The 179,201-nt window shown below is 66.6% G+C and carries 158 protein-coding genes and 5 pseudogenes; 77 read left to right on the top strand and 86 right to left on the bottom strand.

Annotated elements, in window-relative coordinates; translation table 11 throughout:
• Nucleotides 1-267 precede the first annotated feature (267 nt).
• The 4 genes from CYJ10_RS26490 to CYJ10_RS26475 all read right to left on the bottom strand — a co-directional run bounded on the left by CYJ10_RS26490 (nt 268) and on the right by CYJ10_RS26475 (nt 6,937).
• Nucleotides 268-2,184, bottom strand: coding sequence for an efflux transporter outer membrane subunit (locus CYJ10_RS26490; protein ID WP_101684411.1), 1,917 nt, complete (start codon nt 2,182-2,184; stop codon nt 268-270).
• 7 nt (nt 2,185-2,191) lie between these two features.
• A complete protein-coding gene (locus tag CYJ10_RS26485; protein ID WP_101684410.1) occupies nt 2,192-4,180 on the bottom strand; it encodes a glycosyltransferase in 1,989 nt (662 codons plus the stop codon).
• A gap of 2 nt (nt 4,181-4,182) precedes the next feature.
• On the bottom strand, nt 4,183-5,481 hold the full coding sequence (locus CYJ10_RS26480; RefSeq protein ID WP_374703313.1) for a hypothetical protein: 1,299 nt from the start codon (nt 5,479-5,481) through the stop codon (nt 4,183-4,185).
• 115 nt (nt 5,482-5,596) lie between these two features.
• The gene (locus CYJ10_RS26475; protein ID WP_101684409.1) at nt 5,597-6,937 is read right to left on the bottom strand and encodes an HlyD family secretion protein; all 1,341 of its coding nucleotides are present in this window, start codon (nt 6,935-6,937) and stop codon (nt 5,597-5,599) included.
• A 1,151-nt stretch (nt 6,938-8,088) separates the two neighbouring features.
• Between CYJ10_RS26475 and CYJ10_RS26470 the strand changes: the two genes are divergently transcribed.
• Nucleotides 8,089-9,321, top strand: coding sequence for an MFS transporter (locus CYJ10_RS26470; protein ID WP_101684408.1), 1,233 nt, complete (start codon nt 8,089-8,091; stop codon nt 9,319-9,321).
• Between the two features lie 478 nt (nt 9,322-9,799).
• On the opposite strand, the gene CYJ10_RS26460 is transcribed toward CYJ10_RS26470, so the two are convergent.
• The 12 genes from CYJ10_RS26460 to CYJ10_RS26405 form a co-directional block, all read right to left on the bottom strand.
• Nucleotides 9,800-10,678 carry a carbohydrate ABC transporter permease gene (locus tag CYJ10_RS26460; protein ID WP_101684406.1) on the bottom strand — a complete coding sequence of 293 codons (879 nt, stop codon included), beginning with the start codon at nt 10,676-10,678 and terminating at the stop codon, nt 9,800-9,802.
• Entirely contained in the window at nt 10,675-11,574 is a 900-nt protein-coding gene (locus CYJ10_RS26455) for a carbohydrate ABC transporter permease (protein ID WP_101684429.1), read from the bottom strand. The genes CYJ10_RS26460 and CYJ10_RS26455 overlap by 4 nt, the downstream gene beginning before the upstream one ends.
• Before the next feature lie 70 nt (nt 11,575-11,644).
• Nucleotides 11,645-12,967: an ABC transporter substrate-binding protein gene (locus CYJ10_RS26450; protein ID WP_101684405.1), complete on the bottom strand. Its 1,323-nt coding sequence runs from the start codon at nt 12,965-12,967 to the stop codon at nt 11,645-11,647.
• A 34-nt stretch (nt 12,968-13,001) separates the two neighbouring features.
• On the bottom strand, nt 13,002-14,102 hold the full coding sequence (locus CYJ10_RS26445) for an ABC transporter ATP-binding protein (protein ID WP_101684428.1): 1,101 nt from the start codon (nt 14,100-14,102) through the stop codon (nt 13,002-13,004).
• A gap of 63 nt (nt 14,103-14,165) precedes the next feature.
• Complete coding sequence (locus CYJ10_RS26440) at nt 14,166-15,902, bottom strand: IlvD/Edd family dehydratase (protein WP_257993547.1); 1,737 nt, start codon at nt 15,900-15,902, stop codon at nt 14,166-14,168.
• 219 nt (nt 15,903-16,121) lie between these two features.
• A complete protein-coding gene (locus tag CYJ10_RS26435; RefSeq protein WP_257993546.1) occupies nt 16,122-17,429 on the bottom strand; it encodes a DUF445 domain-containing protein in 1,308 nt (435 codons plus the stop codon).
• Nucleotides 17,430-17,436: 7 nt separating this feature from the next.
• Nucleotides 17,437-18,279 carry a poly(3-hydroxyalkanoate) depolymerase gene (gene phaZ / locus CYJ10_RS26430; RefSeq protein WP_101684426.1) on the bottom strand — a complete coding sequence of 281 codons (843 nt, stop codon included), beginning with the start codon at nt 18,277-18,279 and terminating at the stop codon, nt 17,437-17,439.
• A gap of 62 nt (nt 18,280-18,341) precedes the next feature.
• Nucleotides 18,342-18,791, bottom strand: a complete 450-nt coding sequence (gene phaP / locus CYJ10_RS26425; RefSeq protein WP_257993545.1) for a TIGR01841 family phasin — start codon at nt 18,789-18,791, stop codon at nt 18,342-18,344.
• 52 nt (nt 18,792-18,843) lie between these two features.
• Nucleotides 18,844-20,568 (bottom strand): alpha/beta fold hydrolase, encoded by a 1,725-nt coding sequence (locus tag CYJ10_RS26420; protein ID WP_101684403.1) that lies wholly within the window; start codon nt 20,566-20,568, stop codon nt 18,844-18,846.
• A gap of 48 nt (nt 20,569-20,616) precedes the next feature.
• Nucleotides 20,617-21,087 (bottom strand): MaoC family dehydratase, encoded by a 471-nt coding sequence (locus CYJ10_RS26415; RefSeq protein ID WP_101684402.1) that lies wholly within the window; start codon nt 21,085-21,087, stop codon nt 20,617-20,619.
• A gap of 64 nt (nt 21,088-21,151) precedes the next feature.
• Nucleotides 21,152-22,804 carry a fatty acid--CoA ligase gene (locus CYJ10_RS26410; protein WP_101684401.1) on the bottom strand — a complete coding sequence of 551 codons (1,653 nt, stop codon included), beginning with the start codon at nt 22,802-22,804 and terminating at the stop codon, nt 21,152-21,154.
• Between the two features lie 208 nt (nt 22,805-23,012).
• On the bottom strand, nt 23,013-25,661 hold the full coding sequence (locus tag CYJ10_RS26405; RefSeq protein ID WP_257993544.1) for a LuxR C-terminal-related transcriptional regulator: 2,649 nt from the start codon (nt 25,659-25,661) through the stop codon (nt 23,013-23,015).
• A gap of 996 nt (nt 25,662-26,657) precedes the next feature.
• On the opposite strand from CYJ10_RS26405, the gene CYJ10_RS26400 reads away from it, so the two are divergent.
• Nucleotides 26,658-28,322, top strand: a complete 1,665-nt coding sequence (locus CYJ10_RS26400; protein WP_101684399.1) for an ABC-F family ATP-binding cassette domain-containing protein — start codon at nt 26,658-26,660, stop codon at nt 28,320-28,322.
• Between the two features lie 52 nt (nt 28,323-28,374).
• Here the strand turns inward: CYJ10_RS26400 and CYJ10_RS26395 are convergent.
• A pseudogene (locus CYJ10_RS26395) lies at nt 28,375-30,076 on the bottom strand (ABC transporter ATP-binding protein/permease).
• A 247-nt stretch (nt 30,077-30,323) separates the two neighbouring features.
• Between CYJ10_RS26395 and CYJ10_RS26390 the strand changes: the two are divergent.
• On the top strand, nt 30,324-31,154 hold the full coding sequence (locus CYJ10_RS26390; protein ID WP_257993543.1) for a tyrosine-protein phosphatase: 831 nt from the start codon (nt 30,324-30,326) through the stop codon (nt 31,152-31,154).
• Nucleotides 31,155-31,272: 118 nt separating this feature from the next.
• Here the strand turns inward: CYJ10_RS26390 and CYJ10_RS26385 are convergent, their stop codons facing one another.
• Nucleotides 31,273-31,701, bottom strand: coding sequence for a hypothetical protein (locus CYJ10_RS26385; protein WP_101684397.1), 429 nt, complete (start codon nt 31,699-31,701; stop codon nt 31,273-31,275).
• A gap of 398 nt (nt 31,702-32,099) precedes the next feature.
• Between CYJ10_RS26385 and CYJ10_RS26380 the strand changes: the two genes are divergently transcribed.
• From CYJ10_RS26380 to CYJ10_RS26370, 3 genes are all read left to right on the top strand, one after another.
• Nucleotides 32,100-33,587 carry an alpha/beta hydrolase gene (locus CYJ10_RS26380; RefSeq protein ID WP_101684396.1) on the top strand — a complete coding sequence of 496 codons (1,488 nt, stop codon included), beginning with the start codon at nt 32,100-32,102 and terminating at the stop codon, nt 33,585-33,587.
• Between the two features lie 346 nt (nt 33,588-33,933).
• A complete protein-coding gene (locus CYJ10_RS26375) occupies nt 33,934-34,611 on the top strand; it encodes a hypothetical protein (RefSeq protein WP_101684395.1) in 678 nt (225 codons plus the stop codon).
• A gap of 1 nt (nt 34,612) precedes the next feature.
• A complete protein-coding gene (locus tag CYJ10_RS26370) occupies nt 34,613-35,254 on the top strand; it encodes a hypothetical protein (RefSeq protein WP_101684394.1) in 642 nt (213 codons plus the stop codon).
• A gap of 90 nt (nt 35,255-35,344) precedes the next feature.
• Here the strand turns inward: CYJ10_RS26370 and CYJ10_RS26365 are convergent, their stop codons facing one another.
• Nucleotides 35,345-35,806 carry an aminoacyl-tRNA deacylase gene (locus tag CYJ10_RS26365; RefSeq protein ID WP_101684393.1) on the bottom strand — a complete coding sequence of 154 codons (462 nt, stop codon included), beginning with the start codon at nt 35,804-35,806 and terminating at the stop codon, nt 35,345-35,347.
• Nucleotides 35,807-36,104: 298 nt separating this feature from the next.
• Here CYJ10_RS26365 and katG point away from each other — a divergent pair, with 298 nt between their 5' ends.
• A complete protein-coding gene (gene katG / locus CYJ10_RS26360; protein ID WP_101684392.1) occupies nt 36,105-38,360 on the top strand; it encodes a catalase/peroxidase HPI in 2,256 nt (751 codons plus the stop codon).
• 83 nt (nt 38,361-38,443) lie between these two features.
• Here the strand turns inward: katG and CYJ10_RS26355 are convergent, their stop codons facing one another.
• Genes CYJ10_RS26355 through CYJ10_RS26345 form a run of 3 tightly spaced genes read right to left on the bottom strand, consistent with a single transcriptional unit; the run spans nt 38,444 to nt 41,266 of the window.
• The gene (locus CYJ10_RS26355) at nt 38,444-39,166 is read right to left on the bottom strand and encodes a TetR/AcrR family transcriptional regulator (RefSeq protein WP_257993542.1); all 723 of its coding nucleotides are present in this window, start codon (nt 39,164-39,166) and stop codon (nt 38,444-38,446) included.
• 37 nt (nt 39,167-39,203) lie between these two features.
• Nucleotides 39,204-39,794, bottom strand: coding sequence for a septation protein IspZ (locus CYJ10_RS26350; RefSeq protein WP_101684390.1), 591 nt, complete (start codon nt 39,792-39,794; stop codon nt 39,204-39,206).
• Entirely contained in the window at nt 39,791-41,266 is a 1,476-nt protein-coding gene (locus CYJ10_RS26345) for a carotenoid oxygenase family protein (RefSeq protein ID WP_257993541.1), read from the bottom strand. The genes CYJ10_RS26350 and CYJ10_RS26345 overlap by 4 nt, the downstream gene beginning before the upstream one ends.
• A 225-nt stretch (nt 41,267-41,491) precedes the next feature.
• On the opposite strand from CYJ10_RS26345, the gene CYJ10_RS26340 reads away from it, so the two are divergent.
• A complete protein-coding gene (locus CYJ10_RS26340) occupies nt 41,492-41,992 on the top strand; it encodes a DUF2501 domain-containing protein (RefSeq protein ID WP_101684389.1) in 501 nt (166 codons plus the stop codon).
• A 116-nt stretch (nt 41,993-42,108) separates the two neighbouring features.
• Entirely contained in the window at nt 42,109-43,872 is a 1,764-nt protein-coding gene (locus CYJ10_RS26335) for an FAD-dependent oxidoreductase (protein ID WP_101684388.1), read from the top strand.
• A gap of 20 nt (nt 43,873-43,892) precedes the next feature.
• Here CYJ10_RS26335 and CYJ10_RS26330 read toward each other — a convergent pair whose 3' ends face one another.
• On the bottom strand, nt 43,893-44,327 hold the full coding sequence (locus CYJ10_RS26330) for a universal stress protein (RefSeq protein ID WP_101684387.1): 435 nt from the start codon (nt 44,325-44,327) through the stop codon (nt 43,893-43,895).
• 130 nt (nt 44,328-44,457) lie between these two features.
• Here CYJ10_RS26330 and CYJ10_RS26325 point away from each other — a divergent pair, with 130 nt between their 5' ends.
• On the top strand, nt 44,458-45,117 hold the full coding sequence (locus CYJ10_RS26325) for a GNAT family N-acetyltransferase (RefSeq protein WP_308303001.1): 660 nt from the start codon (nt 44,458-44,460) through the stop codon (nt 45,115-45,117).
• A gap of 44 nt (nt 45,118-45,161) precedes the next feature.
• Here CYJ10_RS26325 and CYJ10_RS26320 read toward each other — a convergent pair whose 3' ends face one another.
• The gene (locus tag CYJ10_RS26320; RefSeq protein WP_101684385.1) at nt 45,162-45,602 is read right to left on the bottom strand and encodes a nuclear transport factor 2 family protein; all 441 of its coding nucleotides are present in this window, start codon (nt 45,600-45,602) and stop codon (nt 45,162-45,164) included.
• Between the two features lie 467 nt (nt 45,603-46,069).
• On the opposite strand from CYJ10_RS26320, the gene CYJ10_RS26315 reads away from it, so the two are divergent.
• A complete protein-coding gene (locus CYJ10_RS26315; RefSeq protein WP_180863064.1) occupies nt 46,070-46,615 on the top strand; it encodes a cupin domain-containing protein in 546 nt (181 codons plus the stop codon).
• 15 nt (nt 46,616-46,630) lie between these two features.
• Here CYJ10_RS26315 and ampC read toward each other — a convergent pair whose 3' ends face one another.
• Nucleotides 46,631-47,875 (bottom strand): class C beta-lactamase, encoded by a 1,245-nt coding sequence (ampC, locus tag CYJ10_RS26310; RefSeq protein ID WP_101684383.1) that lies wholly within the window; start codon nt 47,873-47,875, stop codon nt 46,631-46,633.
• Between the two features lie 218 nt (nt 47,876-48,093).
• Here ampC and CYJ10_RS26305 point away from each other — a divergent pair, with 218 nt between their 5' ends.
• Nucleotides 48,094-49,842, top strand: coding sequence for a Na/Pi cotransporter family protein (locus tag CYJ10_RS26305; protein WP_101684382.1), 1,749 nt, complete (start codon nt 48,094-48,096; stop codon nt 49,840-49,842).
• Nucleotides 49,839-50,261 carry a VOC family protein gene (locus CYJ10_RS26300; protein WP_101684381.1) on the top strand — a complete coding sequence of 141 codons (423 nt, stop codon included), beginning with the start codon at nt 49,839-49,841 and terminating at the stop codon, nt 50,259-50,261. The genes CYJ10_RS26305 and CYJ10_RS26300 overlap by 4 nt, the downstream gene beginning before the upstream one ends.
• 39 nt (nt 50,262-50,300) lie before the next feature.
• On the opposite strand, the gene CYJ10_RS26295 is transcribed toward CYJ10_RS26300, so the two are convergent.
• Nucleotides 50,301-50,663: a glyoxalase superfamily protein gene (locus CYJ10_RS26295; RefSeq protein WP_101684380.1), complete on the bottom strand. Its 363-nt coding sequence runs from the start codon at nt 50,661-50,663 to the stop codon at nt 50,301-50,303.
• A gap of 164 nt (nt 50,664-50,827) precedes the next feature.
• On the opposite strand from CYJ10_RS26295, the gene CYJ10_RS26290 reads away from it, so the two are divergent.
• Nucleotides 50,828-51,991, top strand: a complete 1,164-nt coding sequence (locus tag CYJ10_RS26290) for an AAA family ATPase (protein WP_101684379.1) — start codon at nt 50,828-50,830, stop codon at nt 51,989-51,991.
• A 153-nt stretch (nt 51,992-52,144) separates the two neighbouring features.
• Nucleotides 52,145-52,603, top strand: coding sequence for a carboxymuconolactone decarboxylase family protein (locus tag CYJ10_RS26285; protein ID WP_101684423.1), 459 nt, complete (start codon nt 52,145-52,147; stop codon nt 52,601-52,603).
• A gap of 152 nt (nt 52,604-52,755) precedes the next feature.
• Here CYJ10_RS26285 and catA read toward each other — a convergent pair whose 3' ends face one another.
• Genes catA through CYJ10_RS26250 form a run of 7 tightly spaced genes read right to left on the bottom strand, consistent with a single transcriptional unit; the run spans nt 52,756 to nt 58,302 of the window.
• Nucleotides 52,756-53,670: a catechol 1,2-dioxygenase gene (gene catA / locus CYJ10_RS26280; protein WP_101684378.1), complete on the bottom strand. Its 915-nt coding sequence runs from the start codon at nt 53,668-53,670 to the stop codon at nt 52,756-52,758.
• Between the two features lie 51 nt (nt 53,671-53,721).
• Complete coding sequence (locus CYJ10_RS26275; RefSeq protein WP_101684377.1) at nt 53,722-54,783, bottom strand: NADH:ubiquinone reductase (Na(+)-transporting) subunit F; 1,062 nt, start codon at nt 54,781-54,783, stop codon at nt 53,722-53,724.
• Between the two features lie 16 nt (nt 54,784-54,799).
• Nucleotides 54,800-55,162: a phenol hydroxylase subunit P4 gene (locus CYJ10_RS26270; RefSeq protein ID WP_101684376.1), complete on the bottom strand. Its 363-nt coding sequence runs from the start codon at nt 55,160-55,162 to the stop codon at nt 54,800-54,802.
• A gap of 58 nt (nt 55,163-55,220) precedes the next feature.
• On the bottom strand, nt 55,221-56,756 hold the full coding sequence (locus CYJ10_RS26265; protein WP_101684375.1) for an aromatic/alkene/methane monooxygenase hydroxylase/oxygenase subunit alpha: 1,536 nt from the start codon (nt 56,754-56,756) through the stop codon (nt 55,221-55,223).
• A gap of 38 nt (nt 56,757-56,794) precedes the next feature.
• The gene (locus tag CYJ10_RS26260; protein ID WP_101684374.1) at nt 56,795-57,067 is read right to left on the bottom strand and encodes an MmoB/DmpM family protein; all 273 of its coding nucleotides are present in this window, start codon (nt 57,065-57,067) and stop codon (nt 56,795-56,797) included.
• Nucleotides 57,064-58,074 carry an aromatic/alkene monooxygenase hydroxylase subunit beta gene (locus CYJ10_RS26255; protein WP_101684373.1) on the bottom strand — a complete coding sequence of 337 codons (1,011 nt, stop codon included), beginning with the start codon at nt 58,072-58,074 and terminating at the stop codon, nt 57,064-57,066. Before CYJ10_RS26255 ends, CYJ10_RS26260 begins: the two co-directional genes overlap by 4 nt.
• Nucleotides 58,075-58,131: 57 nt before the next feature.
• On the bottom strand, nt 58,132-58,302 hold the full coding sequence (locus tag CYJ10_RS26250; protein WP_101684372.1) for a phenol hydroxylase subunit: 171 nt from the start codon (nt 58,300-58,302) through the stop codon (nt 58,132-58,134).
• Nucleotides 58,303-58,641: 339 nt separating this feature from the next.
• Here CYJ10_RS26250 and CYJ10_RS26245 point away from each other — a divergent pair, with 339 nt between their 5' ends.
• The 7 genes from CYJ10_RS26245 to CYJ10_RS26215 all read left to right on the top strand — a co-directional run bounded on the left by CYJ10_RS26245 (nt 58,642) and on the right by CYJ10_RS26215 (nt 66,940).
• Entirely contained in the window at nt 58,642-60,348 is a 1,707-nt protein-coding gene (locus CYJ10_RS26245) for a sigma-54-dependent Fis family transcriptional regulator (RefSeq protein ID WP_257993540.1), read from the top strand.
• 65 nt (nt 60,349-60,413) lie between these two features.
• The gene (locus CYJ10_RS26240; RefSeq protein WP_101684371.1) at nt 60,414-61,109 is read left to right on the top strand and encodes a FadR/GntR family transcriptional regulator; all 696 of its coding nucleotides are present in this window, start codon (nt 60,414-60,416) and stop codon (nt 61,107-61,109) included.
• A 30-nt stretch (nt 61,110-61,139) separates the two neighbouring features.
• Nucleotides 61,140-62,552 (top strand): FAD-binding oxidoreductase, encoded by a 1,413-nt coding sequence (locus tag CYJ10_RS26235; protein WP_101684370.1) that lies wholly within the window; start codon nt 61,140-61,142, stop codon nt 62,550-62,552.
• Nucleotides 62,553-62,649: 97 nt separating this feature from the next.
• Complete coding sequence (locus CYJ10_RS26230) at nt 62,650-63,858, top strand: efflux RND transporter periplasmic adaptor subunit (protein ID WP_101684369.1); 1,209 nt, start codon at nt 62,650-62,652, stop codon at nt 63,856-63,858.
• 3 nt (nt 63,859-63,861) lie between these two features.
• Nucleotides 63,862-64,590 (top strand): ABC transporter ATP-binding protein, encoded by a 729-nt coding sequence (locus tag CYJ10_RS26225; RefSeq protein ID WP_101684368.1) that lies wholly within the window; start codon nt 63,862-63,864, stop codon nt 64,588-64,590.
• Between the two features lie 13 nt (nt 64,591-64,603).
• On the top strand, nt 64,604-65,758 hold the full coding sequence (locus CYJ10_RS26220; protein ID WP_101684367.1) for an ABC transporter permease: 1,155 nt from the start codon (nt 64,604-64,606) through the stop codon (nt 65,756-65,758).
• Between the two features lie 15 nt (nt 65,759-65,773).
• Nucleotides 65,774-66,940, top strand: a complete 1,167-nt coding sequence (locus tag CYJ10_RS26215; RefSeq protein ID WP_101684366.1) for an ABC transporter permease — start codon at nt 65,774-65,776, stop codon at nt 66,938-66,940.
• Between the two features lie 39 nt (nt 66,941-66,979).
• On the opposite strand, the gene CYJ10_RS26210 is transcribed toward CYJ10_RS26215, so the two are convergent.
• Both CYJ10_RS26210 and CYJ10_RS26205 read right to left on the bottom strand, forming a co-directional pair.
• Nucleotides 66,980-67,909 (bottom strand): YihY/virulence factor BrkB family protein, encoded by a 930-nt coding sequence (locus CYJ10_RS26210; RefSeq protein WP_101684365.1) that lies wholly within the window; start codon nt 67,907-67,909, stop codon nt 66,980-66,982.
• A gap of 97 nt (nt 67,910-68,006) precedes the next feature.
• Entirely contained in the window at nt 68,007-68,897 is an 891-nt protein-coding gene (locus CYJ10_RS26205; RefSeq protein ID WP_101684364.1) for a LysR family transcriptional regulator, read from the bottom strand.
• A 124-nt stretch (nt 68,898-69,021) separates the two neighbouring features.
• Here CYJ10_RS26205 and CYJ10_RS26200 point away from each other — a divergent pair, with 124 nt between their 5' ends.
• Complete coding sequence (locus CYJ10_RS26200) at nt 69,022-70,926, top strand: FUSC family protein (RefSeq protein WP_101684363.1); 1,905 nt, start codon at nt 69,022-69,024, stop codon at nt 70,924-70,926.
• Between the two features lie 162 nt (nt 70,927-71,088).
• Nucleotides 71,089-71,391, top strand: a complete 303-nt coding sequence (locus CYJ10_RS26195; protein ID WP_101684362.1) for a hypothetical protein — start codon at nt 71,089-71,091, stop codon at nt 71,389-71,391.
• Nucleotides 71,392-71,476: 85 nt separating this feature from the next.
• On the opposite strand, the gene CYJ10_RS26190 is transcribed toward CYJ10_RS26195, so the two are convergent.
• On the bottom strand, nt 71,477-72,061 hold the full coding sequence (locus CYJ10_RS26190; RefSeq protein WP_101684361.1) for a J domain-containing protein: 585 nt from the start codon (nt 72,059-72,061) through the stop codon (nt 71,477-71,479).
• A gap of 396 nt (nt 72,062-72,457) precedes the next feature.
• Here CYJ10_RS26190 and gdhA point away from each other — a divergent pair, with 396 nt between their 5' ends.
• Nucleotides 72,458-73,801, top strand: a complete 1,344-nt coding sequence (gdhA, locus tag CYJ10_RS26185; protein ID WP_101684360.1) for an NADP-specific glutamate dehydrogenase — start codon at nt 72,458-72,460, stop codon at nt 73,799-73,801.
• Nucleotides 73,802-73,918: 117 nt separating this feature from the next.
• Here the strand turns inward: gdhA and CYJ10_RS26180 are convergent, their stop codons facing one another.
• Complete coding sequence (locus tag CYJ10_RS26180) at nt 73,919-74,497, bottom strand: hypothetical protein (RefSeq protein ID WP_101684359.1); 579 nt, start codon at nt 74,495-74,497, stop codon at nt 73,919-73,921.
• A gap of 252 nt (nt 74,498-74,749) precedes the next feature.
• Between CYJ10_RS26180 and CYJ10_RS26175 the strand changes: the two genes are divergently transcribed.
• Nucleotides 74,750-75,430, top strand: coding sequence for a hypothetical protein (locus CYJ10_RS26175; protein ID WP_101684358.1), 681 nt, complete (start codon nt 74,750-74,752; stop codon nt 75,428-75,430).
• A 136-nt stretch (nt 75,431-75,566) separates the two neighbouring features.
• On the opposite strand, the gene CYJ10_RS26170 is transcribed toward CYJ10_RS26175, so the two are convergent.
• Both CYJ10_RS26170 and CYJ10_RS26165 read right to left on the bottom strand, forming a co-directional pair.
• The gene (locus CYJ10_RS26170) at nt 75,567-77,186 is read right to left on the bottom strand and encodes a hypothetical protein (RefSeq protein ID WP_146002122.1); all 1,620 of its coding nucleotides are present in this window, start codon (nt 77,184-77,186) and stop codon (nt 75,567-75,569) included.
• Complete coding sequence (locus CYJ10_RS26165) at nt 77,170-77,874, bottom strand: glycoside hydrolase family 25 protein (RefSeq protein WP_101684356.1); 705 nt, start codon at nt 77,872-77,874, stop codon at nt 77,170-77,172. The genes CYJ10_RS26170 and CYJ10_RS26165 overlap by 17 nt, the downstream gene beginning before the upstream one ends.
• Before the next feature lie 501 nt (nt 77,875-78,375).
• Here CYJ10_RS26165 and hpnI point away from each other — a divergent pair.
• Genes hpnI through CYJ10_RS26145 form a run of 4 tightly spaced genes read left to right on the top strand, consistent with a single transcriptional unit; the run spans nt 78,376 to nt 82,776 of the window.
• Complete coding sequence (gene hpnI, locus CYJ10_RS26160; protein WP_101684355.1) at nt 78,376-79,539, top strand: bacteriohopanetetrol glucosamine biosynthesis glycosyltransferase HpnI; 1,164 nt, start codon at nt 78,376-78,378, stop codon at nt 79,537-79,539.
• Between the two features lie 6 nt (nt 79,540-79,545).
• Complete coding sequence (gene hpnJ, locus CYJ10_RS26155; RefSeq protein WP_101684354.1) at nt 79,546-80,967, top strand: hopanoid biosynthesis associated radical SAM protein HpnJ; 1,422 nt, start codon at nt 79,546-79,548, stop codon at nt 80,965-80,967.
• A 19-nt stretch (nt 80,968-80,986) separates the two neighbouring features.
• Nucleotides 80,987-81,793 (top strand): hopanoid biosynthesis-associated protein HpnK, encoded by an 807-nt coding sequence (hpnK, locus tag CYJ10_RS26150; RefSeq protein ID WP_374703312.1) that lies wholly within the window; start codon nt 80,987-80,989, stop codon nt 81,791-81,793.
• A 2-nt stretch (nt 81,794-81,795) separates the two neighbouring features.
• Nucleotides 81,796-82,776, top strand: a complete 981-nt coding sequence (locus tag CYJ10_RS26145) for a lysylphosphatidylglycerol synthase domain-containing protein (RefSeq protein WP_101684421.1) — start codon at nt 81,796-81,798, stop codon at nt 82,774-82,776.
• Nucleotides 82,777-82,848: 72 nt separating this feature from the next.
• Here the strand turns inward: CYJ10_RS26145 and CYJ10_RS26140 are convergent, their stop codons facing one another.
• The 3 genes from CYJ10_RS26140 to CYJ10_RS26130 all read right to left on the bottom strand — a co-directional run bounded on the left by CYJ10_RS26140 (nt 82,849) and on the right by CYJ10_RS26130 (nt 84,895).
• The gene (locus tag CYJ10_RS26140; protein ID WP_101684352.1) at nt 82,849-83,874 is read right to left on the bottom strand and encodes an SRPBCC family protein; all 1,026 of its coding nucleotides are present in this window, start codon (nt 83,872-83,874) and stop codon (nt 82,849-82,851) included.
• On the bottom strand, nt 83,846-84,214 hold the full coding sequence (locus CYJ10_RS26135; protein ID WP_101684351.1) for an ArsR/SmtB family transcription factor: 369 nt from the start codon (nt 84,212-84,214) through the stop codon (nt 83,846-83,848). Before CYJ10_RS26135 ends, CYJ10_RS26140 begins: the two co-directional genes overlap by 29 nt.
• 81 nt (nt 84,215-84,295) lie before the next feature.
• On the bottom strand, nt 84,296-84,895 hold the full coding sequence (locus CYJ10_RS26130) for a TetR/AcrR family transcriptional regulator (RefSeq protein ID WP_101684350.1): 600 nt from the start codon (nt 84,893-84,895) through the stop codon (nt 84,296-84,298).
• 172 nt (nt 84,896-85,067) lie between these two features.
• Between CYJ10_RS26130 and CYJ10_RS26125 the strand changes: the two genes are divergently transcribed.
• Together CYJ10_RS26125 and CYJ10_RS26120 are read left to right on the top strand one after the other, a co-directional pair.
• Nucleotides 85,068-86,375 (top strand): alkaline phosphatase family protein, encoded by a 1,308-nt coding sequence (locus CYJ10_RS26125; protein ID WP_101684349.1) that lies wholly within the window; start codon nt 85,068-85,070, stop codon nt 86,373-86,375.
• A 105-nt stretch (nt 86,376-86,480) separates the two neighbouring features.
• Nucleotides 86,481-87,785, top strand: a complete 1,305-nt coding sequence (locus CYJ10_RS26120; RefSeq protein ID WP_101684348.1) for a cytochrome-c peroxidase — start codon at nt 86,481-86,483, stop codon at nt 87,783-87,785.
• Here CYJ10_RS26120 and CYJ10_RS34975 read toward each other — a convergent pair.
• From CYJ10_RS34975 to CYJ10_RS26110, 3 genes and pseudogenes are all read right to left on the bottom strand, one after another.
• Nucleotides 87,772-88,269: a DUF1214 domain-containing protein gene (locus CYJ10_RS34975; RefSeq protein WP_257993549.1), complete on the bottom strand. Its 498-nt coding sequence runs from the start codon at nt 88,267-88,269 to the stop codon at nt 87,772-87,774. The two genes, CYJ10_RS26120 and CYJ10_RS34975, sit on opposite strands and share 14 nt — an antisense overlap.
• Nucleotides 88,270-88,671: 402 nt before the next feature.
• Nucleotides 88,672-88,991: pseudogene (locus CYJ10_RS34970) on the bottom strand (DUF1254 domain-containing protein); the annotation flags it as partial.
• 396 nt (nt 88,992-89,387) lie between these two features.
• Nucleotides 89,388-89,951 carry a MarR family winged helix-turn-helix transcriptional regulator gene (locus CYJ10_RS26110; RefSeq protein WP_101684347.1) on the bottom strand — a complete coding sequence of 188 codons (564 nt, stop codon included), beginning with the start codon at nt 89,949-89,951 and terminating at the stop codon, nt 89,388-89,390.
• A gap of 145 nt (nt 89,952-90,096) precedes the next feature.
• Between CYJ10_RS26110 and CYJ10_RS26105 the strand changes: the two genes are divergently transcribed.
• The 9 genes from CYJ10_RS26105 to CYJ10_RS26065 all read left to right on the top strand — a co-directional run bounded on the left by CYJ10_RS26105 (nt 90,097) and on the right by CYJ10_RS26065 (nt 100,190).
• Entirely contained in the window at nt 90,097-91,056 is a 960-nt protein-coding gene (locus CYJ10_RS26105; RefSeq protein ID WP_101684346.1) for a Bug family tripartite tricarboxylate transporter substrate binding protein, read from the top strand.
• A 19-nt stretch (nt 91,057-91,075) separates the two neighbouring features.
• Complete coding sequence (locus tag CYJ10_RS26100; protein ID WP_101684345.1) at nt 91,076-92,641, top strand: sulfatase-like hydrolase/transferase; 1,566 nt, start codon at nt 91,076-91,078, stop codon at nt 92,639-92,641.
• A gap of 189 nt (nt 92,642-92,830) precedes the next feature.
• A complete protein-coding gene (locus CYJ10_RS26095) occupies nt 92,831-93,511 on the top strand; it encodes a CDP-alcohol phosphatidyltransferase family protein (RefSeq protein ID WP_101684344.1) in 681 nt (226 codons plus the stop codon).
• Nucleotides 93,512-93,519: 8 nt separating this feature from the next.
• Nucleotides 93,520-94,332 carry a HalD/BesD family halogenase gene (locus CYJ10_RS26090; protein ID WP_257993538.1) on the top strand — a complete coding sequence of 271 codons (813 nt, stop codon included), beginning with the start codon at nt 93,520-93,522 and terminating at the stop codon, nt 94,330-94,332.
• Between the two features lie 17 nt (nt 94,333-94,349).
• Nucleotides 94,350-95,411 carry a lysylphosphatidylglycerol synthase domain-containing protein gene (locus CYJ10_RS26085; RefSeq protein WP_101684343.1) on the top strand — a complete coding sequence of 354 codons (1,062 nt, stop codon included), beginning with the start codon at nt 94,350-94,352 and terminating at the stop codon, nt 95,409-95,411.
• A 33-nt stretch (nt 95,412-95,444) separates the two neighbouring features.
• The gene (locus tag CYJ10_RS26080) at nt 95,445-96,200 is read left to right on the top strand and encodes a phosphocholine cytidylyltransferase family protein (RefSeq protein WP_101684342.1); all 756 of its coding nucleotides are present in this window, start codon (nt 95,445-95,447) and stop codon (nt 96,198-96,200) included.
• Nucleotides 96,197-97,903: a phosphoenolpyruvate mutase gene (gene aepX, locus CYJ10_RS26075; RefSeq protein ID WP_101684341.1), complete on the top strand. Its 1,707-nt coding sequence runs from the start codon at nt 96,197-96,199 to the stop codon at nt 97,901-97,903. The genes CYJ10_RS26080 and aepX overlap by 4 nt, the downstream gene beginning before the upstream one ends.
• Nucleotides 97,900-99,087: a phosphonopyruvate decarboxylase gene (gene aepY, locus CYJ10_RS26070; protein WP_101684340.1), complete on the top strand. Its 1,188-nt coding sequence runs from the start codon at nt 97,900-97,902 to the stop codon at nt 99,085-99,087. Before aepX ends, aepY begins: the two co-directional genes overlap by 4 nt.
• A gap of 35 nt (nt 99,088-99,122) precedes the next feature.
• On the top strand, nt 99,123-100,190 hold the full coding sequence (locus CYJ10_RS26065; protein ID WP_101684339.1) for a 2-aminoethylphosphonate aminotransferase: 1,068 nt from the start codon (nt 99,123-99,125) through the stop codon (nt 100,188-100,190).
• Nucleotides 100,191-100,396: 206 nt separating this feature from the next.
• Here CYJ10_RS26065 and CYJ10_RS34965 read toward each other — a convergent pair whose 3' ends face one another.
• Entirely contained in the window at nt 100,397-100,921 is a 525-nt protein-coding gene (locus tag CYJ10_RS34965; protein WP_257993537.1) for a hypothetical protein, read from the bottom strand.
• A gap of 57 nt (nt 100,922-100,978) precedes the next feature.
• A complete protein-coding gene (locus tag CYJ10_RS26055; RefSeq protein WP_101684338.1) occupies nt 100,979-102,739 on the bottom strand; it encodes a SulP family inorganic anion transporter in 1,761 nt (586 codons plus the stop codon).
• Nucleotides 102,740-103,129: 390 nt separating this feature from the next.
• Here CYJ10_RS26055 and CYJ10_RS26050 point away from each other — a divergent pair, with 390 nt between their 5' ends.
• Nucleotides 103,130-104,512 carry a glutamate decarboxylase gene (locus tag CYJ10_RS26050; RefSeq protein WP_101684337.1) on the top strand — a complete coding sequence of 461 codons (1,383 nt, stop codon included), beginning with the start codon at nt 103,130-103,132 and terminating at the stop codon, nt 104,510-104,512.
• A 152-nt stretch (nt 104,513-104,664) separates the two neighbouring features.
• Here the strand turns inward: CYJ10_RS26050 and CYJ10_RS26045 are convergent, their stop codons facing one another.
• Nucleotides 104,665-106,248 carry a phospholipase D family protein gene (locus CYJ10_RS26045; protein ID WP_257993536.1) on the bottom strand — a complete coding sequence of 528 codons (1,584 nt, stop codon included), beginning with the start codon at nt 106,246-106,248 and terminating at the stop codon, nt 104,665-104,667.
• A 129-nt stretch (nt 106,249-106,377) separates the two neighbouring features.
• Between CYJ10_RS26045 and CYJ10_RS26040 the strand changes: the two genes are divergently transcribed.
• Nucleotides 106,378-107,457: an alkene reductase gene (locus tag CYJ10_RS26040; protein WP_101684336.1), complete on the top strand. Its 1,080-nt coding sequence runs from the start codon at nt 106,378-106,380 to the stop codon at nt 107,455-107,457.
• 55 nt (nt 107,458-107,512) lie between these two features.
• Here CYJ10_RS26040 and CYJ10_RS26035 read toward each other — a convergent pair whose 3' ends face one another.
• A complete protein-coding gene (locus CYJ10_RS26035) occupies nt 107,513-108,664 on the bottom strand; it encodes an aromatic ring-hydroxylating oxygenase subunit alpha (protein WP_101684335.1) in 1,152 nt (383 codons plus the stop codon).
• A 333-nt stretch (nt 108,665-108,997) separates the two neighbouring features.
• Between CYJ10_RS26035 and CYJ10_RS26030 the strand changes: the two genes are divergently transcribed.
• On the top strand, nt 108,998-110,902 hold the full coding sequence (locus tag CYJ10_RS26030; RefSeq protein ID WP_257993548.1) for a PAS domain-containing hybrid sensor histidine kinase/response regulator: 1,905 nt from the start codon (nt 108,998-109,000) through the stop codon (nt 110,900-110,902).
• A gap of 196 nt (nt 110,903-111,098) precedes the next feature.
• On the opposite strand, the gene pdeM is transcribed toward CYJ10_RS26030, so the two are convergent.
• From pdeM to CYJ10_RS35350, 6 genes are all read right to left on the bottom strand, one after another.
• Complete coding sequence (gene pdeM / locus CYJ10_RS26025) at nt 111,099-111,791, bottom strand: ligase-associated DNA damage response endonuclease PdeM (RefSeq protein ID WP_219621520.1); 693 nt, start codon at nt 111,789-111,791, stop codon at nt 111,099-111,101.
• Nucleotides 111,788-114,496: a ligase-associated DNA damage response DEXH box helicase gene (locus tag CYJ10_RS26020; RefSeq protein ID WP_101684333.1), complete on the bottom strand. Its 2,709-nt coding sequence runs from the start codon at nt 114,494-114,496 to the stop codon at nt 111,788-111,790. The genes pdeM and CYJ10_RS26020 overlap by 4 nt, the downstream gene beginning before the upstream one ends.
• Nucleotides 114,493-116,184, bottom strand: coding sequence for an ATP-dependent DNA ligase (locus CYJ10_RS26015; protein WP_101684332.1), 1,692 nt, complete (start codon nt 116,182-116,184; stop codon nt 114,493-114,495). The genes CYJ10_RS26020 and CYJ10_RS26015 overlap by 4 nt, the downstream gene beginning before the upstream one ends.
• The gene (locus tag CYJ10_RS26010; RefSeq protein ID WP_180863063.1) at nt 116,181-117,311 is read right to left on the bottom strand and encodes a ligase-associated DNA damage response exonuclease; all 1,131 of its coding nucleotides are present in this window, start codon (nt 117,309-117,311) and stop codon (nt 116,181-116,183) included. The genes CYJ10_RS26015 and CYJ10_RS26010 overlap by 4 nt, the downstream gene beginning before the upstream one ends.
• An 18-nt stretch (nt 117,312-117,329) precedes the next feature.
• A complete protein-coding gene (locus CYJ10_RS26005; RefSeq protein ID WP_101684416.1) occupies nt 117,330-117,602 on the bottom strand; it encodes a hypothetical protein in 273 nt (90 codons plus the stop codon).
• Between the two features lie 224 nt (nt 117,603-117,826).
• Entirely contained in the window at nt 117,827-118,021 is a 195-nt protein-coding gene (locus CYJ10_RS35350; protein ID WP_101684330.1) for a hypothetical protein, read from the bottom strand.
• A 22-nt stretch (nt 118,022-118,043) separates the two neighbouring features.
• Between CYJ10_RS35350 and CYJ10_RS25995 the strand changes: the two are divergent.
• The 6 genes and pseudogenes from CYJ10_RS25995 to CYJ10_RS25970 all read left to right on the top strand — a co-directional run.
• Nucleotides 118,044-118,733, top strand: a pseudogene (locus CYJ10_RS25995) (STAS domain-containing protein); the annotation flags it as partial.
• Nucleotides 118,734-118,749: 16 nt separating this feature from the next.
• Entirely contained in the window at nt 118,750-119,109 is a 360-nt protein-coding gene (locus CYJ10_RS25990) for an STAS domain-containing protein (RefSeq protein ID WP_101684328.1), read from the top strand.
• A 1-nt stretch (nt 119,110) separates the two neighbouring features.
• Nucleotides 119,111-119,521 (top strand): anti-sigma regulatory factor, encoded by a 411-nt coding sequence (locus CYJ10_RS25985; protein WP_101684327.1) that lies wholly within the window; start codon nt 119,111-119,113, stop codon nt 119,519-119,521.
• A gap of 28 nt (nt 119,522-119,549) precedes the next feature.
• The gene (locus CYJ10_RS25980; protein ID WP_101684326.1) at nt 119,550-120,542 is read left to right on the top strand and encodes an ATP-binding SpoIIE family protein phosphatase; all 993 of its coding nucleotides are present in this window, start codon (nt 119,550-119,552) and stop codon (nt 120,540-120,542) included.
• A 34-nt stretch (nt 120,543-120,576) separates the two neighbouring features.
• Nucleotides 120,577-121,527 (top strand): sensor histidine kinase, encoded by a 951-nt coding sequence (locus CYJ10_RS25975; RefSeq protein WP_101684415.1) that lies wholly within the window; start codon nt 120,577-120,579, stop codon nt 121,525-121,527.
• Entirely contained in the window at nt 121,517-123,487 is a 1,971-nt protein-coding gene (locus CYJ10_RS25970; protein WP_101684325.1) for a hybrid sensor histidine kinase/response regulator, read from the top strand. Before CYJ10_RS25975 ends, CYJ10_RS25970 begins: the two co-directional genes overlap by 11 nt.
• Before the next feature lie 54 nt (nt 123,488-123,541).
• Here the strand turns inward: CYJ10_RS25970 and CYJ10_RS25965 are convergent, their stop codons facing one another.
• The gene (locus tag CYJ10_RS25965; RefSeq protein WP_101684324.1) at nt 123,542-123,802 is read right to left on the bottom strand and encodes a hypothetical protein; all 261 of its coding nucleotides are present in this window, start codon (nt 123,800-123,802) and stop codon (nt 123,542-123,544) included.
• Between the two features lie 363 nt (nt 123,803-124,165).
• Between CYJ10_RS25965 and CYJ10_RS25960 the strand changes: the two genes are divergently transcribed.
• Nucleotides 124,166-124,786 carry a dihydrofolate reductase family protein gene (locus tag CYJ10_RS25960; RefSeq protein ID WP_101684323.1) on the top strand — a complete coding sequence of 207 codons (621 nt, stop codon included), beginning with the start codon at nt 124,166-124,168 and terminating at the stop codon, nt 124,784-124,786.
• A 438-nt stretch (nt 124,787-125,224) separates the two neighbouring features.
• Nucleotides 125,225-126,139: a dihydrodipicolinate synthase family protein gene (locus tag CYJ10_RS25955; protein ID WP_101684322.1), complete on the top strand. Its 915-nt coding sequence runs from the start codon at nt 125,225-125,227 to the stop codon at nt 126,137-126,139.
• Here the strand turns inward: CYJ10_RS25955 and CYJ10_RS34275 are convergent.
• Complete coding sequence (locus CYJ10_RS34275; protein ID WP_180863062.1) at nt 126,094-126,252, bottom strand: hypothetical protein; 159 nt, start codon at nt 126,250-126,252, stop codon at nt 126,094-126,096. The two genes, CYJ10_RS25955 and CYJ10_RS34275, sit on opposite strands and share 46 nt — an antisense overlap.
• On the opposite strand from CYJ10_RS34275, the gene CYJ10_RS25950 reads away from it, so the two are divergent.
• From CYJ10_RS25950 to CYJ10_RS25935, 4 genes are all read left to right on the top strand, one after another.
• A complete protein-coding gene (locus CYJ10_RS25950; protein WP_101684321.1) occupies nt 126,251-126,895 on the top strand; it encodes a TRAP transporter small permease in 645 nt (214 codons plus the stop codon). The genes CYJ10_RS34275 and CYJ10_RS25950 overlap by 2 nt on opposite strands.
• A gap of 3 nt (nt 126,896-126,898) precedes the next feature.
• The gene (locus CYJ10_RS25945; protein WP_101684320.1) at nt 126,899-128,164 is read left to right on the top strand and encodes a TRAP transporter large permease; all 1,266 of its coding nucleotides are present in this window, start codon (nt 126,899-126,901) and stop codon (nt 128,162-128,164) included.
• A 71-nt stretch (nt 128,165-128,235) separates the two neighbouring features.
• On the top strand, nt 128,236-129,237 hold the full coding sequence (locus CYJ10_RS25940) for a TRAP transporter substrate-binding protein (protein ID WP_101684319.1): 1,002 nt from the start codon (nt 128,236-128,238) through the stop codon (nt 129,235-129,237).
• Between the two features lie 75 nt (nt 129,238-129,312).
• On the top strand, nt 129,313-130,005 hold the full coding sequence (locus tag CYJ10_RS25935; protein WP_101684318.1) for a GntR family transcriptional regulator: 693 nt from the start codon (nt 129,313-129,315) through the stop codon (nt 130,003-130,005).
• Between the two features lie 28 nt (nt 130,006-130,033).
• Here the strand turns inward: CYJ10_RS25935 and CYJ10_RS25930 are convergent, their stop codons facing one another.
• The 3 genes and pseudogenes from CYJ10_RS25930 to CYJ10_RS25920 all read right to left on the bottom strand — a co-directional run bounded on the left by CYJ10_RS25930 (nt 130,034) and on the right by CYJ10_RS25920 (nt 133,505).
• Nucleotides 130,034-131,293: a CaiB/BaiF CoA transferase family protein gene (locus CYJ10_RS25930; protein WP_101684317.1), complete on the bottom strand. Its 1,260-nt coding sequence runs from the start codon at nt 131,291-131,293 to the stop codon at nt 130,034-130,036.
• Between the two features lie 2 nt (nt 131,294-131,295).
• Nucleotides 131,296-132,284: pseudogene (locus CYJ10_RS25925) on the bottom strand (Bug family tripartite tricarboxylate transporter substrate binding protein).
• Nucleotides 132,285-132,347: 63 nt separating this feature from the next.
• The gene (locus CYJ10_RS25920; RefSeq protein ID WP_101684316.1) at nt 132,348-133,505 is read right to left on the bottom strand and encodes an acyl-CoA dehydrogenase family protein; all 1,158 of its coding nucleotides are present in this window, start codon (nt 133,503-133,505) and stop codon (nt 132,348-132,350) included.
• 135 nt (nt 133,506-133,640) lie between these two features.
• Here CYJ10_RS25920 and CYJ10_RS25915 point away from each other — a divergent pair, with 135 nt between their 5' ends.
• From CYJ10_RS25915 to purT, 4 genes are all read left to right on the top strand, one after another.
• Nucleotides 133,641-134,426 (top strand): IclR family transcriptional regulator, encoded by a 786-nt coding sequence (locus CYJ10_RS25915; protein ID WP_101684315.1) that lies wholly within the window; start codon nt 133,641-133,643, stop codon nt 134,424-134,426.
• Complete coding sequence (locus tag CYJ10_RS25910; protein ID WP_101684314.1) at nt 134,423-135,304, top strand: IclR family transcriptional regulator; 882 nt, start codon at nt 134,423-134,425, stop codon at nt 135,302-135,304. Before CYJ10_RS25915 ends, CYJ10_RS25910 begins: the two co-directional genes overlap by 4 nt.
• Before the next feature lie 220 nt (nt 135,305-135,524).
• Complete coding sequence (locus CYJ10_RS25905) at nt 135,525-137,702, top strand: TonB-dependent siderophore receptor (protein ID WP_101684313.1); 2,178 nt, start codon at nt 135,525-135,527, stop codon at nt 137,700-137,702.
• 201 nt (nt 137,703-137,903) lie between these two features.
• The gene (gene purT / locus CYJ10_RS25900; protein ID WP_101684312.1) at nt 137,904-139,106 is read left to right on the top strand and encodes a formate-dependent phosphoribosylglycinamide formyltransferase; all 1,203 of its coding nucleotides are present in this window, start codon (nt 137,904-137,906) and stop codon (nt 139,104-139,106) included.
• Between the two features lie 45 nt (nt 139,107-139,151).
• On the opposite strand, the gene CYJ10_RS25895 is transcribed toward purT, so the two are convergent.
• Together CYJ10_RS25895 and CYJ10_RS25890 are read right to left on the bottom strand one after the other, a co-directional pair.
• Nucleotides 139,152-140,489 (bottom strand): mechanosensitive ion channel family protein, encoded by a 1,338-nt coding sequence (locus CYJ10_RS25895; protein WP_101684311.1) that lies wholly within the window; start codon nt 140,487-140,489, stop codon nt 139,152-139,154.
• Nucleotides 140,490-140,592: 103 nt separating this feature from the next.
• Nucleotides 140,593-140,910, bottom strand: a complete 318-nt coding sequence (locus tag CYJ10_RS25890) for a DMT family transporter (RefSeq protein WP_101684310.1) — start codon at nt 140,908-140,910, stop codon at nt 140,593-140,595.
• Between the two features lie 138 nt (nt 140,911-141,048).
• On the opposite strand from CYJ10_RS25890, the gene CYJ10_RS25885 reads away from it, so the two are divergent.
• Nucleotides 141,049-141,942, top strand: a complete 894-nt coding sequence (locus CYJ10_RS25885; RefSeq protein ID WP_101684309.1) for a LysR family transcriptional regulator — start codon at nt 141,049-141,051, stop codon at nt 141,940-141,942.
• Nucleotides 141,943-142,021: 79 nt separating this feature from the next.
• Here CYJ10_RS25885 and CYJ10_RS25880 read toward each other — a convergent pair whose 3' ends face one another.
• The 6 genes from CYJ10_RS25880 to CYJ10_RS25855 form a co-directional block, all read right to left on the bottom strand.
• Nucleotides 142,022-143,212, bottom strand: a complete 1,191-nt coding sequence (locus tag CYJ10_RS25880; protein WP_101684308.1) for an HD-GYP domain-containing protein — start codon at nt 143,210-143,212, stop codon at nt 142,022-142,024.
• A 65-nt stretch (nt 143,213-143,277) separates the two neighbouring features.
• Nucleotides 143,278-143,970 carry a hypothetical protein gene (locus CYJ10_RS25875; protein ID WP_180863061.1) on the bottom strand — a complete coding sequence of 231 codons (693 nt, stop codon included), beginning with the start codon at nt 143,968-143,970 and terminating at the stop codon, nt 143,278-143,280.
• Entirely contained in the window at nt 143,967-144,665 is a 699-nt protein-coding gene (locus tag CYJ10_RS25870) for an SCO family protein (protein ID WP_101684307.1), read from the bottom strand. Before CYJ10_RS25870 ends, CYJ10_RS25875 begins: the two co-directional genes overlap by 4 nt.
• A complete protein-coding gene (locus CYJ10_RS25865; protein ID WP_101684414.1) occupies nt 144,631-145,245 on the bottom strand; it encodes a c-type cytochrome in 615 nt (204 codons plus the stop codon). The genes CYJ10_RS25870 and CYJ10_RS25865 overlap by 35 nt, the downstream gene beginning before the upstream one ends.
• A 62-nt stretch (nt 145,246-145,307) precedes the next feature.
• Nucleotides 145,308-145,907: a cbb3-type cytochrome c oxidase subunit II gene (locus tag CYJ10_RS25860; RefSeq protein WP_180863060.1), complete on the bottom strand. Its 600-nt coding sequence runs from the start codon at nt 145,905-145,907 to the stop codon at nt 145,308-145,310.
• 3 nt (nt 145,908-145,910) lie between these two features.
• Nucleotides 145,911-147,494 carry a cbb3-type cytochrome c oxidase subunit I gene (locus tag CYJ10_RS25855; protein ID WP_101684306.1) on the bottom strand — a complete coding sequence of 528 codons (1,584 nt, stop codon included), beginning with the start codon at nt 147,492-147,494 and terminating at the stop codon, nt 145,911-145,913.
• A 317-nt stretch (nt 147,495-147,811) separates the two neighbouring features.
• On the opposite strand from CYJ10_RS25855, the gene pdxR reads away from it, so the two are divergent.
• Together pdxR and CYJ10_RS25845 are read left to right on the top strand one after the other, a co-directional pair.
• Entirely contained in the window at nt 147,812-149,254 is a 1,443-nt protein-coding gene (gene pdxR / locus CYJ10_RS25850; protein WP_101684305.1) for a MocR-like pyridoxine biosynthesis transcription factor PdxR, read from the top strand.
• Between the two features lie 280 nt (nt 149,255-149,534).
• Nucleotides 149,535-150,611 (top strand): J domain-containing protein, encoded by a 1,077-nt coding sequence (locus CYJ10_RS25845; protein ID WP_101684304.1) that lies wholly within the window; start codon nt 149,535-149,537, stop codon nt 150,609-150,611.
• Nucleotides 150,612-150,666: 55 nt separating this feature from the next.
• On the opposite strand, the gene CYJ10_RS25840 is transcribed toward CYJ10_RS25845, so the two are convergent.
• From CYJ10_RS25840 to mltG, 7 genes are all read right to left on the bottom strand, one after another.
• Nucleotides 150,667-151,410 (bottom strand): ankyrin repeat domain-containing protein, encoded by a 744-nt coding sequence (locus CYJ10_RS25840; protein WP_101684303.1) that lies wholly within the window; start codon nt 151,408-151,410, stop codon nt 150,667-150,669.
• Nucleotides 151,403-152,200, bottom strand: a complete 798-nt coding sequence (locus tag CYJ10_RS25835; protein WP_101684302.1) for a TatD family hydrolase — start codon at nt 152,198-152,200, stop codon at nt 151,403-151,405. Before CYJ10_RS25835 ends, CYJ10_RS25840 begins: the two co-directional genes overlap by 8 nt.
• Before the next feature lie 16 nt (nt 152,201-152,216).
• A complete protein-coding gene (locus CYJ10_RS25830) occupies nt 152,217-152,726 on the bottom strand; it encodes a GNAT family N-acetyltransferase (protein ID WP_101684301.1) in 510 nt (169 codons plus the stop codon).
• Nucleotides 152,727-152,769: 43 nt separating this feature from the next.
• Entirely contained in the window at nt 152,770-153,192 is a 423-nt protein-coding gene (locus tag CYJ10_RS25825; protein WP_101684300.1) for a PilZ domain-containing protein, read from the bottom strand.
• A gap of 128 nt (nt 153,193-153,320) precedes the next feature.
• Nucleotides 153,321-154,343, bottom strand: a complete 1,023-nt coding sequence (locus CYJ10_RS25820; RefSeq protein ID WP_101684299.1) for a DNA polymerase III subunit delta' — start codon at nt 154,341-154,343, stop codon at nt 153,321-153,323.
• Between the two features lie 86 nt (nt 154,344-154,429).
• Nucleotides 154,430-155,032 (bottom strand): dTMP kinase, encoded by a 603-nt coding sequence (tmk, locus tag CYJ10_RS25815; protein WP_101684298.1) that lies wholly within the window; start codon nt 155,030-155,032, stop codon nt 154,430-154,432.
• A 4-nt stretch (nt 155,033-155,036) separates the two neighbouring features.
• Complete coding sequence (gene mltG, locus CYJ10_RS25810) at nt 155,037-156,035, bottom strand: endolytic transglycosylase MltG (protein ID WP_101684297.1); 999 nt, start codon at nt 156,033-156,035, stop codon at nt 155,037-155,039.
• A 252-nt stretch (nt 156,036-156,287) separates the two neighbouring features.
• Between mltG and ygfZ the strand changes: the two genes are divergently transcribed.
• Genes ygfZ through CYJ10_RS25795 form a run of 3 tightly spaced genes read left to right on the top strand, consistent with a single transcriptional unit; the run spans nt 156,288 to nt 158,509 of the window.
• Nucleotides 156,288-157,298: a CAF17-like 4Fe-4S cluster assembly/insertion protein YgfZ gene (ygfZ, locus tag CYJ10_RS25805; protein ID WP_101684296.1), complete on the top strand. Its 1,011-nt coding sequence runs from the start codon at nt 156,288-156,290 to the stop codon at nt 157,296-157,298.
• Nucleotides 157,299-157,317: 19 nt separating this feature from the next.
• Nucleotides 157,318-157,608, top strand: coding sequence for a DUF4936 family protein (locus CYJ10_RS25800; RefSeq protein WP_101684295.1), 291 nt, complete (start codon nt 157,318-157,320; stop codon nt 157,606-157,608).
• Between the two features lie 43 nt (nt 157,609-157,651).
• Nucleotides 157,652-158,509: an NRDE family protein gene (locus CYJ10_RS25795; protein ID WP_101684294.1), complete on the top strand. Its 858-nt coding sequence runs from the start codon at nt 157,652-157,654 to the stop codon at nt 158,507-158,509.
• Between the two features lie 30 nt (nt 158,510-158,539).
• Here the strand turns inward: CYJ10_RS25795 and CYJ10_RS25790 are convergent, their stop codons facing one another.
• Entirely contained in the window at nt 158,540-159,196 is a 657-nt protein-coding gene (locus CYJ10_RS25790) for a GntR family transcriptional regulator (protein ID WP_101684293.1), read from the bottom strand.
• A 78-nt stretch (nt 159,197-159,274) separates the two neighbouring features.
• Here CYJ10_RS25790 and CYJ10_RS25785 point away from each other — a divergent pair, with 78 nt between their 5' ends.
• From CYJ10_RS25785 to CYJ10_RS25775, 3 genes are all read left to right on the top strand, one after another.
• The gene (locus tag CYJ10_RS25785) at nt 159,275-160,036 is read left to right on the top strand and encodes an enoyl-CoA hydratase/isomerase family protein (RefSeq protein WP_101684292.1); all 762 of its coding nucleotides are present in this window, start codon (nt 159,275-159,277) and stop codon (nt 160,034-160,036) included.
• A gap of 63 nt (nt 160,037-160,099) precedes the next feature.
• The gene (locus CYJ10_RS25780; RefSeq protein ID WP_101684291.1) at nt 160,100-161,086 is read left to right on the top strand and encodes a Bug family tripartite tricarboxylate transporter substrate binding protein; all 987 of its coding nucleotides are present in this window, start codon (nt 160,100-160,102) and stop codon (nt 161,084-161,086) included.
• Nucleotides 161,087-161,121: 35 nt separating this feature from the next.
• Complete coding sequence (locus CYJ10_RS25775) at nt 161,122-162,276, top strand: CaiB/BaiF CoA transferase family protein (RefSeq protein ID WP_101684412.1); 1,155 nt, start codon at nt 161,122-161,124, stop codon at nt 162,274-162,276.
• A 25-nt stretch (nt 162,277-162,301) separates the two neighbouring features.
• On the opposite strand, the gene CYJ10_RS25770 is transcribed toward CYJ10_RS25775, so the two are convergent.
• Nucleotides 162,302-162,736 carry a GNAT family N-acetyltransferase gene (locus CYJ10_RS25770; protein ID WP_101684290.1) on the bottom strand — a complete coding sequence of 145 codons (435 nt, stop codon included), beginning with the start codon at nt 162,734-162,736 and terminating at the stop codon, nt 162,302-162,304.
• Nucleotides 162,737-162,922: 186 nt separating this feature from the next.
• Here CYJ10_RS25770 and CYJ10_RS25765 point away from each other — a divergent pair, with 186 nt between their 5' ends.
• From CYJ10_RS25765 to denD, 7 genes are all read left to right on the top strand, one after another.
• Nucleotides 162,923-163,666, top strand: a complete 744-nt coding sequence (locus CYJ10_RS25765; RefSeq protein WP_101684289.1) for a FadR/GntR family transcriptional regulator — start codon at nt 162,923-162,925, stop codon at nt 163,664-163,666.
• A gap of 20 nt (nt 163,667-163,686) precedes the next feature.
• Complete coding sequence (gene ltnD, locus CYJ10_RS25760; RefSeq protein WP_101684288.1) at nt 163,687-164,586, top strand: L-threonate dehydrogenase; 900 nt, start codon at nt 163,687-163,689, stop codon at nt 164,584-164,586.
• Nucleotides 164,587-164,590: 4 nt separating this feature from the next.
• A complete protein-coding gene (gene otnK / locus CYJ10_RS25755) occupies nt 164,591-165,892 on the top strand; it encodes a 3-oxo-tetronate kinase (RefSeq protein ID WP_101684287.1) in 1,302 nt (433 codons plus the stop codon).
• A complete protein-coding gene (gene otnC / locus CYJ10_RS25750; protein WP_101684286.1) occupies nt 165,889-166,530 on the top strand; it encodes a 3-oxo-tetronate 4-phosphate decarboxylase in 642 nt (213 codons plus the stop codon). Before otnK ends, otnC begins: the two co-directional genes overlap by 4 nt.
• 193 nt (nt 166,531-166,723) lie before the next feature.
• Entirely contained in the window at nt 166,724-168,082 is a 1,359-nt protein-coding gene (locus CYJ10_RS25745) for an MFS transporter (RefSeq protein ID WP_101684285.1), read from the top strand.
• Between the two features lie 28 nt (nt 168,083-168,110).
• Nucleotides 168,111-168,893, top strand: a complete 783-nt coding sequence (gene otnI / locus CYJ10_RS25740; protein ID WP_101684284.1) for a 2-oxo-tetronate isomerase — start codon at nt 168,111-168,113, stop codon at nt 168,891-168,893.
• 31 nt (nt 168,894-168,924) lie between these two features.
• Nucleotides 168,925-169,896 carry a D-erythronate dehydrogenase gene (gene denD, locus CYJ10_RS25735; RefSeq protein ID WP_101684283.1) on the top strand — a complete coding sequence of 324 codons (972 nt, stop codon included), beginning with the start codon at nt 168,925-168,927 and terminating at the stop codon, nt 169,894-169,896.
• 76 nt (nt 169,897-169,972) lie between these two features.
• On the opposite strand, the gene CYJ10_RS25730 is transcribed toward denD, so the two are convergent.
• The 5 genes from CYJ10_RS25730 to CYJ10_RS25710 all read right to left on the bottom strand — a co-directional run bounded on the left by CYJ10_RS25730 (nt 169,973) and on the right by CYJ10_RS25710 (nt 174,869).
• Nucleotides 169,973-170,875, bottom strand: coding sequence for a hypothetical protein (locus CYJ10_RS25730; protein WP_101684282.1), 903 nt, complete (start codon nt 170,873-170,875; stop codon nt 169,973-169,975).
• 16 nt (nt 170,876-170,891) lie between these two features.
• Nucleotides 170,892-171,986: a S1C family serine protease gene (locus CYJ10_RS25725; protein ID WP_180863059.1), complete on the bottom strand. Its 1,095-nt coding sequence runs from the start codon at nt 171,984-171,986 to the stop codon at nt 170,892-170,894.
• Between the two features lie 272 nt (nt 171,987-172,258).
• Complete coding sequence (locus CYJ10_RS25720; RefSeq protein ID WP_066738038.1) at nt 172,259-172,696, bottom strand: YbgC/FadM family acyl-CoA thioesterase; 438 nt, start codon at nt 172,694-172,696, stop codon at nt 172,259-172,261.
• 61 nt (nt 172,697-172,757) lie between these two features.
• Nucleotides 172,758-173,741, bottom strand: a complete 984-nt coding sequence (locus CYJ10_RS25715) for a tripartite tricarboxylate transporter substrate binding protein (protein ID WP_101684280.1) — start codon at nt 173,739-173,741, stop codon at nt 172,758-172,760.
• A 129-nt stretch (nt 173,742-173,870) separates the two neighbouring features.
• A complete protein-coding gene (locus CYJ10_RS25710; RefSeq protein WP_257993534.1) occupies nt 173,871-174,869 on the bottom strand; it encodes an alpha/beta hydrolase in 999 nt (332 codons plus the stop codon).
• Between the two features lie 284 nt (nt 174,870-175,153).
• On the opposite strand from CYJ10_RS25710, the gene CYJ10_RS25705 reads away from it, so the two are divergent.
• Complete coding sequence (locus CYJ10_RS25705) at nt 175,154-175,675, top strand: O-acetyl-ADP-ribose deacetylase (RefSeq protein ID WP_101684278.1); 522 nt, start codon at nt 175,154-175,156, stop codon at nt 175,673-175,675.
• 57 nt (nt 175,676-175,732) lie between these two features.
• Here CYJ10_RS25705 and CYJ10_RS25700 read toward each other — a convergent pair whose 3' ends face one another.
• The 4 genes and pseudogenes from CYJ10_RS25700 to CYJ10_RS25685 all read right to left on the bottom strand — a co-directional run.
• On the bottom strand, nt 175,733-176,653 hold the full coding sequence (locus tag CYJ10_RS25700; protein WP_101684277.1) for an alpha/beta fold hydrolase: 921 nt from the start codon (nt 176,651-176,653) through the stop codon (nt 175,733-175,735).
• A 66-nt stretch (nt 176,654-176,719) separates the two neighbouring features.
• Nucleotides 176,720-177,622, bottom strand: coding sequence for an SDR family oxidoreductase (locus tag CYJ10_RS25695; protein WP_101684276.1), 903 nt, complete (start codon nt 177,620-177,622; stop codon nt 176,720-176,722).
• Between the two features lie 86 nt (nt 177,623-177,708).
• Nucleotides 177,709-178,644, bottom strand: a complete 936-nt coding sequence (locus tag CYJ10_RS25690; protein ID WP_101684275.1) for a glutathione S-transferase family protein — start codon at nt 178,642-178,644, stop codon at nt 177,709-177,711.
• Between the two features lie 41 nt (nt 178,645-178,685).
• A pseudogene (locus CYJ10_RS25685) lies at nt 178,686-179,093 on the bottom strand (class II aldolase/adducin family protein); the annotation flags it as partial.
• Between the last annotated feature and the right edge of the window lie 108 nt (nt 179,094-179,201).

Below are 179,201 nucleotides of genomic sequence, written 5' to 3'. Positions count from 1 at the left end.
GTACATCGTGGGCTTCTACAACCCGGTGCGCTTGCATTCGACACTGGGCTACACGTCGCCAACAGACTACGAGGACAAGTTCCAACAGACCACCCTAATACCTGTCTGAAAAAACTTGACCACTACACTCCCCTCTCCCGCGCGCGGGAGAGGGGTTGGGGGAGAGGGCGAGCGGTGCAAGATCCGACGACTGGAAGTTGGACCGTCTCCCCTCTCTCCCGGCGCCTCTCCCATCAATGGGAGAGGGGAGGCAACCGGCCTGGTCTACTACGATCCCGAACCTGCCAGCGCGGCTGCCGGTCCCGGCGAAGTGGGCGTCGCGGTGACGTCTGGCGCCGCCCGCAGATCGGCAGGGATATCCGGATCCGGCGTCTTGCGTTGCGGCTGGGGTTGCGGAGCGGGCGCGGCCTGTGCGACGGGTGTCGCGGGCGGCTGCGCGGGACGGGACTGCACGGCCGCCGTTGCAGGGACCGGGGCCGGCTGCGGAGCCGGGGCGACGCGGGCGGCAGGTGCCGCAGGGGCCGGCGCTGGTGCCGCGGCCTGTGGCGCGCGGGCCGGCGCGACCAGCGTACTGGCCGTCGAGGGGACGGCAGATGTCGAGACAGGAGCCGCAGGGGCGGTTGGAGCCGCAGGAGTGGTCTGCGCGGGGCGAGCCGCCTGCGGTGCAACCGCCCGCACCGGGGCCGGCTTGCCGGCCACCGGCGCCTGGTCGGTCACGGTCTGCTGCGACCAGCCGCCGCCCAGCGCCTTGTACAGCTGCGCCCGGCTGGTCAACCGCGCGAGCTGGATCGTCACCAGCTTCTTCTGCGCCTCGTACTGCTGGCGCTGGGCGTCGAAGACCGGGAAATAGTCGTCCACGCCGTTCTTGAAGCGCATCTCGGACAGGCGGCGCGTCTCGGCCAGTTCCTTCTGCAGCGACTGCTGCGCGGCGGTCTGCCGGTCGTACGTGCCACGGGCGGCCAGGCCATCGGCCACTTCACGGAAGGCGCCCTGGATGGTGCGCTCGTACTGCGCCACGTTGATGTCCTTGCGAACCTTCGACGCGTCGAGGTTGGCCTGGTTGGCGCCCGCATTGAAGATCGGCAACGTGATCTGCGGCGCAACGGCCCAGGCCGCACCGCCCGTAAACAGCCCGGCCAGCGTGGTGCTGGCCAGGCCGATCCCCGCGGTCAGCGAAATCCGTGGGAAGAACGCCGCGCGTGCGGCCCCGATATTGGCGTTGGCGGCCTTCAGCCGGTGCTCGGCGGCCATGATGTCTGGCCGTTGCTCCAGCAGCTGCGACGGCAGGCCGGCCGGCAGTTCGGCCACGAACGAGTTATCGCCGAACGGCTGTGCCGCCGGCAGGTCGGTCGGGATCGGGCCGCCGATCAGCAGCGACAGCGCGTTTTCGTCCTGCGCCACCTGGCGGGTGAACTGCTCCACGTCAACGCGGGCGGTTTCCACCTGGGTCTGCGTGCGGTGCTGGTCGATCGCGGCCATGCCGCCCGCCGCCTTGCTCTTGCGCACCATCTCCGAGGCGTCTTCCTGGATCTTGAGGGTGTCCTGCGACAGCTTCAGCAGTTGCTGGTCGGCCTGCCAGGTCAGGTACGCATTGGCAATTTCGCCAACCAGGCTGATATGCGTGCTGCGCCGCACCTCCTCGATGGACAGGTACTGCTCCAGCGCTTCGTGCTTGAGGCTGCGGATGCGGCCGAACACGTCGAGCTCGAACGACGAAAAGCCCACGCCGGCGCCCCAGGCGTTGATGACCGGGTCCTGGCCCGGTGGGCGCAGATCGCCGGTCAGGCGGGTACTGCTGAATCCCAGGTTGGCATCGACGGCGGGGAACTGCGCCGCGCGCCGGATGCGGTAGTACGCGCGGGCCTCGTCCATCGACAGGGTGGCCACGCGCAGGTCGCGGTTGTTGGCCAGGCCGAGTTCGATCAGCCGGCGCAGGCGCGCATCGGTGAAAAAGTCCTGCCAGCCAAGGTTGACGGCCTGCACCTGGGATTGCGGCACGCCGTTGGCGCCCTGGGTGGTCTGGTAGGCCGCGCCGTCGGGCCAGGCGTTGGGCACGGGCGAATCCGGGCGTTCGTACTTGGGTTCGAGCGTGCAGGCGGCCAGTGCCAGGGGCAACAGGACGCCCGCGCTCCAGCGCAGAGACGGCAGGCGTGCGGGGGAAAGGCGCATTGTTATCGTCTTCATGTGTGAATCAACCTGTGAACGCGCGGCGCAGCAGTTGCACGATGGCCGTGCCAGGCAGCCCGCGACGCGCGATGTTGTGTGGCGGCTCGCTGAACAGCAGCCGGATCAGCCGGTGCCGCGCCGCCATGTCAGGAACCAGCGAGATGCCGATCAACTGGCCGTCGGTGCGTGCCACGCGGCACGGCACCCACCCCAGGGGCGCGAGCCAGAAGGCCCCCACGGCACCGGGTTCCACCCGCGTGCCGCTATGCGATTCGAGCGCCACGCCATTGCAGGACAGATCGCGCGTCACGCCATCGACCTCGCGCGATATCCCGTCGGTGCCGTAGAACTGCAGGCGCCCGGCCACGCGGAACGGAAAGCGCTCCTCCTTGCGCGGACGCGGCAGTTCAAAGCAGACCAGCAGCGATGCCAGGTACAGCACCATCGACACCAGCGTCCAGGCGACGTTGAAGATGGTGCCCGGCGCATTGCCGTCGGCCGCCACGGCGCGCGCCAGGCCCATGGCGGACAGGAAGAACAGCGCGCCGTAGAGCACCGCGAACTTGCCATGGACGGTCAGCTTCGAGCGGTCCAGCCCCTTGTTCGTCACCTTGAACGGCCGTCCGAACGGCTTGAACATGGCGCTGGCCAGCGTGGCCGTGACAGCCATGGCCGCCACGATCTGCGTGACCTCGGTAAAGACCGGCATGGCCCGCGAATCGGTAATCCAGATGCTGTAGGCCCAGTACAGCAGCAGGGCCGGCACGCCGTAGGCCAGGAACTGCATCGGGTCGCCATAGAGCGTGGGCACGTTGAAGAACCAGTAGAGCAGCGGCCCCGCCAGCAGCATCAGCGTGAACGGGCGGCTGAGCCAGTGCAGCAGGCCGTGCACATAGTGCAGGCGCTGGCGCAGCGTGTAGCCGCGGCCGCGCATCGGCCCGTCGGCGGTCAGGGCCACCTGGATGGTGCCCAGCCCCCAGCGGCTGCGCTGGCTGATGTACTCGGGCAGGCCTTCGGCCGACAGGCCCACGCTGAGCCGTTCGTTGAGCCAGCGCGTGACATAGCCGAACGGCATCAGCTTGTAGGTCAGGTGGATGTCCTCGGTCACCGTACCCGTGGGGAATCCGCCGATATGGCCCAGCGCCTCGCGCCGCACCACGAACGACGTGCCGATGCAGAACGCGGTGTCCCACGCGTCCTTGGCCGGCTGCATCACGTCGAAGAACGCGCGCTGTTCGTCCACCCAGCATTCGGTGGAGCGCAGGTTGTACTGGATCGGGTCGGCGTTGTAATAGAACTGGGGCGTCTGCACCACGCCCACGCGCGGGTCGTCGAACAGGCCGACGATGCGCAGCAGGATGTTGCGGTTGGGCGCGAAATCGGCATCGAGCACCATGATGTAAGGCGCGCCGCCGTCGCCCTGGGCGCTGTGGAACAGCCCGTTGTTCAGGTTGCCGGCCTTGGCGTGGGTGTTGTCGGGCCGGGTCACGTAGTTCACGCCAACCTGGCGGCAAAAGGCCCGGAGCCAGTCGCGGCGGGTGTCGTCGAGCACCCAGACGCGGAAGTTCGGGTAGTCGATGGCCTTGGCCGCGATGATGGTCTTTTCCAGGACGTCCAGGCCCTCGTTGTAGGTGGCGATGAAGATGTCGACGCCCGGCGCATCGCGGTCGCCGCGCAGGCGCTGCTCGCCCGCATCGGCGTCGGCGGAATGGTCGGTGGTACGGGTCAGCGTGACGATCGAGATCAGCGTGTACAGGATCGTCAACGTCTCGAAGCCCAGGAACGCGTGGGCCCAGATGCTCGGAAACTCCATGCGCCAATCCGGCAGCGTCTCGGTGACGCGCCAGATGTAGTACACGATCAGCAGGACCGACGCCGCCAGGCCAAATAGCCAACGGTCCGCGGCGCGTTGCCGGTTGCCGCGCAGACACAGCACGGTCACCAGCAGCGCGCCCGCATTGATCTGCACGAGCATGCTGCTATCGAGGAAACTTGCAAAACTCGCGGCGGGCATCGTTACTCCTTGGGGGGATGATCAGGTGGGCCTGCGGCCGCGGTTGCCGTGGCACAGCTCGCGCCCCGGCAACCGCCCGGCTGGAACGGATTCCAGCCCGTGGCGGCCAGCACGGCCCAGGCCGTGGCGCCCAGGTGGGGCAGGTGAAAGTAGAAGAAATCGTCGGTCTTTGAGTCGGGGCCAATCTGCAGGCCCGTGCGCACACGCTGCTCGGGCGTGGCGAACAGGTAGCCCGACGGTGCGCGCTGCGACACCAGCAACGGCCACAACGGCGCGGCTTCGCTGTCGCGGCCCGTGGCGCGCAGCACCAGCGCGGCTTGCCCGGTGCCTTCGGTCCAGATGCCGTCAGGGTTGGCGTTGAAGCCGTAGCCACCCTTGACGCCGTGCTTGGCCTGCGCCCAGGCCAGCGCGCGCTGCCAGGTGCCGGCCGCATCGGGCATGGCAATCAGCGGCCAGAGCGAGGCATCCAGCGCCGACGGGCCGCCATTGAGCGAGCGGCCGTCGTCACGCGTGCCGATCGCAAAGCGGCCTTCGCCGGGCTGCCACATCGTTTCGACAAACTTGCGCGAGCGTTCGGCACCGGTACGCCAGCGCGGGTCGCTGTCGTAGCGGGACAGCCAGCGGAACACCGCGTACGTGTCGACGTTGTGCTCGGTGGACTTCCAGCCCTGGCGTTGCGGCGACGGCTCGTGGCCGAAGTACCCGCCGATAAAGGCGGCGGGGGCGTCGGCGTTGTACGTCTCCCTGTCGACCCAGCCCATCATCGTCTTGGCCGTGTCCAGGTAGCGCGGCGCGCGCGTGGCGTCGTAGGCGGCCAGCAGCAACAGCGCTGCCCATGCCACGTTGCCGGTAGCGGTGCCCACCTGGTAGCGGTCTTCAAACCACTTGTTGGCCTTGGCGTCCCACCAGCCTGGCATCGGCACAGGGCCGTCGGCGGGCATCGCGCCCGCGCGATACGCGTTGCGGATGCGGCCGTCGTGATAGTGACGGTCGCGCGTGACGCCAGCCACGACCCCATCGGCAATGCGACGGGCGGCATCCTTCTGGCCGCAGGCGATCAGCGCGATGCCGGCCAGCGCGTTGTCGTAGACAAAGGCCGATTCCTTGAGCGGGCCGGGCAGCGGCTCGCCGCCCGGCGCGGGTTCGTAGCTGGCCAGCATGACTGGCCCGTTGCCCGGGATGGCGGCCACGCGTTGCGTCAGCGTCTGGCAGCCGGCATCGCGCATCTGGTCGCGGGCGGCATCGCCCGACGCCGCCGGCGCGGCAGACAGCGCCAGCGGCGTGGTGAGGACGGTGGTCATCAGCGCTTCGATCAGCCGCTTGCGGGCGGCCCGGTATGGCATTCCTGCGGTAGTACGCTGCACGGTAGTCTCCTTCCTGCGGGCGTTGGGTACATGACTGTGCGATCGGCTCCGATCAGATCAGCCGGCGAAACCACGGGCGGTCAAGGCTGACCTTGGCCCAGTGGCCGAGTGCGCAGCGGTCCGTCTTGCCTGCGCCGGGCAGGTCAGGCAGCGGCTTGTTCAGCTTTGCAATCAGATACAACTCGTTTTTCTCGATGGGCGGGAATGGCACGAAATAGCGCGCCTGGTCGCCATCCGGCGCACGCGGCAGGATTTCGGCGACCTTGCCGGGCAGCGGCGTGGCCACGCCGTCGACCATCACCGTGACCGGGGCGCCCGGCAGCAGGTCCTTGCTCAGGCTGCGCGGGAACACGGCCACCACGCTGGGCGTCGTGCAGTTGGTGGCGCGCATCAGCGTGGCGCCCGCCGCCACATGCGTGCCGGGCGGCGCCAGTACGTCTTCGACGATGCCGCCGGCGTAGGCCTTGATGTCGAGGTTCGACACGCGGTCCAGACGTTGCTGCTCGGTATCCACCAGCTTGTCGACTTCGGTGCCGTAGTCCGTCAGCTGCTTGATTTCGGCCTGTAGCTGGACGATCTCGGACTTCAGTTCGTCCGACCGCTGGGACAGGGCGCCCACGGCACTGTCGTTGCTGGAGGCGTAGACGCGGTTGCGCGTGGCGGCACTGCTACTGCGCGCGCTGTTCAGTTCCGCTTCGAGGGCGTCCCGCTGGCCGCCCAGCACGGCAAGCTGGTTGCGCGACTGGTCGGTAAAGGCCTGGCTGACGGCGCCGGCCTGTTGCATGGCCTCGTTACGGGTCACGACGTTGACCTGCGCATCGATCTGCTGCTGCGCGGCGCTCACGCGTGCTTCCATGCCGCGCACCCGCGCCTCGTTCTGCTGCTGGGCCGCCGAGGTGTAGCGCTTGACATCGCCACTGGTGGAAGCCAGTCGCGCCTGGTTGACCTCCAGTTTCGACTTCGCGGCTTCGAGACGCTTGTCGTTGTCGAGCTTCTTGCCGGTCAGTTCCAGCAGCAGCGCGCGGTCCATGTTCGGATTCTGCAGCGTCATCAGCGACTGGCCCGTCTTGAAGGCGGTGCCCACCGGCACCAGCTGCTTCGTGACCACGCCTTCCACCGGGGTGGTAATCAGGCTGACCGGGCTGTTGACGATCGCGCGTTCCGACGAGCGCACGAAGATGTACGGAAACATCACGGAGAGGATGATCCAGATGATGAAGCCCACCATGCCATAGCTGGCCAGGCGCGGGATGGCCTGCCATACAGGCCGCAGGCTCAGCGGGCTGCTTTGCTTCGCGACAGCGTCGCGGGGCGGGGGCTGTTGCGGCTGCTGTGGCGACGCGGGCGGTAGCCGCGTTGGCACGGTCGGCTTTCGGTCGGAATTGTTGTCCATGCGAGCTCCCGGATAAAAGGTGGCCACCCGCGATCGCCAACGTCGATCGCGGTAATAAATTTCGCAGACAAGCACTGTCCCGCCGCCCGAGCGCAAGCCCGTTCGGTTGGTCCAGTGCTGTACGTCCCCCAACAATTTTTATGTGCCGTTTGCCCCGGGCCGTTGCTACGCCGCCGGGACAGGCAAGTGGACCGTGTGTGCCGATCCATTGAACTGCCGACATACGCCCAGAACGGGTCATATGGAGACAGACACTACGAGACGCGACGCGCCATGGAAGCTCACAGCACAACATCGCCGTATTGATGCGATGCAACGCTGGAGCGATTCAAAGTTAGTCAGTTTGGACTTTGCTTGCTGTAAGAATGTGTAAGGGCTGTATATCGGTCCACTTACATCTCACGATTGCAGCGGCACGGCAACGCGGCGAAGTAGTAAGCCGCTGATTCAAATGGGGCGCGCCTTAACGGGAAATTAAGCCGACGTCTCAACGAGCAGGTAGATCTTTCAAGCAATGGCACCGCGCGGAAGTTTTTGCTCGGTGAGAAGTACAAAGCCTTCGTGTTGCTCATCGACGATGAAAGTTTGCCGCAGTGCAACGAAGCAGGGATGTACGACTGTGTATCAGAGTGTGACTGGGGCGGATTTCCCCAGGCGCCAAGGCGCTGACGGGCCATTCGAGCCCGTGGCGCACGGCCGTGAATACATCATCATGTGATGGAATTAGGGGGTGATGTCGATCCAGGCGTGAGGTGCGGCGTGAAGTGCGGCGCGGGGAGGCCGCGCCCAGGTGCAGCGTCAGCGACGATTTCCCGGTGGATGGTTTCAGAGTGCCACAGTGTCATTGCGATAAGAAAACTTATCGCAATGAATGATGTTGACGTCGCAATGTGAGCGATGGGGAAGGGGATGGTTTGGGTCAGGGCAGGGCATACCGCCGCCAGGCAGCACGGGAATCGGCTGTGGCAATGCGGCACGGTTGCCCAATGTGGCCCAGGCGCGCCGCCGCTGGCGCTGCCGGCCGCGCCAGCTTCTGCAGGGCAGTGCCGTCTCAGTGTTCCCGAGCATTCAAAACCCTTGACGATTCAACGAAAATGGTTCTGGCGGCAGCACCTCCGGCATGCCGCCTGATAACAAGAAAGAGCCCACGCATGTCTCGTCTGTCCTCGCTGCGCCCCGTCCTGCCGATCCTGATCGGCGCTTCCGTCATGCTGTCGCTGGCCATGGGCTTGCGGCAGAGCCTTGGAATCTTCGTACCGCCGCTGACGCGCGACATCGGGATTTCCGTCGGCGATTTCACGATCGCCGTGGCGGTGCAGAACCTCACTTGGGGCTTGCTGCAGCCGTTTGCCGGGGCGCTGGCGGTCAGGAGCGGATTCCGGCCGCTGATGGTCGGCGGCTCGCTGTTGTATCTGGTCGGCCTGGTGCTGCTGGCCACGGCCCACGATATGTGGATGGTGGTGCTGGGCGGCGGCCTGCTGATCGGCATGGCGATGGCCAGTACTGGCACGGCCATGGCCATGGCTGCCGCGTCGAGCGCGGTCAGTGCGCAGGTGCGCAGCCTGGTGCTGGGCTGCGTCTCGGCGTCGGGCTCGCTGGGCGCGATGATCGCGGCGCCGCTCGGCCAGAGCATTTCGGGCGCGTGGGGCTGGCGCATGGGCCTGGCGTCGTTCGTGGTCCTGGCGCTGATCATGGTGCCAGCCGCCTGGGTGGGCGGCCGGGTAGACCAGGTGCGGCAGATGCCGACCCGTGCGCAGGCCGAGCAGAGCGGCCGGCAGGCGCTGATGACGGCGCTGCGGCACCCGCCGTTCGTGGTCATGGCGCTGGCCTACACCGTCTGCGGGATGCAACTGGTATTCCTGACCACCCATCTGCCGGCCTATCTCGATATTTGCGGCATGGACCCGATGCTGTCGGCCAAGGCGCTAGGGCTGATTGGCGGATTCAACGTGCTGGGCAGCCTGTTTTTCGGATGGGCCGGGGGGCGGGTCAACAAGTTGTTGCTGCTCGGTGGTATCTATATTTGCCGGTCGATCGGATTCGTCTGGTTCTTCCATGTCTCACCAACGCCGGAAAGCACGATGGTGTTTTCCGCCATCATGGGCTTTCTGTGGCTTGGGGTGTCGCCGCTGGTGCAGGGCTGGATTGCCCAGACCTTTGGCCTGCGCTGGCAGGCCATGATTGCCGGCGTGGCGTTTTTCAGTCACCAGATCGGCAGCTTTATCGGCGCCTTTGGCGGCGGCTGGCTATATGACCTGATGCATGACTACGCGCTGGCCTGGAAGGTCGGCGCCGCTCTCGGGCTCACCATGGGGCTGATCCAGATTGCTTTCGCGTTCCTGGGCAGGACGCAGACGCCACATCTGGTGCCGCAAGCGGAATAGGGACTTTGTCTGACACGGCATTGAGTGCTGCCGTGATCACGAAAATGTCCGGAATGTGCGGATTCTGTGCAGTGTCGCTTGTTTCATCAATCGGCATAATCGGCCGTTAGTGCGAAATCGCTTTCAACCCGCAAGCGATTTCACGTGCGGGCAACGGCATCCCGCACGTTGCCCGCATCTTTCTGACCGCATTTTTCATGGCACTGTCCCCCAACAAAAACGCCTCGTCCAGTTGCTGGACGAGGGTTATACGCTGCGTATCGTCCGATCGCTGATTAATCGTGCGCCGGTGCATGCGGAACTGTTTTGCCCCGGGCATTCCTGCGTGGAAACTGTGCAGTGGTGGCGGATTGCCAAGCTGCTGAGGACGCGTTGCGTCACACTCGATACCGGCGATGTGGCCGACGCCACGCAAATCGTGGCCGCCAGCCTGCCGCGCTGAATTGGCGGGTTCAGGGCCGGATCAAGGCCGGCCAGGTTATTCCTTGACCGCCCCGGTCATGCCAGAAACGTAATACTCGACGAAGAACGAATAGACCACGGCAACCGGCAGCGAGCCCAGCAGGGCGCCGGCCATCAGCGCGCCCCAGTGGTAGACGTCGCCTTCCACCAGTTCGGTCACGATGCCCACCGGCACGGTTTTTACCTCCGACGACGAGATAAATGTCAGGGCGTAGATAAACTCGTTCCACGACAGCGTGAAGGCGAATATCCCTGCCGAAATCAGTCCCGGCACGGCCAGCGGCAAGATAATCTTGACCAGGATTTCCCAGCGCGTGGCGCCGTCGATCAACGCGCATTCCTCCAGTTCGTACGGGATCGAGCGGAAATACCCCATCAGCAGCCAGGTGCAAAACGGGATCAGGAAGGTGGGGTAGGTCAGGATCAGGGCCCAGCGCGTATCGAACAAACCGAGCTGGAAGACGATCGACGCCAGCGGGATAAACAGGATCGAGGGCGGAATCAGGTAGGCCAGGAAAATCGCCAGCCCCACCTGCTTGGCGCCCTGGAACCGCAGCCGCTCGATGGCGTAGGCCGCCAGCACGCTTGCCGCCAGCGACGCAAACGTGGATACCGTCGAGACAATGACCGTATTGAGCAGCCAGGCCGGGTAGGGCGTGTCGAATAGTAGTTTCTTGAAATGAGCCAGCGTCGGCGCCATCACGAAGAACGGGTTGGCGCTTTGCATCAGCAGTTCGCCATCGGGCTTGAAGGCCGTGATGCCCATCCAGTAGAACGGAAACAGCAGCACGAACAGGAACACCCCGATCGGGATATACAGCGTCACCCAGCGGCGTGGCACGGATTGCAGATACTCCATGCCTTGCGATTCGTTCTCCTCCGCCTTCGCTTTCATTTGTCGCCTCCCTGTTGCCACGCGCGCCGCTGCAGGCCGAAATACGAGAACAGGATGGCGGCCAGCAGGAAGGGCACCATCATCGTGGCCAGCGCCGCGCCTTCGCCCAGCGATCCGCCCGGAATGGCGCGCTGGAACGACAGGGTGGCCATCAGGTGCGTGGCATTGAGCGGACCGCCGCGCGTCAGCACGTAGATCAGCTGGAAATCGGTAAAGGTGAAGAGCACAGAGAACGTCATCACCACGGCGATGATCGGGGTCAGCAGCGGCAGGGTCACGTAGCGGAACTGCTGCCAGGGCGTGACGCCATCGATCGAAGCCGCCTCGTACAGCGTGGGCGAAATGGTCTGCAGCCCGGCCAGCAGCGAGATGGCCACGAACGGGATGCCGCGCCAGACATTGGCCGCGATGGTCGAAAACCGCGCCAGCCACGGGTCGCCCAGGAAGTCGATATAGCGGTCGATCAGCCCCAGCTTGACCAGCGTCCAGCTGATGACCGAGAACTGCGCATCGTAGATCCACCAGAACGCCAGCGCCGACAGGGCCGTGGGAACGATCCACGGCAGCAGCACCACGGCCCGGAAGAACGACTTGAACGGCAGGTTGCGGTTCAGCAGCAGCGCCAGCCAGAGCCCCAGCGCAAACTTCAGCAGGCTGGCGATCACCGTGTAGAAGATGGTGTTGAAGAGCGCCAGCTGGGTGACCGAATCGCTGGCCAGGTAGCTGAAGTTGTCGAAGCCGATCCATGCGCCGGGCCGGCCGATCTTGGCATCGGTAAAGCCCAGCCAGACACCGAGCCCCAGCGGATAGGTCAGGAAGACCAGCAACAGCAGCGCCGTGGGCACCATGAACAGCAGCCCCAGCGCATGGCGGTTGTCGGACAGCCGGGACAGCACCGATCGCCGGGCCGGCTGGGCAGGGGGCCGCTGCGAGGCAGGCGGCGTCGCAGCGGTATTCTGCATCGCGTCAGGCCTTGTAGTAGCGCTCGGCGCGCTGTGCCGCACGGGCCGCGGCTTCCTTAGGCGTCTTCGATCCGCTGGCCGCCTCGGCCACCATGTCGAGCACGATGTAGTCAGCCATGGCCGCCGCCGATGCCGTGCCCAGCGGGCCGGCGTGGCCGTTGTCGAGCATCAGCGACGCTGCATCGCGGTACACGGTGTGCTTCGGGTCGGCCGTCCAGATCGGGTTCGCCTCGTACTCCTTGAGCGGCTGGCTCACGTAGCCGATGGCGGCCTCCATCCACGGGTTGTACTGCTCGGGCTCCATCATGAACTGCAGGAAGGCCTTGGCCGCGTTCGGATACTTGCAGTACTTGAAGATCATCATCTGCGTGATCTGCATCAGCTCGGTCGGCTTGCCGCTCTTGCCGATCGGGAAATGCGCGTGCTGGATGTCCTTCGCCATCTCCTGCAGCTTGGGCTCCTTCGAGTTCTTGGCCGCGTAGTAGACCGAGATGCCGTTGGCCGTCAGGCTGACCTGGCCGTCCAGGAACGCCTTGTTGTTCGACGGGTCCTGCCAGGACAGCGTGCCCGGCACGAACGTGGGATAGAGCTGCCTGGCGTATTCCAGCGCGGCCCAGGTCTCGGGCGAGTTCACCACCACCTTGCCCTTGGTATCCACCAGCATGCCGCCGTGCGACCAGAGCAGCCAGTGCGCCCAGTTGTTGCCGTCGCCCACGGCCTTGCCCAGCGCAAAGCCGGGGGGCGTGCCCTTGGCCTTCAGCGCCTGGCACAGCTTCAGAAAGCCCGCCGTGTCCTTGGGAATGGTGTCGAAGCCGGCCGCCTTGACATGGCTTTCGCGGTAGACCAGCGCGTTGCCCACCACGCCCAGCGGCACCGCGATCCACTTGCCGTTGTGGATGCCGTACTTCTTGCAGACGTCGTACCAGCCGCCGTGCTTGTTGCCCAGGTAGGTGGCCACGTCGGTCACGTCGACGAGCTTGTCGGGGTACTGCTGCGGATCGTCGAACCAGCCCAGCACGATGTCCGGCCCCGTGCCCACGCTGGCTGCCACGGCGGCCTTGGGGCGCACGTCTTCCCAGCCTTCGTTGTCGACACGGACTTCAACCCCGGTCAGCTCGCTGAACTTCTTCGCGTTGGCGTTCCACAGGTCTTCATCGCCCTGCACGAACCGCTTCCAGCGCAGCACCCGCAGCTTGGCGCCGGCCTCGGGCTTGTACTGCAACTGGGTGGCGGCGTACGCATTGGTGGTACCCAGCGCCGAGGTGGCAGCCACGGCCGCCGTCGATACCAGGAAATCGCGCCTTGTGAAGTTTCCGGAATGGCTCATTGCTGTGTCTCCTCCATGGTCATGCCAAGGGTGGTTATTGCCGTGCGGTCTGGCGGGGCAGCGCCTGTCCCGATTCGGCGTCGAACAGGTGCGTGTGGTGATGGTCGGGCACCAGATGCAGCGCCTGGCCAGCAGCAAAGTCGTGGCGTTCGCGGAACACTGAAATGAAATCGGTCTCACCGAAGCGCGAGTACACCTCGGTATTGGCGCCGGTGGGCTCCACCACCGCGACCGTGGTCGGAAAGCCCTGGCCCGGCGCGCCGTAGGCCAGGTGCTCGGGCCGCACGCCGTAGATCACGCGCTGGCCGTCGGTGCCGGCGCCGTCCTGCAGGCGCGCGGGGGCTGGCAGCAGGGTGCCGTCCGGAAATTCGACCCGTGCCTCGCCGTTCTGGCGGCGCAGCACGCCGGGCACGAAGTTCATCGCCGGCGATCCGATAAAGCCGGCCACGAAGAGGTTGTCGGGATGGTCGTAGAGCGCCAGCGGCCGCCCGCGCTGCTCCACGCGGCCATCGCGCATCACCACGATCTGGTCGGCCATCGTCATGGCTTCGATCTGGTCGTGCGTGACGTAGACCGATGTGGTGCGCAGCCGCTGGTGCAGTTCCTTGATCTCGGCGCGCATCTGCACGCGCAGCTTGGCATCGAGGTTGGACAGCGGCTCGTCGAACAGGAACACCTGCGGATCGCGCACGATGGCGCGGCCCATGGCCACGCGCTGGCGCTGGCCGCCGGAAAGCTGGCGCGGGTAGCGGTCCAGCAGCGCGCCCAGGCCCAGGATGCCCGACGCCTTGTCCACCTTGTCCTTGATGGTCTGTTTGGCCACGCCCGCCAGCTTCAGCGAGAACGCCATGTTGTCGTAGACCGACATGTGGGGATAGAGCGCGTAGTTCTGGAACACCATGGCGATGTCGCGTTCCTTGGGCGGCAGACGGTTCACCACGCGGTCGCCGATGGCGATCTCGCCGCCGGAAATTTCCTCCAGCCCGGCCAGCATGCGCAGCAGCGTGGACTTGCCGCAGCCGGACGGCCCCACCAGCACCGTGAACTCGCCATCGGGGATGTCGATGCTGACGCCCCGTATGACCTGCGTCCCGCCAAAGGACTTCTGCACATCGCGGATCTGAACCGATGCCATGCGTTGCGTCTCCTTGTCCGGCGCCGCGCCGCCCTGCATGGCGGCCGCGCCAGGGGTGGTGCGTCAGTGGTTGTCTTTCGGCACGGCCGCGCCGCTCTTGCCGACCAGGAAATCCATGTCGGCGCCCAGATTGGCCTGTTGCACGTGCTCGAAGTACAGCCGCGTCCAGCCGCGCTCCATGGGCGGCGCCGGCGGCTGCCAGGCCGCGCGCCGTCTCGCCAGTTCCTCGTCGGACACGTGCAGATGCAGCTTGCGGGCTTCCACGTCAAGCTCGACCATGTCGCCGTTCTGCACCAGCGCCAGCGGCCCGCCGGCGGCGGCCTCGGGCGTGACGTGCAGCACCACGGTGCCATAGGCGGTGCCGCTCATGCGGGCGTCCGAGATCCGCACCATGTCGGTGATGCCCTTGCGCAGCACCTTGGGTGGCAGCGGCATGTTGCCGGCCTCGGCCATGCCCGGATAGCCGCGTGGGCCGCAGTTCTTCAGCACCAGCACGCAGTGTTCGTCGACGTCCAGCGATTCGTCGTCGAGCCGCCGGTGCATGTCCTCGCTGTCCTCGAACACGACCGCGCGGCCGGTGTGCTTGAGCAATGCCGGCGTGGCCGCCGATGGCTTGATCACCGCGCCATCGGGGCTCAGGTTGCCGCGCAGCACCGCAATGCCGGCGTGGGGCTTGAAGGGGGCGTCGAAGGCGTGGATGACCTCGCGGTTCCAGTTCGGCGCGTCCTTGCAGTTGTCCCAGAGCGTGTTGCCGTTGACCGTCAGCGCGTCGCGGTTCAGCAGCGGCCCCAGTTCGCGTATCACGGCGGGCAGGCCGCCGGCGTAGTAGAAGTCTTCCATCAGATGCCGGCCCGACGGCTGCAGGTCGACCAGGCAGGGCAGGGCGTGGCCCAGCGCATCCCAGTCGTCCAGGTTCAGCTTCACGCCGATACGGCCGGCGATGGCCAGCAGGTGGATCACCGCGTTGGTCGACCCGCCGATGGCGGCGTTGACCTTGATCGCATTCTCGAAGGCCTCGCGCGTCAGCACCTTCGACATGACCAGGTTGTCCTTGACCATCTGGACGATGCGCCGGCCCGACGCACGCGCCAGGATGTTGCGGCGCCCGTCCACGGCGGGAATTGCCGCGTTGCCCGGCAGGGCCATGCCCAGCGATTCGACCATGCAGGCCATGGTGGATGCCGTGCCCATCGTCATGCAATGGCCGTGCGACCGGTGCATGCAGCCTTCGGCCTCGAAGAAATCCTCCTGCGACATGTGCCCGGCGCGCACTTCCTCGGACATCTTCCAGACGTCGGTGCCGGAGCCCAGTTCCTGTCCGCGGAACTTGCCGCTGAGCATCGGGCCGCCCGAGATGCCGATGGTGGGCAGGTCGACCGAGGCCGCCCCCATCATCAGTGCCGGGGTGGTCTTGTCGCAGCCCATCAGCAGCACCACACCGTCGATGGGGTTGCCGCGAATCGACTCCTCCACGTCCATGCTGGCCAGGTTGCGGAACAGCATCGCGGTGGGGCGCAGCATGGTTTCCCCGAGCGACATCACGGGGAATTCAAGCGGAAAGCCGCCCGCTTCCCACACCCCGGTCTTGACCTGGTCGGCCAGCGTCCGGAAATGCGAGTTGCAGGGGGTCAGTTCGGAGTAGGTATTGCAGATGCCGATGACCGGCCGGCCATCGAACTGGTCATGGGGAATGCCGCGGTTCTTCAGCCAGGACCGATAGATGAAGCCATCGCGATCCAGTCGGCCAAACCATGACTGGCTGCGCCGTTTGGGCGGCCCCGGCGGATTGTCGTCGTTCACTCGGGTCTCCTGCGTTCTGCTTCTTGTAGGGGGTGCAGATCCGGATGCCCGCGATCTCATTCCGCGCCGCACGCATGCCGAGTTGAACCGAGTCTAGGTCAGGGTATTGGACAGGTAAAGTGGTATTACCAATATGCGGTATGGGGCTTTCCCGGATGCCGACAGGCCCGCCGGCCATGACGCGCCGCAACAGCCACGGGCCCTTTTCGCTCCGCTGGATCAGGGCGCGATCAGCAGCATCGCCGCGTGCAGCAGCACGCCGACCATGCCGCCGACGAAGGTGCCGTTGATGCGGATGTATTGCAGGTCACTGCCAATTTCCAGCTCGATCTTCCGGCTGATTTCGTTGGCGTCCCAGCCCTTGACCACCTCCGCAATCAGCATCGGCACCAGATGCCGAAAGCGGCTCACCGTGCGCTGCACGCAGTGCAGCCACCAGGCGTTGAGCTTGCCCTGCAAGGCGGCGTCGTCGCGCACGCTGGCGCCGAGCGAGGCCAGCAGGTCGGCCAGCATGGCCCGCGCCAGCGAGTCGTGGCGCGCGGCGTCGGCGCTGATCCAGTCGCGCAGGCGCTGCCACAGCGCACGGTAGCTGTCTTCGCGCTCCAGATGGCGCAGGAAGTCGCGCATCCACAGCCGCCCGATGCGCCGGTAGCGTTCCGACGTGCGCAGCCTGTCGATCATTGCCTGCAAGGCCTCGTCGAATTGCTGGCGCAGCGGATGCTCCGGCTCGGTACGCACCTCATGCAGCAGCGCGATCACGCCTTCCACGAACTTGTTGACGATGTACGCATCGAGCCGCACCGGCGTGTAGCGCGACGCCTCGCTGAACTTGGCCTGCAGCAGGCCGGCGTTCTCGGCCAGCCATTGTTCCAGCGCGGTCAGGGCACGCTCCAGCAGCGGCTGGTGCCGTTGGGTGTCAGTGAGGATCTGCAGCAGATGGCCGGCGATGCCCGAGACATCGAGCGTGCGCAGGCCCGGCAGTGCCCCGCGCTGGATCAGGCGGGCCACCTCGTCATCGTCAAACACGCGCAGCAGGGCGGGCAGCGCGTCCACGGCCGGATCGGCCAGCGCGCGGCTATTGCCGGGCGTCACCAGCCAGGCGGCCACTGCCTGCGCGGTGTTGTACGAGCGCAGCCGGCCGACGATCACGTCGGGCGCCAGGAAATTGCGCTCCACGAAGGTGCCCAGGCTTTCGGCAATGCGTTGCTGGTTGCGCGGAATCACCGCCGTATGGGGTACCGGCAGGCCAAAAGGATGCCGGAACAGGGCGACTACCGCGTACCAGTCGGCCACGGCGCCGACCGTGCCGGCCTCGGCGAAGGCCCGCACCCAGGCCAGCCATGGATAGTGCGGCTGGCCCAGCACGCTGGCCACCAGCAGCGCCAGCATCGCCAGCAGGATGCCGGTGGCGATGGTGCGCATGCGGCGCAGGTCGCGGTCGCCGCGCTGGCCAGGCTGGTCTGCAGCGGCAGGCAGGGCGCCGGACGTCTCCGACCGTGTGGGGGGAAGTCCGGCGCGGTCGCTCATGCGCGGCTCACTGCAGTTCCTGCCGCAGGAACCCGCGGATCACCGGTGCCACCTCGGTCGCCCGCGACACCAGGAACAGGTGGCCATCGTCGATCACATGCAGCTTCGCCTGACGGATGCGCGCGGCCAGGATCTTGGCGTTGGCCAGCGGCACGATCGGGTCGTCGTTGCCATGCATGACCAGCGTGGGCTGGCGCAGGCCAGCCAGCCACGGCAGGCTGCTCCAGCCCCAGGCGGCCAGCAGCTGGTAGACGTATCCGCGTCCGCGCGGCGGCTCGATATGACGGCTGTGCTCGCGCAGCAGCCCGATGTCATGCCGATAGGCACCGCCGTACAGATCGCCGCCGATCTTTTCCAGATAGGCGGGATCGGTATAGCGGCGCGGCCCGATCATCCTGGCCAGCACCGACGGCCTGGCCGGCACCATGATCACACCGGGCGACGTGGCGGCCAGGATCAGCCGCCGGCAACGCCGGGGATACAGATGCGCGAACTCCTGGGCCAGCGCGCCGCCCCAGGAGACGCCCAGCACGTCCACCTGTCCGGTATAGCCCAGGTGGGCCAGCAGTTTGTCAGCCAGCAGGCTCAAGGTGGAAAATCGATACGGCATGACCGGCGTGGGCGAACCGCCCACACCGGGAATATCGAAGATGACGACTTCCACGTCGCCCAGCGCCGCGATGAGCGGCTCGACCAGCTCCAGATTGGCGCCGATACCGTTGAACAGCAGCAGGGGCGGGCTGCCGGTGGTGCCGCGGCGGATGCCAACGCGCAGCGTCCAGCCGTCCAGGTCAATAGTGCGAATGTCCAGTTTGCCGCCGGTTTCGGCTTGGCACGCTGCCTGATTCATCTGGTTGTCCTTGTCGCGGGCGCCCCGCAAGGCGCCCGCCGGCATTTCATGATGATCCGCGATCACTGCGCGGGCTTGAACAGCGCCTTCAGTTCCTCCACATTCTCGGCGATTCGCTTGCTGGCTGCCGACACGCTGTCAGCTTGCGTCTTCTGGGCGATGTCGGCCAGATCGCGCAGGTTGGCCAGCGACTTCTGCAGCGCGCCCTGCGTCAGTTCCACAGCGCCCGTGGCGGCGGCGACGCCGTTGCCCGCCACGCCAGACTGCAGCAGGCGGCTCTCCAGGCCGGACAGCGTGCCGCGCACGACTTCCGCCTGCTTCTGGCTGAACGCCTGCACGCCGTCGAGCAGCGCGAGATTGATGGTGGCCAACGCGGCCAGGTCCTTGCGACGCGCTTCGGCAATGGCGCCCAGGTCGAAACCGGGCAGGCGCAGGCGCTGCAGTGCGTTGGAGTAGGCGGAAAACAGGCCGGCGGCCGATGACTTCGATGCAGTAGTTTCCATGGTCTTCATGCTAATGGTGCTGTTGAGAAAAGAAACGCTCGGATACGACGATCGCGACCGATCAGGCGCCCGTGACGTAGGTGCCCGGCGCATCGCACAGGGCGGGGTGGCTGGCACTGCCCACCTGGGCCGGCGCATCGCGCCGGTCGCCGGATCGCTCCGCCAGCCAGACGCGCCAGTTGTCCCACCACGAATCCGCCTGCGCGGTGGCACCGCCCAGCCAGGCTTCCGCATCTTCCGGCAGGGCCGCGTCGGCATTGACGAAGAACTTGGCCTTCGGATTGCCCGGCGGGTTGATCAGGCTCTGGATATGGCCGCTGGAACTCAGCACGAAGCGCGAGTTGCCGCCGAACATGCGTGCCGTGTTGTAGACGCCCTTCCACGGGGTGATGTGATCGGTGATGCCGCCCACCACGTACGTATCGCACGCCACCTTGGACAGATCCACCGGCGTGCCCAGCACGGTCAGCGCGCCAGGGCGAGCGAACACGTTGCCGGCGAAGATGTCGAGCAACTGGCCGTGGAACTTGCCCGGCAGGCGGGTGGTGTCGTTGTTCCAGTAGAGGATGTCGAACACCGGCGGCGCGTTGCCCAGCAGGTAGTTGTTGATCCAGTAGTTCCACACAAGGTCGTTCGGCCGCATCCACGCGAACACCCGACCCATCTCGTTGCCTTCCAGCACGCCCTTCATGATGCTGTTCTGCTTGGCCGCCGAGATGCTCTCGGGCGTGGCAAACAGGCCGATCTGCGATTCGGCGCTGCTGTCCAGCACGGCAACCATCAGGGTGGCGGCGTTGACCAGCCGTTCGCCGCGTGCCTCCAGGTGGCCCATCAGCGCCGACATGGTCATGGCGCCGGAACAGGCGCCGTGCAGGTTCACGTCGTCGCTGCCGGTGATCTCGCGCACCGCGTGGATGGCCTCGATCAGCGCGGACACATAGGTGTCCATGTCCCAGTCGCGATGCTCGATGGTCGGATTGCGCCAGCTCACGGCAAACACCTGGAATTCGCTCTGCAGCAGGTAGTCGACGATGCTCTTGCCCTTCGACAGGTCGAACACGTAGTACTTGTTGATCTGCGGCGGCACGATCAGCTGCGGGCGGCCATGCACCTTGGCAGTGGCCGGCGTGTACTGGATCAGCTCCAGCACCTCGTTGCGGAAGACCACAGCACCGGGCGACGTGGCCAGGTTCTTGCCCACCTCGAAGGCCGACGTATCGACCTGCGACGGCATGCCCTGGTTGCGCACGGCGTCCATCACGGCGTTCTTGATGCCCGAGACCAGGCTGGCGCCGCCCGATTCGATGATCTTGCGCAGCGCGGCCGGATTGCCGAGCAGCGTGTTGGTGGGCGCCAGCGCGTCGGTGATCAGTTGCAGCACGAACTGCGCGCGCTCCTTGCTGCGGTCGTCCAGCGCGGACCGGTCGACAAAGCCGCCCAGCGCGTTGCACCACGACAGATAGCTCTGCATCGCCACCCGATAGAACGGGTTGCTCTGCCAGGCGCTGTCAATAAAGCGCTTGTCGCCCTTCTGCGGCGCGGCGCCGCCCGTGCCGGCCAGCGCCGCCACCAGCTCGCGCGTCAGCGCGGCGCTTTGCTCGACCAGCAGCCCCGGCTGGCGCACGGTCTGCGCGCCAACCTGACGCACCGTGTCCAGCACGTCACAGGGGCGCAGCCCGATGAAAGGGTTCAGCTTCGGCCGGCTCGCTGCGGCGTGGCCGGTGTCTTCGTTCACGACTTCCGGCGCGGCCAGGGCGCGCACGGGGGATTCCACATTGGCTTGCATGTTTTTTACTGTCCTCACACCGTATCTGTTCGGCTTTGGCCCACGGCCTCAGCGCGCCGCCATCAGCATGGCCAGCGATTCCGCCAGCAGTGCCGGCTTGGTCTCGCCTTCGATTTCCAGCGTATTGATCATCCGGGCGATCACCCGGCCGTCGCCCTTGTCTTCCACCGCGGCCAGCGTCACGCGGTTGCGCACCCGCGCACCGGCCTTGACCGGCGCCAGGAAGCGCACCTTGTCGAGCCCGTAGTTCAGGCCGGCACTGGCATCGTGGGGCACTACGCCCACTTCCATCGACAGCGAGGCCAGCAGCGACAGGCTCAGGTAGCCGTGCGCGATGGTGCCGCCGAACGGGCTCTCGCGCTGCGCGCGATCCACGTCGACGTGGATCCACTGGCGGTCGCCGGTGCAGTCGGCAAAGGCATCGACGCGGGCCTGGTCGACGACCAGCCAGCCCGATACGCCAAGCTCGCGGCCGACGAATTCGCCCAGGGTGTTCATGCTGTAGCCAGCAATGGTCATGGTGTTGTCTCCTCGCATTCTTTCAATCGTTCAATTCGTTCAATTCGTTCAATCGTTCGGGCACTCAAGCGATAAAGCGCTCGCGCATCAGCTTCTTGTTGAGCTTGCCGATGCTGGTCTTTTCCAGGGTGTCGACGATCCGCACCGTCTGCGGCACCGCGTACTTCGAGATCCGGCCCTTGGTGGTGAAGGTCATCACGTGGTCGCGGATGTCTTCCTCGATGGTCGTGACCGCTTCGCCGGGCTTGAGCACCACCAGCGCCACCGGGCGCTCGCCCCATTTCTCGTCCTTGATGCCGATCACGGCCACTTCGGACACACGCGGGTGCTGCGAGATCAGGCTTTCGATCTCGAGCGACGACACCCACTCGCCGCCGGACTTGATGACGTCCTTGATGCGGTCGGTGATCTGGATATTCCCCGTGGCGTCCATGTTTGCGATGTCCTGCGTGTGCAGGTAGCCGCCTTGCCAGAGCGCCTCCGACGCCTCGGCATTGCCGCGATACCCCTGCGTCAGCCACGGCGCCCGCACCACAATCTCGCCACTGGCCTTGCCGTCGTGCGTCACGTCGTTCATGGCGTCGTCGACGATGCGCAGGTCCACCAGCGGCACCGGACGACCGGTCTTGCAGCGCAGACGAATTTCATCGTCGATGTCGCGCGGCTGCGCGTTCTCGGGAATCTGGGCCAGGCTCAGCAACGGGCAGGTCTCGGACATGCCGTAGCCCGCGAAGACGTCGATGCCACGCTCCAGCGCGGCGCGCGCCAGGCCGTGGGGCAGGGCGCCGCCGCCGATGATGATCTTCCAGCGGCTGAAGTCGGCGGTCTTGGCGGCCTCGCAGTTCAGCAGCATGTGCAGGATGGTGGCGACGCAGTGCGAGAAGGTCACGCCTTCGTCGCGCACGAGATTGACCAGATGGTCGGGTACGTAGCGGCCCGGGTACACCTGCTTGACGCCCAGTACGGTGGCCACGTAAGGCATGCCCCAGGCATGTACGTGGAACATCGGCGTGACGGGCATGTAGACGTCGCCGCGATGGAACCGCTGCCCGGACATCGGGCTCGCCAGGCCGGCCATCGACGTGATGGTGTGCAGCACAAGCTGGCGGTGCGAGAAATGCACGCCCTTCGGCAGGCCCGTGGTGCCGGTCGTATAGAAGGTGGTGGCGCGCGTGTTCTCGTCGAAATCGGGGAAGTCGTATGCCACGGCATTCGCCGCTAGCAGGTCTTCATACTCGGCGCTGAACGGGATGGTCAGCGATGCCGGCGCGCCGTCCTGGTCGTCGAGCAACACAAAGACGCGTACGGTGTCGAGCTGGTCCCGAATCGATTCCAGCACGGGCAGGAAGTCGGTATGCACCAGCAGCACCTCGGCGCCGGCGTGGTTGATCGTGTAGGCAATCTCGTCCGGCGACAGCCGCACGTTCACCGTCTGCAGCACAGCGCCCATCATCGGCACTGCGAAGTAGCACTCCAGGTAGCGATGACTGTCCCAGTCCATCACGGCCACGGTGGCGCCGTGCTCCACGCCCAGGCGGGCCAGGCCATTGGCCAGGCGTCCGATGCGATCGCGCATGGTGCGGTACGTCTGGCGGTGCGTGCCGCGATAGACGATTTCCTGATCGGGGTTCTGGCCCAGTGGCGTATGCAGCAGTTGCTTGATCAGCAGCGGATAGGCGTAGGCGTTGGGGGCGGTGTCATGCATCGCGTCCAGCATGGGTGTCTCCTGCGAATTCCAGACGAAAGGGGGAAGTCTGTGGTGCGCCGGAGCCGTCACCCCGGGCGGGATTCAGGCGGCGCTTTGTATGGATGCCATGTTGGCTGCGAGGCAGGGACGGCCGTATCCCCCAAAGAGGGGACCGCATCGGGGGAGCGCGTTTGGGGGAGGGGGGCTACGGCAAGCGAAAGTGACGCCGGCGGCGCCGTCAGGGCGCGGCGACCAGCCCCAGCGCTTGCGCACGGGCGACGGCGTGCGCGCGTTTTTCCACCGCCAGCTTGACGAAGATGCTCTTGATATGGGTCTTCACCGTCTCGGGCGCGATGCCGAGCGTCCGCGCGATTTCCTTGTTCGACTGGCCGGCCGCGATCAGCGCCAGGATGCCGCCTTCGCGGGCGCTAAGCGCGTCGCGCACCGACGCAGACGACGCCTTTTGTCGCATCTGGTAGCGCTCGTTGCAACGTTCGAGCAGTTCGTCGATGCAGGCCAGGCGTTGCCCATGGCCACCGCTGGCGGCAGTAGCCTTCCGAACCAGTTCCAGCAAGGCCCTGACGCCAGGCCCCTGGTCGAGAATCGTTCGGTAGGCACGCGCCGATTCGATCGTGGCCACCACCCGGCTGCACTCCTCGACGGCGCGGGCAGGTTCCCCACTGGCCTGGCAGGCCAGCGCCAGCATGGTGCGAGCGCGCAGCGCGAGATAGTTAGGCCGCCCCTGCGGCAAGCGCTGGAGCAGGGCATCCAGCAGGCGCACGGCATCGTCGGGCCGCGCCCCGGCAATGGCCAGGCAGGCGGCGCCCAGGGTCCGATAACGGTCCAGTTCGCTGGCGCAGGCCTCGCAATCGGGTGCGTCGACGGTGTTCACCAATCGGTCGATCTGTTCGACGCAAGCCGCGGCCTCCCGGGCACGGCCTTCGGCAATCAGCAGCCTGACACGCTCGAACAGGATCGCGGCCACCAGCCGGTGCCAGCCGCGCTGATGGCCAATCGTCAACGCCTGCTCGACCCATCCGTGGGCCTGGTCGAGGTGCCCGCGCGCCGCTGCAATCCGGACCAGCAGCGTGTAGGCCACCAGTACGCTGTCCAGCAGTACCGCCACGTCGATGACCGGCATGCGTTCCACCAACAGCGTTTCGGCCTCTTCGAGCCGGTCCTGTTCGTAGCGCAACTGCGCCAGCGCGGGTGCGCACAGCGCGGCGGCCGTCGAAGCGGGGCCGGCGTGCTCTTCAGCAAAGCGCATCGCCTGCAGAAAGTGCCGTTCGGCCAGGTCGAAGCGCATTTGCTGCAGCTCCGCCAGGCCCAGCAGGCAAAGTCTGTAGACCGAAGACAGCGGGTAGCGCCGGTTTTCGTCGGGCGAGTAAGGAATCCAGGGCGTTGCGTACAGCCGTTCGAGATCGCCGGATTTCCAATGCGCGAACCGCGCGACGTTGCTGAGCACGTTGATCATCCACGGATCGTCCGACAGCGGGCGGCTCAGGCAGTCTTCGGCAAGCCGCAGCGCGCCTTGGGCATCGTCACGCAGGGCCGTGAGCAGGGCGCGTATCGCCCGGCATTCCCACAGGTAGCGTTCGCGATCGGCCACCGGCCCTTGTGCGGCATCGTGCTCGATGGTTTCGACCATGGTGGACGCTTCTTCAAAGCGCATGGCCAGCGCCATGCCCCGCGCCAGCGCCAGGCGCACGTCCACCTGGCCGCGCATGATGTCCGGCGGCAAGTGCCGCTGCCAGCCAAGCAGCGTCATCAGATCGCCCTTGCGTACCAGCGACATCGCACATTGACCAATCAGGGCGACGGCATCGGTGGCGTCGCCTGCCTCCAAGGCGTGCCAGACGGCGTCCGTCCAGAGCGCCTGGGCGGCATACCAGCGCGACCCGCGCCGGTGCAGGTCGGCAACATCGATGGCAGGGGAGGTCTCAAGCCGCTGGCGCAGGTAGTCGCGCAGCAACTGGTGATAGCGAAACCATCGGCCCTCGACATCGAGCGGATCGAGCAGCAACTGGCGCGTGGCCAGCGCGTCGAGCATAGCCTGGCTGTCTGCCGCACCGGTGACGGCCACGCACAGCGGCGCGGAAAGCCGATCCAGGATGGCGGTGCGCACCATGAAATCGACCAGTTCCGGGGTCTGGCAGGCCAGCATCTCTTCGAGATAGGCCGCGATGGGGCGAGCCGTGCCCGACGGCGCCACCCATGTGCCGGCCTGGCCGCGCGCCAGCATCGGGGCGGACAGGCGCAACGCGGCCGCCCAGCCTTCGGTCGACGCGTGCAAGGCATCGACGTATGGCTGGGGCAGGCCGCCCGCGCATTCGCGCTGCACAAAGCGCCGGGTTTCGTCAGCACTGAAGCGCAGCATCGTCGCGTCGACTTCGAGCAACGCATTTCCGGCCCGCAGCCGGGCTAGCGGCAAGGGCGGGGCCGTGCGCGTGCCCAGCACGAGATGGAAGTTCGACGGCGCGTGGGTCAGCAGCAGCGCTACAGCTTCGTGAATCGACGCGGTGCCGATCAGGTGGTAATCGTCGACAAACAGGAACAGTTCGTCGTCGACCTCGGCCAGCGCATTGACCAGCGTGGCAACCACCGCGCGCGGCACCAGCAGCGACACATCGCCGGCCCATCCAGGCGGAGTGCCTTCTTCGCCGCACGCACGATGGAGCGATTGCGCCAGATGGCCCAGAAAATGGGCGGGCTCGTCATCCTCTTGGTCCACCGACAGCCAGGCCACGCGGGCGCCGTCCATCCGAAGCTGGTCCAGCCAGGCGATGATCAGCGACGTCTTGCCAAATCCGGCGGGGGCCTTGATGACGGTGAGACGCTTGTCGCGCCCCTGGCCAAGCAGATCCAGCAGGCGCGGGCGACCAATCAATCCAGACGGCAGGCGCGGCGGAATGATCTTGGTGGCCAGCAGAAATGGCGCGGACGGTGCAGCGGGCGCAGAGGGATCCGGCGCAGGGTCCTGCGCGACGCGCGGGCCTGAGCCACGACGTCGAGCTCCCGGCTTTTTCCGAGGCGGCGCCGGTGGAGAGGGTTGGCCTTCGCGCATGAAGTTGATTCTAGCCGCGCCATGCTTCGATTCAAGCGCAGCCAGCACTTTTTGGGAGCGGTCAGGTGCCGGGTGACTGGGAGTGCTCAGGCGGAAACCTGTGGATCCCACGGCAAGCGCTGCACCGCAGCAGCGCTTACCGTCTTCAAAACCCACGCCCGATCCGGACGGACACGGGGACGAAACTCAGAACGGGGCGGTGAACGTCAACCATGCGCCTTGCTGCAGGCCGCTCATCCCGAACATCATGTTGTAGTCGAGGCCAAAGGTTAGCGTCGTGGTCCGGGAGTTTCGCGCCCAGGCCCGCCTGGATGCGGTCGCGCTCGAACGGCGTGCCATGCACCATGTACGCGGGGCCGGCGCTCGTCACAATGCCTTGGATTGGCGAATCGAAAATTTAACATAAGATAGATTATGCGCATAAAAACAAACACGTGTTGTAGGTGCGTGTGCAGGTTGGCGCGAATCCGGTTGTGCCGGCGCCAGGTCCCCGCTGAACCCGAACGGGCCCGGAACGTGAAAAGCCCACGTTCCGGCAGGAGACGTGGGCCCGGAAAGGGAATGCAACGGACGAATCAGCGTTCTGCACAGGCTCGTCGCCGGCCTCGCAGGCGTTCCGGTGGCTGGGAGGTGCGTCCTCTGGCCCACTGACGCGTCGATCCGGGCATATCGGGAGGTTGTCGGATCTTGCCGGCCAGAAGCCATCATTTACCGGCATGTTCGCCGGCCCCGCCGCCGAAACGCTCAGTCCGGCCAGAAAAGTGACAGTCCCGCACGCGCGGTCGGCTATCATGCCAATCCTCTCCGAAGTAGCTCCCTATGATTTCCGTCCGTAATGTCACGCTGCGCCGTGGCGTCAATGTCGTACTTGACCGCGCATCCGTCACCTTCAATCCCGGCGAAAAGATCGGTCTCGTCGGCCGCAATGGCGCCGGCAAGTCGTCGTTCTTCGCCCTTCTCAACGGCACGCTGCACGAAGATAGCGGCGAGTTCTCGATTCCCGCCGCATGGAAGATGGGTCAGGTCGCGCAGGATATGCCGGAGACCGAGCAAAGCGCGACCGACTTCGTGGTCGAGGGTGACACCGTGTTGTTGGCCGCGCAGACCGAAGTCGCTGCCGCCGAGGCCAGCGACGACGGCATGCGCATGGCGCACGCCTACATGGCCCTGCACGATGCCGGCGCACACGACGCCCCTGCTCGTGCCCAAGCGCTGATCCTGGGCCTTGGCTTCAGCGCTGCGCAGCTTAGTCACCCGGTCAACAGTTTCTCCGGCGGCTGGCGCATGCGGCTGCAACTGGCGCGCGCGCTCATGTGCCCGTCCGACCTGCTGCTTCTCGACGAGCCGACGAACCACCTGGACCTCGACGCGCTGGTCTGGCTGGAAGCCTGGCTCAAGCGCTATCAGGGAACCCTGGTAGTGATCAGCCACGACCGCGAGTTTCTCGACGCGGTGACGCAGGTCACGGTGCACGTCGACAACGCCCAGCTCGTGCGCTATGGCGGCAACTACAGCAAATTTGAAGACATGCGAGCCGAACAGCTCGTATTGCAGCAGGCCGCGGTAGCCAAGCAGGCGGACAAGATCGCCCACCTGCAGAAATTCATCGACCGTTTCAAGGCCAAGGCCTCGAAGGCGAAGCAGGCACAGAGCCGTGTCAAGGCGCTCGAACGCATGGAGAAGATCGCACCGGTGCTTGCCGACGCCGAGTTCAACTTCGAGTTCAAGGAGCCGCTCAACGTCCCGAACCCGCTGCTGTCGATGCTGGACACCAGCTTCGGCTACCCGGCGCCGGCCGGCGCAGAGCCGGGCACGCCGCCTACGGTCATCGTACGCGGCATCAACCGTTCCGTGCTGGCCGGGCAGCGCATCGGCATTCTCGGTGCCAACGGCCAGGGCAAGTCCACGCTGGTGAAGACGGTGGCGCATGCGCTGGCGCCGATTGCCGGCGAAATCAGCGAAGGCAAGGGCCTGAATATCGGCTACTTCGCCCAGCAGGAACTTGACGTGCTGCGCCCGCTCGACACGCCGATGGAACACATGATCCGCCTTGCCAAGGACACGCCGGCTCACATGCGCGCGCCCGGCCAGAGTGGAACCGAGCAATCGCTTCGCACCTTCCTTGGCACCTTCAACTTCAGCGGCGACATGGTCCATCAGGCGGTGAGCACGATGAGCGGCGGCGAAAAGGCGCGGCTCGTGCTGTGCATGATCGTGTGGCAGCGCCCTAACCTGCTGCTGCTCGACGAGCCGACCAACCACCTCGACCTGGCCACACGCGAAGCGCTGGGCATGGCGCTCAACGAATTTGAAGGCACCGTGATGTTGGTCAGTCACGACCGCGCCCTGCTGCGCGCCGTATGTGACGAGTTCTGGCTGGTTACCAAGGGCGGCGTCGAGCCCTTCGACGGCGATCTGGACGATTACCAGCAGTTTTTGCGCGACGAAGCCCGTCGCATGCGCGAGCAGGCTGCCGCAGCGTAGCGGCAGGTCGCCTGAGGCGTGCCAATGGGAAGGCCTTCCCTTCTCGCGGCTTTCAGGCGAACTGGTAGTCGTGCGTGGGGTGAAGCTGCCAGTCTCCATTGCCGCGCAACTCCAGCACCTGGATGTGGTAATGCAGCAGGGTTGGGCGGTGACTGACGCTGACTAGCGTGGTGGGGCCGGTGACCAGTTGGCTGTAGAGGCGGGTCTCATTGCCGATGTCCAGCGCGCTGGTCGCTTCATCAAGCAATGCGTAGCGAGGACGAGCCAGCAGCATGCGAGCAAATGCCAGGCGTTGTTGCTCGCCGAGCGACAGGACCTTGCCCCAGTCCAGTTCTGCATCCAGCCCGCCGAAGCGTTCCACCATGTCGGGCAGGTTGACCATATCGAGCAGCTTCAGTAGCTCGCCATCAGGTATGCGGCGTCCGTCGCAATTGGGATAAAGCAACTGACAGCGAAGGTTGCCGACCGCCATATAGGGATGCTGCGGCACGATCAGCATCTGCTCCGCCGCAGGGCGTACGATTCGACCGCTCCCGCAATGCCACAGGCCAGTAATGGCGCGCAGCAACGAACTCTTGCCACCACCACTGGGCCCCACGATCAGCAGGTTTTGGCCTTGCGCCACGGTTACCGTGAGGTCATTCAGCAACGTCCGCTGGTAGTCGGGCGTATGCAGGGTCAGATGCTCCAGTGACAGCGTGTTGCCGCGACGATGTTCGATCTGGCTGCCAGGCTTGCGGTGAACCACGCGTGGATGCCAGCGAAGAAGCAAAAGTGGTCAGCCGGTCCACGCCTGCCAGGAAGCGGCTCAGGCTTTCAAAGTTATCGACGATGACTGTCAGTGCCGCCAGCACGGCCGCGAATGCACCTGCGGCCTGGATTGCGCTGCCAACTTCGAGTTCGCCATCCAGTACGCGATTGGCGACGATCACGCTGGGGAGCATCAGGGTCAGGAACGAATAGGCGTACTGGAAGAAATAGAGATTCAACTGCCAGCGGATCAACCGGTTGAAGTTGGCGAATACGTGCTGAAATCGGCCGCGTACGTGATTGGATTCATGCTGCTCGCCGCGATGGAAGGTAATCGACTCAGCGTGCTCGCGCACCCGGATCAGGCTGAAGCGGAAGTCGGCTTCGCACTTCAGTTGGTAGAAGTTCAGCCCGATCAGCACCTTCCCGAAGCACAGCACCGAGATCACCGTGCCACAGATGGCATAGAGCACGAGAAAAACCACCAATTCTCGAGAGATCGACCACAGTACCCGGCTAAACCCAATCAACTGCAGCACCGCTCCCAGCATCAGGAGCAGAAAGTACAACGACTGCTGCGTGAAGGTACTGATGTCTTCCGAAATGCGCTGGTCCGGGTTATCGATGGCCGTATTCGCATTCAGCGTATAAAAGGCGCCGCCGCCGAAATACTTCTCCAGATAATCGTGCGTCATCCAGGCTCGCCACTGGATGAACAGCTTGTGACGTGTGTAGTAGTAGAAGGCGTAGACCGGTACCGCCGCAATCAGCACGTAGACAAATATCCGGATGGCGTACCAGAACCGGTCGCCGTCCTTGGCGGCCAGCGCCGAGGCAAACTCACCCGTTTGCCGGTTGAAGAGCACATTGGTCCAGGTCTGCCCAAACAGCAGGCACACGAGTATCGCCAACAACGCCCAGGCCTTCCACTTGTCCCGTGACAGCCAGTATGGCTTGGCGATGTTCAGAAACCGCTTCCACAGATTGCCATCGCGCGTAGACATAACCGTTTCGTTTCGACAAGGCCCATGAGAGAGGGCTTGTACGCCTGCGCATCGCCCCCTCGCAACCGGACCTACGCATTTCGCGTGCCATGGGAACGACTGCGCCCCGGGGTTTCCCGCACTGTCCCGAGCCGTCAAACGCCCGTCCCGAAATGTCAAATGACTGACGGCTCCGCTGCCGATACTGGTTTGCGCGCCGAGCCGGGTTTCGCCGGCGTCCGCGTTTTCAAAGATTTCAATCGTAGATATGACCAGTCAGATCGCATCACTTCTTTCAGGAGCCGCAGCGCCGGCGTTTTCGCAGGTCAGTTCCGCGTGGGAGACGGTTCTTACCGGCACCGCGATGCCGCTGGAAAACGTCTATAACCTGCGCGACCTCGGCGGCTTGCACAGCCGCGACGGCAGGCTGGTTCGCATGGGCCGATTGTTTCGCAGTGGAAATCCGGGGATGGCCAGCCCGGCCGACCTTCAATCGCTGCGGGGCCTGGGCCTCGACGTCGTCGTCGATTTCCGTTCGCCCGAGGAAAAATCGCCCGACGAGTCCGGTTTCGCCGACGCCTTCAACTGGCTGGCGCTGCCGGTACTGGAAGGCAGCATGAGCATCAAGGAACTGGTGCCGCGCCTTCAAGGCGCCACGCGACAGGACATGGACGAATTCATGTTGCAGGTGTATTGCGATTTCCCAACAAAGCACCGGGCGGCCTTTGCCGCGTTTCTGAAAGCGGCGGAAAAAGGTCCGACCATGCTGTACCACTGCAGCACCGGCAAAGACCGGGCTGGCTTTGCCACCATGCTCCTGCTGTCCGCGCTCGACGTGGCGCCGGCCACGATAATGGCCAACTACCTGGAATCAAACCACTGGAACCAGCGGCTGATTCAGGGTCTGATGGTCCGGCTTGCATCGCTCGATATTGCCCCGGATGTCGCCATGCCATTGCTGGAAGTTCGTGCCGGCTACCTGAAGGCGTCGTTGCAAGCCATCGAGCAGGAATGGGGCAGCACCGCCCGCTTCCTGCGCGAAGCCCTGTCAGTAGATGTGCCACGTCTCCAGGCCCATTATCTGGAGCACGGCGCCTAGCCGAATCACGGCGTCGGGTCTTATGAAATTCGACGCCCCGCCCTGCACACCCTTCCGCGGCTTCCCATTTTTGATCCTGGTGTCAGGGCCCGAATCACCGAAATCCGCGGGAATGATTTTACGGCTCGGATACCAGCGTGTTGGACGCGTCGCGCTCGACGATGTGTTTCACTTGCCGGAATAACGCGTCCACGCCTGAGACCGTATTGTTTCCCCTGAGAAGCTTGCCGAACAGCGACTGCTCGGCCACTACCATGCACGACCACACAACGTCACTGCCGACAGGCACAGCGTCGGACGACTGTTTCGTGTCGAAATCATGGACGCTTCCGCAGCCGACCCATAGCAGGTAGGGTTTTCTCTGAACGACCAGACACCACCCCCAATCCTCCGGGACAATTTCCTCAATCATCCGCCCTTCTGTGGCAAGCCGATCGTGCAGCCAGCGGGAGAATTGCCGCCCGTAACAATAGGGGTTCGTTTCCTTGTCCTCGCCCGGTTCGATCTCGAACAGCGTCGAGCGAAACCATAACTGTTGTGGGCTCATGAATGATTTTCTCCATACCGGTTTCGGCATTACCGATCAGGGGCAAAAATAATCAGTTGCCCACCTGAAGTTCGCGGCGAGCTTAGCAGATTCCGATTGGATACCGGGGGCTTGAAGTGGGGTGTTGTGGCAACTCCCTCCTACTCATATTCGATCCCACGTCAATATCGCGGCAACATTAACGGGAGGGCGCCATGGAAAACCCGCATGTTGCGGTGCATAACCGGTCGGTCAATCACCCGTTTGAATATCTACGAATATTGGCGTCACGTATCGTCACGGTTACATTGGCCGGGCGTTGTCACGCGGGGGAAGAATTTGCATTGAAAAGATGACTGCTGTTGAAGGCGCGTGCCGACGCACTCCCACACTCACGATAACGAAACAGAGGAGACATCATGCATCGCGTATTCCAGAGCGCCGGTCTGGCGCTTGCTGCCGGCTTGCTGTTGTACGGCTGTGGCGGCGGCGACGACAACGGATCGACCCCCACCGCATCCACTCCCGCTGCGCCGACGGTTCAACCGGAGGACGTTCGCCCGCAGGACGACCGCACCTACACCGTCGACACCGCCGCGCTGGCTGCCAAACTGGCGCCGCTGGCCGGCGCGCCCGCCTCTGACCGCTGGTCCGGTGTGCTCAGCAAGGCCGGTTATGTCGTAGAAGTGCCAGCGGCCTGGAATGGCAAGCTCGTGATGTACGCGCATGGCTATGCGGGGATGGGCTCCGCGCTCGCCATCACCATTCCGGCCATCCGCCGGCATCTGCTGGACGCCGGCTACGCCTGGGCCGCTTCCACGTATTCCACCAACTATTACGACGTGCGCGCCGGCGTGGAGGACACCAACGCGCTGGCGCTGGCGTTCACCGACATTGCCAAGCAGAACGGCCGCACGCTGACCGCGCCCACGCGCACGTACATCGTTGGCCATTCGATGGGCGGCCACATCGCGGCCGCCGCCGTGGATGCCGAGAATATCCAGACGGCCGTGCACAAGGTGTCGTACCACGGCTCGGTGCCGATGTGCGGCGTGCTGGGCGACACCGAACTGTTCAATTACTTCGGTGGCTATCAGACCGCCGCGCAGCAGTTGGCCGGCATGCCCGCCACGTCGTGGCCGGTCGCGAACTGGGCGCAGATCGTGACGCCGCTGATGTCGGCGTTGTTCACCACCTACCCATCGGCCACGACCGCCGCGGGCGACAAGCTCAAGGCCGTCGTCAAAAACCTGACCGGTGGCGAGCGTCCGCTGTTCGAGCTGGGCTTCGGGCAAAGCCCGGCGTCGAAGGCCTACCAGGACGCGGTGTGGGGCACGTTCGGCTCGGACGGCACGGTCAATGGCATCCTGACCCAGAACGTGGTGGATACCACCGCCCTGCTCTACCAGTTCGACAATGACCCGGCCCAGTCCGCCGAAGAACAGGCGTTCAATGCGTCGATCTTCCGCGTGCATGCGGTGACCGATGCGAACCGCCTGCGCCGCGACGGCCTGCGCTGGATTCCGCAGAACGCCGCGAAGATCGGCGTGCCGGTGCTGACGCTGCATACGCTGGGCGACATGTACGTGCCGTTCAGCATGGAGCAGATCTACAAGCGCCGCGCCGATGCGAACGGTACCGCGTCCTGGCTGGTGCAACGCGCGATCCGCGGCATAGCGCATTGCGACTTCACGGTGGCGGAGCAGACCAAGGCCTTCGACGACATGGTGGCGTGGGAGCAGACCGGTACCCGGCCCGCCGGCGACGATGTGCTGACGCCGGCGGTGGTGGCCAATGCCAAGTACGGCTGCACGTTCACCAACAATACGGTGGGCGCCGACGACGACGCCTTGACGAAGAACCTGCGGCTGGTGATTGCCGCCGCACCTGGCACAAGCTGCCAGTAGCGAGGCGAGCCGCCGCAAGGCGGCATCTGCCACGCGCACGAAACTACGCGCAAGCCATGGCGCGCCAGCAAAGGGAGCCGTCCTGCGGGACGGCTCCTGGCGGCGACGACGCCGCCGCCTGGTTCATGCGTCGGAAAGGGGCGAATTCACGCGCTCGCCCAGTTTGAAGCGACTCACACCGGCAGAATCTACGGTCTTCCAGCCCTAAGCGGCCAGACTTCGCCCCCGCCGCCCCCCATTCCCGACGACGCTCCCGCACCACGATAGGCCGTTGGTCCAATGGCAGCGCCGCACGGATCGGCCTACCTTGACCAGACCATTTGCTGGCGCACGGGGAGGAACCTGCATGTCGGCCATCAATCCGTCGCACAGCGATAGCGTCCAGGATCGTGCCCCGGCCCTTGACGTGGTGGATCGCGTATCCGAGATGTGTTTCGGGCTGTACATGGCGCTGACGTTCGTGGGCGCGGTGTCGTCCGCCACGGCCGGGGCGGATGCCGGCCAGACCATGCTGCGCACCGCCCTGGGCTGCAATCTCGCCTGGGGGCTCGTCGACGCGATCATGTATCTGGTGCGGACGCTGGCCGGGCGCGGCATGCTGCAGAAGCTTGCGTCGACGGCCAAGCATGGCGACGCGGCGTCGGGCATCGCGGCGATCCGCGACGCACTGCCGCCCGCCATGAACCCCCACATCGCCAACGAGGATCTGGAACCCGTGCGGCTGCGCCTGGTTTCCGGCGCCACGGTACCCGCCCGCCCGACGCTGCATGGGGGCGACTTCCTTGCCGCGATCCGGATCTTCTTCATCGTGGTGCTGTCGACGTTTCCCGTCGCGCTGCCATTCGTGCTGCTGCACGACGTGCCCACGGCCCTGGTGGTGTCCAGGGCGCTGACGCTGGTCATGCTGTTCGTGGGCGGGGCGGCGCTGGGGCACTACGGCGGCATCAATCCATGGCGCGCCGGGTTCTGGATGATGGCGCTCGGCGTGGCCGTCACCATGGCCGTCATCGCGCTGGGAGGCTGACGTGCGCGCGCCCCTGGTGGCAGTCGCGATCTGGCTGGCCTCGCAGGGCGTCCAGGCCCAGGAGGTTGCCGTCACCCCGCCGGCCCCCGCCGACGCCCCCCCGCCCGCCTGGAGTTTCCTGGCCACCGGCTACTGGAACATGCCGCGTCACGAAGACAGCTACGGATCGGGCATCTTCGCGGCCGACCATGGCCAACTGCATCTTGAAGCGCGCGTCAACTACGAGGCCATGCATGCCCAGTCGGGCTTTGTCGGCTGGTCGTTTTCGGGTGGGGAGACTTTCCAGTACAAGGTCACGCCCATCGTCGGCGTCGTGGTGGGCAGCGCGCACGGACCCATCGCCGGGGTGGAAGCCAGCCTGGCGGTAAGCAAGTTCGACTACTACATCGAAGCCGAGTACCTGCCCGGAACCGGCACCACGACGCCCTACACGTACGCATGGAGCGAACTCGGATTCCGGCCCGTCCAATGGCTGCGGGTGGGTCTGGTTGCCCAGCGGACGCGGATCTACGGCGGCGACCGCGAATTCCAGCGCGGTGGCCTGCTGCAGGTCACGGTCGGCAAGGTCACAGGTGGCCTCTACTGGTTCAATCCGGCGTCCCACGACCAGGTGGTGATCGCCGTCCTGACCCTCGCGTTCTAGCGCACGCGCGCGCCCGGCCGGGCCCCATTGGCTCCGGCAGGCGCCCAGTGCGTCACGTGTTCGACTGCGAGGGGGGGATGCGTGCCCTGCCTACATCACCCGGTGCGCGAAATGGCCGCGGTGAGCCTCGGTCATCAGCTGCGTGAAATCGTCGACGTTCATATGGACCAGTGCTTCGCGGTCGCCGGCCTCGAAGTAGACGTCGTCGTGGGTCAGCAGGCAGTCGTCGATCCAGGTCAGCGTGCCATAGGCCATGCCCACCGGCGGCAGCGCTTGCAGGTCGCAGTCGCGGAACACCTCGCGCACGCCGTCTGCATGCGCGTAGGCCAGCTTGCGGCCGGTCTGCTCGCGTAGTTCGGCCAGTTTCAGGTGATGGCTGGCCGGGATCACGGCGGCAAGGTAGCCCTTGTCGTCCTCGAGCAGCACCGTGCGGGCCAGCCGGTCGGCGGGGATGCTGGGGGCCGGCGCCCCAGGCTGTCCGGGACGGCGCACGGTCTCGAACCGGCTCTCCGTCCTGCTCAGGCATCGCGCCAGCTTTGTCGCCATGGTCATGATTGCAGCCTCCCGGCGTCATGCGCCGCAGTGGTCTGGAGTACCGGAACTATAGGTCACGCGCCGCGCGGCAAATGGTCGGTGCTAACCCCTACCGCCATGGCGCGGATGAGATGGCGATCTCAGCGCGATGCCATAGCGATGTTCTATCGCGCCGATTGCAAACCTCTCATGTTGTTGACATGCGCTCTCGCCTATATTTCTCGTGCGACAGGATCTGCCGAGGCAGAGCCTCGTGGAAGTGTTGACGCGTGAAGACAGACTAGAACTACCGTTTGGATCCCCCAAAGGAGAGAGCATGTCTAACGAAAAGTGTCCCTTCAACCATGCCGCCGGCGGCGGCACGACCAATGCGGACTGGTGGCCGAAACAGCTGCGGCTCGAATTGCTGGCCCAGCATTCGGACAAATCCAACCCGCTGGACAAGGGATTCGACTACGCCGCGGCCTTCAAGAGCCTCGACTACGCCGCGCTGAAGCAGGATCTGGCGAAGGTGATGACCGATTCGCAAGACTGGTGGCCCGCCGACTTTGGCCACTACGGCCCGCTGTTCATCCGCATGGCCTGGCACAGCGCCGGCACCTACCGCATCGGCGACGGCCGTGGGGGCGGTGGACGCGGCCAGCAGCGCTTTGCGCCGCTCAACAGCTGGCCCGACAACGTCAGCCTGGACAAGGCGCGCCGGCTGCTATGGCCCGTCAAGCAGAAGTACGGCCAGAAGATTTCCTGGGCCGACCTGATGATCCTGGCCGGCAACGTTGCGCTGGAAACCATGGGCTTCAAGACCTTCGGCTTTGGCGCGGGCCGCGAAGACACCTGGGAACCGGACCAGGACGTCTACTGGGGCAATGAAAAGACCTGGCTCGGCGGCGATGTCCGCTACGGCAAGGGCGCGGCGGGCAGGCAGGACGATGGCGGCGTGCTGGTGGCCGACGTCGAAAAGCACGGCGAGGAAGTCAGCCGTACCGACCCCGGCCGCAATCTGGAAAATCCGCTGGGCGCCGTGCAGATGGGCCTGATCTACGTGAATCCGGAAGGCCCGGACGGCAATCCCGATCCGCTGGCCGCCGCCTACGACATCCGCGACACGTTCGGCCGCATGGCCATGGACGACGAGGAAACCGTGGCGCTGATTGCCGGCGGCCACACCTTCGGCAAGACACACGGCGCCGGCCCGGCCAGCAACGTGGGACCGGAACCCGAAGCCGCCGCGGTGGAGCTGCAGGGCCTGGGCTGGCAGAACAAGTACGGCACCGGCAAGGGCGCCGACACCATCACCAGCGGCCTGGAAGTGACGTGGAGCAGCACGCCCACCCAATGGGGCCAGGGCTTCTGGGAAAACCTGTTCAACTTTGAATACGAGTTGACCAAGAGCCCGGCTGGCGCCAACCAGTGGGTGGCCAAGGATGCACCCGAGACGGTGCCGCACGCGCACGATCCGTCGAAGAAGCTCAAGCCGACCATGCTGACCACCGACCTGTCGCTGCGCTTCGATCCGATCTACGAGAAGATCTCGCGCCGCTTCAAGGACGATCCCAAGGCCTTTGCCGATGCCTTCGCCCGCGCCTGGTTCAAGCTGACCCACCGCGACATGGGCCCCGTGGTGCGCTACCTGGGCCCTGAAGTACCGACCGAGGAACTGCTCTGGCAAGACCCGATCCCGAAGGCAGACCATCCGCTGGTGGACGACAAGGACATCGCGGCGCTCAAGCAGAAGGTGCTGGCGTCGGGGCTGTCGGTTGCGGAGCTTGTGAAAACGGCGTGGGCGGCGGCCTCGACGTTCCGCGGCTCTGACAAGCGCGGCGGCGCCAACGGTGCGCGTATTCGCCTGACCCCGCAGAAGGACTGGGCGATCAACGAGCCCGACCAGCTTGGCAAGGTGCTGTCAAAGCTGGAAGGCATCCAGAAGGAGTTCAATGGTGCGGCATCGGGCGGCAAGAAGGTGTCGCTGGCCGACCTGATCGTGCTGGCGGGTGGCGCCGCCATCGAAAAGGCTGCCGAGAAGGCCGGCAAGACGCTGACCGTGCCGTTCTCGCCGGGCCGCATGGATGCGTCGCAGGACCAGACCGACGTGAAGTCGATGGACGCCATGGAGCAGACCGCCGACGCGTTCCGCAACTACATCAACCCGCGCGTGCGCGTGCCGGCCGAGCACATGATGATCGACAAGGCACAGTTGCTGACGCTGACCGCGCCCGAGATGACGGTGCTGATTGGCGGCCTGCGCGTGCTGAACGTGCATGCCGGCAAGGATGCGCACGGGGTGCTGACGGACCGGCCCGAGACGCTGAGCAACGACTTCTTCCGCAACCTGCTCGACATGAGCCTGGAGTGGACGCCGCTGTCGCGCGACGTGTTCGAGGGTGCCGATCGAAAGACCGGCGCGGTCAAGTGGACGGGCTCGCGCGTCGACCTGGTGTTCGGCTCGCACGCGCAACTGCGTGCGCTGTCAGAGGTGTACGCCAGTGCCGACGGCGCCGACAGGTTCTACACGGACTTTGTCGCCGCCTGGGCCAAGGTGATGGACCTGGACCGCTTCGACCTGCGCAAGTGATGTAGCGCCGAGGCACGCCGTAGCATCAAGGGCGCCGATGTGGGTATCGGCGCCCTTTTCTATTTGCCTTGCCCGCCGGGGGCTCAGCCGGTGCACGCCCTTAACGCCTGCAAACAGAACTCCGCCACCACGTTGGCCATCTGGTCGATATCGAGCGGTTCCGCCGATACCGCCGAGATGCGCGCGTTGCTGGCGGTTGCCGTGGCCAGCCCGTGGGCGGCGATCCAGACCGCGAAGGCCAGTTGGTCTTCGGACAGGTGCGTGGGCGCCCTGCCGTCCAGGCACGCGGTCACGGCTTCGCGGACGCGCGAGAACGAATCGCCGGCGGCCTGTGTCAGCTCGGGGTACTCGCTGCGGCGCTCCACGCCGGGGCCGAACATCAGGTGAAAGCGTGCCGGATAGCGATGGGCGAATTCCGCATAGCCCACCAGCAGTCCGCGCAGGCGGTCGGCCGGGGTGATGTTGGGCAGCCGCGCGGCGCGCTCGCTTTTGAAGTGCTTGAGTTCGCGGAACGCCTGCGCGGCGATTGCCGCCAGCAGGCCGTTGCGGTCCTGAAAGTGGTGCGATGGCGCGCCGGCCGACACCCCGGCCAGCCTGGCCGCCGTGCGCATGCTCATGGCGGCAACGCCTTCGGTATCGATCAGATGCAGGCCCCAGGCGATCAGCGACGCGCGCAGGTCGCCGTGGTGCCACTGGCCTTCGGGCTTGGTGGCCGCGCCGGTGGGCGTCTTGCCGGGCCGGGGCGGACGGGCCGCCGTGAATTCCTGGGACATGCCAAGCTGCTGCCGTGGATCAAGGGGTTCCATGCTACCGCGCCTGTCGCGGATCTGGCGGATCTGGCGGCTACAGCGCCGCCTGGCCGTCCAGCGCGGCTTCGTCGCTCGATGCCGGGGCCGGGCGCCGGCGCAGCGCGGCCTTCACCACGCCGTACTGCACGCAGAACAGCACGCCCTTGGACACCGCCGGATAGATCGCGATAAAGGCCGGCCACGACGCCGGGTGCCAGATCGCCACCACCGCGTTCAGCGCGGCAGACACCATCATCAGCACCGCCCAGGCATAGCCGAAGAACGTCATCTCGGGCTGTACGCGCGGCGCGATGCCCGGCGGCACGTAGCGGTTCATCCAGCCGCCGCGCAGCATGACAACGCCGATGACCAGAAACAGGATGCTCGGCTTGGCCATCACGAAGCGCGGATCGGACGTGACCCACGTGGCGATCGACGACACCACCACCGACGCCAGGCTGATCCACTGCAGCACCGCCACGCGGCGCCGATGGGCAATTTCCCGGCCGACCACGGCCAGTGCCACGACCAGGCCCGCCAGCGTGGCGATGCGGACGTCCACGTTCAGCGCCATCAGCACGGCAAAGACCAGCACGCCCAGCGTGTCGAGCATGACGGGCCACGCCACCCGCAGGATCCGGCTCATGCGCCCACCCCTTCCACCCAGTTGCCGTGAAAGCCGAAGGGCACGCGCTGCGGCAATTCCACCGTGGCTACCGGGCCGGCCTCGACATCCAGCGCGTCGAGCACCAGCAGTTCGCTGGTATTCGACGCCGCGCGCCACACCACGGCCAGCAGCCAGCCATCGCCCTCCGCGCGGCCGCGCGGCGCGAACACCGGCTCCGAGGTGGCGTCGCCCGGCGGCAGCCACAGCGTGGCCTGGGCACCAGTCAGGGCGTCGAGATGCACGATGCCCTGCCGCTCGCCCTGGTCCGATTGGCCCTGGCTCGCGGCTTCCCCCGGCACCGAGGCGGCAAACCAGCCGTGCCGGTGCTGGCGACCCGCAAGGCGGTCGTCGATACGCGGAAACTCGCCCGGCAGGTCGCACAGGCGCCGGCTGGTGAAGGTGTCGCGGCCATCGGCCAGGTTGAAGGTCCAGCGCGTCAGGTAGGCCAACTGGCGCGACCGGTCGCCCGGCGAGCCATCGGGACGCGGAAACAGCGGCGCCTCGTCGTAGACCATGACATCGGCGTGGAGCGTGTCGCCCTCTTCCCACGCATTCATGGCGTGGAACACATAGCACGGCGACCCCTGGAACCAGCGCAGCGCGGCGGACGGTGCATCGCGCCGCATGATGCCGATCATCGCCGGCCGGTCTGCCTCGAAGGCATAGGGCGGCAGGCCCTTCTCCAGACGGTCGCGGCTGCCCGTCAGCGGCAGGACCGGAAACAGCAGGTGGCGCGTGGTCATCATGAAGTCATGCACCATGCTGCAGTACGGCGTGGCGAACTTCAGATGGCGGGTCAGGCGCGCATCGGGGCCGATGGTGCCGGTCGTCATGGCGGCAGTCAGCGGGCCATCGGCGTTGTAGCCGAAGAAGAACATTTCGCCGGTCAGCGGATCGATCTTCGGATGCGCCGTGAAGGGGCCCTGCAACGGGCCGTAGTCGGCGTAGCCAAGCGTTTCCAGCGTGCCGGGCACCATGCGCGTAGGCCGGTGCGCCTCTTCCAGCGCCAGCAGCCGCTGCCCGTGCCACACGATATTGGTGTTGGCCACGCCCCGGTCGTCGCCCACCCATTCGGGCGCATCGGGCAGCTTTCCCGCAAACGATCGAAACAGCGCCCGGCCCGCCCGGTCTTCGTCACGCCACTTCGGCGTGCGGACCCAGCGGTTGCGATAGGCGGCGGTGCCATCGGCCAGCGCAATGGCGTGGATCATGCCGTCGCCGCCGAACCAGTGGGTGGCCGGCGTGGGGAAATGGGGATTCGGACCATTCCGATACAAGGTGCCGGTCAATTCCCTGGGCAGCACACCCCGCACCTTCAGCCCTGCGGCCTCGATTTCTTGCGCCACCGGCGCAAAGTTGCCGTTCGACCAGATGCTCTCGGACGTCTGCCGCGCCTGGCTGTCCCGGCCTTCCTGTGCCTGTTTCTGCACGCCTGCTTGCGCTGTCTCCACGCTGTCTCCCCCCCGTCCAAACTAATCACTGTTCAGTTTGCGTATTCAAGGCGCCCCCCCGGGGTAAGTCAAGGAGATTCGGCTCAGGGATTCCGCCAATGCGGGCGGTTGGAAGTTTTCATGGGCGCGCAGAAAACGTTCAGGGCGACGGTCACACGGCATGCCGGGGCGGCCGCGTATAGTGGAAAACGCCATTTCCGGCCCGACTGCAAAAGGAGTCCCCTCATGGCCATCCCCCGTTTCTCGAAGCTCTCCGCGCTGCCCACCGCCGTGCGCCGCACGGCCTGGCTGACCCTGCCCGCCTTGCTGCTGGCCGTGTCCGGCATCGCCAACGCCCAGTTGGGCGACATGCTCAAGTCATCGCCGCTGGGCGGTTCCGGCTCCAGCCAGGGCGCCACTGGCGCGGCTGGCGCGCTGGGCAACCTTGGCGGCCTGGGCAGCATTTCGTCCCTGGGTTCCAGTTCAGCCGGCAACGCGGCGGGCGTCATCGAGTTCTGCATGAAGAACAACTACCTGAACCCCGACGCCGCCACGTCGGCCGTGAAGGACAAGCTGCTGGGCTCGGTGTCGGGTGGCACCTCGGACAGCGGCTACAGCGACGGCTCGCGCGGCATCCTGTCCACGGGGGGCGGCAAGCACATGGATCTGAGCGCCAGCGGGCTGAAGGCCGAGGTGACCAAGCAGGTCTGCGACAAGATCCTGGCACAGGGCAAGTCGATGCTCTGAGCGGCGCCGGCATTCAGCATGGGGCATCGGCGCGGGCGCATTGGCCTCTGGCGGCATCGCCTATATTCGTAGTTCGTCCGCCCGATTGGCCCCGGACGCATGAAGGAGTGTCGACGATGCGCCCTGAATCATCGCCGGATAGTGACCCGCCCGCCCTGCCCCCCGAACCCGCGCACGTAGCCGCTGCCGACACCGACGCGGACGCGGAACCGCCGCATCCGCGCCATGCGCAGATGTTTCCGGTGCTGGCCGAGGCCCAGATCGAGCGCGTGCGGCGCCATGGCAGCCTGGTCCACTTTACGCAGGGCGACATGCTGTACCGGGCGGGCAGCCTGTGTCCGGGGGTATTCGTGTTGCTGTCCGGCCAGGTGGAGATCATCGGCCGCGACGGCCTGGGCCATGCGCGCAGCATCCACACCTACACCAAGCGCGGCGAATTCACTTCCGACGTGACCCAGTTGTCGAACAAGCCGGCCGTGGTCGACGCCCATGTGGTGGCGCCGGTCGAAGCGGTGCTGCTGCGCCCCGAAGAGCTGAGCGCGCTGATGATCCGTGAAGCCGATATCGGCGAGACCATCATGCGTGCGCTGATCCTGCGCCGGGTACTGGTCATCGAACGCGGCCATGGCGTGGTGCTGCTGGGGCCGGCCGGTCATGCGCGGCTGGTGGCGTTGCAGAACTTCCTGCGCCGCAACGTCTTTCCGAGCCTGGTGATCGACGCCGGCGAGGACCCCGAGGCCATTGCGCTGCTCGAACGGCTGACGCCCCAGCCAGAAGACTTTCCGCTGGTGATCTGCCCCAACGGCACGGTGCTGCGCAACCCCGACGAGCGGCACCTGGCGTCGTGCCTGGGTCTGATCCCCGACTTCGATCCGACGTTTGTCTACGACGTGGTGATTGTCGGCGCGGGCCCCGCCGGGCTGGCGGCCGGCGTCTATGCTGCGTCCGAAGGGCTGTCGGTGGCCGTGCTCGACTGCCGCGCCCCGGGCGGCCAGGCCGGCTCCAGCGCACGGATCGAGAACTTCTTCGGCTTTCCCACCGGTATTTCGGGCCAGGCACTGGTCAGCCGGGCCTACGTGCAGGCGCAGAAGTTTGGCGCGATCTTCGGCATCCCGTGCGAGGTCCGGGCCCTGCACTGCGAGCGTTCGCCCCTGGTCGTGGAACTGACCGACGAGACGCGCATCCCAGCCCGTACCGTGGTCATTGCCACGGGCGCCGAATACCGGCGGCCCGCCGTCGATGACCTGGCCCGGTTTGAATCGTGCGGCGTGTACTACTGGGCGACACCGATCGAGGCCAAGCTGTGCCGCAAGGGGCCGGTGCTGCTGGTGGGGGGCGGCAATTCGGCCGGCCAGGCCGCCGTGTTCCTGGCCTCGCATGTCGATCACGTGCACATGTTCGTGCGCGGGGCCAGCCTGGAGCACAGCATGTCGCGCTACCTGATCGAGCGCGTGCGGGCCCTGCCGAACGTGACGCTGCACACGGGGATGGCGTTGCTGGCGCTGGAAGGTGGCGCGGGGCTGGAGCGCGTGCGCTACCGTGGCGCGGGCGGCATCGAGGGCACCATGACGGCGCAGCACCTGTTCGTGTTCATCGGCGCCGATCCCAATACCGCGTGGCTGCGCGACTGCGGGGTGGCACTCGACGACAAGGGCTTTGTGCTGACGGACGCAGACATCCCCGGGGCCGGGCCGTCAGACGGGGCCGGCCCGCCAGTCCGCCCGCTGCAGACCAGCGTGGAAGGCGTGTTTGCGATTGGCGACGTGCGCTCGGGATCGACCAAGCGCGTGGCCTCGGCCGTGGGCGAAGGCGCGGCCGTGGTGGCCCAGATCCACCGGCTACTGGCGGGGCGTACCGCGCAGCGCACCGCCACGGCCTGAGTTGGGGGCAGAAATTCGGTCTAGGCCGCGTCCGGGTCGGGCGAATTGATGACGACGGTTGGCACCGCCGACTGCGCCACCACCTTCGACACCACGGAACCGGTCAGCGCCGCCTTGAGCGGGCCCACGCCCTTGGCGCCCACCACCAGCAGATCGGCGCCCTGTTCGGCGGCAAAGCCCACGATGGACTCCACGGCGCCGCCGCGCAGCCAGTGCTCGTGGATGGCATCGACGCGGCCATCCAGGACGCGGCGCGCGGCTTCAAACGCCTGGCGCGCCTGCTGGCGGTTTTCCTGCTCGAAGTCGACCGTGCCAAACCCGGTGCGCCCCAGCACCGGCGAGACATGGACCAGATGGACGATGCGCGGCGCCGCCAGCGCCCCGGTGGAGGCCACCCAGGCGGTGGCAGTGTGGCTGTGGTGGGACCCATCGATCGCCAGCACGACTACGGTCATCGGATGCTCCTTTGCAGAGTGGCTCGAAGGAATGGCTTGATCTGACGCGAGCATACTGCAAGAACCGGCGGCGATGCCGTCACGCCGACGGGCCTGGCACCCTTGGCGACTTCACCCGGGGTTGCCTACCATGACATCACCGTCTTCCCACCCCACACCTGCGGGCCACGCCATGCCGACCGACGCCAATCCGACGACCGATTCCCTGCCCCGGCTGACCCCACTGCCCCAACTGCCCCAACTGCCCTTTCACGCCACCTTGCGCAACGGCCAGCCGGTAGTGCTGCGCAAGATCCGCGAAGACGACAAGGCGGGCATTCTCGAAGCGTTCTCGCTGCTTTCCGACGACTCGCGCTACACGCGCTTCATGGCCGCGATGCACGACCTGCCAGAGGCATTGCTCGACGACGTGGTTCACCCGGTGCCCGGGCAGGATTGCACGCTGGCCGCCGTGGCCGGCACCGCCGAAAGCGGCCACCTCGTCGGCGGCGCGCGGTACGTGGCACTGCCGGGCCGCGATGCCTGCGAATTCGCCGTGACCGTGCTCGACGGCTGGCAGTCCACCGGGCTCGGCAGCCTGCTCATGCGGACGCTGATCGGGCAGGCGCGGGCCGCCGGGTTCGGCACGATGGAAGGCTACGTGTTGTCCGCCAATCGCGGCATGCGGGGGCTGGCGCATCGCCTGGGCTTTGCCGATACCGTCTGCCCGGACGACGCCACGCTGCGCGTGGTCACGCTCGACCTTCGCGATATGCCACGCGATATGCCACGCGATATGCCATCCCCCTGATCCCCGCTACCGGCAACGCCGGTGGCAGTGATCCCATCGGGCCGCTAGGCCTGATCCGCGCCAGACAGCACGGACTTCTGGCTGGCGAGTTTGGCGCCCATGGCTTCGGCCAGCGCATGCAGGCCGGACATCGGCCGCACCATCACCTCGAACTCCTCGATCTTGCCGGCATCGTCAAAGCGCAGCATGTCGATGCCTTTCAGCGCCTTGCCGTCGATCTCCGCACTGAATTCCAGTACCGCGCTCTTGCCATCGTCCGTGGCGAACATGCGGTGATAGGTGAAGTTGCGGAATACCGTGTTGACCGTCTTCAGCACCAGCTTGATGGCGGCCCGGCCCGGATATGGCGTATGCGCCACAGGCGAGCGGAACGTGATCTGGTCGGACAGCAGCGGGTCCAACTCTTCCATGGCATTGCGCGCCAGCAGTGCGTGCCAGGCCGCCAGCGTCTGCTGTGCGGCGGGGGTCAGGCCTTGAACGTCCATGCAGGTCTCCTTGAGGTGAGAAGAACGGAATCGTGCAACCTTCGATGTGTGGCACGCGCCGTTTTTATGCAACTGGTTGCATAAAAACGCATCGTAGCGCGCGGCTGGACAAATTGCCAGTGCACCCCCAGGAAAGGGAGAGATGCCAGCGGGCGCGCCATGAATCACCCACCCGCCGTCCCCCCATGCACGCGCTGCATTCCAGCGGTAAAGCTGCCCTCAAAATGCTAGAAATACAAAATCAGACAAACGCCTACAGCCGCTGCGTGTGCCTCACTCTAAGCTTCATCGCAGGACCTTGACCCGTCCTGTTTAACCTCCCCCTGCAAACCCGCCTGATTTGCGTCAGGCGGGTTCTTTTTTTTGGCGGGGGTGCCAAATGTCTCAAATGTGCGATGGCGCATATTGTGGATGCCGGCATTCGGCAAGCATCGTCAAATCGCCAAAAAGACGAGGAGACGTTCGACATGCCCGATTCCCCGCGAGTCCTTGACCAGGCAAGCCGGTTCGGCAGCATCCATACCCCGCCGGACGAGCCGTGCCCGATCTCGCCCAGCGCCATTCGCAGTGGCAAGCCGCTGATGCGCTGTCAGGAACTCTCGTCCACGGTGGACGGCGCGGCCTGGACCATGGTCTGGGCTTGCACGCGCAGCACGTTCGACTGGTATTACGAATTCGACGAGGTGGTGGTCATCCTGGAAGGCAGCGTGCGGGTGACGGACCGCCATGGCGCCACGCATACGCTCAACGTGGGCGACGCCGGGTACTTTCCGTGCGGGACCACCTGGTTCTGGGAGGTCGACCATTACGTGCGCAAGGTGGCCTTCTGCCACAACGCCATTCCACGCGGCCTGCGCCTGCCCGTGCGCGTCACGCGCCGGCTCGCGCGCGAGATACAGGTTCGCGCCCGGGTGCTGCCGCGATTCGGGAACCGGCTGGCCGAAGGGTTGCAGCGCCTGGCCGGGCTCAGCCGCACCACGACCAGCGTGATGCTGCTGGGGATACCGCTCTAGCCGGCCAGCCGTCACCTACCGGGCAGGCGCCGATGACCCGGTCCCTGCTCCTGTCCCGCCCGCATCGAGCGCCTGCAGGATCGCGTAGGCCGCCTGCACGCGCGCGGGGATCGGCAGATTGCGGTTGGCCAGCATCACCACACCGATCTGCCGGCCCGGCACGAATGCCACATAGGCGCCAAAACCGTTGGTCGAGCCGGTCTTGTTGATCAGCACGTCGGCCGGCGCCGGTTGCGGCGGGTCGATGCGTTGCACGGCCTGGGCATCGCGGACCATGCCGGCATCGTTGCCGGCCTGCAGCGCGTCCAGCGTCACGGGCCAGTTGTAGCGCTCCCATCCCAGCCCCTGCGTCATCCCGCCCACCCGGAAGTAGCCCGTATGCGTGGTGGCCAGTGCCTGGCGCAGTGCCGGGTCGGAGAGGGTCCGCCCGTCGATATTGAGTTCGACGTAGCGGATCATGTCGGCGGCGGTGGTCTTGATGCCGTAGGCCTGGCCGTCGAATACGCCCGCCGATGCCCGCACGGGCTTGTCGTCCTTGTAGCCCCAGGCATAGTGAACCATCTGGGCGCGGGGCACCTGCACCCAGCTATGGGCCAGACCCAGCTTCGGCAGCAGTTGCCGTGCCATGGCGCGTTCAAACGACGTATCCAGCGCCTGGGCCGCCGCAAAGCCGAACAGGCCGATGCTGACGTTCGAGTACCGCCGTTGCGTGCCCGGCGCGGCGTCGGGCTGCCAGTTCCGCAGCCATTCGATCATCTGCGGCATGGTGTTGACGGCGTCCGGCACCTGCAGCGGCAGGCCGCCCGCCGTATAGGTGCCCAGTTCCAGCAGGCTGATGCGATCGAACGCGCTGCCGGCCAGCGTCGGCAGGTAGCGCGTGGCCTTGTCATCGAGCGAGAGCGCGCCGCGCGCCTGCGCCCAGGCCGCCAGTGTCGCGGTAAACGTCTTGCTGACCGATCCGATCTCGAAAAGCGTGTCGTCGGTAACGGGCTGGCTGCCCTGCCGCGATGCCACGCCATAGTTGAAGACCCGATGCTGGCCGCCTGCGGTAATCGCCACGGCCATGCCCGGCACCTTGTACTGGGCCATCACCGGCTGCACCGCGGCATCGACGGCCTGGCGGATGGCATCGGCGCCGGCCGGCGCGGCCTGTGCAAACGTGGAAAGCGCGGAAAGCGTGGCAATCGCCAGCGCGGACAATCCGACACGCACCGGAGGACGGGTGGCAAGGCAGCGGAACAGGCAGGCGGCGGGAGGCATGGGGCGGACCGGAGGGCTGAGGCGAGGACCGCATTGTAGCCGCGACGATGGCCCTGGCCGAGGGTGGATCGACCCGCCGACCCCGGCTGGCTGGCGCGGTTCGGCCCGGTTCGCGCCAAGGCTGCCCGATTGGCCGATGGCGGCCTCCTTAGTGGCCTCCTGGTGGCCCGCGAGTCGGCCTACAATGGCCGCTTCGCCGCCCTGATAGGTATATCGCCATGCAGCCCGGTGCGTCGCTGAACCTGCTTGAAGTCGTCGGCCTGCTGGTAGGTGGGCTGGCCCTGTTCCTGTACGGACTCGATTGCATGACCGGCGGCCTCAAGGCCATTGCCGGGGCGCGGCTGCAATCGCTGCTTGGCACGTTGACGGCCAGCCGCTGGCGCGGCGTGCTGGCCGGGGCAGGCATCACCGCGCTGCTCAATTCGTCCACCATCACCACCGTCCTGCTGGTCGGCTTTGTCTCGGCCGGACTGATGACGCTGGCCCAGTCCATCCCGGTCATCATGGGCGCCAATATCGGCTCCACGCTGACCGTCCAGATCATCGCCTTCAATATTTCCGCGATCACGCCGTTCCTGCTGGCGCTGGGCTTCCTGCTGCATGGCTTTGCCAGGCGGGAACTGCTGCGCCAGCTGGGCGGCGTGCTGCTGGGGCTGGGGCTGCTGTTCCTGGGCATCGAGTTCATGGGCAACGCCACCCGGCCGCTGCGCAATTTCGAGCCGTTCATCGCGGCGATGCAGGACATGCGCAACCCGCTGCTGGGCATCGTGATCGGCGCGATATTCACGGCCATCGTGCAGAGCTCCGCCGCGACGCTGGCCATCGTGATCGCCCTGGGCAGCCAGGGGCTGATTCCGCTGGAATCGGGCATCGCGCTGATCCTGGGCGCCAACGTCGGCACCTGCGGCACGGCGCTGCTGGCGGCCATCGGCAAGAACGCCGAAGCCACGCAGGTGGGTATCGTCCACCTGCTGTTCAACGTGCTGGGCGTGCTGTTCTTTGCGTTCGTCATTCCGCAGTTCGCGGATCTGGTGCGGATGGTGTCGCCCAGCGCGCCCGAACTGACCGGCGCCGCGCGGCTGGCCGCCGAAACGCCGCGCCAGGCCGCCAATGCCCACACCATCTTCAGCGTGTTCAGCACGGCCATCCTGATCTGGTTCACGGGGCCCATCGGCCGGCTGGCCCAGCGCATCGCGCCGGCCACCCGCAAGACCCTGCACGACCCGGGCGTGCCGCGCTATCTGGATGACACGCTGCTCGACATGCCCGCGCTGGGCATCGCCCGCGTGCAACTGGAACTGGCCAGCCTGGGCAAGCAGGTGCAGGGGCTGGTGGAACGCGGTGCCGATATCGCCGTGCGCGGCACGGCGCAGGACGTGGTGGACATTGCCGGGCAGGACAAGGCCGCCGAATCGCTGAGCACGGCCATCCTCGGCTATATCGGCCAGCTATCCGATGGCAACGACAGCGAGGATGAAAGCCACCAGATGGTGGATCTGACACGTATTGCGGCCACGCTGGATGCCATCCGCGAGGTGGCCACCACGAGCATGCTGGCGCTGAGCCAGCGCCGGCTGTCGCAAGGGGCCGCCACCGACCGCCTGGACCGTCTGCGCAATGCCGACACCCTGACGTTTGCCACGGCCGTCATCGCCCAGCTGGAAAGCGCGGTGAACACGGTGATTCACCCCGACATCGACGCCGTGGCCCGCATCGTGGCGGCCAAGCCTGCGCTGGAAGCCATGGCCGGCGCCGCCCGGCAGGGCATCATGGCCGAACTGCATCTGCGCAGCCCCGACGACGTGGCCAACTTCCGCCTGGCCAACGACATGATCGAGCATCTGAACGAGATCGCGCGGCTGTCGCGCGCCATCGTCCAGGCAACCGCCGCGCTGCGCGACGTACGCCTGGACGATGCCGCCGCCGTGCCGTCCGCCACGAAAGACCCCATGAAGGAGACCCCATGAAACCCCGTATCTCGGTGCTGACGCTGGGCGTGACCGACCTCGAACGCGCGGTGGCCTTTTATCGCGACGGCCTTGGCCTGGCCACGCCGGGCATCGTCGGCAAGGAATTCGAGCACGGCGCCGTTGCCTTCTTCGACCTGCAGGCCGGCCTGAAGCTGGCGCTCTGGGCACGTGACAACCTGGCCTGGGATACCGGGCTGGCCCCCAGCGCGCCCTGCCCCACGGGCTTCTCGATCGGCCACAACGTGACCAGCAAGGACGAGGTAGACCAGGTGATGGCGCAGGTGGCCGGCGCGGGCGGCACCATCGTCAAGCCAGCCCAGGACACGTTCTATGGCGGCTACGCCGGCTATTTCCAGGACCCGGACGGCAACCTCTGGGAGGCGGTGTGGAATCCGTCGATCCTGCCTGCCGATTGATGCCGATGGATGCCGCTGGATGCAGATTGAGGGGGAGGGCTACGCCGTCTGCTGGCAGAAGCAGAGCCGGTTGCCGAACGGGTCCTTGACCTGCAACTGGCGGCCCCAGCCCGCGTCTTCCACGCCGGGCTTGGCGTAGCGGTACTGCCGGGCGGTCAGTTCCCGGTGGAGCGCGTCCACGTCGTCGACGGGCACGAAGATGGCGGAGCCCGGAGTGGCATCACCGTAGTGTTCGCTGAGGTGCAGCCTCAACCCGGACCGCGAGACCTGCGCATAAAGCGGGAAGTCGTCGCCAAACCGGTGTTCCCAGTCCAGCGTGAAGCCCAGGAAGTCGAGATAGAACTCTTTCGCCTTGTCGACGGAGAAGATGCGCAGGATCGGAATGGCTGGCGACAGTTGCATGGGAGGCCCCGGGAGGTCAGCAAAACGCCATTCTGCCATCGTCATATACCTTTCAGATGTCGCTTTGGTCACTTTTAGGGAGGCAACCCGATCACACGGGCTTTTACTTTGATTTATAGGAATCCTATAATTATTGGAATTCAATAATTCAGGCTAAACCCGCGATGAGCTACGTCTACAAGCGCCCAGCGCTCGCCCGCCAGATGGCGCAGCAGTTGCTGCACCCCAGCGTTCTGGACGAAGGGCTACGATCCGGGCTGTTCCTGTCCGGCCTGCGGCGCATCGGCAAGACCACATTCCTGCTCAATGACCTGATCCCCGCGCTGGAAGACCTGGGCGCGATCGTGATCTACGTGGACTTGTGGAGCGATCCCCAGCGCAGCCCGGCCGCCCTGATCCGCGATGCGATCCGCGAAAAGCTGGCCGAACTGGAATCGCTGCCGGCCAGCGCCGCGCGCAAGCTCCGTCGGCTGGCCGGCGCCGACATTGGCGCACTCGGCTTCAAGTTCGGTTTCAAGCTGGCTTCGCTGGGCGAACCCGGCGGCGCCACGCTGGCGCAGGCGCTGAGCGAGGTGGTGGACCAGGGCCGGACCGACGTGGTGCTGATCGTCGATGAAGTCCAGCACGCGATCACGTCCGAGGAAGGCAACCAGATGCTGCTGGCGCTGAAGGCCGCCCGCGACGCCATCAACCCCCGGCCCGACACGCCCGGCCACTTCCTGTTTGTCGGCACGGGGTCGCATCGGGCCCTGGTCGGCGAACTGACGGCGCGCCGCAACCAGGCGTTCACCGGCGCCACGTCGGTGGCCTATCCGGTGCTGGACAAGGAATACGTGGCCTACCTGCTGGAACGGCTGTCCGCCGAAGGCTTTACCGCCCAGCCGTCGCTGGACGTGGCCGTCAAGGCCTTCCAGACGCTGGGGAACCGTCCCGAGGAAATGATCAAGGCGCTGCGCCAGCTGCATTTCCACCTGCCGCCCGGCAGCAATCCCGACGAGCACCTGCCGATGATCGCCAATACGCTGCGCTCGGCGGCGGCCGATCTCGAACTGATGAAGCTGGAACAGCTGGGCGGCCTGGCCACGGCCGTCTTCGACCGAATCGCCTCCGCCGAGGGCGACGCCCGTGGGCTGTTTTCGGCCGAGGCGGCGGCGGCCTACTCGAAGGCGATTGGCCGCGAGGTCAAGGTAGAAGAGGCGCAACCGGTGGTCAACGAACTGATGGCCACCAACCTGATCATGCGCAAGGGCCACGGCCTCTATGGCATCACCGACCCGTTCGTGCAGGAAATGTGGCGCGAACGGAAGGCCATCGAAGGCAAGCTCTGATCGCCCGAAAGCAGGCTCGAAGGCACGCCGGAAGAAAAAATTTCCGCAAACCTGTCACAACCGCGTTTCGCCACGCGTCTTATGGACAAACGGATGCGAATTGGCGCGTCCGTCTTCCTGAATCCGACGAAATCTGACGAATTGGAGAACCGCATGTCTGCACGTCTCAACTTCTTCCCCCTTGCCCAGACCAGCCAGAAGGCCCTGATTGCGCTGTCGCAATCGTGCAAGACAAGCTCGCTCGGCGAACGCCTGGTCGAAATGGTCCAGCTTCGCGTGTCGCAACTCAACGGCTGCGGCCTTTGCATCGACATGCACTGGCGCGACCTGATCAAGCAGGGTGTGGATCCGCGCCACCTGAACGCGATCGCCGGCTGGCGCGAGGCACCGTTCTTCGACGCCCGCGAGCGCGCCGCGCTGGGCTGGGCCGAGGCCATGAACGCCCTGCCCCATCGCGACGACACCGACGGCGCCTATCCGGCACTGCGCGAGCACTTCACCGAGGAAGAGATCGCCCAGCTCTGCTACACCGTGGCCGCCATCCGCGCCTGGAACGTGATGAACCTGAGCCTGCGCAACCAGATCCCGCTGAACCCGCCGCCGGGGATGTAAATCCCAATTGCTTCACGTCGTCTCCGCTCTCCCGCATGGCGGGAGAGGGGTCGGGGGATCGGTTCAAACTGCCACCCGTCGCAACTTGAACCACCTGCCCTCTCCCCCGCCCCTCTCCCATGAATGGGAGAGGGGCGAAAACACACGCAGCCTTACGCCGCAACCGCCCGCTGCCGCGCCACCTCCGCCTGCGGGGCCTTGGCGCTGTCCGCGTGCAGCGTGAAGTCGAAGCGGATCATCGCAAACGGCTTGTCCGTGCCTACCGCCCGCATGGCGGCCGGATCATCGACGCGCATCACCGGCGGCACCAGACCCTCGCGCGTGGCAAACGCGAAGTCATCCCACAGGAACGGATCGCCGTCGATATTGATCTGCGTGGTCAGTTTGCGATGCCCCGGCGCCGACACGAAGAAATGGATGTGTGCCGGGCGCGTGCCGTGGCGGTCCAGTTCCTTCAGCAGGCGGTCGGTGCTGCCCCCCGGCGGCACGCTGTAGCCCACCGGCATGATGCTGCGGAGGCGGTAGCGCCCATCAGCGTCGGTCACGATGCTGCGGCGCAGGTTGAACGCGCTCTGCGTCGGGTCGAAGTACGAGTAGTTGCCCAGCGAGTTGGCGTGCCAGACCTCCACCACGGCATTCGGCAGCGGCTGGCCGCCGGCGTCCCTGACTTGCCCTTCCATCACCAGTACCTCGCCTTCGTCGGTGCCGTCATCCAGGCGGGCCTCGCCCTGCGCCACCGGCGCGCCGGCCACGTAGAGCGGCCCCTCGATGGTCCGCGGCGTACCGCCTTCGATGCCGGCACGGGCTTCGGCCTCGTCCATGCGCAGGTCCAGGAAGTGGTCGAATCCCAGCCCGGGCGCGATCAGCCCAAGCTCGCCGGCGCGGCCGGCCTGGGCCAGAAAATTCAGGCCCGACCAGAATTCCTCGGGCTGCACGTCCAGGTCTTCGATCATGTAGAACAGGTCGCGCACCATGCGGTGGACGATGGCGGCGATGCGCGGGTTGGCGTGCTGGCCCGTGGTCTCCTCGATGCGGTTGAGCACGGCGTCGATCTGGATCTTGTCCATGGTTGTCTCCTTGATGGGGTCGTTTTTCGGGGTTTGGTCGCTAGTCAGTCGCTACAGCGAACGGAACAGCGGACTGCGGGTAGCCTGGCTGGCGTCTGCCGCCGACAGGAATTTCTCGGTGAAGATGTCCTTCTCGAACAGCCGGCACTGCATCAGCGTGGCGATGCAGGCCTCGATCATCGGCGGCGGCCCGCACAGGTAGGCGCGCCAGCCGCGGAAGTCGTGCCCGAAATGGCTGGATGCCACGTCATGCACATAGCCCCGCTCGCCATCCCAGGCGCTGTCCTGCGGCTCGGCCGACAGCACCGGCACATAGGTGAAGTGGTCGTACTCGGCCGTCAGCGCCTCGAACGCGTCGCGGTAGTACAGCTCGTCGGCCGTGCGGGCGCCGTGTACCAGCACGATCTGGCGCGTATCGCCCGACGCCAGCAGGTCCAGCACCATCGAGCGCGGACTCGACAACCCCGAGCCGCCCGCCATGAACACCAGCGGACGCGGGTCGCGCTTGCGCACAAAGAAGCGGCCCAGCGGCCCGGACAGCTGCAGCCGCTCGCCGACCGCCAGTTTTTCGTGGATATACGACGTCGCGCTGCCGCCCGGCACCAGGCGGACATTCAGTTCGATCTCATCCGACGACGGCGCCGACGCGATCGAAAACGCGCGTGGCGCGGCTTCCATGCCCACCCACAGGTTCACGTATTGGCCAGGCTGGAAGCGCAGCGCGTCGGCGCCTTCCACCCGCAGGAACACGCCCTTGATGGTTGGCGTCAGCGCCTCGATGCGCGTGACTTCGGCCGTGAAGTCCATCAGCGGCAGCCCCAGATGATCGGGTTCGGGCTCGATATCGGCCTCGATGGTCATGTCGGACAGCGGCGTGGCGCAGCAGGCCAGGCACTTGGCCTCCTCGCGCTCGAAATCCATCAGCGCGAACGGCGACGCCTCGCCGTGGTCGATCTCGCCGTCCAGCGTCTGCACCTTGCAGGTACCGCACAGGCCGTGGCCGCAAGCGTGCGGCAGCCATACGCCGGCGCGCAGGCAGGCGTCCAGCAGGGTCTGGCCCTCGTCCACGTCGATGGACTGGCCCAGCGGTTCGATGGTCAACTGGTAGCGCATGGCAACCTCCTTGCAGTCAGTTGAACGAGCCGGCAATGCCGGTCAGCCCCGGGGTGCGCAGCCGCAGCAGCGACTTGTGGCCCAGGCCGTTGTCCGTCAGGCTGGCCTGTTCGTCGGGCGTGAACGGCGCGTCGCCGCGCAGCCATTCCACGCGGGCCCAGTCGATGGCCGCGCCTTCGGGATGGGCCCCAAGCAGCGGCACCAGCACGTTGTCGACCAGCGCGCCGAACGGCATGTCGGGCGGCAGCGGCAGCGTGAACGGGCTGCAGAACAGCCGATGCTGGTCCCATCCGAAATACACCAGCTGGTTGCCGTGGAAGTTCTCCACGCGGTCGCGAACGTCGCCCGTATAGCCGGGCGCCAATGCGATGACTGGCATGATCTGTCTCCTTCTGCTTCTGTCTGTGCGTCTGTGCGTCTGTCTGTGCTGGGGTGTCTTACTCGTGGCCGGTCCACCGCTGCCAGTTCGCCCGGTCCTGCGAATCGGCATAGTCGCCGCGGTCCTCGGGCTGCAGGTGATACCAGTCCAGCACCTCGGGCAGCGTGGTGCCGCCGCAGTTGCCCTGGAAGATCTGGTGCACCGGCAGCCACGACTGGACGTACTTCTCGGGCTCGCTCAGGAACACGTCGCGGCAGCCGTCCGAGCAGAAGTGGTAGTGCTCGCCGTTGTGTTCGGCGTGGCGGTAGCAGACCTGCGTGGGGTCGTCCGGCTCGGTGAACGCCATCGGAATCTGGCAGATCTGGCACAGCATCGGCAGGCCGGGATTGGTCCAGCGCTGGCCGGCGTCGTGCTGCTGCTTCCAGTAGTCGAAGCGCGGCCGGTAGTGTTCGTCGAAGCTGTCGGGGTACTTCTGCGCCAGCCAGTCCATTTCGTTCGGCTCGGGCACCCAGGTGTGGATGCCGGCCGCGTGGTTGAAGTTGTAGAAGATGCCCCAGGCGATATGCGACAGGTGGTCCTTCTCCTTCGCGGCCTGCTCGTGGTACTTCGGCATGCGGACGCCATAGCGCGCCAGGTCCTTGAACAGCGCGCCGCCGTTCTGCTCGAAATAGATCTCCCACGCCTCCTTCCAGCTCATCACGCGCTTCGGGCACATGTAGTCCATCATCATCGCCACCAGCGTCAGCAGCCGGTAGCCGCGCCAGAACCACTTGTCGATCCACTTCTGGATGATCGGCAGGTTGGCGGGGTCCTGTTCGAGCATGGACTTGACCACTTCCAGCCCCAGCGTCATGTGGCGCGACTCGTCAGACTGGGCCGAGAAGCCAAACGTCACCGTGGCCATGTCGCCGTTGTAGGCCGCGCCCGACATGAACGGCATGAACAGCAGGTTCGTCAGCACGTACTCGAACGAGAACGAGATCGCCGTGATGAACTCGAACGGCCCCGCCGTCATGGCGTCCTCGAAATACGACTTGGGCACCGACAGGTACCAGAGCCGGTCATGCAGGTGGCGCCAGTCGGCAAAGCCGTTGAAGAACTTGTTGTAGTGACTGATCGTGTGAATCTGGGTCTGGCAATGGCGCAGTTCGTCGATCGACTGCATCTGGCAGGCCACGCGTGCGCCCACGCCGCGCAGGCTACGCCCGGTCATGGCGAAACCACGATGCGCCGCGTACTCCAGCGGCGACACGCCGGTCAGGAACAGCTTCAGCGCGTTGACGTAGCGGGCGTCGCTGATGTTGAGCTGGCCGTTGTTCTGCTGGAAGGCGTCGATGATCGCGTACAGCTTGCGTTCCTTCTCCGACTGGAATTTCCAGTAGGCGTCCATGGTCAGGCGGAACGGGTCTTCCCAGCCGTCCCAGTCATGGATCACGATGCCTTCAAACTTGTCGTGCGGAAAGACCTTGTCCATGGGCTGGTAGGTGGTGTCCCAGCCCAGGTCGCGGGTCAGTACGGCGTACTTGTCCTTGAGCGACAGCTTCGGCCGGGTGGCCTCGCGGGCGGCCATGGCGGTGGCGGTTGCGGTGGTCATTTGCCTGTCTCCTGTGTGCTGTGGGTCTGGCGCGGGCTTTACTGCCACGCCAGTACGAATGCGTCTTCGGTTTCATCGATATGGCCGGCCAGCGAGATCAGGCCGAGCTGCAGTTCCTGCACGTCCCAGGTGCGGCCGATGCGTTCCTCGACGCTGGCGCGCAGGATGGACAGCCGGCCCGGTGCATCGATCTTGACCATGGCCGGGTAGCGGGTGACGGTGGCGTGCGGGTTGTCGGCCTCGATGGCTTCGATCACCGGGCGCATGTCGTCGATGGCCTGCAGTGCGATGAATACGGGGGCGTCGCTCATGACGGGTCTCCCTGAGGTTGTGTCAGTCCCAGCCCCGCCAGGCGCTGGCGCAGCCCGTCCACGGCCAGCGCCAGCGCGGCATCGGCGTCGGCAGCAAACAGCCGCATGGCCAGCGGTCGCAGCGCGTGCGTGAAGCGTTCCAGCCAGCCGTAGGCAAATTCGCCGATCGCGGCGGCGTTGTCCGGGCTTTCCTGCGCGGCCGTCTTCACCGTGGCGTCGACCCACCGTGCCGATTCGCCATACCAGGCCGTCATGAAGTCGGTCACCAGCGAGAACGCCGGGCTGGCGGCCATGCGCTGGCGGTCGAACTGCTGGTAGACCAGCGGATACACCAGCCCGTCCAGCACCAGGTTCTGGGCCACGTGCAGCTCGAACCAGTCGTCGCGGACCAGCAGGTCTTCGGTCGCATGGCGCAGCGGCTGCCAGGTCATGTCTTCCATCCAGGCGGCCTTGGCCTGGTCCACGGCGTCCTTGTCGCCGATCAACAGCCCGATGCGCGTCAGGTACTGCGCGATGCCCAGGCGATCCATCGTGTGGAACATGGCAGCCTGCGTGATCGCGGACCCAAAGCCATACGCGGTGATGGCCGCGTTGTTCATGTTGGCGGCCCATTCCAGGTGGCGCAGCGGCACTACGCCTGCGGTCAGCAGCTCGCGCAGGTCGGCCGGCAGCGTGGCCAGCAGGCCGCGCTTGTCGACGAACTCCAGGTTCTTTTCCATCGTGTCCTGCTGGCGGGCACGGGCGTTGACATAGGTGCCGTAGTAGTACTGGCGCGGGTCCTTCAGCGCGTACCAGTCCTGCATCACCACGCGGGTACGGCGCGCGTCGTAAAGCTCGTACTGCGGCTGCCAGAGCGGGCGATAGTGAAAGCTCGTGACCGGCTGCAGGTCGAACATGGCCTCCTGGTAGCGCGTGGCGGGCTTGTCCGCGCCCAGCCGCCGGGCGATATGGGCAAATGTCTGCCGGATCGGACTGACGCTGGCGTCGGTCCGGATGTCGATTTGCATGGCTGTCTCCTTGTGGGTGTTGTCTGGCGTTGTCTGTCGTTGTCTGGCGAGGTCCGGTCAGTTCAGCAACTGGGCGTGCTGGTCGCGGCAGAACGACTGGAACTGCGCCGGCGGCATCACCAGTTCCACGAAGATCGCCGGATCGCCAATCGAGAACTCGAATTCGACCCAGCGCTCGTCGCGCTCCACCACGCGCACATAGCGCTGGTCTGGGGTGGGAAGTGGCATGTCTCGCTCCTGTTGCCTTGCACACACCGGGCGGTGCGTACTTTTTTGTGGAATCGGGTGCAAGGCTTAAAGCGAGCCGCGTGCCAGGCCGCGCAAAACGTTGTGGCACAAGGGATTGCGGGAAATTGGCGGTTCTGCCACGCGCCAGGCGGCTTGATCATTTGATGAGGGGATCAGGGCCGATTTCATCAAATGATCAAATGCGCGTTTGCTGCGTTGCACCAGGGGCCCCACGGGGCGTGTCGGCCCCTATCGGGGATCGGCGGAGGCCGTGCTAGGCTTCGCGGAAAGACGAGGCGTTTCGCCAGAAAACGCCCGCAGGAATCTGGAGTGACGAGGATGACAACGCCCCCCAAAACACCGCCCAAGGTATCCGGGCAGCCGCCAGGACAAGCCCCCGCAAAGGCTTCAACCCAACCGCCCGGCGCCCCGCCGTTCGATCTGGCATCGCTGCTGACCATCGACGCCCGCGCCGCGCAGATCCGCCTTGGCGAATCGCGCATGGTGCTGATGCATACCGAAGCACTGAGCTACCTGCGCCGGGAGATCCTCGACACGCTGGGGCTGGAGCGCGGCAAGGGCCTGCTGATCCGCATGGGCTACGCGCAGGGCATGCGCGACGCCGAAATGGTCAAGCGCGAGCGCAAGGAAGAGCTGGCCAGTTCGCCGCACGAGGCGTTCCTGTGGGGCCCGCAGCTGCATATGCTCGAAGGCGTGACGCGCGTGGAACCGGTGCGGCTGGAGGTAGACCGCGACACCGGCCACTTCTACGGCGAATTCCTCTGGAAGGATTCGTGGGAAGGCGAGGCGCCGTTCAACGAGGCGCTGAGCCGCGAGGAAGCCGGCTGCTGGGTGCAGCTGGGCTATGCCTCGGGCTACTCCAGCACCTTCATGGACCGGCTGGTCATCTACAAGGAGACCGAATGCGCGCGGCGCGGCGACACCCAGTGCCGCATCGTCGGCAAGCCCGCCGAGGAATGGGACGATGGCGAATACCTGAAGTACTTCGAGCCCGATTCCGTGATCAGCGACCTGCTCTCGCTGCAGCAGGAAGTCAGCACGCTGCGCGAAACGCTGTGCGGTGCCAACCAGGGCAACCTGATCGGCCAGTCGCCGGCCTTCCGCGAGGCCTTTGCCCTGCTGTCCGCCGCAGCCGACAGCCATATCACCGTGCTGCTGACGGGCGAGACCGGCGCCGGCAAGGAGATGTTCGCGCGTTGGCTGCATGACAACGGCCCACGCAGCGAGCAGCCCTTCATCGCGGTCAATTGCGCGGCGATCCCGCACGAACTGGTGGAATCGGAGCTGTTTGGCGTCGAGAAAGGTGCCTACACCGGCGCCCAGCAGTCGCGGCCGGGCCGCTTCGAGCGCGCCCACGGCGGCACGCTGTTTCTGGACGAGATCGGTGACCTGCCCCCCGCCGCCCAGGTGAAGCTGCTGCGCGTGCTGCAGAACAACGAGGTGGAGCGCCTGGGCGGCGTGGAAGCCCGCAAGGTCAACGTGCGGTTGATCGCCGCCACCAACGTGAACCTGGCGCAGGCCATCAAGCTGGGCCAGTTCCGCGCGGACCTGTTCTACCGGATCAGCACCTATCCCATCGCCATTCCGGCACTGCGCGAACGCCGGGAGGATATTCCCGAACTGGCGCAGGCGTTCATTACGCGCTGCAACGCGCTGTACCAGAAGCAGGTGCGCGGCCTGACGGGGCGGGCGCGCGACGCACTGGTGCAATATCCGTGGCCCGGCAATATCCGCGAGCTTGAAAACATGATCGAACGCGGCGTGCTGCTGGCGCCTGCCACCGGCATGATCGACGTGCCACACCTGTTCGCCAGCCAGCAGGCCGGCGCCGGCGGCCCGGAAACCGGCGAAGACGCCGATGCGCTGATCGAAAAGCTGCTGAACCAGCAGGTATCGCTGCCGCAGATCGAGGCCCGGCTGATGGAACTGGCGATGACGACCACGCGCGGCAACCTGTCGTCGGCGGCGCGCATGCTGGGAATTACCCGGCCGCAGCTGGCTTACCGGCTGAAAAAAGACGCCTAGCTCGTGGTTTGTTAAGGGTTATTACCTAGTTTTCATATAACCAGAAAAGCGTAAGGTGCTGGCCTATGCAGACAAGGCCCATCACCCTGACCGAGCGCGTCATCCAGCAATTGCGCGGCGAAATTGCCGACGGGACATTTCCCGTCGGTGCGCGGTTGCCCACGGGCAAGCAGCTTTCGGAACGCTATGGCGTCAGCGCGGCGGTGATCCGCGAAGTCACGGAACACCTGCGTTCGCACGGGATGATCGAAAGCCGCCAGGGCCTGGGCAGCACCGTGCGGTCGCGCGTCAGCGACAACGGCTTCCGCCTGGCCGGCAGTGCCGACGCCAACGACCTGGCGGCGATTTTCGAGCTGCGGATCGACCTGGAAAGCGCGGCGGCCGCCATGGCCGCACACCATCGCACCGAGGCGGACGTGACACGCATGGCCGCCCTGCTCCAGACCATCGCCGCACACATCGACGATCCCGACCATGGCGTGGAGCCGGACATCCAGTTCCATATCGCCATCGCCACCGCCACGCACAACCCGTATTACCTGCAGCTGCTGCAGTACATGAACCTGCAACTGCATCACGCCGTGCGCACCGCCCGCGTCAATTCCAGCCGGCAGGCCGGCCTGCCGCAGCAGGTGCATGGCGAACACGTGGCGATTTTCGATGCCATCCGCGCGCGCGATGCCGAACTGGCCCGCCAGCGCGCCGCCGAACACCTGCGTAACGCCGCTGGCCGCCTCGGCCTGCCGCTGCGCCCATCGTAATTCCTCCATTTTTGTTTCCCATAGCCGATCATGCTCGATACCGCATTTGCCCAACGCCTGACCGAAGCCCTTGGCCCAGAGGTGGTCGCCACCGCGCCCGACGATGTGGCGCCCTGGCTGTCTGACTGGCGCGGCCTGTACAAGGGCCACGCGCAGGCCGTGGTCCGGCCCCGCTCGACCGAACAGGTGGCGCAGGCGCTGGCGCTGTGCCAGCAGGCCGCCGTGCCCGTGGTGCCGCGCGGCGGCAACACCGGCCTGTGCGGCGGCGCCGCGCCGGGCAACAGTCCTGCCAACGTGGTGATCAGCCTGGACCGCATGGACAAGATCCGCTCGATCGACACCATCGCCAACACGATGGTGGCCGAAGCGGGCTGCATCCTGGGCAACCTGCGCCGCGCCGCCGAGGAAAACGACCGCCTGTTTCCGCTGTCGCTGGCGGCCGAGGATTCGTGCCAGATCGGCGGCAACCTGGCCACCAACGCCGGTGGCGTCAACGTGGTGCGCTATGGCATGACGCGCGAACTGGTGCTGGGCGTGGAAGCGGTGCTGCCCAACGGCGAGGTCTTTCACGGCCTGCGCACGCTGCGCAAGGACAACACTGGCTACGACCTCAAGCAGTTGCTGATCGGATCGGAAGGCACGCTCGGCATCATCACGGCCGCCGCGCTGCGCCTGTCGCCGCGTGCCGATTCGCGCGCCGTGGTGCTGGCCGCCGTGGAATCGTCGAAGCAGGCGCTGCAACTGTATTCGCTGCTGTTCGCCCGCTGCGGCGCCCGACTGCAGGCCTACGAGTTCTTCACCGGCGATTGCCTGGACCTGGTGCTGACCCACGCCGAAAACGTGCAGGCGCCCTTTGCCGAGCGCCATCCGGCCTATGTCCTGCTGGAAATTGCCGATACGGCGTCGGAGGACGTGCTGAACGCGCTGCTGGAATCGGTCATCGGCGACGCGCTGGAACAGGGCCTGTGCCTGGACGCCGCCGTCTCCGCATCGCTGGCCCAGTTGCAGGGCCTGTGGCGCCTGCGCGAGGAAATCTCCGAGGCCCAGCGCGCCGACGGCCTGCACCTGAAGCACGATGTGTCGCTGCCGATCGAGAGCATTCCGGCGTTCATGGCGTCGATGGAAGCCCGCCTGCTTGCGCGGTATCCGGGCATCCGGCCGTTCATCTTTGGCCATTTCGGGGACGGCAACCTGCATTACAACCTGTCGCGCCCGCTGGGCGCCGACCCGAAATGGGCGCTCGGCGACGGCAAGGCCGTCAGCGACGAAGTCATGGAGGAAGTGGCGCGCTACAACGGCAGCATCAGCGCCGAGCACGGCATCGGCCAGCTCAAGCGCGATGCATTCCTGGCCCTGAAAGATCCGCTGGAACTGCGGCTGATGCGCGCCATCAAGCAGGTGTTCGACCCCAGCGGCATCATGAATCCGGGCAAGCTCCTGTAACAGCGGCCGGTGGACGTTCTTTCGGGCGCTTTGCTGCCTTGCACAGTCGCTATACTGGGAGCCTTTTTCTGCATACCGCAACGAAACGGTTCCCAAATTGGCTGATCAAGACCTGAGCAAGCTCAAAATCGATCGCAGTGCCATGGCGCCCGCGCCGCGCCGGCGCCGCCGCTGGGTGCGCCACGTGATCATCGCGGTGATCCTGCTGGTAGTGATCGGCGTGGGAGCCCGGCTGGCAGGCCCGCAGCCGGTGGAGACCACCACGATCACGGCGGCCTACCCTTCCCAGAACTACACCCTGCTGAACGCCACGGGCTACGTGGTGCCGCAGCGCAAGGCGGCCGTGGCGTCGAAGGCCCAGGGCCGGCTGGAATGGCTGGGCGTGCTGGAAGGCTCGCGCGTCAAGAAGGACGAGATCATCGCCCGCGTGGAAAGCCGCGACGTGGAGGCGTCGGCCGCCCAGGCGCGCGCGCAGGTGCAGGTTGCCGAGGCCAACCTGCAGTTGCAGCAGGCCGAACTGCGCGATGCCGAGGTCAACCTGAAGCGTTCGGAGATGCTGCTGGAACCGAAGGCCATCTCGAAGCAGCAGTACGACGCCGACCTGGCCCGCTACAACAAGGCGCGCGCCTCGGTCAGCAATGCCCAGGCATCGATCACGTCGGCCAAGGCCAACGCCCGCGCGGCAGAGGTAGCCGTCGAGCAGACCGTGATCCGCGCCCCGTTCGATGGGGTGGTGCTGATCAAGCATGCCAACGTCGGCGACAACATCACGCCGTTCTCCGCCGCCGCCGACACCAAGGGCGCGATCGTGACGATCGCCGACATGGACACGCTGGAAGTGGAAGCCGACGTCGCCGAATCGAACATCGCCAGGATCACGGTGGAGCAGCCCAGCGAGATCCTGCTCGATGCGCTGCCCAACCTGCGCATGGCCGGGCGCGTGTCGCGCATCGTGCCGACCGTGGATCGGTCCAAGGCCACGGTGCTGGTCAAGATCCGCTTTGTCGACCGCGACCAGCGGGTGCTGCCCGACATGAGCGCCAAGATCGCCTTCCTGTCCAAGCCGGTGCCGCCCGAAGACAGCAAGCCGCTGACCGCCGTGCAACCATCGGCCGTGGTGGACCGCGACGGCAAGGCCGTGGTGTTCGTCGTGGCCGACGGCAAGGTCAGGCAGGTGCCGGTGACCCGGGGCACCAAGATCGGCGAACTGCTGGCCGTCCAGGGCGTGAAGTCCGGCGAGACCGTGGTGCTGGCACCGGGCGACAAGCTTTCGGACGGCGCGAAGGTCACCGTCACCAAGAAGTAAGACATGACCGCCCCGCTCGCCCCTGCCGCCTCCGCCGCCTCGCCCACGCCTCTTGTGTCGATCCGCCATCTGGCCAAGTCGTACCGGCGTGGCGCCCAGACCGTGCCGGTGCTGTCGGACATCTCGCTGGACATCGCGGCCGGTGACTTTATCGCGCTGATGGGCCCATCGGGCTCCGGCAAGAGCACGCTGCTGAACCTGATTGCCGGCATCGACCGGCCCGACAGCGGCGAACTGCTGGTGGGCGGCGTCGATATTTCCGAGCTGCCCGAGGCCTCGCTGGCCGACTGGCGCGCGGCGCACGTGGGCTTCATCTTCCAGTTCTACAACCTCATGCCGGTGCTGACCGCCTACGAGAACGTGGAACTGCCGCTGATGCTGACGCGGCTGGGCCGCGCCGATCGGCGCGAGCGCGTGGAAATGGTGCTGGGCATGGTCGGCCTGGCCGACCGCATGGACCACTATCCGACCGAGCTTTCCGGCGGGCAGCAGCAGCGCGTGGCCATTGCCCGTGCGCTGATTACCGATCCGACGCTGATCGTGGCCGACGAGCCCACGGGCGACCTGGATCGCAATTCGGCCTCGGACATCCTGGCCATGTTGCAGCGGCTCAATACCGACCTGGGCAAGACCATCATCATGGTCACGCACGACGCCCATGCCGCCGAGGCCGCCAAGTCGCTGGTCCACCTGGAAAAAGGCGAACTGCTCCAGAACGAGCAGCGCGGCTGAGCCACACACTACCATGTACCTGCCCAAGCTGATCGCCCGCAACGCCATGCGCCACAAGCTGCGCACGGCGCTGACCGTGCTGGGCCTGGTGATCGCCGTGCTGGCCTACGGCCTGCTGCAGACCGTGGTCGATGCCTGGTACGCGGGCGCGTCGGCGGCATCCAATGCGCGGCTGGTGACCCGCAACGCCATCTCGCTGACGTTCGCGCTGCCGCTCAACTACGAATACCGCATCAAGGGCGTGGATGGCGTGACCCAGGTGGCGCGCTCGAACTGGTTCGGCGGCGTCTACCGCGACCCGAAGAACTTCTTCGCCCAGTTCGCCGTCTCCGACAACTATCTCGACCTGTATCCCGAGTTCATCATCCCGCCCGAACAGCGCGCCGACTACCAGCGCGACCGCCGGGGCGCACTGGTGGGCCGGCAACTGGCCGACCTGTACGGCTTCAAGATTGGCGACGTCATCCCGATCAAGGGCACGATCTACGCCGGCACGTGGGATTTCGTGGTGCGCGGCATCATGGAAGGCCGTGACGAAACCACGATCACGCGCCAGATGGTGTTCCACTGGGACTACCTGAACGAAACCGTGCGCAAGAAGAATGCCAAGCAGGCCGACCAGGTGGGCGTCTTCATCCTGGGCGTCGACAACCCGGACAATGCCGCCGCGATCTCGCGGAACGTCGACAACGTGTTCAAGAATTCGCTGGCCGAGACGCTCACCGAGACCGAGCAGGCCTTCCAGCTTGGCTTTGTGGCGATGTCGAACCAGATCATCGCGGCGATCCGGGTGGTGTCCTACGTGGTGATCGTCATCGTGATGGCCGTGATGGCCAACGCCATGGCCATGAGCGCGCGCGAGCGCATTACCGAGTACGCCACGCTGAAGGCGCTGGGCTTCGGGCCGGGCTTCCTGTCCATGCTGGTTTTTGGCGAATCGATGATCATCAGCGCGTTTGGCGGGGCGCTGGGCATGTTACTGACGCCACCGGCGGCCCGCTTCTTCAAGCAGGCGGTAGGCGGCGTGTTCCCGGTGTTCACCGTGTCGCACGAGACCATGGCGATGCAGGCCGGCTGCGCGCTGGTCGTGGGGCTGGCGGCGGCCATCGTGCCGGCCGTGCAGGCCGCCCGCGTGCGTATCGTCGAGGGCCTGCGGGCCATCGGCTGACGGGATCGCACGCAGATGGTCATCCCGCTCCACTACATCGCCCGCAACGTTTGGGCCCGGCGCCTGACCACGGCGCTGACGGCTGGCGGCCTGGCGCTGGTGGTCTTTGTGTTCGCGACGATGCTGATGCTGGATGCCGGGCTGAAGAAGACGCTGGTGACCACGGGCGAGCGCGACAACGTCGTGGTGATCCGCAAGGGCGCCGAAACCGAAATCCAGAGCGGCATCACGCGCGACCAGGCCGCCGCGCTGGAGATGTATCCATCCATCGCCATGACGCCCGAGGGCCGCCCGATGGCCTCGCGCGAAGCCGTGGTGCTGATTTCGCTGACCAAGACCGGCTACACCACGCCGTCAAACGTGGTGATCCGGGGTGTATCGCCGCTGGGCGTACCGCTGCGGCCGCAGGTGCGGCTGACCGAGGGGCGCGTGTTCAAGCCCGGCTCGTCGGAAATCATCGTCGGCAGCAGCATCGCCAACGGCTACGGCAACGTGCGCATTGGCGATCACCTGCGCTTTGCGCAGCGCGACTGGACCGTGGTGGGCCATTTCGATGCCGGCGGCAGCGGTTTCGATTCCGAGATCTGGGGCGACGTGGACCAGCTCATGCAGTCGTTCCGCCGCACCAGCTATTCGTCGATGGTGCTGCGGCTGGCCAATACCGACGCCTTCGACAAGTTCCGCGCCGACATCGACGTCGACCCGCGGCTGGCCAACGAGGCCAAGCGCGAGCAGCAGTTCTACAGCGACCAGTCCAAGGCGCTGTCGGCGTTCATCAACATCCTGGGGCTTACGCTGACAACCATCTTCTCGGTGGCGGCCATGATCGGCGCCATGATCACGATGTACGCGTCGGTGGCCAACCGCGTGGGCGAGATCGGCACGCTGCGCGCACTGGGCTTCCAGCGCACCAACGTGCTGATGGCCTTCCTGATCGAGGCCGTGCTGCTGGGGCTGGTGGGCGGCATCGCCGGCCTGCTCTGCGCGTCGCTGATGCAGTTCGCATCGTTCTCCACGACGAACTTCCAGACCTTTGCCGACCTGTCGTTCCGCTTCGTGCTGACGCCGGCCATCATCGTCAAGACGCTGCTGTTCTCGATGGCGATGGGCCTGATCGGTGGGTTCCTGCCGGCGCTGCGGGCGTCGCGGCTCAATATCGTGGACGCGCTGCGGGCACGCTAAGCCCCGCAGCAAAGCGGCGGCGCCCCCTGCCGAGGATCGTCACGGCGGCGCCTCGCCGTGGCGTTTGGGCGCCTGGCCTTCGCGCGATACAGGCCTGGCGCGCTGCGACCCGTAGCGGTTGGCATAGAGCCATGTGAATTCCGCCCCCAGCAGGAATATCTGCGCGGAGTAGTACACCCAGACCAGCACCACGACCAGCGAACCGGCCGCACCGTAGCCGGTGGCCACGCCCGTCTTGCCGATATACAGGCCGATCAGCAGCTTGCCCACCGTGAACAGCACCGACGTGACGACGGAGCCCAGCCAGACGTCGGGCCACCGCACGGCGGCGTGCGGCATGATCTTGTAGATCATCGCGAACACCACCGTCACCAGTACAAAGCTCAGGCCCATGTCGAGCACGTGGCCAAGCACCTCGCCCTCGCCCAGCATCGGCGACCAGTACCGGCCGATGGCGGCCAGCGCCGCGCTGGCCACGAGCGACACGATCAGCAGGAAGCCGATCCCCAGGATCATGCCGAACGACAGCACGCGCCCACGCAGCAGTTCCCATATGCCCGACGGCTTCTTGCGCTCGGGCACGCGCCAGATGCGGTCCAGCGCATCCTGCAGTTCGGCAAAGACCGTGGTGGCGCCCACGAACAGGGTCACGGTACTGAGCACCGCCGTGACCGAACCCTTGGCGGGCGAACTGAGCGACACCAGCATGCTCTCGATGGCCTTGGCGCCCTCCACGCCCACCAGGCCGCCGATCTGCTCGACCACCGCGCCGCGCGCCGCCTCGTCGCCGTACACCAGCCCGGCAATGGCAATCACGATCAGCAGCAACGGCGCCACCGAGAACAACGTGTAGTACGCCAGCGCGGCACCCATGCTGGGCGCATAGTCGTCCAGCCATGCCGAGACCGTGTCCCGTAGCAATCGTACGAAGCTCAGGACCGATCGTCTTGCTGCCACCCCGTGCTGCATCGCTAGGACTCCCATGCGGCTCATGACTGAAGCCTAGTGGGTGCGCGGCAGGCGGACTATCGGGCTGGGTCTGACAGCATGGTGCCCGCCCGGCGAGTTACCCCATCACCTCCTCGCACACCTCCAGCCACGCCCTGGCCGCGTGCGAGAGGTAGCGCCCCGGTGACCAGATATGGGCCAGGGCCCAGTCCATGGTCGGTTCGGTCAGGCGGGCCACGGCGAGCTTGTCGCGGGTTTCCAGGCGCTTGAGCAGCGGCTCGGGCAGGAAGGTGGTGCCAAGGCCGGCGGCGGCCATCGACGCCAGGAAATCCCAGTGGCCGCTCTGCGCCACCACTTGCGGCTCGATGCGGGCTTCCAGAAAGGCCTGCCGCAGCTTGCGCGTCAGCGAGAACTCGTCGGTCAGCATCACCAGCGGTTCGTCGCGCAGCGCCTCCAGCGTCACCGTGCGGCCGCTGGCCCAGGCAGCGCGATGGGGGCCGACCGCCCAAATTGGATATTTTGCGAACTGGCGCGTCTCCAGCGCCAGGCCGGTATCGCCGGGCAACACCGTGGCACCCACCTCAAGTTCGCCATTCGCCACTTGCTGTTCGACGACCTGCCCGCCGTGCTCGGACAGCGTCAATTGCAGGTTGGGATATCGCTTGCGAAAGGCACTGACCGCCGGCGAGAAGAACAGGTTGACCATCGGCGGAATACCCACGGTCAGCTGGCCGCGCCCCAGCGATGACAGATCCGCCACTTCCAGTGTGAGCCGGTGCACCACGCCCAGCGCCTCCTGGCCCCGGTCGTACACCACCCGGCCCACATCGGTCAGCCGCACCGACTTGCCCTCTCGAATCAGCAGTGGCTGGCCCACTTCGTCTTCCAGCTGCTTGACCATCTTGCTGATGGTCGATTGCGTGACGTAGAGCGACGATGCCGCTTGGGTGAAGCTTTTCAGACGCGCGGTCTCGACGAAGTAGCGCAGCGCGCGGATGTCGATGGGCATGGCAGGCCTTTTATGAATATTCCGACTGAAGCTGCGAATTTTAAATCATGGATGGAATCGTTGCAGGGCGACTACACTGCCCGTCCTACGCCCCCAATTGCCGGACCACCGGCGCATCACAATCATGGCTAGCTGGCCGCATGCCCGACAGTGGCTGTTTTCGCTGAAGGCATTCGCTGCCGCGATGCTGGCGCTCTACATCGCACTGTCGTTCGGCCTGCCGCGCCCATACTGGGCCATGGCCACCGTCTACTTCGTCTCGAACCCGCTCACGGGCGCCACGCGCTCGAAGGCCGCCTATCGCGTGGCCGGCACGATACTTGGCGCGATGGCGGCCGTGATTACGGTGCCGCAGTTGGTGAACATGCCGATCGTGCTGATGGGCGCCATTGCGCTGTGGATCATGGCGCTGGTCTACCTGTCGCAGTTGCAGCGCTCGCCGCGCAGCTATGTGTTCCTGCTGGCGGCCTATACCCTGCCGATCGTCGCGCTGCCCGCCGTCATGCAACCAGCCGACATCTTCGATATCGCCGTGGCCCGCATCGATGAAATCGTGATCGGCATTGTCTGCGCGAGTCTGGTCGGCGCCATCGTGTTTCCGGCCAAGGTGGCGCCCGCGCTGCGCGAACGGGCGCGCATCTGGCTGGACGACGCGGCGGCCTGGGCCCGCGATATCGCCGCCGCCAACCCCCGCGCGGTTGCAAGCCGGCATCGCCTGGCCGCCGACATGCTGGCGCTGGATCAACTGATCGTGCACCTGTCGTTCGATATCGAAAGCCGTCAGGCCGTGGATCACGCGCGCGCGCTGCGTGGCCGCATGTCGCGGCTGATGCCGGTGCTGTCCGGCCTGGAAAGCGTGCTGCAGGCGCTGCGCGAAACGCCAGATGCCCGGGCGCCGCGCCTGCCGCGCCCAGCGCTGGAACAGGCCGCCGCCTTGCTGAACACCCGGTACGCGATCCTGTTGCGGGCCTGCGCCGACCTGCAGCAACGGATTGTCGACCGCCCAGACGCGCCGCAGGGCCATCCATCGAGGACCGAACCCCCTAGCGGCGAAACCGAGCGCGAGCCCGACGGCGACACGCTTCACCACGACCACGCCATGCTGGTCTTCGGCGCGGTGTCCGCCGGGCTTGCCGTGTTCTGTGCCGGCCTGCTGTGGATCTTTTCCGGCTGGGAGGATGGTGGCGGCCCGGTAGCCGTGTCGGCCATCGCCTGCTGCTTCTTCGCCACGATCGACGAGCCGCGTCCCGTGGCGCGATCGTTCATCCGCTGGGCCGCGATCTGCCTGCTGATTTCGTCGTTCTACCTGTTCATGGTGGTGCCACACGCGCAGACGTTCGAGACGCTGGCCGGCATGCTGTCGGTACCTTATCTGGGCATCGGGGTGCTGGTCCAGCGGCCCGGCTTCAACCTGATCGCCATGCTGCTGTCTGTCAATACCGCGTCATTTGCCAATGTGCAGACCGTCTACGACGCCAACTTCATCGGCCTGTTCAATACCAACCTGGCAAATGCCGCCGCGATGCTGTTTGCACCGCTGTGGACCATGCTGGCGCGACCCTTTGGCGCACACGTGGCCGCGCAGCGGTTGATCCGCGCAAGCTGGCTGGATCTGGCGCGGGCCGCGACGTGGCGGGGCGCCGACGCCCATACGCGCGTGGGCGCCCGGATGCTGGACCGGCTGGGGCAACTGATGCCACGGCTCGGCGCGGGCGGTGGCCGGCTGGCATCGGACGGCTTTACCGAACTGCAGATCGGCTATTGCACGCTGAGCTTGCAGCGCGCGCTGCCGTCCCTGCCCATCGCGGCCCGCAAGCCGGTGCGCCGTGTGCTGGGTATCGTGGCCCGCCATTTCCGGGCGCGGATGCAGGCTGGCCACGCGGTGGCGCCGCCGGCCGCCCTGCATGCGTGGATCGAAGCGTCACTCGTGCAACTGGCCCCGCTGCACGATCGCGCCCTGGCGGCCGACGTTCAGTGCGCGCTCGTGGTGCTTGGCGTCACGTTGCACACACATGAAGAAACCGACTGACGAATGATTTTTTAAATCATCACAGGAATGCATTGGGCGACCTACACTTTGTTCCGTGCCGCACCACTCCGACGCGGCATCGCCCACAAGGCGTTCCGGACGGCGCGTCCTCCCCCCCACCCCGCCAGACGCGCCGTCCACCCAATCTGTTGAAGACTAGAAATGCACAACTACACGATCAAATCCCTGCTTGCCACCACGATGCTCTGCGCCTGCACGCTGGCCGCCGCGCAATCCGGCCACGGCATGCAAGACCGCGGCGTCGATGCCGACCGCTATGGCTACACGATGCACAACGGCCCCCGCGACGTCTTTACCGAAGGCGCCAACGTCCTGGAAAAGCGCGATGTCTACAGTCAGGGTGCCTACGGCACGCGCAAGCCGGACCCGTACACCGATGGCGCCCGCACCACGGCTGGCCTGGACCGCACCGGCGTGTCGGCACCGCCGGCACACAGCGCCTGATCTGCCTGCTCCCTGCCTCTTTTCTGCTTTGTTCTCTGCGAGATGAGACTTGTACCGCGTCCTTGGGGATGCGGTTTTTTTATGTTCAGCGGAACTTGAACAGGCCTTCCCAGAACGACTCGAACGCGCTGGCATGCTTATCTGCACGAGCGGTGCCGGTATCCGGCTGCACGGTGGCGTCTGTGGGCTCTGGCTCGACGACGGTCTTGCGCGATTCGTGCAGCGCCCAGACGCTGTCGGCGATCCGGCCGGCAAGGCCCGGCTCGCATTCCTGGCCCAGCAGGACGCCAAACAGCACGTCGCGGCCATGTCCGTCGTCGGCAAAGCGCATGGCGACAGCCACCATCTTTTCGTAGTGATCCTGCGCAACACGCCTGGCCGCCTCCTGGGCCTCGCGTTCCTGCGCGGCCTCGGCCGCCATCTCGGCGGTGTGCTCGGTCTCCCAGCGGCGCATTTCCCGTTCAAAGACCTCGTCGTAGACCTGGCGTTGCTCGGCGTCGGACAGGATCGAATAGGCGTCGCGAATCTGCTGGAAAGCCGCATGGGCATCGGCCTCGCGGCCCGGATTGCGGTCCGGATGCCACTTCATCGCGGCGCGGCGATAGGCGAGCTTGATCTCTTCCAGGGTGGCATCGGACTGGATGCCAAGCGTCGCGTAGAGCGTAGTCATTGGATGGGTTGCGATGGGGGTGCGGCGGCGAAGGCGTTCATGCTAGCACGGCGTCCGGGCGCCGATTTCCACCCTTTCCGCCCTGCCACGGCTCGTCCACTTTTCGCCTGTGGGAACGGCTGGCAACGCGCCACCGCATGGCGGTGACCTCACGTTTTCGATGGGGTCTGCCCCATTCTGGTGCTAAGCTTCGTGCCTGTTCGAGACATGCTGCCACCCGCATCATTGTCCGGACATTACGGCATCTGCCCATCCCGCGCCCTGCCGGCGCGGGTTGCCCACCAGGACTTCATGCCACGGCGCCCACCCGACGCGCCACTCCAGGACGGCCCGTCGCCAGCCTCTGCGGCCAGGCGCCGGCGCCACACCACGCACCGACGACAATACTGAGACATCGTGACTTTGCCTTCCCTCGATTCCTTCCTGGCCGGCGTTGCCCGGCGTGACCCCAACCAGCCCGAGTTTTTCCAGGCCGTGAAGGAGGTCATGATGACCTTGTGGCCGTTCGTCGAGCGCCATACGCGCTACCGCGAACAGGCGCTGCTGGAGCGACTGGTGGAGCCCGAACGCGTGATCCAGTTCCGTGTGGCCTGGACCGACGACCGCAATCAGGTACAGGTAAATCGTGCGTTCCGCGTGCAGCACAGCTCGGCCATCGGCCCGTACAAGGGCGGCATGCGTTTTCATCCGACCGTGAACCTGTCGGTGCTGAAGTTCCTGGGCTTCGAGCAGACCTTCAAGAACGCGCTGACCACGCTGCCGATGGGGGGTGGCAAGGGCGGATCGGACTTCGATCCCAAGGGCAAGTCTGACGCCGAGGTGATGCGCTTCTGCCAGGCGCTGATCGCCGAACTGCACCGCCACCTCGGGCCCGATACCGACGTGCCGGCCGGCGACATCGGCGTGGGCGCCCGCGAGGTGGGCTTCATGGCCGGCATGATGAAGAAGCTGTCGAACCATTCGGCCTGCGTGTTCACGGGCAAGGGCCTGGCCTTTGGCGGCAGCCTGATGCGCCCCGAGGCCACCGGCTACGGCACCGTGTACTTCGCGCAGGAAATGCTGCATCGGCGCGGCCGCGATTTCAACGGCCTGCGCGTGCTGCTGTCCGGCTCGGGCAACGTGGCGCAATACGCGGCCGAGAAGGCCATCGAACTGGGCGCCAAGGTGCTGACGGTGTCGGACTCCGGCGGCGTGCTGCACTTTCCGCAGGGCATGGACAGCGAACAGCTGGCGGCGCTGATGACGTTCAAGAACGAAACGCGCGGCCGCCTGGCCGACTTCGCCCCGCAGCACGATCTGCGCTTCGAGGCCGGCAAGACGCCGTGGCATGTGCCCGCCGACGTGGCGCTGCCGTGCGCCACCCAGAATGAACTGGACGGTCACGACGCCGAGCGCCTGCTGTCGAACGGCGTGTTCTGCGTGGCCGAGGGCGCCAACATGCCGTCGACGCTGGATGCCGTGGACCGCTTCGTGGCCGCGCGCATCCTGTACGCTCCGGGCAAGGCCAGCAATGCGGGCGGCGTGGCCACGTCGGGCCTGGAAATGTCGCAGAACGCGATGCGCATGGCCTGGCACCACGCCGAAATCGACGAGAAGCTGCATGCCATCATGAAGGACATCCACGGCAACTGCATCCACTACGGCCAGAAGGACGACGGCTATATCAACTACGTGGAAGGCGCCAACATCGCCGGCTTCGTCAAGGTGGCCGATGCCATGCTGGCGCAGGGCGTGATCTGATCGGTCAACCGGCCCGGCCGGCGCCCCATCGCCGGCGCTGGTCTTAAAGAAAAAGCGACGAGGGAAACCTCGTCGCTTTTTTTGCATCCTGCTTTTTTGCGCTTGCTGGTGCTGTGACTAGCGCACCTTCGCCCAGCCAACCACCTGCCAGCGGAACATCGCCGATTCGCCAACCTCGGCGCCGTACGTCATCTGCATCTTGCCGTCGGGCGCGTAGATGTCCAGTCGCGGCGCCGTCGGCAGGTCAAGCCACAACGAACCGTCGTGGAACGACCACTTTCCGCACCACGCGCAAGCGTCGCCCGGCTGTTCACCGGGTTGGTGAAAGTTGAAATGGCCATCCTCACGAATTTCGAGGTAGTCGAAAGCGCGATAGAAGGTGATCAGGGTCCGCTGCCGTGCGGTGGCTTCGGCGGTCTGCTCGGGCGTGGCCGGCGCCGGGAGATCCGAAGGGGCGCGGACGGCCGCCCCGTAGAGCTTCCACTTGCCGATGAAGTCCGCGGCGGCAGGCAGATATTGGGCAGCCGTGCTGGCAACAGGCGCGGGCTTCTTGCTGGGCGCCGGCGCGGTGTCCGCATGGACAGGGGCCGTGGTGGCCAGCGCGAGCAGCGCGGCACACGTGGTGATGGTGGTGGAGGTGGTGGTGGCGGTGACGGTGACGGATTTGGCGAAGCGGCTCGCCTTGATACGGAACATCGGAAAAAACACCCAGTGTGAAAGCGGAGAAAGCCTAGCAGCCCCCGGTCAGATCGAAGGCCGGAACAGCGGCGATAAATGTAGCATATTAGGCATATTAAGGCATATACATCACATATAAAGCGCCTTAAAATTCATTTACGGCCATCACCGAACCCGTTCCGCACGCGCGCGCGGCAAGGGCTGAAGCGATGGCCGGATCCGTAGCAACACACCCTCACAGGGTGACAAAACACCGAAGGAAAGCAGCAAATGAAAGCGATTACCCTCCGAATCCTGACGGTTGCCGCCATGGCCGCAGCAAGCACCGCGCACGCGGCAGCCCCGGCGCAATCGCCGGAAGCCGTCACGGACCTGTTCCTGCGCACGCTGATCCTGGCAGACCCGGCAGCCATGAAGTCGCTGAACGACTACACGCGCCCGGTGCGCGTCGCCAGCAAGGCCTCGGGCGACTTCATCAATATTCCGGAGACGCTGGAAGCCGACAAGGATTACGCCAAGGAACTGGCACCGGTCTTCCTGGAACAGCTGAAGCTGCCCCAGGCAGACAAGACGGCGCTGGAGCCGACCGTCATTCAGTTCATGCAGAGCCTGCACGATGCCCAGAAGCGCACCGTCTGCACGACGGGCAAGGCCGAGACGGTCACCGAAGGGGTGCCGAAGAAGTCGGTGGCGGTCAACGTGCCGTTCGAGTGCAAGGTGGCGAATCCGCCTGAAAAGCTGAAGGCCTTCCTGCAGCGCGCATCGGGCAGCAACTGGAAGACCGTGGCGCAGTATCGCGAGGCCATCGACAAGCTGCGCGTGGGCTATGAAACCGCCCCGCTGACCCAGGACTGGCGCGGCGCCCTGCCGCTGATCTCCGACAAGAAGCCCGTGGTGTGGCAGAACATCTTCCCGCGCGAGAGCGTCGATATCACCGAAGCCCTGTTCTGATCTGGCGCCGCCGCCAGGGCATCGGGGTATCCCGAGTCCTGGCGAGGCCCCAGGCCGAAAGCCGACGCCCCGCAAGGGGCGTCGGCTTTTTCTATTGCGCGATACGGCAGTCCCCCGTGGAGGACACCTTCACCGTTCACGGATGCGTGGACACATCCGCGTATAGCTGCCGCATGAACGCCCGGAACACCGGGTTCATCACGTCGTCGTGGTTCCGGATGACATCGCCGTCCACCTGGATGTTCCAGACCATCGCATTGGGCAGCATGGCCCCGCCACTGTCCTGGGCCATCGTCAGGTAGCTGTCGCCGCAGAACGTCCGCGTCCAGCCGGGCTTCAGCAGATGGTCCGGCCCCAGATTCTGCTGAAAGAACGCGGCGGCGTTTTCCGCTTCGAGCTGCTTGTTCAGGCGCACCGCCTGGCCCAGGGCATCGCCATGCAGCACCTTCAGTTCGGCCTCCGACTTCCAGCCCGGGCACTGCGCGTTGTCCGCCTGGGCCGGGGTGCCGGCTTGCCCGGTGCCTGCTGCAGCCGGCGCCGGGCCGGGCGGGTGGGCACGTAGCCGGTGGGTCAGGTAGTGGTCGATATGACCCGGCGTCTTCTTCATGGCCGTGCCCTGCTCCGGCGTGGTATCGCGCTCGAACAGCGTATTGACGGAACGCCCGATCGGAAACGCGATGCCCGTGGCCCAGTCCTTGGTCGAGGTGACCGACACCAGCAACGGCGGCTGGAAGGTGGGCGGCGCGTAGCGCCGGGAGACATGGTAGAGCGCCTCGTAGCGCGACGCCTCGAAGGCGGGATTGATCAGCAGGATCATGTCCGCCGGCCGCTCCGGCGGGGCCGGCTTGGCACCGGGGCGGCCCAGGTCGCGCTGGGCGGTGAGCGATTCGATCAGCGACCCCGACATCGCCGCGTACAGGATCAGGCCGCCGAAGCTATGGCCGATCATCAGCGTGCGGATACGCGGGCGCTGGGGGCCGTGCTCGGATGATGCGCCGGTCTGTTCGAGCACAGGCGGCCTGACCGCCGCCGCTGGGGCGGGGGCCGCGCCCGGGGCCGCGTCGGGCGGCAGCTGGTTGTAGTACGTCCGCAGCGACCGCAATCGCGCGAACAGCTCGCGCGCTGACCCAATCGACACGCGCCGCGCGGCCTCCTTGCGCGCCCAGAACGTCAGGCTCAGCACGGGATCCGGGATCGCCCAGGACTTGCCCCGCCACCCCACATAGACACCCACCACCGTTCTCGGCTTGCCGCCGGGCCCTGCGCGGTCGCGCTCCTCGGCGCCGGCCGCTTCCAGCAAGGCACGGAATTCCTGCACATTGGCGTCATCGGCTTGCGCGTTGTGCTTCCAGCCGTGCACGAACACCACGATGCTCAGGTCCTGGTGCTGATCCAGCAGAAAGCGCAGCCGCGTCATCAGATGCTCGATCTGGTCCGTCGGGGCGAGCGACAGCGCGTCGGCAACCACCGGCGTCGGTACCGCATCGGGAAACAGCCAGCCCTGGTCGTCGAACTCGACGAAATGCAGTTCGTAGAGGTCTTTCACCGCTTCCGGCGAAACCTGGGCACATATCTCCGGCAGCGGCGCGGCACCCGTCGTGCCGATGCCTGGGCGCTGGCAGCTTTGGTCCTTGCCGAGATCCACCAGATGGGTGCGATAGGCGCTGTTGGGCGCGCAGGCGCAGAGCGCCAGCAGCGCCAGACCGCAGGCGACCCGGGCCGACCGCAGCACGCAGCCGCTAACCATTCTGGTCATTCGCGCCCGGTGCCGTTTTGAAATAATCGGCAAACGGCCATGCCTTCTTCAGGCCAGCTTCGTCCCCCACGTAGCAGTCGCGATCGGTGGCGGCCAGTCCGGCAAATGCGTGCGGCGCGGGCCCGAGCTTGCCGTCGGTGTATTGCCAGAGCGTGAAGTGCGGCCAGGTGTCAACGGGAATCCCCACTGGCTGGCTTCTGTACCGCGCGTACCAGAGCGGGCAATTCTTGAGGATGGGGTCGGCGCCATGTGCCTGCACGGCGTCGCGCAGCATGTTGCCGCCGTAGATCATTGGCCAGCGGCCGGTCTTGTCCCGGACGCGGGTCACGAAGTCATGGGCCTGTGCCAGCGTCATGTCCGGCCCGCTCGAACTGGGCTCGAAATCCAGACAGAACAGCGTGGCGCTGTTGTCCACCGTCGCATCGCCCACCTGCGTGGCCGCCAGGAAGTTCTCGGCCTGATCGGATGCCTGGCGGGCGCTGGAGAAGTGGTAGGCGCCCCACAGCAGTCCGGCGGCCAGGGCCTGCTGGCGACGCTGGCGGTAGAGCGGGTCCTGGAAGGTGGCGCCCTCGCTGGCCTTGTGGATGACCGCCCTGACCCCCGCATTTTTGGCCTTGACGGCATCGAAGTGGTTGTCGTGGTTGATATCGATGATCACATCGATCGATCCCGGCAGGGTTTCTGGCATCGCAAGCTCCCGATTCAGTGCAATCAAGCCACTGCGCAGCCGCTGGCAAGCCGCCTGACCAGCCGTACGCGTCGCGCACACCCGGGCCCCGCGAGGCCGCGCCGCCGGACGTTTGGCAAACAGCCATCGCTACCCGTTGGGAAGCATAGGCAACGGCTCGGGCAAACCCTCTCAGCCAGGTGGATGACTTCGTGTTGCCGATTATTGAAGGCTGAGTTACACGCGATTTCTCTCGCGAAGCCTGCCCGCCACGCCGGGTAGCGCGGCGGGCGTCGACGCCACTTTGAGAACGCTGTCGACAATGATTTGCATTGCCCGGCGAACGCGCGCCCGACCACACAGAATTTTGCGGAGGGTTAATGTCCTCTTAACGGTCCGGTGACACAGTGGCTTCCGCAAGGCGATGGCCAGATGGCGCCGACCGCAGGACGGGCGGCAGCATGCCTGATGGCCTCGCGGCAGGAACGGGTCGAGATCATCTCGCATGCGAGGGGACAAGCCATGAGCGCCGTCTGGACAGCTACCGCGGGCCGATTGCTGGTCGACGCCACCACGGTGTACGCGATCGTCGCGGCAAGCCTTGGGCGGCGCCACCCCGAGCCGTGCGCCCTGCCCCGCCGCTTCGCGCCAGTCTCGGTGCTCAAGCCGCTGTGCGGCGCCGAGCCACGCCTGTACGAAAACCTGGCCGGACTCTGCCGCCAGCAACACCCATGCTTCCAGCTGGTCTTTGGCGTCTGTGCCGACGACGACCCGGCCATCGGCGTCGTGCATCGGCTGCAGGCCGAGTTTCCGGATTGCGACATCGCGCTGGTCGTCGATTCGCGTGTCCACGGGCGCAATCCAAAGGTCAGCAACCTGATCAACCTCTACCGGGCCGCCCGCCACGCCCACCTGGTGATTGCCGACAGCGACATCGCGGTGCCGCCCGATTATCTGGAGCGTCTGGCCGGCCCGCTCGAAGATCCCCACGTCGGCGTGGTCACCTGCCTGTATCGCGGCCGCTCGGTCGACAACTTCTGGTCCCGGCTGGGCGCCGCGTTCATCGACGACTGGTTTGCGCCGTCGGTGCGCGTGGCCCATGCCGGCGGATCGCGACGCTTCGGCTTCGGCGCGACCCTAGCCCTGCGGCGCGACACGCTGAACGCCATCGGCGGCTTCCCGGCGCTGGCCAACCGCCTGGCGGACGACTTCTGGCTCGGCGAACTCACGCGCCAGTCGGGCTGGCAGACCGTGCTGTCCGAGGTGGTAGTGGAGACCGATGTCGTCGAAAGCAGCCTGCCTGCGCTGTGGCGTCACGAACTGCGGTGGCTGCGCACGATCCGGTCGCTGAGCGCCCCCGGTTTCTACTTCATGTTCCTGACGTTCACCTGGCCGATGCTGTTGCTGGGCTGCCTGCTGGCCCCTCTGCCGGTGGTGATTGTCATCGCCATGGCCGGTGCGCTGGCCCGATGCGCGGCGGCGGGCAGCCCTGGCAAGGCCCTGATGGCCCCGCTGCGCGATGCCCTGCTACTGCTCGAATGGGCGGCCGCGCTGGGCAATGGGCACGTGCATTGGCGCGGCCATGTGATGGCCACCGCCGATAGCCCCGATCTGCCGGGTACGACCGATGCCGCACGCCATGGGCGACGCCCTGACGGTGTCCCCCCATCCGCCTCTCCAGGATAAAACCCGATGAAAACGCTATTCCTGCAGGCCCCCTCCTACGACGGGTTCGATGGCGGCGCCGGGTCGCGCTACCAGGCCCGGCGCGAGATCAAGTCGTTCTGGTATCCCACATGGCTGGCGCAACCGGCCGCGCTGGTGCCAAACAGCCGCGTGCTCGATGCGCCGGCCGATGGCCTCGGTGTCCAGCAAACCCTGAACATCGCCGTCGACTATGACCTGGTCATCATCCATACCAGCACGCCGTCGTTTCCCACCGACGCCAGGTTCGCCGAGCAGCTCAAGGCGCGGCGCCCCGGCCTGATGATCGGCATGGTGGGCGCAAAGGCCGCCGTGGACCCCGGTGGCACGCTGTCGGCCACCACCGCCATCGATTTCGTGTGCCGCGAAGAGTTCGACTACACCTGCCAGGACGTGGCAGCCGGCAAGCCGCTGCCAGACATCGCCGGGCTCAGCTACCGCTTGCCGGACGGATCGATCGAGCACAACCCGCCGCGCCCGATGATCGAAAATATGGACGAACTGCCATTCGTCGCCCCGGTCTACAAGCGCGACCTGAAGATCCGGAACTACTTCATCGGCTACCTGCTGCATCCGTATGTATCGATCTACACCGGGCGCGGCTGCCGGTCGCGCTGTACGTTCTGCCTGTGGCCCCAGACCGTGGGCGGGCATCGGTACCGTACAAGGTCGGCGCAAAGCGTGATCGAGGAGGTCAGGTGGATCAAGGAGAACATGCCCGAAGTGCGCGAGATCATGTTCGACGATGACACGTTCACCGATTTCAGGCCGCGCGTGGAAGAGATTGCCCGGGGCCTGGGCCAGCTCGGCCTGCCCTGGTCGTGCAACGCCAAGGCCAATGTGCCTTACAGCACGCTCAAGATCATGAAGGACAACGGCCTTCGGCTGCTGCTGGTGGGCTACGAATCCGGCGACGATCAGATTCTTCTGAATATCAAGAAAGGGCTACGTACCGACATCGCCCGGCGCTTCACCGAAGACTGCCGCAAGCTTGGCATCCAGATCCACGGCACGTTCATTCTGGGGCTGCCCGGCGAGACACGCGAAACCATCGAAAAGACCATCTCCTACGCCAAGGACCTCAATCCCCATACGATCCAGGTGTCGCTGGCCGCGCCGTATCCTGGCACCGCGCTGTACCGGCAGGCCGTGGACAACGGCTGGCTCGAGGACAACAAGGTCATCCACCTGGTGAACGACCAGGGCGTGCAGCTGGCCGCCATCAGCTATCCGCACCTGAGCCGAGAAGAGATCTATCACGGTGTGGAAACGTTCTACCGGCGCTTCTATTTCCGGCCGGGCAAGATCTGGGAGATCGTCAGGGAGATGATGGGCAGCTGGAGCATGACGCGCCGGCGCCTGCGCGAAGGCGTGGAGTTTTTCCGGTTCCTGCACTCGCACGAGGCCTGAGACCATGGCCCGCCGCCGGATGCTGATCGTGACGGCCGACGACTTCGGCCTGCATGCGGACGTCAACGAGGCCGTGGAACGCGCGCATTGCGAGGGCATTCTCAATGCCGCCAGCCTGATGGTCGGGGCGCCGGCCACGGCCGATGCCGTCTCGCGTGCGCACCGGCTGCCCGCGCTGCACGTGGGCCTGCACCTGGTGCTGGCCGATGGCTGGTCCACCCTGCCGTGGGAATCGATTCCCGACCTGGTCGATATCGATGGCCGTTTTGGGGATGCCATGGTGCGCGATGGGGTGCGCCTGGCCCTGTACCCGGCGCTGCGCACCCAGCTGGCCGCCGAGATCCGCGCCCAGTTCGAGGCCTTCGCGCGTACCGGCCTGCCGCTTGACCACGTGAACGCGCACAAGCACTTTCATCTGCATCCCACCGTGCTGGGGCTGATCCTGCGCATCGGCCGCGACTACGGGCTACGCGCCATGCGGCTGCCGCGCGAAGCCAACGGGCCCCTGTTCCTGCGCCCGTGGCTGGCCTTGCTGCATCGGCGGCTGGACCGCGCCGGCATTGCGCACAACGATTTCGTGTGCGGGTTGTCGTCCAGCGGGGCGATGGACGAAGCCGCGATGCTTGCGGCGCTCGATCGGCTGCCGCACGGCGTGGTGGAGATCTATTGCCATCCGGCTGTCAGCTCGGGCGCACGGATCGGCGCATCGATGGCGGGCTATCGGCATACCGACGAACTGGCGGCGCTGTTGTCGCCCCGCGTGCGCGCAGCCGCCGAACGCGTCGCCCCCCGGCGCGGCGGCTTTGCAGACCTGCTCGCAGCATGACACTGAAACGCGTGGCGTTGCCGGGGGCGCTGGCCGGACTGCTGATCCTCGCCGCCGTGGTGTCCCGGGCGGACTTTTCCGAAGTTGGGGACATGCTGGTGCGCGCCGGCTGGCCATTGCTGTGGCTGGTGCCGATCCACCTGGCCGCCTTGTGGCTCGACGCACGCGGATGGCGCGTACTGCTGGCCCCGGCCGATCCCGCCGCCCGGGCCGGTACGAATTTCCTGCTATGGGTTGCCACCGTGCGCGAGGCCGTCACGCGGCTGCTGCCAAGCGCGGGCATCGGCGGCGAGATCGTCGGCATCCGCCTGGCGTGGCGCCGCGTGCCCGACGGCAGCGCCGTCACGGCCAGCGTGGTGATCGAGGTCATGGTGACGATGTTCGCGCACTACCTGTTCGCGCTGGCCGGCGTGCTGCTGCTGTTCTCCACGACACCCCTTACCGAACACGGCGTACTGATCGGGATCGGACTGCTCCTGTCGCTGCCGGTGCCCGCGCTGTTTGCCTGGGCGTTGCGGCACGGCGCGTGGTTCGCACGGCTCGAAGCGGTCGCGCGCCGCATCCTGGGTCATGAGCACCGCCTGGTGTCACACATCGATGGCAAGCGGCTGGACGCGCAGATTCGGGCGCTGTGCCGGCGCGGACGCACGCTGTGCAGCACGCTGGCCTGGCAGCTTGCCGGCCTGGCCGTGGGCACGCTGGAAGTCTGGTGGGGCCTGTCGCTGCTGGGCCATCCCGTGAGCTTTGGTGCGGCGCTGGCTATCGAGGCGCTGACGCTGGCCGCCCGCCAGATGGCGTTCTTCATTCCCGCCGGCCTGGGCGTGCAGGAAGCCGTGCTCGTGGTGCTGGGCACCGGCCTGGGCATCGCGCCGCAGACGTCGCTGGCGCTGGCCCTGCTGAAACGCGCACGGGAACTGGCGTTCGGCGTACCGGCCCTGCTGTCGTGGCAATGGGCCGAATGGCGCAGCCTGCGGAAGGTTTAGACGCCAGGTCTAGCGCAAGGCCTGCTGCCCTTGTCGATCCGCTGGCGCGCCATTCGGCCTGCCTCGCGCGCTTCAGCGTGCCTGCCTGACCCATTCCCCGATCGCGTCGAGCAGCAGCCCCGAGCCATGCTCGCGCGACCCCGCATCGTCGTAGCCGTCCAGGAAGGCGCCATGCTCGGTCAGCGTCAGTTGCGTGCCCTGCCCCACGGCCTTCAGCTCGAAGACGGCCAGCGACACCGAAATCTTGCGTTCGCCCATGTGCATCTCGTAGCTGTAGACCAGCCGCTCGTTCGGAATCACGTCGAAGTACACGGCGTCGAACGTCGACACCAGGCCGTTCTCCCATTTGCCTTGCAGATGCTCGCGGCCACCGGGCCGCACGTCCATGGCGCGCGACACGGTCTGGTAGCCCGGGCCGCCCTGGAACCACTGGGCCTTGGCCGCCGGGTCGCTGAGCGCGCGGAACACCAGGGCCGGCGGGGCATCGTAAGTCCGCGAAATGGAGAACGTGCCATGGGCCACCGAGCGCGGTGGCGCTTCGGCGACGATGCGCGCCACTTCCTGCTCCAGGCGGTCCAGCGTCTGCTTCCAGCCTTCCTCGGCGCCACGCGTGAACTCCCCGGCCGATGGGTCGAGCCAGGTGTAGTCCTGCGTGACCGTCATCTCGGTGCCGCCGCAGACGGTTTCAAAACCGACCGCCGTCAGTGCGTTGAACAGCGGCTTGCCGTCGACGGTGACCACCGTCATGTCGATCACCAGCCGCGAGTGCGGCATGACCTCGACGAAGTGACCCCGGATCCAGTGCTCGAACTCGCCGCCTTGCGACCGCATGCACAGGTCGAACTTGCCGCCCGGGCGGAATTCGATCTCGCAGGCCGGCACGGTGAAGCCCTGCGGGCAGAACCAGTGCATCAGGTGCCCGGCCGTGCTCCAGGCCTTGAAGACCAGGTCGCGCGGGGCATTGAATGCGCGCGAGACGGTCAGCCGGTGCGGCGCGGGCGATTGCCCTGACGACTGGCCGGATGATTGGCCGGACGGTTCGGCGGACGGTTGGGTTGACTGAGCCGTATCAGTCTTCGTTGCGGTCGCGGGTGCCATCGGATGCTGCCTCCTTCTTCATGGTTTCCAGGTATTCGCCCAGGCGGTCGAAATGGCCTTCCCACTCGGCGCGGCGGGCGCTGATCCACTGCTCTGCCTCGCTCAGCGCATTGGGCGCCATGCGGCAGGTGCGTACCCGCCCGACCTTCTCGGTGCTGACCAGGCCAGCCTGTTCCAGCACCGACAGGTGCTGCATCACCGCCGGCAACGACATCGCCAGCGGCTTGGCCAGGTCCGACACCGACAGCGGCCCGCGTGCCAGTTGCGCGAGCATCGTGCGCCGCGTGGTGTCGGCCAGGGCCTGGAAGGTGGCGTCGAGAGGATCGAAATAGTTAAGCATGTCCTTTAGTATAGAGACGCGCGACAGTTAAGCAAGAACTTTAGTAATGAGTCTGCGGGAAGGCCGACGCGGCTTGGCGTGCTACGGCCGCAGCGTGGGGATGCGCGCCATGACTTCGGCCAATTCCGGACAAGGCTTCAACTGGTCGATCAGCCATTGCACCGAATCCGCCAGCTTGTCGGGGTCGTAGTCTGTCGAAAAGCTGTGCAGCGTGGCGCCGTGCAGGAACAGCCGCAGGGCCAGCAGTTCTGGGTCGGGCGAGGTCGCGGGGTCATAGCCGAACAACTGAACTGGCACCTGGGCCAGCAACGGGCCTACCGCGTCGGCCAGCCGCCGGTCGCCGCGCGAGGCCATCCAGACTTCGAGGATGGCCAGCGAGGTATGGCGCTGGCGCCGGTGAACCAGGGTGTGGAGCATCAGATGCAGCCGCACGCGCGGTGCCATCGGCCCGAGCATTGTCAGCTTGTTCGCTTCGGTGTCGAGCAGGCTGGCCACCATGGCCGGCAGCAGGTCGTAGCGCCCTTCCGGAAACTGGTGCCGCAGCGATCCCCGGCTGATGCCGGCAATTTCGCAGACGCGGGCCTCGCCGAAGGCGGCATAGCCTTGCTCGATCAGCAATGTGGTGGCGGCATCGATCAGCGCCTGTCTTGTGGACGCGCTTCGTTCGGCTTGGGTGGGCATGCCACGGATTGTAACGACAACGTCATTGCGCCGAGTTGCGGGGTCAACCGTCTTTCGGCTTGTCATAAAACAAACATACAAGTTTGTTTATATCTGGGCCGCGCGATTGCCGCGCCGTCCAAGAGCCATTGGGCGGCTGCGCGCGCCCACCCACAACAACAAGGAAATCTACATGTTCAAGCACCCCCGCTCGCGCTGGCTGGCCGCGCTGGTTGCGGCAGGCGCGGCGCTGGCCGTGGCCGGCTGCGGCTCCGACGACAGCAAGTCCGCAGCCACCACCACCCCGGCCGTGACCACCCCGGCGCCCAAGACGATCCAGTCGGTTCGCCACGTGTTCGTGATCACGCTGGAGAACGAGAACTACGCCACCACGTTCGCCGACACCTCCAAGGCCCCTTACCTGTCGAAGACGCTGGTCAGCCAGGGCGCGCATCTGCAGCAGTACTTCGGCACCACGCACGTGAGCCTGGGCAACTACATCGCCATGATCAGCGGCCAGTCGGTCACCGCCGACACGCAGATGGACTGCATGGTCTACAAGGACTTCACGCTGTCCGGCATGGGCGACCATGGCCAGGCCATCGGCACCGGCTGCGTCTACCCGGCATCGGTCAAGACCCTGCCCGACCAGCTCAAGTCCGCCAACCTGACGTGGCGCGGGTACATGGAAGACATGGGCAACGATCCGTCGCGCGAAAGCGCTGCCTGCGGCCACCCCACGCTGAACACCACGGACGGCACGCAATCGGCCCAGGCCGCCACCGCCGGTGGCCTGCCGGCTGACCAGTACGCGACGCGCCACAACCCGTTCATGTACTTCCACTCGATCACCGATTCGCCAGATTGCGCGACCAACGTCGTCAACCTGACCAAGCTGACCGATGACCTGAAGTCGATCGACGCCACGCCCAATTTCACGTTCATCACGCCCAACCTCTGCAACGACGGCCACGACGGCGGCAGCGCATCGTCCAAATGCGTGAACGGCGATCCGGGCGGCCTGGAATCGGCCGACGCGTTCCTGAAGAAGTGGGTGCCGTTGATCATGGCGTCGCCGGCGTATCAGCAGGACGGCCTGATCATCATCAACTTCGATGAAAGCTCGTACGCCACGCAGGCGCTCGACACGTCGACCACGCCGCCGTCCCTGACGATGACGTTCTCGGGCAATACGTGCTGCGGCCAGCAGGCCGGCCCGAACGTGCCGGCGTCGACCTTCCCGGTGACGCAGAGCTTCCCGGCATCGGTGTCGCACTACCCGTACGACATCAACCTGGTGACGCAAAGCTACGGCGGCGACCGCACCGGCGCCGTGCTGCTGTCGCCGTTCATCAAGCCGGGCACGGTGTCCACCACCGCGTACAACCACTACGCGATGCTGAAGACGCTGGAAGACATCTTCGGCATCAAGGAATACCTGGGCTACGCCAGCCAGGAAGGCCTGGTCCCGTTCGGCGCCGACATCTTCACCAACCTCTGATCGAGGCCCGGCCGCCTGTCTGCGATGTGCGGGCGGCCTGATGCCTGATACCCGATTTCCCCGATGCCGCCGCGGGCTTGCCCCGCGGCGATCCGCGTTGCCGACATGACTCCGAATTCCGCACTTGCGTCCCTGCTTGCGCCCTGGCTTGCGCCCCGCCGTGCGCCGATCCTGGCCGCCGCGCTGCTCGCCCTGGGCCTGCTGGCCGGCTGCCAGCCGAAGCAGGACGCGCATGCCCCCGGCGTGCCCGCCACCTTGCCCACGCCCGATGCCGCCACGCTGGCGCGCCTGGGCAAGGCCATGTTCTTCGATACCACGCTGTCGGCATCGGGCCGCCAGTCGTGCGCGAGTTGTCACGACCCCGACCACGGCTACGGGCCGCCCAACAGGCTGGCGGTACAACTGGGCGGCCCGCAGGGCGATCGCCAGGGCAAGCGTGCCACGCCGGGGCTGGCCTATACGCTCAACGCCACGCCGATCTGGACGCACGTGCAGGCCGCCAGCGTCAGCGAGCGCCTGACCGAGACCGACAACCCGCCCAAGGGCGGCCTGATGTGGGACGGTCGCTTCAACAGCCTGCACGATCAGGCCGGCGCCCCGCTGCTCGATCCCGACGAAATGGCCAACGGCAGCCGTGCCGACGTGGTGGCCAGGCTGGCCCGCGCGGCCTACGCCGACGACTTTCGCGCCGCCTTCGGCCAGGCCGTGTTCGACGATACGGATCGTGCCTTCGACGCCGCCACGCGCGCGCTGGAGCGCTTCGAGCTTGATGATCCCAGCTTCCGCCGCTTCGACAGCAAGTTCGACGCCTACCTCGATGGCAAAGCCGCGCTCAGCGCCGCCGAACTGCGCGGGCTGAAGCTGTTCGCCGACCCGGCCAAGGGCAACTGCGCGGCCTGCCATCTGATGGACAAGCGCGCCGATGGCTCGCATCCACTGTTCACCGATTTCCAGTTCGCCGCCCTGGGCGTGCCGCGCAATCCCGGCATCGCTGCCAATGCCGATCCGGCGTACTTCGACCTTGGACTGTGCGGCCCCCGCCGGACCGACCAGATCCAGCGCGCCGACTACTGCGGCATGTTCAAGACGCCGACGCTGCGCAATACGGCCAGGCGCGGTGCCTGGTTCCACAACGGGCGCTTTCACAGCCTGGAAGATGCGGTGCGCTTCTACGTCGAGCGCGACCTGAAGCCGGCGAAGTGGTACAGCCGGAACAACAAGGGGCAGACCGTCCTGTATGACGACCTGCCCCCTGCCATGCGCCGCTACGTCGACCACTTCGATCCGCCTTTTGACCGCCAGCCAGGCGCACGGCCGGCGCTGAACGATGCCGAAATCCGCGATGTGGTGGCCTTCCTGAAGACGCTGGACGACGGCTACGCGGCGCCCGCAGTCGTCAGTTCCCGCTAACCGCGCTGGCCCCGCTGGCGGCCGCGCCCACCTTCTCTACCGGCGGCGGCGCCCAGCGGTTTTCCATGATGGCCGCCTTGGGCCAGTAGGCGCGAATGAACAGCTCGAAGTCGCCGCTTGGCGCGGGTAGCCAGTTGGCCACCTTGTCGGCGGCCGGCTTGCTGGTCTGTACGTAGATCGTCAGGGAGCCGTCCGGGTTGAAGACCAGATCCTTGTTCTTGGTGCCCAGCGAATAGCGCTTGATCTCGTTCGGCGCGAAAAAGTGGGCGCCATCGTAGAGCGTCAGGGACCAGAAGCCGTTGACGGGCGGCAAACCGTCCTTGGGGAACGTGATCGTGTACGCGTTGGCGCCATTGAGCCGCGCCTTGCCCGCGTCGAATTCCTGGCCAAAGTACGCCGACTCGCGGCGCGGGTTGACGAAGATGTTGGCCTTGGCGGCCGCGGCGCGGCTGTAGTAGTCAGTGCCGAACTCGGCGCCGTTCATTGGCGCCACCCAGCCATTGCCCACCGTCACGCCGGCATTCGCATACCGGTGCATCTCCGGCATCATCTCCTTGTCGGCCTCGATGGCGGCCTGCGCCAGCGCGTCGGCAACGGCCGGGTCCTTGGCGGCGGCATCGACCAGCGACTGGAACCAGCCATACAGTGCTTCTTCGCCCCGCTGCGGCGGCACTTCCTTCAGGATGACGGGCAGTTCCTTGAAGAAGGCCTCCGGCTTGACCCACTGCGTCTCGCCGCCGCTACCCTGCTTGCCGCCTGCCGGGTCCGACAGCCTGGGCAGCTTCGTCCAATCCTTCGTCTTCATCTTGCCGTCGTACTCGCTGAGCGGATAGGCCATCACCTGGCTCAGCAGCGGCCGGATGGCCTGGCGGTCCTGCGCGGTATCGTCCAGGAACGCACGCGGGATGATGTAGGCGATGTTGGTCGGCGAGCGGTACACCCCCCGGATACCCTTGGGGGTCTTGCCCTTCCAGTTCGGCCCCACCACCATGTAGAAACCCGGCTTGGAGCGTACATCCTGCCCGCGCCGCCAAGCGTATCGGTGCGCTGGTCGCCAAGCTGGTACACCCAGAAGCGGTTGCCGAAGTCCGGCACCTGGAACACGGCCGGCTCCTTTTCCAGCGAGAAGATGCCGAAGCCGTAGGCCACATCCTGGTTCGGCGTGGCCACGGCACGTTCCTCGGGCTCGATATAGTCGACCAGCATGGTCAGCCGGTTCAATGGGGCCACCGGCAGCACGCCATCGCCCAGGCCGTTCTCGGGCACCTTCGAGAACACCAGGTGCCGGTTGTGGATATTCACCATGGGCCAGCCCCAGATGTACGCCGCCTTGGCCACGGTCTTGATATAGGACTTGGGCATATTGGCGCCGGCAACGGGGCCCGAGGGCAGCTTGGCCGTGGCTGCCGTCGCGGGCTCGGCAGCAGCCGGTGCCATCGGCGCGGCGACGCAGGCGGCAAGGACGGCGGCGGCAATCAGGGGGCGGGTCAGTGTCGAACGGAGGCAGGCCATGGCGACGGAATCATCCTGGAGGGAAAGCCCTATGCTCGCCCGCCCCTCGCCGCGCTGGATATTCAAACTTTTCGGCAGACGATCTAAACATTACCGGCGATGCCAGACGCTCAGCGGATCGTCGAACGCCGGCGTAGCGGCATCGTCGCCCTTGTCGGCCAAGGGCTCTGCGGCCATCCGCATCGCCACGGCCCGTGCGTGCAATTTGTCCAGGCAGCGCGAGAACACCTCGGCCTCTGCGGCGTCCAGGCAGCCGGCCAGCTCGCGGTTGAAATCGCGCGCCCGGGCAAACGCGGCGGCGTAGACCGATTCGCCCGCTTCGGTCAGCGTGAACGCCGCCGCGCGCCGGTCTGCCGCCTGCGCGGTCTTGCGCACCAGGCCTCTTTCCATCAGCGCATGCACGGCGCGGCTGGCCAGCACCTTGTCCAGTCCCGCGCTGGCGGCCAGTTCGGTCAGTCGGGTGCCCGGCTGCTCGCCCAGGAACGCCAGCATGCGCCATTCGCGCCGGCTGACCCCGGCCGCCGCGCGCAGGTGCAGGCCGCTGGCCGACATGGCCACGCGGCTCAGGTGATAGAGCCGGTAATTGACGAAATCCACCAGGCGAGCGGGCGCCTGCAGTGTCCCCAAGGCGCCTTCCGGATTGGCTTGCGGCATGAATAGTTGATTTTGTTAACTAACAGGTCCGATGCTAGCGTGCCGGACACACTGATAACAATCGAAACTTCGTCCTAGGAGACATCGCGTGATCCGCCCCACCTGCTCCAGCCGCCCCGCCCGAATCGCGCGACCCGCCGGCCGCATGGCGCTCGGCACCCTGGCCTGCCTGGCCGCCACACTCGTCTGCAGCCCCACCTTCGCCCAGAGCGACAAACCGCTGCGCATTCTGGTGGGCTACCCGGCCGGTGGCACCGCCGACCTGGCGGCGCGACTGGTGGGCGACAAGCTCCGTGAAGAACTCAAGCAGACGGTTGTCGTCGAGAACAAGCCCGGCGCAGGCGGCCGGCTGGTGATGGACTACGCGAAATCGCTGCCCGGCGACGGCAACACGCTGATCCTGGCCAATTCGGCCGTGATGACGATCGCGCCGCTGGCCTACCGCAAGCTCAACTACGACGTGGCGCGCGATTTCGTACCCGTGGCGCAGGTGGCCAACTTCCAGCTGGCGCTGGCGGCGGGGCCCGGCACACCGGCAAAGACCTTCAAGGACTATGTCACCTGGCTCAAGGCCGACGCCACGCACGGTGCCTACGCGTCGCCCGCACCGGGCAGCATTCCCCATTTCTTCGGCCTGATGATCGGAAAGCAGGTTGGCGTGCCGATGCTGCATGTGCCGTTCAACGGCTCCGCACCGCTGATGACGGCGCTGGCGGGCGGCCAGGTGCCAGCTTCGGTCGATACACTGGCCGACCTGACCGAAATGCACCGCGCCGGCAAGATCCGCGTGCTGGCCACCTCTGGCATCCAGCGCTCGGCCGTGCTGCCCGATGTGCCGACGTTCACCGAACTGGGCTACAAGGACATCGCGGGCGTGGGCCGCTATGGCTTTCTGGCGCCCTCGGCTGGCGCGTCGCGCGCCGTGATCGACCGGCTCAGCGCCGCCGTCGTGCGCGCCGTGGAATCGCCAGATGTCCAGGAGAAATTTCTGAAACTGGGACTGGAGCCGCAGCCGGGCAACGCCAGCACGTGGGCCAAGGTCCTGGTGATGGACAACCAGCGCTGGGAGCCGGTGGTCAAGGCGTCTGGCTTTGTCGGTGACTAAGAAAACCAAGGAAACGACGATGTCCATCCGCAATGTGCTGTTCATCATGTGCGACCAGTTGCGTCGCGACCACCTGGGCTGCTATGGCCATCCCACGCTGCGCACCCGCAATATCGACGCGCTGGCGGCGCGCGGCGTGCGCTTCGACAACGCCTTTGTGACGTCTGGCGTCTGCGGGCCGAGCCGCATGAGTTTCTACACGGGCCGCTACGTCAGCAGCCACGGCGCCACCTGGAACCGCGTACCGCTGTCCGTCGGCGAAATCACGCTGGGCGAATACCTGAAGGACAGCGGCCGCGCGCTGGCCCTGGCCGGCAAGACCCATGTGATGCCCGACAACGCCAACCTGAAGCGGCTGCATCTGGACGGCGGCACGGAACTGGAAACCCTGCTGCGCAACGGCCACTTCATCGAGGTGGACCGCCACGATGGCCACCACGCCGAGCCGCACAGCGCCTACGCCAACTGGCTCCGCGCCCAGGGCTACGACAGCCGCGATCCGTGGACCGACTATGTCATCAGCGCCCAGGCGCCGAACGGCGAGATCGTCTCGGGCTGGCAGATGCGCAACGCAGGCCTGCCGGCGCGCGTGGCCGAGCCGCATTCGGAAACGGCCTATACCGTCGACCGCGCGATGGACTATATCGCCGACCGGGGCGACGATCCGTGGGTGCTGCACTTGTCCCTGGTCAAGCCGCACTGGCCCTACCTGGCCCCGGCGCCGTACCACAACGCCTATTCGCTCGACGACTGCCTGCCGCTGCAGCGCGACGACGCCGAACTCGACGACCCCCATCCGGTGGTCGACGCGTACCGCACCCAAGAGGAATGCGTCAATTTCATGCGCAAGGAGGTGTCGGACACCGTGCGACCGGCCTACCAGGGCCTGATCCAGCAGATCGACGACCGGCTCGGCCAGCTTTGGGAACTGCTGGCGCGCACCGGCCGCTGGAACGACACGCTCGTGGTCTTCACGGCCGACCACGGCGACTTCCTGGGCGACCACTGGCTGGGCGAGAAGGAGCAGTTTTACGACACGGTCCAGAACATTCCGCTGATCGTCTATGACCCGTCGCCCGAGGCCAACGCCACGCGCGGGGTGGCCGACGCCCGCATGGTGTCGGCCGTCGATGTGGTGCCGACGGTGCTCGATGGCCTTGGCCTGCCGGCCTTCGACCACCGGGTGGAAGGCCGCTCGCTGCTGGACCTGACGCGCGGACGCGGTGGCGAAACCGCCTCCTGGCGCGATTTCGTGGTATCGGAACTCGACTTCGGCTATCGTGGCGCCCGCGTGGCGCTGGGCCGGCAGCCGGGCGAATGCCGGGCGTGGATGGTGCGTGATGCGCGCTGGAAGTACGTGTACTGGCAGGGATTTCGCCCGCAATTGTTCGATCTGGCGAACGATCCGTCCGAATTCGTCGATCTCGGCGCTGATCCGGGCCACGAGGCCGTGCGCAGCCGCATGCGCGGCCAGTTGCTGGACTGGTTCTGCTCGCTGAAGCCGCGCGTCACGGTCAGCAACGCCGAAGTGGCGGCCAAGACCAACGTATACAAACAGGCCGGGGTGTTCTTCGGGGTCTGGTAACAGGCTGGCGAAGGGCCTTCCGAGGCGCCCTGCCGGCCGCCCGCGCAACAATGCTGGGCGACCTTGCTGCACGGGTGCGGGAAAGGGCGTATTCTGGCGAACTTGTCTTTCGGGCGTCGTAGGCGTAGTGTTCCGCATCGCCTGGCGCGCCGAAGTGCCGGAGCCGCCCCTCCAGATCAGTTTTGACGGATGAACCAGAAATCCCCTAAATACCCGGATGAACCGCCCTTGCCGTCCACCTGGGATGCCCGCCTTGCCCGCCATTTGGTGCGGCCCCTCAAGAACACCCGTGTCACCCCGAACCACCTGACCACGCTGCGGCTGCTGATTGGCGTCGCCGGCATCGCCTGCATTGCGCAAGGCGGCTACACGTGGAGCAACTGGGGGGCGCTGCTGGTCGTGCTGTCGAATTTTGTCGACCACACCGACGGCGAGTTGGCGCGAATTAGTGGCAAATCGAGCAAGATTGGCCATTTTTACGACCTGGCCAGCGATGCGCTGATTACCGTGCTGCTGTTCGTGGGCTTCGGCATGGCCGTAGCCAATACGACCGCTCCGGGCGGCGCGCCCGAGGCGTTCGGGCCGGTGCTGCGCGGCACGATCGCGGGCCTTGCCGTGGCGCTGATCTTCTTCCTGCGCATGCGTATAGAATCGCGGGTTGGCAAAAGTGGCACCAAGCAGGCGTCGGCGGGCGGCTTCGAAACCGAAGACGTGCTGTACCTGCTGCCGCTGGTGACGCTGACCAATGGCATCGGTCCCTTCCTGACCGCCGCCTCGATCGGCGCACCGCTTTTTGCCGTGTTGGTCATCATCGATTACTGGCGAGTCATGCGGCGCCCCCAGCCAGTCGCAACCTCCACCGAACACTGAGGCAGCCCATGCCAGAGCAAGTTACCGGCGACATCGCCATTGCGCCGCAGTTGGCGCGCGAAGCCGAACCCGTGGTCGTGCGTCCGGCCGCGCGCCGCCCGGACGCCGCCGTGGCCGGCGTGGTGTCGCAACTGAACACCCCTGCCCTGCGCCAGGACTTCGACCGCCAGGGCGCCTTCCTGTACCTGGACCAGTTCCTGGGCCCGGACGAAACCGCGCAACTGGAGGCGCTGGCCCGCTCGCTGCAGTCCGGCCTGAACCGCAACTACCTGCCCGGCCACAAGCAGGGTGGCAGCGTCAGCCGCCACACCATCGACGAAAAGGCGCCGTTCATCGCCGAGCTGTACCGCTCGAAGGCGCTGATCGGCTGGCTGGAAGACGTGACGGGCGACAAGCTCCAGGTTTGCCCGGAAACCGACCCCCACGCCTACGCGCTCTATTACTACACGCGCCAGGGCGACCATATCGGCTGGCACTACGACACGTCCTATTACGATGGCCGCCGCTACACGCTGCTGATCGGCGTGCTGGACGAATCGACCTGCCGGCTCGACTACGAACTGCATACGCGCAACCCCGACGTCGCGGACGAACCGGGTTCGGTGCAGATCCCGCCGGGCGGCATCGTGCTGTTCGACGGCGACAAGCTGCGCCACCGCATCACGCCGGCTGGTCCGAACGAGATCCGCGTGTCGCTGACGTTTGAATATGTGACCGATCCGGGCATGCGCCCGTGGCTGCGTTTCATCTCCAACATGAAGGATGCCGTGGCCTACTTCGGGTTCCGCCAGGTGTTCCGACGCCTGCTGGGCGGGAAGTAAGCGGGGTAGTCAGCGGCGTGAATCGTGCAGCTTTCATTCTTCTGTCGGTAGGCGCGGCGCTGTTTGTCGGGCTGCTGGCCTGGCAGGGCTTTGGCGCGGTGACCACCACGCTGATGTCGGCCGGCTGGGGGCTGGCCGTGGTGGCCGCGTTCCATCTGGTGCCACTGGCGCTCGATGCCGGCGCCATCGCCGTGCTGCTGGATCGCAAGACCCGGCACGGATCGTTCTGCAGTGCACTCAAGGCGCGCTGGACCGGGGAATCGGTCAACAGCCTGCTGCCGGCCGGCCAGATCGGCGGCCCGGTGCTGATGGTGCGCTACCTGTCACATCGCGGCGCGCGCATGCGCGACGCGGCGGCCGCCATCACGGTCAGTACCACCACCCAGGCGCTCTCGCAGATGCTGTTCGCGCTGCTGGGCATTGCCGTGTTCGGCGCCAACGACGACATGTCCGAGTACCGCACGCCGATCATCGCCGTCACCGTGGTGCTGGGCGCCTGCGTGCTGGCGTTCTGCGAGCTGCAGCGGCGCGGCATGTTCGGCCGCATGATGCGCATCGGGCAGAAACTGTTCGGCAAGCGCGCCGAGTCCACCGATGGCGCCGATGCCGAGGGCGGACACGGCAGCGACGCCAAGCCGGGCCGCTGGGCCGGGCTGGCCCTGCGTGCCGATGCCGTGGACAGTGCGATTCGGGAACTCTATCGCGACCGCAAAAAGGTCGCGGCCAGCTTCGGGCTTAACCTGCTGGGCTGGATCGCCGGCACCGGCGAGGTCTGGCTGATCCTGCATTTCCTGGGGCACCCGGTGAACTGGCACGAGGCACTGCTGCTCGAAAGCGTGGGCCAGGCCATCCGGGGTGCCGCGTTTGCCATTCCGGGGTCGCTCGGTGCGCAGGAAGGCGGATACCTGCTGCTGGCGCCGCTGGTGGGCCTGCCGCCCGACGCCGCGCTGGCGCTGTCGCTGGCCAAGCGCGTGCGCGAGCTGGTGCTCGGCATTCCCGGACTGGTGTATCTGCATTTCAGCGAACGGAAGTTCCAGCGCCGTCGCGCCGCGCACGCCCTGTCGGCTGATCGGGGCTAGCGCGGCCCATTCATTACTCATGAGAACAACGTGATGCGAGCAATCATTCTTGCCGCGGGCCTTGGCCTGCGACTTCAGCAACAGCCGGGCAAGCAGTTCCCGAAATGCCTGTTGCGCTTTGACGGGCTCACGCTGCTCGAACGTCACCTGCGCCTGCTCGACGCCGCCGGCGTGACCGAAGTGGTGCTGGCGCTCGGCTTCGAGCCGGACCAGGTCAAGGAAGAGCTGGCCCGTATCGGCCGCGACCTGGAAGTGGTGATCAACCCGCGCTACGACCTGGGCAGCGTGCTGACCGTGCATACCGTGGCCGACGCCATGACGCGCGGCGGCGACGTGCTGCTGATGGACGCCGACGTGCTCTACGACGAGCGCATCATGACCAAGCTGGTGGCCGGCGACACCGTGAACCGCCTGCTGATCGACCGCGACTTTGAAGCCGGCGACGAGCCCGTGAAGCTGTGCGTGAAGGACGGCGTGCCCGTGGAACTGCGCAAGCAGCTCATGGCCGACCTGCAGTACGACACCATCGGAGAGTCGGTGGGCTTCTTCCGCTTCAAGGAAGACTGCGCCCGCCGCCTGGCCGAAATCGTCAAGGGCTACGTCGACTCCGGTCGCGCCAACATGCCGCACGAGGAAGCCGTCCGCGACCTGCTGCTGGAACAGTCCCACGTATTCGACACCGCCGACGTGACCGGCGCCCCCTGGATCGAAATCGATTTTCCCGGCGACGTTTCGCGCGCCGCCGAAGAAGTCCTGCCCCAACTTCTGCCCGTAGGAATCGCCCAATGAACGCCATCGACCCGAACCTGCTCGCCACCTCCGGTACTTCGGTACCCCTCTCGCGCGCCGCGCGGCTGCGCCAGATGCTGCTCTCGAACGAGCTCGAATTCATCATGGAAGCCCATAACGGCCTGTCCGCGCGCATCGTGCGCGAGGCCGGCTTCAAGGGCATCTGGGCCTCGGGCCTGGCCATTTCGGCCCAGTTCGGCGTGCGCGACAACAACGAGGCCAGCTGGACCCAGGTGGTGGACAACCTGGAATTCATGGCCGACGCCAGCGACCTGCCCATCCTGCTGGATGGCGACACCGGCTACGGCAACTTCAACAACGTGCGCCGCCTGGTGCGCAAGCTCGAACAGCGCGGCATTGCCGGCGTCTGCATCGAGGACAAGATCTTCCCGAAGACCAACAGCTTCATCGGTGGCGAGCAGCAGCCGCTGGCCGATATGGACGAGTTCTGCGGCAAGATCAAGGCCGGCAAGGATTCGCAGGCCGATGACAACTTCTCGATCGTGGCGCGTGTGGAAGCGCTGATCGCGGGCTGGGGCATGGAAGAGGCGCTGCGCCGCGCCGAGGCGTACCGCCAGGCTGGCGCAGATGCCATCCTGATCCACAGCAAGCTGTCGAAGGCCGACGAGATCGTCGCGTTCGCGCGCGAATGGGGCAACCGCGCCCCGCTGGTGATCGTGCCGACCAAGTACTACAGCACGCCGACCGACGTGTACCGCCGCGCAGGCATCAGCCTGATCATCTGGGCCAACCACCTGATCCGCGTGGCCGCGTCGGGCATGCAGGCCGTGGCGAAGGACATCTACGAGAACGAGACGCTGGTCAATGTGGAAGACCGCATCGCCACCGTCAACGAGATCTTCCGCCTGCAGGATGCCGACGAATACTCGGCCGCCGAGAAGATCTACCTGACCGGCGGCCAGGCGCCGGGTTCGGCCGTGGTGCTGGCCGCGGGCCGTGGCAAGGGCCTGGAGGCACTGACCGAGGACAAGCCGAAGGTGATGCTGCCGGTGGCCGGCAAGCCGCTGCTGCGCTGGCTGGTGGACGGCTTCAAGAACCAGGGCATCAACGACATCACGGTGGTGGGGGGCTACAAGGCCGAGGCCATCGATGCGGCCGGTATCAACCTAGTGCGCAACGACCGCTACGCCGAAACCGGCGAACTGGCGTCGCTGGCCGCTGCCGCCGACACGCTGCAGAACGACACCGTTGTGGCCTATGGCGACCTGCTGTTCCGCAGCTACATCCTGCGCGATCTGGTGGATACCGATGCGCCGTTCAGCGTGGTGATCGATTCGTCGGAATCGGCGCCGTCGAACCAGAGCGTGCGTGACTTTGCCTGGTGCTCGGCATCGGACGATCGCGACCTGTTCGGCCAGAAGGTGCTGCTGAAGAAAATCTCGGACGACGTGCCGGCCGGCCACGCCCCGCATGGCCGCTGGATCGGCCTGATGAACGTCCGTGGCGAAGGCCGCGCGCGCCTGCAGAAGCTGCTGGGCGAACTGCGCCAGCGCCCGGACTTCGACAAGCTCGACCTGCCGGACCTGCTCAACGCGCTGGTCGCCGCCGGCGAGCAGGTGGAAGTCAAGTACGTGCACGGCCACTGGCGTGGTGTGAACGACCTGGAAGACTTCCGCCGCGCCGGCGATTTCGCGCACGGCCAGACGCCGTTCGCGGTGGGCAACGGCGAGGCCGCTCAATGATCGAGGCGGTCCAGTTCGTGGAGGCCGCGCGCGAGCGCGGTTTTGAATGGTATGCGGGCGTGCCCTGCTCGTACCTGACGCCGTTCATCAACTACGTGGTACAGGACCCGTCGCTGCACTATGTGTCGGCCGCCAACGAAGGCGACGCCGTGGCGTTTGTCGCCGGGGTGACGCAGGGCGCGCGCAACGGCGTGCGCGGCATCACGATGATGCAGAACTCGGGCCTGGGCAACGCGGTGAGTCCGCTCACGTCGCTGACTTGGACGTTCCGCCTGCCGCAGCTGCTGATCGTGACGTGGCGTGGCCAGCCCGGCGGCGCATCGGACGAACCGCAGCACGCGCTAATGGGCCCGGTGACGCCGCAGATGCTCGACACGATGGACGTCCCGTGGGAGCTGTTCCCGACCGAGCCGGAGGCCGTGGGCCCGGCACTGGATCGGGCCATCGCCCATATGGACGCCACGGGCCGCCCGTACGCGCTGATCATGCAGAAGGGCAGCGTCGCGCCCTACCCGCTCAAGTCGCAAAAGGGCCCGATCGCGCGTGACAAGGCGTTGCCGGAGGTGTCCCGCACCGGCGCGGCCACGCTGCCGAGCCGCACGGAAGCACTGCAGCGCGTGATTGCTCATACGCCGGTCGATTCGACCGTGGTCCTGGCATCCACCGGCTTCTGCGGCCGCGAGCTGTACGCGCTGGACGACCGGCTGAACCAGCTCTACATGGTGGGCTCGATGGGTTGCCTGACGCCGTTCGCGTTGGGCCTGGCGCTGGCGCGCCCGGACCTGAAGGTGGTGGCGATCGATGGCGACGGCGCCGCGCTGATGCGCATGGGCGTGTTCGCCACGCTGGGCGCCTATGGCCCGGCCAACCTGACGCACGTGCTGCTGGACAACAACGCCCACGATTCCACGGGCGGCCAAGCCACGGTGTCGCACAACGTGTCGTTTGCCGGTGTGGCGGCGGCGTGTGGCTACGCGTCGGCCATCGAGGGCGACAACCTCGCCATGCTCGACGACGTCCTGGCCCGCGCGGCCACGGCGACGGCTGGCCCGAACTTCGTGTGCCTGCAGACGCGCCCCGGCTCGCCGGACGACCTGCCGCGCCCGTCGGTGACGCCTGTGCAGGTGTCCACCCGCCTGGGCCGCCAGATTGGCGCCGACCAGGGCAACGCCAATCACGCCTGATCCAAGGCCTGACTCCAACCCGCTTGAGAAAACGCATGCTGCTTCTGAATCCCGGCCCCGTCACGCTGTCCGAACGCGTCCGCAAGAGCCTGCTGCAAACGGACCTGTGCCACCGCGAAAGCGAGTTCTTCGACCTGCAGGACGAAGCGCGCCAACGGCTGCTCGACATCTACGGGCTCGACCCGGCCACCTGGACGGCCGTGCTGATGACCGGCTCCGGCACCGCGGCGCTGGAAAGCATGATCGCCGGACTGGTGCCGGCGCAAGGCAAGCTGCTGATCGTGCAGAACGGCGTCTATGGCGAGCGCATCGCCCAGATCGCCACGCAGTACCAGATCCCGCACACGGTGGTGAAGCACGAGTGGATGGAAGCCCCGGACCTGGCGCGTATCGACGCGGCGCTGGCGGCTGACAAGGCGATCACCCACCTGGCCGTGATCCAGCACGAGACCACCACGGGCCGCCTGAACGACCTGCCGGCCATCGACGCGCTGTGCCAGGCGCGCGGCGTGCGCCTGCTGGCCGATACGGTCAGCAGCTTCGGCGCCGAGGCCATCGACTTCGGCGGCAACATCGACGCCGTGGCGGCCACGGCCAACAAGTGCCTGCACGGCGTGCCCGGCGCGGCCTTCGTGATCGTGCGCCGTGCGGCGCTGGCCCATGCGGTGAGCCGCACCTACTACCTCGATATCGCCCGGTACGCGAAGCAGCAGGACCAGCGCAACACGCCGTTCACGCCGTCCGTCCACGCGTTCTATGCGCTGGTGGAAGCGCTGCGCGAACACAGCGGCGAAGGCGGCTGGCAGGCGCGCCACCAGCGCTACGCCGCGCTGGCCGAGGAAGTCCGCAGCGGCCTGGCGGCCCTGGGCATCGAGGCATTGTGGCCGGCGACACAGTCGTCGGTGGTGCTGCGCGCGTACAAGCTGCCGCAGGGCGTCACGTACGAGCAACTGCACGATGGGCTCAAGGCGCGCGGCTTCGTGATCTATGCCGGCCAGGGCGGCCTGTCGTCGCAACTGTTCCGGATCTCGACCATGGGCGCACTGACAGCGGCCGACATGCATCGGCTGATCGCCGGCTTCCGCGAACTGCTGCGTCGCTGATCGGCGGTGCCGAGGCTGACTATCTGGTCAGCCTCGGCATGTTTTACGGATTCGGTCCCGCCGGATCCGGAATCCCCCACGTCAAGTCTGGTCGTAGACCCACACCGAACCGTCAGACAGCCTGACGGCGATACGCACCTTGCCGTTCGCGTCCAGCGCGCTCACAAAGTCCGTCGCCGTGCCATTGCCGCCCTGTTTCCCACCCTCTATCGAAAGTGCGGCGCGGGGCGGGGAGGATTGGGTTGCGGCGTATAGCCAGGTACCTGGATGTAGGGGGCGATGATTAGCGGGTACTGTGCCGCGCCGTTGATCTGCTGATCGTAGGGGGGCGTTGTGATGACACCCCCTCGCGCGAGCGGCTCGGTGTGCAACACCGTCGCTTCGCGTTTGCCGTCGGTGAGCCCGCGTTGGGTACTCAGGACTTGCGGTCGGCTGTCCGCTTGCGAGGCGGCATTTGCTGGGGCGGATCCCAACGTCGAAAGCAAGATGATCGCCGCGAATCTCAGCATTTCAGCTCCAGATATTCTGATGCGAATGTCGTGACTGTAGCGCAATCGGGCGCCCAGTCGATTGTAGAGGTTGTGCGGATTTGTCACCCCGAACCGCATTGCGAGGGGCTGACCCGCGGGGACGTTGGTCTCCGCATACGACTCCATGCCGCTATCTACATCATCGGCAGTCAGGGAAGAAACCTTGACCCCACGATCGAGGGGTGACGCCGCCACGAACATGCGGCCGTCGCGGAACGACCACGCCAGTCGCCTGGGATTGCCGGGACTACCCGATCGTCACTCGGGCCGGGGCCGGGCGGGCACACTGGAGATCGATGGCTTGATCCGAAACGCTTCCACGGCGGCGGCCACCGACGTGCCGCGCCCAAAATCGCCTACCTGTTGTTCAAGTCCTTCGGCGCGAAGCATGTCGCGGGCGCTGGCGTGCGGGGCAACCAGGCGCAGGCGGATGCCCGTTGCCTGTAGTTCCTTGCACAGCGCGGCAAGCATGCGCGCGCCGGCAAGATCCACGACGGCACACACGGACAAGTCACAGAGCACCAACTGCGGCGGCGCTGCACAGTCAGACATCATTTTCCGGACGCTGGCACGCACGTGCTCGGCATTGAAGTAAAGCAAGGCGGCCTCCGGCCGGAAGATCAATACCCCGGGGATGGGCTCGTTGTCCGGATGCCGCTCGATGTCCGAAAACACGTCGGTACCCGGGATCCGCCCCAGGCGGGCAACATGGGGATGCGCAGATCGGCGAATGATCAGCAGCATCGACACAAGCACGGCAACGATGACGCCCTTGAGGATGCCCAGCAGCAGCACGGCGGCAAACGCCACCATGGATACGGCAAACTCGAACTTGCTGACCTTCCAGACGTGGCGCAATTCCCGGACGTTGACGAGTCCCTTGACGGCCACCAGCACGATCGCGGCCAAGACCACATTGGGAAGGTTGGCCAGCAAGCCGGTCAGGAACATCAGACACAGGCCAATGGTGACCGACGCAAACACAAGCGCCAGGGGCGTCTTCGCGCCCGCCTGGTCGTTGACGGACGATTGCGACAACCCGCCCGCCACGGGATAGCCCTGGAAAAGTCCGGTCCCGAGGTTCGCGGCGCCCAACGCAAGAAGTTCCTGCCGAGGATCGATCTCATCCCCGTGGGCCTGCGCGATGGCTCGCGCGGCCGACACGCTTTCCACGTAGGACAGCAACAGGCAGGCGAAAGCGAGTGCGACCACGCCTTCGACATCGCGCGGCCGCAACGTCGGCAGCCGGAACTCCGGTAGACCCTGCGGCAGCGCCCCCACGACCTTGAAGCCGAACGCAGCGAGCGAAGTGGTCGACAGAAGCGCGATGGAAACCACCACGACGCCAAGTGCGACCGGGCGCCCGGGCAGGAATTTCTCGCCCAGCAGCAACACCATGATCGCCAGGAGTCCGAACCCCAGTACCGCAAGATTCGCTTGAGGCACTTGCTGCGCAAGGATGGCGATCCGCTCGAAAAAGAACTCCCCGCCACCTTTGACGCCGAACAGTTTGGGTAGCTGGGTCAGGGCAATGGTGAGCGCCGCGCCTGCCTTGAATCCGAGAAGGATCGTCTCGCTAATGAAATTCACAAGCGAACTCAGCCGGAAGAGCCATGCGACCAGGCACATGGCTGACACAAGTAGCGCAGTCAGGGATGCAATCGCCGCCCAGCGGACGGGGTCGCCGTCGGCCATGCCCGCTACGCTGACGCCCACCAGCATCGAGATGGCCGAAGTCGGGCCAATGGCAAGCAGCCGCGACGAGCCGAAGACGGCGTAGCACAGGCCCCCGGCAAGGTAGCAATAGATGCCGTACTGGGGCGGAAGGCCAGCCAGAGACGCGTATGCGAGCGACACGGGGATGCCGTATGCCGCCAGGGTGACGCCAGCCACAACGTCGCGCGCCAGCCAGGGAAACCGGTAGTTTTTCAGCCATTGCGCGGGTGGGAACCAGCTATGCCGCGATCCGACAACCGCCGTGCGGGACTCTCGTTGTTCCGACGCCGATTCAGTGTCCATGGCCGGCCCCTTGAAGATTCTGACACCACAGCAACCGGGGGCGGTTGCGGTATTCGCATCGGCGATGGCGCTACGGATTGCGTCCGATGCCGCCGGTTCATTGCGCCGCCGCTCGCACGGCTTGCGAATATCCGATGGTCAACGTATGCCGCCATGACCTCTCGCTCAATTGGCCCAAAGGACTACTGGTCCAAGGTCCAATGAATGATGAAGGTGCAACTACCTATACTCCGGGCGAAAGCAGCTTCATTCGGAGCTGGGCCGCCTATTTCCCGAAAGAACATTTCTTCCTGCCTGGCATTTGCGTGAAGTGCCCTCTGCATCGCAGTAAAGCACTTCGCGTCGGAATGCCAAGCCTTCTTCATCGATGTACCCATCCGTGAGGGAACCATGAGCGACATGTCAGAGCAGAAGGTCACGCCTTATGACCAGTTCAATTACGAGGTATCCGAAGACATCTTTCCGCGCGAGGGCATTTCTGCCAATGCAGCGGCAGCGATTGTGATCAGCGACGAGTGGACCGACACGAATCCGATGCTCAACATGTCGTCGTTCGTGACCACTTTTGCCGAACCGGAGGCCCGGGAAGTTGCTTCACGAAATATCTTCAAGAATTACATCGACCATGACATGTATCCGCGGCTCTTCGCCATGGAGGCCCGCATGGTCCGGTGGCTCCACGAGTTGTGGAATGGGCCAAAGGGCCTCGAGCCCTATGGGACCTGCACCGTTGGTTCCTCGGAGGCCTGCATGCTGGCGGGCCTGGCACACAAATGGAACTGGCGCGAAAAGCGTCGCGCGGCGGGCAAGGACGCCACGCGGCCAAACATGGTGACCGGCGGGAACGTGCAAATTGTCTGGAAGAAGTTTATGCGCTACTTCGATGTCGAGCCGCGAATCGTGCCGCTCAAGCCGGGGAATTACTGCCTGACGGCGGAAGAACTCGACAACTATGTCGACGAAAATACCATCTGCGTCGTCGCGATTGCCGGACAGACATTCACCGGTGAGGATGACGACATTCAGGGGATCCATGACTGGCTGGACGCCTACGAAAAGCGCACCGGTGTGTCCATCCCAATGCACATCGATGGCGCGTCGGGCGGATTCGTCAATCCCTTCCTGTATCCGGATTACGAATGGGATTTTCGTCTGCCGCGTGTGCAGTCGATTAATGCTTCCGGTCACAAGTACGGCTTGACGCCTCCCGGCCTGGGATGGGTCGTGTTTCGCGAGCGCAAGATATTCAACGAGGAGCTGGTTTTCTACGTGAATTACCTTGGCGGCGAAATGCCAACGGCCACGCTGAACTTCAGCAGAAATGCCTTTCAGGTCGCGGTGCAGTATTACCAGTTTCTGCGACTCGGATACGATGGCTACAAACGCGTGATGCAACACACGCTGGATAACGCCATCTATCTACGTCAGCGTCTGGTCGAGAGCGGGTATTTTGCCATTATGAATACCACCCAGAGAATTCCGGTGGTAGCCGTAACGCTCAACAAGCAGTACACGAATTTCAACGAGTTCGACGTATCGAACAAGGTCCGTGAAAAGGGTTGGGTGCTGTCGGCCTATACGATGCCGCCGAACGCTGAATCCGTCACGAGCCTGCGCGTGGTCGTGCGTCCGCACGTTAATCACAACGTTGCAGGACTATTGGCCAACGACATCATCAACGCGTGCAAATTCCTTGAGAAGAACGGGGGCAACGCCAAGCCGCCAGCGTTGCACAAGCACGCGGTGGAGCAGTCGACGCCGGTCAAGTGCTGAGTTGTCGCCTGGTATTCTGCCCTTGCAGGCTATCTCGAACAGCGAGAGACAGCGCGACGTCGAAGAGCAGGCTTGATTCAAGCGGGTCGGTGTGCCGATGTTCGTGCTGAACGCAATGGGACGGAGGAGCAAGCCGGGCGACGATTCGCCCATTACAGCTGCTCCTCCACCGGCAGCATCCGCAGCACGCCCTGCTTGAACTTGTCCCAGCTGTTCATATCCGGTTCGCTGGTGTAGGTGCGCACCACCCCGCCCTCGCGCGTCACCCACTGCAGCGATTCTCCGTCGTCGCTGAGCACCACCTGGTAGGCCGCGTCCAACAGCGCGTCGTCAACGCCCTGCGCCAGCATGTCGCACAGTTCCTTGCTGTCGACGATGATCCCCATCTCCGTGTTGAGCCGCGCCGAGCGCGGGTCCAGGTTCAGCGATCCGATAAACAGTTCGCGACGGTCCACCATATAGGTCTTGGCGTGCAGGCTCGCACGGCTGCTGCCGCCCGGACCACGATGCCGCTTCTGCTTGGCCAGTTCGGCATAGGCAGTGGGCTTCAGTTCATACAGGATGACGCCGGCCTTGAGCAGCGCCTCGCGCTTCGGCGCATAGCCGGCGTGGACCGCCGAGACATCGGTGGCGCCATAGGAATTGGTCAGGATGCGCACCTGCACGCCGCGTTTCTGCATGTCGGTCAGCCATGTCATGGCCGAATCCGGCGGTACGAAGTACGGCGAGATCAGCGTCAGATCGTGCTGCGCTCCCTCCATGAACTTCACCAGCTTGGGGATGGCGTGGGTCGAGTCGTCCTCGGGCGGCAGCAGCACCTTGGCCGCGCGATCGGCAATCACGGTCGCCTTGCCCCAGTACTCCGGCAACTGGTCGTCGCGCAAGAGCTGCACGATGCCGGTTTCCAGCAGCGACTGGCCGTAGGGCGTCGCGCGCATGCTGACGGCGTGCTCGTCCAGGTAACTGCGCAGCTTTTGCTGCTGGGTGGTCGCCTCGTCGCCGCTCAACGGCTTGGCCAGCGTCGAGAGCGGGTACACCGCCTCGCTGTTCCAGAAATCGTCGAACACACCTGACACCTCGCGCACCACCGGACCGGCGGCCAACAGATCCAGGTCCGTGAAATCGGTGTCTGCGGCGCCGTAGTACTGGTCGCCGATATTCCGGCCGCCAACGATGGTCAGCTGGTTGTCGGCCGTCAGCGATTTGTTATGCATGCGCCGATTGATGCGCCGGAAATCGGTGACGTATTCAAACAGCCGCACATTGCGGCTGGCGAACGGGTTGAACACCCTGACTTCCACATTGGGATGGGCATCGACGGCAGACAGCGCCTGGTCCTGCCGCGCCAGGTGGATATCATCCAGCAGCACTCGCACGTGCACGCCCCGGTCGGCAGCGGCCATGATCTCGGCCAGCAGCGTCAGGCCCGTGTTGTCGGCATCGAAGATGTAGTACTGCACATCCAGGCTGCGTTGCGCGGTGCGCACCAGGGCGATCCGCATGGCCAGCGCATCGGTGCCCGACAGCAGCGGATAGAAAGCCGACTGGCCCGGGTGCGCGGCCAGCCTGGGCGCCAAGCCGCGCGCCAGCACGGTATCGCCGGTGTCCAGCAGCGCCATCTCGGGCGCCAGCGGCGGTCGTTGCGGCAAGCCGGCACAGGCGCTCAGCAGCAGCGCCAGCATCACCATCAGTGGCCGACCCACTTGCCGGAGCGCAGCTTGCGTGACATGCATCATGCCCCCTCCCCTGATTGTTCCAGCGTGAACAATGGACATGTACAAAAACAACGATAGCGATCTTACCGCGCGCTGCTATCCTTTCGATACTTTCATTTTGATAGCTTTATAGCCCAGCCGCATAAGCTTATGACTACCCTTTTCGATCCGCTCCAGATTGGTGACCTGCACCTGCCCAACCGTATCGTGATGGCGCCGCTGACGCGTCTGCGTGCGGCCGACCCGGTGCACATTCCTAACGCGCTGATGGCCGAGTACTACGCCCAGCGCGCCAGCGCCGGCCTGCTGATTTCCGAAGGGGTGCCGGTTTCGCCCGATGGCGTGGGTTATCAGAACGTGCCGGGCCTGTGGTCCGACGAACAGGTTGCCGGCTGGAAACAGGTGACCGATGCCGTACACCGTGCCGGTGGCCGGATCGTGGCCCAGTTGTGGCATGTGGGCCGTATTTCGGACCCGAGCCTGCTCGATGGCCGTACGCCGGTGGCGCCCAGCGCCATCGCGGCCGGCGGCAACGTCAGCCTGCTGCGTCCGCAGCGTCCGTTCGTGGTGCCGCGCGCGCTGACCGTGGACGAAATCGCCGAAGTCGTGGCCGATTTCGGGCGCGCCGCAGCCAATGCCAAGGCCGCCGGCTTCGACGGCGTGACGATCCACGCCGCCAACGGCTACCTGCTGGACCAGTTCCTGCAGGACGGCACCAACACCCGCACCGATGCCTACGGCGGATCGGTCGAGAACCGCGCCCGCATCCTGCTGGAAGTGGCTGAAGCCGTCACGGCGGTCTGGAGCTCCAACCGCGTGGGTGTCCACTTGGCCCCGCGTTCGCCCAGCCATTCGATGAGCGAAAGCCAGCCGGCGCAGACGTTCGGCTACGTGGCCCAGGCGCTGGGTCAGCGCGGGCTGGGTTTTCTGTTCGTACGGGAATCGCCGGGCGAAGGCGCGTTGCTGCCGCAGATCAAACAGGCGTTTGGCGGCGCGATCATCGCCAATGACGGGTTCGATCAGGACGCCGCCCAGGCGGCGCTGGACAGCGGCAATGCCGACGCGGTGGCATTTGGCCGCGCCTACATCGCCAACCCGGATCTGGTGGACCGCCTGAAGCAGCGCGCCGCGCTGAACGCGGTAGACCCCGCCACGCTGTACGGCAGCCCGGGCGAGCCGGCCCAGGGCTACACCGACTATCCGACACTGACCCAGGCTGCGCAGGCCTGACCCGGTCTGGGGTGCCCGGGACGCTCGGGCGTCCAGGGCACCCGGAACACTTGGCTCAGCCCTGCACGGCCGGCACGGGCTGGATCGGGATCACGGTACGTCCGCCGCATTGGCGCAGCAGGTCGCGCAGTTCCTTGATGACCGGGAATACCTCGTGGTTCCAGTCCTCGCCCTGACGGTCGTGGGCGGCCTGCTCCATCTCCACGATCTCGCGGTCTTCCTTGAAGATCCGCTCGGTAAACCAGACCAGCAGCGGCCACGCCGCGTCCAGCAGCAGCGGCACACCGGGACGCCGGATCGACAACATGCCGAACGTACGGTTGGTACGCTGCGCGGCATCCAGCGGCACATAGGCGATCCACAGGTCCATCACCAGCGTGCCGGACCCCGAGACGATCCGCAGCGTCTGGTAGGGATAGCCGGTGCGCACCGTCATCACATCCTTGTTGTTCTGGCCGCCGTCCTTGCCGAACACCAGCGCCTCGCCCACGGGCTGCTTGCCGCCCTCGCGTTCGAACACATAATCGACCTCGACAAAGTCGTCGCCCCGGCGCCGGCCAAGGGAACGCGCCCGCATCATGCCCATCTGCTTGCGGTGCAGGAACTGATGGTTCATGTCCATCAGGTTCTCGTGCATGAACGAGTAGTGGCACTTGACCTCGCGCCCCAGGCGGCGGGTCTTGTACTTGGGGTCGGCTACCGAGGCAAACTCGGGCAGCGGCTTCTGGTCGGCCAGCCCCGGATCGCCCGGGAACACGAAGATCAGCCCCGCCCGCTCCTGGCACGGATACGCGCGCACGCCGTTGGGCAGCCGTTCCTTGCCCAGGTACGGCACGTCGACGCAGCGGCCCGAGCAGTCGTAGGTCCAGCCGTGGTAGCAGCAGCGGATGGATTCCCCCTCCACTACGCCGGCGTTCAGCGGCACCTGCCGGTGCGCGCAGCGGTCTTCCAGCGCGAATATCTTGCCGGTGGCGGTGCGCACCAGCACGATGGGGTCACCGGCAAACTTTACGCCGTGCGCGCGGCCGGCCTTGACCTCGCGCGACCAGGCCAGCGGATACCAGTGATCGGGGTGAATCGGCACGCGGCGCAGGTCGCGCGGCGGCGCTTCGGGCAACGTTGGCGGCGCCGCCGACGCGGATCCGCCTGCGGCCGCGTTGTTATCAAGTTCGTTGGTACGGCGGTCAAGCGCAGACTCTGCATACATGCGGGACGTCTCCTTGGATCCAGGCACTCGATCTCCAGCGCCCGCATGACGCGGCGGGAAGCATCGGGCAGGAATCTTTTGAGTCTAACCCAACGGCGGCCGCCGGTCTGTCAGCTTTTATCCGACTGGCGGCCCGGGCTGCCCCGCGTCTGGCGGCGGCGCCGCGTCCGGCTCGCGCGCCGGCGCACGGTCGACCTCCAAAAGGGTGAGAATCAACCTGGCCACGCGCTAGACGGCTGATTTGCAACACATTTGCGACGGCCTCCGGGGAATGCCCTGTCTCGGGTTATCCTTTCAGACTACGAAACCAGAGACATGCCAGCCCCTCCGATCATGTCCCGCTCCGCCCCCGTGCCGGTGCCGCACCGCGACACCGGCGACGACGCCTCCTATCGCACCCTGATCGAGTCGATCTACGACTACGCCATCTTCCGGCTCGACGCCACCGGACACGTCATGAGCTGGAATGCCGGCGCCGCCCGCATCAAGGGCTACAGTCGCGACGAAATCGTCGGCCAGCATTTTTCGCGCTTCTATACCGAAGAGGCCAAGGCGCGCCACTGGCCTGACACGGAACTGGAGGCCGCCGCCCGGCTGGGCCGCTTCGAGGACGAAGGCTGGCGCGTGCGCAAGGATGGCACGCAGTTCTGGGCCAACGTGATCATCACCGCCCTGCACGACGAACACGGCAAGCTGATCGGCTTCGGCAAGGTCACACGCGACATGACCGCGCAGCGCGCCACCGCCGAGGAACTGCGCCAGAGCGAGGAAACCTTCCGGCTGCTGGTCGACAGCGTCAAGGACTACGCGATCTTCATGCTCGACCCGACCGGTCATGTCATGAGCTGGAACGCCGGCGCGTCGTACATCAAGGGCTACCGCCGCGACGAAATCATCGGCCAGCACTTCTCGGTGTTCTACCCGCCGGACGACGTGGCCGCCGACAAGCCGGGCCGCGAACTGGTCATCGCCCGCGAGATGGGCCGGGTGGAGGACGAAGGCTGGCGCGTGCGCAAGGACGGCTCGCTATTCTGGGCCAACGTGACCATCACCGCGGTCTACGACGAAACGCGCGCCCTGCGCGGATTTGCCAAGGTCACGCGCGACATGAGCGAGCGCAAACGGCTTGAGGAACTGGAGCAATCGGAACGGCGCATGAACGAATTCCTGGCGACACTTTCCCATGAACTGCGCAACCCCCTGGCACCGATCCGCAACGCGCTGACCGTGATGCAGATGCGTCCCGAAGACCCGCAGGCCATGCAGAAGAGCGTTGGCCTGGTCGAGCGACAGATGTCGCACCTGACACGGCTCGTGGACGACCTGCTCGACGTGGGCCGCATCGCCGCCGGCAAGATCGAACTGCGGCTGGAGCCGCTCGACACCCGCGACATCATCGCGCTGGGCATCGAGGCTGCCGACCCGGCACTGGCGGCGAAGTCGCAGACCGTGACCGTGACCACCGACACCATGCCGCTGCCGCTTCACGCCGACCGCACCCGGCTGAGCCAGGTCATGCAGAACCTGCTGCTCAACGCATCGAAATTCTCGTCGCCGGGCGCGCAGATTGCCATCTCCGCATCGGTCCGCCACCGTACGCAGGTGATCCAGGTCATCGACCATGGGCGCGGCATTGCGCGCGAATCGCTGGAGTCGATCTTCAACCTGTTCGCGCAGGAAGACCGGCCCGGCAGTACCGCGCAAGGCGGGCTGGGCATCGGCCTGTCGCTGTGCCGTTCGCTGGTGGAAATGCACGGCGGGTCGATCGCCGCCACCAGCGAAGGCCCAGGTCTGGGTGCCACGTTCACCGTGCAACTGCCACTGGCGGCAACCGCCGACACGCCCAGCAGCAGCGGCGGCACGCGCCATGGCGACGGCCACGAGCGCCGTGTGCTGCTCGTGGACGACAACCGCGACGCGGCCGACAGCATGTCGATCCTGCTGGAAATGTCGGGCCATCAAGTGACGATTGCCTACGACGGCATGGAGGCCATCCACGCCGCCGCGCGGGTGCGGCCCGACGTGGCCCTGATCGACCTGGCCATGCCCGGTATGGACGGCTTCGCGGTCATCCACGCGCTGCGCGGCATGCCGGCGCTGTCCGGCACCCGCTACGTGGCACTGACCGGCTTCGGCCAGGCGTCGGACCGCGAACAGACCGCCGCCGCGGGCTTCAACGTGCATCTGGTCAAGCCGGTGGAACTCGACGTGCTGCTGAAGGTGATTGCCGGAGACTGACGCGCGCGCAGCGGTAACGGACAGACCTGCCCTCTCCCCCAGCCCCTCCCCCCGCACGCGGGAGAGGCGCGCAAACACATAAACGTCTTGCATGCCGATGTTGCTCTCCCCCTCTCCCGCCTGTTCAGACCGGGGACATCGCGGACCCAGCGGGAGAGGAGTCGGGGGAGAGGGCGAGCGCACCCGGCGCGCGCCGTCATCCGCCCGGCAGCGCCCACACCCGCCCATCCCCGACCGGATAGAGCCGCTCACCCTCGCCCGCCCGCACCGTGGCGTGCCCGATGAACGCGCCGAACGCCGGCAGGATCATCCCCCGCCCGCCCACCACGAAGCACGGCAGCCGCAGCGCATCGGCGCCCGTGCCGCGCAGCACGCAGGCGGGATGCAGGTGCCCGGCCAGCGCGTAGCCCTCGGCACGCGCGCCCGGTTCATGGCACAGCGCGAACGGCGGCGCCACCAGCGGTTCGGTCACCACGGTAAAGCCCAGTTCGGGCGGCGGATCGCCGGCGTGCGTATCATGATTGCCCCGCACGAGCGTGCAACGCACGCGCGACGGCATGGCGCGGCGCCAGTCATGCAGGGCCAGCAGCACCGCCGCCGTGCGCGCGGCCCGCGCGTGCAGGAAATCGCCCAGAAACACCAGTTCCCGCGCCGGATAGCGCCGCGCCAGGTCCAGCAACCGGGCCAGGTTGTCGGCCGTGGTGCCATGCGGCACAGGCTGCCCCAGCGCCCGAAACGCCGCCGCCTTGCCGATATGGACGTCGGCTGCCATCAGCATTGCCGCAGCCGGCCACCAGACCGCATGCTCGGGCAGCAGCCAGAGTGTCTCGCCGGCCAGCGTCACCGCCTGCCCGCCCATCTGGCCGGGCGTCATGTCTGCCGAGGTCATAACAGCGGAAGCGGTTTCGACGGCTTGCGCGGCCGCCGGGGTTTGCGCGGGCCCGCCGGCCCGGCGTGGTCGGCCATGCCGAAGCGCGCCAGTTCGGCCACGCGCGCCGCGTCCACGGCGGGCGGGGTATCGTGCATCGGCCCTCGGTAGGTGTCGCCCGTGCCACCCGTGCCGCCGGTGCCGCTATCGGGCTGCGCGGCCGCCTGTTCCAGCTCCGCCAGCATCCGCGCGATGCGGTCGGCCAGCTTCTCGGTGCTGAGCTTTTCGCGCAGGAACTCCACGATCAACGGAAAGGCCAGCGGCGACGGCCGTTGCAGCGCGCGAAGATCGAGCCGCCGCATTGCCATCCGTTGCAGCGTATCGGCCAGCCGGTGCGCGTCCAGTTCCTGCATCAGCACCTCGCGCTCGGCCTGCCCCAGCAGCAGGTTGTCCGGATCGTGCTTGCGGAAGACCTCGTAGAACAGGCTCGACGATGCCTGCAGTTGCCGCGCGCTGTGATGCGCGCCGGGATAGCCCTGGAAGATCAGGCCGGCCACGCGTGCGATCTCGCGGAACCGCCGCAGCGACAGTTCCCCGGCGTTGAGGCTGCCCAGCACATCGGCGGCCAGGTCGCGCTGGCGTTCTTCGGCCAGCACCTGCGGCAGCCACTGCGCCCAGTCCACCGGCGCCGACGCCAGCAGTTCCAGCCCGTAGTCGTTCACCGCCACCGAAAACGTGGCGGGCACCTTCTGGCCCAGCCGCCACGCCAGCAGGCTGCCCAGCCCCAGATGCACCGAGCGCCCCGCGAACGGATACAGGAACAGGTGCCAGCCTTCGCGCGAATGCAGGCTTTCCGCCAGCAGGGTGTCCGGCGACGGCAGCGCCGACCAGCGCGCCTGCAACGCCACGATCGGGGCGATCAGGGGCAGTTCCGGCGTGCTGGCCGGGTCAAGCCGGCCCGCCTGCACGGCGTCGAGCGTGCCCACCACGGCGTCGGCCAGTTCGGTCGACAGCGGCATCTTGCCGCCGTTCCAGCGCGGCACCGACGGCCGCTTGCCCGTGGCGCGCCGCACATAGGCCGTCATCTCCTGCACGCGCACCAGTTCCAGCAGGCGGCCGCCGAACAGGAAGCAGTCGCCCGGCGCGAGGCGCGCGATAAAGCCCTCTTCCACCGTGCCCAGCGACGCGCCGCCGCTGCCGGCGCGCGTCCAGAAGCGCACCTGCATCGATGCATCGCTGACGATGGTGCCCACGCTCATGCGATGCCGCCGCGCCAGTCGGGCATCGGGCACACGCCAGACGCCCGCGTCGTCGGGCATCGCGCGGCGGTAGTCCGGATACGCCGACAGCGTGGGCCCGCCCTGCCGCACGAAGTCCAGGCACCAGTGCCATTCGTCGCCGGTCAGGTTGCGATAGGCCCAGGCCTGGCGCACCTCGGCCAGCAGTTCGTCGGCCTGGAAGCCGCCGCCCAGCGCCACGGTCACCAGATGCTGCGCCAGCACGTCGAGCGGCTTGTCGGGCGATTCGCGCGCCTCGATACGCCCGGCCTGGATTGCCAGGCGCGCCGCCACCGATTCCACCAGTTCCAGGCTGTGCGTGGGCACCACGGTCACGCGCGACGCGCGGCCCGGCGCATGCCCCGACCGCCCGGCCCGCTGCAGCAGCCGCGCCACGCCCTTGGGCGAGCCGATCTGGAGCACCCTCTCCACGGGCAGAAAGTCCACGCCCAGGTCCAGGCTCGATGTGCAAACCACGGCACGCAGCGCACCATTCTTGAGGTTCAGTTCGACCCATTCACGCACGGCGCGGTCCAGCGAACCGTGGTGCAGCGCGATCTGCCCGGCCCAGTCCGGCCGCGCATCGAGCATGGCCTGATACCAGATTTCGGCCTGCGAACGCGTGTTCAGAAAGACCAGCGACGTGCTGCTGGTCTCCAGTTCACGCAGCACGTGCGGCAGCATCGACAGGCCCAGATGGCCGGCCCACGGAAAGCGCCCGGCGGCATCGGGCAGCAGCGTATCGACGATCAGCGTCTTGGGCGTATGACCGTGTACCAGCACACGCCGATGCTCGGGGATGCCAGCCAGCAGCACGTCGCGCGCAAGATCGAGGTTGGCCAGCGTGGCCGACAGGCCCCAGACGCACAGGTCCGGCTGCCACTGGTGCAGCCGCGCCAGCGCCAGTTGCACCTGCACGCCGCGCTTGCTACCGATCAGCTCATGCCATTCGTCGACCACGACCAGGCGCACGCGGCCAAGTGCCTCGCGGGCATCGGCACGGGTCAGCAGCAGCGACAGGCTTTCGGGCGTGGTGACCAGCGCGGTCGGCAGGCGCCGGGCCTGGGCCGCGCGCTCGCTGCTGCCGGTGTCGCCGGTGCGCAGCGCCACGGTCCAGTCCAGTCCCAGTTCCGCCAGCGGCGCCTGCAGCGCGCGCGTGGTATCGGCGGCCAGCGCCCGCATCGGCGTCAGCCACAGCACGGTCAGCGGCGGCGGCAGCGCGCCAGCACGCTTGGGCGGCACCGCGTACGCCAGCAGCGCGCCCAGCCACGCCGCATAGGTCTTGCCGGTGCCTGTGGTGGCGTGCAGCAACCCGCTCTTGCCCTCCCCGATGGCCTGCCACACGGCGCGCTGGAACGCGAACGGTTGCCAGTGCCGCGCCGCGAACAGCGCCGGCAGCGATTCCGCCACCGGCGGGGCCTGGACGAACGGTGCGTCTTCGGCACTCATGCGGCATCGCTGGCCGGCGCCGCCGGCAGCATCGCTTCGAGCGTATCGAGCGTGTCGGCTTCATCCACCGGCTTGTCGGTACGCCAGCGCAGCATGCGCGGAAAGCGCACCGCAATGCCGCTCTTGTGGCGCCCGCTGCGGCCGATGCCCTCGAAGCCCAACTCGAACACCTGGGTTGGCCTAACGCTGCGCACCGGGCCGAACTGCTCCACCGTGGTCCGTCGCACGATGGCGTCGACCGCGCGCATTTCTGCGTCGGTCAGCCCCGAATAGGCCTTGGCGAACGGCACCAGCGCGCGGTCGGGCGTGCCGGGCGGCGCATTCCAGACCGCGAACGTGAAATCGGTATAGAGGCTGGCGCGGCGTCCGTGGCCGCGCTGCGCGTAGACCAGCACGGCATCCACCGTGTACGGGTCGATCTTCCATTTCCACCAGATGCCCACGTCGCGCGTGCGCCCCGCCCCGTAGGCCGCGTCGGCTGCCTTGAGCATGAAGCCTTCCACGCCCTGGGCGCGCGATGTGTCGCGCAGCCGGGCAAAGTGCGGCCAGTCGTCGGCCTCCACGAGCGGGCTCAGTTCCAGCGCCGGGTGGATATGGTCGGCAACCACCCGCGCCAGTTGGGCGCGGCGTTCGGCCTGCGGACGGGGGCGCCAGTCCTGGCCCTGCCATTCCAGCAGGTCATACGCCATCAGGATGGCCGGCGCCTCGCGCAGCAGCTTCGCGCTGACGGACTTGCGGCCGATGCGCTGCTGCAGCAAGGCAAACGGCTGCACGCGGCCGTCAATCCAGACGATGATCTCGCCGTCGAGCACGGTACCGTCCGGCAGCCGCTGCGCGACCTCGGCCAGTTCCGGAAAGCGCTCGGTGATCAGTTCCTCGCCGCGCGACCATAGCCAGGCCTGGCCGTCGCGGCGCACCAACTGGGCGCGGATACCGTCCCATTTCCACTCCACCTGCCAGCGCGCCGGGGCACCGAGCACGGCGTCGAATTCCTCGACTGGGGCCTGCAGCGGGTGGGCCAGAAAGAACGGGTAAGGCTGGCCGCCGCGCGCCGGACCGCTGCCCCCACCCTCGCCTTCGGTGCGTTCCGGCGCGATCAGGGCCAGGAAGCGCTCGGGCGTGGACAGCGCGCGGATGTCGGTATAGCCGACCAGGCGCTCGGCCACGCGTTTCGGATCGATACCGGCCACCTCGCCCAGCGCCCGCGTGACCAGCAGCTTCGACACCCCCACCCGGAAGCTGCCCGTGATGAGCTTGAACAGCACCAGCCGGCCGCGCGCATCTAGTGGCCGCCACAGCGCGTCCAGCGCGTCGTTCAGCACCTCGGGCGGCTGGCCGCGCGCCAGGTCGCGCAAGGGCAGCACGCGCTGTTCGACCCACTCGGCCAGCCCGGCGGCGTCGACATGGTCGGCGTCAGGCAGCAGCAAGGCGATGGTTTCGGCCAGGTCGCCCACGGCCTGGTAGCTTTCCTCGAACAGCCATTCGGGCAGGCTGGCCGCCCGCTGCGCCAGCGCGCGCAGCGCGGCCACCGGCACGATCTGGCGCGGCTTGCCGCCCGACAGAAAGTAGACCGCCCACGCGGCGTCGGCCGGCGCGGCGCTGCCGAAGTAGCGGGCCAGCGCCGCCAGCTTGGCCTTGCTCGACGTGGTGCCGTCGAGTTCGCTGTAAAGGTCGGCGAACGCTTTCATTCGGCGCCCTCCCCGGTGGGAGCGCCTGTGGGAGCGCCTGTGGGTGCATCGGCGGGTGCGTCGGCCACCGCCACGTCGGACGCCGACTCGGCGGCGGCGCCCGTGGCGTCGTCGTCATCGCCGAACTCGGTGCGAAATCCCTGCGCGTCGAGCCCCTGCTCGCACAGGTAGCGCACCATCACGGGCACGTTGCCGTGGGTGACGATCACGCGCCGGGCGCCCGTGGCGACGATGGCCGACAGCAGTCCGGGCCAGTCCGCGTGGTCTGATAGCGCAAAGCCGCGATCCACGCCGCGCCGCCGGCGCGTGCCACGCAACTGCATCCACCCGCTGGCGAACGCGTCGGACGCCTCGCCAAACCGCCGCAGCCAGGTAGACCGCTGCGCCGATGGCGGCGCCAGTACCAGCGCCCGGCGCAGGGCCGGGCTCCGCGCGGGCAGGTCGGCCGTGGTCATGGTCGGAGGCAAGGCCACGCCCGCCGCCGCGTAGGCCTGATTCAGCGCGGTCATCGCGCCATGGGCGACGATCGGGCCGGGCATCGCCAGCGCCGCGCCGGCATGGCGCATCAAGCCGTTCAGGATGCGCTGGGCCTTGCCGAACGCGTAGCAGTACAGCACGCTGGCCCGACCCGCGGCCGCATTGGCCTGCCACCAGTCGAAGATCTCCGCCATCAGCGCACCCTCGCGCGGCCAGCGGTAGATCGGCAGGCCGAACGTGCTTTCGGTGATGAACGTGTCACAGCGCACCGGCTCGAACGACGCGCAGGTGCCTTCCGGCTCGACCTTGTAGTCGCCCGAAGCCACCCAGACCTGGCCGCCGTGTTCCAGCCGCACCTGCGCCGACCCCAGCACGTGGCCGGCCGGATGCAGGCTCAGCGTCACCCCGTGGTGCGTCATGCGCTGGCCGTATGGCAGCGTGTCGAGCGATATCCCCGGCAGGCGGGCCCGCAGCACGCCCCGCCCAGAATCGGCGCAGAGGTACTGGCCGTTGCCGGGGCGGGCGTGGTCCGCATGGGCGTGCGTGATGACCGCCCGCGCCACCGGGCGCCAGGGGTCGATATAAAAGTCGCCGGGCGGGCAGTACAGCCCTTGCGGCGTGGCCACGATCAGGTCCGATGCGCTATCCATCCTGATATCCATCCCGATTCAGCCGGGCGCGCCCTTCTGGCGGGAGCCGCCGCCATGCTGCGCGCGGTCGGCCTTGGCCTGGCCGCGAATATTGAGCAGGGCCAGGGCAAACTGCAGCACCACCAGCGCCCAGGCGCCCGTGTACCATCCCCAGCCCACCCACATCGCGTTGCTGGCCAGGAAGCACCAGAACCCCGCCTTGCGGCGGCGCGGCGATTCGCTGCCCACCAGCCAGGTGGCCAGCACGGTCACAGCCATGGCGGGCCATTGCAGCGCATCAAGCCAGTTCACGGTCACCCTCCGTCGTCCGATGCTCCAGACTAGGCTCCAGCGCCGGCCGCCGTCAGCCGGGGCGATCCCGTTCCCGTGTCGGCGCATTCTCACATTGCCCCGGGGTGTTACCGATAAGGCGTTTCCATCGAACCGCATCCGGCGGAGCCGATTTTTGTTGTCCCGTCAATCAGCCGGACGCCGATAGTGTGAGCTATCAATCTCTCCTAGAATGGGTTGGATCACTATTCCGCCGGTCCTGCGGCTGGCCACCCCAACCCATCAGAGCGACGCCCATGCGCACCGAAAACCAGCGACTTGCCGATCTCCTGCGCGCTGAACACGAAAGCATCCTGCGCGGCTGGATGACGGAATACCACAACTATGCCGAAGGCCGCGGCCTGACGCAGAACGTGGCGGCCGAACAGCAGGCCATCCATCCTGCAGGGCCTAGAAGCGGGCCTGCGCGCCGATGGCGACGCCGGCAACTTCAACACCGGCCCGTGGAGCGCGTTGCGCGACACGCTCGCGCATTTGTCGCGCAACCGGGCCGCGCAGGGCGAAACGGCCGACGTGACCAGCGGCTTCATCCTGGCACTGAAACGGCCGATCTTCGACGTGCTGCAGCGCCAGACCGGCGGCGTGGACGGCCAGATCGACGTGATCTGGACCACCTCGGCCATCGTCGACCGCATGGCCCAGTGGACCGTTTCCACGTACCAGAAGACGCGCGAGGAGATCATCGTGCGCCAACAGCACGAACTGATGGAACTGTCCACGCCCGTCATCAAGCTGTGGGACGGCGTGCTGGCCGTGCCCGTGATCGGCACGCTGGACAGCAGCCGCGCGCAGATGGTCATGGAATCGCTGCTCGAGCGGCTGGTGGAAACCGGCTCCGAACTGGTCATCATCGACATCACCGGCGTGCCCACCGTGGACACGCTGGTGGCGCAGCATCTGATGAAGACCGTGACCGCCATCCGCCTGATGGGCGCCGAAAGCATCATCAGCGGCATCCGGCCGCAGATTGCGCAGACCATCGTGCATCTGGGCATCGACCTGCAGGGCATCATCACCAAGTCGACACTGGCCGACGCACTGGCCGCGGCCATGCGCATGACGGGGCACACGGTGTCCCGCGGCGCCAACTGAACCTCGCGAGCCAGCCATGGAACGGATTCCAATCCTGCGGATGGGCAAGCATCTGCTTGTCACCATCCAGATCGACATGCAGGACCAGACCGCCCTGTTACTGCAGGAAGACCTGGCCACGATGGTCGAAAAAACGGGCGCGCATGGCGTGCTGATCGACGTCTCGGCGCTGGAAATGGTCGATTCCTTCATCGGCCGCATGCTGGTCAGCATCTCCGACATCAGCCGCATCCTGGGCGCCACGACCGTGGTGGTGGGTATCCGCCCCGCCGTGGCCATCACGCTGGTGGAGCTGGGCCTGTCCCTGGGCGGGGTGAAAACGGCGCTCAACGTGGAACGTGGCATGGCAATGCTCGACGCCGCGCGGGTGGTCTGACGTGACGACCGAACTGGCCCCGACGGGCAGCGCCCAGATCCGCGACGAGCGCGACATCGTGCAGGCACGCGCCGTGGTGCGCACACTGACGGCCCAGCTGAAGTTTTCGCTGGTGGAGCAGACTAAGATGATTACGGCGGCCAGCGAACTGGCGCGCAACACGATGGTGTACGGCGGCGGCGGCGAAATGCGCTGGGAAACGCTGAACGAAGGCATCCGGCGCGGGTTGCGCCTGCACTTCGAGGACCACGGGCCCGGCATTCCCGATGTCGATCAGGCGCTGGTCGACGGCTGGACCACCGGCAGCGGCCTGGGCATGGGCCTGTCGGGCACGCGCCGCCTGGTGAACGAGTTCGAGATCCGCACGCAAGTTGGCGAGGGAACCTGTGTCAGCGTCACTCGGTGGAAGTAAGAACCACGGGCCGCACCACGCGGTGCCGATGGGCGATCCCAGCCGCGTGGGCGAAGCCCGGCGCCACGCCGCCGAGATGTCTGCCCGGCTGGGGTTCGATGCCACCCAGTGCGGCCGCCTGGCGGTGGCCGTCAACGAACTGGGCAACAACCTTGTGCGCCACGCACACGGCGGGCGGCTGCTGCTGGCCGCGCGCGAGGTGGACGGCAGCCTGGCCATCGAACTGATGTCGATCGACGACGGCCCCGGCATGGCCAACCTGCAGGCCTGCATGCAGGACGGTTACTCCACGGCCGGCAGCGCCGGCCAGGGCCTGGGCGCCGTGAGCCGCCTGGCCGACGACTTCGACGTCCACACCCAGGTCGGCATCGGCAGCCTGATCCTGGCCCGCTTCTACCGCGACCGCGACGCGGCCGGCAAGCCGCGCCGCCTGATTGGCGGCTTCGCGGTGGGTGCGATCTGCCTGGCCGCGCCTGGCGAGCAGGTCAGCGGCGATGGCTGGGGCGTGGCCGTACACGATCATCGCGCCGACGCGGTGGTGGTGGATGGCCTGGGGCACGGCCCCGATGCCGCCGACGCGGCCACGGCGGCGTTGACGGTGTTCGACCCTAAGCACGGCGCCAGCCCCGGGCAGTACGTCGAACGCGCCCACGTGGCGCTGCGCGGCACCCGTGGCGCTGCCATCGGGGCCTATCGCATCGATGGCGGCAGCCAGCGTATCCGCTTTGCCGGCGCGGGCAACATCCTGGGCCGCGTGATTTCCGGCATCGGCGACCGCACGCTGGTCAGCCAGAACGGCACGGCGGGCATCCAGATGCGCTCGGTGCAGGAGCAGGAGATGGACTGGCCCGCGCATGCGCTGGTGATCCTGCATTCGGACGGCATCCAGTCGCGCTGGCAGTTCGACGATGCCACCGTGCTGCAGCGCGACCCGGCCATCGTGGCCGCCTTTGTCCTCTGGAAATTCAGCCGTGGACGCGACGACGCCACCGTGGTGGTGATACGCCGTGCGGAGATTTGAGATGACTGCCCAGGACGCGATCCCGGACAACGCCATGCCCGACCAACCCAAGCCATCCACCCCACCCGCTCCGCCCGACACCGTGGCCGCGCTGCGCGCCGCGCTCGACGCCCGCACGCAGGAAGTGGAAGCGCTGCGCGCCGAAATCGAGGAAACCAACCGCGGCGTTTTGGCGCTTTACTCCGAACTGGACATTCAGGCCGAGCAGCTGCGCCACGCCACCGAGCTCAAGAGCCGCTTCCTGGCCTATATGAGCCACGAGTTCCGGACGCCGATCGTGTCCATCCAGAGCATCACGCGGCTGCTGATGGACCGCGTGGACGGCCCGCTCACGCCCGAGCAGGAAAGACAGGTCGGCTTCGTGCGCGACACCGCCGCCGAGTTTGCCGAGATGGTGGGCGACCTGCTGGACCTGGCCCGGCTGGAAGCCGGTCGTGTCGAGGTGTCGCCCGCCTGGTTCGACATGGTGGCGCTGTTCGACGCGCTGCGCGGCATGTTCAAGCCGGTGCTGACCAACCCCGACGTGTCGCTGATCTTCGAGGCGCCGCACGACGTGCCGAAGCTGTTCAGCGACAACCGCAAGCTGTCGCAGATCCTGCGCAACTACATCTCCAACGCGCTGAAGTTCACGCCCAGCGGCGAAGTGCGTGTGTCGGCCACCTGCGACACCCCGGACACGATCACGTTTTCCGTGCGCGACACCGGCATCGGCATCCCGCCCGAGTCGCACGGCGAGGTATTCCAGGACTTCGTGCAGATCGATTCGCCGCTGCAGCGGCGCTATCGGGGCTCGGGCCTGGGCCTGGCGCTGTCGAAGCGGCTGGCCGAACTGCTGGGCGGCCACGTGGGCTTCGAGAGCGACGTCGGCGTCGGGTCGCGCTTCTACGTGACACTGCCCACGACTTACCCCACGCCGGCCACCGCGCGGGCTTCCGAGCGCCCGGCCGGACCGGCAACTGCCTCCGGAGACGACCATGCCGGATGAAAACCGCAATGCACCCCAGTCCGGCGCTTCGGACCCGCTGGTGCTGGTGGTCGACGACAACCCGGTGACGCGCTACGCCACGGTACGCGTGCTGACCGCGGCGGGCTACCGCACGGCCGAGGCCGAAAGCGGACAGGAGGCCCTGCAGCTGGCCGACACCAGCGTGTCGGCCGTGGTGCTGGACGTCAACCTGCCCGATATCGATGGCTTCCAGGTCTGCCGCATCCTGCGCGGCCGACCCGAAACCGCCACCGTGCCCGTGGTGCATCTGTCAGCGACCTACGTGGCCGACTACGACAAGGTGCGCGGCCTCGATGCCGGGGCCAGCGCCTACCTGGTCCACCCGGCCGAGCCTGGCGTGCTTGTGGCTACCATTGCGTCGCTGCTGCGCGCCAGTGCGGCCGAGCGGTCGATGCGCGAGAGCGAGGCCCGCTTCCGCGCGATCTACCACCAGGCCATCGGCGGCATCTGCACGCTGGACCTGGCCGGGCGCTTTGTCGACGTGAATCCGGCCATGCTGACGCTGCTCAAGCGCACCGAGGGCGACCTGCTGGGCCAGCCCGTGGCCGCCTTCGCGCCGCCGGCGTACCGCGACCAGATCGTCGAAGCCACCGGCCACGGACGGGTGGACGGCTGGCAGGGCACGTTCCCGCTGGAGGATGCCAATGGCGAGACCATGCACCTGGAGTGGAGCATCTCGGCGGTGCTGGAAACAGGCGTCAAGGTGGCCGTGGTGTCGAACATCACCGACCACATCAACCTGGAGCGCCAGCGCGAGCAATTGATCGAGCGCGAGCAGGCCGCGCGTGCCGCCGTGGAGCGGCTGAACCGCATGAAGGACGACTTCATCGCCATCCTGTCGCACGAGCTGCGCAACCCGCTCAACGTGATCTCGGTGTGGACCCACGTGCTGGCCCGCCACATCGATTCCGAGGAAGGCCGGCGCGGGCTGGCCGCCGTGGAACGCAACGTGGCGATCCAGCGCCGGCTGGTGGCCGATCTGGTCGACGTGTCGATGCTCAACGTGGGCAAGATGAAGCTGGAACGCGAGCGCGCCAACGTGGCCGAGGTGGTACGCGGCGCGCTGGACACCATGCAGGCGCAGGCCGCCGAGCGGCAGGTCACGCTGGAACTGCACCTGGCACCGGCCACGGCGGAGTCTGCATGGCTCGACGCGGCCCGGTTCCAGCAGATCCTGTGGAACCTGGTGTCCAACGCGATCAAGTTCTCGCCGCAGGACGGCACGGTGCTGATCGACGTGTCGTCCGACACCGACTACCTGCGCGTGCGCGTGATCGACAACGGACGGGGCATTCCGGCCGAATTCGTGCCGCTGCTGTTCGACCGCTTTACCCAGAGCGAGGACACCAACCGCCGCAAGCACGGCGGCCTGGGCCTGGGGCTGGCCATCGTCAAGCATCTCTGCGAAATGCACGGCGGCACGGTGCAGGCGTTCAGCGCCGGCGTGGGCCTGGGCGCGACCTTCGAGGTGGTGATTCCGCTGGCCGATGTGGGCGCGCCGGAAGCGCCCCCAGCCAGCGAAGACGTGCCGGCGCTGCAGCAATCGGTGCCGCTGACGGCGCTGGACGTACTGGTGGTGGAGGATGACGCCGACGCGGCGGCCGCGCTGGCCGCGATCCTGACGGACTACGGCGCTCGGGTGCGCACGGCGCGCGATTGCGACGAGGCGCTGGACGAAGTGGCGCGTGTCACGCCGGACCTGCTGATCAGCGATATTGGCCTGCCCGGCCGCGACGGCAACGACCTGATCCGCGAGATCCGCGTACGCGAAGCCGTGGAGGCGCTACAGCGCGTGCCCGCCGTGGCCCTGACCGCGTTCACGCGCCAGCAGGACCGCCGCGCCGCCATGGAATCGGGCTTCGACGCGGTCTGCGGCAAACCGCTGCGGCTGCAGGAACTGATGGACGCCATCGAAACGGCGATTGTCCCGACGCAGTAGCCACAGGCCGCGCGTGGCAAGGGCAAGGGGATGGGCGTGGCGCGCTGCCGCGCCTCAGGCCACCGCGTGGTGTAGCGTTGCCGTACGCCGTTCGGCCACGCCGGGCTGGGCCGGCTGGGCCCTGAGCTGGTTGAGCTGCTGCGCCAACGCTTCGGTGGCGCCTTCCAGATTGTCCAGGACGACCTGGTCTTCGTGCGGGTCCAGCCCGCATTCCCTGAGCTGTGCGACGACAGCCTGCTGCTTGGCGACTCTGGTCTGCAGATAGTTGACGTACTGCTCCAGCATCTCCGCGTCGCGTAAGGCATTGCGTACCATCGCGATCTCCTGATCTGTTTTTGGCTCACATCATGGTGTGAACCATCCCCTCTGACGCGCCAAAGGTTACCGGAGTTGCGCCCGGCGTGTGTGTCCAGAAAGTCGCCTATACGGACATAATCAGTCACATGTTCGTTCCGCTAGATTGGCTACGCACCCGGACATATCCCGGTTGCGGGTGCTTCTGACGGCCGCGCCTTCCCTGGGCGCGGCGTTTTTTTTGCGCGCATGCGGGTTGCCATAAGGGCCGCCAGGCGTGTCGCCATACGTGTCGCCACGCTTGTCGCCCTACACGTCGCCATATCGTCGGCTGGCGCCTACCATGGCATCTTCGGCCCCGCCGCGCCAACCGAGCCCCCCGCCATGAGACAACTCACCTTTGCCGCATTCCTCAGCCTGGACGGCGTCATGCAGGCGCCGGGCGGCCCGGACGAAGACACCAGCGATGGCTTTGCCCACGGCGGCTGGATCGTGCCGTATGCCGATGGGTCCGGCGAAGTCATGGGCGGGGCGCTGGCGCAGCCGTTCGAGCTGGTGCTGGGCCGCCGCACCTACGACATCTTCGCGGGCTACTGGCCTCACGTGTCGCAAGGCGCGCCGCATCGCGGCATCGCCGACCAGTTCAACGGCACCGTCAAACACGTTGCCACCCACCACCCCACGACGCTGGCATGGCAGCACAGCCAGGCCCTGGGCACCGACGTCGTCACGGCGCTACGCGACCTCAAGCGTGCTGCCGGGCCCGATCTGCTGATCCTTGGCAGCAGCGACCTGATGCAGCAGCTACTGGCTACCGATCTGGTGGACACCCTGCGGCTGCTGGTCTATCCGGTCGTGCTCGGCCGGGGCAAGCGGCTGTTCGACGGCAACGCCCTGCCCTCGGCTTTCCGCCTGGCCGCGTCGACGACCTTGCCCACGGGTGTATTGGTCACTCGCTACGAGCGCGATGGCGCGGTGAAAACGGGCGCGTTCAATCCGGCCTGACATCTGGCCTGACACCTGGCCCGTCATCTGGCAGGGGCTCGCAGCCGGCCCGGCATGGGCGAGGGATCGGCTAGGGATCGACCCGTCACGTACCGAACCTTGCGCTGGGAAATGCGCGTCTGATCGCGCCCCGCCATCCCGGTAACCGTATCGGTGCATGCCCCCGCCCACCGTGCACCCCTGCGTGCATCCATGCCCCGGGATGCTCCCTGCCGCTGCGCCCTGACAGGCGGCCCGCAACGCACGCCCTGCCCCAAACCCCCACCTGACGCCGTTTTCCGGCACGCCGCCTATCCGGGTTTCCACTGGCATGGTTCGTGCTGGATTATTCTTCAAAAATATCCTTAATATATTTACAAGATATTTTCATGCGGCGTGCCGGTGCGTTCGACAGACCGCCAGCTACGCGGCGTCACCTTCCCAACCGAGGAGTTCTTCATGAGCAATCCGCGCTGGACCGGCATCTTCCCGGCCGTCACGACCAAATTCCACGCCGACGAGCGCATCGATGCCGAAGGCACCATCCGCCATATCGACTTCCAGATCCGCAACGGCATCCATGGGCTGGTCACGTGCGGATCGCTGGGCGAGGCCAGCACGCTGTCGCTGGAAGAAAAACTCGACGTGGCGCGCATTGCGCTGGAAGCCGCCGACGGCCGCATTCCCGTGCTGGCCAACGTGTCCGAGACCAGCACACGCGACGCGCTGCGCTATATCGACGGCGCCAACAAGCTGGGCGTGGCCGGTTTCATGGTCATGCCGTCGGTGATCTACGTGGCCGACGCCCGCGAGGCCATGCAGAACGTCCGCGCCATGGCCGAAGCGGCCCAGAAGCCGGTGATGGTCTACAACAACCCGGTGGCCTACCGGGTGGACCTCAAGCCCGAGCACATGGCCGAACTGGCCGACTGCAAGTGGATTGCCGCGGTCAAGGAAAGCACGGGCGACATCCGCCGCGTGACCGACCTGCGCAACGCCGTGGGCGACCGCTACCAGATCTTCATGGGCGTGGACGACCTGGCCTACGAAGGGCTGGCCGTCGGCTGCGACGGCCTGCTGGCCGGCGTGGGCTGCGCCTTCCCGCGCGAGACCGTGGCGCTGTTCGATCTCATGCGCGCAGGCAATTTTGCCGAGGCACTGAAGCTCTACCGCTGGATGACGCCGATGCTGCATCTCGACGTGTCGAACAAGCTCGTGCAGAACCTGAAGCTGATCGACGTCATCGTGGGCGTGGGCACCGAGCACATGCGCCGCCCGCGCCTGCCGCTGATCGGCGAGGAACGCGCCTTCGTCGAACGCGTGGTGCGTCAGGCGCTGGCCACGCGGCCCGCCCAGTACCAGTCGGTGGCCTGACGCAGCCTGGACCGACGCAGGCGATGCCAGCCCGGCGCCATGGCGCGCCGACTGGCATCCAACTTGCTCGATCCGGCCCGGCCGATATCCACGCACAGGAGCTTTACAGCCATGCCCGACTTCTCCTCGATCACGGCGGACACAGCGTCCGCCAGCCCACCCGTGGCGCGCCCGGTGCGCTGGGTGCTGCGCGCCTCCGACGCCGTGCTCGCCGTGGAGCGCCTGGCGCTTGGCGGGCTGATGACCCTGCTGGTGCTGCTGATCCTGCTGAACGTGGCGACGCGCTATGCCGGCCTGCCGCTCTACTGGGTGGACGAGGCCTCGGTCTACTCGGTGGTATGGCTGACCTTCGTCGGCGCCTCGGTCATGACGCGCCTGCGCCTGGATTTCGCGGTGGGGCTGCTGACCGAACAACTGCCGCAGAAGCTGGCCCGCGCCGCCAAGGTCATCGCCACGGGCGGCGTGCTGGTGTTCGGCCTGGCCATGATCGCCATGTGCTGGCTGTGGATGGACCCGGTCGGCATCGTCAATTTCAACTTCGACGCCAGGGAATACGCGGCCCAGTCGTTCAACTTCCTCTACACCGAGCACACGCAGACGCTGGAATGGCCGATGTGGGTGCTGCAGCTGATCATGCCGCTGTTCGCCTGCACGCTGAGCCTGCACGCGCTGGCCAACCTGCTCGAAGACCTGGACCTGGCGCCCCGCCGGGCGTACCCCGAGTTCCATGTCGGCACGGCCGAATCGGTGAACTGAGTCATGACCACCACCCTTTTCTTCTGCGCCGTGATGCTGGCGGGCGTGCCCATCGGCATCTGCCTGTGCCTGTCCGGCCTGGCCTTCATCTTCAGCACCGGCGACACCGTGCTGCTGCAGTCGTTTCCCACGCAGATGTTCGCCGGCGTGGACAGCTACGGCCTGATCGCCATCCCGCTGTTCATCCTGATTGGCGAGATCATGAACAGCGGCGGCATCACGCGCCGGCTGGTGGACCTGTCGATGGCGTTCGTCGGCTCGGTCAAGGGCGGGCTGGCCTACGTCAACATCCTGGCCAACATGCTGGTGTCGTCGATCATCGGCTCGGCCACCGCGCAGGTGGCCATCATGGCGCAGGTCATGGTGCCGGAGATGGAAAAACAGGGCTACGACAAGACCTTCGCGGCGGGCCTGACCGTCTACGGCGGCATGCTCGGGCCCATCATCCCGCCGTCGGTGATGTTCGTGGTCTACAGCGTGCTGGCCCAGGTGGCCGTGGGCGACATGCTGATCGCCGGCATCCTGCCCGGCGTGCTGCTGACGCTGCTGTTCTTCGTGATCATCGCCATCATGGGCCTGTTCTACAACTACCCGCGCAGCGCCCGCCAGACGCTGCGCGAGCGCGCGACGACCGTGCTGCAGGCCAGCCCGACGCTGCTGATCCCGATCGTGATCGTGGGCTCGATCCTGGCCGGCCTGGCCAATCCCACCGAGGCCGCCGCCGTGGGCGCGCTGGCCGCCGCGCTGGTCGGGCGCTACGTGACGAAGGAATTCGACATGCGCACGCTGCCGGCCATCCTGCTGCGCTCGGCCATCTACTCGGCCATCGTGCTGTTCCTGGTGGCCGCCGCCGCCGTGTTCTCGTGGCTGCTGATCTACGGGAAGATCCCGCAGATGGTGGCCACCTGGATCCAGACCGTGGCGCACAGCCCGATTGCCTTCCTGCTGCTGGCCAACGTCATCCTGCTGATCATCGGCACCGTCATCGACGGCATTCCGGGCCTGATCATGACCGTGCCGATCCTGCTGCCCGTGGCCACCGAGGTCTACCACATCGATCCGCGTCACTTTGGCGTGGTCATCGTGATCAACCTGGTGCTGGGGCTGATGTCGCCGCCGGTGGGGCTGAGCTTCTTCGTGGCGTCGGCCGTCACCGGGGCCAAGCCCGGCAAGATGTTCATGGTCACCCTGCCCTTCTTCCTGATCAGCTGCGTGGGACTGCTGCTGCTGTCGCTGTTCCCCAGTCTGTCCATCGGCCTGCTGAAGTAGCACATTCCCAATCGCTTACCGCTTACCGCTTACCGCTCATCGCCAACCCCCCGACCGTACAGGAGCCTGCCATGTCCCACTTCACCCGCCGCCGCTTTCTGAAGACCACCGCGCTGGCCACGGCCGCCGCGCCGCTGGTGATCACGTCCACCACGCGCGCCGCCACCACCAAGGAATTCCGCCTCGGCCTGATTACCCCGGCCGGCCATTCGTGGAACCGCGCCGCCGTGGCATTCGGCGAATCGCTGAAGAAGGAAACCGACGGCCGGCTCAGCGTCACGGTGTTTCACTCTGGCCAGCTTGGCAACGAATCGGCCATGATGCAGCAGCTGCAGTCGGGCGCGCTCGACATGGGCTGGATCCAGGCCGCCGAACTGGGGTCGCGCGTATCGAGCGTGGCCGCCATCAACGCCCCGTACCTGGTGCGCTCCACGGCCAGCGTGGCCAAGCTGGTGCGCACGCCGGCCGCGCTGAAGCTGCTCGAAGCCCTGCCGCGCGAAACCGGCACCATCGGCCTGGGCTGGGGCATCACCGGCATGCGCGTGGTGTTTGCCACCAAGGACATCGGCTCGCCCGACGACCTCAAGGGCATGAAGCTGCGGATCAACCCCACGCCGGTCTACCGCGACTTCTACTCGATGCTGGGTGCCGCGCCCACGCCCATCCCCACCCCGGCCGTGTTCGACGCCATGACCAACGGCCAGGTGGACGGGCTGGAAGCCGACATCGAACTGTCCTGGAACCAGCGCTACGACAAGATCTCGAAGGCGCTGCTGCCGATGAACGCGCTGTTCATGCCGTTCGCGCCACTGGTGTCGGGCCGCATCTGGGCCGGGCTCGATGCCAAGGACCGCGACCTGGTGCGCCAACTGGTGAACCAGGCGCTGACCGCGCAGATCCACGACATCGTGACCACCGAGGCCGGCCTGGTGGACAAGCTCAGGCAGTCGTCGGTGGCGTTCAAGAGCGCGTCCAGCTACGACCCGCAGCCGGTCATCAAGAAGTTCGACGAACTCTGGGTGGCCAAGGCCCCGGCCATCCCCGAACTGCGCAAGATCGGCGCCACGCTCTGACGCACCGCCCGCCTGCGGCATAATGACGGCCACCGCCAGCCCTGCCGGCTGGCGGGCCCCGCTTGCTTCCACGAGATGCCTAACGTTTCCAGTTCCCAGGGTTCGACCACGACCGCACACGCGCCGGAAACCGGCAAGCGGCGCGCCGCCGATATCGCCTACGACCGCATCGAGACCATGATCTCGAAGCTGGAGATCGCGCCTGGCAGCCCCGTGGTGGAGGCCGAACTGGCCGAAATGACCGAACTGGGCCGCACGCCGGTGCGCGAGGCGCTGATGCGCATGGTGTCGATGGGCCTGATCGTGCAGCAGCCGCGTCGCGGCCTGATGGTGTCGACCATCGACGTGATGGACCACCTGGACGTGATTGCCACCCGCCGCGTGCTGGAACGGCTGATCGCCGCCAGCGCCGCGCGGCGCGCCACCGACCCCCAGCGCAAGGCGCTGCTGGCCAGCGCGCAGAAGATGGTCAAGGCCGCCCAGCGCGGCAATCTGGACGAGTACATGGCCGCCGACCAGGCGCTGGACCACGTCAACCATGCCGCCTGCCGCAACCGCTCGGCCGTGAAGGCCGTGATCCCACTGATCGTGCAGTGCCGCCGCTTCTGGTATGCCTACCAGCACGAAGGCGAGATCGCCGAGGGCGCCCAGGCGCACCACGCGATGGCCAGCGCCATCGCCAGCGGCAACGAGGCCGAAGCCGCGCGCGGCGCCGACCTGCTGATGGACTACCTGGAACGGTTCGCGCGGCGGGTGATCGACGCCTGATCGTCGATCGTCCCCCCGGCAACCGCCCTCAGACCACGCCTTCGCGCTTCAGGCCGTCGATATCGTCGGCGGTCAGCCCCAGCGCGCCGTAGACCTCCGCATTGTGTTCGCCCACGTCCGGCCCGCTGCGCGCCGGGGCCGGCGCATGCCCGGAAAACCGTGGCACCACGCACGGCGCCGGGATCGAGCCCAGATCCGGGTCGGGCAGCCGCACGATGGCCTGGCGGGCCTGGAAGTGCGGATCGTCGACGATATCGGCAATCGAGAAAATCTTGCTGAACGGAACCTCGTGCGCGGCCAGCGCCTGCGCCACATCCGCGTAGGCATGCGCCGCGAACCAGTCCTTGATGGCGGTGTCCAGGGCGTCCAGATGCGTCACGCGCGACGGATTGGTGGCAAAGCGCGCGTCGTCGGCCATGGCCGGCTGGTCGATGGCCTGGCACAGCCGCCGGAAGATCGGTCCCGACGAGGCCACCAGCGACACCCACTGGCCGTCCGCCGTCGCGTACATGTTCGACGGCGCCGTGTAGGTGGCCCGGTTGCCGGCGCGCTCGCGCACCTGGCCCAGTTGCTCGTATTCGACCGCCAGCGGCTCCAGCACGCGGAACAGCGCCTCGGTGGCGGCCAGGTCGATCTCCTGGCCCGGCATCGTCTCGTTGCCCGGACGCCGGCGCTCGGCCACGGCGCTGGCAATGGCAAACGCGCCAAACAGGCCGGCCACCATGTCGCCCATCGGATAGTTCATGTGCAGCGGCGCGCCGCCGGGTTCGCCGGTCAGGTTCGTGACCCCGCTCATGGCCTCGAAGATCCGCGCAAACCCGGCGCGCTGGGCGTAGGGGCCGGTCTGGCCGAAGCCGGTCAGGCGCAGCACCGTCAGCCGGGGATTGGCCCGATGCAGCGTGGCCAGGTCCAGGCCCCAGCGGTCGAGCGTGCCGGTGCGGAAGTTCTCGACGAGCACGTCGAATTCGGGCAGCAGTTTCAGGAACAGTTCACGGCCGGCCGGCTTGCGCACATCGAGCGTGATGCCGCGCTTGCCCCGGTTCGTGACCTTCCAGTACAGCGCCAGGTCGCCCTTGACCGGTGCCAGGCCGCGCAGCGGGTCGCTGCCGTCGGGCAGTTCGAGCTTGACCACCTCGGCGCCCATGTCGGCGCACAGCGTGCTGGAAAACGGCCCAGCCAGCACCGTGGCCATGTCGAGAATGCGGAGGCCGGCCAGCGGGCCCCGGCCTGCGTCTGTGGAAGCGTGCGTCGATGCGTGCGTAGATGTGTGCGTGGATGCGTGCGTCATGGTCAATCCAGCGTCGTCCCGGTGGATTTCACCAGCGCCGCCCACCAGGCGGTATCGGTCTTGATCTGCTGGGCGAACTGTTCCGGCGAATTGCCCACCGGCTCGGCGCCCTGCTCGATCAGCCGCTTGCGATCTCGGGCCGCGCCAGCACCTTGACCATGGCCTGGTTCAGGCGATCGATGATCGGGCGCGGCGTATGGGCCGGCACCATCAGCCCCTTCCACGCCGTCACCACGTAACCCTTGAGCCCCGCTTCCTCGGCGGTGGGCACGTCGGGCGCACCCGACGCGCGCTTTTCGCTGGTCACCGCCAGCGCCCGCAGCTTGCCCGACTGCACGTGCGGCCAGATGGCCGGCATGTTGTCGATCATCAGCGTGATGTGGCCGGCGATCAGGTCAGCCACGGCCGGGCCGCTGCCCTTGTAGGGCACGTGCTGCATCTTCAGGCCGGCGGTCTGGTTCAGCAGTTCGCCCGCCAGCTGCGCCGGGCTGCCGTTGCCGGGCGAGCCGAAGGTGATCTGGTTCGGATGCGCCTTTGCGTAGGCGACGAACTCCTTGACGTTCTTGACCGGCAGCGACGCGTTGACCGCCATCATGTTGTGGTCGCGGGCGATCATCGTCACGGCCGCCAGGTCGCGCGCGGGCTCGTAGCTCATCTTCGCGTACAGGCTCGGGTTGATGGCGATCTGTCCGGCGGCGGACATCAGCAGCGTGTAGCCGTCCGGCGCGGCCTTGGCCACGATATCGCCGCCGATATTGCCGCCCGCGCCAGGACGGTTGTCGACGATCACGGTCTGGCCCAGTTCCTCGCGCAGCGGCTCGGAAATCAGCCGCGCCACGATGTCGGTGGAGCCGCCCGGCGCAAACGGCACCACCAGGCGGATGACCTTGCTGGGATATTTGGCGTCGGCCTCGGCCGCGTGGGCCGGCATCACCGGCATCAGGGCCATGCCGCACGCCAGGCCGGCGGCAATCAGGATGGGCTTGAACATGTTGTCTCCGTCTTTGTCATGGTGGGCCGCTCTGTGGCTGGCCGCCTTGTGGTGACTGGCCGCTCAGCGGCTGCCGGCCTGCGCGAAGGTGCGTTTGGCAATATTGAGCTGGTGGATCTGGCTGGTGCCTTCGTACAGCCGGAACAGGCGCACATCGCGGTAGAAGCGCTCGATGCCGTAGTCGGCGATGTAGCCGTAGCCGCCGAACAGCTGCACGCAGCGGTCCGCCACGCGACCGCACATCTCGGACGCAAAATACTTGCAGATCGACGCTTCCATCGTCACATCCTGCCCGTCGTCGCGCTTGCGGGCGGTATCCAGGATCAGCGCGCGGGCCGCGTGGATCTCGGTCTGGCAGTCGGCAATCATGGCCTGCACCAGCTGGAAGTCGGCCAGCAACTGCCCGAACTGCTTGCGCTCGGTGACAAACCGCACGGCGTCGTCGAGCATGCGGATGGCCGGCCCGGTACACAGCGCGGCCAGGTGGATGCGCTGCTTGTTCAGCACCTTCATCGCCGTCTTGAAGCCCTGACCTTCCTCGCCGCCGACCAGGTTGGCGGCCGGCACGCGGCAATCGTTGAAATGGACTTCGGACACCGGCGATCCGGCCTGGCCCATCTTCTGGTACGGCTGCCCGGTGGTCAGCCCGGGCGTGCCGCGCGGCACGATGAACGCCGAGATGCCGCCCGCGCCGGCCTTGTCCGGATCGGTGCGCGCCATGACCGTGAACAGCCCGGCAATGGGCGCATTGGTGATGAAGCACTTGGTGCCGTTCAGGATGTAGTGGTCGCCGTCGCGCACCGCCGTGGTCTTGAGCGCCGTGGCGTCGGAGCCTGCATCGGGCTCGGTCAGCGCAAAGGACCCGGTCAGCTCACCGCTGGCCAGCAGCGGCAGGTAGCGCGCCTTCTGTTCGGGCGTGCCGTCGGCCACCAGCGCCTCGGAGCCGATGCCGGTATTGGTGCCCACGCGGGCGCGGAACGCCACCGAACACTGCGACAGTTCCATCGCGGCCAGCACCAGTTCCTCGGTGGTCATGCCGGCGCCGCCGTACTCCTCCGGAATCGAATAGCCGAACATGCCCTGCGCGGCCATGGCGTTGACCAGGTCTTCGGGTACCAGGTCGCGCGCGGCCACCTCGGCTTCGCGCGGCACCAGCCGCTCGCGCACGAAGCGGCGCAGCGACTGCAGGAATGGCTGGAATACGTCCGGATCACGAATCATCGTCTCGCTCCATCGATCTTCTGTCTTGTGATGGACCCCAGCGTACGCCCGGCTTCGATATGCCGGCACTATTGTTTCGCTATCTTGAACGTCTGAGGGTACCGGGCCATACTGGCTTCGGTAGGATGACAACCGATGCCCGCGCCCAAATCCCCCCTCCACCATCCCGATCCGGCCTTCGCCACCACGCTGGCGCACGGCCTGGCGCTGCTGCAGTGCTTCCGGGTGGGCGAGACAGTGCTCAGCAACAAGGAACTGGCCGAGCGCACGGGGTTGTCCAAGGCCACCATCAGCCGGCTGACCTACACCCTTGCCGCGCGCGGCCTGTTGCTCTACGACGACCGGCTGCGCCGCTACCGGCTGGGGTCGACGGCGCTCTCGCTCGGGTATCCGCTGCTGGCCAGCCTGCGCGTGCGCCAGGTGGCCCGGCCGTTGATGAAGGCGCTGGCCGACCGCATGGGCGGGTCCGTGTCGCTGGGCCTGCGCGACCGCCTGCGCATGGTCTATGTCGAAACCAGCCGTGGCCACGACGCCATCGCTTTCCGGCCCGATATCGGCGCGTCGCTGCCGATGCTGGCTTCGGCCATCGGGCGCGCCTGGCTGGCCCAGGCCCCCGCCGACCTGCGTGCCACCGTGCTGGCCGGCCTGCGCGAGACCGAGCCCGATGACTGGCGGCGCCATGCGGACGCCGTTGCGGCGGCCGTCGACGATCTGGCAGCGCTCGGCTTTACGCGCTCGGCCGGCGACTGGCTGCCCGACGTCCACGCCGTGGCCGTGCCCATGCGGCAGCCCATCGACGGCGAAACGCTGGTGTTCAACTGCGGCGTGCCCGCCACGCGCATGACGCCGGGCAGGCTGGAACGCGAGATGGGGCCGCGCCTGCTGGAACTGGTGGCCGACGTGGAGGCGCTATTGGCATGACACGTGACATCCCTGGCGACGCCCAGAGCGCCGACACCTCTGCCCGCAGCGCACAGACCGCCCAAAGCACCCAGAGCGCCCACCCCCCGCCGCGTCCAGCCGCAAGCGACGACGGCGCCGATCGCCAGTTCGCCCGCACGCTGGCCAACGGCATCGACATCCTGCTGGCCTACCGGCCCGGCGAGGCGCTGCTGGGCAACCGCGATTTCGTGCAGCGCACCGGGCTGTCGAAGTCCACGGTGGCCCGGCTCACGCACACCCTGGCCGTGCTGGGCTACCTGCGCCATGAGGCGGCGCTGGGCAAATACCGCCTGGGCGCGCCGGTGCTGGCGCCGGGCTACCCGCTGCTGGCCAGCATGCAGATCCGCCAGGTGGCGCGGCCGCTGATGAAGGCGCTGGCCGACGACATCGGCGGCGCCGTGTCGCTGGGCATCCGCGACCGCACCCAGATGATCTACGTGGAAACCGCGCGCTCGACCGACAACCTGGTGATGCCGCCCGACATCGGCGCGGCGCTGCCGATGCTGACCACCGCCATCGGCAAGGCATGGCTGTGCCGGGTACCGGCCGAACTGCGCGATCCGGTGCTGAACCGCCTGCGGCTGGCGTCGCCCGATGCCTGGCGCCGCGCCGAACCGGCACTGGCGCAGGCGCGGCAGGACCTGGAAGCGCTCGGCTATTGCTCGAACCGGGCCGAATGGCGGCACGACGTGTTCGGCTTCGCCGTTCCGCTATGCAGGCCGGTGGACTCGCAATGGTTCGTCGTCAACGGCGGCGTGCCGGCGCGGCCGGGCACGTTCGAGGCCGTGCAGAAGCGCGTCGGGCCACGCCTGGTCGCCCTGGCCCGCACGCTCGAAGACCTGCTCGGATTGCGCTGAGCGCGGCCAGGCCACCCCACGGCCAGCAGACCGGCGCGCCTGTCTTGTCCGGATTGCATCCATCCCCAGACGTGTTGGAAATATGACAAAGGCCGTGGCTGGACCACGGCTTTCCCTTGACGGTTCAACGGCTCACTGGGCATCATTCGCCCCTTGATACCGTAATGCGAGTTGTTCGCATTACGGTTTACGTTTTCATTTACGAGCCAAAAACCGCATCATGACGTCCTGCCCGTCGCCGGCATTCCGCCGCCAGTCCGCCCCCTCGCGCATCCGACCTCTCGCCGCCTTCGCCCGCGTGGCTGTCCTGGCGGGCTTTCCGCTCTGCGGAACCGCCCTGGCCCAGACGGCGCCTTCAGGCCAGGCCCTGCCGTCGGTCACGGTGAGCGCCGCGCAGGACATCGAAGTCGGCCCCCAACTGCAGAAAAAGGCCTCCGGCGGCGCGCTGGGCAGCCGTTCGCAACTGGACACGCCGTTTTCCACCACGGTTGTCAGCGGCGAAGACCTGGCCGACCGCCAGGTGACCAAGGTGGGCGACGTGTTCTTCAATGACGCCTCGGTCTCGGACAACAGCAACGGCAACAACGCATGGGCGTCGTACACGACCGTGCGCGGCCTGCAACTGGACTGGCGCAACGCGTACAAGATCAACGGCATGCCGTTCATCGCCTACGGCATTACGCTGCCCTACGAACAGCTTGAACAGGTGGAACTGCTCAAGGGCGCGTCCGGCTTCATGTACGGCTTTGGCAACCCCGGCGGCACGGTCAACTACGTGACGAAGAAGCCGACCGACCAGTTCACGGCCAGCGTGGAACTGGGCTACCGGTCGTCGCACGTATGGACCGAGCACGTGGACCTGGGCGGTCGCGCCGGTCCGGACAACATGTTCGGCTATCGCCTGAACGTGACGCACGAAGAAGGCAAGCCGGCCAATGCCGTGGGCATCAACCGGAACTCGGTGTCGCTGGGCCTGGATGCCCGTATCACGCGCGACCTGACCTGGACCTTCGACAGCATTTACCAGGACCGCAACACCTGGGGCGCCACGCCGTCGTTCTATCTCGGCGGCCTGACCGGCCAGATGCCCAGCGTGATCAGCGGCCGTGGTGGCCTGTACGCCGGCCCGGACACGCATTTCTATTCCAATCTCCAGGTCTACCAGACCGGCCTGCGCTACAACCTGAACCAGGACTGGACGGTCAGCACGACCTACAGCTTCAGCAAGCAGGCACGCAGCCGTAACGAAAGCACGTTCTTCCTGGCGGATGCCGCCGGCAACTACAGCAGCTCGCGCTACGACGGCGCCGAGAACCAGCAGTTCAGCAACTGGACGACGATGGTCGAGGGCAAGTTCAGCACCGGCCCGTTCCGCCACGAACTGGTGGCCGGCCTGAGCTGGCAGAAGCAGATCGACCGCTATTCCAGCAACTTCTTCAATGATCCGTCACTCGCCTCCGGCAACCTGTTTGGTCCGTACACGGGCGTGCACTACAGCGACACGGTCTTCCAGAAGTACCGCGCCGGCGATACCACCCAGAAGGCCGCGTTCGTCAGCGACACGATGCACCTGACCGACAAGTGGTCGGTGCTGGGCGGTCTGCGCGTGACCAACTACGACCAGAACACCTATACCGGCACCGGCTCGGGTGACACGAACTTCAGCAAGAACGGCCTGCTGACGCCCACGGCGGCGATCATGTTCAAGCCGATGCCGAGCACGACGCTGTACGCCAGCTATGTCGAATCGTTCGACGGTGGCGGCGTGGTGGCAACCAACTACCTGAACGCCGGCCAGGGCCTGACGCCGGCCAAGAGCCGCCAGTACGAAGTGGGTGCCAAGACCGACCAGGGCGTCTGGACGGGTACGGCGGCGCTGTTCCGCATCGAGCGCCGCAGCGAATTTGCGCGCGACAACGGCCCGGGCGTGCTGCCGACCTTCGTCCAGGACGGCAAGTCGGTCTACCAGGGCCTGGAACTGGCCGGCTCGTCGCGAATCGGCTCGCAGTGGGAAGTGGGCGGCAGCACGATGTTCCTGCACCCTGAGTACACCGAGGGCGATACCAATATCGGCAAGCGCGTGGCGGGCGCCCCGAACTTCATGCTGACCGGCCGCGTGGCGTACCGCGTGCCGTTCGTGCCCGGCCTGAAGGTGGGCGTGGATGGCAAGTACACCGGCCCGATGAAGGCCGACGCCGCCAACAGCCTGAACCTGGGTGGCTACACGGTGTTCAACCTCGGCGCCACGTACAACACGCGTGTGTCCGGCAAGGAACTGACGCTGCGTGCGGCGCTGACCAACCTGACCAACAAGCGCTACTGGGCCTTCCAGTACGAAAACTACGCCCAGCCGGCCGACCCGCGCGCCATCAGCCTGAGCGCGAAGATCGCGTACTGACCGCCGAAGCACCCAGGGCCGGCTCCCCTCTGCTGCTGGCGGGAGAGGGGTTGGGGGAGAGGACGCAGCGGTCCAAATCGCCACTTGTCGCATCTTGACAGGCAGGCTCTCTCCCCCGCCCCTCTCCCGCACGCGGCGGAGGCGAGAAAACCAGGGCTCCTTGCTACAATCCCGGTTTTTCCTTCCCGCCGAGCCCCCGCCATGACCACCCTTGGAACTCCCCTCTCCCCGTCCGCCACCAAAGTCATGCTGCTGGGCTCCGGCGAGCTTGGCAAGGAAGTGCTGATCGCGCTGCAGCGGCTGGGCGTGGAGACCATCGCCGTGGACCGCTACGAGAACGCGCCTGGCCAGCAGGTGGCGCACCACGCGCGCACCATCACGATGAGCGATGGCGACCAGCTCAAGGCGCTGATCGAAGCCGAGCGCCCCGACCTGGTGGTGCCCGAGATCGAAGCCATCGCCACCCCGATGCTCGAAGCCCTGGAAGCGGCCGGCGTGGTTCGCGTGATCCCGACCGCCCGCGCCGCGCGCCTGACGATGGACCGCGAGGGCATCCGCCGCCTGGCCGCCGAAACGCTGGGCCTGCCCACCAGCCCGTACAAGTTCTGCGATTCGCTGGAAGAACTGCAGGCTGCCATCGACGGCGGCATCGGCTACCCGTGCGTGGTCAAGCCGGTCATGAGCAGCTCGGGCAAGGGCCAGAGCAAGATCGACGGCCCCGAAGGCGTCAAGGCGGCGTGGGACTACGCCATGGCCGGTGGCCGCGTCAGCCACGGCCGCATCATCGTGGAAGGCTTTATCGATTTCGACTACGAGATCACGCTGCTGACCGTGCGCGCCGTGGGCGCCAATGGCCAGGTGGAAACGCAATTCTGCGAGCCGATCGGCCACGTACAGGTGGCGGGCGACTACGTGGAAAGCTGGCAGCCGCACCCGATGCACCCGAAGGCGCTGGAAACGGCCCAGCACATCGCCCGCGCGGTGACGGCCGACCTGGGTGGCCAGGGCCTGTTCGGCGTGGAACTGTTCGTCAAGGGCGACCAGGTCTGGTTCAGCGAAGTCAGCCCGCGTCCGCACGACACCGGCATGGTGACGATGATCTCGCAGTACCAGAACGAATTCGAGCTGCACGCCCGGGCCATCCTGGGCCTGCCGGTTGACACCAGCCTGCGCGCGCCCGGCGCCAGCGCCGTGATCTACGGTGGGGTCGACGCCGAAGGCATCGTGTTCGACGGCGTGGACGAGGCGCTGCGCGTGCCGCAAACCGAACTGCGCCTGTTCGGCAAGCCCGAGTCGTTCACCAAGCGCCGCATGGGCGTGGCGCTGGCCTACGCCGGCGATATCGATACCGCCCGCAATCGCGCCAAGGAAGCCGCCAGCAAGGTCAAGCCGCGCAAGGCTTGACGTATTGCGCCCCTCTCCCGCCCAGCGGGAATGGGGCGCAACGTTTCACATCACCCGGCCTGCCCGATCCGTCTGCGCCGCCATCGGCTCGCGCGCGCCCGGGTCGGACGCCGCCACGGCCAGCGCCGCATGCGCGCCGCGCGGCGAATCGTGCAGGCCGCTCAGGTCGGCCCCCGACGGCGCCTGGTACAGGCGCAACCCAAGCTCCGGCAGGATCGCAAACAGGTGGTCGAAGATGTCGCCCTGGATGCGCTCGTAATCCATCCAGCCCGTACGCGTGCTGAAGCAGTAAACCTCGATCGGGATACCCTGCGAATCGGGCTCCATCATGCGCAGGTTCAGCAGCAGGTCGTGGTGGATATCGGGATGCGCGCGCAGGAACGCGATGCCGTAGGCGCGGAACGTGCCCAGGTTGGTCAGCCGGCGGCGGTTCACCGGATCGTTGTCCTGGCCCTGCAGCGCCCGGTTGGTCTGCTCGACCTCCTGCTGCTTGACCTCCAGGTAGTCGTGCAGCAGCCGGAAACGCATCAGCGCCTTGACTTCGGCATCGTCCAGAAAGCGCACCGACGAGGCGTCGATCCGCAGCGTGCGCTTGATGCGCCGCGCGCCGGACTCGAACATGTGCCGGTAGTTGCGGTAGCTCTCCGAGAACAGCTTGTAGGTCGGCACCGTGGTCACGGTGTTGTCCCAGTTCTTGACCTTCACCGTGTGGAGCGCGATGTCCATGACGAAACCGTCGGCGTTGGACTGCGGCATCTCGATCCAGTCGCCGATGCGCAGCATGTCGTTCGACGTCAGCTGCGTGCTGGCCACCAGCGACAGCAGCGTGTCCTTGAACACCAGCAGCAGCACCGCCGACAGCGCACCGATACCGGACAGCATCCACAGTGGCGAGCGGTCGATCAGGATCGACAGCACCAGCACGCCGCACACCAGCCACAGTGCCAGCTGGGCAATCTGCACATAGCCCTTGATCGACCGCGTCTGCGCGCGGCGGCTGTTGGCGAAGACGGTCTGCCAGGCGCCCAGCACGCCGGACAGCATCAGGAATACGCTCACCCACGTGCCGGCATGCGCCAACCGCTCGATCAGGGTCGAGAACTTGCCCAGGTCCGGCACCTGGCTGATCCCCACGGTGATCACGGCCAGGAACACCGCGTAGCCAAGCCGGCGGTAGGTGCGATGGCGCATCAGCGCGGCCGCCCATTCGCGGTTGCCCGACAGGCTCAGCACGCGGTACACCACACGGCCCACCACACGGGCCACCAGCCACTGCGCAATGGCGGCAATCACCATCAGCGCCAGCACATAAAGCGAGATCTGCGCCCACGGATGGGCGGGAATGCGTTGCTGGAACAGGTCCAGCAGGGCGTCAAATGTCATCAAGGCAATGCAAGGCAATCGGTTCGGAACAGGCGACAAGTCTACTAGCCATGCGCCCCAACGCCACACTTTGCATGCCTGACCATGCAAATTCAGACTTCTCTCAGGCCGGCACCAGCTTCAGGCCGCCGATGCCGACAAAAATCAGCGCGATCAGCGCCAACCGCGCCGGCGATGCGCTTTCGCCCAGGAACACGATGCCCACCAGTGTCACGCCGATGGCCCCGATGCCGGTCCAGACGGCGTAGGCGGTGCCCACGGGCAGGTGCCGCAGCGCCGCGCTGAGCAGGTAGATGCTGGCCAGCGCGGCGCCAATGCCCAGCAGCGTCGGCCCCGGTCGCGTCCAGCCATCGGTGTATTTCAGGGCCAGCGCCATCACGATCTCGATCAGTCCCGCCACAACCAGCAGCGTCCATGCCATGGTGTTCTCCTTTGTCCGCCGAAGGGGCGTTCCCCGGCCGGCGCATCCGGCAACCCGGGTTGCCCTTCCTGGAGCCACACTGTAGGCTCTGCAGATCGGCATAATCATTCGCACAAATCGCGGAAAGGCAATGCAAAAATGCAGGAGGCAGATTGGGATGACCTGCGCGTCTTCCTGGCTGTGAGCCGGCACGGGTCGCTGGCAGCGGCGGCGCGGGCGCTGCGGGTCAATCATTCGACCGTGCTGCGGCGGCTGAACAAGCTGGAGGAAGACCTTGGCACGCGGCTGTTCTCGCGCGATCTGGGCGGCTATGTGATGACGCCGGCCGGTGAGACGCTGGCCGGCCAGCTCGATGGCGTGGGCGAACAGATCGACGCCGCCCAGCGTGGGCTGGCCGGACGCGACACCGAACTGAGCGGCCCGCTGCGCGTGACCACCACCGATACGCTGGCCTATGGCCTGCTGATGCCGATCCTGGCCGATTTCCGAGCCCGGCATCCCCGTATCGAGCTGCAGGTGGTGATCCACAACAACTTCCTGAGCCTGACCCGCCGCGAGGCCGACGTGGCCGTGCGCCCCGCTTCGGCGCCGCCCGAACACCTGCTTGGCCGGCACGTGGGACGGCTGCAGACGGCGCCCTATGCGTCGCGCGATTATCTGGATCGAATGGAAGCGCCCGCCCAGGCGCACTGGCCCGGCCACTGGTGGGTAGTGCCGGACGACAGCCTCGCGCATCTTGCGCAGGCCCGCTGGGCGCTGGCCCATGTGCCCGCCGACCGCTGCGCCGTGCGCGCGGACAGCCTCGTGGCCATGGCGCAGGCCGTGCGGCTTGGCATGGGCGCCGGCATGCTGCTTTGCATGCTGGGCGATGCCGATGGGTCGCTGACGCGGCTGGCCGAGCCCGACCCCGCGCTCGACACCCCGCTATGGCTGCTGACCCATCCGGACCTGCGCCACAGCGCACGAGTGCGCGCGTTCAACGACTTCGTTACCGACGCGCTGCGGCAGTCGCAGTGGGTGCTGCAGGACTGAGCCCCCTCCGCGCGCCGCCGCGCCCCGTGCCCTACGTTGCGCGCCGTACTTCGCGCGCCCTACTTCGCTCTTCGCACCCCTACTTCGCGTGCGGCGCGTACATCGCCATGAGCTGGTCGTCGCTGAAGCCCCACTGGCGGGCGTCCTCGAACGCGATCACGGTGTCGTCGCCCTGGGTCAGGTCCAGCACCTCGGGCGGCAACGGCTTGGCATCGGTCACCGAGTAGAACACCATCACGCGCGGCCGCAACGGCTCGCCGTCGTTCTGGCCACAGACCACCGCCAGCCGGCCCGAGCGCAGCCGCAGCACGGTGCCCAGCGGGTAGATGCCGATGGTGCGCGTAAATGCCTTGAACACGCGGCGGTCGAACAGCGTGTCCACGCGCACCGCGATGTACTCCATGGCGCGCGCCGGCGACCACGCCAGATGGTTCGGGCGCGGCGAGGTCAGCGAATCGTAGGTGTCGCAGATGGCCGCGATCTTGGCGTGGACGCTGATCTCGTGCTCCAGCAGCCCGAACGGGTAGCCGCGCCCGTCCACCCGTTCATGGTGGTGCACGCAGACATCGAGCGGAATGTTGGTATAGAGCCGCGCCTCGTTCAGGATCCGGTAGCCGGCCGACGGATGGCGACGCATCTGCTCTTCTTCCGACGGCGACAGGTCGCCGCCCTTCATCAGCAGAGACTCGGGCAGCGTCAGCTTGCCGATATCGTGCACCAGCCCCGCCAGCCCGAGTTCGCGCACCTCGCCATCGGGCAGCTTGAGGTTGCGGCCCACGGCGATCATCAGCGCGCAGACCGAGAACGAATGCAGGTACGTGTAGTCGTCCTTGACCTTGAGCCGGGCCATGGCCAGCAACGCCTGGGAATGGCGCGACAGCGATGTCGACGCCGAATCCACCAGCAGCAGCGCGCCGGTGGTTTCTAGCGCGCGGCCCATGCGAACGTCGTTGAACAGGTTGCCGACCAGCGCGCGGCCGGTCTTGATCAGTTCGCGCGCACGCTCCAGCTCGTCCTCGAAACTCGACTCGGGATCGTCGCTGGCGTCGTCGGCCTCCATCATCTCCGGCGTCGCCGGTGTTGGCAGGTTCCGGCCCTTGAGGATGTCGATCCAGACGTCCTGCACACTGGCGGACTGGATCTGCTCTACCTGCTCGTCGCTGGTGACCAGAAAGCGCGATCGCCAGAACGGGTGGTTGATCCACGGTCCGCCCAGCCTTGCCACGAACATGCCAATCTGCAGCTGTTCCGCCTTGATTCTTCTCAGCATGCACTCGCCCCTATAAATGGCGTACGAAGCCCGTGCCTCGCGTACCCGTTCAAGCGGGGCTCTGGTCAGGCCGGCCCCTCGCTCTGATTCTTATCATTGGCCGCCATTATCGGCAGGCTGCAGGATTTCTTTAGTCTTTTCTGCTGGCGCGCCGATCCGGCGGCTTCCGTCCCCGCCAGCGCCACCCACGCCGCCCACGCCAGCAGCCACGTGCCGAAGCCGATGGCACCGACGATCAACCCGATGCCCGCCACGCGCTGGTCACCCAGCAGGTAGTTGGCACACAGCCGCGTTTGCGCGTCGACGAACAGCATGCCAAAAGTCAGGCCCATCCAGACCATGTTGCCGCCAAAAAACAACACAAGCGGCCACGGCGCGATGCGCAGGGCCGTGACACCGGCCAGCCCCGCCACGCAGACCGACACATCGCGCACCACCCCCAACTGCCAGGACATGCGAGACAGGTCGATGGCGATCGGCAGCATCCAGACGCCGGCCGCCACCGACGCCACCACCAGCAGCGCCAAGGCATAGGGCCGGAGCCACGCCAGCGCGCGGGCGCGGCGGCGCGGCGCCAGCAATCTGGGCGCGAGGCAGCCCGCCGCGAACAGGCACGGCAGCAGGCCCGGCATCAACATGGCCATCGACGATTCCAGCCAGCCGCGCAGCGGCGGCAGCGCAGGCAGCAGGCACAGCAAACAGGCCAGGCGGGTCAGCGTAGAAAGGGGGGCACGCGCCCTCGGGCGCCAACGCGTCATGGCCGGCTCCCCCGCTCATGGGCCAGCGCGAACGCATAGGCCTGGCGGAAATCGTCCAGGGCAAAGACAGCCAGCACCTGCCCGCGCGCATCGACGACATGGAGCCCGCCGTTGTGCTCGAAGCCGCCCAGGCGGTCGGGGATGGCGATCACGTCGGCCTGGCGCAGCAGCCGATCCATGTCCGCCGCTGACACGGCCGCCGCCACCAGCCAGCGCGGGGCACGGGCGCGGTAGGTGTTGGCGTAGCCCTGCAGATCGCCGGCGGTGTCGCGCGGATCAAAGGACAGCGACACCAGGCCGATCTGCCCTGCCATGCCGTCGGCGTCCAGTTGAAGGGAAAGCTGCGCGAACTCCGCGCCCAGCGCCCGGCACACCGTCGGACAGCGCGTGTAGATGAAATCGACGATGTAGACGCCGGGCGTGCCACCGGCACGTGCATCGCCCGATCCGCTGGCCGGCCCGGCAAACAGCCGCAGCCGCTGGCCGTCCTGGCCTCGCACGTCGATGGCGGGCAGGCGCAGCGTGTGCTGGGCGATGCGAACCTCGCGGCGCTGGTCCAGCGTCCAGGCGGCAAAGCCGTAGGTCATCCCGTGGATCGCCGCCGCGCCCAGCGCCAGCGCTACGGCCAGTACCAGCCACGGCAGCAGCCGTGGGCCGCCGCTAGCCGCCCGGCGTGCCAAGTGCGGCGTCGCCATCGAACGGGGCTTTCATCGCGGCGGTGTCGGCCCGGGCCGCCGCCACGGTTTCCGCGCTGACCGCCGGGGCGCTGTTGCCCCACTGGCTGCGCACGTGGGTCAGCACGGCGGCGATTTCCGCGTCGTTGAGCTGGTCGGCAAACGCCGGCATGGCGCCGTTGTAGGCCGTGCCCTTGACCGTCAGCTTGCCGGTCACGCCGCGCAGCACGATCTGCGCCATCGTGGCGTCCTTGCCGGCCACCCATTCGGAACCGGCCAGCGGCGGGAATACGCCCGGCAAACCCTGTCCGGTGGCCTGATGGCAGGCCACGCAGCGGCTCTGGTAGACGGCGGCGCCATCCACCGCACTGCCTGCGCCCTTTGGCTTGCCTTGCAGGTCGGCCACCGTGCGACGGTCGCCCAGGGCGGATGGCTGGTCGATCGGCGCCGTGGCGATATACCACGCGCCCCATGCCACCAGCACCGCCACCATCGCCAGCACATAGCGCGGAATCGGCATGCGGTTCTCGTGCGGGTCCTCGAACTCGCGGGCGCGGGCGGCGGTGGCCTGCAGGTCTTCGCGCGCCTTGTCTTGGGGCATGTCCGGAAATTCGGCAGGATCGGTCCTGTCGTTCATGTCGCTCATGTCTGTCTCCGGGTGTGCTACGGCTTGCCCGCGCTGTCGGGCGCCGGCAGCACGGCCCCGGTGCGGTTCAGCGACTGCAGGTAGGCCACCAGGTCGAGCGCGGCGCCCGTGGGCACCACCACCTTGCCGATCGGGGCATAGCCCGGCGGCAGCGGCACGGCCTTTTCGCCGGGCTCCGGCGCGTCCTTGACATCGAACAGGTACGGGTAGCTTGGCATGATGCTGCCGCTGACATAGGCGCGCGGCTGGTAAAGGTGGCCCAGATGCCAGTCCGCGCTGGGCTGCCGCACGCCGATATTCATCAGGTCGGGGCCGGTGCGCATGGTGCCCAGCAGATGGGGCTTGTCGTAGTAGTAGTCGCCGGCCACGGCCGCCCGGCCCCACCCGCGTTTGGCATCGGGGGCGAAGCTGCTGTCGCGCGGCTGCTGCGAATGGCAGTAGATGCAGCCGTTGGCGATATAGACTTCGCGGCCGCGCAGCTGCGACGCGGTGTAGGGCTTCACGCCTTCGGTCGGCTTGACGTCGTGAAGCTGCAGGTACGGCACCACCACCAGTGCGCTGGTCGCCAGCGCCAGCATCGTCATGCCGCCCGCCAACAGGACGCTTTCGTTGTTCACGGTTCAGACTCCCTGTGCCGGCTTGCGGCCCTGATGGAACAGCGCCGGGCGGTCGCGGTTGGGCCCCAGGCCCACGATCACGCAGACGAAATTGGCCACGAAGCACAGATGGCTGGTCAGCATCATCATGCCGCCGAGCGACCGGGCCTTGAGGTACGGCACGGTCAGCGTCACCGAATCCATGAACGGCCGCGCGGCATCGAGCATGGCCAGGCCCTGCAGCCAGCCGCCAATGGTCAGGCTCACGAAGTAGACGCCGATGCCACCCACGGCCAGCCAGAAGTGGAAGTAGATCAGCCAGCGGTACGGCCATTCCCGCCCCGTGATGCGCGGCACGATGAAATAGATGGCGCCAAAGAACGCGAAGCTGACGAACCCGTAGAGCCCCAGGTGGGCATGCGCCACCGTGTAGTGCGTGAAGTGCGCCACGCGGTTGACGGCCCGCAGCGCCTCGAACGACCCCTGGATCGAGCTGAGCGTGTACATCATCCCGCCGAAGGTCACAAAGCGCAGCGTCGGCGAATCGATGAGCCGCCGGAAGTTGCCGCGCAGCGTCTGATGCTGGTTGATCGAGAACGCGATCACCGGGATCAGCATCATCATGCTCTGCACGACGGACAGCGTGATCAGCCAGCCCGGCACCGGGCCGCCCACCAGGTGATGGCCGCCCACCTGGCCATAGAAGAACGCCAGCGCCCAGAAACCCAGCAGCGACAACCCGTACGAGCGCACCGGCTGGCCAATGACCTTGGGCAGGAAGTAGTAGATCGATGCCAGCGCCAGCGGCGTGTAAAACAGGCCCAGCACGTTATGGCCGAACCACCAGTTCATGGTGGCCTGTTCCACGCCGAAGTGCAGGCCCGGAAAGTTGGCCACCAGGAACAGCACCGGGAACCAGAACAGCGCGCAGCCCATGTACCAGACCGACACGTACAGGTGATCCACCTTGCGGTGCACCAGCGTCAGGATCAGCGGAAAACCCACGAACGCGCCGCCGATCACGAACAGGATGTCCACCTGCCACGGAATCTCCAGCCATTCCAGCCCATCGGAAATGCCGGCCCCGATGCTGCCGATGCCGGCAATCAGCCCGGCATTCCACAGCGCGGCGCCCAGCACCGCCCAGCGCGCGCCCACCAGTTCGGTCTTGAGCAGCCGCGGCAGCAGGAACAAGGCGATGCCCAGCCCGGCCATCGGCGCCCAGCCATAGGCCACCGCGTTCAGGTGGATCGTGCGGATGCGGCCGAAAGACAGCCAGGGGATCGACGCCAGCAGATCAGGCTCGTGCAGCTTGATCGATGCCGTCAGCCCGGCGGCCGAAGCCACCACCAGCCAGACCATGGCGCAGCACAGGAACAGGAAGACGACGGGTGCCGATGATCGGTCGGCCGCCTCGCGCGACGGATCGGCCAGGCCGGGCTGCGCGGCGGCCGGGTCTTCGGGGTGACCGGTTTCGGCATCGCCGAAGATCACCCGCGCGGCGGCTGGCGAGGTATCGAAAAGGCCCTTCTGCATGCACCAGATAAACGCCCCAAGGGCGAAAACGGATAGCAGAAACGCCGACAACAGGATGGCTACGGTGTTCATGGCAGGCTCGCGAACGAGGCGGACATCGGGGGCGGAACAGCATCGGAACAACTTCAAACGCGGACGGCATCGGGCCTGAGCGGGCACCGAACGTGCGTTTTGCTGCGCAGCGTACGACCGAAGCCCGCACGCGGCACATAGCCACTTTTCCGGAATTTCGGGTGACCACCTACAAAGTTGCATTTCAAATACAACTTAAATAAAATCGTTGCAATCATCCTTAGGTCCAACTGTCAGCCGGCGCGGCGGTTCCTAGAATTCACTGCATTGACGACACAAGCGGATACCAGTCGGTCCCGAAAAGACGCCCCAATCCCATGAATGTGCATTTGACCCTTGAAGGCCGTCACGGCCTGGCCGGCCAGATCTATCGCCAGCTGCGCGCCGGCGTGCTCGAAGGCCGGCTGGCGCCGGGCGAGCGGCTGCCCTCCACACGCGAGCTGGCCACCCGGCTGGGCGTGTCGCGCAAGACCACGCTCGACGTGTTCGAGCGCCTGATCGCCGAGGGCTACCTGCGTACGCGCACCGGCGACGGCACCTTCGTGGCCGATGAGATGACGCGGCTCGCGCCGGCCCCGGCCGCGACACAGATGCCGGCGCTGCAGCCGTCCAATCCGGTCTGGGACCAGCTACCCGAAGCGTCCGCGCCCGTCCGCACCGCCCCCCCGCCGGCCTACGACTTCGCCAGCGGCGCCACCGACAAGACGCTGTTTCCGTTCGACCAATGGCGCCGCTGCATCCATCACGCGCTGCGCGTGCAGGCGCGCGGCCGCAGCCCGTATCACGACCCGGCCGGCGAACAGGACCTGCGGCTGGCCATCTCGCGCTATCTGGCGGTCAGCCGCGCGGTGGTTGGCAACTGGCAGGACGTGGTGGTGACGCAGGGCGCCCAGCAGGCCATCAACCTGCTGGGGCGGGCGGCGCTGCGCCCGGGCGACGTGGTGGCCATGGAAGATCCCGGCTATCCCCGCGCCCGCGCCATCTTCGCGGCGCTGGGTGCGCGGGTGGTCTCGGTGCCGGTCGACGCCGACGGGCTGATCGTCGATGCGCTGCCCGACCATGTGCGGGCGGTCTATGTCACGCCGGCGCACCAGTTTCCGCTGGGCATGCCGATGACGCTGGAGCGGCGCCTGGCGCTGCTCGACTGGGCACAGCGCCATGGCGCGCTGGTGATCGAGGACGACTACGACGGCGAATTCCGCTTTGAAGGCCGCCCGATGGAATCGCTCAAGGGGCTCGATAACGCGGACGTGGTGGCCTATGTGGGCACGTTCTCGAAGACGATTTTCCCGGAACTGCGGGTCGGCTATGTGATTCCGCCCCGCCCGCTGGCCGGCGCCCTGTGCAAGGCCAAGCAGGTGGTGGACTGGCACAGCTGCACGATGACGCAGACGGCGCTGGCCAAGTTCATGCACGACGGGTACTTCGGCAAGCATCTGCGCCGCATGCACAAGGAATACGCGGCCCGGCGCGCGGCGCTGCTCGATGGCCTGCAGCGCCACCTGGCGGGCCGCCTCACGCCGCTGCCCTCGGCGGCTGGACTGCACGTGGCGGCCTGGCTGGCCCATGGCGAAGGCCAGCACGCCGCCCTTCATGAACGCGACTTTGTCGCCCGCGCGGCCCAGGCGGGCGTAGGCGTCTCCGGCCTCTCGGACATGTATGGGGCGCGCCCCGCACGTCCCGGCATCGTTCTGGGCTATGGCGGCATGGGCGTGGACGGCATCCAGGCCGGCATCGCACGCCTGGCCGCCGCGCTCTGACGGTTCCGCTGGCCGGGCCCCGACGCCTCGCTGGCCGCCCAGCTTACCGACCGCCCCTCGCCCCGTTTTCCCGTCCCTCGCCGCCCCGGCGCCGGACGGGAACGGCGATCTCCGTAGCCACCGCCCCCGCCCATGGCGGTTTGTTCGCCACCCCGCAGACCCCATCCCGCGATTGCGCGAAACTTGTCGGCGCCAGGCTTGACCTGCGCGTTCAGGCTTGATATTCGCGGCGACTTGCCGTTATCTGTGGTCGACTACCGCCATTGCGTCTTTCTGCTTGATGCACACCCATTACGACAACCTCAAGGTTTCACGCGACGCACCGACCGAAGTGATTCGGGCCGCCTACAAGTCCTTGAGCCAGAAATATCATCCCGACCGGCACGCCGACAGCGAGGAAGCCAATCGCATCATGCGACTGCTGAACGCCGCCTATGAAGTGCTGCGTGACCCCGAACGGCGGGCCGAGCACGACCAGTGGATCGTCGCCGAGGAAAAGCGCGAGACCGACCGGATGCAGCGGCAGGCGCAGGCCCAGCGGGCGGCGGCGGCCCAGGCCCAGCGCCAGGCCGCGCAACGCCAGCAGGCCGCGCGCCAGGCGGCTTCCCGACCGGCGCAGCAGGCACGTGCCGCCGAGCCGGAACCTACCGATGCGCCGCCTTTCCGTTCGCGCAAGGCCCGTCCGGACCGCCAGGAGCGCACCCGGCGCGCCGCCCGCGAGCGCGCCGCCGACGGCCCCGCAGTGCCCCTGCCGACGTACGGATCGATCGCACTCTACGCAGCCATCGGCGCCATCATCATCATCATGCTGGGCGACTGGTCCGGCACCGGCGACGTTTCGGCCGGCAGCGCCGAAGCGCGGCCGGCCCCAGCCAGCGCCGCGCAGGCGCTGGCCAGGTCGGTGTCACCGGGCGTACAGCTGGTCGCCCGCGAGCGCGGCTACACCCGGCCGCCGATGACACCGCGCGGCATGCCCTGGCCCGATCATTCGGGGTATCTGCCCGGCTATCCGGTACTCAACGGGAATGGGTTGTCGACGCTGACGGTCGACAATTCGGGAAGCGCGTCCGACGTGCTGCTGAAACTGGTAGCCGTCGACGGCAATGCGCCGCTGCCCGTGCGCACCAGCTTCGTGCGCAGCGGATCGTCGTTCACGATGGAGAATATTTCGCCTGGCGCCTACGACCTGCGCTACCAGAGCCTCGATTCCGGCGAGATCTTCCGCTCCGAGCGCTTCGATCTATCGGAAATCCGCGAGGCGGCCGGCACCAGTGCCAATCGCAATGTCTTCAAGCTGTCCGCGGTGCCGGGCGGCATGTCGCGCTCGGTGACGATCTCCGAACGCGAATTTCCCTGAGCCAGGGCCGGAAGCGCCGGCTCAGGGAAACGACCGGGAAAGCTCGGGAAAGACCTCAGTAGGCCTTGGGCTGCGGCTGGCTGTTCGGCGCCACGTATGGCTTCGGCTTGGGTGCCGGTGCCGGCACATTGCCGTACAGCTTCTGCCAGCGCGACTTCAGGCCGTCCGCGATTTCCTTCTGGTTGTACTGCTCGGCAAAGTCGATCACCGTCATGCCCTGCTGGTTCTTCAGACGCATGTCCGCGCCCTCGTCCAGCAACAGCTTGACCGTCTCGATGTGCCCTCCGCGCGCCGCCATCATCAACGGCGTGGTGCCGTTCGGGCTTTCGGCATCCAGATAGGCGGCATGGTCCGCCAGGTACTTGACCACGTCGTTGTGCCCGTTCGTCGCGGCATAGTGCAGCGGCGCCCAGCCCTTCTTGTTGACCTCGGCCTCCTCGCCGTCGACCATCAGCTTGATCATGTCGAGGTCGCCATTGAGCGCCGCCATCATCAGCGCGTTCTCGCCGGCCGGGTTGGTCTTGTCGAAATCGATGTTCTTGGCCTTGATCAGGGCCGTGGCCGCCTTCTTCGACTTTTCGCGCAGCGCCACCACCAGCATCGGGTTGCCGCGGTTGTCCACCAGATTGGGGTCCACGCCCTTGGCCAGCAGCTTCTGCACGGTGTTGCCGTCGTCGAATTCCACGGCCTTGCGCATGTCGTCGGCCGGTGCAGCCTGCACCAGCGCGCAGCCCGACATCGCGGTCAGGCCCACCAGGGCCATCGTCGATGCCATACGTCGAATCTTGATATCAAGCATGAGCATTCCTGTCTATGTGCTTGAAAAGACGGAAGAAGTTTTCCGTCGTCTGCTCCGCTACCGCCTCCACGGGCACATCGCGCAGCTTGGCAATGAACTCGCCCACATGGCGTACCCAGGCCGGCTCGTTGGTCTTGCCACGATACGGCACCGGCGCCAGGTACGGCGAATCGGTCTCGATCAGCATGCGGTCCAGCGGCACCTTCTTCGCGGTTTCCTGCAGGTCGGCCGCGCTCTTGAACGTGACGATGCCCGAGAACGAGATATGGAAGCCCTCGTCGAGCGCCTGCTTGGCAATGTCCCAGGTCTCGGTAAAGCAGTGCATGACACCGCCGGCCTCGCGCGCATTTTCTTCGCGCATCAACCGGATCGTGTCGTCGGCCGACGCGCGCGTATGGATGATCAGCGGCTTGCCGGTCTGGCGGGCGGCGCGGATATGGGTGCGGAAACGCTCCCGCTGCCATTCCATGTCGTCGACGCTGCGGCCATTGAGCCGGTAGTAGTCCAGGCCGGTCTCGCCGGTGCCCACCACGCGCGGATGGGCGGACAGCGTCACCAGGCGCTCCAGCGTCGGCTCCTCGGCGTCTTCCTCGTAGTCGGGATGCACGCCCACCGACGCGTAGAGGTTGGGATGCTGTTCGGCCAGCGCCAGCACGCGCGGAAAGTCCTCCAGCGTCACGGCAATGCACAGCGCATGCGTGACCTGGTTGGTCTTCATGTTTTCCAGCAGTTGGGGCAGTCGCTGCGCCAGCTCCGGAAAATCGATATGGCAATGGGAATCGACAAACATGGTGCGTACTCCGCGCTCAGCCGAGGCGGCGGCCCAGGATCACGAGATCGCGCTCGATGCCATCGAGCACGGCCACGCGCGGCAGGTCGCCCCAGCGGGAGAAGCCATGGCGCTCGAACAGGGCCAGGCTCGGAGCGTTATGGCCGAAGATAAAGCCCAGCAGCGTGTCGACGCCCACCCGGGGCGCGTGCGCAATGGCTTCGTCAAGCAGGAAGCGGCCCAGGCCCTGGCCACGGAAGTCCTCGTGCAGGTAGATCGAGACTTCGGCGGTGGCGCCGTACGCGGGACGACCGTAGAAGTCCGAGAAACTGACCCACCCGGCCATGCGGCCATCGGCGGCCTCGCACACCCACAGCGGGCGGCGCTCGGGCTGGTGCGCCGCGAACCACGCCTCGCGCGACGCCACGGAGACCGGCTCCGTATCGGCCGTCACCATGCGCGACGGCACCGTGCTGTTGTAGATCTCGACGATACCAGCCAGGTCGTCACGCGTCGCCAGACGCACCTTGAAACCGCTATGACTCATAAAAACAAATACTTGCGAAGTTTCCCTCGCATTCCACTTGAAGTTACAGGGTCTGCGTGGGCCGTCCGGATTCGATGGTCTTGCCCAGCAGTTCTTCCACCGCACGCTTGAGCATGCGGCCATTGTCGTCGTCCGGCAGGTGCACGCCCACGCCAGGGGTCTTCATCGGGGTACCGGCCGGGGTGATCCAGGCCACGGTGCCCTGCACCTGGTATTTCTGCGGCCGGTCCAGCAAGGAAAGCACCAGGAAGACCTGCTCGCCCAACCGGAAAGGCCGGTTCGACGGCACGAAGATCCCGCCGCGCGCCAGGAACGGCATATAGGCGGCGTAGAGCCCGGCCTGATCCTTGATCGACAGCGACAGCACATTCGGCCGCTGCGGCGCGCCGCCCGTGGCGGGCCCCGCCGGATTGACGGGCGCGGCCGCTGCGGCTGGCCGCGGCGGTATCGTGACTGGTGCATTCATGGTTGACCCCTGCTGTGCTTTGCCCGCTTGTGCGGGCTATGAAATATAGAAACTGCGTGGCTCGATTTTTACCACGTGTGCCCATCGATGCCTATGCTTTTGGCGTCGTCTGGGCCCTTTTGTCGCTTTCAGCGGAACAATTGCCGGTAATCGAGGAAAACGGACTCCATGACCAGTCGCGCCGCCAGAGGATGGTTCTCGCTGCGCCGATGATTGACCAGCCGGGCCGCAAACCCCTGCAGTCGATGGGCGTCGGTGGCGCCCGCGCAACGTCCCAGCGCGGCCTGCTCCTTCGGGAAATAACGCACGGCACCCGTGCCCAGGCACAGCGTCAGCAGGTCGTAGGTCCAGCGCTGCAGTACGCCCAGCACGGCCGGCACCGGCAGCTTCTGCAGTTGCTCGGCCGCCGCCAGCGGATCGAACGCGGCGCCCGCGCCCAACTGACCCACCAGCAAACGCTGCAGCGGCTGCTCTTCGGCCTCGGCGGCATGCAGCGCGGTCAGCGGCGCACCGCCCGACAGCGCCAGCTGGGCCTCGACATCGGCCACGCCCTGGCTGCGCAGCCATTCCAGCGCGGCCGCATGGGTCGGGCGCGCCACCGAAAACTGGCGGCAGCGCGACAGGATCGTCGGCAGCACGCGGTCGATCCGATCGGTCACCAGCAGGAACACGGTGGACGCCGGCGGCTCTTCCAGCGTCTTGAGCAGCGCGTTGGCGCCCTCGGTCTGCAGTGCATCGAGCGGGTAGACCACCACCACGCGCAGGCCCGCGCGATGGGTGCCCACGCCCACGGCCTCGATCAACCCCCGCACCTGTTCCATGCGGATGATCTTGCTGGGTGCCTTCTTCTTGCTGCCGCCGCCGCTGCCTTCGCCGTCGCCATCGGCATCGCCCGTGCCGGCTTCCAGCGCCTCTGGGCGCACCACGGTGAAATCGGGGTGGTTGCCCTGGCTGAACCAGTGGCACGCGCCGCAGGTATTGCAGGGCTGACCATCGGCCAGGGGGGATTCGCACAGCAGGCCCTGGGCGAAATGCAGCGCCAGGTCGCGCTTGCCGATGCCTTGCTGCCCGTGCAGCAGCAGCGCGTGCGGCAGCCGGTCGCGTAGCGCGGCCAGCCGTTGCCAGTCTTCTCGTTGCCAGGGATAAAGCATGTCAGATCAATCAGTTGGCGCGATCGTCTCATGTATTGTCCGAGCCTTGCCCGTCGACATCATGGCGCGCTTATATATCCAATAAATCAGAAGCTTGAAAGAATTTCCTCAAGCGTCACGCGAATGTCTTCGATCGAGCGGGTGGCGTCGATCACGCGGAACCGCCCCGGTGCTTCGGCGGCCCGGCGCAGGTATTCGGCGCGGGTCCGCTCGAAGAACGCGCGCGATTCCGCCTCGAACTTGTCGGGCTCCCGGGCATTGGCCAGGCGCTGGGCCGCCGTCTCCAGCGGCACGTCGAACAGCAGCGTCAGGTCGGGCTGCAGATCGCCCTGCACCCACTGTTCCAGCACTTCGAGCCGCTCGCGCGGCAGGCCACGGCCGCCGCCCTGATAGGCAAAGGTCGCATCGGTAAAGCGGTCGGAGATGACCCAGTCGCCGCGTGCCAGCGCCGGCTCGATGACCTCGGCAATGTGCTCGCGGCGTGCCGCGAACATCAGCAGCGCCTCGGTCTCCAGGCCCATCTTGCGGTGCAGCAGCAGGCCGCGCAGGTCTTCGCCCAGCGGCGTGCCGCCCGGTTCACGGGTGGTCACAACGGTTGCGCGTTCGCGCAGGCGCGCGGCTACCCATTCGATATGGGTGCTCTTGCCGGCGCCGTCGATGCCTTCAAAGGTGATGAATCTGCCGCGCATGAGTTCAGGGCTTTCCGCGCTGGTACTTGTCGACCGCGCGATTGTGTTCGGGGAGTGAGCTGGAAAAATGGCTGCTGCCGTCGCCTCGGGCCACGAAGTACAGCGCATCGGACGGCGCCGGCGTGGTGGCCGCCGCCAGCGAGGCCAGGCCTGGCAGCGCGATCGGGGTCGGCGGCAGGCCGGTCCGGGTGTACGTATTGTACGGGGTGTCGGTCAGCAGATCCTTCTTGCGCAGGTTGCCGTCGAACGTCGGGCCGATGCCGTAGATCACGGTCGGATCGGTCTGCAGCATCATGTTCTTGCGCAGCCGGTTCACGAACACGGCGGCAATCAGGGGCCGCTCGGCTGCCTGGCCCGTTTCCTTCTCGACGATCGACGCCATGACCAGGGCCTCGTACGGCGTCTTGTACGGCAGGTCGGGCGAGCGCGCGTTCCAGGCGTCGGTCAGGCGCTTCTGCATGGCCCGATAGGCGTGCCTGTAGAGTTCGACGTCGCTGCTGCCGCGTGCGAACAGGTAGGTATCGGGAAAGAACATGCCTTCCGGCGACGCCTCGGCGGCACCGATGGCCTTCATCAGGTCGGCATCGGACAGGTTCTGCGTGTCGTGCTTCAGCGCCGGATTGGCGTCCACCGCCGCGCGCATCTTGCGGAATTCCCAGCCCTCGATCACGGTAACCACATAGTGCGTGACCTCGCCCTTGGCGAGCTTTTCGATCACATCGAGCGGCGTCACGCCGGTCTCGAACTGGTAGCCGCCAGCCTTGAGTTCGGTGGCGTGGCCGGTGACGCGGGCCAGCAGCTGGAACAGGCGCGGGTCCATGCCCACGCCGCCGCGCTGGATCTGGCGGCCCACGCTGGCCACGCCGGAATTCGGCTTGATGATGACTTCGACGGGCGATGCGGACAGGCTCAGCGGTTGGCGAGCCCACCAGGCAAAGCCGCCGGCGGCGGCCATGGCAAAGACCAGCAATACCCCGACCAGGCGCAGGAACAGACGTTTCATGGAGTAAGAATAAGCACCGGCCGCCATGCCCCCGCCGGCGGGTCGGGATCATTGGAGCGGCCGGTCGGAATGGCGACAGGCCCATATAATACCGGGAGCCTTGTGGCCAATGTGTCACCGAGCGTTACTTGGTGGCACGCAATGGCCCGCAGTGTCGATCGCGTGCCGCCGAACACGCCTGCGTCGCCGTACGTTGTGTTCTGCACTTGCGCCCCCAATTCACCCGTTCATTCGATTTTCAGGACCGTCCGCATGTCCGCCACTGAATTCCCGTCCCTCGCCGACAGCTTCGCCGCCCTGCCCGCCGCCGGTATCGTGACCGCGCCCGCCGGCCTGGGCCTGATCCGCGTGGCCGGCGACGACGCCGCTGCCTTCCTGCACACCCAGCTGACCAATGCCGTGGAAGACCTGACCGCCGACGCCGCGCGGCTGGGCGGCTACTGCTCGCCCAAGGGCCGGCTGATGGCCAGCTTCCTGATGTGGCGCGACGCCGAAGGTATCGTGCTGCAGCTGTCGGCCGATATCCAGCCGACCATCCAGAAGCGCCTGAGCATGTTCGTGCTGCGCGCCAAGGCCAAACTGTCTGACCTGTCCGCCACGCACCGCGTGCTGGGCGTGGCTGGCGCCAGCGCCGAAAGCGCCCTGCGCCAGGCCGGGCTGCCCGCGCCGCAGGGCCCGCTGGCCGTGGCCCACGCCGATGGCGTGACGGTGATCCGGCTGGCCGATGCCGAAGGCGAGGCGCGCTGGCAGATCGTGGCCGCCGCAGACCGCGCCGATGCGCTGCAGCAGGCGCTGGGCGCCACGCTGGCGGCGGCCGACCCGGCGTTCTGGGACTGGCTCGATGTCGGCGCGGGCATCCCGCGCATCACCGCCGCCACGCAAGAGCAGTTCGTGCCGCAGATGATCAACTTCGAGCTGGTGGGCGGCGTCAATTTCCGCAAGGGCTGCTATCCCGGCCAGGAAGTGGTGGCGCGCAGCCAGTATCGCGGCACGCTCAAGCGCCGCATGTGGCGCGTGCAGGGCGAAGGCGCCGCGCCGGCCGCCGCCACCGAGATCTTCCGCCCGGAAGACCCCGGGCAGCCGTGCGGCATGATCGTCAACGCCGCCGTGTCGCCGCTGGGCGGCTGGAGCGCCTTGGCCGAACTGAAGATCGACGCCGCCGCCGGTGCGCTGCACCTGGGCGCCGCCAATGGATCGGCACTGGTCACGCGTGCGCTGCCGTACGAAGTGCCGCTGCCGAACGAGGCCGAAGCGGCCGGCTGAACGCCACGGGAACTCTGCCATGAGCGATCATCTCTACGTCTACTTCAAGGTACCCGATGCGCACGCCGCCGACGCGCTGCCGCACTGGCACCGCTGGATGGAAACGGTGGCCGAGGCAACCGGGATTGGTGGTACGCTGATGCGCAGGCCCGAGACCCGCGCGGGCCTGCAAACGTGGATGGAGTGTTACGCCGATGTGCCGCCCGCGTTCGATGCCACGCTCGACGGGCTGTGGCGGCAGAGCGGGCTGACCCAGTGGATCAGCGGCGAGCGGATGGCCGAGCGGTTCATCGATCTGGACGTGCTCTGACCGCGCAACGCATGCGTAGCACGCAGTAGAAAGGAAGCCCCCCATGTGTCTGATACTGGTGGCCTGGCAATCGCACCCGGACTATGCCCTGGTGGTAGCTGGCAACCGCGACGAATTCTATGCCCGCCCCGCGGCGGCCGCGCACTGGTGGCACGATGCCCACGAAGTGCTGGGTGGCCGCGACCTGGCGGAGGTGATTGGCGATGCCGGTACGTGGATGGGCGTTGCCAACGCCGAATCGCCCGAATGGCCCGACGATTCGCGCGCCCGCTTTGCGGCGCTGACCAATTACCGCGCCCCTTCCGAAAAACGTACCGATGCCCGCTCGCGCGGCGAACTGGTGTCGCATTTCCTGCGCGGCAACCAGACAGCCGACGAGTATCTGCACGACCTGGCCCGCGCGCCCGGCGCGTACAACGGCTTCAACCTGCTGGCCAGCGACCTGCATGATCTGTGGTGGTACAGCAACCGGTCCAAGTCGCGCCAGCCGCAGAAGCTCAAGCCGGGGCTGTATGGCCTGTCCAACGCGCTGCTCGATACGCCCTGGCCCAAGGTGCGCAGCCGCGTGGGTGCCATGTGCGAGGTGCTGGCCGCCGATCGCGGCCACTTTGGATCGGACGCCGAGCCCTACCTGCAGCTGCTGGCCGATGAAAAGCAGGCGCCCGACTGGGAACTGCCGAGTACCGGCGTGGCACCGGAATGGGAAAAGCTGCTGTCGTCGGCGTTTATCCGTTCGCCCAGCTATGGCACGCGCGCCAGCACCGTGCTGCGCGTGCGGCACGATGGCCGTTTCGATTTTGTCGAACGCAGCTTCGACGCGGATGGCCAGACCGGCGAGGTGTCGTACCAGGGCCGCCTGAAGGTGGCACGCGATACCGGGACCGTTCAAGCCCCGCGATAATCATCGCAGCCGGGCCGCCCTGGCCCGGTTCTACGCCGACGCCGCGTCGGCCAGCAGCACCAGATCCGCCAGCGCCTTGCCGCCCGCCGAGATATGCGTACGCATGGCCTCGGCCGCGGCGTCGGCCTGGCCACTCAGAATGGCCTCGACCACGTGGCCGTGCTCGCGATACGACGTGGCCACGCGCGCCTCGTTGATCAGGTCCTTGCGCTGCCAGTAAATCGCCAGACGGCGCCGCAACTGGACGATCTGCTCCGACAAAAACGGGTTGGCCGCCGCCTGGTACAACACCTCGTGGAAGGCGCGGTTCGCCTCGGCGTACGCCGCCGCATCGCGTGCCCGCGCCGGGACACCGGCGGCCTCGTGCGAATCGACCAGCGCCTTGCGCCCTTCGGCCGATATGCGCCGGGTAGCCAGCCGCGCCACCACCCCCTCCATTTCCGCCAGCGTCTCGAACATCGCCACCAGCTCTGCCGCACTGGGCTTGTGGACGAACATGCCGGCGCGCGGCGCGATCGACACCAGCCCCTGGGCGGCCAGCATCAGCAGCGCCTCGCGCACCGGGGTGCGCGAGCTGTCGAACTGCTCGGCCAGCATCTTCTCGTCGATCTGCGCCCCGGGCCGCAGCGCTCCCGCCTGAATGGCGGCGATCACGCTTTCCCGAATCCGATCTTGTAGCGATTGCATGGGTATACCCTCTGGCTGCCTTATAAAAATATCTGTAGCCTTTTTTGATATATCAAATCGGCTTGGAGATATAACGGAATGGATGATACCTCACCCTCCCTGACCATCGAAGACCGCGTCGCCACGATAACGCTGCGCCGCCCAAAAGTGGCCAACCGGCTCAGCCCGGCCGACCTGATCGCCCTGCGCGACCATGTGGCCGCCGTCAATGCCATGCCCGACGTGCTGGTGCTGCGCTTCGTGGCCGAGGGCAAGTACTTCTGCAGCGGCTATGACATCGGCTCGCTGGGCGGCAAGGCCGAGGAAGGCGCGGCCAATTTCGGCGACGTGATCGACGTGATCGAGGCGGCGCGGCCTGTCACGATTGCCGCCATCCAGGGCGGCGTCTACGGCGGCGCCACCGACCTGTGCCTGGCGTGCGATTTCCGCGTCGGCGTGCCGGGCTGCGACATGTTCATGCCGGCCGCCCGGCTGGGCCTGCATTTCTATCGCGGCGGCATGGAACGCTACGTATCGCGCCTGGGCCTGAACGCCGCCAAGCGGCTGTTCCTGACCGCCGACCGCATCGAAGCCGACGAGATGCTGCGCATCGGCTTTCTGACCGAAGTGGTGCCCGCCGACGCGCTGGCCACGCGCGTGGCGGCGCTGAGCACCCAGTTGGCCGGCATGGCACCGATCGCACTGATCGGCATGAAGCGCCACCTCAACGACATTGCCTGCGGCCGGCTCGATGCCGACGCGCTGCAACACGACATACACCGCTCCGAATCCTCGGAAGACCTGCGCGAGGGCGCGGCGGCATGGAAGGAGAAACGAACCCCTGCGTTCCGCGGCCGATAGCCAGCCTGGCATCGCCGCGTCCATTCACTCAAGTGGCGAAACAGCTACGGAGGAGACATCATCATGACAACCACCCTGACCCATCGCGCCGCGCTCGCCCTCTTCGGCACGCTGTTCGCGGCGCTGCCCGTTGCCGCCTCGGCGCAGGCGGCCTACCCCAACAAGCCGATCCGGCTCGTGATCGGCTTTCCGGCCGGCGGCGGCGCGGACAACACGGCGCGGCTCTATGGCGATGCGCTGAGCCGCGAGCTTGGACAACCGGTGGTGGTCGACAACCGGCCCGGCGCCGGCACGACAATCGCCGCCGAATACGTCGCCAAGTCGGCGCCCGACGGCTACACGCTCTATATCGCCACGGCCAGCCTGATGGGCGGCGACAAGGTGCTGTACAAGAACATCCGCTACGAGCCATCCGATTTCGCGCCGATCACCAAGCTGTCGGCCGCCCCGCTGATCCTGGCCGTCAACAAGGACAGCGGCATCAAGAACGTGCAGGACCTGATCGCCCAGGCCAAGGCGCATCCGGGCGCCATCAACTATTCGTCGTCGGGCAATGGCGTGATCACGCACCTGGCCGGCGTCTACTTCACCAAGCTGGCCGGCGTGCGCATGACGCACGTGCCATACAAAGGCGGCGCGCCGTCGGCCCAGGCCGTGGCCGCCGGCGACGTGCAGCTGACCTTTGGCACGGCGCCGTCGGTCAAGCCGATGATCGACACCCACAAGGTGGTGCCGATCGCCGTCACGTCGGCCCAGCGCTCCAACGCCAACCCGCAGTTGCCGACCATCGCCGAAAGCGGGGTCAAGGGCTACGACCTGTCGGCCTGGTACGGGCTGTTCGCCCCCGCGAAGACGCCGCCCGAGATCATCGACAAGCTGTTCGCGGCCACCGCCCGGGTCATGGCCGACCCCGAACTGCGCAAGCGGTTCCTGGCGCAGGGCGACGAGGTGTCGGTGTCGGCATCGGTGGCCGAATTCCGAGATTTCGCGGCCCGCGAAGGCAAGATCGGCGTCGACCTGGCGCAGTCGAGCGGCGCGAAGATCGACTGATGCCGACCCGCACATCGCACATGAAGGAGGACAACATGACCCCGCCAAACGGCCCCCTGCACGGCATCACGGTCGTCGACCTGACACGCGTGCTGGCTGGCCCCTACTGCACGATGATGCTGGCCGACCTGGGCGCCCGCGTCATCAAGATCGAGAATCCCGGCCGGGGCGACGATTCGCGCCAGGTGGGGCCGTTTGTCGACGGCGAGTCGGCCTACTTTGCGTCGGTGAACCGCAACAAGTCGTCGATCGCGCTCGATCTCAAGGACGCGTCGGACCGCGCGGTACTGGAACGGATGCTGGAAGGCGCCGACGTGCTGGTGGAGAACTTCCGCGCCGGCGTGATGGACAAGCTTGGCTACACCTGGGAGATGCTGCGCGCCCGCTATCCGCGCCTGGTCTATGCGTCGATCTCCGGTTTCGGCCAGACCGGCCCCTACCGCAACCGGCCCGCCTACGACATGGTGGTGCAGGCCATGGGCGGCCTGATGAGCGTGACCGGCGAGCCCGATGGCAATCCGGCGCGCGTGGGGGTGTCGATTGGCGATATCGGCGCGGGACTGTATGCCACCATCGGCATCCAGGCCGCGCTGCTGCGGCGCGCCGGCACCGGGCTGGGCGAGCGGGTCGACATCTCGATGCTCGATTGCCAGGTGGCGCTGCTGGAAAACCCCATCGCGCGTTTTTCGGCCACCGGCAACGTGCCGAAGCCGCTCGGCACGCGGCACCCGTCGATTACGCCGTTCGACATGTTTGCCACGCAGGACGGCTTTGTCGTCATCGCCGTGGGCAACGACGCCCTCTTTGAACGGCTCTGCGGGGCGCTGGGGCGGCCGGAATGGGCCGACGATCCACGGTTCGCGTCGGTCCCGGCCCGCAACGAGCACCATGCGGACCTGAAGCAATGCCTGGAGGCACGCCTGCGCGACGCGCCGACTGCCGAATGGGAAGCCATCCTGGAGGCCGCCGGCGTGCCGCATGGCCCGCTGAACGGCGTGCCGCAGATCATGGACAACGCCCACGTCGAGGCCCGGCAGATGCTGCTCGATGTTGGCATCGGCGCCGACAAGTCGCTACGTGTGGCGGGCAATCCGATCAAGATGGGCGACGCCTGGCAGACCGGCGCGGTACGACCGGCGCCCCGGCTCGACCAGGACCGCGAGGCCCTGCTGGGCGAATTCGGCGCGTAGCTGAAGACCGGGAGCCGGCCGGATTTCAGCCGATGCGCTTGCGCATCTCGATGTGGGGAATGCCGGCTTCCTCGAATTCCGCCCCCACCTGCTCGAAACCCACGCGCGCGTAGAACGGCGCCGCGTGGGTCTGGGCGTTGAGGATCAGCTCCGGGTAGCCCAGTTCGGCGGCCTTGGCCATCAGTGCATCGAGCACCTTCGCGCCCACGCCCGTGCCGCGCGCCACCTTCAGCACCGCCATGCGGCCAATATGGCCATCCGGCAGCAGCCGGCCCGTGGCCACCGGCGTGCCGTCCTGGGCAAACGCCAGCGCGTGCCAGCTTGGCGCGTCCATGTCGTCCCACTCCAGTTCCACCGGCACGCCCTGCTCCTCTACAAACACGCTGTAGCGGATGGCGCGCGCACGTTCGCGGGCTTCATCCCAGGCGCAGACCAGTACGGAATCGGTGATGACGGACATGATGTTCGAGGGCGGAAAGTCTGAGAAAGGCGCAATGATACGCCGCCGGGCAGGTGATGGCGGTCAAGGCGGCGCAGCGGAGCCGTGCGATTATCGGCCACTGCCCGCACCGTCCTAGGGATTTCCCCCCTGCCATCGCTGTGTGAAATTTGTATGATGACCTGACTACCCGATGACGTGACGACGATGTTCCAGAAGATTCCAGCCCGTGCGCTGACCGACAGCGTGGCCGAACAGCTACTCGAAAAGATCGAAGGCGGTGTGTTTCCGCGTGGCGCCAAGCTGCCCACCGAAGCCGTGCTGTCCGAGGAATTCGGCGTCAGCCGCACCGTGATCCGCGAGGCCATTGCGCGGCTCAAGTACGAAGGGCTGGTGGAATCGCGCCAGGGCAGCGGCGTATTCGTCACAGAGCAGGCCGGCATCCGGCCGCTGCGCATCGACTACACCGACGTCGGCACGCTGGAATCGGTGCTGCAGATCGTGGAACTGCGACGTTCCATCGAAGCCGAGGTGGCCGCGCAGGCGGCCCGCCGCCGCACCGACGCGGCCATGGCCAGCATCGACGCCGCGCTGGCCCGGCTGGATGCCGAAGTGGCCGGCGGCGGCGACGGGGTGGACGCCGACGTGGGCTTCCACCGCGCCATCGCCGAAGCCACCGGCAACCCCTACTTCCTCAAGACCCTGGCGTTCCTGAGCCAGTACCTGGAAACCGCCACGCGCGTCACGCGTACCAACGAGGCGCGCCGCGAGGACTTCTCGCGCCAGGTGCGCGAGGAACACCAGGCCATCGTCGCCGCCATCCGCGCGGGCGACCCCGATGCCGCGCGCAATGCCGCGCAGAACCACATGTACAACGCGGCGCGCCGCCTGTCGCAATTGGGCGACGACGATGCTGCCGCCGGCGACCTGCCGCAAGGCCCGTCGCATTAATCCGCTTTCAGGAGATTTCCATGTCCAGGAATATTGGTGTCATCGGCTTGGGCGCGATGGGCTATGGCGTAGCGCAGTCGCTGCTGCGCGCCGGCTTCAAGGTCCATGCGTTCGATCTGCGCGATGAAGTGCTGCGCCGCTTTGCCGACGCCGGCGGCGTGCCCTGCGGCAGCCCGGCCGAACTGGGCGAGCGCTGCGACGTGGTGATCACGCTGGTGGTCAACGCCGCGCAGACCGAATCGGTGCTGTTCGGCGAACAGGGTGCCGTGCCGGCCATGGCCGCCGGCAAGCTCGTGATTGCCAGCGCTACCGTGCCGCCCGGCTTTGCCGAAGCGCTGGGCAAGCGCCTGGCCGAAAAGGACCTGCTGCTGATCGACGCGCCGGTCTCGGGCGGCGCCGCCCGCGCCGCCACTGGCGAAATGACGATGATGACGTCCGGCCCGGCCGAAGCCTACGCGCTGGCCGAAGACGTGCTGGGCGCCATCGCCGGCAAGGTCTACCGCCTGGGCGATGCCCACGGCGCGGGCTCGAAGGTCAAGATCATCAACCAGCTGCTGGCTGGCGTGCATATCGCCGCCGCGGCCGAAGCCATGGCCCTGGGCCTGCGCGAAGGCGTGGACCCGGACGCGCTCTACGACGTCATCACGCACAGCGCCGGCAATTCGTGGATGTTTGAAAACCGCGTGCCGCACATCCTGGCGGGCGACTACACGCCGCTGTCGGCCGTCGACATCTTCGTCAAGGACCTGGGCATGGTGCTCGACACCGCGCGCACCAGCAAATTTCCGCTGCCGCTGTCGGCTGCCGCGCACCAGATGTTCATGATGGCATCCACCGCCGGCCATGGCGGCGAGGACGATTCGGCCGTCATCAAGATCTTCCCGGGCATCGAACTGCCGGCCGGCAAGACGAAGGAGTAAGGCGATGACGACCGACCGCCCGAATCACCCAAATCGTGCGAATGGCCCGCTATTGGGCTGCATCGCCGACGATTTCACCGGCGCCACCGACCTGGCCAACACGCTGGTGCGCAACGGCATGCGCACCGTTCAGACGATCGGCGTGCCCACGTCGGCCGTGGAAGCCGACGCCATCGTCGTCGCGTTGAAGTCGCGCACGATTCCGGCAGCCGACGCGGTGGCACAGTCGCTGGCTGCACTGGCCTGGCTGCGCGAACAGGGCTGCCGCCAGTTCGTGTTCAAGTACTGCTCGACGTTCGATTCCACCGAGGCCGGCAATATCGGCCCGGTGGCCGAGGCCCTGCTCGACGCGCTGGGCAGCGATTTCACGATCGCCTGCCCGGCCTTCCCCGAGAACGGCCGCACGATCTTCCGGGGTCACCTGTTCGTGGCCGATGCCCTGCTCAACGAATCGGGCATGGAGCATCATCCGCTGACGCCGATGACCGATGCCAACCTGGTGCGCGTGCTGCAGCGCCAGAGCCAGGCCAAGGTGGGGCTGCTGCGTTATGACACCGTGAGCAAGGGTGCCGATGCCGTGCGCACCCGCATCGACGCGCTGCGCGCCGAAGGCGTAAAGCTGGCGATTGCCGATGCGATCTCCGACGCCAACCTGTTCGCGCTGGGCGAAGGCTGCGCGGCGCTGCCGCTGATTACCGGCGGCTCGGGCATCGCGCTGGGCCTGCCGGAGAATTTCCGCCGGGCCGGATTGCTGCCGGCGCGCACCGACGCGGCCGACGTGCCCGCCGTCAACGGCCATGGCGTGGTGCTGGCAGGCAGCGCATCGCGCGCCACGAACGGCCAGGTGGCGCACTGGATTGCCCAGAAGCGCCCCGCCCTGCGGATCGACCCGCTGCGCCTGGCGCGTGGCGAGGCCGTGGCCGACGAGGCCCTGGCCTTCGCACGCGACCATGACGAACCGGTGCTGATCTACGCCACCGCGCAACCCGAGCAGGTCAAGGCCGTGCAGGCCGAACTGGGCGTGGCACGCGCTGGCGAACTGGTGGAGCACGCGCTGGCCTGCATCGCCGCCACCCTGAAGGCACGCGGCACGCGCCGCTTTGTGGTGGCCGGCGGCGAAACGTCGGGCGCCGTGGTGCAGGCGCTGGGCGTGCAGTCGCTGCGCATCGGCCGCCAGATTGCACCGGGCGTGCCGGCCGCGGTCACGCTGGACGCCGAACCGCTGGCGCTGGCCCTGAAATCGGGCAACTTCGGCGCGGAGAACTTCTTCGACGAAGCGCTGCAGGCGTTGGGAGCCGCGCGATGAGCCAGCACGAAAGCGCACTGCGCGAAGAGATCTGCCGCGTCGGCGCCAGCCTGTTCCAGCGCGGCTACACGGTCGGCACGGCCGGCAATATCAGCGCGCGCCTGGAAGACGGCTGGCTGATCACGCCCACCGATGCCTGCCTGGGCACGCTCGATCCGGCCAAGGTGGCCAAGGTGGCCACCGACGGCACATGGGTGTCGGGCGACAAGCCGTCGAAGACGCTGGCCCTGCACCGCTGTGTCTACGACAACAACCCGAACGCCCACGGCGTGGTGCACACCCATTCGACCCACCTGGTGGCCCTGACGCTGGCCGGCGTCTGGCAGCCCGACGACGTGCTGCCGCCGATCACGCCGTACTACGTGATGAAGGTCGGCCATATCCCGCTGATTCCGTACCACCGCCCCGGCGATCCGGCCGTGGCCGCCCGCGTGGCGCAACTGGCCAACGAGGTGCGCGGCGTGCTGCTGGCACGCCTGGGCCCGGTGGTGTGGGAAGACAGCGTGTCGCGCGCCGCCTGGGCGCTGGAGGAGCTGGAAGAAACCGCGAAGCTCTGGATGATGCTCGGAGACAAGCCGGCCCCGCTCGATGAAGCCGCGCTGGCGGAACTGCGCGACACGTTCAAGGCGAGGTGGTGAACCTGTAATACCTACCGGCTGATTGTTTCTCCCCTCTCCCGCCTGGCGGGAGGGGGGCCGGGGGAGAGGGCCAGCGCATCCCCCAGGCGACGCCACAAAACAAACGCCCCTGCCCTCTCCCCAACCCTCCCCCGCCGTGCGGGAGAGGGGGCAAACCGGCTGAATTTTCAATACACGTGGAGACTGACCAAAAATGACCGCATCCAACCCCGCGGTGGGGACCCCTGCCGCCGACGCACGGCTGAACGCCGACGCCGCCACCGAAAAGAGCGCCTACAACAAGGTGTTCTGGCGCATCATGCCGTTCCTGATGCTGTGCTACGTGATCGCCTACCTCGATCGCGTCAACGTGGGCTTCGCCAAGCTGCAGATGGCGCAGGACCTGCAGTTCTCCGAGACCGTGTTCGGTCTGGGCGCCGGCCTGTTCTTCATCGGCTACTTCCTGTTCGAGGTGCCCAGCAACCTGCTGATGCACCGCATCGGCGCGCGCATCTGGATTGCGCGGATCATGATCACGTGGGGCATCATCTCGGCCGCGTTCGTGTTCGTGCAGACGCCCACGCAGTTCTATGCCATGCGTTTCCTGCTGGGCCTGGCCGAGGCGGGCTTCTATCCGGGCGTGATCCTGTACCTGACGTACTGGTATCCGTCGCACCGCCGCGCCAAGATGATCGCGCTGTTCATGTCGGGCATTCCGGTGGCCGGCATGTTCGGCAACCCGCTGTCGGGCTGGATCATGGACGCGTTCCACGACACCCACGGCTGGGCCGGCTGGCAATGGATGTTCTTCATCGAGGCGCTGCCCGCGTTTGCCATCGGCATCGTGACGATCTTCGTGCTGCGCGACGGCATCGACAAGGCGCCGTGGCTCAGCAATGACGAAAAGCGCGTGCTCAAGCGCAATATCGAAGAGGACGAGCGCGCCGCATCGGCCGCCGCCGCAGCCAACGGTCAGCGCGACATGCATTCGCTGGGCGCCGTGTTCAGCGACCGCCGCGTCTGGTGGATGTGCCTGATCTACTTCTGTTTCGTGACCGGCCAGTACGCGCTGACGTTCTGGATGCCGACGCTGGTCAAGGCCAGCGGCGTGACCGGCAACCTCAACATCGGCCTGCTTTCCGCCATCCCGTTCGTCTGCGCGATCGTCGTCATGAACATCCTGGGCCACAGCGCCGACGCCCGTCGCGAACGCCGCTGGCACCTGATCGTGCCGGCACTGATGGGCGCCACGGGCTTTGCGATTGCGGCGTCGTTCACCCACAATACGACCGTGGCCATCGCCGCGCTGTCGCTGGCCGCCGCCGGCGTGCTGACCTGCGCACCGCTGTTCTGGTCGCTGCCGACGTCGTTCCTGAGCGGCATTGCCGCCGCATCGGGCATCGCCGTGGTCAACTCGGTGGGCAACCTGGCAGGCTTTGTGTCGCCGTACATGGTCGGCGCGCTCAAGGACCTGACACAGAGCACGCAATTGCCGATGTATGTGCTGTCGGCCATCCTGATCGTGGGCGCCCTGCTGGTGTGGCTGACCCCGGCCAAGCTGGTCAACCGCTGATCGAATCTGAATTTCCAGGAGACCTGACATGCCGCGCTTTGCCGCGAACCTCTCGATGATGTACACGGAACACGACTTCCTGGACCGCTTTGCCGCAGCGGCAAAGGACGGCTTCCAGGCCGTGGAGTACCTGTTCCCATACGACCATCCGGCCGCCGAGATCCGCCAGCGGCTGGACGCGCATGGCCTGACCCAGGCCCTGTTCAACGCGCCGCCGGGCGACTGGGCCGCCGGCGAGCGTGGCATCGCCGCGCTGCCCGGCCGCGAGACCGAGTTCCGCAATGCGTTTGCCAAGGCGCTGGAATACGCGGCCGTGATCGGCAACGACCGGGTGCACGTGATGGCTGGCCTCGTGCCGGCCGACGCCGACCGCGCCCGCTGCCGCGCCGTCTATCTGGAAAACCTGGCCTACGCCGCAGCGTCGGCGGCTGCGCACGGTATCACGGTGCTGATCGAGCCGATCAACACGCGCGACATGCCGGGCTACTTCCTGAATCGCCAGGACGACGGCCAGGCCATCTGCCAGCAGGTGGGCGCCGCCAACCTGAAGGTGCAGTTCGACTGCTACCACTGCCAGATCGTGGAAGGCGACATCGCGAAGAAGCTGGAGCGCGACTTTGCCGGAATCGGCCATATCCAGATTGCCGGCGTGCCCGAACGGCACGAGCCGGACATCGGCGAGCTGAACTACCCGTACCTGTTCGACGCGATCGACCGGCTCGGCTACACGGGCTGGATCGGCTGCGAGTACCGCCCGCGCGCCGGCACGTCCGAGGGCCTGGGCTGGCTCAAGCCGTACCTGAAGCGTTGATCCTCCGCAAACCCACCGGATTGTTGCAACCATGAACGTACTGATTACCGGCGGCGCCGGTTTCCTGGGCCTGCAACTGGCCCGCCTGCTGCTCAAGCGCGGCACGCTGAACCTGGACGGCCGCGCCGTCACGATCGACAAGCTCACGCTGCTCGACGTGGTGGCGCCGCAGATCGACGATGCGCGCGTGCGCGTGGTGACCGGCGACCTGTCCGATCCGGCCGTGCTCGCGCAGGCCATCGACCGCGACACCGGCGCCATCTTTCACCTGGCCGCCGTGGTCAGCGGGCAGGCCGAGGCCGATTTCGACCTAGGCATGCGCGTGAACCTGGACGCCTCGCGGGCGCTGCTGGAAAAGTGCCGCCAGGTCGGCCACGTGCCGCGCGTGGTGTTCACAAGCTCGGTTGCCGTCTATGGCGGCAAGCTGCCGCCCGTGGTGCAGGACGATACCGCGCTGAATCCGCAGTCTTCGTACGGCGCGCAGAAGGCCATCGGCGAACTGCTGCTGTCCGACTACAGCCGCAAGGGTTTCGTGGATGGCCGCGTGCTGCGCCTGCCGACGATCAGCGTGCGGCCGGGCAAGCCCAATGCCGCCGCGTCGTCGTTCGCCAGCGGCATCATCCGCGAACCGTTGTCGGGCGTGGCCGCCAACTGCCCGGTGCACCCGGACACCGCGCTGTGGCTGCTGTCCCCGCGCGGCGCGATCCAGGCGCTGGTCAATGGCATCGAACTGGACGGCGCCCGCTTCGGCAATCGCCGCGTGGTGAACCTGCCGGGGCTGTCGGTGACGGCGGCGCAGATGGTGGACGCCCTGCGCCGCGTGGCCGGCGATGCGGTGGCCAACCGCGTGACCTGGGAGCGTGAGGAGCGCGTCGAGAAGATCGTCGGCACCTGGCCGGCCGCGTGGGACCCTTCCCGCGCGCTGGAACTGGGATTTGTCAGCGACGCCGACTTCGATTCGGTGATCCGCGCCTACGCGGAGGATGCGGGCCTGACGCTCTGAACCGGTTGCGCCGCGCGACATCGGTGTATGGCCGATGTCGCGCGGTCACTGCCGGTGGCTCGGCCGGCTGCGCCAGTTATTGCGCCGGCAGCAGCGATTCAAGTTCGCCCATCCCCGCCTTGACCGGGCTGGCGGGAAGCGTGGCGCCAGCCGGCATCCTGCGGGTGACCGGTTCGGGTACCAGCAGCGCATCGAGTTCGCTCATCTTCACCTGACCGGCAGTGGCGGGCGGCACGACATCGCCATCGCGCCTTGCCGGCGCCTTCGCGGCGTTGCCCGAGGGAGCAGCCGACTGTGCCGACGAGGTTGCCGCAGCCGGACGCTTGTCGGCCGGCGCCGGGGCTGCCGCAACGGCGGGCGACTGGGATGCGGCCTTGGGTGCCGTAGGCGTGCCGGGCGCCGCCTGCGCCAGTCGATTGTTCGATCCGATGGCGATCTGCGTACAGCCTCGCAGCAGTTGGTCCTGCTTCAGGCTGTTGGTCAGTTCGATGGCGAATACCTGGGCGCGCTCCTCGATCGGAATCAGCGTGCCGCCGCGGCCAAAATCGAACTTTCCGCGCCAGACGACGCGGCTTTCGCGCATGTCCTGCAGCGTCGTCGCGTAGTGAACGGAGACCCGGCGCCCTTCCGGCATCATGATGACGCCACCACCGTGGCTGATGCTGAGGATCGTATCCGCGCCAAATTCTGCAGCGCGAACCAGCATGCCGCGCTCTTCCAGTTCCAGTCCCGTGTAGGACTCGAATTCCACCGTCGTGCCGCACCGTGCGGCGATCTCGCGAAACTTGTCGCGAAAGGCGGTGACAAAATCCTGGCCCCAGGCCAGGTTGGTCAGATAGATGACGTAGAGCCGGCCGGGCTTGGCCACGTAGTCGCGTGCGCGATTGGTGGAGCTGACAGTGGCCGGCGCGCAGGCCGTCAACGCAACGGTCAGGGCGAGCGACGCCACCCCCAGCGCACGGCGCAAGATACGGTTCATGATGCGTCGGCTCCCGTCAGTTCAGCTGCTGTACTGCCTGCTCGGCATCCGGATACGTCAGCGCGTATTCGCGCGACACCGACTTCAACGTGAACTTGCCCGCGTTGTCATAGAGCTCGTAGCAGCTTGTCATGGCGATAAAACGCGGGTTGTTCATCGTCAGGCAGACCTGGTCGGAATCCTCTGCAACGGTGAAGCTGCCGTCCGAGTACGCATTGCCGCGCGTCCACACGTGCTTGACCCCCATCTTGCCGCCCCCGTCGAAGTCGAACGTGTATTGCACGTCGGACGGATCGCGGCCAAAGAAATGGGTATGCGTGCGATAGTGCTCGCGAATCTCGGCGCCATTGAGCTTGCGGCCCAGTTGCGGCCCCCGGGCAGCCAGGGTGCCAGCCGTCGCCACAGCCGCAGCGGTGGCGGCATTGCGTGCCGCCACTTCAGCGCGATAGTTCGCAACCGCGACGGCCGAGCGTGCCGGCACTTCGGCAATCCACGTCGACGGAATCGCAAAGTTGACGTTCTGCGCCTCGCGCAGCGTCATGTACGGGACGCCAATCAGCCGGCCGTCGGTATCGAACAGCCCGCCGCCACTGGAGCCGGGCGAAACCGGCACGCTAATCTGAATCTGTGTCAGTTCGCCCGTTTCGTTGCGATGCAGCGAGGCAATGAGGCCATCGCTGAGGGTCAGCTCCAGGCCTCGGGGCGCGCCAATGGCATAGACACGCTGGCCGACACGAATCGACGAAATCGGCGCAATGGGCACCACGGGCGCGTTGATGCCAGGTGCCACCAGGATGCACAAGTCGCGCTCGGGATCGGCATGGCGCAGGGTGGCCGGCAACGTCTTGCCCGTATGCACGACCGATACCGACTTGGCATTGCGCAGCACGTGGCAATTGGTGGTCAGTTCGTCCTTGCCCGTGGCGACGGCGCTGCCTACGCCCGTCTGCTTCTTTTGGCCATCGAATACCTTGACAACCCAGATGCTGGGCGCCCGCCGATCATAGAGATCGGCCGCGTCCATCGCATGTGCGGCAGTCGCGAGCGTGGCACTCGCCAAGGCCATGACAACACAGCGCGACGCCAGGCGCCGCCCCCAGAAATTGGCCATATGCTTGACCTTCCCCGTCGATATTTTTGTCGTTTGCGGAACGCGCCCGGACACGCTCGCCAGATCGCAACTGGCGGCGCCCCTTTTGCAGCCGGCATGGTCTGCACGGCGCAATGCGCATCGCATTTTACCGAGCCGGATGCAAAGTCTGCGTCCGGCGGCCCGCAACATCGCGTCGGTGAGCGCGCCAGTCCCGGTATCGGGGCATAAATGTCGCCCACCAGCAACACCCCGCTTTCAGGGGGCGCCCGACGCAACCCCGTGTCGATCGATCAGGCAGCCGGCTTGACCACCTCCCAGGCGTCGATCGTCTCGCGCACCTGCGCGGGGATCGGCGCGGACTTCTGCGTCTTCGGGTCCGCGCACACGTAGACAATCTCGCCGGTAATCAGGTGTTCGTCGCCGCGATACATCTCCACGCGGAACAGCATGCTGGAGCGCCCCAGCCGCGCCATGCGGCCGCGGATGTCCAGCATGTCGTCGAAACGCGCCGATGCGTGGTACTCCAGCGTGGACTTGACCACGAAGATGTCCACGCCATGCGCGTGCAGGACGTCTTCGGGGTAGCGGATGCCCACCGCGCGCCAGTATTCGGTCACGCAGATGTCGCAGTAGGTCAGATAGTGGGCGTTGAAGACGATCGACTGCGGATCGACTTCGGCCCAGCGCACGCGCAGCGGCATGCTGTGGCGGAAATCCTCTTTGGCCATCGGACTGGCGCTCCCAATGAAAAACGGGGCGCTCCGTGGAACGCCCCGTCCGGTGACAGGCTTATTGCGGCTTGTTCAGTCCCAGCTTCTCGATGATCGCGCGCTCGCGCTTGACCGTGTCCGCCGCAAACGCCGCGTACTGGGTGGTGCTCATGTAGTACGGCTCCATGTCGAACTTGGCCAGCGATTCGCGGTAGTTCGGCATCTCCATGGCCTGCTTGAACGCGTCATGCAGCTTCTTGACGATGGCCGGATCGGTGCCCTTGGGCGCCACCAGGCCGAACGGCGAGGTCTGCACGATACCCATGCCCAGTTCCTTCAGCGTCGGCACGTTCGGGAAGCGCGCCGAGCGCTTGTCGCCCCAGGTGGACAGCAGGCGCAGCTTGCCCGATTCCACGTACTGGGCCCAGGCCGGCGTGTCGGCCACCGACATCACGTGGCCGCCCAGCAGCGCCTGCATCGATTCCGAATTGCCCTTGTACGGGATGTGCGAGAACTGCACACCCTGGCGCATGGCCAGATCTTCCATGGTCAGGTGCAGCGTGGTCATCGACCCCGGCGAACCGTAGGTCAGCTTGCCCGGATTGGCCTTGGCGTAGGCGATGTAGTCCTGCATCGTCTTGATCGGCGAATCGGCGGGCACCACCAGGCCAAACGAATAGCCGGCCAGGTTGATGATGTAGCTCAGGTCCTTGACCGGGTCCCAGTTGATCTTGGTGGTGTACGGCAGGCGGTACACGGGCATGGCCACCTGGGCCAGCGTGTAGCCGTCCGGCGCCGTCGACTGCATCAGTTGGGCGGGCAGTACGCCGCCGGCACCGGGCTTGTTCTCGACGATCACGGGCTGGCCCAGGATCTTCGAGGCGTTGTCCGCCAGCACGCGGAAAGGAATGTCCGTGGAACCCCCGGCGGTGTAGCCAATGATCAGGCGAATCGGGCGATTCGGGAATTTGTCCGCCTGGGCGTGTGCCGGCATGGCGGCCAGTCCAACTGCGGCCGAAGCGGCGATCAGGCCCACCTGGGCCATAAAGTGGCGGCGTTGCATGAGTGTTGTCTCCTTCTGCTGCAAAAAATGCACTGTTGCGACTTCGATAAACCGTGAAACAGTTGCGGGCCCGCCCCGGTTGTTATGGGTAGGGTCAGGCCGAAATTCGTTGATGGTCGACTTGATGGCCTATCTCTGGAACGCCTCCTGCAAGGCCGCGATGGCGTCGGCATGGGCGCCGGCCACCGCATGGATAAAGCGTCCCATCTTGAAGAAATCGTGAATCATCGTCGGGTAGTCGGCCAGCGCGGCCACTACACCCGCCGCCTGGAGCTTGGCTGCGTAGGCCACGCCTTCGTCGTGCAGCGGATCGTAGCCGGCCACGGCAATCCAGGCCGGGCATACGCCCCGGACGTCGGCCCCCTGCCCGCCACCGTCGAGCGGCGCAAAGCGCCAGTCGTCGCGGCTGGCATCCTGGTCCAGGTACTGGCCAAAGAACCACTGGATCATGTCGGCTGTCAGCAGGTAGCCGTCGGCCAGCGCGTGGTGCGACGGGGTGTCCTGACGCGCGCTGGTGCCCGGATAGATCAGCATCTGCAGCACCGGTTTCAGGCCGGTATCACGCGCCTCGACAGCACACGCCGCCGCCAGCGTGCCGCCCGCGCTGTCGCCGCCCACGGCGATCCGGGCGGGATCGGCGCCAAGCCGGGCCGCTTCGTCGAACACCCAATGGAGGACATCGAAGGCGTCGTTGGCGGCGGTCGGGAATTTCCAGACGGGGCCGAGCCGATAGTCGACCGACAGCACCAGGCAATCGGCGCCGTTGCAGAACACCCGGCACAGCGCGTCATGGGAGTTGATGCTGCCGACGGTGAACCCGCCGCCGTGGAAGTAGACCAGCAGCGACAACGGATCGGCCCAGCTGGCTTCGCGCGGCGCATAGAGTCGCACGGGAATGGCGTGGCCATCGCGGGCCGTGACCGCGAAATCCTCGACGCTGTGTACCGCTGCCGGCGACAGGTCCAGGATCGGCGCGCTTTTTTCGTAGCCGATCTTGGCGTCCGCCGGGTCCATCGTATGGATGGCCGGACGCTTGGCCCGCGCAATCAGTTCCAGCAGCTGCGCGACCTGGGGGTCGAGCGGCTGGGCGGGCAAGCCGGGAACGGACGGAGAAAGCTGAGCGGACATAAGGACAGTCGAAATCGGACAATCGGCCATGTTAGACCGATACCGACCGGGGGCACACCAGGATCACAGGTTCACAAAATGACAAATTGTGAACGGTCGTTCGATTTCCGTATCATGCCAGCCTTTCCGGCATGCAGCATTACGAAATAACCCTCAAGACAACGCTTGAAGCACCTTTTGCGCGATCACCGGCCATGCTTGCGATGCTGCCGGGCGCACGTTCGGCGCCTATGCTTGTAGGGCGTGCAACGCCAGCACGGCACCCCTATTAATCAGGAGACACCATGACAGGCGAACACTTGCAGGTTGTGCATGGGGATATCACCCGGATGGAAGTCGATGCGATCGTCAACGCGGCCAATAGCGGGCTGCTAGGCGGAGGCGGCGTGGACGGCGCCATTCACGGCGCGGGCGGGCCGGCCATCGGGGCCGCATGCCGGGCGATTCGCGACGCCCAGGGGGGCTGTCCGACTGGCGAGGCAGTGATTACCACGGGCGGGCTGTTGCCGGCCCCTTATGTCATCCATGCCGTGGGGCCAGTCTGGCAGGGCGGCGCGCAGAACGAAGAAGGTCTGCTGGCCGGCGCCTACCGCAACAGCATCCGGCTGGCAGGGGACCATAACCTGCGCACGGTGGCGTTTCCGAACATCAGCACGGGCATCTACGGTTTCCCGCGCGAGCGGGCCGTCGACATCGCCATCGCGGCGGTGCGCGAGGCATTGGGCCGCGCCCCGTCGATCGAGCAGGTGACCTTCGTCTGCTTCGACGACGAGAACTTCAAGCTGTATCGCGAACGGCTTAAATAATGGGCGGCGCGCTGGCGACACCCGCCGCCAGCGCCCTGCTTCCCTTGCCGCGAGCCGTCACGGCAGCGCGCTGCGGATCAGCAGGTTGATCCGCTCGGGCTGCTCGTGGATGACCCAGTGCGTGCCTTCGGGAATGCGCTCCAGGCGCAGGTCCGGGACGAAGTCTTCGAGCCCGTCGACCAGCGACTTGGGCAGCGCGCGGTCGTTTTCGCCCCAGATCACCAGCGTTGGCACCCGGATCACGAACATCGCGGGGTCCAGCCGCGAGATGTCGGGCGCGGTCTCGCCCGGCGCCGGCGGATGCATCGGCGTGGCCCGGTAGTAGTTGACGCCACCGGTCAGCGGGTGCGAATCCTCATCGCCCGGCGCCGACCATGCCGCGTGGTACTTCGCGCGGGTCTCGCCCGCGAACCAGGCCGGCACGGCGCCCGCATCGCCCGTCAGCATCTTCTCCAGCAAGGCAAAGTCGTTGGCCGCCAGCGCCTGCTCCGAACCGGGCTTGCGCAGCCAGTTCATGTAGGCCGACGCCTGCTGCTGCGCCGGGTCGGCCGACAGCGCCCGGGCGAACAGGTACGGATGCGGCGAGTTGATGATGACAAAGCGCTCGACCAGCTCCGGAAACTGCGCCACCAGGTTCCAGCAGACCGCCCCGCCCCAGTCGTGCGCCACGATCGTGCAGCGCTCGTAACCCAGCACCCGGATCAGCTGCACCAGGTCTTCAACCAGCAGCTTCGGCTTGTAGGCGTCCGGCGACGCCGGCTTGCTCGACAAATTGAAGCCGCGCAGATCGGGCGCCACCGCAAAGTGGGTCTGGCCGAATTCCGCCAGTTGGCGCTCCCACGCGTACCAGAACTCGGGAAAGCCGTGCACGAACAGAATCAGCGGCTTGCCCTGCTCGCCCGCACTGCCGTAATGCAGCCGCGTGCCGTTGGGCAGGTTGGCGAACTGCAAATGATGAATCACGGCGGGTGCGGTCATCGTTGTCTCCCTGGCCATTTCTGCCATCACAGGTCTCCCGATCGACGATGCAAGAAAGTGGCCAGGTCAGCCGCGCAGCGCGGCAACCAGACCGGCACGGACTTCGGGCTTGTCGCCGAACGGATCGCCAGGATTGCGCTGGTTGACGATGTCCTCCATGCGGTGCTGCACCGTGGCCAGGGCCTGCGGGTGGGAATAAATATAGAAGCTTTCGTCGCGAATGGCGTCGAACGTCATCTGTGCCACGTCCGCCGCCGTGACCTTGCCCGAATTGACCGCCTTGTCCGACAGCGCCTGCGACACCATCTGCGAGCGCGTGGGCGGTGCATCGTTGGCCAGCCCGGCAGGCCGGTTGCGCTGCGACTGGCTGATGCCGGTCGGCACGAAGTATGGGCACAGTACCGAGCAGCGCACCTGTTCGGTGACCAGGCTCAGGTCCTGGTAAAGCGTTTCGGAGAGCGACACCACCGCGTGCTTGGACACGTTGTAGACGCCCATCGCCGGCGGGTTCAGCAGGCCCGCCATCGACGCCGTGTTGACGATATGGCCCTGGAAGCCCGGGTCCTTCTTCGCGGCTTCCAGCATCAGCGGCGTGAAGATGCGCACGCCGTGGATCACGCCGTACAGGTTGACGCCCAGCACCCACTCCCAGTCTTTCTCGGAGTTTTCCCACAGCAGGCCGCCCGCGCCGACGCCGGCGTTGTTAAAGACCAGATTGACCTCGCCGAAGGCCGTCATGGCCGCATCGGCCAATGCCTGAACCTGTTCGGCTTTCGATACATCCGTGCGCAGCCCGATGACCTGGGCCCCTTGCGCCTTGAACTCAGCCACGGCGGCGTCGAGCGCGTCTTCCTGGACATCGGCCAGCACGAGCTTCATACCCATCTGGGCACCAATCCGCGCAAACTCCTTGCCGAATCCCGATGCGCCGCCAGTGATGACGGCGACCTTGCCTTCAAACTGCTTCATGGGTGTCTCCTCCGTTTTCGGATTCTTGTCGGTTTGCTCCCGTCTCCCACAAGTGGGAGACGGGAAAACACAGCACAATCAGCGACTCAACCTGCGGCCTGGACGTGGTAGCCCTGGCGCGGGAAATGCACGTTGACCGCGCCCGCACGCGGGTCCTGCCGGCGAATCGTGACCACGTGCTCGGTCAGCGTCAGCAGCACGCCGGCCACCGGATCCCTGGCGTAGTCGCTAGGGGTGACGGTCACTGCGTCACCGGCCGAGAAGCCGGCGCCAGGCAGGATGGTCGTGTCGTGTGGCAGCGGGTCGTGATCGCAGGCATCGGCAATGGCTGACTCGGCAGGAATCACGCGCAGCTTGCCGTGGCCATACGCCTGCATGCGCGCGAACCACGTCTTGACCAGCGGATACCCGTCGAGCAATGCCGCCAGCGCCGGGGCGCGCCGGATAAACCAGATGCAGTGAAACAGCGAGAAATCGGCGATCGACAGTTCCGGGCCGGCCACATGCTGCAAGCCGGTGGAAAGCTGCTCCTGCAGCCGCGCGAAGGTCTCGTGCAGCATCGCCGCCGCCTCGGGCAACGGCATGCGCAGCGCGTTGGAGTCGCCGCGCATGGCCTTGCGGTCGGCCATGAAGGCCTGGATCTGTCCGGGCGACAGATGCGACAGCATCGCCTGCACCCCGGCCGGCTGCATCGCGTAAGTCACCGTGGCCGTAAACAGCGCGCTGTCAATCCAGGCGGCCATGATGCGCGACTGCGCGGCCTGGGCCGTCGGATACAGCGGCGGATTGGGCGTCATGCGGTCCAGCACCGCGCAGATCAGCGCCGTATCGCAATAGATATCGGCGCCAATCTGCATGACCGGCGTGCGGCGGTAGCCGCCGGTCAGCGCCGTGACATCGGGCTTGGGCATGATCGGCGGAATTTCCACCGCGCACCAGGACAAGCCCTTGGCGCCCAGCACAAGCCGTACTTTCTCGGAAAACGGCGATGTTGCGTATTGATGAAGGATGATGTCTGGCATCTTGGCCTTTCAGGAATGAGATCCGGGAGATCGACTCCTTCTTAATCGAGCAGATCCGGCTGTTCTTTAACGATACGTGCGTATAACGGCTGGAACTGGAACCAGCCGGCCTGCGCCGTACCGACGATCGAATAGGCCTGGCGGGCCGCCGCATCGCCAATCAGCTTCGGTGCCTGGCCCGTCCGGGCCGCTGCGGACTCCGCCAGAATCTGCACCTGGCACGACCGCTCCATCGTGATAAACCACCAGGCGGCCTCGTCCACGGTCTTGCCCACCGTCAGCAGGCCATGGTTCTGCAGGATGGCCGCCTTGTTCGGGCCCAGCGCGTTGGCGATGCGCTGGCCTTCGTCCAGTTCGACCACCACGCCGCCGAAGTCGTCGTACAACGCATGGTCGTTGTAGAACGCGCAGACATCCTGCGTCAGCGGATCAAGCGTGCGCCCCAGCGTCCGTCATTCCCGAATGGCATAAGCGATATGCCATTCTGCCAGCTACCTGCGCATTTCGGAATGAGTGACATTGGGACCCTCACTACGACTTCAGGAGTCACCGATGTT

This window comes from Cupriavidus pauculus (genome assembly GCF_002858765.1).
Lineage (GTDB): Bacteria > Pseudomonadota > Gammaproteobacteria > Burkholderiales > Burkholderiaceae > Cupriavidus > Cupriavidus pauculus_B.
Note: the sequence above shows the minus strand (reverse complement) of the source record. Positions and strands in the feature narration are given on the sequence as shown.

What these genes read in the sequence shown, in the direction of transcription:
- CYJ10_RS26490 (WP_101684411.1), bottom strand. Translation starts at nt 2,184, where the DNA reads ATGAAGACGATAACAATGCGCCTTTCCCCCGCACGCCTGCCGTCTCTG.
- CYJ10_RS26485 (WP_101684410.1), bottom strand. Translation starts at nt 4,180, where the DNA reads ATGCCCGCCGCGAGTTTTGCAAGTTTCCTCGATAGCAGCATGCTCGTG.
- CYJ10_RS26480 (WP_374703313.1), bottom strand. Translation starts at nt 5,481, where the DNA reads ATGACCACCGTCCTCACCACGCCGCTGGCGCTGTCTGCCGCGCCGGCG.
- CYJ10_RS26475 (WP_101684409.1), bottom strand. Translation starts at nt 6,937, where the DNA reads ATGGACAACAATTCCGACCGAAAGCCGACCGTGCCAACGCGGCTACCG.
- CYJ10_RS26470 (WP_101684408.1), top strand. Translation starts at nt 8,089, where the DNA reads ATGTCTCGTCTGTCCTCGCTGCGCCCCGTCCTGCCGATCCTGATCGGC.
- CYJ10_RS26460 (WP_101684406.1), bottom strand. Translation starts at nt 10,678, where the DNA reads ATGAAAGCGAAGGCGGAGGAGAACGAATCGCAAGGCATGGAGTATCTG.
- CYJ10_RS26450 (WP_101684405.1), bottom strand. Translation starts at nt 12,967, where the DNA reads ATGAGCCATTCCGGAAACTTCACAAGGCGCGATTTCCTGGTATCGACG.
- CYJ10_RS26445 (WP_101684428.1), bottom strand. Translation starts at nt 14,102, where the DNA reads ATGGCATCGGTTCAGATCCGCGATGTGCAGAAGTCCTTTGGCGGGACG.
- CYJ10_RS26435 (WP_257993546.1), bottom strand. Translation starts at nt 17,429, where the DNA reads ATGAGCGACCGCGCCGGACTTCCCCCCACACGGTCGGAGACGTCCGGC.
- phaZ (WP_101684426.1), bottom strand. Translation starts at nt 18,279, where the DNA reads ATGAATCAGGCAGCGTGCCAAGCCGAAACCGGCGGCAAACTGGACATT.
- phaP (WP_257993545.1), bottom strand. Translation starts at nt 18,791, where the DNA reads ATGAAGACCATGGAAACTACTGCATCGAAGTCATCGGCCGCCGGCCTG.
- CYJ10_RS26420 (WP_101684403.1), bottom strand. Translation starts at nt 20,568, where the DNA reads ATGCAAGCCAATGTGGAATCCCCCGTGCGCGCCCTGGCCGCGCCGGAA.
- CYJ10_RS26415 (WP_101684402.1), bottom strand. Translation starts at nt 21,087, where the DNA reads ATGACCATTGCTGGCTACAGCATGAACACCCTGGGCGAATTCGTCGGC.
- CYJ10_RS26410 (WP_101684401.1), bottom strand. Translation starts at nt 22,804, where the DNA reads ATGCTGGACGCGATGCATGACACCGCCCCCAACGCCTACGCCTATCCG.
- CYJ10_RS26400 (WP_101684399.1), top strand. Translation starts at nt 26,658, where the DNA reads ATGATTTCCGTCCGTAATGTCACGCTGCGCCGTGGCGTCAATGTCGTA.
- CYJ10_RS26390 (WP_257993543.1), top strand. Translation starts at nt 30,324, where the DNA reads ATGACCAGTCAGATCGCATCACTTCTTTCAGGAGCCGCAGCGCCGGCG.
- CYJ10_RS26385 (WP_101684397.1), bottom strand. Translation starts at nt 31,701, where the DNA reads ATGAGCCCACAACAGTTATGGTTTCGCTCGACGCTGTTCGAGATCGAA.
- CYJ10_RS26380 (WP_101684396.1), top strand. Translation starts at nt 32,100, where the DNA reads ATGCATCGCGTATTCCAGAGCGCCGGTCTGGCGCTTGCTGCCGGCTTG.
- CYJ10_RS26375 (WP_101684395.1), top strand. Translation starts at nt 33,934, where the DNA reads ATGTCGGCCATCAATCCGTCGCACAGCGATAGCGTCCAGGATCGTGCC.
- CYJ10_RS26365 (WP_101684393.1), bottom strand. Translation starts at nt 35,806, where the DNA reads ATGACCATGGCGACAAAGCTGGCGCGATGCCTGAGCAGGACGGAGAGC.
- katG (WP_101684392.1), top strand. Translation starts at nt 36,105, where the DNA reads ATGTCTAACGAAAAGTGTCCCTTCAACCATGCCGCCGGCGGCGGCACG.
- CYJ10_RS26355 (WP_257993542.1), bottom strand. Translation starts at nt 39,166, where the DNA reads ATGGAACCCCTTGATCCACGGCAGCAGCTTGGCATGTCCCAGGAATTC.
- CYJ10_RS26350 (WP_101684390.1), bottom strand. Translation starts at nt 39,794, where the DNA reads ATGAGCCGGATCCTGCGGGTGGCGTGGCCCGTCATGCTCGACACGCTG.
- CYJ10_RS26340 (WP_101684389.1), top strand. Translation starts at nt 41,492, where the DNA reads ATGGCCATCCCCCGTTTCTCGAAGCTCTCCGCGCTGCCCACCGCCGTG.
- CYJ10_RS26335 (WP_101684388.1), top strand. Translation starts at nt 42,109, where the DNA reads ATGCGCCCTGAATCATCGCCGGATAGTGACCCGCCCGCCCTGCCCCCC.
- CYJ10_RS26330 (WP_101684387.1), bottom strand. Translation starts at nt 44,327, where the DNA reads ATGACCGTAGTCGTGCTGGCGATCGATGGGTCCCACCACAGCCACACT.
- CYJ10_RS26325 (WP_308303001.1), top strand. Translation starts at nt 44,458, where the DNA reads ATGACATCACCGTCTTCCCACCCCACACCTGCGGGCCACGCCATGCCG.
- CYJ10_RS26320 (WP_101684385.1), bottom strand. Translation starts at nt 45,602, where the DNA reads ATGGACGTTCAAGGCCTGACCCCCGCCGCACAGCAGACGCTGGCGGCC.
- CYJ10_RS26315 (WP_180863064.1), top strand. Translation starts at nt 46,070, where the DNA reads ATGCCCGATTCCCCGCGAGTCCTTGACCAGGCAAGCCGGTTCGGCAGC.
- ampC (WP_101684383.1), bottom strand. Translation starts at nt 47,875, where the DNA reads ATGCCTCCCGCCGCCTGCCTGTTCCGCTGCCTTGCCACCCGTCCTCCG.
- CYJ10_RS26305 (WP_101684382.1), top strand. Translation starts at nt 48,094, where the DNA reads ATGCAGCCCGGTGCGTCGCTGAACCTGCTTGAAGTCGTCGGCCTGCTG.
- CYJ10_RS26300 (WP_101684381.1), top strand. Translation starts at nt 49,839, where the DNA reads ATGAAACCCCGTATCTCGGTGCTGACGCTGGGCGTGACCGACCTCGAA.
- CYJ10_RS26295 (WP_101684380.1), bottom strand. Translation starts at nt 50,663, where the DNA reads ATGCAACTGTCGCCAGCCATTCCGATCCTGCGCATCTTCTCCGTCGAC.
- CYJ10_RS26290 (WP_101684379.1), top strand. Translation starts at nt 50,828, where the DNA reads ATGAGCTACGTCTACAAGCGCCCAGCGCTCGCCCGCCAGATGGCGCAG.
- CYJ10_RS26285 (WP_101684423.1), top strand. Translation starts at nt 52,145, where the DNA reads ATGTCTGCACGTCTCAACTTCTTCCCCCTTGCCCAGACCAGCCAGAAG.
- catA (WP_101684378.1), bottom strand. Translation starts at nt 53,670, where the DNA reads ATGGACAAGATCCAGATCGACGCCGTGCTCAACCGCATCGAGGAGACC.
- CYJ10_RS26275 (WP_101684377.1), bottom strand. Translation starts at nt 54,783, where the DNA reads ATGCGCTACCAGTTGACCATCGAACCGCTGGGCCAGTCCATCGACGTG.
- CYJ10_RS26270 (WP_101684376.1), bottom strand. Translation starts at nt 55,162, where the DNA reads ATGCCAGTCATCGCATTGGCGCCCGGCTATACGGGCGACGTTCGCGAC.
- CYJ10_RS26265 (WP_101684375.1), bottom strand. Translation starts at nt 56,756, where the DNA reads ATGACCACCGCAACCGCCACCGCCATGGCCGCCCGCGAGGCCACCCGG.
- CYJ10_RS26260 (WP_101684374.1), bottom strand. Translation starts at nt 57,067, where the DNA reads ATGAGCGACGCCCCCGTATTCATCGCACTGCAGGCCATCGACGACATG.
- CYJ10_RS26255 (WP_101684373.1), bottom strand. Translation starts at nt 58,074, where the DNA reads ATGCAAATCGACATCCGGACCGACGCCAGCGTCAGTCCGATCCGGCAG.
- CYJ10_RS26250 (WP_101684372.1), bottom strand. Translation starts at nt 58,302, where the DNA reads ATGCCACTTCCCACCCCAGACCAGCGCTATGTGCGCGTGGTGGAGCGC.
- CYJ10_RS26245 (WP_257993540.1), top strand. Translation starts at nt 58,642, where the DNA reads ATGACAACGCCCCCCAAAACACCGCCCAAGGTATCCGGGCAGCCGCCA.
- CYJ10_RS26240 (WP_101684371.1), top strand. Translation starts at nt 60,414, where the DNA reads ATGCAGACAAGGCCCATCACCCTGACCGAGCGCGTCATCCAGCAATTG.
- CYJ10_RS26235 (WP_101684370.1), top strand. Translation starts at nt 61,140, where the DNA reads ATGCTCGATACCGCATTTGCCCAACGCCTGACCGAAGCCCTTGGCCCA.
- CYJ10_RS26225 (WP_101684368.1), top strand. Translation starts at nt 63,862, where the DNA reads ATGACCGCCCCGCTCGCCCCTGCCGCCTCCGCCGCCTCGCCCACGCCT.
- CYJ10_RS26220 (WP_101684367.1), top strand. Translation starts at nt 64,604, where the DNA reads ATGTACCTGCCCAAGCTGATCGCCCGCAACGCCATGCGCCACAAGCTG.
- CYJ10_RS26215 (WP_101684366.1), top strand. Translation starts at nt 65,774, where the DNA reads ATGGTCATCCCGCTCCACTACATCGCCCGCAACGTTTGGGCCCGGCGC.
- CYJ10_RS26210 (WP_101684365.1), bottom strand. Translation starts at nt 67,909, where the DNA reads ATGCAGCACGGGGTGGCAGCAAGACGATCGGTCCTGAGCTTCGTACGA.
- CYJ10_RS26205 (WP_101684364.1), bottom strand. Translation starts at nt 68,897, where the DNA reads ATGCCCATCGACATCCGCGCGCTGCGCTACTTCGTCGAGACCGCGCGT.
- CYJ10_RS26200 (WP_101684363.1), top strand. Translation starts at nt 69,022, where the DNA reads ATGGCTAGCTGGCCGCATGCCCGACAGTGGCTGTTTTCGCTGAAGGCA.
- CYJ10_RS26195 (WP_101684362.1), top strand. Translation starts at nt 71,089, where the DNA reads ATGCACAACTACACGATCAAATCCCTGCTTGCCACCACGATGCTCTGC.
- CYJ10_RS26190 (WP_101684361.1), bottom strand. Translation starts at nt 72,061, where the DNA reads ATGACTACGCTCTACGCGACGCTTGGCATCCAGTCCGATGCCACCCTG.
- CYJ10_RS26180 (WP_101684359.1), bottom strand. Translation starts at nt 74,497, where the DNA reads ATGTTCCGTATCAAGGCGAGCCGCTTCGCCAAATCCGTCACCGTCACC.
- CYJ10_RS26175 (WP_101684358.1), top strand. Translation starts at nt 74,750, where the DNA reads ATGAAAGCGATTACCCTCCGAATCCTGACGGTTGCCGCCATGGCCGCA.
- CYJ10_RS26170 (WP_146002122.1), bottom strand. Translation starts at nt 77,186, where the DNA reads ATGACCAGAATGGTTAGCGGCTGCGTGCTGCGGTCGGCCCGGGTCGCC.
- CYJ10_RS26165 (WP_101684356.1), bottom strand. Translation starts at nt 77,874, where the DNA reads ATGCCAGAAACCCTGCCGGGATCGATCGATGTGATCATCGATATCAAC.
- hpnI (WP_101684355.1), top strand. Translation starts at nt 78,376, where the DNA reads ATGAGCGCCGTCTGGACAGCTACCGCGGGCCGATTGCTGGTCGACGCC.
- hpnJ (WP_101684354.1), top strand. Translation starts at nt 79,546, where the DNA reads ATGAAAACGCTATTCCTGCAGGCCCCCTCCTACGACGGGTTCGATGGC.
- hpnK (WP_374703312.1), top strand. Translation starts at nt 80,987, where the DNA reads ATGCTGATCGTGACGGCCGACGACTTCGGCCTGCATGCGGACGTCAAC.
- CYJ10_RS26140 (WP_101684352.1), bottom strand. Translation starts at nt 83,874, where the DNA reads ATGGCACCCGCGACCGCAACGAAGACTGATACGGCTCAGTCAACCCAA.
- CYJ10_RS26135 (WP_101684351.1), bottom strand. Translation starts at nt 84,214, where the DNA reads ATGCTTAACTATTTCGATCCTCTCGACGCCACCTTCCAGGCCCTGGCC.
- CYJ10_RS26130 (WP_101684350.1), bottom strand. Translation starts at nt 84,895, where the DNA reads ATGCCCACCCAAGCCGAACGAAGCGCGTCCACAAGACAGGCGCTGATC.
- CYJ10_RS26125 (WP_101684349.1), top strand. Translation starts at nt 85,068, where the DNA reads ATGTTCAAGCACCCCCGCTCGCGCTGGCTGGCCGCGCTGGTTGCGGCA.
- CYJ10_RS26120 (WP_101684348.1), top strand. Translation starts at nt 86,481, where the DNA reads ATGACTCCGAATTCCGCACTTGCGTCCCTGCTTGCGCCCTGGCTTGCG.
- CYJ10_RS34975 (WP_257993549.1), bottom strand. Translation starts at nt 88,269, where the DNA reads ATGAACGGCGCCGAGTTCGGCACTGACTACTACAGCCGCGCCGCGGCC.
- CYJ10_RS26110 (WP_101684347.1), bottom strand. Translation starts at nt 89,951, where the DNA reads ATGCCGCAAGCCAATCCGGAAGGCGCCTTGGGGACACTGCAGGCGCCC.
- CYJ10_RS26105 (WP_101684346.1), top strand. Translation starts at nt 90,097, where the DNA reads ATGGCGCTCGGCACCCTGGCCTGCCTGGCCGCCACACTCGTCTGCAGC.
- CYJ10_RS26100 (WP_101684345.1), top strand. Translation starts at nt 91,076, where the DNA reads ATGTCCATCCGCAATGTGCTGTTCATCATGTGCGACCAGTTGCGTCGC.
- CYJ10_RS26095 (WP_101684344.1), top strand. Translation starts at nt 92,831, where the DNA reads ATGAACCAGAAATCCCCTAAATACCCGGATGAACCGCCCTTGCCGTCC.
- CYJ10_RS26090 (WP_257993538.1), top strand. Translation starts at nt 93,520, where the DNA reads ATGCCAGAGCAAGTTACCGGCGACATCGCCATTGCGCCGCAGTTGGCG.
- CYJ10_RS26080 (WP_101684342.1), top strand. Translation starts at nt 95,445, where the DNA reads ATGCGAGCAATCATTCTTGCCGCGGGCCTTGGCCTGCGACTTCAGCAA.
- aepX (WP_101684341.1), top strand. Translation starts at nt 96,197, where the DNA reads ATGAACGCCATCGACCCGAACCTGCTCGCCACCTCCGGTACTTCGGTA.
- aepY (WP_101684340.1), top strand. Translation starts at nt 97,900, where the DNA reads ATGATCGAGGCGGTCCAGTTCGTGGAGGCCGCGCGCGAGCGCGGTTTT.
- CYJ10_RS26065 (WP_101684339.1), top strand. Translation starts at nt 99,123, where the DNA reads ATGCTGCTTCTGAATCCCGGCCCCGTCACGCTGTCCGAACGCGTCCGC.
- CYJ10_RS34965 (WP_257993537.1), bottom strand. Translation starts at nt 100,921, where the DNA reads ATGTTCGTGGCGGCGTCACCCCTCGATCGTGGGGTCAAGGTTTCTTCC.
- CYJ10_RS26055 (WP_101684338.1), bottom strand. Translation starts at nt 102,739, where the DNA reads ATGGACACTGAATCGGCGTCGGAACAACGAGAGTCCCGCACGGCGGTT.
- CYJ10_RS26050 (WP_101684337.1), top strand. Translation starts at nt 103,130, where the DNA reads ATGAGCGACATGTCAGAGCAGAAGGTCACGCCTTATGACCAGTTCAAT.
- CYJ10_RS26045 (WP_257993536.1), bottom strand. Translation starts at nt 106,248, where the DNA reads ATGATGCATGTCACGCAAGCTGCGCTCCGGCAAGTGGGTCGGCCACTG.
- CYJ10_RS26040 (WP_101684336.1), top strand. Translation starts at nt 106,378, where the DNA reads ATGACTACCCTTTTCGATCCGCTCCAGATTGGTGACCTGCACCTGCCC.
- CYJ10_RS26035 (WP_101684335.1), bottom strand. Translation starts at nt 108,664, where the DNA reads ATGTATGCAGAGTCTGCGCTTGACCGCCGTACCAACGAACTTGATAAC.
- CYJ10_RS26030 (WP_257993548.1), top strand. Translation starts at nt 108,998, where the DNA reads ATGTCCCGCTCCGCCCCCGTGCCGGTGCCGCACCGCGACACCGGCGAC.
- pdeM (WP_219621520.1), bottom strand. Translation starts at nt 111,791, where the DNA reads ATGACCTCGGCAGACATGACGCCCGGCCAGATGGGCGGGCAGGCGGTG.
- CYJ10_RS26020 (WP_101684333.1), bottom strand. Translation starts at nt 114,496, where the DNA reads ATGAGTGCCGAAGACGCACCGTTCGTCCAGGCCCCGCCGGTGGCGGAA.
- CYJ10_RS26015 (WP_101684332.1), bottom strand. Translation starts at nt 116,184, where the DNA reads ATGAAAGCGTTCGCCGACCTTTACAGCGAACTCGACGGCACCACGTCG.
- CYJ10_RS26010 (WP_180863063.1), bottom strand. Translation starts at nt 117,311, where the DNA reads ATGGATAGCGCATCGGACCTGATCGTGGCCACGCCGCAAGGGCTGTAC.
- CYJ10_RS35350 (WP_101684330.1), bottom strand. Translation starts at nt 118,021, where the DNA reads ATGGATGGCCTGCTGTTCGGCCGCCACGTTCTGCGTCAGGCCGCGGCC.
- CYJ10_RS25990 (WP_101684328.1), top strand. Translation starts at nt 118,750, where the DNA reads ATGGAACGGATTCCAATCCTGCGGATGGGCAAGCATCTGCTTGTCACC.
- CYJ10_RS25980 (WP_101684326.1), top strand. Translation starts at nt 119,550, where the DNA reads ATGGGCGATCCCAGCCGCGTGGGCGAAGCCCGGCGCCACGCCGCCGAG.
- CYJ10_RS25975 (WP_101684415.1), top strand. Translation starts at nt 120,577, where the DNA reads ATGCCCGACCAACCCAAGCCATCCACCCCACCCGCTCCGCCCGACACC.
- CYJ10_RS25970 (WP_101684325.1), top strand. Translation starts at nt 121,517, where the DNA reads ATGCCGGATGAAAACCGCAATGCACCCCAGTCCGGCGCTTCGGACCCG.
- CYJ10_RS25965 (WP_101684324.1), bottom strand. Translation starts at nt 123,802, where the DNA reads ATGGTACGCAATGCCTTACGCGACGCGGAGATGCTGGAGCAGTACGTC.
- CYJ10_RS25960 (WP_101684323.1), top strand. Translation starts at nt 124,166, where the DNA reads ATGAGACAACTCACCTTTGCCGCATTCCTCAGCCTGGACGGCGTCATG.
- CYJ10_RS25955 (WP_101684322.1), top strand. Translation starts at nt 125,225, where the DNA reads ATGAGCAATCCGCGCTGGACCGGCATCTTCCCGGCCGTCACGACCAAA.
- CYJ10_RS25950 (WP_101684321.1), top strand. Translation starts at nt 126,251, where the DNA reads ATGCCCGACTTCTCCTCGATCACGGCGGACACAGCGTCCGCCAGCCCA.
- CYJ10_RS34275 (WP_180863062.1), bottom strand. Translation starts at nt 126,252, where the DNA reads ATGGCTGTAAAGCTCCTGTGCGTGGATATCGGCCGGGCCGGATCGAGC.
- CYJ10_RS25945 (WP_101684320.1), top strand. Translation starts at nt 126,899, where the DNA reads ATGACCACCACCCTTTTCTTCTGCGCCGTGATGCTGGCGGGCGTGCCC.
- CYJ10_RS25940 (WP_101684319.1), top strand. Translation starts at nt 128,236, where the DNA reads ATGTCCCACTTCACCCGCCGCCGCTTTCTGAAGACCACCGCGCTGGCC.
- CYJ10_RS25935 (WP_101684318.1), top strand. Translation starts at nt 129,313, where the DNA reads ATGCCTAACGTTTCCAGTTCCCAGGGTTCGACCACGACCGCACACGCG.
- CYJ10_RS25930 (WP_101684317.1), bottom strand. Translation starts at nt 131,293, where the DNA reads ATGACGCACGCATCCACGCACACATCTACGCACGCATCGACGCACGCT.
- CYJ10_RS25920 (WP_101684316.1), bottom strand. Translation starts at nt 133,505, where the DNA reads ATGATTCGTGATCCGGACGTATTCCAGCCATTCCTGCAGTCGCTGCGC.
- CYJ10_RS25915 (WP_101684315.1), top strand. Translation starts at nt 133,641, where the DNA reads ATGCCCGCGCCCAAATCCCCCCTCCACCATCCCGATCCGGCCTTCGCC.
- CYJ10_RS25910 (WP_101684314.1), top strand. Translation starts at nt 134,423, where the DNA reads ATGACACGTGACATCCCTGGCGACGCCCAGAGCGCCGACACCTCTGCC.
- CYJ10_RS25905 (WP_101684313.1), top strand. Translation starts at nt 135,525, where the DNA reads ATGACGTCCTGCCCGTCGCCGGCATTCCGCCGCCAGTCCGCCCCCTCG.
- purT (WP_101684312.1), top strand. Translation starts at nt 137,904, where the DNA reads ATGACCACCCTTGGAACTCCCCTCTCCCCGTCCGCCACCAAAGTCATG.
- CYJ10_RS25895 (WP_101684311.1), bottom strand. Translation starts at nt 140,489, where the DNA reads ATGACATTTGACGCCCTGCTGGACCTGTTCCAGCAACGCATTCCCGCC.
- CYJ10_RS25890 (WP_101684310.1), bottom strand. Translation starts at nt 140,910, where the DNA reads ATGGCATGGACGCTGCTGGTTGTGGCGGGACTGATCGAGATCGTGATG.
- CYJ10_RS25885 (WP_101684309.1), top strand. Translation starts at nt 141,049, where the DNA reads ATGCAGGAGGCAGATTGGGATGACCTGCGCGTCTTCCTGGCTGTGAGC.
- CYJ10_RS25880 (WP_101684308.1), bottom strand. Translation starts at nt 143,212, where the DNA reads ATGCTGAGAAGAATCAAGGCGGAACAGCTGCAGATTGGCATGTTCGTG.
- CYJ10_RS25875 (WP_180863061.1), bottom strand. Translation starts at nt 143,970, where the DNA reads ATGACGCGTTGGCGCCCGAGGGCGCGTGCCCCCCTTTCTACGCTGACC.
- CYJ10_RS25870 (WP_101684307.1), bottom strand. Translation starts at nt 144,665, where the DNA reads ATGGCGACGCCGCACTTGGCACGCCGGGCGGCTAGCGGCGGCCCACGG.
- CYJ10_RS25865 (WP_101684414.1), bottom strand. Translation starts at nt 145,245, where the DNA reads ATGCCCCAAGACAAGGCGCGCGAAGACCTGCAGGCCACCGCCGCCCGC.
- CYJ10_RS25855 (WP_101684306.1), bottom strand. Translation starts at nt 147,494, where the DNA reads ATGAACACCGTAGCCATCCTGTTGTCGGCGTTTCTGCTATCCGTTTTC.
- pdxR (WP_101684305.1), top strand. Translation starts at nt 147,812, where the DNA reads ATGAATGTGCATTTGACCCTTGAAGGCCGTCACGGCCTGGCCGGCCAG.
- CYJ10_RS25845 (WP_101684304.1), top strand. Translation starts at nt 149,535, where the DNA reads ATGCACACCCATTACGACAACCTCAAGGTTTCACGCGACGCACCGACC.
- CYJ10_RS25840 (WP_101684303.1), bottom strand. Translation starts at nt 151,410, where the DNA reads ATGCTTGATATCAAGATTCGACGTATGGCATCGACGATGGCCCTGGTG.
- CYJ10_RS25835 (WP_101684302.1), bottom strand. Translation starts at nt 152,200, where the DNA reads ATGTTTGTCGATTCCCATTGCCATATCGATTTTCCGGAGCTGGCGCAG.
- CYJ10_RS25830 (WP_101684301.1), bottom strand. Translation starts at nt 152,726, where the DNA reads ATGAGTCATAGCGGTTTCAAGGTGCGTCTGGCGACGCGTGACGACCTG.
- CYJ10_RS25825 (WP_101684300.1), bottom strand. Translation starts at nt 153,192, where the DNA reads ATGAATGCACCAGTCACGATACCGCCGCGGCCAGCCGCAGCGGCCGCG.
- CYJ10_RS25820 (WP_101684299.1), bottom strand. Translation starts at nt 154,343, where the DNA reads ATGCTTTATCCCTGGCAACGAGAAGACTGGCAACGGCTGGCCGCGCTA.
- tmk (WP_101684298.1), bottom strand. Translation starts at nt 155,032, where the DNA reads ATGCGCGGCAGATTCATCACCTTTGAAGGCATCGACGGCGCCGGCAAG.
- mltG (WP_101684297.1), bottom strand. Translation starts at nt 156,035, where the DNA reads ATGAAACGTCTGTTCCTGCGCCTGGTCGGGGTATTGCTGGTCTTTGCC.
- ygfZ (WP_101684296.1), top strand. Translation starts at nt 156,288, where the DNA reads ATGTCCGCCACTGAATTCCCGTCCCTCGCCGACAGCTTCGCCGCCCTG.
- CYJ10_RS25800 (WP_101684295.1), top strand. Translation starts at nt 157,318, where the DNA reads ATGAGCGATCATCTCTACGTCTACTTCAAGGTACCCGATGCGCACGCC.
- CYJ10_RS25795 (WP_101684294.1), top strand. Translation starts at nt 157,652, where the DNA reads ATGTGTCTGATACTGGTGGCCTGGCAATCGCACCCGGACTATGCCCTG.
- CYJ10_RS25790 (WP_101684293.1), bottom strand. Translation starts at nt 159,196, where the DNA reads ATGCAATCGCTACAAGATCGGATTCGGGAAAGCGTGATCGCCGCCATT.
- CYJ10_RS25785 (WP_101684292.1), top strand. Translation starts at nt 159,275, where the DNA reads ATGGATGATACCTCACCCTCCCTGACCATCGAAGACCGCGTCGCCACG.
- CYJ10_RS25780 (WP_101684291.1), top strand. Translation starts at nt 160,100, where the DNA reads ATGACAACCACCCTGACCCATCGCGCCGCGCTCGCCCTCTTCGGCACG.
- CYJ10_RS25775 (WP_101684412.1), top strand. Translation starts at nt 161,122, where the DNA reads ATGACCCCGCCAAACGGCCCCCTGCACGGCATCACGGTCGTCGACCTG.
- CYJ10_RS25770 (WP_101684290.1), bottom strand. Translation starts at nt 162,736, where the DNA reads ATGTCCGTCATCACCGATTCCGTACTGGTCTGCGCCTGGGATGAAGCC.
- CYJ10_RS25765 (WP_101684289.1), top strand. Translation starts at nt 162,923, where the DNA reads ATGTTCCAGAAGATTCCAGCCCGTGCGCTGACCGACAGCGTGGCCGAA.
- ltnD (WP_101684288.1), top strand. Translation starts at nt 163,687, where the DNA reads ATGTCCAGGAATATTGGTGTCATCGGCTTGGGCGCGATGGGCTATGGC.
- otnK (WP_101684287.1), top strand. Translation starts at nt 164,591, where the DNA reads ATGACGACCGACCGCCCGAATCACCCAAATCGTGCGAATGGCCCGCTA.
- otnC (WP_101684286.1), top strand. Translation starts at nt 165,889, where the DNA reads ATGAGCCAGCACGAAAGCGCACTGCGCGAAGAGATCTGCCGCGTCGGC.
- CYJ10_RS25745 (WP_101684285.1), top strand. Translation starts at nt 166,724, where the DNA reads ATGACCGCATCCAACCCCGCGGTGGGGACCCCTGCCGCCGACGCACGG.
- otnI (WP_101684284.1), top strand. Translation starts at nt 168,111, where the DNA reads ATGCCGCGCTTTGCCGCGAACCTCTCGATGATGTACACGGAACACGAC.
- denD (WP_101684283.1), top strand. Translation starts at nt 168,925, where the DNA reads ATGAACGTACTGATTACCGGCGGCGCCGGTTTCCTGGGCCTGCAACTG.
- CYJ10_RS25730 (WP_101684282.1), bottom strand. Translation starts at nt 170,875, where the DNA reads ATGAACCGTATCTTGCGCCGTGCGCTGGGGGTGGCGTCGCTCGCCCTG.
- CYJ10_RS25725 (WP_180863059.1), bottom strand. Translation starts at nt 171,986, where the DNA reads ATGGCCAATTTCTGGGGGCGGCGCCTGGCGTCGCGCTGTGTTGTCATG.
- CYJ10_RS25720 (WP_066738038.1), bottom strand. Translation starts at nt 172,696, where the DNA reads ATGGCCAAAGAGGATTTCCGCCACAGCATGCCGCTGCGCGTGCGCTGG.
- CYJ10_RS25715 (WP_101684280.1), bottom strand. Translation starts at nt 173,741, where the DNA reads ATGCAACGCCGCCACTTTATGGCCCAGGTGGGCCTGATCGCCGCTTCG.
- CYJ10_RS25710 (WP_257993534.1), bottom strand. Translation starts at nt 174,869, where the DNA reads ATGTCCGCTCAGCTTTCTCCGTCCGTTCCCGGCTTGCCCGCCCAGCCG.
- CYJ10_RS25705 (WP_101684278.1), top strand. Translation starts at nt 175,154, where the DNA reads ATGACAGGCGAACACTTGCAGGTTGTGCATGGGGATATCACCCGGATG.
- CYJ10_RS25700 (WP_101684277.1), bottom strand. Translation starts at nt 176,653, where the DNA reads ATGACCGCACCCGCCGTGATTCATCATTTGCAGTTCGCCAACCTGCCC.
- CYJ10_RS25695 (WP_101684276.1), bottom strand. Translation starts at nt 177,622, where the DNA reads ATGAAGCAGTTTGAAGGCAAGGTCGCCGTCATCACTGGCGGCGCATCG.
- CYJ10_RS25690 (WP_101684275.1), bottom strand. Translation starts at nt 178,644, where the DNA reads ATGCCAGACATCATCCTTCATCAATACGCAACATCGCCGTTTTCCGAG.